The sequence below is a fragment of the Veillonella sp. AF13-2 genome (assembly GCF_003603295.1).
GTDB lineage: Bacteria > Bacillota > Negativicutes > Veillonellales > Veillonellaceae > Veillonella > Veillonella parvula_E.
The window spans coordinates 173,015-403,700 of the sequence record NZ_QTMT01000001.1; the positions used below are offsets into that span (position 1 = coordinate 173,015).

General features: G+C 38.1%; 221 protein-coding genes, 2 tRNA genes, 2 other RNA genes, 3 pseudogenes, 1 riboswitch and 2 other annotated features (2 of these 231 cut by a window edge). Of the genes and pseudogenes, 212 read left to right on the top strand and 16 right to left on the bottom strand.

The genetic code is table 11. The annotated features are described in order from the left end of the window. From DWV85_RS00775 to DWV85_RS01060, 58 genes and pseudogenes are all read left to right on the top strand, one after another. Positions 1 to 164, top strand: the end of a protein-coding gene (locus tag DWV85_RS00775; RefSeq protein WP_123137819.1) for an Rne/Rng family ribonuclease. The gene continues 1,264 nt to the left of window position 1, outside the view; only the last 164 of its 1,428 coding nucleotides appear in the window; its start codon lies beyond the left edge, outside the window; the stop codon is at positions 162 to 164. A gap of 28 nt (positions 165 to 192) precedes the next feature. Further along, positions 193 to 768: a manganese efflux pump MntP family protein gene (locus DWV85_RS00780; RefSeq protein WP_123137820.1), complete on the top strand. Its 576-nt coding sequence runs from the start codon at positions 193 to 195 to the stop codon at positions 766 to 768. A 200-nt stretch (positions 769 to 968) separates the two neighbouring features. Next, positions 969 to 1,280, top strand: coding sequence for a 50S ribosomal protein L21 (rplU, locus tag DWV85_RS00785; protein ID WP_004698652.1), 312 nt, complete (start codon positions 969 to 971; stop codon positions 1,278 to 1,280). 2 nt (positions 1,281 to 1,282) lie between these two features. Beyond that, a complete protein-coding gene (locus tag DWV85_RS00790) occupies positions 1,283 to 1,597 on the top strand; it encodes a ribosomal-processing cysteine protease Prp (RefSeq protein WP_004698521.1) in 315 nt (104 codons plus the stop codon). 12 nt (positions 1,598 to 1,609) lie between these two features. Continuing rightward, a complete protein-coding gene (gene rpmA, locus DWV85_RS00795; protein ID WP_004696430.1) occupies positions 1,610 to 1,894 on the top strand; it encodes a 50S ribosomal protein L27 in 285 nt (94 codons plus the stop codon). Between the two features lie 144 nt (positions 1,895 to 2,038). Continuing rightward, positions 2,039 to 2,695, top strand: a complete 657-nt coding sequence (locus tag DWV85_RS00800) for an ATP-binding cassette domain-containing protein (RefSeq protein ID WP_119563216.1) — start codon at positions 2,039 to 2,041, stop codon at positions 2,693 to 2,695. Then, positions 2,692 to 3,456, top strand: a complete 765-nt coding sequence (gene fetB / locus DWV85_RS00805) for an iron export ABC transporter permease subunit FetB (RefSeq protein WP_101928415.1) — start codon at positions 2,692 to 2,694, stop codon at positions 3,454 to 3,456. Before DWV85_RS00800 ends, fetB begins: the two co-directional genes overlap by 4 nt. Before the next feature lie 293 nt (positions 3,457 to 3,749). Next, positions 3,750 to 4,772 (top strand): iron ABC transporter permease, encoded by a 1,023-nt coding sequence (locus DWV85_RS00810; RefSeq protein ID WP_024061979.1) that lies wholly within the window; start codon positions 3,750 to 3,752, stop codon positions 4,770 to 4,772. A gap of 1 nt (position 4,773) precedes the next feature. After that, positions 4,774 to 5,772 (top strand): iron ABC transporter permease, encoded by a 999-nt coding sequence (locus tag DWV85_RS00815; protein ID WP_004698530.1) that lies wholly within the window; start codon positions 4,774 to 4,776, stop codon positions 5,770 to 5,772. Between the two features lie 14 nt (positions 5,773 to 5,786). Next, positions 5,787 to 6,596, top strand: a complete 810-nt coding sequence (locus DWV85_RS00820) for an ABC transporter ATP-binding protein (RefSeq protein WP_123137821.1) — start codon at positions 5,787 to 5,789, stop codon at positions 6,594 to 6,596. Position 6,597: 1 nt separating this feature from the next. Next, positions 6,598 to 7,686, top strand: a complete 1,089-nt coding sequence (locus DWV85_RS00825) for an ABC transporter substrate-binding protein (RefSeq protein WP_123137822.1) — start codon at positions 6,598 to 6,600, stop codon at positions 7,684 to 7,686. Between the two features lie 310 nt (positions 7,687 to 7,996). Further along, complete coding sequence (gene hydG / locus DWV85_RS00830; RefSeq protein ID WP_123137823.1) at positions 7,997 to 9,415, top strand: [FeFe] hydrogenase H-cluster radical SAM maturase HydG; 1,419 nt, start codon at positions 7,997 to 7,999, stop codon at positions 9,413 to 9,415. A gap of 194 nt (positions 9,416 to 9,609) precedes the next feature. Then, positions 9,610 to 11,592, top strand: a complete 1,983-nt coding sequence (recJ, locus tag DWV85_RS00835; RefSeq protein ID WP_123137824.1) for a single-stranded-DNA-specific exonuclease RecJ — start codon at positions 9,610 to 9,612, stop codon at positions 11,590 to 11,592. 11 nt (positions 11,593 to 11,603) lie between these two features. Continuing rightward, on the top strand, positions 11,604 to 13,844 hold the full coding sequence (locus tag DWV85_RS00840) for a bifunctional (p)ppGpp synthetase/guanosine-3',5'-bis(diphosphate) 3'-pyrophosphohydrolase (protein WP_004696424.1): 2,241 nt from the start codon (positions 11,604 to 11,606) through the stop codon (positions 13,842 to 13,844). Beyond that, positions 13,844 to 14,479, top strand: coding sequence for an MBL fold metallo-hydrolase (locus DWV85_RS00845; RefSeq protein ID WP_123137825.1), 636 nt, complete (start codon positions 13,844 to 13,846; stop codon positions 14,477 to 14,479). Before DWV85_RS00840 ends, DWV85_RS00845 begins: the two co-directional genes overlap by 1 nt. A 41-nt stretch (positions 14,480 to 14,520) precedes the next feature. After that, complete coding sequence (locus tag DWV85_RS00850; RefSeq protein ID WP_004696420.1) at positions 14,521 to 15,009, top strand: Fur family transcriptional regulator; 489 nt, start codon at positions 14,521 to 14,523, stop codon at positions 15,007 to 15,009. After that, complete coding sequence (gene hemZ, locus DWV85_RS00855) at positions 15,002 to 16,429, top strand: coproporphyrinogen dehydrogenase HemZ (RefSeq protein ID WP_123137826.1); 1,428 nt, start codon at positions 15,002 to 15,004, stop codon at positions 16,427 to 16,429. The genes DWV85_RS00850 and hemZ overlap by 8 nt, the downstream gene beginning before the upstream one ends. Continuing rightward, positions 16,429 to 17,682: pseudogene (gene hisS / locus DWV85_RS00860) on the top strand (histidine--tRNA ligase); the annotation flags it as partial. The gene hemZ and the pseudogene hisS, both read left to right, overlap by 1 nt. Positions 17,683 to 17,894: 212 nt before the next feature. Further along, entirely contained in the window at positions 17,895 to 19,700 is a 1,806-nt protein-coding gene (gene aspS, locus DWV85_RS00865; protein WP_008601374.1) for an aspartate--tRNA ligase, read from the top strand. Between the two features lie 80 nt (positions 19,701 to 19,780). Further along, a non-coding RNA gene (gene ssrS, locus DWV85_RS00870) (6S RNA) lies at positions 19,781 to 19,952 on the top strand. 252 nt (positions 19,953 to 20,204) lie between these two features. Further along, positions 20,205 to 21,506, top strand: a complete 1,302-nt coding sequence (locus DWV85_RS00875) for a replication-associated recombination protein A (RefSeq protein ID WP_024061969.1) — start codon at positions 20,205 to 20,207, stop codon at positions 21,504 to 21,506. A gap of 82 nt (positions 21,507 to 21,588) precedes the next feature. Next, positions 21,589 to 24,333, top strand: coding sequence for a DNA translocase FtsK (locus DWV85_RS00880; RefSeq protein ID WP_123137827.1), 2,745 nt, complete (start codon positions 21,589 to 21,591; stop codon positions 24,331 to 24,333). Between the two features lie 50 nt (positions 24,334 to 24,383). Continuing rightward, positions 24,384 to 24,836, top strand: a complete 453-nt coding sequence (locus DWV85_RS00885) for a helix-turn-helix domain-containing protein (RefSeq protein WP_004698676.1) — start codon at positions 24,384 to 24,386, stop codon at positions 24,834 to 24,836. 39 nt (positions 24,837 to 24,875) lie between these two features. Next, positions 24,876 to 26,822: a YgiQ family radical SAM protein gene (locus DWV85_RS00890; RefSeq protein WP_105086650.1), complete on the top strand. Its 1,947-nt coding sequence runs from the start codon at positions 24,876 to 24,878 to the stop codon at positions 26,820 to 26,822. A 56-nt stretch (positions 26,823 to 26,878) separates the two neighbouring features. After that, positions 26,879 to 27,916, top strand: a complete 1,038-nt coding sequence (locus DWV85_RS00895; protein ID WP_101928404.1) for an extracellular solute-binding protein — start codon at positions 26,879 to 26,881, stop codon at positions 27,914 to 27,916. Between the two features lie 55 nt (positions 27,917 to 27,971). After that, positions 27,972 to 29,318 carry a 30S ribosomal protein S12 methylthiotransferase RimO gene (gene rimO, locus DWV85_RS00900; protein ID WP_123137828.1) on the top strand — a complete coding sequence of 449 codons (1,347 nt, stop codon included), beginning with the start codon at positions 27,972 to 27,974 and terminating at the stop codon, positions 29,316 to 29,318. A gap of 37 nt (positions 29,319 to 29,355) precedes the next feature. Next, positions 29,356 to 30,603 (top strand): competence/damage-inducible protein A, encoded by a 1,248-nt coding sequence (locus DWV85_RS00905; RefSeq protein WP_123137829.1) that lies wholly within the window; start codon positions 29,356 to 29,358, stop codon positions 30,601 to 30,603. Positions 30,604 to 30,607: 4 nt separating this feature from the next. Beyond that, a complete protein-coding gene (gene recA / locus DWV85_RS00910) occupies positions 30,608 to 31,648 on the top strand; it encodes a recombinase RecA (RefSeq protein WP_004696404.1) in 1,041 nt (346 codons plus the stop codon). Between the two features lie 2 nt (positions 31,649 to 31,650). After that, positions 31,651 to 32,094, top strand: coding sequence for a regulatory protein RecX (locus tag DWV85_RS00915; RefSeq protein ID WP_123137830.1), 444 nt, complete (start codon positions 31,651 to 31,653; stop codon positions 32,092 to 32,094). Positions 32,095 to 32,212: 118 nt separating this feature from the next. Beyond that, the gene (gene rny, locus DWV85_RS00920; protein ID WP_004696400.1) at positions 32,213 to 33,814 is read left to right on the top strand and encodes a ribonuclease Y; all 1,602 of its coding nucleotides are present in this window, start codon (positions 32,213 to 32,215) and stop codon (positions 33,812 to 33,814) included. A gap of 255 nt (positions 33,815 to 34,069) precedes the next feature. Further along, positions 34,070 to 35,842 carry a DNA primase gene (gene dnaG / locus DWV85_RS00925; RefSeq protein WP_004698524.1) on the top strand — a complete coding sequence of 591 codons (1,773 nt, stop codon included), beginning with the start codon at positions 34,070 to 34,072 and terminating at the stop codon, positions 35,840 to 35,842. 28 nt (positions 35,843 to 35,870) lie between these two features. Further along, entirely contained in the window at positions 35,871 to 37,031 is a 1,161-nt protein-coding gene (gene rpoD / locus DWV85_RS00930; protein WP_004696398.1) for an RNA polymerase sigma factor RpoD, read from the top strand. Between the two features lie 205 nt (positions 37,032 to 37,236). After that, the gene (gene queD, locus DWV85_RS00935) at positions 37,237 to 37,575 is read left to right on the top strand and encodes a 6-carboxytetrahydropterin synthase QueD (protein WP_004696395.1); all 339 of its coding nucleotides are present in this window, start codon (positions 37,237 to 37,239) and stop codon (positions 37,573 to 37,575) included. Continuing rightward, positions 37,562 to 38,308: a radical SAM protein gene (locus DWV85_RS00940; RefSeq protein WP_123137831.1), complete on the top strand. Its 747-nt coding sequence runs from the start codon at positions 37,562 to 37,564 to the stop codon at positions 38,306 to 38,308. The genes queD and DWV85_RS00940 overlap by 14 nt, the downstream gene beginning before the upstream one ends. Positions 38,309 to 38,389: 81 nt before the next feature. Continuing rightward, the gene (folE, locus tag DWV85_RS00945; RefSeq protein ID WP_123137832.1) at positions 38,390 to 38,953 is read left to right on the top strand and encodes a GTP cyclohydrolase I FolE; all 564 of its coding nucleotides are present in this window, start codon (positions 38,390 to 38,392) and stop codon (positions 38,951 to 38,953) included. A gap of 65 nt (positions 38,954 to 39,018) precedes the next feature. Further along, positions 39,019 to 39,093: transfer RNA gene (locus DWV85_RS00950), tRNA-Ile, on the top strand. A gap of 192 nt (positions 39,094 to 39,285) precedes the next feature. Then, on the top strand, positions 39,286 to 40,017 hold the full coding sequence (locus DWV85_RS00955; RefSeq protein ID WP_123137833.1) for a class I SAM-dependent methyltransferase: 732 nt from the start codon (positions 39,286 to 39,288) through the stop codon (positions 40,015 to 40,017). Between the two features lie 15 nt (positions 40,018 to 40,032). Beyond that, a complete protein-coding gene (locus tag DWV85_RS00960; protein ID WP_123137834.1) occupies positions 40,033 to 41,136 on the top strand; it encodes a Nif3-like dinuclear metal center hexameric protein in 1,104 nt (367 codons plus the stop codon). A 49-nt stretch (positions 41,137 to 41,185) separates the two neighbouring features. Next, an RNA gene (gene rnpB, locus DWV85_RS00965) (RNase P RNA component class A) lies at positions 41,186 to 41,536 on the top strand. A 57-nt stretch (positions 41,537 to 41,593) separates the two neighbouring features. Continuing rightward, positions 41,594 to 41,923 (top strand): thioredoxin family protein, encoded by a 330-nt coding sequence (locus DWV85_RS00970; protein ID WP_004698670.1) that lies wholly within the window; start codon positions 41,594 to 41,596, stop codon positions 41,921 to 41,923. A gap of 273 nt (positions 41,924 to 42,196) precedes the next feature. Further along, positions 42,197 to 43,336 (top strand): hydrogenase small subunit, encoded by a 1,140-nt coding sequence (locus DWV85_RS00975; protein ID WP_060919169.1) that lies wholly within the window; start codon positions 42,197 to 42,199, stop codon positions 43,334 to 43,336. Then, a complete protein-coding gene (locus tag DWV85_RS00980) occupies positions 43,336 to 45,237 on the top strand; it encodes a nickel-dependent hydrogenase large subunit (protein WP_123137835.1) in 1,902 nt (633 codons plus the stop codon). Before DWV85_RS00975 ends, DWV85_RS00980 begins: the two co-directional genes overlap by 1 nt. A 14-nt stretch (positions 45,238 to 45,251) precedes the next feature. After that, a complete protein-coding gene (cybH, locus tag DWV85_RS00985) occupies positions 45,252 to 46,061 on the top strand; it encodes a Ni/Fe-hydrogenase, b-type cytochrome subunit (protein WP_004698529.1) in 810 nt (269 codons plus the stop codon). Next, complete coding sequence (locus DWV85_RS00990) at positions 46,054 to 46,632, top strand: HyaD/HybD family hydrogenase maturation endopeptidase (RefSeq protein ID WP_060919167.1); 579 nt, start codon at positions 46,054 to 46,056, stop codon at positions 46,630 to 46,632. Before cybH ends, DWV85_RS00990 begins: the two co-directional genes overlap by 8 nt. Before the next feature lie 68 nt (positions 46,633 to 46,700). After that, positions 46,701 to 47,078 (top strand): hydrogenase expression/formation C-terminal domain-containing protein, encoded by a 378-nt coding sequence (locus DWV85_RS00995; RefSeq protein WP_060919166.1) that lies wholly within the window; start codon positions 46,701 to 46,703, stop codon positions 47,076 to 47,078. Between the two features lie 376 nt (positions 47,079 to 47,454). Then, the gene (locus DWV85_RS01000; protein ID WP_004696372.1) at positions 47,455 to 48,465 is read left to right on the top strand and encodes a glycosyltransferase family 2 protein; all 1,011 of its coding nucleotides are present in this window, start codon (positions 47,455 to 47,457) and stop codon (positions 48,463 to 48,465) included. A gap of 84 nt (positions 48,466 to 48,549) precedes the next feature. Beyond that, positions 48,550 to 49,362 (top strand): NlpC/P60 family protein, encoded by an 813-nt coding sequence (locus DWV85_RS01005; protein WP_004696370.1) that lies wholly within the window; start codon positions 48,550 to 48,552, stop codon positions 49,360 to 49,362. A 277-nt stretch (positions 49,363 to 49,639) separates the two neighbouring features. Beyond that, positions 49,640 to 52,255, top strand: a complete 2,616-nt coding sequence (gene alaS, locus DWV85_RS01010; protein ID WP_123137836.1) for an alanine--tRNA ligase — start codon at positions 49,640 to 49,642, stop codon at positions 52,253 to 52,255. Positions 52,256 to 52,409: 154 nt separating this feature from the next. After that, positions 52,410 to 52,670, top strand: a complete 261-nt coding sequence (locus DWV85_RS01015) for an IreB family regulatory phosphoprotein (RefSeq protein WP_004696366.1) — start codon at positions 52,410 to 52,412, stop codon at positions 52,668 to 52,670. Then, on the top strand, positions 52,670 to 53,089 hold the full coding sequence (gene ruvX / locus DWV85_RS01020; RefSeq protein ID WP_004696363.1) for a Holliday junction resolvase RuvX: 420 nt from the start codon (positions 52,670 to 52,672) through the stop codon (positions 53,087 to 53,089). The genes DWV85_RS01015 and ruvX overlap by 1 nt, the downstream gene beginning before the upstream one ends. Before the next feature lie 26 nt (positions 53,090 to 53,115). Then, complete coding sequence (locus DWV85_RS01025) at positions 53,116 to 53,412, top strand: DUF1292 domain-containing protein (RefSeq protein WP_004696361.1); 297 nt, start codon at positions 53,116 to 53,118, stop codon at positions 53,410 to 53,412. Between the two features lie 243 nt (positions 53,413 to 53,655). Beyond that, positions 53,656 to 55,089, top strand: coding sequence for an endolytic transglycosylase MltG (gene mltG, locus DWV85_RS01030; protein ID WP_123137837.1), 1,434 nt, complete (start codon positions 53,656 to 53,658; stop codon positions 55,087 to 55,089). A gap of 23 nt (positions 55,090 to 55,112) precedes the next feature. Next, the gene (locus DWV85_RS01035; RefSeq protein WP_123137838.1) at positions 55,113 to 55,721 is read left to right on the top strand and encodes an O-methyltransferase; all 609 of its coding nucleotides are present in this window, start codon (positions 55,113 to 55,115) and stop codon (positions 55,719 to 55,721) included. Next, positions 55,721 to 56,965: a U32 family peptidase gene (locus tag DWV85_RS01040; protein WP_123137839.1), complete on the top strand. Its 1,245-nt coding sequence runs from the start codon at positions 55,721 to 55,723 to the stop codon at positions 56,963 to 56,965. The genes DWV85_RS01035 and DWV85_RS01040 overlap by 1 nt, the downstream gene beginning before the upstream one ends. Before the next feature lie 3 nt (positions 56,966 to 56,968). Beyond that, positions 56,969 to 57,244, top strand: a complete 276-nt coding sequence (locus DWV85_RS01045; RefSeq protein ID WP_004696352.1) for a DUF4911 domain-containing protein — start codon at positions 56,969 to 56,971, stop codon at positions 57,242 to 57,244. A 101-nt stretch (positions 57,245 to 57,345) separates the two neighbouring features. Then, entirely contained in the window at positions 57,346 to 58,335 is a 990-nt protein-coding gene (locus DWV85_RS01050) for a hypothetical protein (protein WP_123137840.1), read from the top strand. Positions 58,336 to 58,575: 240 nt separating this feature from the next. After that, positions 58,576 to 58,808, top strand: a binding site (T-box leader). 141 nt (positions 58,809 to 58,949) lie between these two features. Next, complete coding sequence (thrS, locus tag DWV85_RS01055; RefSeq protein WP_123137841.1) at positions 58,950 to 60,860, top strand: threonine--tRNA ligase; 1,911 nt, start codon at positions 58,950 to 58,952, stop codon at positions 60,858 to 60,860. Positions 60,861 to 61,018: 158 nt separating this feature from the next. Then, the gene (locus tag DWV85_RS01060; RefSeq protein ID WP_123137842.1) at positions 61,019 to 62,224 is read left to right on the top strand and encodes an MFS transporter; all 1,206 of its coding nucleotides are present in this window, start codon (positions 61,019 to 61,021) and stop codon (positions 62,222 to 62,224) included. 163 nt (positions 62,225 to 62,387) lie between these two features. Here the strand turns inward: DWV85_RS01060 and DWV85_RS01065 are convergent, their stop codons facing one another. Further along, entirely contained in the window at positions 62,388 to 63,881 is a 1,494-nt protein-coding gene (locus tag DWV85_RS01065; protein ID WP_123137843.1) for a DASS family sodium-coupled anion symporter, read from the bottom strand. Between the two features lie 407 nt (positions 63,882 to 64,288). Here DWV85_RS01065 and infC point away from each other — a divergent pair, with 407 nt between their 5' ends. The 11 genes and pseudogenes from infC (at position 64,289) to DWV85_RS01125 (ending at position 72,600) form a co-directional block, all read left to right on the top strand. Next, positions 64,289 to 64,807 (top strand): translation initiation factor IF-3, encoded by a 519-nt coding sequence (gene infC, locus DWV85_RS01070; RefSeq protein WP_038150063.1) that lies wholly within the window; start codon positions 64,289 to 64,291, stop codon positions 64,805 to 64,807. Positions 64,808 to 64,827: 20 nt separating this feature from the next. Next, positions 64,828 to 65,025 (top strand): 50S ribosomal protein L35, encoded by a 198-nt coding sequence (gene rpmI, locus DWV85_RS01075; RefSeq protein ID WP_060919159.1) that lies wholly within the window; start codon positions 64,828 to 64,830, stop codon positions 65,023 to 65,025. Positions 65,026 to 65,072: 47 nt separating this feature from the next. Then, positions 65,073 to 65,423, top strand: coding sequence for a 50S ribosomal protein L20 (gene rplT / locus DWV85_RS01080; RefSeq protein WP_119563182.1), 351 nt, complete (start codon positions 65,073 to 65,075; stop codon positions 65,421 to 65,423). Between the two features lie 143 nt (positions 65,424 to 65,566). Continuing rightward, on the top strand, positions 65,567 to 66,121 hold the full coding sequence (locus tag DWV85_RS01085; protein WP_123137844.1) for a hypothetical protein: 555 nt from the start codon (positions 65,567 to 65,569) through the stop codon (positions 66,119 to 66,121). Between the two features lie 37 nt (positions 66,122 to 66,158). Next, a pseudogene (locus DWV85_RS01090) lies at positions 66,159 to 66,275 on the top strand (50S ribosomal protein L20); the annotation flags it as partial. Between the two features lie 275 nt (positions 66,276 to 66,550). Continuing rightward, positions 66,551 to 67,201 carry a hypothetical protein gene (locus DWV85_RS01095; RefSeq protein WP_347736110.1) on the top strand — a complete coding sequence of 217 codons (651 nt, stop codon included), beginning with the start codon at positions 66,551 to 66,553 and terminating at the stop codon, positions 67,199 to 67,201. Between the two features lie 676 nt (positions 67,202 to 67,877). Then, the gene (locus DWV85_RS01105) at positions 67,878 to 68,105 is read left to right on the top strand and encodes a hypothetical protein (protein WP_243632508.1); all 228 of its coding nucleotides are present in this window, start codon (positions 67,878 to 67,880) and stop codon (positions 68,103 to 68,105) included. A gap of 110 nt (positions 68,106 to 68,215) precedes the next feature. Beyond that, positions 68,216 to 68,770: a hypothetical protein gene (locus DWV85_RS01110; RefSeq protein WP_123137846.1), complete on the top strand. Its 555-nt coding sequence runs from the start codon at positions 68,216 to 68,218 to the stop codon at positions 68,768 to 68,770. Positions 68,771 to 68,905: 135 nt separating this feature from the next. Next, the gene (locus DWV85_RS01115; RefSeq protein ID WP_123137847.1) at positions 68,906 to 70,153 is read left to right on the top strand and encodes a hypothetical protein; all 1,248 of its coding nucleotides are present in this window, start codon (positions 68,906 to 68,908) and stop codon (positions 70,151 to 70,153) included. 85 nt (positions 70,154 to 70,238) lie between these two features. After that, entirely contained in the window at positions 70,239 to 71,153 is a 915-nt protein-coding gene (locus tag DWV85_RS01120) for a restriction endonuclease (protein ID WP_123137848.1), read from the top strand. Positions 71,154 to 71,247: 94 nt separating this feature from the next. Next, complete coding sequence (locus DWV85_RS01125; RefSeq protein ID WP_123137849.1) at positions 71,248 to 72,600, top strand: IS3 family transposase; 1,353 nt, start codon at positions 71,248 to 71,250, stop codon at positions 72,598 to 72,600. 343 nt (positions 72,601 to 72,943) lie between these two features. Here the strand turns inward: DWV85_RS01125 and DWV85_RS01130 are convergent, their stop codons facing one another. Further along, positions 72,944 to 74,155: an OFA family MFS transporter gene (locus DWV85_RS01130; protein ID WP_123137850.1), complete on the bottom strand. Its 1,212-nt coding sequence runs from the start codon at positions 74,153 to 74,155 to the stop codon at positions 72,944 to 72,946. Positions 74,156 to 74,244: 89 nt separating this feature from the next. After that, positions 74,245 to 74,332: riboswitch (ZMP/ZTP riboswitch) on the bottom strand. A gap of 259 nt (positions 74,333 to 74,591) precedes the next feature. Then, positions 74,592 to 74,726, bottom strand: coding sequence for a hypothetical protein (locus DWV85_RS09435; protein ID WP_279387351.1), 135 nt, complete (start codon positions 74,724 to 74,726; stop codon positions 74,592 to 74,594). A gap of 178 nt (positions 74,727 to 74,904) precedes the next feature. On the opposite strand from DWV85_RS09435, the gene DWV85_RS01135 reads away from it, so the two are divergent. After that, positions 74,905 to 75,501, top strand: coding sequence for a hypothetical protein (locus tag DWV85_RS01135; protein WP_123137851.1), 597 nt, complete (start codon positions 74,905 to 74,907; stop codon positions 75,499 to 75,501). Positions 75,502 to 75,672: 171 nt separating this feature from the next. Here DWV85_RS01135 and DWV85_RS01140 read toward each other — a convergent pair. Next, positions 75,673 to 76,122: pseudogene (locus tag DWV85_RS01140) on the bottom strand (acetate uptake transporter); the annotation flags it as partial. Between the two features lie 12 nt (positions 76,123 to 76,134). Next, positions 76,135 to 76,284: a hypothetical protein gene (locus tag DWV85_RS09350; protein WP_243632510.1), complete on the bottom strand. Its 150-nt coding sequence runs from the start codon at positions 76,282 to 76,284 to the stop codon at positions 76,135 to 76,137. A gap of 614 nt (positions 76,285 to 76,898) precedes the next feature. On the opposite strand from DWV85_RS09350, the gene DWV85_RS01145 reads away from it, so the two are divergent. Further along, entirely contained in the window at positions 76,899 to 79,169 is a 2,271-nt protein-coding gene (locus tag DWV85_RS01145; RefSeq protein WP_123137852.1) for a YadA-like family protein, read from the top strand. Positions 79,170 to 79,250: 81 nt separating this feature from the next. Continuing rightward, the gene (locus DWV85_RS01150) at positions 79,251 to 80,090 is read left to right on the top strand and encodes a hypothetical protein (protein WP_123137853.1); all 840 of its coding nucleotides are present in this window, start codon (positions 79,251 to 79,253) and stop codon (positions 80,088 to 80,090) included. Between the two features lie 150 nt (positions 80,091 to 80,240). Here the strand turns inward: DWV85_RS01150 and DWV85_RS01155 are convergent, their stop codons facing one another. Next, a complete protein-coding gene (locus DWV85_RS01155) occupies positions 80,241 to 81,548 on the bottom strand; it encodes an APC family permease (protein ID WP_123137854.1) in 1,308 nt (435 codons plus the stop codon). Between the two features lie 15 nt (positions 81,549 to 81,563). After that, the gene (locus tag DWV85_RS01160; protein ID WP_123137855.1) at positions 81,564 to 82,304 is read right to left on the bottom strand and encodes a gamma-glutamyl-gamma-aminobutyrate hydrolase family protein; all 741 of its coding nucleotides are present in this window, start codon (positions 82,302 to 82,304) and stop codon (positions 81,564 to 81,566) included. A gap of 221 nt (positions 82,305 to 82,525) precedes the next feature. Here DWV85_RS01160 and DWV85_RS01165 point away from each other — a divergent pair, with 221 nt between their 5' ends. Next, on the top strand, positions 82,526 to 83,569 hold the full coding sequence (locus DWV85_RS01165; RefSeq protein WP_123137856.1) for an AEC family transporter: 1,044 nt from the start codon (positions 82,526 to 82,528) through the stop codon (positions 83,567 to 83,569). Positions 83,570 to 83,664: 95 nt separating this feature from the next. On the opposite strand, the gene DWV85_RS01170 is transcribed toward DWV85_RS01165, so the two are convergent. The 3 genes from DWV85_RS01170 to DWV85_RS01180 all read right to left on the bottom strand — a co-directional run bounded on the left by DWV85_RS01170 (position 83,665) and on the right by DWV85_RS01180 (position 87,368). After that, a complete protein-coding gene (locus DWV85_RS01170) occupies positions 83,665 to 85,221 on the bottom strand; it encodes a polysaccharide biosynthesis protein (protein WP_008601278.1) in 1,557 nt (518 codons plus the stop codon). 3 nt (positions 85,222 to 85,224) lie between these two features. Further along, positions 85,225 to 86,154 carry a class II fructose-1,6-bisphosphate aldolase gene (fba, locus tag DWV85_RS01175; protein WP_004696283.1) on the bottom strand — a complete coding sequence of 310 codons (930 nt, stop codon included), beginning with the start codon at positions 86,152 to 86,154 and terminating at the stop codon, positions 85,225 to 85,227. A 248-nt stretch (positions 86,155 to 86,402) separates the two neighbouring features. Beyond that, positions 86,403 to 87,368, bottom strand: coding sequence for an RluA family pseudouridine synthase (locus DWV85_RS01180; RefSeq protein ID WP_123137857.1), 966 nt, complete (start codon positions 87,366 to 87,368; stop codon positions 86,403 to 86,405). Between the two features lie 224 nt (positions 87,369 to 87,592). Here DWV85_RS01180 and DWV85_RS01185 point away from each other — a divergent pair, with 224 nt between their 5' ends. From DWV85_RS01185 to DWV85_RS01245, 13 genes are all read left to right on the top strand, one after another. Next, positions 87,593 to 89,197, top strand: a complete 1,605-nt coding sequence (locus DWV85_RS01185) for a WG repeat-containing protein (RefSeq protein WP_123137858.1) — start codon at positions 87,593 to 87,595, stop codon at positions 89,195 to 89,197. Positions 89,198 to 89,359: 162 nt separating this feature from the next. Continuing rightward, positions 89,360 to 90,070, top strand: coding sequence for a hypothetical protein (locus DWV85_RS01190; RefSeq protein WP_123137859.1), 711 nt, complete (start codon positions 89,360 to 89,362; stop codon positions 90,068 to 90,070). A 312-nt stretch (positions 90,071 to 90,382) separates the two neighbouring features. Next, entirely contained in the window at positions 90,383 to 90,877 is a 495-nt protein-coding gene (locus DWV85_RS01195; protein ID WP_004696277.1) for a YajQ family cyclic di-GMP-binding protein, read from the top strand. Positions 90,878 to 90,948: 71 nt separating this feature from the next. Then, positions 90,949 to 92,067 carry a cobalt-precorrin-5B (C(1))-methyltransferase CbiD gene (gene cbiD, locus DWV85_RS01200; protein WP_123137860.1) on the top strand — a complete coding sequence of 373 codons (1,119 nt, stop codon included), beginning with the start codon at positions 90,949 to 90,951 and terminating at the stop codon, positions 92,065 to 92,067. Beyond that, positions 92,043 to 92,669: a precorrin-6y C5,15-methyltransferase (decarboxylating) subunit CbiE gene (gene cbiE, locus DWV85_RS01205; protein WP_123137861.1), complete on the top strand. Its 627-nt coding sequence runs from the start codon at positions 92,043 to 92,045 to the stop codon at positions 92,667 to 92,669. The genes cbiD and cbiE overlap by 25 nt, the downstream gene beginning before the upstream one ends. Further along, positions 92,666 to 93,253, top strand: coding sequence for a precorrin-6Y C5,15-methyltransferase (decarboxylating) subunit CbiT (cbiT, locus tag DWV85_RS01210; RefSeq protein WP_123137862.1), 588 nt, complete (start codon positions 92,666 to 92,668; stop codon positions 93,251 to 93,253). Before cbiE ends, cbiT begins: the two co-directional genes overlap by 4 nt. A gap of 1 nt (position 93,254) precedes the next feature. Continuing rightward, complete coding sequence (cobM, locus tag DWV85_RS01215; RefSeq protein ID WP_123137863.1) at positions 93,255 to 94,016, top strand: precorrin-4 C(11)-methyltransferase; 762 nt, start codon at positions 93,255 to 93,257, stop codon at positions 94,014 to 94,016. A 4-nt stretch (positions 94,017 to 94,020) separates the two neighbouring features. Beyond that, positions 94,021 to 95,166: a cobalt-precorrin 5A hydrolase gene (locus tag DWV85_RS01220; RefSeq protein ID WP_123137864.1), complete on the top strand. Its 1,146-nt coding sequence runs from the start codon at positions 94,021 to 94,023 to the stop codon at positions 95,164 to 95,166. Positions 95,167 to 95,195: 29 nt separating this feature from the next. After that, positions 95,196 to 95,885: a precorrin-3B C(17)-methyltransferase gene (cobJ, locus tag DWV85_RS01225; RefSeq protein ID WP_004697003.1), complete on the top strand. Its 690-nt coding sequence runs from the start codon at positions 95,196 to 95,198 to the stop codon at positions 95,883 to 95,885. Next, the gene (gene cobK, locus DWV85_RS01230) at positions 95,882 to 96,670 is read left to right on the top strand and encodes a precorrin-6A reductase (RefSeq protein WP_060918790.1); all 789 of its coding nucleotides are present in this window, start codon (positions 95,882 to 95,884) and stop codon (positions 96,668 to 96,670) included. The genes cobJ and cobK overlap by 4 nt, the downstream gene beginning before the upstream one ends. Continuing rightward, on the top strand, positions 96,657 to 97,322 hold the full coding sequence (locus DWV85_RS01235; protein ID WP_004696261.1) for a precorrin-8X methylmutase: 666 nt from the start codon (positions 96,657 to 96,659) through the stop codon (positions 97,320 to 97,322). Before cobK ends, DWV85_RS01235 begins: the two co-directional genes overlap by 14 nt. A gap of 152 nt (positions 97,323 to 97,474) precedes the next feature. Beyond that, complete coding sequence (locus tag DWV85_RS01240; RefSeq protein ID WP_123137865.1) at positions 97,475 to 98,470, top strand: iron ABC transporter permease; 996 nt, start codon at positions 97,475 to 97,477, stop codon at positions 98,468 to 98,470. Continuing rightward, positions 98,470 to 99,252, top strand: a complete 783-nt coding sequence (locus DWV85_RS01245) for an ABC transporter ATP-binding protein (protein ID WP_004696257.1) — start codon at positions 98,470 to 98,472, stop codon at positions 99,250 to 99,252. Before DWV85_RS01240 ends, DWV85_RS01245 begins: the two co-directional genes overlap by 1 nt. A gap of 68 nt (positions 99,253 to 99,320) precedes the next feature. On the opposite strand, the gene DWV85_RS01250 is transcribed toward DWV85_RS01245, so the two are convergent. Continuing rightward, entirely contained in the window at positions 99,321 to 100,262 is a 942-nt protein-coding gene (locus DWV85_RS01250; RefSeq protein ID WP_004696256.1) for an ABC transporter substrate-binding protein, read from the bottom strand. A gap of 51 nt (positions 100,263 to 100,313) precedes the next feature. Next, on the bottom strand, positions 100,314 to 101,303 hold the full coding sequence (locus DWV85_RS01255) for a sirohydrochlorin cobaltochelatase (protein WP_004696254.1): 990 nt from the start codon (positions 101,301 to 101,303) through the stop codon (positions 100,314 to 100,316). 1,075 nt (positions 101,304 to 102,378) lie between these two features. Between DWV85_RS01255 and DWV85_RS09315 the strand changes: the two genes are divergently transcribed. The 30 genes from DWV85_RS09315 (at position 102,379) to DWV85_RS01410 (ending at position 132,308) form a co-directional block, all read left to right on the top strand. Next, positions 102,379 to 102,753, top strand: coding sequence for a hypothetical protein (locus tag DWV85_RS09315; protein ID WP_024062488.1), 375 nt, complete (start codon positions 102,379 to 102,381; stop codon positions 102,751 to 102,753). A gap of 9 nt (positions 102,754 to 102,762) precedes the next feature. Next, positions 102,763 to 103,782 (top strand): DUF805 domain-containing protein, encoded by a 1,020-nt coding sequence (locus DWV85_RS01270; RefSeq protein WP_123137867.1) that lies wholly within the window; start codon positions 102,763 to 102,765, stop codon positions 103,780 to 103,782. 97 nt (positions 103,783 to 103,879) lie between these two features. Next, positions 103,880 to 104,761 carry a sirohydrochlorin cobaltochelatase gene (locus tag DWV85_RS01275; protein WP_008714159.1) on the top strand — a complete coding sequence of 294 codons (882 nt, stop codon included), beginning with the start codon at positions 103,880 to 103,882 and terminating at the stop codon, positions 104,759 to 104,761. Between the two features lie 206 nt (positions 104,762 to 104,967). Continuing rightward, complete coding sequence (locus DWV85_RS01280) at positions 104,968 to 105,822, top strand: sirohydrochlorin cobaltochelatase (RefSeq protein ID WP_123137868.1); 855 nt, start codon at positions 104,968 to 104,970, stop codon at positions 105,820 to 105,822. Between the two features lie 86 nt (positions 105,823 to 105,908). After that, entirely contained in the window at positions 105,909 to 106,616 is a 708-nt protein-coding gene (gene cobI, locus DWV85_RS01285; protein ID WP_123137869.1) for a precorrin-2 C(20)-methyltransferase, read from the top strand. Positions 106,617 to 106,645: 29 nt separating this feature from the next. Continuing rightward, positions 106,646 to 108,022 carry a cobyrinate a,c-diamide synthase gene (locus tag DWV85_RS01290; RefSeq protein ID WP_123137870.1) on the top strand — a complete coding sequence of 459 codons (1,377 nt, stop codon included), beginning with the start codon at positions 106,646 to 106,648 and terminating at the stop codon, positions 108,020 to 108,022. 88 nt (positions 108,023 to 108,110) lie between these two features. Then, positions 108,111 to 108,653: a cob(I)yrinic acid a,c-diamide adenosyltransferase gene (gene cobO / locus DWV85_RS01295; protein WP_123137871.1), complete on the top strand. Its 543-nt coding sequence runs from the start codon at positions 108,111 to 108,113 to the stop codon at positions 108,651 to 108,653. A gap of 139 nt (positions 108,654 to 108,792) precedes the next feature. After that, entirely contained in the window at positions 108,793 to 109,182 is a 390-nt protein-coding gene (locus DWV85_RS01300) for a class II SORL domain-containing protein (RefSeq protein WP_123137872.1), read from the top strand. 319 nt (positions 109,183 to 109,501) lie between these two features. After that, the gene (locus DWV85_RS01305; RefSeq protein WP_123137873.1) at positions 109,502 to 110,731 is read left to right on the top strand and encodes an aspartate kinase; all 1,230 of its coding nucleotides are present in this window, start codon (positions 109,502 to 109,504) and stop codon (positions 110,729 to 110,731) included. 7 nt (positions 110,732 to 110,738) lie between these two features. Beyond that, entirely contained in the window at positions 110,739 to 111,056 is a 318-nt protein-coding gene (locus DWV85_RS01310) for a hypothetical protein (RefSeq protein WP_004696238.1), read from the top strand. Positions 111,057 to 111,196: 140 nt separating this feature from the next. Further along, the gene (locus DWV85_RS01315) at positions 111,197 to 114,106 is read left to right on the top strand and encodes an insulinase family protein (RefSeq protein ID WP_123137874.1); all 2,910 of its coding nucleotides are present in this window, start codon (positions 111,197 to 111,199) and stop codon (positions 114,104 to 114,106) included. Between the two features lie 80 nt (positions 114,107 to 114,186). Further along, complete coding sequence (gene gluQRS / locus DWV85_RS01320) at positions 114,187 to 115,161, top strand: tRNA glutamyl-Q(34) synthetase GluQRS (RefSeq protein ID WP_120055319.1); 975 nt, start codon at positions 114,187 to 114,189, stop codon at positions 115,159 to 115,161. A gap of 132 nt (positions 115,162 to 115,293) precedes the next feature. After that, on the top strand, positions 115,294 to 115,668 hold the full coding sequence (locus tag DWV85_RS01325) for a CoA-binding protein (protein ID WP_123137875.1): 375 nt from the start codon (positions 115,294 to 115,296) through the stop codon (positions 115,666 to 115,668). A 9-nt stretch (positions 115,669 to 115,677) separates the two neighbouring features. Continuing rightward, a complete protein-coding gene (trxA, locus tag DWV85_RS01330; protein ID WP_004696229.1) occupies positions 115,678 to 115,998 on the top strand; it encodes a thioredoxin in 321 nt (106 codons plus the stop codon). Between the two features lie 403 nt (positions 115,999 to 116,401). Next, positions 116,402 to 116,833: a division/cell wall cluster transcriptional repressor MraZ gene (mraZ, locus tag DWV85_RS01335; protein WP_004696227.1), complete on the top strand. Its 432-nt coding sequence runs from the start codon at positions 116,402 to 116,404 to the stop codon at positions 116,831 to 116,833. 9 nt (positions 116,834 to 116,842) lie between these two features. Further along, the gene (gene rsmH / locus DWV85_RS01340) at positions 116,843 to 117,775 is read left to right on the top strand and encodes a 16S rRNA (cytosine(1402)-N(4))-methyltransferase RsmH (protein WP_123137876.1); all 933 of its coding nucleotides are present in this window, start codon (positions 116,843 to 116,845) and stop codon (positions 117,773 to 117,775) included. Positions 117,776 to 117,796: 21 nt separating this feature from the next. After that, the gene (gene ftsL / locus DWV85_RS01345) at positions 117,797 to 118,201 is read left to right on the top strand and encodes a cell division protein FtsL (protein ID WP_004697156.1); all 405 of its coding nucleotides are present in this window, start codon (positions 117,797 to 117,799) and stop codon (positions 118,199 to 118,201) included. A 55-nt stretch (positions 118,202 to 118,256) separates the two neighbouring features. After that, positions 118,257 to 119,741 (top strand): UDP-N-acetylmuramoyl-L-alanyl-D-glutamate--2,6-diaminopimelate ligase, encoded by a 1,485-nt coding sequence (locus DWV85_RS01350; protein WP_123137877.1) that lies wholly within the window; start codon positions 118,257 to 118,259, stop codon positions 119,739 to 119,741. A gap of 1 nt (position 119,742) precedes the next feature. Beyond that, entirely contained in the window at positions 119,743 to 121,101 is a 1,359-nt protein-coding gene (gene murF, locus DWV85_RS01355) for a UDP-N-acetylmuramoyl-tripeptide--D-alanyl-D-alanine ligase (protein ID WP_060919745.1), read from the top strand. 56 nt (positions 121,102 to 121,157) lie between these two features. Beyond that, complete coding sequence (gene mraY, locus DWV85_RS01360) at positions 121,158 to 122,144, top strand: phospho-N-acetylmuramoyl-pentapeptide-transferase (protein ID WP_123137878.1); 987 nt, start codon at positions 121,158 to 121,160, stop codon at positions 122,142 to 122,144. 83 nt (positions 122,145 to 122,227) lie between these two features. Further along, complete coding sequence (gene murD / locus DWV85_RS01365) at positions 122,228 to 123,598, top strand: UDP-N-acetylmuramoyl-L-alanine--D-glutamate ligase (RefSeq protein WP_123137879.1); 1,371 nt, start codon at positions 122,228 to 122,230, stop codon at positions 123,596 to 123,598. Further along, entirely contained in the window at positions 123,598 to 124,707 is a 1,110-nt protein-coding gene (gene murG / locus DWV85_RS01370) for an undecaprenyldiphospho-muramoylpentapeptide beta-N-acetylglucosaminyltransferase (protein WP_012864506.1), read from the top strand. Before murD ends, murG begins: the two co-directional genes overlap by 1 nt. 14 nt (positions 124,708 to 124,721) lie before the next feature. Then, complete coding sequence (murC, locus tag DWV85_RS01375) at positions 124,722 to 126,104, top strand: UDP-N-acetylmuramate--L-alanine ligase (protein ID WP_024061910.1); 1,383 nt, start codon at positions 124,722 to 124,724, stop codon at positions 126,102 to 126,104. After that, positions 126,101 to 127,033 carry a D-alanine--D-alanine ligase gene (locus DWV85_RS01380; RefSeq protein ID WP_021148271.1) on the top strand — a complete coding sequence of 311 codons (933 nt, stop codon included), beginning with the start codon at positions 126,101 to 126,103 and terminating at the stop codon, positions 127,031 to 127,033. Before murC ends, DWV85_RS01380 begins: the two co-directional genes overlap by 4 nt. A gap of 28 nt (positions 127,034 to 127,061) precedes the next feature. Beyond that, complete coding sequence (locus tag DWV85_RS01385) at positions 127,062 to 127,943, top strand: FtsQ-type POTRA domain-containing protein (protein WP_123137880.1); 882 nt, start codon at positions 127,062 to 127,064, stop codon at positions 127,941 to 127,943. Then, on the top strand, positions 127,944 to 128,639 hold the full coding sequence (locus tag DWV85_RS01390) for a DUF881 domain-containing protein (RefSeq protein ID WP_105086599.1): 696 nt from the start codon (positions 127,944 to 127,946) through the stop codon (positions 128,637 to 128,639). Beyond that, positions 128,636 to 128,980 carry a small basic family protein gene (locus DWV85_RS01395; RefSeq protein ID WP_004696202.1) on the top strand — a complete coding sequence of 115 codons (345 nt, stop codon included), beginning with the start codon at positions 128,636 to 128,638 and terminating at the stop codon, positions 128,978 to 128,980. The genes DWV85_RS01390 and DWV85_RS01395 overlap by 4 nt, the downstream gene beginning before the upstream one ends. Before the next feature lie 138 nt (positions 128,981 to 129,118). Further along, the gene (gene ftsZ, locus DWV85_RS01400) at positions 129,119 to 130,159 is read left to right on the top strand and encodes a cell division protein FtsZ (protein ID WP_004696200.1); all 1,041 of its coding nucleotides are present in this window, start codon (positions 129,119 to 129,121) and stop codon (positions 130,157 to 130,159) included. An 80-nt stretch (positions 130,160 to 130,239) separates the two neighbouring features. Continuing rightward, positions 130,240 to 130,809: an outer membrane beta-barrel protein gene (locus DWV85_RS01405; RefSeq protein ID WP_004696198.1), complete on the top strand. Its 570-nt coding sequence runs from the start codon at positions 130,240 to 130,242 to the stop codon at positions 130,807 to 130,809. Positions 130,810 to 131,060: 251 nt separating this feature from the next. After that, entirely contained in the window at positions 131,061 to 132,308 is a 1,248-nt protein-coding gene (locus DWV85_RS01410) for an aminotransferase class I/II-fold pyridoxal phosphate-dependent enzyme (RefSeq protein ID WP_004696196.1), read from the top strand. A 129-nt stretch (positions 132,309 to 132,437) separates the two neighbouring features. Here DWV85_RS01410 and DWV85_RS01415 read toward each other — a convergent pair whose 3' ends face one another. Then, positions 132,438 to 132,707, bottom strand: a complete 270-nt coding sequence (locus DWV85_RS01415) for a DUF896 domain-containing protein (protein WP_004696194.1) — start codon at positions 132,705 to 132,707, stop codon at positions 132,438 to 132,440. Between the two features lie 123 nt (positions 132,708 to 132,830). Here DWV85_RS01415 and nth point away from each other — a divergent pair, with 123 nt between their 5' ends. The 40 genes from nth to DWV85_RS01615 all read left to right on the top strand — a co-directional run bounded on the left by nth (position 132,831) and on the right by DWV85_RS01615 (position 172,156). Then, positions 132,831 to 133,466 carry an endonuclease III gene (gene nth / locus DWV85_RS01420; RefSeq protein ID WP_123137881.1) on the top strand — a complete coding sequence of 212 codons (636 nt, stop codon included), beginning with the start codon at positions 132,831 to 132,833 and terminating at the stop codon, positions 133,464 to 133,466. Position 133,467: 1 nt separating this feature from the next. Next, on the top strand, positions 133,468 to 134,913 hold the full coding sequence (locus tag DWV85_RS01425; RefSeq protein WP_123137882.1) for a hypothetical protein: 1,446 nt from the start codon (positions 133,468 to 133,470) through the stop codon (positions 134,911 to 134,913). Between the two features lie 104 nt (positions 134,914 to 135,017). Then, the gene (locus DWV85_RS01430) at positions 135,018 to 135,287 is read left to right on the top strand and encodes a PC4/YdbC family ssDNA-binding protein (RefSeq protein ID WP_004696187.1); all 270 of its coding nucleotides are present in this window, start codon (positions 135,018 to 135,020) and stop codon (positions 135,285 to 135,287) included. Positions 135,288 to 135,366: 79 nt separating this feature from the next. Then, positions 135,367 to 135,564, top strand: a complete 198-nt coding sequence (gene rpmE, locus DWV85_RS01435; RefSeq protein ID WP_004696185.1) for a 50S ribosomal protein L31 — start codon at positions 135,367 to 135,369, stop codon at positions 135,562 to 135,564. Between the two features lie 57 nt (positions 135,565 to 135,621). Then, complete coding sequence (locus DWV85_RS01440) at positions 135,622 to 136,527, top strand: DUF1385 domain-containing protein (protein WP_077708506.1); 906 nt, start codon at positions 135,622 to 135,624, stop codon at positions 136,525 to 136,527. A 2-nt stretch (positions 136,528 to 136,529) separates the two neighbouring features. Continuing rightward, positions 136,530 to 137,612 carry a peptide chain release factor 1 gene (prfA, locus tag DWV85_RS01445; protein WP_004697261.1) on the top strand — a complete coding sequence of 361 codons (1,083 nt, stop codon included), beginning with the start codon at positions 136,530 to 136,532 and terminating at the stop codon, positions 137,610 to 137,612. After that, positions 137,605 to 138,486 (top strand): peptide chain release factor N(5)-glutamine methyltransferase, encoded by an 882-nt coding sequence (gene prmC, locus DWV85_RS01450; RefSeq protein ID WP_123137883.1) that lies wholly within the window; start codon positions 137,605 to 137,607, stop codon positions 138,484 to 138,486. Before prfA ends, prmC begins: the two co-directional genes overlap by 8 nt. Beyond that, entirely contained in the window at positions 138,476 to 139,507 is a 1,032-nt protein-coding gene (locus DWV85_RS01455; RefSeq protein WP_123137884.1) for an L-threonylcarbamoyladenylate synthase, read from the top strand. Before prmC ends, DWV85_RS01455 begins: the two co-directional genes overlap by 11 nt. A 112-nt stretch (positions 139,508 to 139,619) precedes the next feature. Further along, positions 139,620 to 140,066, top strand: coding sequence for a low molecular weight protein arginine phosphatase (locus DWV85_RS01460; RefSeq protein ID WP_123137885.1), 447 nt, complete (start codon positions 139,620 to 139,622; stop codon positions 140,064 to 140,066). 11 nt (positions 140,067 to 140,077) lie between these two features. Continuing rightward, positions 140,078 to 140,515, top strand: a complete 438-nt coding sequence (rpiB, locus tag DWV85_RS01465; protein WP_118091297.1) for a ribose 5-phosphate isomerase B — start codon at positions 140,078 to 140,080, stop codon at positions 140,513 to 140,515. A 46-nt stretch (positions 140,516 to 140,561) separates the two neighbouring features. Beyond that, positions 140,562 to 141,794, top strand: a complete 1,233-nt coding sequence (gene glyA, locus DWV85_RS01470; protein WP_101928355.1) for a serine hydroxymethyltransferase — start codon at positions 140,562 to 140,564, stop codon at positions 141,792 to 141,794. Positions 141,795 to 141,978: 184 nt separating this feature from the next. Beyond that, positions 141,979 to 142,605, top strand: coding sequence for a uracil phosphoribosyltransferase (upp, locus tag DWV85_RS01475; protein ID WP_008601199.1), 627 nt, complete (start codon positions 141,979 to 141,981; stop codon positions 142,603 to 142,605). A 239-nt stretch (positions 142,606 to 142,844) separates the two neighbouring features. Then, a complete protein-coding gene (locus DWV85_RS01480) occupies positions 142,845 to 143,870 on the top strand; it encodes a sugar-binding domain-containing protein (RefSeq protein ID WP_008714121.1) in 1,026 nt (341 codons plus the stop codon). Between the two features lie 67 nt (positions 143,871 to 143,937). Then, on the top strand, positions 143,938 to 144,948 hold the full coding sequence (gene gap, locus DWV85_RS01485) for a type I glyceraldehyde-3-phosphate dehydrogenase (RefSeq protein ID WP_004697289.1): 1,011 nt from the start codon (positions 143,938 to 143,940) through the stop codon (positions 144,946 to 144,948). Positions 144,949 to 144,961: 13 nt separating this feature from the next. Next, positions 144,962 to 146,140: a phosphoglycerate kinase gene (locus DWV85_RS01490; protein WP_039964996.1), complete on the top strand. Its 1,179-nt coding sequence runs from the start codon at positions 144,962 to 144,964 to the stop codon at positions 146,138 to 146,140. A 1-nt stretch (position 146,141) separates the two neighbouring features. Beyond that, positions 146,142 to 146,912 carry a triose-phosphate isomerase gene (tpiA, locus tag DWV85_RS01495; protein WP_060919726.1) on the top strand — a complete coding sequence of 257 codons (771 nt, stop codon included), beginning with the start codon at positions 146,142 to 146,144 and terminating at the stop codon, positions 146,910 to 146,912. Positions 146,913 to 146,925: 13 nt separating this feature from the next. After that, positions 146,926 to 148,452: a 2,3-bisphosphoglycerate-independent phosphoglycerate mutase gene (gene gpmI / locus DWV85_RS01500; RefSeq protein WP_105086770.1), complete on the top strand. Its 1,527-nt coding sequence runs from the start codon at positions 146,926 to 146,928 to the stop codon at positions 148,450 to 148,452. A 117-nt stretch (positions 148,453 to 148,569) separates the two neighbouring features. Further along, positions 148,570 to 149,853 (top strand): phosphopyruvate hydratase, encoded by a 1,284-nt coding sequence (eno, locus tag DWV85_RS01505; protein WP_008601191.1) that lies wholly within the window; start codon positions 148,570 to 148,572, stop codon positions 149,851 to 149,853. 188 nt (positions 149,854 to 150,041) lie between these two features. Further along, positions 150,042 to 151,052 carry a GspE/PulE family protein gene (locus DWV85_RS01510; RefSeq protein ID WP_105086769.1) on the top strand — a complete coding sequence of 337 codons (1,011 nt, stop codon included), beginning with the start codon at positions 150,042 to 150,044 and terminating at the stop codon, positions 151,050 to 151,052. Next, entirely contained in the window at positions 151,036 to 152,055 is a 1,020-nt protein-coding gene (locus DWV85_RS01515) for an ATPase, T2SS/T4P/T4SS family (protein ID WP_105086768.1), read from the top strand. Before DWV85_RS01510 ends, DWV85_RS01515 begins: the two co-directional genes overlap by 17 nt. Before the next feature lie 8 nt (positions 152,056 to 152,063). Further along, a complete protein-coding gene (locus tag DWV85_RS01520) occupies positions 152,064 to 153,239 on the top strand; it encodes a type II secretion system F family protein (protein ID WP_105086767.1) in 1,176 nt (391 codons plus the stop codon). Positions 153,240 to 153,275: 36 nt separating this feature from the next. After that, a complete protein-coding gene (locus DWV85_RS01525) occupies positions 153,276 to 153,722 on the top strand; it encodes a prepilin-type N-terminal cleavage/methylation domain-containing protein (protein WP_004697182.1) in 447 nt (148 codons plus the stop codon). A 53-nt stretch (positions 153,723 to 153,775) separates the two neighbouring features. Continuing rightward, on the top strand, positions 153,776 to 154,318 hold the full coding sequence (locus DWV85_RS01530; RefSeq protein WP_105086766.1) for an A24 family peptidase: 543 nt from the start codon (positions 153,776 to 153,778) through the stop codon (positions 154,316 to 154,318). Then, a complete protein-coding gene (locus DWV85_RS01535) occupies positions 154,297 to 154,758 on the top strand; it encodes a hypothetical protein (RefSeq protein WP_004697487.1) in 462 nt (153 codons plus the stop codon). Before DWV85_RS01530 ends, DWV85_RS01535 begins: the two co-directional genes overlap by 22 nt. A 7-nt stretch (positions 154,759 to 154,765) precedes the next feature. Further along, positions 154,766 to 155,122, top strand: coding sequence for a hypothetical protein (locus tag DWV85_RS01540; RefSeq protein ID WP_004696139.1), 357 nt, complete (start codon positions 154,766 to 154,768; stop codon positions 155,120 to 155,122). Continuing rightward, entirely contained in the window at positions 155,119 to 155,790 is a 672-nt protein-coding gene (locus tag DWV85_RS01545) for a hypothetical protein (protein ID WP_105086765.1), read from the top strand. Before DWV85_RS01540 ends, DWV85_RS01545 begins: the two co-directional genes overlap by 4 nt. Continuing rightward, on the top strand, positions 155,771 to 156,178 hold the full coding sequence (locus DWV85_RS01550) for a hypothetical protein (RefSeq protein ID WP_004697137.1): 408 nt from the start codon (positions 155,771 to 155,773) through the stop codon (positions 156,176 to 156,178). The genes DWV85_RS01545 and DWV85_RS01550 overlap by 20 nt, the downstream gene beginning before the upstream one ends. Positions 156,179 to 156,187: 9 nt before the next feature. Next, a complete protein-coding gene (locus DWV85_RS01555; RefSeq protein WP_105086764.1) occupies positions 156,188 to 157,042 on the top strand; it encodes a hypothetical protein in 855 nt (284 codons plus the stop codon). Beyond that, complete coding sequence (locus DWV85_RS01560) at positions 157,026 to 157,622, top strand: fimbrial assembly protein (protein ID WP_105086763.1); 597 nt, start codon at positions 157,026 to 157,028, stop codon at positions 157,620 to 157,622. The genes DWV85_RS01555 and DWV85_RS01560 overlap by 17 nt, the downstream gene beginning before the upstream one ends. 205 nt (positions 157,623 to 157,827) lie before the next feature. Further along, a complete protein-coding gene (locus DWV85_RS09355) occupies positions 157,828 to 158,019 on the top strand; it encodes a hypothetical protein (RefSeq protein WP_004696130.1) in 192 nt (63 codons plus the stop codon). A 119-nt stretch (positions 158,020 to 158,138) separates the two neighbouring features. Continuing rightward, positions 158,139 to 158,981 carry a shikimate kinase gene (locus DWV85_RS01570; RefSeq protein ID WP_105086762.1) on the top strand — a complete coding sequence of 281 codons (843 nt, stop codon included), beginning with the start codon at positions 158,139 to 158,141 and terminating at the stop codon, positions 158,979 to 158,981. After that, on the top strand, positions 158,953 to 159,867 hold the full coding sequence (locus DWV85_RS01575; protein WP_233189879.1) for an ATP-dependent 6-phosphofructokinase: 915 nt from the start codon (positions 158,953 to 158,955) through the stop codon (positions 159,865 to 159,867). The genes DWV85_RS01570 and DWV85_RS01575 overlap by 29 nt, the downstream gene beginning before the upstream one ends. Positions 159,868 to 160,026: 159 nt before the next feature. Beyond that, positions 160,027 to 161,109: an efflux RND transporter periplasmic adaptor subunit gene (locus DWV85_RS01580; protein WP_004696124.1), complete on the top strand. Its 1,083-nt coding sequence runs from the start codon at positions 160,027 to 160,029 to the stop codon at positions 161,107 to 161,109. 12 nt (positions 161,110 to 161,121) lie between these two features. Further along, the gene (locus DWV85_RS01585) at positions 161,122 to 161,844 is read left to right on the top strand and encodes an ABC transporter ATP-binding protein (RefSeq protein WP_120054852.1); all 723 of its coding nucleotides are present in this window, start codon (positions 161,122 to 161,124) and stop codon (positions 161,842 to 161,844) included. Beyond that, a complete protein-coding gene (locus DWV85_RS01590) occupies positions 161,837 to 163,048 on the top strand; it encodes an ABC transporter permease (RefSeq protein ID WP_123137886.1) in 1,212 nt (403 codons plus the stop codon). The genes DWV85_RS01585 and DWV85_RS01590 overlap by 8 nt, the downstream gene beginning before the upstream one ends. Before the next feature lie 226 nt (positions 163,049 to 163,274). Then, positions 163,275 to 163,739, top strand: a complete 465-nt coding sequence (locus tag DWV85_RS01595) for a PaaI family thioesterase (protein ID WP_101928348.1) — start codon at positions 163,275 to 163,277, stop codon at positions 163,737 to 163,739. 36 nt (positions 163,740 to 163,775) lie between these two features. Further along, complete coding sequence (pheS, locus tag DWV85_RS01600; protein WP_101928347.1) at positions 163,776 to 164,798, top strand: phenylalanine--tRNA ligase subunit alpha; 1,023 nt, start codon at positions 163,776 to 163,778, stop codon at positions 164,796 to 164,798. A 9-nt stretch (positions 164,799 to 164,807) separates the two neighbouring features. Further along, positions 164,808 to 167,252 (top strand): phenylalanine--tRNA ligase subunit beta, encoded by a 2,445-nt coding sequence (gene pheT, locus DWV85_RS01605; protein WP_123137887.1) that lies wholly within the window; start codon positions 164,808 to 164,810, stop codon positions 167,250 to 167,252. A gap of 88 nt (positions 167,253 to 167,340) precedes the next feature. Further along, positions 167,341 to 169,764 carry a U32 family peptidase gene (locus tag DWV85_RS01610; protein ID WP_123137888.1) on the top strand — a complete coding sequence of 808 codons (2,424 nt, stop codon included), beginning with the start codon at positions 167,341 to 167,343 and terminating at the stop codon, positions 169,762 to 169,764. A gap of 13 nt (positions 169,765 to 169,777) precedes the next feature. Beyond that, positions 169,778 to 172,156 (top strand): endonuclease MutS2, encoded by a 2,379-nt coding sequence (locus DWV85_RS01615; RefSeq protein ID WP_118091402.1) that lies wholly within the window; start codon positions 169,778 to 169,780, stop codon positions 172,154 to 172,156. A gap of 183 nt (positions 172,157 to 172,339) precedes the next feature. On the opposite strand, the gene DWV85_RS01620 is transcribed toward DWV85_RS01615, so the two are convergent. Then, entirely contained in the window at positions 172,340 to 174,430 is a 2,091-nt protein-coding gene (locus DWV85_RS01620; RefSeq protein WP_118091294.1) for a penicillin-binding protein 1A, read from the bottom strand. Positions 174,431 to 174,592: 162 nt separating this feature from the next. On the opposite strand from DWV85_RS01620, the gene tyrS reads away from it, so the two are divergent. The 8 genes from tyrS (at position 174,593) to DWV85_RS01660 (ending at position 182,447) form a co-directional block, all read left to right on the top strand. Continuing rightward, entirely contained in the window at positions 174,593 to 175,801 is a 1,209-nt protein-coding gene (tyrS, locus tag DWV85_RS01625) for a tyrosine--tRNA ligase (RefSeq protein ID WP_118091293.1), read from the top strand. 236 nt (positions 175,802 to 176,037) lie between these two features. Then, on the top strand, positions 176,038 to 176,655 hold the full coding sequence (locus tag DWV85_RS01630; protein WP_123137889.1) for a CoA pyrophosphatase: 618 nt from the start codon (positions 176,038 to 176,040) through the stop codon (positions 176,653 to 176,655). Then, positions 176,652 to 176,894, top strand: a complete 243-nt coding sequence (locus DWV85_RS01635; RefSeq protein WP_008601146.1) for a hypothetical protein — start codon at positions 176,652 to 176,654, stop codon at positions 176,892 to 176,894. The genes DWV85_RS01630 and DWV85_RS01635 overlap by 4 nt, the downstream gene beginning before the upstream one ends. Positions 176,895 to 176,897: 3 nt before the next feature. Next, on the top strand, positions 176,898 to 177,344 hold the full coding sequence (locus tag DWV85_RS01640) for a hypothetical protein (RefSeq protein ID WP_008601144.1): 447 nt from the start codon (positions 176,898 to 176,900) through the stop codon (positions 177,342 to 177,344). Between the two features lie 175 nt (positions 177,345 to 177,519). Further along, on the top strand, positions 177,520 to 179,901 hold the full coding sequence (gene ppsA / locus DWV85_RS01645) for a phosphoenolpyruvate synthase (protein ID WP_123137890.1): 2,382 nt from the start codon (positions 177,520 to 177,522) through the stop codon (positions 179,899 to 179,901). 98 nt (positions 179,902 to 179,999) lie between these two features. Further along, positions 180,000 to 180,629: a helix-turn-helix transcriptional regulator gene (locus DWV85_RS01650; RefSeq protein ID WP_004696095.1), complete on the top strand. Its 630-nt coding sequence runs from the start codon at positions 180,000 to 180,002 to the stop codon at positions 180,627 to 180,629. A 10-nt stretch (positions 180,630 to 180,639) separates the two neighbouring features. Then, the gene (locus DWV85_RS01655) at positions 180,640 to 181,461 is read left to right on the top strand and encodes a pyruvate, water dikinase regulatory protein (protein ID WP_008601139.1); all 822 of its coding nucleotides are present in this window, start codon (positions 180,640 to 180,642) and stop codon (positions 181,459 to 181,461) included. Continuing rightward, complete coding sequence (locus DWV85_RS01660) at positions 181,458 to 182,447, top strand: deoxyguanosinetriphosphate triphosphohydrolase (protein ID WP_123137891.1); 990 nt, start codon at positions 181,458 to 181,460, stop codon at positions 182,445 to 182,447. The genes DWV85_RS01655 and DWV85_RS01660 overlap by 4 nt, the downstream gene beginning before the upstream one ends. An 84-nt stretch (positions 182,448 to 182,531) precedes the next feature. Here DWV85_RS01660 and rpmB read toward each other — a convergent pair whose 3' ends face one another. Next, positions 182,532 to 182,720: a 50S ribosomal protein L28 gene (gene rpmB, locus DWV85_RS01665; RefSeq protein ID WP_008601135.1), complete on the bottom strand. Its 189-nt coding sequence runs from the start codon at positions 182,718 to 182,720 to the stop codon at positions 182,532 to 182,534. 223 nt (positions 182,721 to 182,943) lie between these two features. Here rpmB and recG point away from each other — a divergent pair, with 223 nt between their 5' ends. From recG to DWV85_RS01825, 32 genes are all read left to right on the top strand, one after another. Then, positions 182,944 to 184,986, top strand: a complete 2,043-nt coding sequence (gene recG / locus DWV85_RS01670) for an ATP-dependent DNA helicase RecG (protein ID WP_077708490.1) — start codon at positions 182,944 to 182,946, stop codon at positions 184,984 to 184,986. Between the two features lie 130 nt (positions 184,987 to 185,116). After that, positions 185,117 to 185,302 carry a 4-oxalocrotonate tautomerase gene (locus tag DWV85_RS01675; protein WP_004696087.1) on the top strand — a complete coding sequence of 62 codons (186 nt, stop codon included), beginning with the start codon at positions 185,117 to 185,119 and terminating at the stop codon, positions 185,300 to 185,302. A gap of 76 nt (positions 185,303 to 185,378) precedes the next feature. Continuing rightward, positions 185,379 to 186,833 carry an IMP dehydrogenase gene (gene guaB, locus DWV85_RS01680; protein ID WP_123137892.1) on the top strand — a complete coding sequence of 485 codons (1,455 nt, stop codon included), beginning with the start codon at positions 185,379 to 185,381 and terminating at the stop codon, positions 186,831 to 186,833. A 15-nt stretch (positions 186,834 to 186,848) separates the two neighbouring features. Then, the gene (locus DWV85_RS01685) at positions 186,849 to 187,571 is read left to right on the top strand and encodes a WecB/TagA/CpsF family glycosyltransferase (RefSeq protein WP_123137893.1); all 723 of its coding nucleotides are present in this window, start codon (positions 186,849 to 186,851) and stop codon (positions 187,569 to 187,571) included. Between the two features lie 14 nt (positions 187,572 to 187,585). Then, positions 187,586 to 188,227 (top strand): phosphatidylserine decarboxylase family protein, encoded by a 642-nt coding sequence (locus tag DWV85_RS01690; RefSeq protein WP_123137894.1) that lies wholly within the window; start codon positions 187,586 to 187,588, stop codon positions 188,225 to 188,227. Then, entirely contained in the window at positions 188,220 to 188,891 is a 672-nt protein-coding gene (gene pssA / locus DWV85_RS01695) for a CDP-diacylglycerol--serine O-phosphatidyltransferase (protein ID WP_039964980.1), read from the top strand. Before DWV85_RS01690 ends, pssA begins: the two co-directional genes overlap by 8 nt. Positions 188,892 to 188,910: 19 nt before the next feature. Further along, on the top strand, positions 188,911 to 190,173 hold the full coding sequence (locus DWV85_RS01700) for a glycosyltransferase family 2 protein (RefSeq protein WP_004697272.1): 1,263 nt from the start codon (positions 188,911 to 188,913) through the stop codon (positions 190,171 to 190,173). 17 nt (positions 190,174 to 190,190) lie between these two features. After that, on the top strand, positions 190,191 to 190,952 hold the full coding sequence (gene surE / locus DWV85_RS01705; protein WP_123137895.1) for a 5'/3'-nucleotidase SurE: 762 nt from the start codon (positions 190,191 to 190,193) through the stop codon (positions 190,950 to 190,952). Positions 190,953 to 191,006: 54 nt separating this feature from the next. Beyond that, positions 191,007 to 191,090: transfer RNA gene (locus DWV85_RS01710), tRNA-Leu, on the top strand. 94 nt (positions 191,091 to 191,184) lie between these two features. After that, complete coding sequence (locus DWV85_RS01715; RefSeq protein WP_123137896.1) at positions 191,185 to 191,976, top strand: hypothetical protein; 792 nt, start codon at positions 191,185 to 191,187, stop codon at positions 191,974 to 191,976. 68 nt (positions 191,977 to 192,044) lie between these two features. Then, entirely contained in the window at positions 192,045 to 192,416 is a 372-nt protein-coding gene (gene acpS, locus DWV85_RS01720; RefSeq protein WP_008601123.1) for a holo-ACP synthase, read from the top strand. Between the two features lies 1 nt (position 192,417). Continuing rightward, the gene (locus DWV85_RS01725) at positions 192,418 to 193,995 is read left to right on the top strand and encodes an NAD(P)H-hydrate dehydratase (RefSeq protein WP_123137897.1); all 1,578 of its coding nucleotides are present in this window, start codon (positions 192,418 to 192,420) and stop codon (positions 193,993 to 193,995) included. Continuing rightward, on the top strand, positions 193,992 to 194,936 hold the full coding sequence (locus DWV85_RS01730; protein ID WP_123137898.1) for a ComEC/Rec2 family competence protein: 945 nt from the start codon (positions 193,992 to 193,994) through the stop codon (positions 194,934 to 194,936). Before DWV85_RS01725 ends, DWV85_RS01730 begins: the two co-directional genes overlap by 4 nt. A 245-nt stretch (positions 194,937 to 195,181) precedes the next feature. Continuing rightward, a complete protein-coding gene (locus tag DWV85_RS01735; RefSeq protein ID WP_077708483.1) occupies positions 195,182 to 196,279 on the top strand; it encodes an N-acetylmuramoyl-L-alanine amidase in 1,098 nt (365 codons plus the stop codon). A gap of 3 nt (positions 196,280 to 196,282) precedes the next feature. After that, positions 196,283 to 196,843, top strand: a complete 561-nt coding sequence (locus DWV85_RS01740; RefSeq protein ID WP_077708482.1) for a GerMN domain-containing protein — start codon at positions 196,283 to 196,285, stop codon at positions 196,841 to 196,843. Positions 196,844 to 196,955: 112 nt separating this feature from the next. Further along, complete coding sequence (gene thiL, locus DWV85_RS01745) at positions 196,956 to 197,936, top strand: thiamine-phosphate kinase (protein WP_077708481.1); 981 nt, start codon at positions 196,956 to 196,958, stop codon at positions 197,934 to 197,936. Further along, entirely contained in the window at positions 197,926 to 198,420 is a 495-nt protein-coding gene (gene tsaE / locus DWV85_RS01750) for a tRNA (adenosine(37)-N6)-threonylcarbamoyltransferase complex ATPase subunit type 1 TsaE (protein ID WP_123137899.1), read from the top strand. Before thiL ends, tsaE begins: the two co-directional genes overlap by 11 nt. After that, a complete protein-coding gene (gene tsaB, locus DWV85_RS01755; protein ID WP_077708479.1) occupies positions 198,404 to 199,162 on the top strand; it encodes a tRNA (adenosine(37)-N6)-threonylcarbamoyltransferase complex dimerization subunit type 1 TsaB in 759 nt (252 codons plus the stop codon). The genes tsaE and tsaB overlap by 17 nt, the downstream gene beginning before the upstream one ends. Then, positions 199,162 to 199,611, top strand: coding sequence for a ribosomal protein S18-alanine N-acetyltransferase (rimI, locus tag DWV85_RS01760; RefSeq protein WP_004696055.1), 450 nt, complete (start codon positions 199,162 to 199,164; stop codon positions 199,609 to 199,611). Before tsaB ends, rimI begins: the two co-directional genes overlap by 1 nt. Further along, positions 199,608 to 200,639: a tRNA (adenosine(37)-N6)-threonylcarbamoyltransferase complex transferase subunit TsaD gene (gene tsaD / locus DWV85_RS01765; RefSeq protein WP_123137900.1), complete on the top strand. Its 1,032-nt coding sequence runs from the start codon at positions 199,608 to 199,610 to the stop codon at positions 200,637 to 200,639. The genes rimI and tsaD overlap by 4 nt, the downstream gene beginning before the upstream one ends. Positions 200,640 to 200,641: 2 nt before the next feature. Beyond that, on the top strand, positions 200,642 to 202,033 hold the full coding sequence (locus DWV85_RS01770) for a sensor histidine kinase (protein WP_123137901.1): 1,392 nt from the start codon (positions 200,642 to 200,644) through the stop codon (positions 202,031 to 202,033). Then, entirely contained in the window at positions 202,034 to 202,612 is a 579-nt protein-coding gene (locus tag DWV85_RS01775; RefSeq protein ID WP_004696048.1) for a response regulator, read from the top strand. A gap of 131 nt (positions 202,613 to 202,743) precedes the next feature. Next, positions 202,744 to 203,025: a co-chaperone GroES gene (groES, locus tag DWV85_RS01780; protein WP_123137902.1), complete on the top strand. Its 282-nt coding sequence runs from the start codon at positions 202,744 to 202,746 to the stop codon at positions 203,023 to 203,025. Positions 203,026 to 203,137: 112 nt separating this feature from the next. Further along, positions 203,138 to 204,763 (top strand): chaperonin GroEL, encoded by a 1,626-nt coding sequence (groL, locus tag DWV85_RS01785; RefSeq protein WP_123137903.1) that lies wholly within the window; start codon positions 203,138 to 203,140, stop codon positions 204,761 to 204,763. Positions 204,764 to 205,096: 333 nt separating this feature from the next. Next, positions 205,097 to 205,513: a DoxX family protein gene (locus tag DWV85_RS01790; RefSeq protein ID WP_123137904.1), complete on the top strand. Its 417-nt coding sequence runs from the start codon at positions 205,097 to 205,099 to the stop codon at positions 205,511 to 205,513. Between the two features lie 63 nt (positions 205,514 to 205,576). Beyond that, positions 205,577 to 206,833: a diaminopimelate decarboxylase gene (locus DWV85_RS01795; protein ID WP_008601096.1), complete on the top strand. Its 1,257-nt coding sequence runs from the start codon at positions 205,577 to 205,579 to the stop codon at positions 206,831 to 206,833. Positions 206,834 to 207,127: 294 nt separating this feature from the next. Beyond that, on the top strand, positions 207,128 to 207,871 hold the full coding sequence (gene sufC, locus DWV85_RS01800; RefSeq protein ID WP_004696035.1) for a Fe-S cluster assembly ATPase SufC: 744 nt from the start codon (positions 207,128 to 207,130) through the stop codon (positions 207,869 to 207,871). An 8-nt stretch (positions 207,872 to 207,879) separates the two neighbouring features. After that, positions 207,880 to 209,289: a Fe-S cluster assembly protein SufB gene (sufB, locus tag DWV85_RS01805; RefSeq protein WP_004696034.1), complete on the top strand. Its 1,410-nt coding sequence runs from the start codon at positions 207,880 to 207,882 to the stop codon at positions 209,287 to 209,289. A 9-nt stretch (positions 209,290 to 209,298) separates the two neighbouring features. Next, on the top strand, positions 209,299 to 210,345 hold the full coding sequence (locus DWV85_RS01810; RefSeq protein WP_008714047.1) for a SufD family Fe-S cluster assembly protein: 1,047 nt from the start codon (positions 209,299 to 209,301) through the stop codon (positions 210,343 to 210,345). Between the two features lie 12 nt (positions 210,346 to 210,357). Continuing rightward, positions 210,358 to 211,587 (top strand): SufS family cysteine desulfurase, encoded by a 1,230-nt coding sequence (locus tag DWV85_RS01815; RefSeq protein WP_004696029.1) that lies wholly within the window; start codon positions 210,358 to 210,360, stop codon positions 211,585 to 211,587. Between the two features lie 14 nt (positions 211,588 to 211,601). After that, a complete protein-coding gene (gene sufU, locus DWV85_RS01820) occupies positions 211,602 to 212,027 on the top strand; it encodes a Fe-S cluster assembly sulfur transfer protein SufU (RefSeq protein WP_004696027.1) in 426 nt (141 codons plus the stop codon). Between the two features lies 1 nt (position 212,028). Continuing rightward, on the top strand, positions 212,029 to 212,712 hold the full coding sequence (locus DWV85_RS01825; protein ID WP_004696982.1) for an HAD hydrolase-like protein: 684 nt from the start codon (positions 212,029 to 212,031) through the stop codon (positions 212,710 to 212,712). Positions 212,713 to 212,792: 80 nt separating this feature from the next. Here DWV85_RS01825 and DWV85_RS01830 read toward each other — a convergent pair whose 3' ends face one another. Continuing rightward, complete coding sequence (locus DWV85_RS01830; RefSeq protein ID WP_004696023.1) at positions 212,793 to 213,299, bottom strand: S-adenosylmethionine decarboxylase; 507 nt, start codon at positions 213,297 to 213,299, stop codon at positions 212,793 to 212,795. A 213-nt stretch (positions 213,300 to 213,512) separates the two neighbouring features. Between DWV85_RS01830 and DWV85_RS01835 the strand changes: the two genes are divergently transcribed. From DWV85_RS01835 to rnr, 16 genes are all read left to right on the top strand, one after another. Beyond that, on the top strand, positions 213,513 to 213,992 hold the full coding sequence (locus DWV85_RS01835; RefSeq protein ID WP_004696020.1) for a CtsR family transcriptional regulator: 480 nt from the start codon (positions 213,513 to 213,515) through the stop codon (positions 213,990 to 213,992). Between the two features lie 6 nt (positions 213,993 to 213,998). Continuing rightward, positions 213,999 to 214,538 carry a UvrB/UvrC motif-containing protein gene (locus DWV85_RS01840; protein WP_123137905.1) on the top strand — a complete coding sequence of 180 codons (540 nt, stop codon included), beginning with the start codon at positions 213,999 to 214,001 and terminating at the stop codon, positions 214,536 to 214,538. 9 nt (positions 214,539 to 214,547) lie between these two features. After that, positions 214,548 to 215,609, top strand: a complete 1,062-nt coding sequence (locus tag DWV85_RS01845) for a protein arginine kinase (protein WP_123137906.1) — start codon at positions 214,548 to 214,550, stop codon at positions 215,607 to 215,609. 234 nt (positions 215,610 to 215,843) lie between these two features. Continuing rightward, positions 215,844 to 218,291, top strand: coding sequence for an ATP-dependent Clp protease ATP-binding subunit (locus DWV85_RS01850; RefSeq protein ID WP_123137907.1), 2,448 nt, complete (start codon positions 215,844 to 215,846; stop codon positions 218,289 to 218,291). 163 nt (positions 218,292 to 218,454) lie between these two features. Beyond that, a complete protein-coding gene (gene radA, locus DWV85_RS01855; protein WP_004697141.1) occupies positions 218,455 to 219,828 on the top strand; it encodes a DNA repair protein RadA in 1,374 nt (457 codons plus the stop codon). Positions 219,829 to 219,843: 15 nt separating this feature from the next. Further along, positions 219,844 to 220,995 carry a TRAM domain-containing protein gene (locus DWV85_RS01860; protein ID WP_004696009.1) on the top strand — a complete coding sequence of 384 codons (1,152 nt, stop codon included), beginning with the start codon at positions 219,844 to 219,846 and terminating at the stop codon, positions 220,993 to 220,995. Further along, positions 220,979 to 222,154, top strand: a complete 1,176-nt coding sequence (locus DWV85_RS01865) for a bifunctional 2-C-methyl-D-erythritol 4-phosphate cytidylyltransferase/2-C-methyl-D-erythritol 2,4-cyclodiphosphate synthase (RefSeq protein WP_077708469.1) — start codon at positions 220,979 to 220,981, stop codon at positions 222,152 to 222,154. Before DWV85_RS01860 ends, DWV85_RS01865 begins: the two co-directional genes overlap by 17 nt. 2 nt (positions 222,155 to 222,156) lie before the next feature. Continuing rightward, complete coding sequence (gltX, locus tag DWV85_RS01870) at positions 222,157 to 223,626, top strand: glutamate--tRNA ligase (protein WP_123137908.1); 1,470 nt, start codon at positions 222,157 to 222,159, stop codon at positions 223,624 to 223,626. Between the two features lie 136 nt (positions 223,627 to 223,762). Next, positions 223,763 to 224,716, top strand: coding sequence for a bile acid:sodium symporter family protein (locus DWV85_RS01875; RefSeq protein WP_230949586.1), 954 nt, complete (start codon positions 223,763 to 223,765; stop codon positions 224,714 to 224,716). A gap of 240 nt (positions 224,717 to 224,956) precedes the next feature. Continuing rightward, positions 224,957 to 225,163: a binding site (T-box leader), on the top strand. Between the two features lie 49 nt (positions 225,164 to 225,212). Then, on the top strand, positions 225,213 to 226,661 hold the full coding sequence (gene cysS / locus DWV85_RS01880) for a cysteine--tRNA ligase (RefSeq protein WP_123137909.1): 1,449 nt from the start codon (positions 225,213 to 225,215) through the stop codon (positions 226,659 to 226,661). Continuing rightward, positions 226,651 to 227,127, top strand: a complete 477-nt coding sequence (locus DWV85_RS01885; protein WP_123137910.1) for a ribonuclease III domain-containing protein — start codon at positions 226,651 to 226,653, stop codon at positions 227,125 to 227,127. The genes cysS and DWV85_RS01885 overlap by 11 nt, the downstream gene beginning before the upstream one ends. 1 nt (position 227,128) lies before the next feature. Further along, on the top strand, positions 227,129 to 227,860 hold the full coding sequence (gene rlmB, locus DWV85_RS01890) for a 23S rRNA (guanosine(2251)-2'-O)-methyltransferase RlmB (RefSeq protein ID WP_024061847.1): 732 nt from the start codon (positions 227,129 to 227,131) through the stop codon (positions 227,858 to 227,860). Between the two features lie 2 nt (positions 227,861 to 227,862). Beyond that, a complete protein-coding gene (locus tag DWV85_RS01895; protein ID WP_004695995.1) occupies positions 227,863 to 228,396 on the top strand; it encodes an NYN domain-containing protein in 534 nt (177 codons plus the stop codon). A 73-nt stretch (positions 228,397 to 228,469) separates the two neighbouring features. Further along, positions 228,470 to 229,144, top strand: coding sequence for an RNA polymerase sporulation sigma factor SigH (gene sigH / locus DWV85_RS01900; RefSeq protein WP_119563007.1), 675 nt, complete (start codon positions 228,470 to 228,472; stop codon positions 229,142 to 229,144). Positions 229,145 to 229,149: 5 nt separating this feature from the next. Continuing rightward, positions 229,150 to 229,386 carry a preprotein translocase subunit SecG gene (gene secG, locus DWV85_RS01905; protein WP_004695991.1) on the top strand — a complete coding sequence of 79 codons (237 nt, stop codon included), beginning with the start codon at positions 229,150 to 229,152 and terminating at the stop codon, positions 229,384 to 229,386. 58 nt (positions 229,387 to 229,444) lie between these two features. Then, a protein-coding gene (gene rnr, locus DWV85_RS01910; protein WP_123137911.1) for a ribonuclease R crosses the window boundary here: on the top strand, positions 229,445 to 230,686 show its 5' portion. 1,122 nt of this gene lie beyond the right edge of the window; only the first 1,242 of its 2,364 coding nucleotides appear in the window; its start codon is at positions 229,445 to 229,447; its stop codon lies beyond the right edge, outside the window.

The window sequence follows — 230,686 nt, forward strand, 5'->3', positions numbered from 1 at the left end:
GTATTAAAACGAATCTAGAAATCGAAGTTCATCCAGAGGTGGCCCAGTATTTAACAAAAGCTATTGTCGAGGATTTAGGTGAGTCTATAGGTCGCAAGATTTCTATTGTAGTAAATCCACAAATTAGTCGAGAAGGATATTCCTTGATGGCTATAGCCGAATAAGTAAGTAGTTTGTTTATAGGTGAGTATAGTGTCTATATTTGAAATTGTATTAATTAGTATTGGTCTTGCCATGGATGCTTTTGGCGTATCTATTGGTAAGGGGCTGACAATGCCTGTAGGTGAGAATAGTCGGAAGGTCACTTTGGCCTTTCTATTTAGCTTGTTTCAGTTCCTAATGCCCCTCATCGGTTGGCTCATAGGACGTCAATTTATCGATGTCATATCTGATTGGGATCACTGGATTATCTTTGGTCTTCTTGGCTATTTAGGTATCGCTATGATTCGAGAAGGGCTTAGCGATGATGATGAAGAGGACGATGATAAGCAATTTTTAGGTGTCTGGGAGATGGTGATGCTCTCCGTAGCGACCAGTCTCGATGCGATGGCTGTAGGGTTGACCTTTGCGTTCTTACCTATTAATGTATGGGAAGCTTCTACCATGATTGGTATTATTACCTTTGGCATTTCTTTAATTGGTGTGTACTTAGGTAAATTTATGGGCCAATTTGTTGGAAAATATGCAGATATAGTTGGTGGAGGTGTATTAATTCTCATCGGTACAAAGATACTCTTACAGCACCTTGGAATTATCGGAGAATTTTAAAGCTCTGTATATATAAGTGTTAAAAACTAGGTGAATTCTGTAGTTTTTGGTTTGACATGATAGTGTAAATAGTATATACTATATCAGTATTAGTTCGGTTTTCTGAACTTTGCAATCCGCGTGAAGCAGGTTTAAACGCCCGACCGAAGTTCGGGTCGGGATACCGAGTTCAGCGAGTTCGATAACAAGGAGGTGTTCTCATGTACGCAATTATTAAAACTGGTGGTAAACAATATCGCGTTGCTGAAGGCGATGTAATTACTATCGAAAAATTGGAAGCAGCTGCTAACGAGTCCGTTACATTCGAAGAAGTTTTGACTGTAGTGAATGACGGCGACGTTAAAGTTGGCGCTCCTCTTGTAAACGGTGCAAAAGTTACAGGTACAGTTCTTGAGCATGGTAAAGGTAAAAAGATCTTAGTATTCAAATACAAAGCTAAATCCAACTACCGTCGTCGTCAAGGCCATCGTCAACCGTTCACAAAAGTTCGTATTGAATCTATCCAAGCTTAATTATGGTTTCCATTGGAATCCAGCGGAATAGTGATGGTCAAGTTATTGGTTGTCATATGTCCGGTCATGCAGGATATGATGAACATGGCTTCGATATCGTATGTGCTGCAGTGTCTGCCTTATCGGCAACGGCAATGTTAGGCCTCACCCAAATTGCTCAACAAGAAGGTGAGTATACGAATAGCGAAGGTCAATGTGATATAGTTCTCTCTGGTACGATTAATCAGAGTGGACAGGATATTCTGGGGACTATGCTTCTCGGTTTGGAGGAAATTAGCCGTCAATATCCAGAGTTTGTCCAAATTCACGAAATATAGGAGGTGAAGTTAATGTTTACTTTTGATTTGCAATTGTTCGCACATAAAAAAGGTGTGTCCAGTACTCGTAACGGTCGTGATAGTGAATCTAAACGTCTTGGTGTTAAATGCCATGATGGTTCCATCGTAAAGAGCGGTAACATCATCGTTCGTCAACGTGGTACTCACTTCCACCCTGGTACTAACGTAGGTATCGGTAAAGATGACACTTTATTCGCACTTGTGCCTGGTAAAGTAGCATTTGAACGTGCTGGTCGTTATAACCGTAAAGTTAGCGTATACCCTGTAGAAGCTTAAGTTTACAAGACTATTAATCCCTAGTGGTTTCCACTAGGGATTTTTTATTGTTTATTATGGTGTAAGTTGTATTGGTATAATATAATATAATTTAAAGTTATTATTAAATATATCATAGAGTCTTGAAATATGATCGGAGGCATTATGGCACTATTAGAGTTATCTAATATATCCTATGTTGTAAACGAAAAGTCTATTATCCGTGATGTGTCTCTATCTGTACATGAAGGAGAGTATCTCACTGTTGTAGGCCCTTCTGGTAGTGGTAAAAGTACACTTTTAAAATTATGCAGTGATTTGATTAGTCCTACCTCAGGGATTATTACTTATAATGGACGTGATTTAACCACTATAGATCCAGAAAGTTATCGAAAAGAGGTAGGTTATTGCTTTCAAAGACCTTACTTGTTTGCAAAAACGGTGCGTCGTAATATTTTGTTCCCTTATGATATTCGAGGTATGGAACCTGATATGATTCGTATCAAATATCTTTTCGATTTACTTCATATGCCTATTGAATATCTTGAGCGCCATAATGATGAACTATCTGGTGGAGAAATGCAACGGATTTGTCTCATTCGAAGCCTTATCTTTGAACCTAAAGTATTGCTTTTAGATGAGGTTACCTCTGCATTAGATGCTGTTAACACGGCTATCGTGGAACAGGTAATCGATGAACTTCATAATAATGGGATGACCATCATAGCAATAACACATAGTGAGGAACAAAGCTTACGTAAGGCTAATCGCCGCATTACAATTGTAGATGGATCATTAGCTAAAGAGGAGGTATTACGGTGAGTCAATTTCATGCTATTTCAGCCATGTCATTATGCCTTGCATCTATATTAGTTATTATAAGTATGTTTATGTCCTATCGGCAGGAGTTGAAGTTAGAGAAAGATATTTTTATAAGTGCTTTACGAGCTACCATACAGTTATTTGTTATAGGCTTTATTTTAGCTTATATTTTTAGTACTGAAAGTCCTATATTCATAATCGGATTATTAGGTTTTATGGCTATTAATGCAGCCTATAATTCTTCTAAACGCGGCAAGGGAATACCATATGCATTGTGGATTTCTTGGTTTGCCATAACCGTAGGTGCAAGCATTACATTATCGATTTTGCTTCTAACAGGTGTGCTTAACTTTACTGCTTATCAGGTGATTCCTGTTGGAGGGATGGTTATTAGTGGAGCTATGGTAGCAATTGGCCTTTGTTATCGGCAAATGCTATCAAATTTTGAGTTACGCCAACAAGAGGTGGAAATTAAACTAGCGTTAGGAAGTACGCCTAAGCAAGCGTCAAAAGCCATCGTGCGAGATGTTATAAAGACTGGATTGCAACCTACTGTGGATAGCGCTAAGACTTTAGGAATCGTGGCTTTACCAGGAATGATGACAGGTCTTATCTTAGCGGGGATGCCTCCACTTGAAGCTGTAAAATATCAAATGATCGTGACATTTATGAGTTTATCTACTATATCGATTGCTTGCTTTATTACTTGTCAATTAGCGTATAGAACATTTTTTAATAATAGGAATCAATTAAATAGGTAAATTTAGTGCTTTAAATATATTTTATTGTACATCAAATCAGAATATTTACTCATAACTTAGAGTAGTAGCCTTAAGGTTACTGCTCTTTTTTTATAGAAATAATGTTTATATATGATTATAGGAATAAAAATTGTTGGATATAATTCTGTATAGTTATAAAGGTTTACTTATTTTGTTTTTAACATTGCATCATTGCTATAAATGATACTGAGATTTATTATTGAAATAGATAGAGCATTGTTGATATAATGTATCAGTAAATTCTATAGTATTTCGTATTGTAAGGAGTTCTTATGAGCAATTATGACGTAGAAACAAGGGGAGGGCGCGCAGCTAAAACTACGCTACTAGGTATACTGGCTTTAGCTATTTTAATTGCCACATCTCTTGGTTCACTCTTCATTGGGATACGCTATATCAGCCTAGATGATATTACTTTATCCTTTACTAACTATGATCCTAATAGTATAGGTCAGATGATCGTTCAAACATTGCGCTTGCCACGTATGATAGCAGGTATCGTTGTAGGTATCAGCTTTGCCGTATCAGGTGCACTGATGCAAGGTGTTACCAACAATCCTATGGCAAGTCCTTCTATTTTGGGGATTAACGCAGGTGCCAGTTTTGGTTTAGCTGTTGGGATGATTTTATTTCCTTATTTAACCTTAAATGGAAGTATTTTGTTTTCCTTCGGTGGGGCCGCATTGGCAACAATGTTCATTTTAGCTCTTGCTAAACGCGTAGGTGGTAAAGCTACTCCTGTATATCTTGCACTTGCAGGTACGGCTATTAGTGCAGTATTTGTGGCTGTTACACATATGCTTGTTGTGTACTTCCAAGTGGCACAAGAGTTAAGTTTTTGGACTGCAGGCGGCATTAGTGGTATTCGCATGGAACAAGTATTACTCGTATTACCTTGGACACTCATTGGTATTCTTATTGCCATGTACGTATCTAAATCTGTTACGCTCTTAAGCTTTGGCGAAGAGGTAGCTATTGGTCTTGGCAGTAATTTAAATCGTGTACGTGTATTATCTGGTTTGACTGTACTTATTCTTAGCGGTTCTGCTGTTGCTCTAGCCGGTCCGATCGGCTTTGTAGGTCTCGTTATTCCACATATAACACGTAAACTGGTAGGCATCGATTATCGTCTTGTAATTCCATTCTCTGCACTCTTTGGTGCAGTACTTGTTATGATTGCTGACGTTGTAGCTCGTATCGTAAATCCTCCATTCGAAACACCATTAGGTGCCATTACTGCCCTTGTCGGTGTTCCATTCTTTATTTATTTAGCAAATCGTAAGGGAGGAAAATAAGATGAAAAAACGCTTTTTTGCCTACTCTTTCGTTATGACGCTCATGTTGTTAGGTGCCATGTATGGACATCTTCATACAGGCTTTAGTGATATGTCTACATCTGATCTTATTCGTATTCTCTTTGGCGGTGGTAATGATGTAGAAAAACTCACAGTTTTTGATTTCCGTTTAGTTCGCACCATCTTGGCTGTATTTATTGGTATGGGCCTTGCTATGTCTGGTGCAATTTTTCAAACTATATCTCGAAATGAATTGGCTAGTCCAAGCTTGTTAGGTGTAAATGCTGGTGCTGGTTTAGGTGTAGTTCTTTTAGTATATTTTGCAGGCTCTACAACGGCGTGGGGAATTTGGACATTACCTACTGTTGCCGTAGCTGGGGCTGTTGTGGCAGCGATTTTAATTTATCTTCTATCTTGTCGCGGTAGAGATATTATTTCGCCATATCGTTTAATCTTAACAGGTATCTCTATGAGTGCAGGATTCCATGCATTGCAAGTCTTACTCGTAACGCGTTTGGACCCTAATAAATTTTATTTAGTTAATACTTGGACCATCGGCACTATTTCGGGTAATACCTGGGAGCATGTATGGGTGCTTGCACCAATTGTCATTGTATTATCACTCATTCTTTATGCCCGTTATATGGAGTTAAATTTATTGAGCCTAGCTGATGAAACGGCGATTGGGCTTGGTGTACATATAAATCGCTCTAGATTTGTATACCTTATTATTGCAGTTCTTTTATCTGGGTTCTGTGTAGCTATCGGCGGCAGCATTGGTTTTGTAGGGCTTATTTCCCCGCATATTGCACGTCGCTTAGTCGGTGCCGATCATGCCTATTTCTTGCCATTAACAGGTCTAATTGGAGCTATTTTAGTGGTCACTGCCGACTGGATTGGCCGATCCATTATTGCGCCTGATGAAATCCTCTTAGGGATTATTGTAGCTTTAATCGGGGCACCATACTTCTTGTATATTCTAGCGAAAACAAAAGCGTAAAAGGGGAAATATAAATGAAATTAGAAATTAAAAACCTAACTACTGGTTACGGTGATACAAAAATTATAGAGAACTTAAATCTTACGATTCCAGAAGGCAAGGTAACAGCATTAATTGGTGCTAATGGTTGTGGTAAATCTACTTTACTAAAAACTATTTGTCGTATTATTCGACCAATGGATGGCGATGTCTTACTAGATGGTAAATCTATCGGTTCTTATGGTAGTAGAGAACTAGCAAAAAAGGTTGCTATTTTGCCTCAAAATCCAACGGCACCTGGTGAAATTACAGTTCGTGAACTTGTTATGTACGGTCGTGCACCGCATCAAGGCAGCTTATTTGCCCGTACTACAAAAGAGGATAAAGAAATTGTAGAGTGGGCTTTGAAGGAGACTGAATTACTTCAGTTTGCAGATCGTGGCATTACAAATATGTCTGGGGGGCAACGGCAACGCGCATGGATTGCCATGGCTATCGCTCAAAATACAGACATTCTATTCCTCGATGAGCCTACTAGCTTCCTTGATGTATCTCACCAAATGGATGTATTACATCTTGTGGAACATTTGAATAAAACGTACAATAAGACAATTATCATGGTTATTCATGAACTTAATGAAGCAGCTCGTTTTGCCGATAATTTAGTTGCCATGAAGGATGGAAAAATTCAATACGAAGGTACGCCTCATACTATCTTCCATAATGAAATGTTGAAGGTTGTATTTGGTGTAGATTCTACAATCATGAATGACCCTAAGACAGATCGTCCGTTCTGTATTCATTATTCTATGAAAAATTATGGCCATACGGCACGTGAGGTGTAGTATGAAGCGTTTGTTAATTTCTGGTCTTTTGGGGGCTTGTATGCTCATGGGAATTGCAGGATGTGGTCCACAGGAAAATGGTATGACTCATGAAGCCATCTATGCTAATCTTGATGATAAGGTAAAAACAGCCCTTGAACGGTCAAATGATCCGAAAGACATTGATAAAGAGTTTAAGAAGCGATTAACGGCTATCCAAAAGGCAGCAGATAAAATTGTTACTGTTGAAGGAGATAAGATTATTGTCACTCATAAGCTCGGGACAACAGTTATGCCTAAAGAACATAAACGTATCGTGGTTGTTCGGACAGAAGATCCTATGATTGCATTAGATGAATCTTTTATAGGGGCAAATTTTAATGAAAAAAGCTATCTTTATAATGAATTAAGTAATCGTAATGTTCAAAATTTTAGTATTAATGATGAAACAAAGACTATCAACTATGAGCAGATTCAGGCTTTAAAACCGGATTTGATTATTATGCGTGACTCTTATGGTAAAGCGGCATATAATGCACTTTCTAAAATTGCTCCAACCATTTCTGTCAACGTAAATAAGGAAGAAGTTGCACTACTAACTATTGCTAAAGCACTTGGGGTCCCTGAAAAAGGGGAAGCTCGTTTGAAAGAATATTATTCACAGGCGAAGAAAACAAGGATAGCTTTAGCTGAACATATGCAAGGGGAAACCGTAGCTTTTCTAAGAATTTTAAATAAAGAAATACGATTGTATCCGTATATGAAAAGCGATTTGAATGTCTTTATGGCTGAATTACTTAATATTAAACCGCCTGATATGGTATTAGAAACAGAACTTAACCCTACGAACAATGCGATTTCTTTAGAGCGATTACCCGATCTTGATGCAGGCTATTTAATCGTTTCTGCTGGTTACGGTGCTTCTAGTGCTAATAATCAAGGTGTAGCAGACCAACGATTGGCAAATCTTAAAAAAGATGAGTTATGGAAAAATTTGCCTGCTGTAAAAGCCGATCATGTATTGCAAGTGGATAGTACTTTGTGGATGGCCCATGGTATTATTGCGAAAGAACGTGCTATGAAAGAGCTGTATGATACATGGGGACAATAGGACTAAATACATTTGTAATATATAGTTAGTATTATTATGTAAGGGTTTATCTCGTGTAAAAATACATACATACATTTTAGTCATGTTCGATATAGATAATCGATATAGATTAGAAACTCCCATGATATAAAGGTTGCTTCCTCTTATGAGGTGGCAACCTTTTTACATGTATCAAATTCCTGTGCTTTTTAGTAGGAATAGTGGTATACTATGTACAGTATCAGTGAAATACCAGAAGACTGGTTGTCATATACTTTCATAAACCTAAAGAGGGGTGGCATTGCCACTAGAAAGATTTGAGGTAAGTACTATGTATGATGTAAAATCCCCAAAGGCGGAAGAATTTATTTCCCATCAGGAAATCCTTGACACACTTGCCTATGCAGAGGAAAACAAGGAAAATCGGGAGTTGTTAGATGCTATTTTAGCGAAAGCTGCTACATTTAAGGGATTAAACCACCGAGAAGCAGCAGTTCTCTTAGAATGTCCGTTACCTGAATATAAGGAAAAGCTTTTTGCTTTAGCAAAGGAAATCAAGAAGGCTATCTACGGCGATCGTATTGTTCTATTTGCACCGTTATACTTGTCTAACTATTGTATCAATGGATGTGTGTATTGTCCGTACCACTCCAAAAACCGCGATATTAAACGTAAAAAATTAACGCAAGACCAAATCAGAGAAGAGGTTATTGCGTTAGAAGCAATGGGCCATAAGCGTATTGTAATTGAGTCTGGTGAAGATCCCCTTAATAATCCACTGGAATATATTTTGGAATCCATCAAGACGATTTACGGTATCAAAAATAAAAATGGTGAAATCCGCCGTGTAAACGTAAATATTGCAGCTTGTTCCGTTGAGGACTACAAAAAATTACATGAAGCTGGTATTGGCACATATACATTATTCCAAGAAACATATAATAAAGAAAACTATGAAGCCTTACATCCTACAGGCCCTAAGAGCGACTACGCCTACCATACAGAGGCGATGGACCGCGCTATGCAAGGTGGTATTGATGATGTAGGCATCGGTGTTCTTTATGGTTTGGAACATTATAAATACGATTTCGTTGGTTTGTTGATGCACGCAGAACATTTAGAGGCTGTGTATGGGGTAGGTCCACATACTATTTCTGTACCTCGTATTTGTCCAGCGGATGATATCGATGTAGATGATTTCAGTAATGCTGTACCTGATGATGTATTTGAAAAAATTGTTGCTCTTATCCGCGTCTCCACACCGTATACAGGTATGATTATGTCCACTCGTGAAAGTCAATCCATGCGTGAACGTGGCTTGGCATTAGGTATCTCCCAAATTAGTGGTGGATCTCGTACTAGTGTAGGTGGTTACAAAGAAGAAGAAAAGCCAGAAGATAATACGGCACAATTCGATCGTAGTGATACGCGTACATTAGATGAAATCGTTAACTGGTTGCTAGACCTAGGGTATGTTCCAAGCTTTTGTACTGCTTGTTATCGTGCAGGTAGAACTGGGGATCGATTCATGGCTCTTGCAAAATCCGGTCAAATTCACAACTGTTGTCAACCAAATGCGTTGATGACATTGAACGAATATATCATGGATTACGGCAATGATGAAACTAAGGCTCATGGTTTTAAGGTTATTGAACAACAGTTAGAAAATATCAAAAATGATTTAGTTAAAGATAAAGCTAAAGCTTATATTGCACAGATGAAAGACGGCGAACGGGACTTCCGGTTCTAAGGAATTCACTGATATGGAGCCTCCTATTGATAATGGGAGGCTCTTTCTTGTTGAGAAAATAGCAAACTTTAAATGAGAATAAAATATATAAAATAGTTTATTTTATTTGCATTTTAAGGTATAATAAATAAAAATGATAATGATAATACGTTGAATTCAAGAATAATATTGATTATAAACTACTGAGGGATATGATGATTAAGAAAAAACGTTGGCGCCTTTGTAAAGGTGATCAAGAGAAAGAGAATATCTTAATCCGTGAACTTGGTGTAAACCCTATTGTGGCTAAATTAATGGTGAATCGTCACATTGATGTAGACGAAGGTCGTCAGTTTTTACAAGGTACTTTGTCAGATTTGTTAGATCCATTTACATTAAAAGATATGGATGTGGCTGTTTCACTAGTTCTGGAAACAATTGAAAGTCACAAACCAATCGTCATTTATGGTGATTATGATGTAGATGGTATTACTGCAACATCAGTACTTTATCGATTTTTAAAGAAATTAGGTGCCGATGTTACCTATTACATACCAGAACGTCAAAGTGAAGGGTATGGCCTCAATTTAGAGGCTTTAGAGCACCTTATTGAACGGGGAACGGCTTTAGTCATTACTGTAGACTGCGGCATTAGTTCTTACGATATTGTAGAGGCTGTACGAGACCGCATCGATATGATTATTACGGATCACCATACGGCGCCTGATATGATTCCACGAGCCAAGGCCGTTATAAATCATAAGCAAAAGGATTGTCCATATAAGGATAAAAACTTATCTGGAGTAGGTGTTGCTTTTAAGTTATGCCAAGCCTTGTGGCTTACAAAGCACGGAGAATGGTACTTAGATGATTTAGATATCGTTGCACTTGGCACTGTGGCAGATGTAGTGCCTTTGGTCGGTGAGAACCGTATCATTGTAAAATCAGGCCTTGAGAAGATGAATAGGGAACCTAACTTGGGGATTAAAAAGCTTATTGATGTAGCTGGGCTTCATGAACGAACTATTACATCTGGACATATTGGTTTTACCTTAGCACCTCGTCTTAATGCAGCGGGTCGCGTAACGCATGCAACACGTGCAGTTGAATTACTTGTGACCGATGACGAGGATATAGTAGAGGCAATTGCGGAGGAACTAAACGAAACGAACCGTGAACGACAAGAGTTAGAACGAAATATTCATGAGTTGGCTCGTGTTGATGTAGCTAATCAAGGACATAAAGCTGATTATGTAACTATTGTGGCCGGCGAAGAGTGGCATCCAGGAGTCATTGGTATTGTTGCTTCTCGTCTAGTAGAGGAGTTTTACAAACCAACCTTAGTCATCAGTATTCATGATGGCGTTGGTAAAGGCTCGTGCCGTAGTATAGATGGCTTTAACATATATGATGCATTAAAATCTTGTGAGGATATCTTGCTACAGTTTGGCGGGCATGCTGCGGCAGCAGGCTTTAGCATCGATGCAAATCGTATTGATGAGTTACGAGAACGGTTAACCAAGTATTGCAAAGCAGTTATTACAGAAGAGGAATATATTCCTGTGGTTGCTATTGATGCGGAACTACCTGTTGATGATATCGATGTCGATATCATTGACCGCGTATCAGACCTTGAACCTTATGGGATGGCCAATAGCACGCCAGTCTTTGCTATTATGGAAGCTACCGTGCAAGATATTATGCTCATGGGCCAATTAAAAAATCATTGTAAGATAATATTTGAAACTTCGAATGGTACATTAGATGCTATAGCTTGGAATCGTCCAGACTTATTTAAATCTATCTTTGTGGGAACTGTGGTAAAAGTGGCATTTTCCTTGCAAAAGAATGAATGGCAAGGTATGGTTTCTCCTCAGCTCATGATTCAAGCTATTGAACCATTGACTGAAGAGCCGATTAAGCTTTCTACAGAAGGGCTTAGACAAATGTATGTCATAATAAAACAGTCCATGCGAGGTTGTAGTCAATCGGTTTATAATGTAGAACAAGATATATTGCGCCGTAAGCCGGCAGATCAGAATAATCGCAGTGCTCTAACATCTATTGATGTATTTAAAGAATTGGGCATTGTTGAAGCATATACAAGTGATGATGGTCAATTAATGCTTAGATGGAACGCCATTGAAGGAAAATTAGATCTTGTCACATCCGTAACATTCCTTACTTATAGTGTATAGGAGGTGACATCATGACAACTGTAAATGAAGAAGGCAAAGCTTTGGTGGAACAAAGTACATTTGATAAAAGTAAAGCCTTAGCCGAGTTTATGGAGTATATCCATACGTATTTAACAGATGATGAGTGTGACCAAGTATTGAAAGCTTTTGAGCTTGCTGATAAGGCTCATGAAGGTCAGTTTAGAGCTTCCGGTGAACCGTATATCATGCATCCTCTAGCTGTAGCTGATATTTTGGCACATTTACAAATCGACCATATTACACTCATGGCAGCTCTTATGCATGATGTGGTTGAAGATACATCTTACTCGAAGGAAGACCTAGAGGAGATGTTTGGCTCTGAAGTAGCATTCCTCGTTGATGGGGTAACAAAATTAAACCAATTCCAGTATGAAACAAAAGAAGATCGCCAAATGGAAAACTATCGAAAGATGATTTTAGCTATGGCGAAGGACGTACGTGTCGTAGTTATTAAATTGGGTGATCGCTTACATAATATGCGCACCTTAAAGCATATGCGTAGTGACAAACAAAAACGTATTGCTAAGGAAACCCTAGAAATCTTTGCACCTTTGGCACATCGTCTTGGTATCTTCAATGTGAAATGGGAGTTGGAAGATTTATCCTTCCGTTATTTAGAGCCGGAAAAATACTATGATCTAGTCGATCAAATGAAACAAAAACGCCAAGTCCGGGAAGACATTGTTAATGATACGATGAGGCAACTTACAAAGGCCTTAAGTGAAGCCCATATTAAGGCGGATATCAAAGGTCGTCCAAAACACTTCTACAGTATTTATAAGAAGATGAAAAAGGACAATCGTGATTTATCCCAAATTTATGATTTGCTTGCCGTTCGTGTAATTGTTGATAGCATTCCTGATTGTTATGCAGTACTTGGCATTGCACATAGCTTGTGGAAGCCATTGCCTTATCGCTTCAAAGATTATATTTCCATGCCGAAGTCTAATATGTATCAATCCTTGCATACAACCGTTATCGGCACGATGGGGCAACCGGTAGAGATTCAAATCCGTACTTGGGAAATGCACCGTGTATCTGAATATGGTGTGGCTGCTCACTGGCGATATAAAGAAGGAAATAAAAACGGCGATAAAGAATTTGATCAAAAGGTTGCATGGCTGCGCCAGGTTCTTGAATGGCAAGATACTAGTAATCCAACGGAACTCGTTAATGCTTTGAAATTAGACGTTTTCTCTGGTGAGGTATTTGTATTTACGCCAAAGGGTGACGTTGTTAAGTTGCCAATAGGCTCTGTACCGCTTGACTTTGCCTATCGAGTTCATACCGATGTAGGTCATCATTGTGTTGGTGCTAAGGTAAACGGCAAAATTGTGCCGTTGGATTATACCTTGCAAAATGGTGATATTGTTGATATCATCACATCCAAAACAGGTCGTCCTAGCCTTGATTGGTTGAATATCGTAGGTTCTTCTGAAAGTAAGAGTAAAATTCGCAATTGGTTCAAGCGTGAAAATAAAGCTGAAAATATTGAAAAAGGCTTAGAAGCTCTTGAAAAAGAAGCGAAACGATTGAATCATAATTGGAAAGAATTATGTGCAGACAACCGTTTACAACATGTAACGAAACAACTTAAAGCCGGTACAGAAGAGGAAATGTTTGCAGCCTGTGGCTATGGCGGCATTCCTGTAAGCACGGTTCTCTTGCGTTTAATTGAACTTTATAAAAAGTCTAAAGAGGTAGAGGAATCTAAGCGCAGTACAGAGCAAATTATTGAGAAGTTAAAATCTCAAGGACAAAAGAAAACTAAAAATGGCACTGGTGTTCTCGTAAAAGGTGAAGCTGGTGTGATGGTGCGTATGGCAAAATGCTGTAATCCTGTACCTGGTGATGATATTATAGGTTACATAACCCGTGGTCGTGGCGTTTCTATTCACCGCTGTGATTGCCCTAGCATGGGCCATTCTCCTGAAGACTTAGAGCGGATGATAGAAGTCTCTTGGGACGGTTCTTCTGGCGAATCTTTCCACGTAGGCATTGATATTCAAGCTTATGATCGAGCGGGTATTCTCATGGAGGTTATGGCGGTGCTTTCAGAATTGAAAATCACCATTACTAACATCAATGCTAAGGTTCAAGAAGATACAAAAAATGTAAGCATCAATTTGGTGGTTGATATCCGGGATATTTCGCAACTAGATTTCGTAATGACTAAATTGCGTCGTATTCGTGAAGTGTATACTGTTCAACGTAGTAAAGGAGGGGCTTAATGAGCGAACAACAATTAGTGCTTATGCGCATGCCTTTAGGTCCACTAGGAACAAATTGCTATGTTATCGGTGATAAAGCGATAGGTGAAGCTTTCATTATCGATCCTGCAACAGCTGAAGTACTAGATGCGCTAAAAAAACATGACTTAAAGCCGAAGGCGGTTGTACTGACACATGGACATGGAGATCATATTGGTGGCATTCAAGAAATTGTAAACACCTATCATGTGCCTGTATATATTCATAAAGGCGATGTACCGTATTTATCTGATCCTGAACTTAATCTTAGTGCTTATAGCAATCCAACGCCAATTAAGGTAAAAGCGGAAATCATCGAGGTTAAACAAGGTGATCACATTACATGTGGTGATATCGATCTTGAGGTGCTTGAAACACCAGGTCATACGCCAGGAGGGGTGTGTTATTATATGGAAGGTCTTGTATTTGTAGGGGATACTCTATTCAGAGATTCCGTAGGCCGTACAGATTTTCCAAATGGTTCTTATGAGACCCTGATATCATCTATTAAGACTCAGCTATATAGATTGCCTGATAATACAATGGTTTATCCTGGTCATGGACCGGAAACAAATATAAGGTATGAAAAACAATACAACCCATTCGTTGGTCAGTAGGTTTAAACGAATTATTTTTTACAGTCGGGGGAAAATTTATTATGAACACAACATTAGAAAAATTAAAAGAACGCATTAAAGACAAAAAGTACAAATTGACAACTCAACGTCAAACAATCTTACAAGCATTCATTGATGCTGATGAAAATCACTTGAGTGCTGAAGATGTATATGTTCTTGTAAAAGAAGTAGCACCTGATATCGGGTTAGCAACAATTTACAGAACTCTTGATCTCTTCACAGAACTTGATTTGTTAAAACGTCTTGATTTTGGTGATGGTCGTAATCGCTATGAATTAAATGACGAAGAGTTCGCTCATTTCCATCATCATTTGATTTGCGTAAAATGTGGTAAAGTATCCGAGTTTGAAGACGACATGCTTGAAACATTGGAGTCTATTATCGCTAAGAAATTAAACTTCCGTACCATTGATCATCAATTGAAAGTATATGGTTACTGTAGCGATTGCCAAAATCATATGACTGAAGCAGAATTAGAAAAGCTTGAGCGTATGTCCCATCATGGTTAATGGATATCTATATACGGGTCCATTACCACTTGGCTCCGTAGTAGCTCATAACTGTGGCGCGGCGGGACTCTTTTCTGATAAGGTACATCCAGAGGTTATCCTTGAAGCACATGAAGTGGAAGGGCTGTACACATTAACTGTTACTATTGGTGAGTCGGTTCAGATTTTTGAAGGACCGGTTTCCTCTATGGGGCGTCGTCAAATTGGACAAGCCTTGTTGCACTATTTGCGTGAATATCAAGGCTTACCTGCTGAGGCTCCGTGGGGAACCATGGTAGGTGTGCGCCCTACAAAACTACTACATAAATATATAGATACATATGGCTCTGTCCACGCAGCAACTCGTCACATTCGGGACGAGTTTTCTGTGTCTATGGAAAAGCTTGCTACTTTGGGGGCCATTGGCGAGTATCAACGTCCATTTCTATCTGATACAGATGATAAAAAGGTAAGCCTCTATTGTGGTATTCCTTTCTGTGACACGCGTTGCGTATATTGCTCGTTTCCATATGGTCTCTATCAGGATTATGCTGGTAAAAGTCAATTCCTAAGGGCTTTAACCCGTGATATAGAAGATATGAAAGCTATTGTCCAATCTTATAATTTAACCGTAAATACCCTCTATATGGGCGGTGGTACTCCGACAGTGCTAAAGGATGAAGACTTTCACCAGGTTCTAAAACAGTTGTTTCTACTCGTACCAGAAGGTCATGAATTTACTGTAGAGGCAGGACGACCTGATTCTGTTAATCCTACAAAGCTACGTTCCATGCTTGAGCTAGGTGTGAATCGTATTAGCATTAACCCGCAAACGATGCAAGATGATATTTTGCGTCGTATTGGGCGCGGTCATAGCGTACGGGATGTTGATGAACTTTTACAATATGTAAAAAACAATACATCATTAGCCGTAAATATGGATTTTATTGCAGGCTTGCCTAACCAAACAATGCCAAATATGATAGAGAATATGGATTATGTATGTCAAAATCTGCCGGAAAATGTTACAATTCATACGTTAGCATTAAAACGTGGTAGCCCGTTGTACGATTTACATATGGAAGATGATATTCCTGAAGAACATCTTGTGGCGGAAATGGTACAATATGGTAAAGAGCGTCTTGAAGCGGCCGGTTATGTGCCATATTATTTATATCGCCAACAATATATGAGAGGGCAGTTAGAGAATATTGGCTATACCTTGCCTGGCAAAGCGTGTGAATATAATATCCAGATTATGGAAGAACGGCAGAGTATTCTATCTATGGGGCCCGGCAGTTCATCCAAGTGGATGCGCGCCCCTGAATATCGTCAACTTAAACAGCATATGCCAAAAGACGTAGATGTTTATCACGAAACGATAGATGCACTTTTAGAGAAACGACATAGAATTTGTGAAAGATTTTGGGAGGTTGTGTAATGGCTATAAGAAAACCAAGAGGTACACAAGACTTTTTGCCAGAACAGATGATACATTGGCATTATATTGAACAACGTATGCGCGAAATTTGTAAAGTATATGGGTTCAATGAAATTCGCACACCTGCCTTTGAAGAAACTAAATTATTCTTACGCGGTATCGGTGAGACTACAGATGTAGTACAAAAAGAGATGTACACCTTTACCACCGGTGATGACGGTGGTTCTAGCTTTACCTTACGCCCTGAAAATACGGCGTCTGCTGTGCGCGCATACTTAGAAAATAAAGTATATGGTAAAGAAGGTCTCACAAAATGGTATTACATGGGCCCTATGTTCCGTCATGATAAACCGCAAGCGGGTCGTTATCGTCAATTCCACCAATTTGGTGCAGAGGTACTAGGTTCGCAATCTCCAGTGGTAGATAGTGAAGTTATCTGCATGGTTGTACAACTGTTAAAAGATTTTGGTCTTAAAGACCTCAATGTAGAGGTGAACTCCGTAGGTTGTCCAACATGTCGCCCTGTATACCGCGAAAAATTAATTGCCTTCTTTGAACCTAAAAAGGAACAATTATGTAGCGATTGCCAAGAACGGTTGTACAAAAATCCTTTGCGTATACTGGATTGTAAAAATGAAACATGTAAATCCTTGTCCGTAGGTGCTCCTGAAATTCACGAACATTTATGTGAAGAGTGTCATGATCATTTTGAAGAATTGAAAACCTATTTAACTGCAGCTAATGTGCAATATACTTTAAATCCTCGTCTCGTACGTGGCCTTGATTACTATACAAAGACAGCCTTTGAGGTACAATATACTCCTTTAGGTGCTCAAAGTGCTGTAGCCGGTGGTGGCCGTTACGATGGTCTCGTAGAAGAGCTCGATGGACCTCATACTCCAGCTATCGGTTTTGCTATGGGCATGGAGCGTTTACTATTAGCTCTTGAAAAACAAAACTTATTGCTTGAGCCAACTGTAGAACCATCTGTATTCGTAGTCGCTCTTGGTGATGCGGCTAAGGTAGAGGCTTTCAAAATTTGCCAAGCCTTACATGATGAATATATTACCGTTGAAATGGACGGGCAGGGCAAGAGTATGAAGGCACAATTAAAATACGCTAACAAAATTAATGCGAAATATGTTATTATATTGGGTGATGATGAATTGGCTCGTAAAGAAGCCATAATTCGATTCATGGATACTAGTGAACAAAAGATAATAAAGTTGAATAATGTGATAACATTTATTAAGGAACAAATTAATGATCTTAATATAAAAAGATTAATTCAATCAAATTATGAGCGTCCTAAATATTATAAAGAATGTTTAGACACATCTGTTGACAAATTACTTAAACAACCAGAACATATAATTAAATTAATAGAGCTTTTAGCGCTTTCAAAAATTTATAAAGATAAGTCATTAGATAAAGATACAATTGATTAGAAAGGATGACAATTAGAATGGAAACAATGCAAGGCTTACACCGTACGCACGGTTGTGGCACCATCTCTGAACAAGAGGTAGGTAAAGAGGTCGTATTATGTGGATGGGTTGAACGCCGTCGTGACCATGGTGGTTTGATTTTCTTGGATTTACGCGATCGTTCTGGTGTAGTACAAGTAGTGGCATCCCCAGATCATAACGTAGAATCGTTCCACAAAGCAGAGGATGTTCGTAATGAATATGTGCTTTGTGTACGTGGTAAGATTACAAAACGTGATGAGGCTGCTATTAATCCAAACCTTCCTACAGGTGCATACGAAATGTTCTGTGAAGAGTTGCGCGTATTGAACTCTGCTAAAACTCCGCCTTTCTATATCCAAGATGATATCGATGTAGATGAAAATATTCGCTTGAAATATCGTTACCTTGACTTACGTCGTCCAGAAATGCAACGCAACTTGATTTTGCGTCACAAAGTAACGAAAGCAATGCGCGACTTCTTCGATAGCCGCGATTTCTTGGAAATTGAAACGCCAATGCTTACTAAATCTACACCAGAAGGCGCTCGTGACTATCTAGTGCCGTCCCGTGTAAATGCTGGTACATTCTATGCGTTGCCACAATCTCCACAAATTTTCAAACAAATCTTGATGGTTGCTGGTTACGAAAAATATTTCCAAATCGTTCGTTGCTTCCGCGATGAAGATTTGCGCGCAGACCGTCAACCTGAGTTCACTCAGCTCGACTTAGAAATGTCCTTCGTTGATGAAGAAGATATTTATGCATTGCTTGAAGAGATGATTGCTCATGTATTTAAAACTGCATTAGGTAAAGAAATTTCTTTGCCTATGCCTCGTATTACATGGGACGAAGCAATGGATAAATACGGTTCTGATAAGCCTGACCTTCGTTTTGATATGGCCTTTACTGATGTAACTGATCTTGTAAAAGATACAGAATTCAAAGTATTCCGTTCTGTTATCGATAATGGTGGTGTAGTTAAAGGTATCGTTGTACCTGGTGACGCTGGCATTCCTCGCCGTGAACTTGACGACCTTGTTGAATATGTAAATCGTTACGGCGCCAAAGGCCTTGCGTGGGCTTGCTTCAACGAAGATGGTTCTATCAAGTCTCAAATCATGAAGTTCTTAGGTGAAGATACAATTCGCAATATCGGTGAAAAAATGGGCGCTAAAGGTGGCGACCTCGTATTGATGATTGCTGATAAACCTGCAACTGTGGCACGTGCATTAGGCGAATTACGCCTTGAAATGGCACGTCGTATGAACATGATTGACCAAGATAAATTGGCATTCACATGGGTAACTGATTTCCCTATGTTCGAATATAACGAAGATGAAAAACGTTATGTTGCAATGCACCATCCGTTCACAATGCCACGCCATGCGGATCTTGATAAATTAGAATCCGATCCTGGCAGTGTAAAAGCGATTGCTTACGATATGGTATTGAATGGCGTAGAAATCGGTGGCGGTTCCTTGCGTATCTACCAAGCTGACGTACAAGAAAAAGTATTCAAAGCAATTGGTTTGTCCATTGAAGAAGCAAGATCCAAATTCGGCTTCATGCTTGATGCATTCCAATATGGTGCACCTCCTCATGCAGGTTGTGCATTTGGCTTAGATCGTCTTGTTATGTTGATGGCAAAACGTCAATCTATCCGCGACGTAATTGCATTCCCTAAAACTCAATCTGCTTCTGATATCATGAGCCAAGCTCCATCTGAAGTAGAACCAAAGCAATTAAAAGAGTTGCATATTAAACCAGATGTAGAAGAAGAACAAGAGCAATCTTTAGTGTAAAAACATAGGCAAGAATTGATTAAAATCGAAATGTCAAGACTTGTTAATTGCTAATCTTTCTGATACTATTTAAGTATAAGATATCCCTGCCATGTGCGTGTGATATCGCAGTTTTGAGCCAACACATTTACTTTGGGAGTCTGAACTCTCGTCTGAACGTTACGCCCTTACGGGACAACTGCAGGATGAGGAGGACACCCACCTGCCCTTGCAGGATCAAAACGCGGTACATTACGGCATGGTGGGGCTTTTTTGCGTGTAAAAATAGACTGAAATATCATATACTATAAATATATCTTTGGTAAGAATTTAAACTATTTAAAATCTTAAGAGTCCTAAATGTCATAAATGTCATAAATGTTATAAATGTCTTGCCAATATTATCAGTGTTACCGAGTTACTGATGTTATTAGGCTTTTATGACGGGACAGTAATTTTTTTGGATTGAATAGTTATAGATATGAAAATACGACAGTTAAACTGAGTGCGAATTGAGGTGATAGAATGGATAGTTTGTTTGATATGACACCTACAAATACATACGAGCCGCTTCCTGTACGAATGCGTCCTACTAAACTAGATCATTTATATGGTCAAGAGAAGGCCGTAGGCAAGGGGACTTTCTTGAGAGCTATGGTAGAGAAGGATACAATACCATCTATGCTTTTTTATGGGCCTTGTGGAACGGGCAAGACTACATTAGCTGGCATTATAGCTAAGGTGAGTAATAGCCATTTTGTAAACCTGAATGCTACTAACGCCGGTATTGGTGAGTTGCGCACCATCATTGAAGACGCGCGCAAACGAGTTCGTTCTTTACAGCAACGCACAATTCTATTCCTCGATGAAATTCATCGTTTTAATAAAAGCCAACAAGATGTGTTGTTACCCTGTGTAGAGGATGGCACTATTATCCTTATTGGTGCTACAACAGAGAATCCATTCTTTGAGGTTAATAGACCGTTATTATCTCGTTTGCGTCTTATTACATTAGAAGCACTTACACCAAAGGCTATTGGTCAAATTTTACGTCGCGCCATTACCGATGAAGAAGTGGGATTAGGTAAACGCCATCTACAGGTAACGGATGAAGTTCTGGAAGATGTGGGGATTTTCGTCAATGGTGATGGCCGCATGGCCCTTAATATTCTTGAACAAGCTGCAGCTATGGTTCCCGATGAGGGAACGATTACTATTGAGGTTCTTGAAAAGGTCGTAGGTCGTCGTATATATACATATGATAAAAAAGGAGACAGTCATTACGATACAATTTCAGCTTTTATAAAAAGTATGCGTGGTTCTGACGTGCAGGCAACGGTACATTATTTAGCACGCATGATTGAAGCTGGAGAGGATCCTAATTTCATTGCTCGTCGTATTGTTATTTGTGCAGCAGAGGATGTAGGACTTGCGGACCCACAAGCTCTTATACTTGCCAATGCAGCGGCTCAAGCGGCTCATATGGTAGGTTTTCCGGAGGCGCGCATTATATTATCTGAGGCTGCGTGCTATGTTGCTCTCGCACCTAAAAGTAATTCTGCTTATGTAGCTATTGATGCCGCGATATCTGATGTGCGACATAAGGATTGTGGACAAGTACCGGATCATTTGAAAGATAGTCACTATAGCGGGGCTAGTAAATTAGGCCATGGGAAAGCTTATAAGTATGCTCATAATTATCCTAATGGATTTGTAAAACAGCAGTATTTACCAACGCCTCTAGTTGATGCAACCTACTATAAGGGCATAAAGAGAGGGACTGAGGAACAGTTACTTCACGACTGGGAGAAACGTTGTAAAAATTAACTTAATATTACGATATATGCTATAATATAATGATAAGTTAATTTACTGTAATGTTATATAAGTAAGGGGTTTGTATAGATTTATGGCAGAAGAAAATACTTCCACCAAAAGACGCAACACACGCCGTAAGCGAACAAGTACAAAACAGCAATCAAAGTCTCAAAGCTTTTCTTTGCGCAGCGAAGTGAAAGGCCTTATTGTCATTGCCTTTGCTGTGATTTCCTTTCTGGGCTTTTTCGGCTTTGAACTCGGCCTTGTAGGACAGATTTTAACAGGTATATTCCGTTATGGCTTTGGCCTGGGGGGGATTATTCCTTGTTTATGTGTTTTCTGGTTAGGTTGGAGATTATTATATAAGGATACATTTATTTCCATTACAAAACGAGGGGTTGTAATGACCTTGTTTTTCCTATTTTTGTTAGCTCTTGTTCCCTTGTGGCGCGTTCCTGAGGGGCAGGAACTCATTACTACACAACTAGCTAATCAAGGTGGTTTCGTAGGTGGTGCAATTGCTACATTCCTTCGTACACTATTAGGTAACCTAGGGGCTATTATTCTTGATGTATTCTTACTCATAGCTTTTGGATTACTGGTGACACGTTTGTCTTTGCGCAGTGGATTACAAAAGGCTGCGGACAAAACACAGGTTGGCCTTGATGTTGCAAAAGAGGTAGCTGCTGAGAAGGTTGCTGTTGCAAAAGAAGTCTTTGAAGATTGGAATGAACAACGTAAAGAAGCGGCAGAACAGCGTAAAGCTTATAACAGGGAAAAAGATACACGTTTTGCTGATGCAGCAGATCAAGCATTAGATGCATTGGAAAAACAAGGCATTGCTACAGGAAGAGACCTCTTTGACTCTACTACAGCTGTAGATGTTGATCCTATTGAAGATACAGTTACTACTATGGAGTCACAAAAAACTCCTACATCTTGGAAGGAATTGGCTGAGATAGAAGCACGTAATCGTGCGGCTGAGCAATTAGCTAATATATCTGAAGCATCTGGTGATACGAAGTCTTATGAAGCTGATGATTTTGAACAATTCTCTGATACACATAGAACTACGAGTGATGATTATGTATATGTTCCAGATGAGGACTATGCATATACACCAGATGAAGAGTATTCAGATGAGGTTGGAATTGTAGAAAACTCTGATGATGAAGAACCAGAATTCTCTTATCAAAATACAACAATAGGCCCATTAGAAACGAATCACGGTGCTATTGCCTCCGCTGTGCCAGGAACGGGTGCAGCTGCAAGCTCTGTAAGTGCTGGGGCCGGAATGGCAGGTATGGGTTTACAAGTACCGTCCATTATTAGTACTACAGAAGATACGGCGCAAGTAGCTGTATCTAAAGATGGACAGATTCATCGGTCCTATGATAGACCTTACCATTTCCCAAGCCTAGATATTTTGGCGAAAGGGAAGGGGAGTCAAAACAATGGTGAAGAAGTAGCACAAAATGCGATGATGCTTGAACATGTATTGAGTGACTTTGGTATTACGGCAAAGGTTGTTAATGCTACACAAGGACCAACTGTTACACGTTATGAAATTGAACCTGCACCAGGCGTGAAAGTGAGTCGTATCGTTAATTTAACAGATGATATTGCCCTCAATTTGGCAGCACAACATATTCGTATGGAGGCTCCGATTCCAGGGAAATCTGCCATCGGTATTGAGGTCCCTAATAAAACGACAGAAGCCGTTCATTTACGCGATGTACTTGATTGCAGTGACTTTAAAGATGCTCGTGGAGGTATTCCTGTCGGCCTTGGTAAGGATATTGCAGGAAAGCCTGTTATTACAGACCTTGCGAAGATGCCTCACTTGCTCGTAGCTGGTACAACTGGCTCTGGTAAATCCGTATGTGTAAATACATTAATTTCTAGTATTCTCTTTAGCCGCAAACCGGAAGAGGTTAAGTTATTATTAATCGACCCTAAGATGGTTGAATTGTCTATTTACAATGGGATCCCGCACTTGATGGCTCCAGTTGTAACGGATATGAAAAAAGCAGCAGCTGTATTGCGTTGGGCCGTTCGTGAAATGGAGGCTCGTTATAAGGCGTTTGCTGCATCTGGTAAACGCGATATCAAGAGCTATAATGAAGCGCATCCTAAGGCTGCAATGCCACTAATCGTGTTGATTATTGACGAGTTAGCTGACCTTATGATGACGGCTCCTGATGATATTGAAGAATCTATTAGTCGTTTAGCACAAATGGCTCGTGCCGCAGGTATTCACATGGTTCTTGCTACACAACGGCCATCTGTTAACGTTATTACCGGTTCTATTAAGGCCAATGTACCAAGCCGTATTTCCTTTGCTGTAGGCTCTCAAATTGACTCCCGTACCATTCTTGATATGGCAGGAGCAGAGAAATTATTGGGTAAAGGGGATATGTTATTTGCTCCGATTGGTGCTAATAAACCTATTCGTGTACAAGGGGCCTTCATTTCTGATGATGAGGTAGAAAAACTTGTAGAGTTTGTGAAAGCTCAACGAGAACCAGAATATGATAATACGGTAACTCAAGAAGTGGAAAAGGAAGCTGAAAAAGAATCTTCTGATGCTAATGATGTTTACCGCGATGAATTATTAGAGCGAGCTGTCAATCTCGTTATGGAATCTGGTCAAGCTTCCGTATCGATGTTGCAACGTCGTTTCCGTATAGGTTACACCCGTGCGGCACGTCTTGTAGATACAATGGAAGACCTCAAAATCGTTGGCCCTAGCATGGGCAGTAAGGCTCGAGAAATTTTAATGAGCCCTGAACAAGCTAAGGCTAGATATTTCTCCGACTCTAATGATGAGCAATAGTGAGCTAATGACTATATGATGAATATTACGTAGATTTAGAAAGGAACAAAATGGCTGAATTAGGCGAAGAATTACGACGTGAACGGGTAAGACGTAATCTAACCTTTAAGGATGTAGAGCAAGTACTGCACATTAAAACAACCTATTTAGAGGCTATCGAAGATGGCAATTATGATATTATTCCTGGTCAAGTCTACGTAAAAGGTTTTATTCGAAACTATGGTAACTACTTAGATCTTGATGGGGATCGCTTGGTAAAAGTATATCAGGGCCAAGTAGGGGACATAGATACCTTTTCTTTACGTTCTGTTACAAGACGGAAGGCTCAAGCAACTCCTAATTTGGTACAAAGTGAGTTTGTTGAATACCAAACATCTAAAAAGCGTATGTCCTTAGAAACGCGTCAACGAAAACGTCAACGCTCTATTGTACAAGAACGCATTATTTTAGGGATTATTTTAGTTTGTATGGCATTATTTTTACTATGGTTATTCCTGTTCTAGTATCTGATTAGGCATGATAGAAAGGCATTTACACAATCAATGGATAGATTTTTAGTAACAGAACCTTCGGATATGAAGGAACGTGGTTGGGCTGAATTAGATTTCGTTCTCATCAGTGGGGACGCTTATGTGGACCATCCATCCTTTGCGCCTGCGGTTATCGGTAGATACTTGGAATCCAAAGGTTATCGTGTAGGCATTATAGATCAACCAGATTGGAATGATGTCGAGGCTTTCAAAAAACTAGGTAAACCACGTCTAGCATCCCTTGTTACGGCAGGAAATCTAGATTCAATGCTCAATAAATTTACGGCAGCAAAGAAAATTCGCCGTCAAGATGATTATTCTCCAGGTGGTGAATCAGGTCATCGTCCAGATCGTGCTACCTTGGTATATGCTAACCGCATGAAGGAGGCTTACAGTGATGTACCTCTTATCATTGGCGGTATAGAAGCGTCCTTGCGTCGCTTTGGTCATTATGACTATTGGTCAGATACGGTGCGTCGATCTATCTTAGTAGATTCTAAGGCCGATGTACTCGTCTATGGCATGGGAGAACTTCAAATCGTTGAACTAGCCGATGCCTTAGATCAAGGCCGATTTAAAGAGTCCTTGCCGTCGATCCGTGGTATTTGCTACATGGCAAAGGAGATTCCAACCATTGACTATGTAGAGTGCCCGTCTTATGAAGCTATTAAGGCGGATAAGATGGACTTTGCCGATGCATTTCGCATTCAATATGATGAACAAGATCCGTTCTATGGTCGTATTGTAGTCCAAAAACATGGTGATAGATATCTCATTCAGAACACGCCTGCCTTGCCATTGACGCAGGAGGAAATGGACGGTGTCTATAACTTGCCATATACTCGAAAGTGGCATCCTAAATATGATGATAAGGGTGGTGTGCCAGCATTAAGTGAAGTTCAATTTAGCCTTGTGAGCCAACGAGGTTGCTTTGGCAGTTGTTCTTTCTGTGCTATTACTAATCACCAAGGGCGTATCATTCAGAATCGTAGTCATGAGTCTTTGATTGAAGAGGCTCACATGATGATCAAGATGGACAACTTTAAAGGGTATATTCATGATGTAGGGGGCCCTACGGCAAACTTCCGCCATCTAGCTTGCGATAAACAAGCTGTTTATGGTGCGTGTAAAGGTCGTACTTGTGCGGCTCCAGAGCCTTGTGAAAACTTGAATACAAATCATGATGACTATATTGCTTTACTGCGTAAATTACGTAAACTAAAAGGTGTAAAAAAGGTATTTGTTCGTTCTGGTTTGCGTTATGACTATGTACTAGCCGATAACAATAAAGATTTTGTGCGGGAACTTTGCGAGTTTCACGTAAGTGGGCAGCTAAAGGTAGCTCCAGAACATGTATCTAAACGGGTTACCAATATGATGGGGAAAGCTGGTAAAGAAGAATTTCTAACCTTTAAGTCTTGGTTTGAAGAGGCAAATAAAAAGCTTGGTAAGAAACAATACTTAGTACCGTACTTTATGAGCTCTCATCCCGGTTGTGCCCTAGAGGATGCTATTGAATTAGCGGAATTTTTACGAGATCACCATATGTACCCAGAGCAAGTACAGGATTTTATTCCTACGCCGGGTAGCCTTTCTACTTGTATGTATTATACGGGTATTAATCCACTAGATGGAAAACCTGTATATGTTGCTAAAAAGGGTAGAGATAAAGCAAAACAGCGCGCATTGATGCAGTTTAAAAATATTGAAAACTATGACCTTGTTAAAGAGGCTCTCATAGAAGCCAATCGACGTGATTTAATTGGCTTTGGCCCAGAATGTTTAATTCCACCCCGACCAATTGGTGGAAATTCTAAGCGTATTAGCCAATCTAGTAAATCTCGTAATGGCAAACGAGGTTGCGAATCTAGGAATCGATGCCAGACTGGAAAAAGGCGTAGTAGAGATGTGACTAAAGTTCGTACATCTAATAAAAGTTTTGGTGGTCGTTACATGTAGGGAGTAGCTCTAGCTACTCTCATTTTAAGATACTTTATGTCTTATGGGAGGCATATATGAAACGATGGATTGCTCCGAGCATCTTAGCATTATTTGTGGTAGGAATGTTGATCTATGGCATAAACTTTTACCAACAAGAACAAATAGAACAGGCCAAAGAGCCTATTCGTGGTGAAATTATAGTCTATACGGACTTACCTAATACTTTGACAGCTATGCTTGCTGAGCGTTATGAAGAGGAACAAAAGGTAAAAGTCACTGTAATGCCTCTTACAGAGGAACAAATGTCACAACGGTCGGCTTCTACAGTGGCTGATACTTCTGGTGATTTGGTGCTAACTTCTGAAGATAATCTCGTAATTGGTGCCAATGCAGGTAAATATATGCCCATCGTCAATGAACGTATTGACGAGGTACGTGATAATCTAAAGGATCCAAATGGCTATTGGGTTGGTATTTGGTATGATCCCATCGTATTTGTTCAGAATGATACCTTCCATAATGGCATTGGTAAATATATTACTACATGGGATACATTGGGAAAACAAGGTGATTGGTCTATCGTTATGACCGATTTTGTAGCATCTCAGAATGCGGCCAATTTGCTATATAATATGGTAGAGTATAAAGGGGAACCAGAGGCTCTTGAATACTTATATAGTTTGAAGCCCCATGTGGTTCAACATGCTAAATTTTTGTCTACTCCAATACGCCTAACTGCGCTAGGGGAGACAAATATTGGTATTGGTAACTTGTCTGATGCGGCACAATATAGTCATCATGGGTATCCAATTAAGGTCATTTATCCTAAAGATGGTACGTCTTATTATGTGACTGGTGCTGCCGTTTTAAAAAATTCAAAACATAAAGCAGATAGTGTAGAGTTTATTAATTGGTTACTATCTTCTAAAACGGCGAAATATATGGTAGAAAAGAATTTTACTTATATATTTACAAATCCTGAGATGGATGAGCCAAAAGATTCTATGGGGCATGATTTAGTATTATGGCCTGTGAATGGTGGCTATACTCTAGAAGGTAAAAAGTTACTATTAAATCATTGGGTTAGCCAGGTACGATTCCGTAAGGACTAAGTCAGTTGTATAAATGAAATAAATAAAAAAGAATCTAGTGACGAAAGGATATAGAATGGGGAAAAAATTAGGATATGTTAGCCTAGGTTGTGCTAAAAATTTAGTAGATACAGAGGTAATGTTAGGCTTATTGAGAGATAATGGCTATTCGATTACAGAAGACTTAAGCGAAGCAGATCTTATCGTTGTAAATACCTGTACTTTTATTGAAAAAGCTAAGGCTGAGTCTATAAATACCATCCTTGAGGTTGCCCAATATAAGGAGGATGGTACTTGTAAGGGCCTTATCGTAGCAGGTTGTCTTAGCCAACAATATCAGGATGAATTATTCCAAGAAATTCCTGAAATTGATGCATTAATCGGTACCGGTGCATGGGATCAAGTTATGGTAGCCGTTGATGCTATTGAGCACGGCAATCGCAGTTGTATCATGGAAAATATTACGAATATCTATGATGAGCGCATGCCTCGTATTCAAACAACACCTCGTTATAGTGCATATGTAAAAATTGCAGAAGGCTGTAATAACGGGTGTACATTCTGTATTATTCCTAAGGTACGCGGTGCATTCCGCAGTCGTACTATCGAGTCTATTAAGGCTGAAGTGGAACGATTGGCTGCGACCGGGGTTAAGGAAGTTGTCCTTATCGCTCAAGATACAACGAACTATGGTATCGACCTTAATGCTGGTAAACCATTATTGACGACATTGTTAAAAGAATTAACAACTGTAGAAGGCATAGAATGGATTCGCATGCTATACCTATATCCGACATTTTTCTCTGATGAATTGTTAGATATTATCGTTAATGAGCCAAAGCTTTGTAAATATGTAGATATTCCATTGCAACATGTTAATAACGATATTTTAAAACAAATGAATCGCCGAGACGATCGCAATGATATTGAGCGCTTGCTTAAGAAGATTAGAAATGCACCGACTCATATTACATTGCGCACCTCTATCATCGTTGGATTTCCTGGTGAAACAGATGAACAATTTGAGGAACTTTGTGACTTTGTAAAAGAAATCAAATTCGATAATATGGGCGTATTTACGTATTCTCAAGAAGATGGTACACCAGCTGGTGCTCGTGAAGACCAAATACCAGAAGAGGTCAAAGAAGAGCGTTATCACGTTCTTATGTCCATCCAAGCTGCTATCTCTGAAGAGAATAATCGCAATTTAGAAGGTACCATTGATTATGCGATGGTAGAGGAAATCGAAGAAGGCGAGAATAACACCTTGCTTGCAAAAGGTCGATTGAAATCTCAAGCACCTGATGTAGATGGTAATATGTACATTGAAGACTGCGGTGAAGACATTCAACCTGGTGATATTCTTAAGGTACAAGTAGAGCAAGGCTTTGCTTATGATGTAGTAGCTACGGTTGTAGAATAATACACAGTTCGATACATTCGATTGTGGAGGTGATCTGATGATTGTAGAACTTATTTCTACAGGTTCAGAATTATTGCTAGGTGATACAGTAAATACGAATGTATCTTGGCTAGCACAAGAGTTAAATAAATTAGGATATACCATTGCCCATCAATCGGTGGTAGGTGATAATCCGAAACGAATGGCTGAAGTTTTTCAGCTCGCTAGTACAAGGGCTGATATCGTTATTAGTACTGGTGGGCTAGGACCTACGCAGGGCGACATTACACGTAATGTACTTGCCGATTCAATTGGCAGACCTATTGTGTTTAATCAAGAGGCCATGAACGAGCTTGAAAGGTTTTTTAAAAGTGTAAACCGTACTATACCCGATGCGAGTCGGCGAGAAGCACAATTACCAGAAGGGGCGAAAGTATTATATAACCCTGTTGGAGTTGCTCCAGGTGTCGTCGTTGAAGATGGCGACACTACGTACATACTTTTACCTGGACCTCCTGGAGAAATGAAGGGCATGTTCCAAGAGAGCGTAGTTCCTTATTTAAATGGCCGATTTGGTTCTCAAGGTGTTGTTACATCCTATCGTTATGGCGTATATGATATTCGTGAAATTGATTTAGAAAGCACCTTGATGGATCTAATTAAGAAGCAATCTAATCCGACCATAGCTTTGCTCATTAAAAAAGGCTACATTGAGGTTCGTATCACTGCTAAGGCTGAAACATTAGAAGCGGCACAAGACCTGCTTAATCCTTGGGATGCAATCATACGAGAACGCTTAGGCTCTCGCATAGGGCGCAACTTAACAATTTCTATGGAGGAAACATTAGGTCGAACCTTGTTAGAGGAACATAGTACTATTAGTACTGCTGAATCATGTACATCAGGATTGGTTGGTAAATTACTGACTAATGTCAGTGGCAGTAGTGAGTACTATATGGGTGGTGTCATTTCGTATAGTAATGATGTGAAACATCGTGTTTTAGGTGTACCACAAGATATGTTAGATGCGTATGGCGCTGTTAGTGAACAAGTGGCTAAGGCTATGGCAGAGGGGGCACGAACTGTTGGCCAAACAACATATGCCGTTTCTACGACAGGCATAGCTGGTCCTGGAGGTGGTACTCGAGAAAAGCCTGTTGGTCTTGTATGGTTTGGTGTTACTGGTCCATATGGCACAGTGGCCCATAAAGCTAATTTAATTGGCAATCGAGAAGATATTAGACAAAGTGCGGCAGAGCTAGCACTATACTATGTTTATACTTATATAACAGAAAAGGGGAAATAAAATAATGGCTGTAGATGGCAGACAAGCAGCGTTGGATAACGCGTTAAAACAAATTGAAAAAGATTTTGGTAAAGGTGCTATTATGCGTCTTGGTGAAGCGGCAGATCGCATGAATGTAGAGGTGATTTCCTCTGGTTCTCTTGCTATCGATATTGCTGTTGGTGTAGGTGGCTTCCCTCGTGGTCGTGTAATTGAAATCTACGGTCCAGAATCTTCTGGTAAAACAACAGTCGCTCTTCACGCTGTAGCAGAAGCTCAAAAACAAGGTGGTATTGCGGCATTTATTGATGCGGAACATGCGATGGATCCTGTATATGCTCGCAACTTGGGGGTAGACATCAATAATTTGTTGATTTCTCAACCAGATAATGGAGAACAAGCTCTAGAAATTACAGAAGCTCTTGTTCGCAGTGGTGCAGTAGATATTGTTGTAGTTGACTCCGTAGCGGCTTTGGTGCCTAAAGCGGAAATCGATGGCGAAATGGGCGATGCTCACGTAGGCTTACAAGCTCGTTTGATGAGTAAAGCTTTGCGCAAATTGACTGGTATCATCAGTAAATCCAAAACAGTTGTTATCTTCATCAACCAATTGCGTGAAAAAGTAGGTGTTATGTTCGGTAATCCTGAAACAACGACTGGTGGTCGTGCGTTGAAATTCTATTCTTCCGTGCGACTTGATGTTCGTAAAGGGGAATTAATTAAAGCAAACAACGAAAATGTTGGCGCTCGAACAAAAGTCAAAGTTGTCAAAAATAAGGTGGCACCTCCATTTAAGACAGCTGAATTTGATTTGATGTATGGCGAAGGTATTTCTAAAACTGGCACACTTATTGATATTGGTACAAATATGGAAATTATTAATAAATCTGGTGCTTGGTACTCCTATAATGGGGAACGTATGGGGCAAGGTAAGGAAGCGGCTAAACAATATTTGTTAGAGAATCCACAAATAGCTGATGAAATCGATCGCATTATTCGTGATACATTGGCTGTTGGCACTGAAGAAATCGATGTAATTGGTGAAGAAGTAACTGAAGAAGTATAATCATGAGTGACGAAACGATGCAAGCTGCTATGGATCAAGCGTATCGCTTCCTAGCTCAGCGCTTCCTTAGTTCTTATGAGCTGACGCAAAAAATGAGACGTAAACAATTCGAGGACCCTATCATTGAGAGGGTCCTTGAGCGCCTTAAAGATTATGATTACATTAATGATGAACGTTTATCTGAGCAGGTATTAGCCTATTTGATGAAAGAACAGAAATACGGTGTTTATATGATTAAGCAAAAAATGAAACTTCGAGGACTTGCGATTCCTCAAGAAATTTCTGCTTATGATGAGGTAAAAGCTGCTTATCGGGTGGTAGAAAAAAAATTTGGATCTATTCTCAATGAAGAGAAGACTCCTCGGGTAAAAGTTTTTAGTTTTCTCAAATACAGGGGGTTCTCAACAAGCACAATTCAAGTTGTATGCAATGATTTTTATGAATAAATTCTGCTTTTTGAGAGGCCTTGGTAGGCTTGTAAAATCTTGACAGAAAGGGCTTTGAAGTCTAAAATTAATAATAGCCTTATTTATTTATATGATGATATGGCTAATTGATAATTTAATGCATAAAGGGCATAAAAAGGAGCATGAAAGCTCAATTTTGAGAAATAAAAAGGAGGTGAAAGAAATTTTAGAGTATAGTCTAATTGCAGTGGTAATGGTACTGATTGGACTAGGGGTAGGCTATTTTTTAAGAAAAAATATTGCTGAAGGAAAACTGAATCAAGCTGAACAAGAGGCTGCTCGCATCATTGCAAATGGTGAACGCACAGCTGAGTCTAAAAAGAAAGAAGCTTTATTAGAAGCGAAAGAAGAAATTCATAAGCTCCGTTCTGATGTAGAACGAGAAAATAAAGATCGTCGTTCTGAACTTCAACGTATGGAACGTCGTATTCTTCAAAAAGAAGAATCTTTGGATAAAAAATTAGACAATATTGAGCACAAAGAGGAAGCTTTACATCGCAAAGAAGCTGACTTAGCCCAAAGCCGTGAAAAGGTAGAAGCTTTGTATGAAAAACAAATGGCAGAATTGGAACGTATTTCTGGCATGACGTTCGAAGAAGCAAAAAATATCTTGTTAACGAATGTGGAACAAGAAATCCGTCATGAAACGGCGATTATGGTTAAGGAAATGGAGCAGCAAGCTAAGGATGAAGCGGAGAAGAAAGCGAAAGAAATTATCTCCTCTGCTATCCAACGTTGTGCAGCTGACCATGTAGCGGAAACTACCGTATCCGTAGTGGCATTGCCTAATGATGAAATGAAGGGGCGCATTATCGGTCGTGAGGGCCGTAACATTCGTGCACTCGAAACATTAACAGGTATTGATTTGATTATCGATGACACACCAGAAGCAGTTATTCTTTCCGGCTTCGATCCAATTCGTCGTGAAGTGGCTCGTATTGCGCTGGAAAAATTGATTGTAGATGGTCGTATCCATCCAGCTCGTATTGAAGAAATGGTTGGTAAAGCTCGTAAAGAGGTGGACCAAACTATTAAAGAGGCTGGTGAACAAGCGACATTTGAAGCTGATGTTCATGGCTTACATCCTGAAATTGTTAAGATTTTAGGCCGTTTGAAATATCGTACTAGTTATGGTCAAAATGTATTGAAACATTCCATTGAAGTATCTCATTTAGCAGGTTTAATGGCAGCTGAACTAGGCTGTGATGTAACTTTGGCTAAACGAGGTGGTTTGATTCATGATATTGGTAAAGCATTAGACCGTGAACTTGAAGGTTCTCATGTTCAAATCGGTGTTGATGTGGCTCGTAAATATCGTGAAAGTGCAGCAGTAATTAACTGTATTGGTGCTCATCATGGTGATGAAGAGTTCCAAACTGTAGAAGCTGTATTAGTAGCTGCCGCTGATGCTATCTCCGCTGCCCGTCCAGGAGCACGTCGAGAAACATTAGAAAACTACTTAAAACGTTTATCTAAATTGGAAGAAATCGCTGAATCCTTCGAAGGCGTTGAAAAATGTTTTGCTATTCAAGCCGGTCGTGAGATTCGCGTTGTAGTAAAACCGGATAAGATTGATGAAGCTGAGTCTACATTACTTGTTCGGAATATCGTAAAACGCATCGAGTCAGAACTTGAATATCCAGGCCAAATTAAGGTCGTAATTATTCGTGAAACTCGCGTTGTGGATTACGCAAAATAATATGCTATAAGCGATAAGTATAGGCTGCAATGTTTTCATTGCAGCCTATTGTTATCAAAGTTTCGGTAATTATATATTGCTATATACGGCGTATAGGAATCATCATTTACATTGCGTTGTAGATGATGATTCCTATGATTCGTATCAAGTTATTTATACTTTTTTAATAATTTAATTGATTGAAATGCTTTACAAATAGAGGATTTTTTATTTGTATATAGAATTAATATATATATGGGGAAGGAGGCGTTGGCTATGAGCCGATATTTTGAAAATGAGTTGATTGAACAAATCAAAGATGCTAATGATATCGTGTCAGTTGTATCCGAGCATGTAGCCTTAAAGAAACGCGGCAAGAACTATTGGGGTTGTTGTCCATTTCATAATGAAAAAACGCCATCCTTTAGTGTAGCCCCTGAAAAGGGTTTTTATTATTGCTTTGGGTGCCATGCATCAGGAAATGCTATTAAATTTCTTATGGAATTAGAGCATTTAACCTTTGTAGAAGCCCTAGAGCGGCTAGCTAATCGAGCTAATATTCCATTGCCAGAGGCGAAACTTTCACCTGAACAAAGAGCTAGAGATGAAAGACGCAAAAAACTGTATGAAGCTTCTGATTTAGCGGCTACCTTTTTCCATAACTGTCTCACTCAAACGTCTATTGGTAAAGTGGGATTAGATTATTTGAAAAAGCGAGGGCTCACACAAGAGACCATAGAAACATTTAAGCTTGGTTTTGCTCCTGATGGTTGGGATAAGTTATATCGTGCCTTTCATGAGCGTGGCATTGATGATTCCATTCTTTTAGAGTTGAATCTTGTCCGAAAGAACCAAAAGGGTCAATTTTATGATTTCTTCAGAAATAGAATTATGTTCCCCATTATGGATGGTAAAGGGCGAGTAGTTGCTTTTGGTGGACGCGTTATGGATGATAGTACACCAAAATATTTAAACTCTCCAGAGTCATCAATCTTTGAAAAAGGTAAACTCTTATTTGCCTTTGATAAGGCTTATAAATCTATTCGTGAGGAAAAACAAGCTATTCTTGTAGAAGGCTATATGGATGTTATATCCGCTCATAATCATGGTGTTACTAATGTAGTCGCATCATTGGGGACTGCTTATACAAGAGATCATGGGCATATCTTAATGAGGCAAGCTGAAGAAATCGTGTTAGCTTATGATATGGATGGTGCTGGTCGTCAAGCGGCTGCTAGGGCTATTGAATTATTGCAAAATACGGATTTTAAGGTGCGTGTCCTTGCCATGCCAGACGGTAAAGATCCAGATGATTATGTGCGTAATCATGGGGGACAGGCATTTAAGGAGTTAGTTGCTAAAGCTGTTAAACCTCTTGATTATCTATTAAGTGAGTCTTTGATTAAACACGATACAAATGATACAGAAGGGAAGCAGGCTGTTATGGCAGATGTTTTCCCATATATTGCAAATATAGATAGTCAAACACAGAGAGATGATGCTTTAAAAACATTGGCATTACCATTATGGCTTGATAATAGTACTATTTTTAGATATTTTAGAGATTATGTAAAAAAAGGACAAATTGAATTAGTGGATACTGCATCAACACCTTTGCCAACACAGGACTTACCAAAGGGGGATGCGGAAAAATTATTGTCCTTAGCTTTCACAGATGGCGAAGTATTACAACATATGATGAGCTATTTGCCATTAGAGGACTTTGAAAAAATTGAATATCGAGGTATAATAGAAAAGCTATTCACCTTGTATAAGTCCGAAGGTCGTCTAGATGAAACTGCAATTCAATCTGTTTTATCTTCTCAAGAATACGATATTTACTCTAGGTTGGTCGTCATGAGTGACGATGAATATAAGGTACAAGTGCCTGCATTAATCCGCAAGATAAGGCTCCATTCATTGCGTGAACAGTATAAAGCGCATTCAATTATGGCGGATCAATTAAAACGAGCAGGAGATTCGACGTTTATTAGCGAATTACATAAGTGTCAGGAAATACAGAATTTAATTAGAGAATGGTCTAAGTAAATCATTAATGGTTAAAAAGGAGAGCGCTGTGGCTAAGAAAGTACAAAAAAGTCAAATAGAGGAGATTGTTGAGCAACTTCTTGAAAAAGGCCGTAAGAGCGGTGTGTTGACACAATCCGAGATTTCAGATGCTCTTCATGAGCAGACGGAAATTACTGCGGAACAATTAGATGATATTTATACGACTTTGGGTAAATTGAATGTTGAGATTGTGGCAGATATTGATGCTGATGATACAGATAGTCATACAATTGAAACGGATGAAGATGAAGACGAAGTTTCTAGCGAGAAGAAAATTTCTATCGATTTAAGTGTTGATTCTGGTGTTAATATTGATGACCCTGTACGAATGTACCTAAAAGAGATTGGTCGCGTACCATTGCTTTCAGCTGACGAAGAAATCGTATTAGCTAAGCAAATCGAAGCTGGTGCACAAGAGGATGCTACATATAAAGATATTCAACTTAGCAAAAAGGCTAAGAAAAAATTGGTAGATGCTAACTTGCGATTAGTTGTAAGTATCGCGAAACGTTATGTAGGTCGCGGTATGTTGTTCTTGGATCTAATCCAAGAAGGTAACCTAGGTCTGATTAAAGCGGTAGATAAATTCGATTATACTAAAGGTTATAAATTTTCGACGTATGCTACATGGTGGATTCGTCAAGCGATTACGCGTGCTATTGCAGACCAAGCTCGTACGATTCGTATTCCTGTACATATGGTAGAAACAATTAATAAATTGATTCGTATTTCTAGACAATTGTTGCAAGACAAAGGTCGTGAGCCATTGCCAGAAGAAATTGCTGAAGGTATGGGAATTACTGTAGAGCGGGTGCGTGAAATTCAGAAAATCGCCCAAGAGCCAGTATCCTTGGAAACTCCGATTGGTGAAGAGGAAGATTCCCATTTAGGGGACTTCATCGAGGACCAAGATGCAATTGCTCCAGACGATGCAGCTAGTTATATTTTATTGCAAGAGCAGATTGAAGATGTATTTACATGCTTGACTGATCGTGAGCAACAAGTATTGATTTTACGTTTTGGGTTGAAGGATGGTAAGCCTCGCACATTGGAAGAAGTTGGTCAACATTTCAATGTAACAAGAGAACGTATTCGTCAGATTGAAGGTAAAGCGCTTACTAAATTGCGCAACCGCGGTAAACGTGATAAAATCAAAGACTTCTTATAAGATTTTGAATCTCTTAAGGGTTGTAATGCAGTGTTGTATAGCACTGTATTACAACCCTTTTGTGTTATAATAAAAAATGGTAATATCTTACAATAAAAAGCATTTTATGATAAGACTTACGTAATAGACAAGGGTTTCATGTAATAGCGATAAGTCTTATTTAATAGATATAAGTTAAACGCTTATGTAATAGATAGGAGATATAATGTTTACAGTTACTAAACGGTTAGAGGTGAGTGCATCTCATCAATTAAAACTAGATTATCCGAGTAAATGTCAAAATCTTCATGGGCATAATTGGATTATTACAGTTCATGCACGTTCTGAAGAGTTAGATCATAATGGGATGGTCATCGACTTTACGATTATTAAAGAAAAAATTCATGGTCGATTGGACCATCGCCATATCAACGATGTACTAGGCGATATAAATCCTACTGCGGAGAATATGGCAAAATGGATCGCTGATGAATTGGGCCCAAAATGCTTTAAAGTAGAGGTTCAAGAATCTGAAGGGAACACAGCTATTTATGAACGTGATTGAGATTTTTGCCTCTATTGATGGGGAAGGTAGTCGGCAAGGCTTGCTGACTACATTTTTACGCCTTCATGATTGCAATATTCGCTGTTCCTATTGCGACACGACTTATAGCTACGGCATTGATAGTGTTTTCACAGAGATGACTGTAGCTGAGGTGGCTGATGTTATTGAAAGCTTAGGCAATCATCGCATTACTATTACTGGTGGGGAGCCTCTATTACAAGAAGCTGCTGTTGTAGAGTTAATTGATGAATTAAATCGTCGGAAGGCTTTAAAGATACAAAACAGTCCATCAAGTCAAAGTGATTTAATTCGTATTAATGATGTAGATAAAGATGTAGATAAACGAGAGAGGCCTAATAATAGTCCTTATGATTTCAATATTGAAACAAATGGCACGATTATACCGAGCTTTCATAGAGATAATGTGTGGTTTACCTACGATTATAAAACACCGTCCTCTTTAGCCGAAGAGTCTATGAATATAGATATATTCAAGGTGGCTACAGAACGTGATTTGATTAAGTTTGTCGTTGGTTCTCCAGAAGATTTGGATTGTATGCGTCGCATAATTAGTAAATATTCTACAGTGGCTCAAATATATGTATCGCCTGTATGGGGACAGATTGAGGCGGCATCGATTATCGATTATATGAAAACATATAATTTGCAGAATGTACGATTCCAACTGCAAATCCATAAATTTGTCTGGGATCCAGATGCAAAGGGTGTATAGTATTGTTAGGCTGTGTAGTATCAGTATCTTTTCTATGGTATGATATGAGGCCTGATGAAATCTTGATATAAAGGGGTAAATATGGATACAAAAAAAATAGAATCGCTTATATATCAGTTGTTAGAAGCATTAGGTGAGGATCCTAATCGGGACGGTTTGTTAGAAACACCGAAACGGGTGGCTCAAATGATGGAAGAGGTATATGAAGGCATTCAGTATACAAATGCTGAGATTGCAGAAATGTATGGTAAGACCTTCGCTGTAGATACAAATCAAATGGTAGTAGTAAAGGATATTACTTGCTTCTCTCATTGTGAACATCATATGGCATTGATGTATAATATGAGTATCAGTATTGGGTACATTCCAAAAGGTCGTGTCATAGGTTTATCTAAGATTCCCCGCATAGCTGAAATGTGCTGCAAGCGTTTACAACTACAAGAAAAAATTGGTGAAGATATTGCGGAAGTAATTTCTTTAGCGACAGGGTCTGATGATGTTATTGTGCACATTACATCGTCTCACAGCTGCATGAGTGCACGAGGTATTAAATCTACAGATAGCCAAACGACTACACTAACTACTAAAGGCGTATTTAACGAAGATCATATGATTCACCGTTTTATGCTAATGAAACAGTCTTAAGATTTGAGTTGCCTTGACTAAATGATAGTCTATTCGGTATAATTAATAAGCTAGAAACTAACTGAGGGCCTATAGCTCAGGGGTAGAGCAACCGGCTCATAACCGGTCGGTCCCTGGTTCGAACCCAGGTGGGCCCACCATTATGTTGATATCCACCGTCCTTGAGATTTCAAGGGCGGTTATTTTTATATGTAACTCATTTTGAGGCAACATAATAGATATTATTTCAGAATAGTATTGTATTTAGACATATATAAACGAGAACAAATAAGTAAGAAAATAATCAAGAATTAGTAATTACGAATAAATAATTAGTGATAGTAGAGGAAGTTATGGAACCTAGACCTATGATGGACCGCCTAGAAGCGGTATTCTCAATCGTACCAAAGGCTCATGCCATTGCCGATATCGGTACCGATCATGGCTATTTAGCGGTAGAGCTCATCAACCGTCAACGCGCTGAATATGTCATTGCCGGTGATGTACATAAAGGTCCGTTAGAGTCTGCAAGATCATATGTTGAGTCTTGTGGACTAGCCGATAAAGTAGATTGTCGTTTAGGCGATGGTCTTAAAGTGACAGAAAAGGGCGAGTTGAACGGCGCCATTTGTTGTGGTATGGGTGGATTTTTAATGCGGGATATTGTAGATGCAGGCCCAGAACCATTAGAGTTCTATGTACTCCAACCACAGAATGGACAAAAAGAATTACGTCAATATATGGTTCAAAAGGGATATGTTATCGTTCTAGAAATCATCGTAGAAGATGCTGGTAAGCTCTATACAGCATTTTTAGCCGTGCGCAATGATTGCGTGGAAGCTTATACAGGTATGACTGAATATGTAGATATTTATCAATCGTTACCGGAAGACTCCTTGTTGTGGTCTGTAGGGGCTTTATTGGAACAAGATAGACCACCACTTTGGATGAAATATATAGAGTATTTAATATATCAACGACAATGTGCATTAGATGATATGACAGAGAAATTAAATCATACTGATAAATATCAGGATTTAGAGCAGGAAGTTAATTTTCTTCGTAATCTTTTAGAGAATAAATAGAAAGAAGTGAGTTGTATGATAACGGTTCAACAAGTTATTACCTTGATGGAGCAATTAGCACCGCATTCGTATGCAGAGTCTTGGGATAATGTAGGTTTAATGGTGGGCGATCGGAATGTAGTTGTTACAGGTGTAGTGACTACGTTAGACGTAACAGAAGAAACCGTAGAATATGCTATTGAACAAAATTGTAATTTAATTGTTAGCCACCACCCATTAATCTTTAAAGGATTGAAACAGATATCATGTGATACTGCTCAAGGGCGTACGATTAATAAGCTGATTCAACATAAGATTGCCGTATATAGTGCTCATACAAATCTTGATATCGCTCCAGGCGGTCTCAATGATATGTTGGCGAAGCAATTGGGACTTATTGATATTAAGGGCTTCATTAAAACTGGTGAAGAGGCGCTTTATAAGGTGACCACCTTTGTACCTGAAAGCTCGGCTGATGAGGTTCGTTTGGCGATGGGCGATGCAGGGGCAGGCCGAATTGGCAATTACAAGCATTGTAGTTTCAGTATCCATGGGGAAGGTCGCTTTGTTGGTAATGAAGATTCTCATCCTGTCATTGGGGCAGCTGGCGCTTTGACAGTGGTTCCTGAGGTACAAGTGAATGCTATCGTTGATGGTACGTATTTAAGCAAAGTCGTAGCGGCTATGAAAGCTGCTCATCCATATGAAGAAGTTGCTTATGAGGTTTTGAATATAGTCGAGCCTACTAGTTCAACTCAATATCTAGGACGGGTAGGTCGCTTGCCTAATGCATTAAACTTAGATTCTTTCCGTGAATGGGTACAAGAAGCGTTGCCTGATGCTAACATTCGTTTTGCTGGTATTGTGCCGAAAGCGATTCAATCCATTGCTCTATGCTCTGGTGCAGGTGCAGAATTTATTAAGGATGCTGCCCGGTTACATGTAGATGCCTATATTACAGGTGATGTGAAGTATCATGAGGCGCAAATGGCTAAGGAATTAGGCTTACTCGTAGTTGATGCGGGGCATTTTGGAACTGAGTCTATAGTGGCATATGGTTTACGTGACTATTTAATCTCTGCAGGGCTTACTGTTCCTGTGAAAGCTTTCACAGAACAAAATGATTTCTTCTTTGTGTAATGATGCATTTTCTTGCAACAAATTGTTAGCTATGATAAACTGAATTGAAGCAAGTATGAAAGACGGTTGCGAGTCTATAAGACTCGAGGAAAGTCCGAGCTCCATAGGGCAGGATGCCAGATAACGTCTGGCGAGGGTAACCTTAGGGAAAGTGCCATAGAAAAGGAAACCGCCACGTAAGTGGTAAGGGTGGAAAGGTGAGGTAAGAGCTCACCAGCAGTCTGGTAACAGGCTGGCTCGGTAAACCCCATCCGGAGCAAGACCGAATAGGGAAGGGTTAAGGGTGGTCCCGCCTACCTTCCGGGTTGTGTCGCTCGAGCGTGCAGGCGACTGTACGCCTAGAAAGATAATCGTCACCGCGCAAGCGGAACAGAACTCGGCTTATTGATTGCTTGCTTCTATATTTAACATATAATTGATAGTATATAAGATTGTAGATCTTTGTTAGGAGAACTTCATGGCAATTACAGCAATTACTAGTGTACAAGAATTTGATGAGAAAGTGCTTGGCGCTAAAGGTTTAGCTATTGTTGATTTTTGGGCTGGTTGGTGCGAACCATGCACTGTTATGCGCCCAGAGATTGAAGACGTAGCAGAGCGTTTAAAAGGTCAAGTAGAATTCTTTAGTGTTAATGCAGAAGATAAAAATCTTCGCGGTATTTTGTTAAAAGAAGATGTTGATGGTATTCCATCCTTAGTATTCTTCCGCGATGGCAAAATGCTCGATTCCCTTGTGGGCTATAAAAAAGCAGATATGCTTGAGTCTCTAATAAAGGAAGTTATCTGATTAATTAATAACTAGGAATTCTTAGGAAATGAATAACATGAGGCTGTATATAAGGAAAGTTAATTTCTTATATACAGCTTTTTTGTTAAAATTCATAGTTTTAAAAAATATTAAGTGATATAATAAAATAGTAGAAATATGATTGTCATCATGTTGGTTGAACTTCGTCAAACTGATAGAGGACGCTAATAAAATGATTTCCATCATAAACGTTGTAGTTTATTAAGTAATATGATTATATTGCGCAAAGTTGTTGTAAGGAGGCTATATTCCATGAAGAATCGTATAAATAGTTTGTGGACACTCTTCCAAGAACGCCGTTTGAGTCGACGAACATTTATGAAATCCTGTGTAGCACTCACTGCTATTTTAGGACTACCTCCAACGATGTTAGACACCGTTGTTAAGGCTGCCGAAACAACTGAATTACCTACGGTGATTTGGTTGCATGGTCATGAATGTACTGGTTGTAGTGAATCTTTTATCCGTTCATCCTCTCCCTTTACTTCTGATGTTATTTTAAACATGATCTCTTTAGAATATGATGATACTTTGTCGGCAGCGTCTGGTGCACCATTAGAGGAACATTTAGAAAAAATCATCAAAGAAAAAGCTGGTAAATATATCTTGGCTGTTGAAGGTGGCGTACCACTTGATGAAGATGGTGTTTATTGTACAGTAGGTGGACGTACGTTTAAAGAATCCTTATTAGAAGCAGCTAAAGGAGCTGCGGCGATTATAGAATATGGTTCTTGTGCTTCTTGGGGCGGCATACAGGCGGCAAAACCAAATCCAACAAATACAGTTTCTGTATCTTCCGTTGTATCTGGCAAGCCAATTATCAAGGTTCCTGGTTGTCCTCCAATTCCAGAGGTTATGACTGGCGTAATCATGCACTATGCATTATTTGGTCAAATTCCACCTCTTGATTCTCAAGGCCGTCCTAAACAATTTTATGGCAATCGTATTCACGACACATGCTACCGTCGTGCCTTCTTTGATTCTGGACTCTTCGTTGAAAAATTCGACGATGATGCATCCAAATCTGGTTGGTGCTTGTACAAGGTAGGTTGTCGTGGACCTCAAACATATAATTCTTGTGGTAATTTACGTTGGTGGAATGGTTTGTCTTATCCAATTCAATCCGGTCACGGCTGTATTGGTTGCTCTGAAAAGGGCTTTTGGGATAATGACGTATTCTACAAACGATTACCAGATATTCCATTAGCTAATACCATCACAACTGCGGATACAATTGGTACAGTAGCTGCTGTTGGCGCTACTGCAGCGGTTATCGTTCATGGTGCAGCAACTCTTACGCGTAATAAAATTCTTGATATGAAAGAAGAAAAACGCTTAAAAGAACAAGGCTTATGGGATGAAGAGAAACATAATAATGGAGGAGGTCACTAATGAAACGCGTAGTAGTAGATCCGATTTCCCGTATTGAAGGTCATTTACGGGTTGAAATAAAAGTTGATGAAGCGAGTGGTAAAGTAGAGGATGCATTGTCTTCTGGTACTGCTTGGCGCGGTATCGAACTTGTTGCTAAAGACCGCGATCCTCGTGACCTTTGGGCGTTCGTACAACGTATTTGTGGCGTATGTACTACAACACATGCCTTGGCTTCGTTAAGAGCTGTTGAAGATGCAATTGGTATTACAATTCCTAAAAATGCAAACTATATACGTAATATTATGCATAGTAGTCTAGATGTGCATGATCATATCGTACACTTCTATCACTTACATGCCCTTGACTGGGTTAGCCCAGTAGCTGCTCTTAGCGCTGACCCTGCTAAAACCGCACAATTACAAAATGATGTATTGGCTACGTATAATGTGAGCAGTTTAGCACCTGCTGAAACAGCATCAAAAGACTCAGCCTATCCTAAAGAGTTCCCTAAAGCCACTACAGCATACTTTACGGCAGTACAACAAAAGGTTAAGAAAATTGTTGAATCTGGTCAATTAGGTATTTTTTCTGCTCAATGGTGGGATCATCCTGATTATAATTTGTTGCCACCAGAGGTTCATTTGATGGCCGTATCCCATTACTTGAATATCCTTGATCGTCAACGTGATATTGTAATTCCTCACGTTGTGTTTGGTGGCAAAAACCCTCATCCTCATTACATCGTAGGTGGCATGCCATGTTCTATCTCGATGAATGATATGAATGCGCCTATCAATACACAACGCCTAGGCGCTGTTGAACAGTCTATTGCGCTAGCTAAAGACTTAGTAGATAATTTTTATTTACCAGATTTACTAGCTATTGGCAAAATCTATGTAGAAAAAGGTATGATCGATGGTGGTGGTCTTGCTAAGAAACGCGTTATGTCTTATGGTGATTATCCAGATGATACATACACAGGCACTTCTAATGGTGACTATCATAAGAAATGTATTGTTCGTTCCAATGGCGTTGTTGAAAACTTTGCGTTAGGCGTAGATAAAGCAACATTTATCCCATTAGAAGGTAAAGATTTTATGGATCCTCAATACCTTAGTGAAGAGGTTGATCATTCCTGGTTTACATATCCAGACGGAACAAAAACACTTCATCCTATTGAAGGTGTTACTGATCCTAAATTTACGGGTCCTAAATCTGGTACAAAAGAAAAATGGGAATTCCTTGATGAAGATAAAAAATACTCTTGGATTAAATCTCCAACTTTCAAAGGTAAAACTGCAGAGGTTGGTCCATTAGCAAAATATATTGTTGTGTATACAAAAGTAAAACAAGGCATAATCAAAGACCCAACTTGGGCTGAATCTATGATTGTTCGTCAAATAGATACAGTATCACAAGTATTGGGTGTACCAGCTCATGTATGGATGACTACTATGGTGGGACGTACAGCATGTCGTGGCCTTGATGCACAAGTGGCAGCAAATATTAGTCAATACTTCTTTAACAAACTTGTATCTAATATCAAAAATGGTGATACTACAGTAGCAGATATGACTAAATTTGAGCCAAACACATGGGATAAAGATGCTAAAGGTGTTGGTCTTGTAGATGCGCCTCGTGGTGGTTTGGGTCATTGGATACATATTAAAGATGGACGCTCTGCAAACTATCAATGTATCGTACCATCTACATGGAATGCGTGCCCTAAAACTGCAGCTAATGAACATGGTGCCTATGAAGATTCCATGATTGATACACATGTAAAAATTGCAGATAAACCACTTGAAATTTTGAAGGTAATTCACTCCTTTGATCCATGCCTCGCATGTGCAACCCATTTATACAATAAAAAAGGCGAAAAAATTGTTTCCGTCAATACAGATGCATTGTGTAAATAAAGGGTGGTGGGCTTATGTTAATACATACTGACAAAAAGGCGTATGTCGTATTTAGTCTATGGCTGCGCATATTCCACTGGACTATGGTGCTTAGTGTAACGGCTTTATTCTGGACAGGACTATATATTGGTGATCCAGGCTTTGCTGCGATTACGGGTAACCCTGAACCAACTTTTGCTATTGATGGCTGGTTCTCTATGGAAACTATGCGGCGTATTCATTTCATTGCAGGTGTTATCTTAACATTCTCCTTTATCTTCCGTTTTGCAGGCGCTCTTTGGAACCGAGGGGATAGATTATTACCTAAATTCCGTCAAAAACGGTATTGGTACGGTCTTAAAGAAACAACATTGCACTATTTAATGATTCCTCAAAAACATGAACATCATTGGCTTCGTAATTCTTTAGCTAGAACTGCGTATATGATGGTATACATTATGTTCTTCTTTGAAATCTTAACGGGTTTTGCAATGTATTCGATGGTTAATCCTAATGGTATTCTAGGAACTTTATTTGCACCAGTGATTACATTATTTGGTGGTGAATATAAAGTCCATGTTATCCATCACTACATTGCGTGGGGATTCTTGTTCTTTACTATTGTTCACGTGTATATGGCATTTCGAGAAGACGTTATGGAGGAATCCGGCGAAGTATCTGCTATGGTTTCGGGCATGAAATATTACGCTCATGACCCAATTGATATTGAAGACCTCAATGGTAAACGTCGTCGTGGGGAACGTATTGATAAACCATCTGGTACTACATATCGTCCAAGTGATCCTAATGATCCTAGAGAAAGAGAATTACAAGAAAATGACTAATACAAGTACTGATATCATCAGTGGCTTGGAACAATACGCGGACTCAGAGGGTCCGCGTATTGATTTAAATAGCCTTTATGATGATGGAGATAATGAAATTGTCCTACTTGGAGTCGGTAATATTTTGCTTACCGATGAGGGATTAGGTGTTCATGTAGTAAAAGAATTGAAAGAATCTTTCACATTTACACCTCCGATTTCCATTATTGATGGTGGCACTATGGGGATGGAATTACTCACGTATATGCGTGGTATGAAGAAAATTCTTCTTGTAGACGCTATTAATGGTGGAGATGCTCCAGGAACTATATATGAATTTCCTCATAAGGAATTGGAACAATATTTTACGGAACATATTTCTGTACATGAAGTAGGAATGCAAGATATTTTACGCATCCGTGCTATTCAAGAAGATCCATTAGAAGATGCAGTGGTTATTGGTGTAGAACCGGAATCATTGGAAATTGGTTTTGAACCTAGCGAGCCGGTACAATGTGCCTTGCCTGAGGTTAAAAAACGTATTTTGCATGTCCTACGAGAATGGGGCGTAACAGTTGAGCCTAAAGCATAAAGTGGAAATTTCATATAATGTATAGATAGCTTATAGAATGTAAAGATAGTTTCTGTATAGGAGTATTTATGATTGAAAATTATGGTAATGTTCGCGCCGTTTTAAATGAGTTGCGTTTGGCTCTAAAGAATTTGCGTGAAAATGGTGAGACATATTCGATTTATATTGAAAAAACAGGTTTAACAGAGGAAGAACAAGTTGAAGTATTAGAAACACTTGGACGCGGTTATATTACGATTAACTTTAATGAAACTGATCAACCTGTAGAATGGTATGAATCACAATTTTCTGGAATCTGGATTGGAACTTATAAAAATGGTCGCGATGATTCCATTTTACATACAGTAGAGGTCGCTAAATATCCAGTTGTAGCTGGTGCTTATATAGAAGATATGGAACTGGCGGAGGAAGATTTACAATCTTGGATTGATGCTGCTGGATTATAGTAAAGGAGACCCTTAACGGGTCTCTTTTTCATGAAAGATAGATGAAATTAGGCGTTTTTGATAATTTTATGATAAAAATTCATATATATTTTTGATTAATAGTTGATAAAGCCAGAAATAATCATATTTATTTCTATATTAATAAAATAAATATTTTTTATAAATTACTTTATTAAGTAGTTTTACGAATAAATTCATATGAAATTAATTCGTTTAGCTTATATAAAGGATAAATGAAGTGTTTCATTGGTGTTTTACAGAGAAATAGCTTATTTACTGGCTTTATAAACATTATTAGGCCTATTGTTAACCTTTAGCATTTGCCTTAATTTACTAATTAACATAAAATATGTGAGTAAAATACTTTGGAGGATTTATGTTACTTTCTATTGTAGTGCCTGTATATAACGAAGAGGAAAATATAGCGAACTTTTATAAAGCTGTAACTGATGTTATGTCAGGTCTCACGTATGATTATGAATTAATCTTCGTGGATGATGGATCTAGTGATTCGTCAGCTATGATACTGCGTGAAATTGCATTCAATGATAAACATGTCAAAGTGTTATTGCTGGCTCGTAACTTTGGGCATCAAACGGCACTTACATGTGGACTTGATTATGCTCATGGCGATGCAGTCATTACAATGGACGGTGATATGCAGCATCCACCTGCATTGATTCCTGAACTAGTTCGGTTGTGGGAATCAGGGTATGACGTGGTGCGTACCATACGCGATTCAACTGATGACGCTAGTTGGGCTAAATCTTTCACATCTAAGTATTATTACAAACTGATGAACAAAATGGCCGATGTTCCTATTGTTGAAGGTGGGTCCGATTTCCGCCTCATGAATAGTAAAGCATTGGGCACGTTGAAACGATTCAGAGAACATGGTCGATTTTTGCGCGGTATTGTCGGCGCCTTAGGGTACAGACAAGCAGAGTTGCACTTTGTGGCACCACCTCGATTTGCAGGTGTCTCAAAGTTTAGTGTGCGTAAAATGATTCGATTTGCTCTCGATGGTGTAACTGCTTTTTCAAGGGTGCCTTTACGGGCCGCCTTGTATGTAGGAGTACTTTGTGGTGGAATGAGCTTTTTGCTCATTTTACATCTTTTGTATGTATATCTTACAGGACAAGCTTTGAATGGGTGGACAACCTTGGGCGTATCAATCTTGTTTATTGGTGGAATTCAACTCGTCGGACTGGGAATTATTGGCGAGTATGTAGGTCGTATTTTTGAAGAGGTAAAGCAACGGCCTTTGTATTGGGTTAAGTCAGCTATAAATTTTGAAGAGCATGAAGAGGCTCCGTTACTCGGACCAAGTAGTGCAGATGTTTTTATGGCACCAGAGGCTTATACTAACAAAAGCAAAGAAGACTAGCTGTATTTGTGAATGCAAATAAATAGACGGTTAGTATATTTTGAATAAATAACTTACTTTAAAAGTTTTTTGGAAAGGAAGCATATGAAGTCAAAATATAGTAAGGTTAAAATAACGGCATTAACATTAACTTTTGTGTGTGCCACAACAGCCATGGTTGGCGCAACAACATTACAATATGGTGATAAGGGCAAAAGTGTTACAGCGGTTCAACAACAACTAATTAAACACGGCTATAATGCTACAGATAAAAATGGTGTATATGGTAAGGAAACGAAGTGGGCAGTTCGTCTGTTCCAACAAGATCGTGGCCTTCCGGTGGATGGTATCGTAGGCCCTGCTACGTATAATGCATTGATGGGTGCTCCTCGTTCTACGAAGGCAGTATTGACCCAAAATGCAGCGACTAAAGCAGTAGCAACGAAATCCGCTTTTACAAACAGTAATGCGACATCCCGTCGTATCGCTGGTCATTCCATTAATGGCAAGAACGTTAAATTAAACAATATTACGAAAAATGAAACACCTAGTAGCATTCACGCAATCTTGGCAGAAGCTGACAAATACCGTGGTGTACCATATGTATTTGGCGGTACAACTCCAAGTGGATTTGACTGCTCCGGTTATGTTAAATATGTATTTGAAAAACAAGGTATTTCTTTACCGCGTTTGGCAGATGAACAGTATAACGTAGGTGTTGAAGTTTCTCGTGCGAACTTGAAAGCAGGGGATTTGGTATTCTTCGAAACTTATGAACCAGGTCCATCTCACTCCGGTATTTATATTGGCGATGGCAAGTTCATCAGCGCCACTTCCAGTCGTGGTGTTGCAGTAGCAGACCTTGATACTGGCTATTGGGGCGAACGCTACATCGGCGCAAAACGCGTTGTACGCTAATTTAATAACTAGCTATAAAAGAGGCTATACGAATCAATTTTGTTTTGTTGATTTGTATAACCTCTTTTTATGTTTATTATTTATGATTTAACTAGCATTGACTAAATTTGACCTTTACTTTTATTGTAAAAAATATGGCTTTAAAATTATATTTTTTACGGTTTGCTTGAATTGGTGTGAAAGTGCGTAAATTCCGCATAATCTCAATGTTTTTAATAGATTTTATATCGTTTTTGAGTTATAATGAAGAGTAAATAATTTTAGGAGGAATATACACATGAAGGGTAATGAACTGCGTCAAGCATACTTGCAGTTTTTTGAAAGTAAAGGACATTTAAAATTAGATAGTTTTTCTCTTATACCAGAAAACGATCCGTCTTTGTTATTGATCGGGGCAGGTATGGCGCCATTAAAGCCTTTCTTTACAGGTAAATTGGTACCTCCTTGTCATCGTATTACAACAAGCCAAAAATGTATGCGTACTGGTGACCTTGAAAATGTAGGCCGCACAGCTCGTCACCATACATTCTTTGAAATGCTTGGTAACTTCTCCTTCGGTGATTACTTCAAAAAAGAAGCGATTCACTGGGCATGGGAGTTCTTAACTGAGGTTATTAAACTCGATAAAAATAGACTATATGTCACTGTATATCCAGATGACCAAGAAGCGTATGATACATGGCATAATGATTGTGGTGTAGAGGAAAGCCATATTACACGCCTTGAAGATAACTTCTGGGAAATTGGTGAAGGCCCATGCGGCCCTGATAGTGAAATCTTCTTCGACCAAGGTCCTGAACATGGTTGTGATGATCCTAATTGTGCACCAGGTTGTGACTGCGATCGCTATCTTGAAATCTGGAACTTAGTATTTACTCAATTTAATAAAATGCCAGATGGTTCCTATGAACCATTACAACACAAAAACATTGATACAGGCGCTGGTCTTGAACGATTGGCTTCCGTATTACAAGGTTGTAAAACAAACTTTGAAACTGATTTGATTTTCCCTATTATTGAAGCTACTGCAAAACGGGCTGGTGTGAAATATAACGAAGATCCAAATACAGATGTTTCTTTGAAGGTTATTGCTGACCATGCTCGTGCTGTCACAGCATTGATTTCCGATGGTGTGTTACCGTCTAATGAAGGTCGTGGCTACGTATTGCGTCGCATTTTACGCCGTGCCGTACGTCATGGACGTTTACTTGGTATCGAAGGTATCTTCTTAACATCTCTTATTGATGTAGTCGTAGACATTCTAGGACCTGGTATTAAATCCATCGCTGAGAAACAAGATTTCGTTAAACGTGTTGTACAAAACGAAGAAGAACGCTTTAACCAAACATTGGAACAAGGTCTTGAGTTGTTAAACTCTTTAATTGATACATTAGCTGCTGAAAAAGCAACTGTTGTTCCTGGTACAGAAGTATTTAAACTATATGATACATATGGATTCCCTTGGGAATTAACAGAGGAAATAGCTTCTGAACGGGGCTTTACAATAGACCATGAAGGTTTTGAAGCTGCTATGAAAGAACAACGTGAACGCGCTCGTGAAGCTCGTGTAAAAGAAGATGCGAAGGTAGCAACACCAGACATTACATTCTTGAAAGATGAAGAACTTGTTGAAGATGAAGCAGAAACTGCATCCTCCGTATTGATGCTTGGTAAAGGTTCTGAACGCTTACAAACAGCAGCTGACGGCGATGAAATTACTGTTATCGTACGCACTACTCCTTTCCATGCTGAAGGGGGCGGTCAATTAGGTGATACAGGCTTTATCGTGGGCCCAATGGGTAAGGTAGAGGTTCATAATACAAAACGTTTACCAGAAGGCACTGTATATCATATCGGTACTGTTATAGAAGGTTCTATCTCTGAAGGTGATGATGTAACGCTTGAAGTGGATACAAATCGTCGCGCAGCAATGGCCCGTAACCATACAGCAACACACTTGTTACATGCAGCATTGAAAAAAGTTCTTGGCGAGCATGTTAACCAAGCTGGTTCTCTAGTAACTCCTGATTACTTGCGTTTTGACTTCACTCATTTTTCCCCTGTAACACAAGAGGAACTTGATCAAATTGAAGCACTTGTAAACGAAGAAATTTTAAAAGCTACGGACCTAGCTATCGCTGAAATGTCAATGGACGAAGCAAAAGCGAAAGGTGCGATGGCACTCTTTGGTGATAAATATGGCGATGTAGTTCGCGTTGTAGAGGTTCCTGGCTTCTCCGTTGAATTATGTGGTGGTTCTCATGTAGGCAATACAGCTTTCATTAGTTCCTTCCGTTTAACATCTGAAGCTGGTATCGGTTCTGGTGTACGTCGTATTGAAGCGATTACAGGTCGTGCAGCTCTCGATGCAGCAAAACAAGATCGTTTGACTATTGAACGCATGGCAAGCGAGCTTAAAACTAAAGCTCCTCAAATAGAAGAACGCTTACATCAAGTGTTGACGGAAGCTAAGGACACAGCGAAAGAATTAGAACAAATTCGCAAAGAGTTATCTGCAGCTGGTGCGGCTGATATCATCGCTGGTAAAGTTGTGGTAGGTGACGTTGAATTTGTTGGCGCAGCTGTAAAAGCGTCCTCCATTGATGAATTACGTGATTTAGCTGATATGGGCCTTGATAAATTGAATGGCTCTGGTGTGGTTCTTGTAGGCGCTGCTATGGGCGATGATAAGGTAAACTTTGTTTGTAAAGTTTCTAAAGATGTCGTTGCTAAAGGTGCAAAAGCAGGTAATATTGTTAAAGCCGCAGCTCAAGTAGCTGGAGGTAATGGCGGTGGCCGTCCAGATATGGCACAAGCAGGTGGCAAAGAGCCAGCTAAATTAATGGAAGCATTAAAAGCTGGTGGTGAAGCCTTAAAATCTATGTTACAATAGGCATATAATTTTATAATTATACTTGTTTCTGTTATAGAAATTTTTTATAATGCATAAAAAGTTACTGACTTTGTAGCTTTAATTCAAGTATAATAGTAGGTGAGATTTCACTTGTATAGTGAAATCTGCCGATGTAATAAAAAGGAGGGATACGATGAACGTTTCAGATGAAACCATGTTATTCCGTAAAGTAGACGATGAACCGATGACAGCTGAAGAGGTGCTTACGCGTGTTTATCAATCTATTCAAGAAAAAGGTTACAATCCAATAAATCAAATCTTAGGGTATCTAATCTCTGGAGATCCTGCGTACATAACAAGTTATAATAATGCGCGTTCCGATATCCGTCGTTTAGAACGTGATGACTTGATTGAAGAATTGTTGAAAGAATACGCAAAGGCTAAACAACTATAATGAGAATTATGTCATTAGATGTAGGCAGCCGTACTATTGGTATTGCCTGTAGCGATGCACTGCTCATGACTGCACAAGGTATTGAAACCATTCGTAGAACATCTCTAGAAAAAGACTTTAATCGCTTACAAGAACTCATTTCTGAATATGAAGTACATGAACTTGTGGTAGGTATGCCGAAAAATATGAATGGTACAAAAGGTGAACGGGCTGAAAAGACTGAAGAATTCGTTGCAAAGATGAAGGAAGTCATCGATTTACCTGTTACATATTGGGATGAGCGGTTATCTACTGTTATGGCTGAACGTCAACTCATTGCGGCTGACGTGAGCCGTAAAAAGCGTAAATCTGTTATTGATAAAATGGCAGCGGTTGTAATTTTGCAAGGATATTTAGATCGCTTGCAGTTTAATAAATAAGTATTTTTCTTTAAGGAGGGTTTCCAATGGTTGACCAAAATTTTGAAGGTGAAGTGTATTATTTGGAATTCGAAGATGAACATGGTAATAAACAATACTTCACAGAAGATGTTATCTTGAACCATGAAGGTCAAGAGTATGCCGTTCTTGTACATGTACAAGATGAAGATGCCGACCATGAAGGTCAAGATGACACGTACATGATCTTGGCTCGCATCGAAACAAATGAAGAAGGCGTAGAAGAATACGTACCTTTGGATGAAGAAGATGAAAACTTTGAAACTCTAGTAAAATTGTATGAAGACATGGATGAAGACGAATAATTGTCTTTAGCATAAATTTAGCGTGTTGTCAGTGGACAATGCGCTATTTTTATTTTGTTATACATTATCATTGTTGTACAAAGAAGGGACTTCATTCATGCTAAGGGCATAACAAATATATAAAATTAATATATTGCATAAAATGGAATAAGTAGAATCATTGCCCTTTTATATAGGGGAAATATAGAGTTTATGGTATAATGAATTGATATACTGTTATGTTACAGAAAGGAACTCAACAACGTGAGAAAAGCCTTAAGATATATTTTGATCCTAGTTATTGTAGGTATATTAATTATTGGTGGAGGCCTTGGTGCATTGTACTTTGTACCGAATACCTTTGCTCAAGATGATGGAACACAAGTAGTCGTTATTGAAAAAGGTCAAACGGGTACTGAAATTGCAGATATGCTTTTTGAAAGAGGGCTTATTCGCTCAACTCAAGGCTTTAAGCTCTGGTTATATTTGAGCGGTACCAATGATAAGCTTCAAACTGGACATTATCAAATACCTAATAAAGTAACTGTGCGCGAACTCATTTCCTTGTTACAAGAAGGTCATGTAGAATCTATTCGTGTTACAATTCCAGAAGGATATACAGTTGGTGATATTGCTATCGTTCTTGAAAAGAATCAAATTATGAAGGCGAAGGACTTCTTAGCTGAAGCTAAGACCTATGTACCATACCCATATATGAAAGGCACAAAACCTGCTACATATCCTGTAGAAGGCTTCTTGTTCCCAAGTACGTATGAAATCCCCGTAGGTGCTACGCCTCGTGATGTTATTCAAATGATGGCTGACGAAATGAATCGTTACCTTACACCAGCTGTGAAGAAACAAATTCAAGCTCAACATATGAGTATTCATGACTTTGTAACCTTGGCATCTATCGTTGAACGAGAATCTTTATTTGATGCAGACCGTCCAACTATTGCAGGGGTATTCAAAAAGCGTTTAGCACATGGTATTCCATTGCAATCTGATGCGACTATTTCCTATGTACTTGGTTATGCAAAGGAAAATGTAACGATTGGGGATACACAATTGCAAAGCCCATATAATACATATGTATCTAAAGGTTTACCACCAGGTCCAATTGCAAATCCTGGTAAAAAAGCTTTAGATGCAGTTTTACATTCTGAAAATACAGATTATTTATACTTCGTAGCAGATAAAGAGGGGCATAATCACTTCTCTAAATCTTACGAAGAACATTTAGCAGCGGTTAATAAAATTTATGGTGCTGACACGGTAAAAAATTCTTCTGCTAATACTGAAGTAGCTGCACAAGCTGGTCCTAACTATGACGTAGCAGTAGCGACTACAGAGCCTAATTATAATTATAGTTCTGCAGAAGCGGTGGAAGCAGATTCTCAATATGTTGACGTAGAACCTAGTTATAAATACACACCGACTACAGTTCCAGCAGCTGAGATTCCAGATCCTGTACCAGGTTCAACACAAAATCAATCATCGACGCAAGTCACGCCGGCTGCTCCATCCTATGGAAATAATACAAATAACAATACGTATGTACCAACGACGACACCTGTACCTGAATCGATGCAAAATGTGATTCCTAATGCACAACAAGTACCACAAATTCAGGTAGAACCTGCAAATCCTGCTGAACGCTCTACGTTGGTAGTTCCTAGTGGTACTAACAATAGATAATGTAGGAGATTTAATCTACTTTCATGACATTAAATGATATTTTAAATGAACAGCGTATTTACGCGATGATTAATGATGTGCCGATTTTACGAGAATCTGAGGTTCATCTATTTGAAGAATTAATAGGTTTGTACCGGCCCACCTCTGTGTTAGAGGTGGGCACAGCCATTGGTTACTCCGCTTTGTTGATGGCTCCGCTACTCGACGAGGAAGAGGGGCATATTACATCCATTGAACTGGATGATGTGCGTCACGAAATGGCGAAATATTATATTAACCAATCCGATTATGCCGATAACATTACATTGCTGAAAGGCGATGCGTCTCAAGTCTTAACGGAACTCACAGGCGAATATGATCTAGTGTTTTTAGATGGTCCAAAGGGGCAATATTTAAAACAACTTGAACTTATTCTGCCACATGTGAAAGAAGGGGGCGTCATTCTTGCAGATAATGTACTCTTTAGAGGTTATGTAAGGGGCGATAAGGAACCACCAAAACGGTTCAAAACTATCGTAAAACGGTTACAAGAATACTTAATATATGTTGAAAATAAAGAATTGTTTAACACTACTATTTACCCAATGGGTGATGGTATGAGTGTGAGTGTGTGGAAAGGGCACAACAAATAATGGCAGAACATTTTATGGAATTGCTTTGTCCTGCAGGTAATATGGACAAGCTTAAAATGGCTATCCGCTATGGTGCGGATGCCGTATATTGCGCAGGTAAACGCTTTGGCTTGCGCGCAGGAAACTCTAATTTCTCCGACGAGGAATTAAAGGAAGCTGTAGAATTTGTACATACACATGGTAAAAAGATTCATGTTACATGTAATATCATTCCTCACAACGAGGACTTCGAAGGTTTAGAGGATTATTTGAAATTCCTTGAAAGTATCGGTGTTGATGCTATCATCGTTGCCGATATGGGTATCTTTAGCCTTGCTAAGCGCGTAGCTCCAGGTTTAGAACTTCACGTAAGCACACAAGCGTCTACTACAAATTGGCATACAGTTCAAATGTGGAAAGAACTTGGTGCCACACGTGTTGTAGCGGCTCGCGAAGTATCCTTAGCAGACCTTAAAGAAATGAAGGATCATGTAGATATTGAAATTGAGTCCTTCGTACATGGTTCTATGTGTATTTCTTACTCTGGTCGCTGCTTATTGTCTAACTATATGACAGGTAATCGCGATGCGAACCGTGGTCAATGTTCTCAATCTTGTCGATGGAAATATTCTCTTGTGGAATCTAATCGACCTGGTGAATATTACCCAATCGAAGAAGATGAACATGGCACGTATATCTTTAACTCTAAAGACTTGTGTTTAATTCACCGCATTCCAGATCTATATGAAGCTGGTATTGATAGCCTTAAAATCGAAGGTCGCATGAAATCCGTTCACTACTGTGCCACAGTGGCAAAAGTATATCGCACAGCGATTGATACATACCTTAAAGAAGGTAAAGATTGGTACGTTCGTCCAGAATGGATTGCAGAATTAGAAAAGATTTCCCATCGCCCTTATACAGACGGCTTTGCTGAAGGTCGTCCTGATGAAACGGCGCAAAACTATGGTAAATCTACGAATACTCAAAGTCATGACTTCATCGGTTTAGTTATGGGCTACAACGAAGAAGAAAAATACGTTGATCTTGAACAACGTAATAACTTCAAGGTGGGTGATAAGGTAGAATTCTGTCAACCAAAAGGGGAACTCGTTGAAACTGTTATCGAAAAAATGACAGATGAAGATGGTAATCCTATCGATGTAGCACCGCATGCACAAATGAAAGTACGCATTTACATGGATACACCTCTTGAACCTTACTCCATGATGCGTCGCGAGTGCAAACCTAAAGAAGATGAATAGTTTATGAGCGGTACAGCCTTAGAGCCGAGTAAATCAATCGGTGCATTTCCAGATGTACCCGATTTAGCAACCTCTGGAGAAGAAGCGTATGTGTACTTTCACATTAATCCTAAGCATACGAATTTCATCAATCGCATCATTGAAGGCTATGAATATTTAGGTGTTATGACCTCGGTAGATACGAGTGGGCGGTGTATGTTGCGCTGCACACCATCTACAAGGCTCTTGGCGCTTGAAGTATTGAGTAGCTTATCCGACTATGTCACTATAGAAGGTTAAGTATAATTTTGATTGTAAATCGTATGAGGGAATTTTATGATTATACTAGATTTACAATTACATCAAATGTATACAAATTGTAGAGAAATGAGAGTATATCTATGAAACAATCTATTTTGAAACGCACATTATTAACAGCTTGCCTTGGAGTATCTATGGCAGGTGTAGCTATGGCGGGTCCTGTAGGTCCTGTAATCATTCCTCAAGCAGGAGATGTGGTTGTTATCAACCACGGTCCTGATATGACTTTCATAGGGAATATCAATTTTGATGTGGAAAGCCAAACTAACAACAATTTACAAATTGGCTCTACTGTGATTCCTAATGTAGTATATGGTGCGGCATTCAATAAATCTGGTGCACCAGATACCATCATCCCGGCTCAAACCTATGTATATGTAGGCACAAAAGACGGGGCGAATGCTTTCACAGAAGCTAGCGATGCAGACAAAAAAGGCGCAAGCTGGAATGTGGAAACATTGAAGAAAACTAAATCTGGCGATGTACAATTGGCGAGCCGTGGCGTTCCTGAAAAACCGTTGGCTAATCAAGTAGCGACCATTAAAGATTCCATTATGCTTAGCGCTGTAGACCTCAGTACAACAGAGGTGGGACGCAATAGCAAGGGCATTTTATACATGACCGTTCCTAAGGAATTGAAATTGACTGCTGACACAGGTATTCCTGATGACGTGCGCGAAACGATGCCAGCCATGTTCCGCGGCAAGATGGGTGACTCCCTCATGGTAAACCTCATGCCTCTAAATGAAGAAGAGAAGCAACAATTAGCGGCAAATCCTCATAATGCAAATGCAATCGTATTTAACCGTGGTATGAATATGGCAAAAATGATCGGCTCCTCTGCGCGTACAAGCAAGGTGTATACATACATGAAGGACCATTATTTGAACCTTGTTATCGTAGCGAAAGATTACGATGATAACGGGGCTCGCGGTAGTGGCGTTATGATGGTATCTAAACAAGATAACTCTAATGACGTGCTCTTAACACTCTATAAAGGTCCAGACCTTTCCACTAGCAAATTGGAAAAAGTAATTGGCGCTATGTTGTCTACAAACTTCAAACGCTAATTTACAAATAATGTATATAAAATGGCTCGAGATTCTGATATGTTCCGCCTTCACTGGTTATCTAGTAAAGGGGACCATATCATTCTCGGGCCGTTTTCTTTTAAAAATAAATGTATATAGGTAAAAATAAAGCTGAAGTTTATAGTATATTGCTCTAACAACAATTACAATTTATAGTTCTTATTAAATTTCCAGTTAAACTGTATTGAAATTTTTAGTCCTCTATGATACTATAATCTAGTAAAAGTGATGCAAAGGACATGATTCTTTTATCCCTGTGTACCAGAGAGAGGCAGATGCTGGAAATGCCTTACACATATATTAGAGTTACCCCCTTTAAACTGATTTGTCGAACCTAAGTAGGCAAGTACGGCCGCCACCGTTATCGGGCTTAATGAAGTGAATTAACTATACACATATATTCGTATAGGTAGTTAACTAGGGTGGAACCGCGAATGATCTTCGTCCCTTGTTTGTAGGGATAGAAGGTCTTTTTTTATTACCCAATTTCTACAAGCTATTTACACAATGCTTATGTATTGTGTGGTATGTGAGCATATTGGGGACAATGAAAAATCAAAGCTATCCTAGTTTATAAATTGGAGGAAAGAAAAATGGCAGATGTAAAAATCATTTTACCTGATGGTAGTGCAAAGAAATACGCTGCTGGCACTACTCTTGGGGAAGCAGTAAAACAATTATCTAACAGCTTGGCTAAAAAAGTACTAGCTGCAAATGTAAATGGCGAATTAACAGACCTTCGCGAAGAACTCGTTGATGGTTCTGAAGTAGCATTCTTAACATTCGAAGAAGATGGTGGTAAACATACTTTGCGCCACACAGCTTCTCATATCTTGGCACAAGCTGTTAAACGTTTATGGCCTGAAGCTAAATTGGCTATCGGTCCTGCTATCGATAAGGGTTTCTACTATGATATCGATATGGAACATACTTTGACTCCTGAAGATTTGGGTAAAATCGAAAAGGAAATGAGCCGCATCGTAAAAGAAAATTTACCGATTACTAAATCCGTTATGCCTCGTCAAGAAGCTATCGAGTTCTTCAAATCTAAAAACGAAGACTACAAGGTAGAATTGATTCAAGACCTTCCTGAAGATGCAATCATCTCTTGCTATTCTCAAGGCGATTTCATCGATCTTTGCGCAGGACCCCACGTGGCATCCACTGGCAAGGTGAAAGCTTTCAAATTACAAAGCATTGCAGGTGCATACTGGCGCGGCGATGAAAAGAATAAAATGTTGCAACGTATTTACGGTACTGCATTTGAAAAGAAAGAAGAACTTGATGCATACCTTCACTTGCTTGAAGAAGCGGCTAAACGTGACCACCGTAAACTTGGTAAAGAACTTGGCTTGTTCGTTATCAAAGAAGAAGGTCCTGGTTTCCCATTCTTCTTGCCAAAAGGCATGGCTCTTCGCAACGAATTAGAAAACTTCTGGCGCGAAGTTCACCATGAATTTGAATACGAAGAAATTCGTACACCAATCATCTTGAACAAACAATTGTGGGAAACATCTGGTCACTGGTTCCATTACCGCGAAAATATGTACACTACAATTATTGACGAAGAAGAATATGCAATTAAACCAATGAACTGCCCAGGCGGTATCTTGGTTTATCAAAACGAAATGCATTCTTACCGTGACTTCCCATTGCGTTACGCTGAACTTGGTCTAGTTCACCGTCATGAATTATCTGGTGCATTACACGGCTTGTTCCGGGTACGTGCTTTCACACAAGACGATGCTCACGTATTTATGTTGCCATCCCAAATGCAATCTGAGTTGATGAAAGTTATCGAATTGTTCGACCGTATCTATAGCCAATTCGGTTTGAAATACCATGTGGAATTGTCCACTAAACCTGACAATGCAATGGGCGATGATGCGATTTGGGAAGCAGCTACAGAAGCATTGCGTAATGCTATCGAAGCAAAAGGCATTCCTTATGTAATCAACCCTGGCGATGGTGCTTTCTATGGTCCTAAGTTGGATTACCACATCGAAGACTCCTTGGGTCGTACATGGCAATGTGGTACTATCCAATTGGATATGAACTTACCTGAACGTTTCCAAATCGATTACGTTGGTGAAGATGGTCAAAAACACCGTCCTATCATGATTCACCGTGCATGCTTCGGCTCCATGGAACGTTTCATCGGTATCTTGACTGAACACTATGCAGGTGCATTCCCAACTTGGATGGCTCCTGTACAAGTTAAAATCTTACCTATTTCTGAAAAACACGTTGAGTACGCTGAGAAATTAGCAAAACAAATGCACCGCGACTATGTACGCGTAGAAGTAGACGATCGCAGCGAAAAAATCGGTTACAAAATCCGCCAAGCACAAATGGCAAAGGTTCCATACATGCTTGTTGTGGGTGATAAAGAGGTCGAAGAAGGCACAGTTAATGTTCGTAAACACGGTGGTGACGAATTGGGCTCCGTACCATTCGAAGAATTCTTCAATTCTATTAAAACTGAAATTAAAGAACGCAACTAATTATTTACCATCCTAGTAATTATAATGTTATAAATCCCCCTCACATCTTGCACAATTTAAATTAGTCTGTATAATTTAATAGTGATGAAATTATAAGAGGGGGATTTTGTATTATATTCTCTTTAATTGTTACCTGTGAGTAGCGAAAGGAAATGACTATGAAAGAAGTAAATTCATACGGTTGGAAAGCTGTTATTGGTTCCTCTATTGGCTATGCCATGGATGGGTTTGATCTCTTGATTCTCGGCTTTATGCTAACCTTGATTTCAGGGGACTTAGGCTTGACTACTGGTCAAGCAGGTTCCCTTGTGACGTGGACCTTGGTAGGTGCTGTTATTGGTGGTTTTATCTTTGGTACCTTGTCAGATAAGTTTGGTCGTGTTCGTGTGTTGACATGGACTATTGTCTTATTTGCTGTATTCACTGGTCTATGTGCTTTTGCACAAGGTTATTGGGATCTTCTCATATATCGTACAATTGCCGGTATCGGTTTAGGCGGTGAATTCGGTATTGGTATGGCCTTAGCAGCTGAAGCATGGCCTGCACAACACCGTGCAAAAGCGACGAGCTATGTTGCCATCGGTTGGCAGTTAGGCGTATTGGCCGCAGCACTGTTAACGCCCGTATTACTCCCTTATATTGGCTGGCGTGGTATGTTCATGGTTGGCATTATTCCTGCCTTTGTAGCCTGGTTCTTCCGTGCGAAATTACATGAACCAGAAATCTTTGTTCAAAGTAAAGAAATTAAGGAACATTCCCATACGAACTCATTCAAGTTATTAGTAAAAGATGTAAGAACTACAAAGACCTCTATAGGTGTTGCTATTTTAACATCTGTTCAAAACTTTGGTTACTACGGTATTATGATTTGGTTGCCTAACTTCTTGAGTAAGCAATTAGGGTTTTCTCTTACAAAATCGGGTTTGTGGACTGCCGTAACTGTATGTGGTATGATGGTCGGCATTTGGTTATTCGGACGATTGGCTGATAAAATTGGCCGTAAACCGACATTTATTTTGTTCCAAGTATGTGCTGTGGCATCTATCTTGATTTACTCTCAACTATCTGATCCAACAGCTATGCTATTTGCTGGTGCTATATTAGGGGCCTCTGTAAATGGTATGATGGGTGGCTACGGTGCCTTGATGGCGGAAGCATATCCAACAAGTGCTCGTGCAACAGCTCAAAACGTATTATTTAACATTGGTCGTGCCGTAGGTGGCTTTAGCCCAATGGTAGTAGGCATGATCATCTCACTGTACTCCTACCAAGTGGCAATCGCTTTCCTCGCGATTATCTATGTAATCGATATTTTAGCAACAGTATTCTTGATTCCTGAACTTAAAGGTAAGGAACTAGAATAAATAAATATTTGTGAAAGCTTTTCATTGAAAAGAACATAGACGTTTTATATTGAAACTCATATAAAAATAAAAGGCTCTGTCATAAGACAGAGCCTTTTATAGTATGTTTAATTTATAATATTAGAATTATTTAGAGAGTTTGGCTTATTTAAAATATTTAGACTTAAGCAATTCCAATCCAATGCCAGTATGTAAGTGAAAATACGAGTATCATGACATAGCCGATGATGGTTAATGGAATCCCTGTAGTCATAAATGTTTTTACGTCAAATGTATCTGTTCCATAAGCTACCATGCCTTGTGGTGAGTTTACTGGTAATACTAAACCAAAGCAGATTGCATATTGCATAAGCATTGTTACACCAAGTGGATTAAGACCTTCTGCGGAGTGTCCCATAACGATGGATATTACGATAGGAATCATGGCAGAGGAGAGGGCTGTAGCTGATGCAAATCCAAGGTGGATTAAAATCAGAAAGGCAGCCATAATAGCAATCAAAAGGAATACGCTTGCCGTTTCAAGGGAAAAGGCATTTACGAATACTTGAGCGAGCCAGGTGGCCGCTTTCGTTTTAAGTAATACAGAACCAAGACCGATACCAGCACCAAACATGACAATAGATCCCCAATCTATGTTGGATTGGGCAAATTTCCATTCTAGAATACCAAGATTAGGGAAGAAGAATAGTGCGATGGCTACGATTGTTGAGGTTGTAGTATCGATGGTATGTAATTTACCTCCCGTCGCCCACAATGCTAATAGACCAATAGAGATACATAATAGTTTTTTTTCATCGAATGTCATTGGACCGATTTCTTTACGCATTTTAGCGAGTTGTACATCACCGCCAACGAGTTCTTTAAATTCAGGTTTAATTAAAGCTTGCGTTACAAAGTAGGTAATGATAGCCATAATAATTGAGAATGGTGCAGCTGCTGTGAGCCAATCAATCCAACTTACAGATGTGTTCATCTGTGTTTGCATAAACCCAACAGCTACGAGGTTTTGGGCGGCTGCTGTTTGAATCATGATATTCCAAAAGGTATCTACCTGTACGGCGCCTACCATGAGGAGAGCTGCTACGCGACTTTTACGTTCAATACCTAGGTTTTCAACGATACCGATAATAATTGGAGCAAGACAAGCGATACGAGCTGTTGCACTCGGTACAAAGAAGGCTAGAATAAGACCTGTAATAATAACACCTAAATAAATGCGGCTTACCTTTGTGCCTACGCTAGATAATACGAGCATGGCAATGCGACGATCTAGTCCCGTTTTACGCATAGCTACGGAAATCAACATAGCGGCACCTACGAGAATCATCGCAGGAGAAGAATAACCTGAAATAATTAGTTTTAAGGCATTAGCTGTGCCCATAGCTTTTGCTGGCGCCTCTGGATTTGGAGCGAAACCTAGTAACAAGGCTGTGAGCGCCGTAATCATGGTCGCACTTACCGGATAGGATACAGCTGACGTCATCCATAAGATGATAGCAAAGGCGAGGACACCAATCATACGATGACCACCAGTAGATAATGTTTCTGGTGTTGGTAATAATAAAATGCCACCGAGAACAATAAAGGAAAGAATGAGACCGATATTTTGAGTGTTTGTACGTACCTTTAGAGGAGGGGCACTGTTTGTTGTACTCATGATAAAACTCCTTTCAATATGTTTAATGCTTAATTAATATAAATATTTTTCTAGTTATCGTTAGCGTAAATAAATATATATTTATATTTATTATTGTTATCGTATTTTTTAGAAAATTAATTATAAATCTATAAGACTATTGTATACTTAAAGCGGTCTACTTGTCAGTAATAACACATATATACAGAACATAGATAGTTTGTTATACTATATGAGTTGTAATAATAAATTTATCAAGAAAAGCTCAAGATTATTGTTGACTTTCACGGTTCGATTTGTTATTATAATTAAGTAATTTATGAAGCAGAGGCCATCCGCCACTCACCTAATACCATGAAGTATGAGGTTAATAATAGAGAATTCTATTCGGATGGTGTTTGCCATCCGTTTTTTTTATTCTCTTGGAGGTGAACGCTATTAGCAAGGATACACCACGCATTAATGAAGAAATTCGTGCTCGTGAACTTCGTGTCGTAGGTCCTGAAAACGAACAAATCGGTATTATGTCTGGCCGTGAGGCTTTGGCATTGGCTGAAGAACAGCATCTTGATCTTGTGGAAATTGCACCTAACGCTAAACCACCAGTAGCTCGCATTATGAACTACGGTAAATATCGTTATGAACAACAAAAACGCGAGAAAGAAGCGAAAAAGAAACAAAAAATCGTAACTTTGAAAGAAGTCAAATTACGTCCACATATTGAAGACCATGACTTTTACGTAAAAATGAAAAACGCATCCAAATTCTTGGCTGAAGGTAACAAAGTAAAAGTAACCATCATGTTCCGCGGTCGTGAACTTTCACATCCAGAACTAGGCATGGCAGTGTTGACACGTTTTGCTGAAGAACTCAAAGAAACGGCGTCTATTGAAAAAGCAGCTAAATTAGAAGGTCGTAACATGACCATGATTTTAGTAAGTAAGTAAGGTATTGGGAGGATTATATTATGCCAAAAATTAAAACTCGTCGCGCTGCGGCTAAACGTTTCTCTGCAACTGGTACTGGTGAATTCAAGCGTGCAAAAGCTTTCAAAAGCCACATTCTTGAAAAGAAATCTCCAGCTCGTAAACGTAATTTACGTAAAGCTACATTGGTTGCAAAAGCTGACCACAAACGCGTAGCTAAATGCTTACCATACGCTTAATCGTTAACTATTAGATCGATAATATCGTAATTTAGGAGGAATATACAATGGCAAGAGTGAAAAAGGGCGTTACAGCTCATGCACGTCATAAAAAGATTTTAAAATTAGCTAAAGGTTACCGCGGTACACGTTCTCGTTTGTTCAAAAAAGCTAACGAAACAGTAATGAAAGCGTTGTACTACGCTCGTCGTGACCGTCGTGCGAAAAAACGCGAATTCCGTCAATTGTGGATCGCTCGTATCAACGCAGCGGCTCGCATCAATGGCTTGACTTACAGCCGTTTCATCGCTGGTTTAGCTAAAGCAGGCGTTGAAGTTAACCGTAAAATGTTGGCTGACTTGGCAGTTAACGATGCAGCAGCATTCGCTAAACTTGTTGAAGTAGCTAAAAACGCTTAATAACATAACAATACATAATAAGGACTCTCTTTGGAGGGTCCTTTTTTTGTATGGTGAAAGTAATAGATTATCAATACTTTTATAATATGATATCCTATACATATAATGTGTGTGATAAATATTGAAAGAGGGGAATTAAAATAATGAAAAAGTTATTTTCTATGTTATTGTTAGTATGTATGGTAATACCATTACAGATCCAAGCTATATCGATGGAAGCTATTAAAAATGATAAGAACAATGTTCCTATTCTTACAGGAAAAAATGCTATTACGTATTTTGTAGATAAAAGTTCCATTAAAAGAGTAGAAGAGAACCAGTTTATTTATAAAGCACAGGCCGTTGTATATGAGGTTGAAAATAATAATAGTCGTAGAACTAACTCATATATTCACAAGGTTTTAGTTACTTATCGTTATGATATAAACCATTCTGTAGCCAGCGTATTACGTACTCCACAGTATGTACAAGATTATTCACTTCTCATATATGCTAAACAAGCTAGCTCTGGTATGAAATTAACAATAAATAGTGTGGAAGATTTTAATTATGAAGGTGTGGCTTTAGGGAATTTCGGTAATATTCCAGAACAATACGTTGATGTAGCTCTGCATGATCCTAAATATGTTGTGGGTAACTATATCTTTAAAGAAGCTTATGGTACAGCTTTTGAAAATATGACTCTTCATAAGAAATAAGATAAATGAGTTTATTTGAAATACAAAGATGGAAGATTTCATCGCTGGCTTGACTAAAGCGGGTGTTAAAGTTAACCGTAAAATGTTGGCTAACTTGGCAGTTAACGATGCAGTAGCATTCGCTAAACTTGTTGAAGTAGCTAAAAACGCTTAATAACATAACAATACATAGTAAGGACTCTCTTTGGAGGGTCCTTTTTTGTATGGTAAAAAATTTTTTGTAATTATTGGTATCATGTTAATTTTTTGCTATACAATTAGTTTTATTATTTAAGGGAGCATAATGAATATCTATTTTAATTAATGAGAATTCAAAGGTTTAATTGAGCATGATAACTATATTTTGAAAAAAGGATATTCTATTTAGTATGTAGAAATTAGACAATAAGGAATCTTTTTATGAGGTGCTTAATTAAAAGGGGGGGACTCATGATGGGAATGTTAAAAAAACTATGTAGCGCTACTGTTTTAGGAATTATGGTAGCAGGGGTTAGCTATGCAAGCGTTGTACCTGAAACTATAGTAGAGGGAAAACTACGTTTAACATATCCAGTCGTCTATACAGATAATAAAGTTGCACAAACCGCTATTTTTAATAACATTTGGATCTATGTATTGAAAGCAAAAGAGGATTATTACAATGGTATAGCTTATGAGGTTTTTCAAGGTTATGAAGTTACTTATGAAGATGATCAAGTTATCTCTATTTTGCTAAATACAGGTGAGAATTATAAAGGTGCAGCTCATGGAACTTATAGCACTAGAGGCTTGGTGTATGATAAAAATACCGGTCAAAGGATACCTTTATATAACTATGTAAGAGTTGCTAATGCTCAACAGTTAGAAGATGGTATAAATGAAGATATATTAAACTTTTACACAAGTGCTAGTAAAAGAAAGACGTATCTACCAAAATATAAACATATAATGGATGTTACGGATAATTACTACTTACCGGGTAACGGCTATGTAAAACTGATATATCAACCATATGTTTTGGGACCGTTTAATGATGGCGTTACATTTATTGAATTTAGTCCGGAGGCGATTGAGTATTTTAATCGTATGAATAATTGGTAGATAAATCAATATAACTAGTAGGACCATAGGGGGGATATTCACAGATATACAAAATAAATTATTTTGAAAGTAGAGGTCGAATGTAATGAATCGTAATGAAATAATTCAATATATTCAGCAAGAATATATTTGTGATGTGGACTATCCATGGGAAAAATACCCTAACTATGTAGTAATTTGACGCAGAGATAATCAAAAGTGGTTCGCTTTGATTTTTAATATTAGAGGTGTTCGATTAGGACTTAATATAAATGAACCGATAGAGATAGTTAATCTGAAATGCGATCCGGATTTAATTCCTAACTTAATTCGTGAAAATGGGATCTATCCTTCATATCATATGAATAAACAACATTCGATATCGGTGGATATAGAACGATATGAGGATGAGGAAAAATTAAAGATGCTGGTGGATATGAGCTATGGATTGGTAGGGAAGAAGTAATATTCTTTAGGGTGAATTGATAGTTAAAACACAAGAATAGTTACATATTATTGATGTGTGTAAACTTTGCCACATATTTTCACTATTACTGGAGTAAAGTGTTTATATGTGGCATTTTTTGTAGTAGAATAAAATTAATTACTATGAATAAATCATGAAAAGTTAGGAGATATTATAGGTGCCGAATTAAATCAAAAATTATTTAGTGCTGCTGATAGTTTACGCGGTAAGATGAGTGCTAATCAATATAAGAAAATAGATAAAGGTAGTAATTTATTGAAAATTAAACGAGAATACTTTACCAAGACATATGATTCTATTGTTGAAGATTTTGCATCAAAATGGTGTGTTGATATAGATGAACTTATGGTATCTGTGAATCAATCTACAGTTGGTGAAGATATATATAATAAAAATAGGATAGTAGGCACTGTTAATTATCCAGTATATGTTCAATAACACCCAGATAAAGATGCAGATCCTTTCTCATATCCTCAATATATGATAGAAGCATGGGAAGAGTGCTTATTTGATGAAGTTGTTCCGTTGAGAGATGAGTTGAAATAATTATGGATTACTTTATACAATTTATTACTGTTTTATTTGCTAGTCTTTTGGGACCAATAGGTTTAAATTGGTATAAGAATAAAAAAGAAGTAGAGATTCAACGTATAAAAATAGCTTTAAAACTTTATCATCAACTACAAGATTACTGCTTTATATTAGCAAAATCTATTAATAATCATGACAATGCATTAACAACTTTATATAAAGATGATGAAGGAAATTATTATTGCTCTACTGGACATTTTCAATGGTATTGTTCAATTCCTGAAATCGAAGTTGATGATCAAATTTATGTTTTACATGATGATATAGTTGGAAGGTTTTTTCTGTTTATTCGAGAGTCTGAATATACAAAATTTGGGTTACAATCTTTAGAATGTGTTGACGTTGATTGTGCTATTGATTCATATTGTGAAACTGCTTATAAGTTAATAGAAAATGTTATAAGTATATGCGATTTATTAGCTAAAGAATATGGAATTAATTCAATTGATGAAAATTGGCAAGAGTTAATTCCTAATAGACTAAAAGTAGATAAAACACAGAATAAAGGTTAAGCTAAATATTTAGAGTACCACTCATATTGAGTCAATATATGGTTAAAAGTAATATTAGGTCTTTGAGCTGTTTATTACTTTTTATAAGTAGGGGAATAAAAGGTTAAATAATATAATTGTATTAAAGAGGTAAAAATGAGAGATTTTGACGAATTATTATCACAATGTAGGAATAGTCAAACGAAAGAATATTTTAAAGAGGCTTTGAATTGTTATAAAGGTGGTGCTTATAGGGCTACTATAACACAACTTTGGACAACACTTATTTATGATTATGTATATAAATTAGAAGAATTAGCTGGGAATAATGATGATGTTGCAAAAGCGGAATATGAAAAGTTAAAGAAATTGATTGAGAAGAACGATATACATGGATCGTTAACTTTCGAACAACAAGTACTAAAAAATGCATATACTAAATATATGTTTATTAATGCTACTGAGTATGAGATGTTACGAAGATTACATTTTGATAGAAATTTATGTGCTCATCCATCTTTAGATGAAGATTTATTACCGTATAATTTTTCAGCACATATAGCACGTGTGCATATTGATAATTTAGTTGATATGATGTTATCAAGACCCCCAATTCAAGGGCGTGTAATGATAGATAGAATTATTAAGTTGATAGAGTCAGAATTTATATTTCCCAGCCAGCTTGAAAAAGCTAAATGTTTATTTCAGAATGAATTATTTAAAGATGTAAAGGATACTGTTAAGCGAAATGTTTTTATTATTATATTAAAGCGTTTACTATTAGAGGAATCAAATCCAACACTTATCGGTCATTTTAAAGTAGCATTTGAATGTATAAAATTTCTTGAAACATATATGGTCGAGAGTATATTAAGTGAAAAGTTAGATGGTCTTATTATGAATGTGCCAGAGTCTAGATATTCTTTTATGATGGCAACGTTATCTTTACTAAATAATATAGAGCAATATATAAATCAAGCTACGATTGTTAAACTCGAAACATTTTTAGATTCAACTGATGATATTTTGTATTTAATAGGTGCATATAGGATTTCTGTTTTATCAGCTAAAGTTTTAGATAAAATAAAAGTATATGATGATCAAGTACTAAGGGATTTTATAACATATAATAAAGATGTGCAGATAGCTGATATTGCTGTAAATCGATTCTGCTCAGCAAGTTCTTTTCTTGATGCAGAACAGAAATTTGAATACTTAGTGATTCCATTGATAACTTATTTAACTGAAGAACATTTTGATAATATTTCAATGGCCGATAATACAAATAAACAAATTAGAGAATCATGGGGGATGAAGAATCTATATAAAACGGCTTATGAGGCGTTACCTGCAGATACACAAGGAAGACAGCTTTTGGAGTCACTTTATTTAGCAAGAGATTGATAATAATATTTACATTATAGCCATTTAATTTTTTTGAGTATGAGTAAATTTATTGATTTTTCTATATATAATAAAGGAGATAGTGATGTACTTTGATACACTAGATTCAGAGGAACAAATATCATTTTTAATTAAGCCAATTTTAAAGGTGTTACAAGAAGCTGGTGGTGAATTGGATAAATCTGAGCTTCGAGAAAGAATCTGTGATATGGATGAGCGTATTGCGGAATTTGAACAAAAGCTTTATACATCTAAGAAAACAGGAAATCAATATAAAAAATTTAATTTTAAATTTAATTTTGCAATTAAAGAGTTGAATTATGTAAATTTACTTTCTTATGTGCCATATAACCCACAAATAACATTAACTCAACAGGGTATTGCTATTAATATAACGACATTAGATGTTGAAGCTGATGTTAGAGAGAAAGCCAAAGCTTATTGGGAGGAAAGTCGTTTAAAGAAGAAATTAAGAGATAAAAGTCTTTCTGAATTGGAAGAAGATAATGAACGCGATACTGTAGCAGATAGAGAGCCAATTGATGATTTTAGAACAGAGTTGCAACAATCGATTGCGAAGATGTCTCCTTTAAAGTTTGAGCAATTTGCAAGACTTTTGCTTACCAAAATGGGTGTTAAGTTTACAGAACAGGGAATTAAAGTTTCTAATGATGGCGGCATTGATGGTTACGGCTATCATCGAGAAGATGATGACTTTAGAACCACAAGAGTTGTTATACAATGTAAGCGGTATAATACTAATAAAGTCGGTGAACCTGAAATCAATCAATTTCTTGGTGCAATGAGTAAATTTCAAGCTGACTATGGAGTATTTATTACCAATAGTCTTTTTACTGAACAGGCACGTAGGGCTGCCGCTGAAGGAAAGCCTATTACTCTTATCGATGGTAGTGAACTGATTAATTTAGTAATAAAATATAGAGTAAATATTACTCCTGTTATAACCTATATACTAGGTGATTTCTATCTGGAAGAATAATATTACTGTTTATAAGCTAGTAAGTATAAAAAAGAACTGATTTTTTGAACTGCACCCCAAAAATTGGACACAATTTTTGGAGGTGCAGTTTTTTATGTCAAAACATTCAAAAGAAGTAAAAGAAAAGGCTATTTATCTTTCTGAAAAAGGATGGAGTCGCTTTAGAATTGCTAAAGAGCTTGAAGTTCCAGAAAGTACTGTAAGAAATTGGCTATACAAGTTTAAACTTAGTCAGAATTTGACTCATAAAATAAGTAAACGAGTATTTTCAGCAGATTTTAAACGTAAAGTTCTTGAAACTAGGTGGAAAGATAAGTTATCCTTTAAAGAAACAGCAGAATTATTTAATTTAGATAATCCTAGCCTAATTGCAGCATGGCAAAAGCGGTATTTAGACGAAGGAATTTTGGGATTGTACCCCAAGCATAAAGGTAGACCATCTATGAAACCGAAAGAACTAATACCTCCCAAAAAAGATCAAAGTATTAAATCAGATAAAGAACGGATTAAAGAACTAGAAGCTGAAATTGCTCGGTTGAAATATGAAATGTCTTTTTACGATGACTTTATGAAAGAAATGCGTGAAATTGCTAAACCCAATAGAGCTGTAAAAAAAGCACAAACAATTGCCATCGAAAGATTAAGAAAAATATATCCCCTTCAGTTTATGCTTGAGTACTTTGGCATTAGTCGTAGTACATATTATGCACGTTTAGCTAGCATAAAAAAGGGAGACAAATATGCAGAGGAACGAGAGGCTATTCGCACGCTTGTGGCGATGAATAAAGGACGTTATGGGTATCACCGAATTACAATAGCATTGCATAAATTAGGCATTCACATAAACCATAAAGTTGTAATGCGTATTATGAAGGAAGAAAACTTAACATGTAAAGTTCAACTAAAGAAATACCGCTCATATAGAGGTACTGAAGGAAAAGTCGCTCCCAATATTATTAAGCGAAACTTTACTGCAACAAAGCCAGATCAAAAATGGACCACAGATATTACCGAATTTCACGTGTTTGGGCGTAAGGTTTATTTATTACCAATCTTAGATCTGTATAATGGTGAAATTGTATCCTATGAAATATCAGAACGACCTGTATTAACACAGGTGTTATCTATGCTGGATAAAGCTTTTAGGAATAGACCAAATAGCAAAGGCTGCATCTTACATTCAGATCAAGGATGGCAGTACCAGCATAGTACTTATCAAGAAACATTAAAAAATCACACTATTATCCAAAGTATGTCTCGAAAAGGTAACTGTTTAGATAATAGCGTGATGGAAAACTTTTTTGGTTTGTTGAAGTCAGAGTTGTTATATTTAGAAAAGTTTGCTTCCTATGAAGATTTTATCAACAAATTAAAGGATTATATTAATTATTACAATACAAAACGCATTAAGCTCAAATTAAAAGGAATGAGTCCGGTAGAATACTGAACTCATTCCCAAAAAGTAGCTTAATTATATCTGTCCAAGAAAATGGGTGCAGATCATTTGTCAGGTCTTTTCCCTTTAAATTGCAATGATTATAGTAGATTACTAGATTATAAGGTATAGGTTACTATAGATGTTTCTATAAAGAATTTATATGTACAATAAAGGTCTATAAAACAAAACAAGGAAAGAAATCCTTAGTCTCCTTTCCCTGTTTAGATATGATATAATTTATACCCAAGTGAGGCATAAATGGTTCGGTTGCCAGACTTCGCTTCTAGTATTTATAATTGAAAAAACGGTCTGACATCATGTCAGGCCGTTTCTTCATGTTTAAATGGAGTTATTAGTTGTGTAACTCTCGTTTTCCGTATAATTTCAGGACTATAGCAATAATTGTATTTAACACAAATAGAGCGGCAAAACATTCTAAAGCAGTAGTATAGCCATATCCTGCTTCGTGAAAGTATGATACGAGCATAGGGCCTGCGATGCCCGCTAATCCCCAAGCAGTTAGAATACGGCCATGAATAGTCGATAGTTGACGTATACCATAGAGGTCAGCTAGATATGCTGGCATACAGGAGAATCCGCCGCCATAGCATGTGATAATGAGAAGGATTAGAATTTGGAATGTTAGCGCGCTATTGGTTTGGGCGAGTAGATAGAATGCGACGATTTCTATAATAAAGAATAGTATGTAAGTTTGTGCTCGCCCAAGGTAATCAGAGATAGTAGACCACGCAATACGTCCCCCACCATTGAAAATACCGATAATACCAACCAGTGATGCAGCTGCTGTAGGTGTCATACCAATGGCTTCTTGGGCCATAGGAGACGCTAAGGATAGTAGGCCTATACCACAGGTAATATTAATAAAGAATACCCACCAAAGGGCACCGAATTGCCAAGTTTTCATGGCATCATTGGCTAGCATACCATGGGTATGAACGTACATAGTAGATCTATCCTTACTAGTTCGAGTTGGGTGTTTTGGTTTAGGTGCTTTCAAATAGAGCGAAGAGGCGCCCATAATTACGAGATAGATTACACCGAGGATAATGAAAGTATCTACCAATCCAACCTGAGCTACAAGGTATTGCATAAGAGGCCCTGCAATGAGAGAAGCAAACCCAAAACCCATAATAGCTAAACCAGTAGCAAATCCTGGGCGATTTGGAAAGTATTTCACGAGCGTAGAAACTGGTGTTATATAACCAATGCCTAGTCCAATGCCACCGATGATGCCGTAGAAGAGATAGAGTAAGGTAAGATTGTGTATGCTAAGTGCATAGGCCGTACCCAATAATCCGGTTACCCAGAATAACATAGCAAGAAGTCCACTTTTTTTAGGACCAATTTTTTCTGCAAAGGATCCAAGAAAGCCCGCAGATAGTCCGAGCATTAAAATGGCTAATGAGAATGTCCATGTTGTTTGCGATAAAGTAAAACCCATATCTGCCATAATAGGACGTGTGAGTACACTCCACGCATATACGCTACCAATGGATATGTGCAGACCAATGGCTGCTAATGCAATAAACCAACGATTTCTCATAAGAAAACTCCTTTCATATAGGTGAGATATTCAGATATAGATAAAGAAGCATTTGTTACGGGAAGGCAATAAAAAAGACCATCTGAACAAAAGCTTGCCCAGACGGTCGGCTATCACACGATGTGTGCTACTGTGCATGTAGTTAATTCTACGTATCCGTCAGCCCAGTAGAAATATATTACAAATATAGCAATTGAAAGGACATCTTGTCGGTGATATAAGTCACTATCGTATGCACTATGAGGATTTATAAAAGAAAACAAGGAAAGAAATCCTTAGATTCCTTTCCTTATTTAAATATGATATAATTTATATCAAAGTGAGGCATAAATGGTTTCGACGCCAGACTTCGCTTCTAGAATTTAATGTTGAAGAAACGGTCTGACTCTCAATGTCGGGCCTTTTTTCATACCACGATTAGAAAGCTAGCTTTTAGCTAGAGGTTAATCACTTTGCTGCCATGATAATGGTCGCTACAAGTATGCCAAAGGAAATCATGAGTGATAACACTTTGAATGTACTCATATTGATCACCGCCAATCTCTAGAAGATTAGCAAAGGCTGGACCCATTTAGCGGCCTCAAGTTCAATATAGTGTTGTGGATAATAAAAGTAAATAGATTAGAGGTTCCTAATAGTCACCTAGGTGACCAATAGGAACCTCTTTCGTTTTGTAATTATTATTATAGGATAGATAATTATGTTACAATACAAATAAGATAATAGTTTTTAGGGAGAGGGAAACTCATATGAAACGTTATATTATACTACTAAGCTTAGGTTTATGTTTAGCTAGACCAATGCTTTCACAAGCAGTGGATACAAAACCTATCATACATGTTACAAATGTACATAATGGTCAATATGATGAGGTGTTAGATGCTATTACAGCAACAAAGTTTTATGGACCGTATCAATTTCGTGTATTGAAAGAATCGATAGAAACAAAAGGGGAAACAAAGGATATTGACGGTAGAGTGTTTAGAACTTCTGATGATGTGTTTATGCATATTAAGGCTAGATCTATTGATAGTAATAGCCCTACTCTAGATGATGAGGTTAATCAGCTTATTAAAGATAGAACGATTCCTGAACCTACGGTAAAGATGGTATTGCCTGTTAAGCATGATGTAACAGAGGTCGATAATGATGGTGTGCGCAGTTTACTAGCCGAATTTATGTATGGCTGGCCATTACATAATAGGACGGATATGGTATTAGTTACTGATTATGAAGACACTCGTTACTATTATAAGTTGCAGTTTTATAGAGACAAGCTACCAAATGGTGTTCGCATTGAGCAGTTGCGCCAGATGATTATGGATGCGCAGTTTAGTTATAAATAAGGTGTATTTGATTAGACTTCCATATTTGTTTATCCTAATGTATTTAGTCAGTCTGTAATATTTAGCTGAACGGGTATAGTAAAAGTAAATTTAAAAGAGGTTCCTATGAGTCAACTTGTGACCATTAGGAACCTCTTTTGTTGTGCAAGAGTTTATATAGTTTTCAAACTATTATAATATGCTTTTACCTAAAGGAAATATAGTTTTACCGAATACTTTGTTAACAAGTACAGCACCAGAACCGTAGAAGCCCAAGAGGGATATGAATAATTCAGACCATGCTGCAAGAGCGAAAAAGCCTGTTTTGCCACCTAAGAATAGGTCTGTTGCTAGACCGAAGAATAGGAAGCAGATTAAGAGCATAATAGCGAATACAACTTTGTTTGTTTTTAAAGATGCAATAGTACCAAAGATAGAAAAGATTAAGAAGCCCACAAAAGCAAATGCTAATTGTGTTACATCAAAACCTTTATGAATTTCAGGACCGAAGGAGCCCATTTGGATCAACCAAACGCCAGCCATTGCAGACCAGAATAAACCGTACGCACCAAATACAACGGATCCAAATGGATTGTTTTTCTTGAAATCAAAATAGCTTGCCATTAATTGGGCCAATGAACCTAATAAAACAGCCTAAGGTATAATAACGGATGTTGTTGGGCCAGACCAGCCTACACGGGACGTGGATACCACAAAACATACTACAGCGAGACCAAGTAGACCAAGACCAGTAGGATCTGCCACATTTTCACTCATTTCAACTTTTCTTACTTCCTTTTCCATTTGTTCCTCATTTCTCTGTCAACTAACTACAACTACACAGCCAAATCTTCACATGATTACAACTATTGTTATCTCCTATTAAATACTGTGTGTACTGAATTGACAGATAACCATTGTGAAAGTACTGCCTCATAAATGTAACATATATCACAGTTTTAGAGCAATAGAGTGAGTCATAGATGTATGCCTAAAACGCATATAAAGAAATACGTTAAAAACATATAAAAAGCGAAGAAATAATGAGGAATAAGATTTTAACCTTATATATTTCTACGCTTTTATCAGAATTAGTATTTAATGTATATAAATTTGTTATAGATTAAGGAGTACAATGCTATCTAGGATATTATTTAACGCTTGTCGATGTATTTGGTGCATAGGACCTAGGTATTTCCTAATTGAGTTCAATTATTAAATTATATTCACATAATCATTTATTAGAATTAGTGATAAATGATGTGTTGATATATGATGTACGTTGAGAAAATCAAAAGGCTTAGCGCATAATTTTTAACATTTTGACAAGCCCTATGTAATAGGCGTACCCTTTAATTAGAAACGTTTGTTATTATGTGATGTATTTTTTGTGTTGTTATATAAAAGGGGCGTAGAACATGGAAAAGAAAATGGGGCAACAGCCAAGCAGGTATAAAGCTCTCTTGACTGCTGTTTTAGTAACAAGTACGTGCGGTTGTTTATGGGGTAGTCCTGTTTATGGCGAAACTCCTGTTACTGATGGTAATGGTAATGAGTATTTAGCTAGTGATAATACCAATATTACCGGTAAAAAGAATACGGTAACTAGTGGTAAAAATGCTACTATCGTAGGGGATAATAACACAATCAGTAAAACCTTTCCAAACGAGAAGGGGAAACCAGTTAACTCCATGGGCAGTGAAGATGTGCGAATTGTAGGTTCAAACAATACCGTTCAAGGTAGTCGTAGACAGCATGTTATTGGTGACAATAACACATTAATTGCTCGTGATAAGGGAACTGTTACGGATTATAAGCATAAAACAGGGCGGGAGCCGAATACGTCTGATTTGACAATCGGTAGAGGCAATTTCCTTCGTGGTAATGACACCTATCGAAATGAATGGGATTCATTGACCGTTATTGGGAACAATAACAAAGCTGAATATAGTGTAGAGTCTGCTGGCGGTCCTGCTGCAGGTATTGTTATCGGGGACAATCAAAATCTTGATACCATAAGAGATTCTGTTGTTATAGGGAGTATGTCTCCGGCGGAACAGGCCGAAAAATCAGAAAGTGATCCGAGGGATAAAAAATATACAGTCGGTAGAAGTAGCACTATTATCGGGTATCATTCATCTAATTCATCCGGTGGCAGTGTTGTCATTGGTAATCATTCAAAGGCCAATAATATTTTCCAAACGCTAACTGGTCATGGTTCCGTTATAGAAGGTGGAACAGAAATGAGTCGTTCATCGGGCGCATTTTCATCATCATATGGTAGTTTTAATAGTATTGAAAGTACTTCAACTGAAAATGATGAAGCTGATAGTATCGGTAATACGATAACTGGTAGTTTGAATAGAGCCTCCGGATCAACGGGAACCATGATTGTAGGTTCTGGGAATGAAGTAACGAATTCTAAGGCCTCTGTGATACCTCTTCCTGAATTAGGGACTACTTTGGGGAACTTTCATCTTGAAAGTGCTGAAATAGCCGGTATGGATAAGATAAATGGAAATCATGAGAGAACCACCGTAGAGGCTGGTCGTAAAAATATGAAGGCCTATATGGCGGGTCATGCCGGAGCCGTATCTATTTTAGGGAATAGTAATAGCGTTGATTATACGATACGTTCCCAGATATCGGGTACTAATAATGCGTTAAAAGGCCAAGAAGGGCACATGAATGTTTATAATAACATGAGTGGATATGGCAATGAAGGTAGTAACATCAGCCGAACTACAGTAGTTGGTACAGGTAATAGTCTAAAAAATGGCGAAGACAATGTGGTTATCGGTGACTTTCATAAGCTTGATGGTGGCAAACATAATATCGTGCTAGGCTCTATGGCTTCAGAGGAAAAAGAAGTAACAAAGACCCTTAAAAATTCTTGGGATGGTAGTGAAACTAAATATACGGTTAAGGAAATAGTTCCTACGAGACGCAATACGGCTAATATTGAAAATGCTGTTATGCTCGGATATAATACGGATGTTAAAAATAATGGTGGTGTAGCGTTAGGTAGTGATTCAGTAGCTTCTAGAGATAAAGGGATTGCTGGCTATGATCCTTCTAGAAATGCTACCTCTACAGAAGGTTCCCCAACTTGGAAGTCCACAGCAGCAGCCCTTTCGGTAGGAGATTCAACAGGGAATACGGTTTTGACACGCCAAATTACGAATGTTGCAGCCGGTAGTGAAGATACAGATGCGGTCAATGTAGCTCAATTAAAACGGATTGCCACAGAATCTGCATCTACTATGGAACACCGATTCAGTCAAGTGGATACTCATATTAATCAGGTGGATAGTCGAGTTAAGCGTGTAGGGGCAGGCGCGGCAGCACTAGCTGCACTACATCCACAGGAGTTTGATCCATATGATAAATGGAATATTGCTGCCGGGTATGGCAATTATCGTGGCGCTAATGCCATGGCGCTTGGTATTTTCTATCGCCCTAATAGTAAAGCTTTATTCTCTATTGGTGGAAGTTTCGGCGGAGGCGAAGATCTCCTTAATCTAGGTGTTAGTCTGAAATTTGGCAAAGGTAATCCTTATGCGGAGTATTCCAAGGCAGGGCTTATTAAGGTTATTAACGACCAAGATGAAAAGCTTAAACAACAAGACGAAAAAATCAATACCATGCAAGAACAAATTAATAAAATGATGGCTAAATTAGATCTTTAATATAGCTTTCTGTATTTATACACAGCCGACTATGTTACAATAATGTAATGTGGTTGGCTGTTGTATTATGCGAGGTAACTTATGACTGAAATACAAGCTCTTTTATTAATAAAAGCTATTCTAGAAGCCGCTGATATTCACGGCATCGAATCTATCTTGGCGGACGACTGTGAATATATGTCTACGGGCCGTGGTATCATTGGACGAAACCGCAATGAAACTGTTGAGTTTTTGTCCTCTATGACTGAGTCCATCAAGGCTGATAATGTGCCTGTTACGTGCAAGGTGATGCATATTACCGATGTGTATGAGGAGGATGCGCTATTTCACGAGGGTCGTCATGGTTTAACCGTTTCCTATGAAAGCAACGATAATTACGTATATATGATTTTTGTAGATGTAAATGATGAAGGCCTTGTAGACCGTATCGTTTCTAGTCAGGAGAATTACAGTATTGAGTATGACGATCTTCGTTTTGGTGATGATGAAAGTGAGTATTCTTTTACAATGCCTCCAACTACTGTGAAAGACTGGCTTACGGCCTTAAGTATGTGGTTAGAAACAGCCAATGTTGATGTAGACGATTTCTATCAGTACATCGATGAAGACACGCGTGTTGTATTCCAAAAGGGTGATGCTGAATCGATTACCCTTGAAAGCGGTCTTGATGTAGAGGATTATTTTGATCAATTAATGAACCAACATTTTGATGCGGTGCCTCATATCATTCGAGATGAAGAAGATGGATTAATCTTAACCTACGGCCCTATGAGTGCCATTGCTACCCTCAATGAAGAAGGTGCACTAGCTCTTATCAGTATCTATATCGATACACGCGATGAAGATGAAGCGACTGATAAGGTTGGTTATATCGAAGAGGACTTAACGAAGGAAACTATTATTGAAGAGGATCTATATTAGTCGATACTACTCATTTGATATATCTAATCTAATTAGGATTAATAGATAAAATAAAAACTACCAGTTAAACATATATCTTTTAAACAGATCTTCTGCTATGGAAGGATAAGCCACTAGATATTATGAATAACTGGTAGTTTTTTGTATTATTTACATTTCATCATGGTCTTTAATGAGACCAGCTTTTTTCTTTTTCCAATAGGAGTAGTAGAATGGCAAGATTACGATACAGCCACCTAGACCCCATAATAATTGGTTAGTTTGAGCTTGTGCTAACATCCAAAGGGATGTGACGATAGCAATGACTGGGATTAAGTAGCCACCAGGGATTGTGTAGGAACGAGCTTTGTCTGCCCATTTGCGACGGAAGATAATAACAGCCAAACACGTTGGTAGGTATTGTGTAAAACGAGATACCGCACTAATGGCTGCTAGTGTTGTAAAGGAACCAGACCAGGCAAGTAATACACTGGCAATGGCAGTAACGATAGCTGCTATATATGGTGCATTATAACGATTACGTTTTGCCAAAGCACTTGGTAGCATACCATCTTCCGCCATGGATGTTGCCACACGAGGCGCATAGTAAGCTTCAGCAAAGTTGATACCACCCATAGAGATTAAGGTACCTACTAATACGATATACATACCAATAGGTCCAACAATTACGTTGAATGCATCTTGTACTGGAGCCTTGGTATTTGCCAAGTCAGTACCAAGTACGCCAATAGATACGGCGAGGATTGCCATATACAGGATGGATACAAGTAGCATACACATGATAATAGCACGTGGTAAATTCTTTTTAGGATTTTTCATATCCTCTGCAGCAATGGCAATAACTTCAAACCCTGTATAGGCAAAGAATAGAAGAACCGCAGCTTGAGCAAATGATCCATCTACATAGATGTCTTGAGAGAAGACTGGTGTAAAGTTAGCTCCATTTATAAAGAAAATACCAATTGCAATAAATAGGGCAAGAGGGACTAGCTTAGAAATAGTGATTAAGTTGTTAACGAATTTGGATACGTTAACACCAAATATATTTACAATGGTAAGTCCTACAATTAAGATAAATGAAATGACATCCTTTGCAAAATCACCACTTAAAGCTGGTACTGCAGCACCTAATGCTGTAGCAAAGCCAACGGCCATAGCCGCCCAGGCAATAACGGTGACGATCCATTTTAGAACGCCTACTTCAAAGGCCCAGAAATCACCTAATGCATGTTTTGCATAAAGGTAAGGACCACCATTGCGTGTAAATAAACTGGCTGCTTCAGCAAAGCAAAGGGCAATACAACCTGCGATAACGGCGTCAAATAAGAGTACACCTAGGCTAGCGGAACCAATTATGGAATATGCTTTATTAGGCAGTAGGAAAATACCTGTCCCTACAATACCATTGATGCCAAGGAGTACAATACTCCAAAAGCCAAATTTTCCTGTTTCTTTCATGATACAATCTTCCTACTATTTAGTTATATTTTCTTGAGTTGCTTTTACGAATGCAGTAAATAAACGTTTTGCATTTTCATCATTTGTAGACATCATTTCTGGGTGGAACTGACAGGCTACTAACCAAGGATAGGCTGGATCCTCTAAACCTTCTACAGTACCATCCTTAGCTCTTGCTACAACCTGTAATCCCTTACCAACATTTTTTACTGTTTGGTGATGATGGGAGTTCGTAATCCAAGTATTGCAACCTATAGCACTAGCTAGTTTTGATTTTGATTCAATATCTACCGTATGAGTGCCAAGAGAAGGCGTTTGATTCTGAGAGTGTTTTATTGTACAGTTTTGATCATATTTTAAGTCTTGGAATAAAGAACCACCACGATATACATTTAAGATTTGTAAGCCACGACAGATACAAAAGATGGGAATTTGTTTTTCTTCTGCTGCTTTGATTAAAGCAAAGTCGAATTGATCGCGCTCCGGAAATACATCGCCAAGACCTTGCAGAGGTTCTTCTCCATAGTGAAGAGGGTATACATCATGACCGCCGGATAATAACAAGCCGTCAAGCTTTGCTACCGTTTCGCGAGCTACATCAAGATTTTGGGTAAATGGAATTATAACAGGAATGCCACCAGTTTCCTCAATAGAACGAGGATAGTCTTGGTTTACGTAAGAACGCAATAAATCTACGTAAGGACCACCATTATCTCGTAAGATATTGCCAGATATGCCAATAAATGGTTTCGTCATAATATCACCTCATATGTGTAAAAATCTGTACAACCTGATGTTAGTGTATCAGATTTTTATGGATAAAAACACTACTAATAGATATAATTATAAGCCTTATAATTGAGAAAATATGTTAAAGTTGATACATTTTACTATATTTTCTTTCAAGATATAGTTGTATAAGTTTATTGCGAAACATGATATGATAAACTACGAATGAACTGTACGGGAGGTTTACTATGGTTTTTCTAACATCTTTGCAAAGTATCATACCTATTGTGCTACTTATTTTGTTAGGATATATATTAAAAGGACAGGGCATGTTTAACCCTACCTTTAGTGGTAATTTATCGCGATTTATCATGTCGGTTGCATTACCAGCGGGAGTATTTGTATCTGTATTACATCACCTACATACTTCAGATATATGGAATTTACGATATGGCATGTTAGTGGTTGTCCTAACATATGTTATTGCATATATTGTAGCTTTCATTATGATGAAAATGCTGAAAGTTCCTAAAGGACGACGTGGTATTTTTATCAATATGGTAGTAAATGATAACTGCTTATTTATTGGGTTACCAGTGCAAATTGCACTCTTTGGGCAAGATGCGCTGCCGTATTTCCTGTTATATTACATCGGTAACACTATTTCCGTATGGATGGTAGGGGTATTCCTTATAGAACTAGATCCACTACCAAATTCTGAAGTAGATTTTAATAATGGTTCCCATAAGATTGATAGTATAAATAATAGGTTAGTATCTACTAAAGGTAAAAGTAAGAATCCTAAATTTGATTGGAAGAAGTTATTACCACCACCTTTGATAGGTTTTTTGGTGGCATTAATCTTCTTGTTCTTTGAAATTCCTTTACTTCCAATTTTGCATACTACCTTGAATTACTTGGGCGATATGGTAACCCCATTGTCGTTAATCTATATTGGTATTGTGCTTCATGATGCGGGCTTAAAAAGCATGCGTTTAAATAAAGACTCCATCGGTGGGATTGTAGGACGATTTGTCATATCCCCGATTATCATGTTTTGTTTGATTACGGCTTTACAATATGGAGCAGGCATAGTTCTAGAACCAATTGCAATCATTACCTTTGTTGTACAATCAGCAGGACCTGTTATTGCAGTATTGCCAATTGTAGCTAATGAATCAAAAGCTGATTTGCCATTTGCTACAGGTCTAGTCATGATTAGTACCATACTATTTGTTGTAGTAATTCCAATCATTATGGAAATTTTGACAATGATAGGTATACAGGCTTAAAATAAGGAAAAGATTAAAATAAGGAAATAAAAATAGGTTCCTAATGGTCATATAGGTGACTATTAGGAACCTATTTTTATGTAAGTATATAGAGCTTATCTAAAGAATCTACCAACGAGTGGCATGCTAGCACCATCGTTTTTATTGAGGCCTTTTAAAAGGACCATGATAATAACGTAGAGCAATAAGCCTTCGATACCAGTGAGTATAAAGTTAGCCCACATTGGTAAGATATCTGTTAAATAGTGGTAACTCAAGAAGATGAGTATACCCATAACACCGGCACTGACCACGTTTTTCCAAAGAAGGGAAATATCAAGGAAGTAGCCTGTGTATTTTTTGATATAAATTAAGTTGAGTAATGCGGCAAAGCCTATATCAGCAACGGTTGCCCAGGCGGCACCGCCGATGCCTAGCCAAGGAATAGCAGTCAGTGTCCAGTTAAGGATAACCTTGATTATGAGGGAAATCCCCATATTTATGACTGGAATACGTGGCCTGTTGAGCCCTTGTAAGATACCTGTTGTTACTTGATGTACACCTAGGAAGAATATAGAGAACGCCGTGATTTGCGTTGCTAGTTCTGCCTTAGGCGCATTGTAAATCAGTGTAACGGTGGGGGCAGCCAGTACATACAATAGCACTGTAAATGGTACGGTTGCCATAAATGTTAGTCGCATAGAGCCTGCAGTGCGATCATAGATACCTTGATGATCGCGTTTTGCAAAGGCATGAGAGATAGCTGGTACAATGCTTGTTGCAAGGGCTGCGGTAATGATGGTAGCCAAGTTGATGAGTGGCACCGCCATCCCAGTAAGGTAACCGAAGAGCTCTGTTACTTCGTTCATCGGGAACCCAGCATCTAATAAGCGACGTGGTACGATAAGCAAGTCGAGATTCGCCGTCAACGGTAACATGATACTTGCTAAGGAAATTGGTATGGACAATGTTAAGAGTCGTGACAAAATTTCTTTAGCTGATTCACGAGGGCCATCATAGCTTTCACCAGTACTACTAGCCTTAGGTAATTTGTAGTAATAATACAACAGCACCAGGAAGGCTCCAAAAGCACCTACACCTGCACCCAAGCTAGCACCACCTGCTGCGGCTGGTAAACCGTAAGGTAATAAAATAGCAGCAGCACCGAGCATAACGATAACCCGTAGCAATTGTTCTACAATTTGGCTAATCGCTGTGGGCGTCATCATTTCATAGCCTTGGATATACCCGCGGAAACAGGAAATCCATGTTACAAAGAATACTGCCGGAGCGAGCGCGATGATAGAGTAGTAGGCACGGCTTTCAGCAATGAGACCACTAGAGATTAACCAATCTGCACCAAAGTACATGGCAAGACTGGCGATAAAACCTGTTATAGTCAACATTGTAAAAGAAATATTGAATACTCTCTTAGCACCACCAAAGTCGTGTAAGGCTAATCGTTCTGCCGTCAAAATAGAGATGGCAATCGGCACACCTGCGCTCGAAATTTGTAATAGTAACAAATAGATAGGAAAGGCCATCTGATAGATACCGATGCCTTCACCACCTAAGATGCGGGATAGAAGAATCCAGTTGATACTACCGATGGCTTTCACTACGAAACCGGCAATTGTTAAAATTAAGGTTCCTTTTAAAAATCCACTAGCCATTGATTATAGTTTGTTAGAAGAACCTAATACATTTTTAATTTTGTGAGCTACCATGCCTTTAATAGCATCACGAGCAGGTCCTAAATATTTGCGTGGGTCAAACTCAGATGGGTTTTGAGCCAAGTATTCACGTACAGATGCAGTCATAGCAAGGCGAAGGTCTGTATCAATATTGATTTTGCAAACCGCCATTTGAGCTGCTTTGCGAAGCATTTCTTCAGGTACGCCTTGTGCACCAGGGATGTTGCCACCAAATTCATTACATTTTGCTACGAATTCAGGCAATACGGAGGATGCCCCATGTAATACGATTGGGAAGTTAGGCAATAATTCGCCCACTTTTTTCAAACGGTCGAAATCGAGGTAAGGGTTGCCTTTGAATTTGTATGCGCCGTGGCTGGTACCAATAGCGATTGCTAAGGAGTCTACACCTGTGAGATGGACAAACTCAGCAGCTTGTTCAGGATCAGTGAAGCGAGCATCTGCATCAGATACGTTTACATCATCTTCAACACCTGCTAAACGGCCCAATTCTGCTTCTACTACAACGCCGTGAGCGTGAGCATATTCAACAACTTGTTTTGTGATTTTTACGTTTTCATCGAAATCATGATGAGATGCATCAATCATAACAGATGTAAAACCACCATCTACACAGTCTTTACAAATTTCGAAGGAATCGCCGTGGTCAAGGTGAAGAGCGATTGGTAGGTTGCTGTCTTCAAGAGCAGCTTCCACAAGTTTTACAAGGTAAATATGTTTAGCATATTTACGTGCGCCTGCAGATACTTGCAAGATAAGAGGAGATTGTTCCTCTTTTGCTGCATCTACAATACCTTGTACGATTTCCATGTTGTTTACATTGAAAGCGCCAACAGCATAGCCGCCTTCATAGGCTTTTTTGAACATTTCTGTAGTAGTAACTAATGGCATGTTGTCCTCCTTGGCCATAGGGCCTGTTATATCATGTTATTAATACCGTGACTGCTAATATTTCTAGCTTGTAAGAACTAGATGCATTTCAGTTATTGCAATCATATATCAATTCAAGTTAAGTATATCAAGAAACACTATAAAGGGCCAATATTTTTTGCATAACTTATGCATAAATTTCGTCTAGTTTTGTGACCCATGTGGGCTATTTCTGTGTATTAGCATTTATTTATTGGTGTCATATGAGCTCAATCGTTTAGCAATACGTTCATATCCTCTGGTATTTCTGCATGTAGCTCTAACCATTTATTTGTCATGGGATGGTAAAAGCTAACTTGCGCTGCGTGCAATGCTTGGCGTTGGATAGCGTCTAGATGACCACCGTATAAGTCATCACCAGCTAGTGGATACCCTAGTTGAGATAAATGAACTCGGATCTGATGAGTACGTCCTGTGTGCAATACGCATTGCACATGTGTAAAGTGATTATAAGCTATTAGAGAGCTGTTAGCTGGACAAATATTACTATTATTAACTGTATCTGCAGGGTTATTGTTACAACAGCTAATTTTACTTGTATTTTTACTAATTACTGTTATATCCGTACGAGCCGGCTTTCCTTGGCTTGTACAACAACGCTCAATGATGCTCCCTGGTTTACGTCCTATAGGCCAGTTAATGCTTATAGGCACAGAAGGAAGATATCCTTCTACAATAGCGTCGTAGATTTTGTAAAAATGGGTGTGTTTTTTATCAAAAGCATGTTGGACCACCGATGTTTTAGCAATGATGACAATACCCGAAGTATCCTTATCTAATCGATGGACGGGATGGAAATCATAATGCTGATTTGTTTCTTGGTAGTAATGAAGTACACCATTTGCCAGCGTATGATCTCGTACGGTAGAAGTAGGGTGCATAAGAATACCAGCCGCCTTATTAATGACTAATATATATTCGTCTTCATATATGATATCTAGTTCCATAGGGCTTAAACTAAACTCTTGTTCTGGTGTTAATTTCATAATGAGATGATCGTCACCGTGAACGAGCGTATTCCAGGTAGCAGGTTTACCATTAACTGTAATGATGCCATCATTTCGTAAACGCCGTCTCATGCGTTGGGAAATATGCTGTTGTTTTATAATATGATTTATAGATTGTGTGTGTACATCAGAATCTACAATCAAGTCGATTATCGTTGCTGTTTTCATACATATTATTATAACAAATAAAATATAAATGAAGAATTTTTCATAATTCGTTGTTTTTATGAAGGTCCATATAGTATAATTTGAATTATTAAATTTTATACATTATTTATGTGTGAATTTTTTACTGTAAAACTGTGTGTTTAGTTATAACAGTATATTTTATGAACTATATATGTATGTTAACGACTGTATGGTTATAGCTTATTCTATAAAAGGAGAGGTTTATGAATATTAACAAGAAATCTGTATTAGTCGCATGTGTGTTAGCGGCTATGTCCGCAACTACTTTCGCGGCATCTAGTACAACATTTACTAGTAGCACAACGGTAACAAACCACGATACACCAACATCTACTAGTACACGTGTTACTCGTGAGCAACATACAACAACTACATCATCCTCCTCCGTTTCAACTATAGAAAGCTCCTCTGCTAAATCTAGTGGTGTTTCTGTATCTGTTGGGGCTGGACGCGTAGCGGACCATGTTGCTGTACCAATTCTTTCTACTCAACACCAACCTCCAGCAGCACTTAAATCTATACAAGCAGTAATTGATAATGATAACTTTATTAAGTTGGGCCAATTAGCAACAATAAAACAAAAAGGGAAATGGGGCGTAGTAGGTACAGATGGTAAGATCTTACTTGAACCACAGTATTTAGATATTGATCCATCATTATCTGCTGATGGTACATATTATGCGTATACTAAAAAAACATTAGAACATATTAATATTGATGGTTCTGTGATTTCTAGTGGAGTTGATACCTATGGTGATCATGATAAAGATATATTAGCACGCCGCGAAATGGTAAAAAATTTATCTAATGGTGATGTTAAAATAAACTCCGTTTCTTATCCAAGTGATTCTTATACAGCATTTTCTGTAAAAAATAAATGGGGATTTGTAGATGCATCTAACAAGACTGTGATTGAGCCACAATTTAAGGAAGTGTATACAAAGTTTAGTGAGGATCGTGCGTTTGTTAAAAATACCAATGGTAAAACAATAGCTATTGATGGGAGTGGTAATCCCCTTTTTGAAGTACCTTCAAATGATGTTGATGAATATAAGAATGGATTGGCTGAATACCGACGTCATATTAGTAAGTTTAATTTAGGTGGATTTTTAAGTATGGCAGTTGGGATAGGTTTGAGTAGTCAAGGTGGAATTTACTATGGCGATGCCTGGAACCCAGTATATGATGGTGTAAAACGTGGTTATATTAATCGTAGTGGCAATATCGTTATTGATAGCAAGAATGATGCCGTATGGCCAATGACAGCATATGGAACACTCGTTAAAAACCAAGGCAAATTGGGGTTTATGAATCGTAAAGGCAATTATATTATTCAGCCTGGTAATTATGATGCTGGTGAAGTAGACAATATTAATGCTTTGTTAGTACTCATTAATAAAGACAATGGAAATGCTGGTATCTTTAATTTAGAAACAGGAAAACAAGTTACTCCATTCATATATAATTCAATTAATTTTGTAAGTTCTACTCGTATAGTGGCTACAAAAGGTGAAAATAAATATTTAATTGATATGCAATCTGGCAATGTTGTATTTACAACAACAAAGGATATGACAATAGATGTATTTGGTGGTTCCTATACTTGGGTTCATAAAGGAGCTAGTGACTATCAATTAATTGATGATAGTGGCAAAGTTTTATTCCGTGATAAGGATAAGATGATTAGTAAAACTACACCATTTAGACACGGGTATAGCGCAGTAAAGTCTAATGGAAAATGGGGTATAATGAACGCCAATGGTGAATGGGTAGTTCAACCTATGTATGATGAAGTTAATGTGCTATAAATATTAGTAATTTAATATATTTTTTATAAAGTATCGCGTTAATCTCCATAAACTTAAAACTTTTAGCTTACTATAATAAGAGGTTCATTAAAAATTCATAATGTGCTATACTAAAATTATAATGTATAGTTATATGTCTTTTTGTTTGTTTTGGGGGTATATATGAAATTTTCTAAAGCTCTTTTGAAACTTCTTGTTGTAGGCTGTATCGGTATGGGTTGTTTAATGCCTAATGTAGCTAATGGTGAAACAATTGCTACCCAATCGGATAATGCACTTGTGAAAACTGAAATGCCATCTGGTGTTAATCGCATTCAACTCTTGAAAAATGATGATATGTCAACTAATGTGCGTGCTAGTTCTATCATAAATGGTCATGCTTATATTCCTAAGGATACTAAGATTGAATTAGAATTAATTACTCCGATTAGCTCTAAAAGAAGTAAAGAGGGAAATACATTTAGATTAAAAACATTAGAAAATCTCCTAATAAATGATGTTGTAGTAATACCTGTTAATCAGGAAGTATTAGGTACTATTACTAAGTCTAGAAAAAATGGTATGTTTGGCCGTAAAGGACGATTAGAATTTAGTATTAATGAAATTAAGACCATTAATGGTGTGTCTGTTCCTCTTGATGCTCAAGTAAAGGGAAAAGGTCATTCTGACAATGGGGCAGTTGCGGTTGCTGCAGCTGTTAGCTTAGTTGGTGGTCTCTTCATGAAGGGGACTAATATTTACTATGAACCAGGTCAAAAATTTGTTGCTGTTGTAGCGGCTGATACAGATCTAAATACAACTGTTGAAGATTTGCCAAATGCAATGAATCCAAGCAAACCATCTGGTCAAAATATTGTGTTACCAACACGATAATCTGTAATTTTTACAATTACTATATTAATTAATAAATACCCAGCAGCAATATATGATATATATTGCTACTGGGTATTTTGTTTTATACAAGCTTATTAAGCCACAAAATATTATTTGTTTTGTCATGATTTTATTGTACTAATAATTATAATTAAAAAAATCGATTTACCTAGAAAATAAGCCTTTTTTAAGGTATAATTATAGAGATGTATTCCGATTTGGTGTAGTTTTACACTTTCACTGGAATATAAGGATGATGAAAGCAATGCTATGAACCTTATGCCCAACAGGTTCAGGTGTAGGAGGTATAAAATGGCTAAAGATTGTTCCTTTGACGTTGTGTCTGAAGTGGATATGCAGGAAGTGGATAATGCGGTAAACCAAGCAAAAAAAGAAATTGGTACGCGCTATGATTTCCGTGGCTCTAAAGCAGAAATAAGTCTTGAAGGTGATACTATCAAAATCATCGGTGATGATGAATATAAATTAAATGCCATTATCGATGTATTAAAAGGCAAGATGGTTAAACGTAATGTAGCGATTAAAAATCTTGACTACGGTAAAGTTGAACCTGCGGCTGGTGCAACAGTTCGCCAAATCATTACTATTAAAAAAGGCATTACTAAAGAAAATGCTAAAGAAGTCGTAAAAGCAATTAAAAACATGAAAATTAAGGTACAAGCATCTATCCAAGAGGATCAAGTGCGCGTATCTGGTAAGGATAAAGATGATTTGCAAGCAGTAATCCAAATGTTAAAACAATTGGATATCCCTGTAGAATTGCAATTCGTCAATTTCCGTTCTTAATACTATATGTCCATAGGATAGGATTAGTTAGATTCGTTTGAGTCGCTAACACTATCAGTGTAGGAGGCCTTATGAAAGTGGAGGACATGAAGGGTGGATATACCACAGGTTCATGTGCTACGGCAGGTATGAAAGCTGGTTTATTGGCCCTCTTAGATAAGAATATTGTGGACCAAGTGGTTATTGAAAATCCTCAAGGGCAGTATATTGAGGTGCCTATTAAAGCGGTAGAGGTTATATCCGATACAGAGGCGAAGGTGACCGTCATGAAAGACGGCGGTGACGATCCTGATGTAACTCATGGCAATGATGTGGAAACGACAGTGACCCTTGATAATACTGGTGAACTGCGATTCCGAGCCGGCTTTGGTGTAGGTACTGTAACGAAACCAGGCCTTGCTATGCCACCAGGAGAACCGGCTATCAATCCAGGGCCCCGGGCAATGATGAAAATAGTTTTTGAAGAACATTGTGTCCATGGTCAAGGTGTGACGGTAACCGTTAGTGTTCCTAATGGTAAGGTATTAGCTAAGAAAACATTAAATCATACACTTGGTATCGAAGGTGGCATTTCCATTATTGGTACTACCGGTATTGTTAAGCCTATGAGTGAAGAAGGGTTTAAGAACTCGTTAGTGCCACAGTTGAAAGTTATGAAGGCTAACGGATGTGAAACAGCTGTTCTCGTACCGGGGCGTATCGGTCAAGATCTTGCAGAGCAAGTATTAGGTATTCATAAGAACCAAATGGCAGAAACGAGTAACTTTATCGGATTTATGCTAGAAAAGGCTGTACAGATTGGATTCAAGCGAATCTTAATTATCGGTCATATTGGTAAGTTAATCAAACTAGCTAGTGGTAGCTTCCATACTCATAATCGCATGAGTGATGGCCGTATGGAAAGTATCGTGGCCTATGCTGCTTTAGAAGGAGCATCCCAAGAGGTGTGTGAAGAGTTATTTAATTGCCAAACCACAGAGTCTACATTCCCTATCTTGGAGCGAGAAGGATTGACTGGTGTGTACCAACGTGTTGTAGATCGTGCATCTCTACGTAGTGAGCGCTATATTGCTAACGAAGCAGAGGTGGGCATCATTATTACGACCTTAAAAGGTGAAATCTTGGCAATGGATAAGCATGCAAAAGAGATAGGAGAACTTGAACATTGGCACATACCTTGTATATCGTAGGCATTGGTCCGGGTAATCCTGATTATGTGGTGCCTAGAGGCCTTAATTTAATTAAACATGCTACAGTATTGGTAGGCAGTGAACGTTCTTTAGAGGACTTTCAAGAGCCTGGCCAAATTACATATTTTGTAACGGGTAAGCTCAGCGTATTAGCGGAGCAAATTGAGCATGAGCTCAACGACCATGACGTTGTAGTTATGGTTAGTGGCGATACAGGCTATTATAGCTTATTGCCATATTTAAAGAAAAAATTTCCTGCTAATCCTATTGAGGTGGTACCAGGTATTAGTTCTATGACCTTTGCCTTTGCCCGTCTTAATGAGGTATGGCATGATGCAGACTTGATGAGCTTTCATGGGCGCCAACCGGCACCAGAAAAACTCGTATATGAAGCAGGTAAAAAGATGGGATTCTTAACGGATCCTGAATATAATCCAGCGCATATTGCGCGTATTTTAATAGATGCAGGTTGGCCAAAAGAAACGAGAGCGGCAGCCCTTGAGCGCTTGAGTTATGATGATGAAAAAATCGTAGACTCTACGCTAGAGGTGTTAACTGAGCTCGAAGGCTTTGGTCATTCTGTAATGGTGGTACTAGGATGAGACATTTTTTCGGAATTCCTGATGAGGAGTTTATCCGCGGCGATGTGCCGATGACGAAGTGCGAAATTCGCAAAGCCGTTATGAATGAGGCGCGCATCGAGGAGGATAGCATCGTCCTTGACGTAGGTGCTGGTACGGGCTCTATTTCTATTGAAGCAGCCTTGGCAGCTCCTAAAGGGCATGTATATGCAATTGAGCGCTTTGATAAAGGCATCGACCTTATCAATGAGAATATAAAGAAATTCAATGTAAATAATATGACCGTAATCAAATCCAAAGCTCCTGAAGGCATGGAAGAATTGCCTGAGCTTGATGCGGTTATCATCGGAGGTAGCGCTGGTGGTATGACAGGCATCATGGACGAAGCGCAACGTCTTTTAAAAGTAGGCGGCCGTCTAGTAGTAACTGCTGTAACGATGGAGACTGGTTATATAATCTTGAAAGAGTTGAAAGGTCGTCCTTTCACGTATGAAGGTTACCAAATGTCCATCAGCCGTTACCGCAAGGCTGGTCCCTATCATTTGTTAGACCCATTGAGTCCAATTTTCATTGTATCTGCAACGCGTATCGCAGAAGGAGAGTAATATGGTTGACGTACATATCGTAGGCGCAGGCCCTGGAGATCCTGAGTTAATTACTCGCAAAGGATATCGTTTAGTGCAAGAGGCAGATGTTGTAATTTACGCGGGTTCTTTGGTAAACCCTGCCATTTTAGAGGCTTGTAAACCAGGCTGTGAAATTCATAACAGTGCTACGATGAACCTTGATGAGGTTTTGGCTGTTATGAAAGCTGCCGTTGAGGCTGGTAAAAGCGTAGTTCGCCTTCACACAGGTGACCCTGCTATTTACGGTGCTATTCAAGAGCAAATGGATGCATTGGCTGGCATGGGTATTTCTTATGAAGTAGTGCCTGGTGTAAGCTCTTTCCTTGCTACAGCAGCGGCTTTGAAACAAGAATATACATTGCCAAATGTATCTCAAACAGTTATTATTACGCGTATGGAAGGCCGTACGCCGATGCCTCCAAAGGAAAAATTGCGCATGTTAGCATCTCATGAAGCGACAATGTGTATTTTCCTTAGCGTTCAAATGTTAGATAAGGTTGTAGCTGAACTCATCGAGGGTGGTTATGACAAAACAACTCCAGTGGCTATCGTGGTAAAAGCTTCTTGGCCAGACCAACGCATTATTCGTGGCACATTGGAAACCATTGCGGATATTGTAGCTAAAGAAGGCGTATTGCGCCAAGCTATGATTGTAGTAAGTCATGTGTTAGATAGTGAATACGAATTATCTAAACTCTATGATAAAGGCTTTGCTCACATGTACCGCAGTGCTAAGGACTAGTAAGATGAAAAAACTAGAAACGGTTGTACCCACGACGGGAGCCAAGAAGAATAGAACGGCTATTCTTTCTGTATCTGAACGAGGTGCAAAGCTAGGTCAACGCATTAAGTCTTTGGTGGCACCTCATGCGGATTGTTTTGAAAAGGAAAACCGTCCTTCTGGTGGTGAGGCCATCTATTTTGATTCTCTCAAAAACCATATTGGTCAGATTTTTAAGGATTACGACCAAGTATTATGCATTATGGCACTTGGTATCGTAGTGCGCATGATTGCGCCATATATTGAACACAAATCCAAGGATCCTGCGGTAGTTGTAATGGACGAAGTAGGACACCATGTGATTAGCTTATTATCTGGTCACCTTGGGGGCGCCAACGAATGGACGCAGTCCATTTCGCTGGCCATTGATGCGGACCCTGTGATTACGACTGCAACGGATGTAAACGGATTGCCAGCGCCTGACGTGTTGGCGCGCCACGAGCATCTGTTGGTAGATGATTTTCAAACCTTAATCAATGTGAACTCTGCCATTGTTGGGGGCGAGCGGGTTGATTATTACATTGATGAGAGCTTATCTAATGCAGAGCATTTAAAAGAATCTGCGAAAGATCATATTGGTGAACATGGTAAGGTTCATGTTGTCTCGTTGGAGCAACTTGATTCTATGCCATGTAAGAATGAAAGCTCAGAAGAGGGCTCATCTCGAGTTGTAATTACAGATAAAGTAATTGTTGAGTATGGTCACCAATTGATTTTGCGTCCTCGTACGTATACGATGGGCATTGGCTGTCGCCGAGATACGCCAAAGGAATTGATTCTTGACGCCATACAACAATCACTAGCAGCGCATAAACTTTCACCTAAAAGCCTTGTAACGGCAACATCGGTAATTGTTAAACAAGATGAAGTAGGCCTCTTGGAGGCTATGGAAATTATGGGGTGGCCTATCGTGTTCTATACACAGGACGAGATGGCACCACTTATTGAAGAAGAAAAATTAAAAGAATCTAATTTTGTAAAAGGAACTATAGGAGTAGGAAACGTATGCGAGACAACAGCATTACTAGCGGCCAAGAGCCGAACATTAATACAGCACAAAACAATTTATCCCAAAACAACGGTAGCCATTGCACAGGTAACATCAAAGTAATCGGCATAGGCCCTGGCGATGAAGAGTTTATGACACCGCAAGCACGCGAAGCCATCTTAGCAGCTGACCGCGTAGTAGGTTATTTGACTTATCTTGACTTGATCAAAGACCTCATTGAAGGTAAAGAAACTGTAGGTACTGCCATGATGCAAGAAGTCGATCGTTGCCAACAAGCCGTTGATTTAGCGGTAGAAGGCCATCAAGTAGTTGTAGTATCCTCTGGTGACTCTGGCGTGTACGGTATGGCAGGTCTTGTGTTGGAACTTGCTAATAAGGTACCAGCAGAAAAACGCCCTTCCGTAGATATCGTACCTGGCCTTAGTGCTGTAAATGTAGCAGCATCTGTATTGGGTGCACCTTTGATGCATGACTTTGCGGTTATTTCTCTCAGTGACTTGATGACTCCATGGGATTTAATTAAAAAACGCGCTGATCTTTGTGCACAAGGTGACATGGTTATCTCCTTGTACAATCCGCGCAGTAAAAAACGTGTTACTCACTTAGATGAAGTTCGTGAAATCGTTCTTAAATACCGTGACCCAAAAACACCTGTTGGCATCGTGCAAAAAGCAGGACGCCCAGGTCAACATATGGTAATTTCTGACCTTGAAAACTTTACAAAAGAAGAAGTGGATATGCAAACACTTGTTATTATCGGTAATAGCCAAACCTATGTTGAAAATGGCCGCATGATTACACCTCGAGGCTACAAATTATGATTTGGGTCATCGCCGGTACCTTAGATGGTCGTACCTTAGCGGTAGATATTCAAGAACGGACAGGTGAAGAGGTTCTCGTTACTGTTGTGAGTCAGTATGGGGCAGAGCTTGCCGCCCATAAGGGAATTACTGTTCATACGGGCCGTCTTGACCAAGAGGCTATGCAGGATTTGATTAAGAAACATAATGTACGTTTATTAATCGATGCAAGTCATCCGTATGCTGCTATTGTTACAGCTACGGCTCAAGATGCAGCAAAAGCTGAAGGTATTCCTTTTGTTCGTTTTGAACGCAAAGAGGTACCATTACCAGACTATGATAAATTGCATATTGTAGTTGATGAGGTAGAAGCAGCTAATTTAGCTGGCAAATTGGCAAAGGAAAATAACAAACATGTGTATTTGACCACAGGTAGTAAGACAATGCACATCTTTGCTAAATCTGAGGCTTTACAAGATTGTGAAGTATGGACACGTATTTTGCCGACCGCAGAGGTGTTACAAATGATGGAAGACCTCAACGTGAGCCCTAAGCGCATTGTTGCTGTCCAAGGTCCATTTTCTTATGATATGAACCGCATCATGTTCCACGATACAAAGGCTAGTGTTGTAGTTATGAAAAACTCTGGTCTTGTAGGTGGTGCAGATACAAAATTACAAGCTGCTATGGATCTTGGTATCCATGTTATTGTTATCGATCGTCCGCGTGTTAAACTTGAAAGTCACGTGGTATCATCAAATGATGAATTCTTTAAATTATGGGAGGACACGAATGGATTACGTTAAAAATCCTAAAGCTATTGAAGATAAAAGCATGGAAATCATTTATGATTATGTAAAGGATTTAGGCTTAACAGATGATGAAGTGCGCGTAGTATCTCGTACAGTACATGCGTCTGGTGATGTCGAATATGCTCAACTCGTAAAAATGAGCCCTGATGCTGTTCAAAAAGGTATTGAAGCATTGGATAATGGTGCAGACATTTATACAGATGTAGAAATGGTTCGCACAGGTATTTCTAAGCCAGCTCTTAAAATTCGCGGCAATGAAGTGCACTGCTTAATTAAAGACGAAAATGTAGCTAAAATGGCTAAAGAATTAGGTGTAACTCGTTCCATTGCGGCTATGCGTACCTTTGGTAAACAACTAGAAGGACAAATCGTTGCTATCGGTAATGCACCAACTGCATTGTATGAAGTGTTGCGCCTTGCTCTTGAAGAAGGCATTAAACCAGCTCTTATTATTGGTATCCCTGTAGGCTTTGTAGGTGCTGCAGAATCCAAAGATTATTTGATGGAAGTATCCCCAGTTCCTTACATCACTGTAAAAGGCAACAAAGGTGGTAGCCCAATCGCTGCTTCCGTATGTAATGCATTGCTTTACACAGACGTAAAACGCAATGACATGCTTTTTGTAGAAGGTAAAGAATCTAAATAATACAAAACCCGAATCGTGTTTTAGTAGTTTTGCGATTCGGGTTTTACTGTATATATTTTTCACAATAATTAGCTAAACATAAATTAGCTAAACACGATAATTATACTATAGTAAATTTCTTATAATATAATTAATTTTGAGAGGGGGTTCATATGGCATCTAGTAATGAACGAAAGTTATTTCGTGTATCAGTGATTTGTATCTTAATCATCGCCGTTATTATGAGCATGATTATATCTCTTATTTGGGGATCAACACCCGTATCATTAACTGAGATTTGGCATACATTATGGTCGAGTGAGTTAACTGATACATCTTCACAAATTATTTGGAATATTCGATTGCCTCGCAATATTGTAGCTGCGTTAGTGGGGGCATGTCTCGCTGTATCTGGTGCAATTTTGCAAGCTGTTATGAAAAATCCCCTAGCGGACCCACAGATTGTAGGGGTATCCTCTGGTGCAGGTCTAGCTGGTGTTATCATATTTATTTTATTTCCTGGGTATGATCATATAGTTCCTTTAGTGGCCTTTTTAGGTGCTATGGCTGCAGCACTCATGGTGTATGCATTAGCATGGAAAAATGGAGTGCGACCTAGTCGTATTATCTTAGCTGGTGTTGCGGTCGCAGCCTTTTTAGGCTCAGGTATTTCAGCACTACTTGTATTCTTTGGTGATCGTGTACAAGGGGCATTGCTTTGGATGGTAGGAGGACTCGCTGCACGCAGTTGGCCTCAGGTAGAAGTGCTGTTTCCCTATGCTATAGTTGGCCTTATTTTTGCCTGTTTAGGAGCTAAACGACTTACCATTTTAAGCTTAGGCGATGAAACTGCAAAGGGATTAGGCCTTAAGGTAGAACAAACACGGTTTGTTATGACCGCAGTGGCTGCTCTTTTAGCGGCTGGTGCTGTAAGTATTGCTGGGCTTATCGGATTCGTAGGTTTGGTTATTCCCCATATGTTACGTCTCATAATCGGTAACGACTATGCATATTTACTGCCTGGATCCGCATTATTAGGCGCCTTAGTTCTTGTTGTCAGTGATACAATAGGACGTGTTATGTGGAGCCCTATAGAGGTACCAGTGGGTATTATTATGGCATTCTTTGGAGCGCCGTTCTTCTTGTATCTATTGAGGAGGGATAACTAATGAATACCGCTATTGATGTAAAACAGTTATCCGTAACTCTTGGTAATCGTCATATTCTACATGACATTAATGTATCAGTTCCTATCGGTAAAATTACGACATTAATAGGGCCTAATGGTTGTGGTAAAAGTACGCTTTTACGATCTATGATTGGATATATCCATAGCCCTCATGAATGTATTACCATCTTTGATAAACCGTTACAATCATATTCTCAAAATCATCTGGCACGACAAATGGCATTTTTGCCACAAGTACCGAATATGCCAAAGGATATGACTGTAGAAGAATTGGTATATTGCGGACGGTATCCATACCAAACATGGTGGAAAAACACGGCTAAAGAAGATCGTGAGATTGTTGACTATGCGTTAGATATTACGAAAACGAATCATTTGAGAGAACAATTAATTCCATCCCTATCTGGTGGTGAACGGCAACGCGTTTGGATTGCTATGGCGCTAGCACAGCAACCAAAATTATTAGTATTAGACGAACCAACAACATATTTAGATATTAATCACCAGTTAGAAATTATGGAGTTATTGAAACGATTAAATAAGGAACAAGATTTAACCGTTCTCATGGTACTTCACGAACTTACACAGGCGGTTCAATATTCACATTATATGGCTGTTATAAAAGAAGGTCATTTAATAACGTCAGGAGAGACAAGTAAAATTATATCGGATGAGTTGTTTAGAGATGTATTCTCTGTAGATGTACAACTTGATACTTTTGATAATAAAAAATATGTGCGCGTAAAAGGACTAGTTGAGTAGTTTGATACTAATTGAAAAAGAGGGCATTCCCTATTTGGGGGATGCCCTCTTTCGTATGAAGTAATATATTAGAATGTAACATTAATACCGTATGCTTCTTTAACTAATCGTGCCATAGCTTCAGGTGTTTGTAGACCTGGGTTTAATAGGAATAGTTTGGATGGTAAGTATATTACGCGGTTATTTTGTACGGCTTTTAAATTGGCCCATGCAGGATTATCTGTCATAGCTTGTTTCATAGCTTTTGTAATTTCTTCTTCTTTACCCATTGTAACAACAAAGATAATATCAGGGTTATCTGCAGTCAATGTTTCAAGAGAGTAAGGGACCGTTTTGTCCTTCGTTGTACCATCTAGGTGAGAGGAGACAACATTTGTCATACCTAGTTCTTTTACCATTGATGCAGTAACTGCTTCATCAGTTTCGGCAGTTACACCCTTTCCTGTGGCACGTAACACGGCAACACGTGCAGGTTGTTGATTCTTAACTGCATCTTTTACCTTGGTAATATTGTTTTCATAGGTAGTAATAACAGACTTAGCCTTATCTTGATGATTAGTTAATTCGCCAAGAAATGTTAACATTGGTACATTATCTTTAATACCATCGTAATCAAAAAGTACGGTTGGAATATTATTAGCTTGTAATTGAGATTCATATTTTTTATGTTGATTTACTAAACCCAATACTACATCTGGCTTCAAGCCTAATAATTGTTCCATGTTGATATTTGCAGTTTGACCAAGAGCTGGTAGAGCTTCTAACTCTGGTGCTAGTTTATCCGTTGTATTGGCACGGCTAATAGCCTTACCATCGACAGCATAAAGCATAGATAAAACAGAATTAGATAATACAGCAATTTTTTGTGGATCCTTTGGTACAGTATAGGTTTGGCCATTAAAGGTCAATTCCTTCGTAGTAGCAGAAGAGCTGGATGTGGTTTTACCACACCCAGCTAGTGCTAGTACAATCATAACCAAAGCGATACTACCGAGTAGTAGTTTTTTCATGATGTACTCCTATGAATGTTATATATGCAATAACGATCTTAGTTATATTGATTATTTTTCTAATGCATCCCAAGCTTCGTTAGCACGTTCAACGAATAAGTTACGGATGTTTTGGTTTTCACCTAAACCATGGATGTAAGTGTCAACTTTGAAGCCTTCTTTTTCAAGAATGGATTTGTGGGAATCTGGTTCGTTACCAGCCATGTCGTTGTTTGCATGGTCACCAGCAACCATCATGAAAGGCATCAATGTAACATGTTTAATACCATGTAATTTCAATTGAGGGATAACTTGTTCAAGATTTGGTGTACCTTCTACTGTGTAGATGAATACATTTTTCATGCCAAGAGTATGGATACGGTCTTGAATTACAGAATAGTATGCATTGGAAGGATCTGGAGTACCATGAGCCATGATAAGAAGACCATCTTCTTTACCTAATTTAGGGAATTGGGATTGAACAGCTTTTAATGTTTCAATAACTTGGTCAGTTTGGTTTTCTTGACCCATCCAGTACATAAGAGAAGTACCGAGTGTCATTTTTTTGAAATCATTTTTGTATAAATTATATACTGCTGCATCGTAGTTATATTCCATACCAGGAATTACATCTAGAGATGCCAATGCAACGCGAGTGTAACCATCTTTTTTAAGTTCAGCTAAAGCTTCTTCAGGTGTAGGGTATGTTATACCTTCTTTTTGTTGGATACGATCACGAATAATATGGCTTGTGAAAGCAGTTATCACTTTAGTATTTGGGTGAGCTGCCTTAATAGCATCTACAGTAGCATCGATTGTTTTCACACGAGTATCTTTATAAGTTGTACCAAAGCTCATAACAACCATAGCATCTTTGTTTGGCAAGTTTTGTAAAGCTTCTGTATTATGTGTACGAACACCAATTGCAGCGGCTTCTTTCAATGCTGGTGTAGGATCTTTTACTTCCTCATTTAATTGATATGCAGCATTAGATACAACTGGTGCACCAAAGGATACTGCAAGACCTAGAATAGCGGATGCTAAAGCTAATTGTTTTTTCATTTCTATACTCCTATCTATAACTATAACTACACTAATATGCAATCATTTACATAGTTCTATTATATGAAAACTATGGATTCATCGCATATATATAACCTTATTTCAATCGTAACAAAGCGGAAAACAGGTGTCAATAAACCCTATACCCCTAGAAGTATAAGGAGTTTGAGAGATTATTAATAAATTAATGTGATGAATAAAGTATGATAGTACATTTTATAATTATATTCTTGTTGGTTATAAGGATATGAATATGTGAATATATAAGTAATTTTATTTTAAATATATTTTGATGGGGCCCAATAATATTACTACAACTACCTTAAAAATGACGACCTATACTTGTTTGCTCCTCGTTCCTGATGTCGCTGCACAAGTACAGGTCGCCATTTTTATTACTTTAGTCATATAGGTGTCCCATCAAAATATGCTATTATAAGAAATATAAAAAATATTTTAGTAAAATAAAATTACAGAAGTTGTAGTGGCTATGGAAGGCCCTTTTATCAGATTTATTATGCTTAAAAATATTACATATATTAATAAGAATTTTAAATTTTATGGGTGAGACATAATATATGATTTATAATCTATTAATTTGGGGAATCAGCATATGGTTAATATATGATATTTTTCTTATGCATAAAGTAAAGAATAAATCACAAGTCTTAATAGAGTCTATATTGCTTGTGATATTAATTGCTGGATACTTAATAAATCAATTATATGAAGCTAACTATTTTGTATCAGATACATATTTTTATTCAGGTATGGTATTAGCGGTTATCATGTATTTTTGTATATTATGGTTACATAGATATAAATATAAAAATAGTGATGATGAAAGAAAAAAGAAAAGTATAATTAATTCAATTCTAACAATTCATGCAATCATGTTTTTATATGGATTAGTGTTAGTTTGGATAGTATTCTTTTAGATTTTAATATGATTCTTAATTAAAAAATGGTGTTGTCCTCCTTTGAGTTCAACACCATTTTGTGTATCTTGAAGTAATAGTGTAATGTATATATTAAATAGATTATAGTACTATAGTTTTAAATTAGTAGGGTAGATATGTTTGAGAATACTGTAATTGGCCTCTTTGGCTTATTAATGGTGAATTATCACGTTATTATAGCTAGACAGCAAATAGTTAAAATTGTAATTGGTATCTTAGGGAATTGTTTCTTCGGACTTACATTATTTAGTGGTTATATTGCGTTGCCTAGTTATATGATAGATTTGAAGTATATTTTAATAATTATTCTTTGTATCGCTTGTGTATATGATTTATGGCGAAGTAATCGCAGTGGTACGATCACAGCTGGTGACAAGAGAATGTATGATATCATTGTAAGTCGAATTAGGTTCATCATTATCTTTTTTCTTGTTTTATGTAGTATAGCAGTAGTTGGACTAATAAAGGTAATGGGAGAGATTATATTGTAGAAGAGGAGAATGGAAAATATAAAATTTTATTTGATCAAGGGTGGAAGGATATTACAAAATATGATCTTGAAAGATATTATAAGCGCAAAAGCAAATAAGGACGAGTTATTTTTGTTAAGAACTAACGTTAAATCTTTAATGTTATCATGGCGTATTACTCGTACTCCTTACTTACTTTCTATAATATTAGTATATTTTTCTTATATTGCTATGCCAGGACTAACATTTAATTCCTTACCAGAGTATGAAGAGAGTGTAGTGTCTTTAATTGGATATACTAATTTAGTAATATCGTTAGTAATTTTTTCTTTACTAGCAATTAGACGAGTTCTAGATGTTAATCAAAAATGGATTTCAGGATTTGTAATAGTAGCCGGTATATATACGTTGTACACTAATTATTTAAATTATTTACCACCTATATTAGAGATAACATATACAGAGGATTCCTTGATTACAAATATGTCAGTTAATTTAAACATATTGGTAGTAGGGTTATTAATATTATCTTTGTTTCCTAGTAATGAATATAATAATGACTATGGCTTATCAAATTGTATTGAAAAGGTGGGGTCTAGCTTTATAAGAATTGACTATGGCGGGTTTGAACAATTTTTAGATGAATTTTCCTTATATAAAATCTTACCGATTTTAAAAAAAAGCTTATCGCTTGAGTTATTTAACTGGAAGGGCCGTATATCAAGAGGTGAATTGATATATTATTATATAGTATATCAATTCATGGTTCTATTACTTGTAATATTAATTTATTCAATAGGGACTATTTTACCTACAATATTATTAAAGAATATATTTTTATCATCTATTGTAGCTATTTTTTTGATTTGGTGTTTTATATATTTATTAAAAGTACTAATTCTGCGGTTACATGATTCTTATAGTAGTGCTTTTTGGTTATTTGGGGTGTTCATACCTTATGTAAATGTATATGTACTATATCTAATATTATTTAAAGGTTCATGGCGGTACATTGATGCCAGTGCAATTAGTGATAATATTTCTCATTGACTTTCGTAGTTCAATCATGTATTATTGATACATAGTAGTTGATAACAGTTTTCAATTGTGAAAATTGTTTCATGTATGAGTAATATGGAGGTCACATATGAAAGGCATAATTATTGCATCCTTTGGATCAATTTACCAAGATGCTGTGGAGAAATCCATTGGCAGTATAGAGAAAAAAGTACGTTCCATGTATAGTGATATGGAGGTACGCCGTGTATTTTTATCTGATGCATTAGTAGAGAAGTGGAATGAGAAGTACGAGGATAAGATTTCTTCTTTCACAGAGGCTATGCAAGATTTCGCTCGTATGGGTATCGATGAGGTGTACATTCAACCTATTACATTGGTGGCAGATCAGTGCTACCAACAAATGCGCAAACAAGCATTAAAATTTTTACATAGCAATGAATATGGTTTTAGTCAGGTTAATATTGGTAAACCATTGCTTACCTCTTTAGGTGTAAAAAATTATGCCGATGATTATGAAGCAACATTAGAAAGCATTGTTCGTCATGTTAATACAAAAGCACTTAATAAATCTGTTGTACTCATGGCGAATGGTCAAAATCAATTAGAGTTCAGTACTTTGCAATTAAAGGCTATGTATGGAGCAGCGCCAAACGTAGTAGTATTTACTACAAATGGTTTCCCTACCTTCAAACAAGCTCTTACTTTCTTGGATCGTATGGGGCATAAAGATTTATTAGTTGTACCATTGGCACTCATAGGTTCTACACATTTAATGGACTATCTTGGCGGTGAACGCTCCGATTCCATTTATGCTTTACTCGCTGAGGAAGGCTACAATGTAGATATCTGGAATGAAGGGCTTGGGGAAAACCCATATGTACAAGATTTGTTCTTGAAACATTTAGGTCAAGCTATCCGTATGTCTGATCGGAAGCGGCCCATGCCTAGAGAATCCGTAAAACCTGTCATGACAAATTCTCGTTTAGAAGCGCAAGGTTTAATTTCTTGATATTTGCTATTACATAATTAAACATACATTACTCTACTCCTTCACATTAATAAAAATCCTGCTTGTTGGATATCCAATGAGGAGGATTTTTACTTTCACCATGAAAGATAAGAATAATTTCTATTTTATACGTACCACGGTATGCCCCTAAAGGATGGTCTATGGTATGATTAAGATACATTATTAGTTAATATAAGGAGACTTTCATGAAACAAGCTATCTTAGTTGTTGCTTTTGGATCCACTGTGGACAGTGCTCGTGAACATAATATCGATTCCGTAGTAGAACATATTCGTAAATCGTATCCAGATTATACAGTGGAATTAGCTTTTTCGTCTCGTATCATCGTTAAGCGATTACGTGATCGTGGTATTGAGATTCCTACTGAACAAGGGGCGTTAGAAAAACTGATTCAAGAAGGTTATACACATGTATATGTGCAGCCACTCCATTTCACCGGTGGTGAGGAGTTCGATAAATTGAAAAATAATATTCTTGCTCATGAGGGTGAAGGACAACTCGAAGTGTTGCGTGTAGGTAGGCCTCTCGTATACTACATGGGACAAGAAGAGCATCCAGATGATTATCAAATCTTGATTGACCGTTTCATTAAATCTCTCAATATTTCTAAGGATGACGGTTTGTTAATGGTTGGTCATGGAGGTCTTGGCTCTGGAAACTCCTCGTATGGTAATTTACAGTTCAAATTAATTCGTGCTGGTCTTACGAATGTACGTATCGCTGTGCTAGAGAATGCTCCTTATGTGGCCGACGTAGCAACGCCTTGGGAGTGGCTCGATGGTAAGCGTCCAAATACGATTTATTTACATCCATTATTATTAGTTCTTGGTGATCATGCGCAAAATGATCTCTTTGGCGATGAAGAGGATAGTATAGTGAATGAACTCGCTGAAGCAGGTTATAAGGTTAAACCAATTAATGCTGGTTTAGGTGAGTACGAAGTAATTCAAGATATCTTCCGTCAGCATTTACAAGATTGTATCGATGATTTGTATGGAAAACGTAGTGCTCATCGTCCTACAATACCAAATATTAAATAGTGCCTTTGTATATATTGCATAAATTAGTTATAATAAAAGATATTGCAATTATAAATAGAGTGTAGCTATAAGAATAGGAGATACCCATGAAAGGTAAATTATATGGTATTGGCGTAGGCCCTGGCGATTCTGAATTGATGACTGTGAAAGCTGCTCGCATCGTAGGTGAAGCAGATATTATTATCACACCTAAAACAGAAAAGAAAGATGGTTCCGTAGCCCTTGATATTGCATCCCCATATATACAAGAACATACAGAAATCGTTCCCGTTGTATTCCCAATGGTGTTGGATGATTCTACGCAAGAGGAAGGCTGGCAAGAGGCTAAACGCATTATCTTGTCTTACTTAGATGAAGGTAAAAGTGTTGTATTCTTAACATTGGGTGACCCTATGTTCTACAGTACATATATGTATGTATATCGTTTGATTGAAAATACAGGTCATGAAATTGAAACAATTCCTGGCGTTACTGCATTCTGTGCTATCGGATCTCACCTTGGCTATCCAATTGTAGAGAAGGAAGAGGTATTGGCCATCGTTCCAGCTACAGCGCCTAAAGAAAAAATCGATGCTGTATTAGCTGTTGCAGATGATGCAGTTATCATGAAGGTATATAAAAACTTTGATGAAGTACAAGAAACCTTGATTAAACATAATATGGCAGATGATGCGGTTATGATTAGCCGTGTAGGCTTGCCTGATGAGCAAGTATTTATAGGCTTAGATAATATGCCAGAAGATACTAAACTCAACTACTTATCTACAATTCTTGCAAAACGCAAGGATCGTTAACAAACACATCGTATTACGAGGTAATATCTATGAACACAGTACAGATTCCACGTGTTGTCATTGCTGGCACTAATTCTGGTGTTGGTAAAACAACTATCGTAGCGGGCTTATTGGCCGCTTATGCAAATGGTGGACGTACGGTGCAATCTTTTAAAGTGGGCCCGGATTATATTGATCCGGGCTTTCATAAAATTGCATCCGGCCGTGACAGCTATAATTTAGATACGTGGCTCGTGCCACCTCACAAGTTGACTCCTTTCTTTGCTACCATGGCACATGATGTGGACCTTGCTATCATTGAAGGTGTTATGGGCCTTTATGATGGTGGTCGAGAAGGCGTTAGTTCTACGGCTCAAATTGCTAAACAGTTAAATGCACCGGTGGTGCTTGTTATTGATTGTAAGGCTATGGGTGAAAGTGCGGCTGCTATTGCTAAGGGTTTCCGTGATTATGACCCAGAGGTAAATTTTGGTGGTGTCATCTTAAACCGCTTAGGCTCTGCTAATCATGAGCGTATGGTTCGTGAAGGAATGGATAAAATTGGCGTACCCGTTATTGGTGCTATTTACCGTGATGATCGTATGCATTCACCAGAGCGTCATTTAGGACTTACACCAGTTACTGAAATCGATCCAACAGAGGCGATTAATACGATTCGAGAAGCTGTCGAGAAGATGGTAAACCTCGATGCACTATTGGAAATTGCTACTAATGCACCAACTATCGAACTACCAGATGCTATAGATGTTAAAACCATTGAAAAACGTGTGAAAATCGGTGTAGCTTATGATGAGGCATTCTCTTTTTATTATCCTGCTAGTCTTGCTGCGTTAGAGGAAAAAGGGGCTGAGCTTGTTTATTTTAGTCCGCTTAATGATTTGGTAATTCCTGATGTAGACGGACTTGTATTCGGTGGTGGCTTCCCAGAAATGTTTTTATTCCAGTTATCTAGCAATGAGTCTATAAAGGAATCTATCCGCCAAGCTAATGCACAAGGTATGCCTATTTATGCCGAATGTGGTGGCCTTATGTATCTTTGTGAAAGCATTCATGACTTTGAAGGTTCTGTATATAAAACTGTAGGTATTGTACCTGCCAATTGTGTGATGCAACAAAAGCTTCAAAAGGTGGGCTATGTTACAGCAACTGCAAAGAGAGATACTTTGCTAGGTGCTATGAATACAGCTATACGTGGTCATGAGTTCCATTTCTCTACAATGGAGCCAACTATAGATGACTTCCCATGGGCTTTTCATTTAGAAGGAGGCCGTAAACCTCAATCGTATGACGGCGGCTATGCAACAAAAAATGTATTAGCTTCTTACTTACATTTGAACTTTGCTGGCTCTGATGAAGGGGCACAACATTTTGTTGATACATGTGCTGTTTATAAAGCCCAAAAGTAATAGATGTATAAATGTATTTAATAGGTTTATATGACTAAGTGTTATCACAATTACATTCTGCGGGACAGTTCGTATTAAAGGAGCTATTATGGAAGAACGTGGGTTAATTCTAGTTAATACAGGGAATGGTAAAGGTAAAACAACAGCTGCATTAGGCGTTGTTTTACGTGCTGTCGGACAAGGTTTCAAGGTTCTTATATTACAATTTATTAAGAGCGGCAATGGCTATGGTGAATTGTCAGGTCTCGCTAAACTAGGTGATCAAGTTGAAATTCGCTCTATGGGAAAAGGCTTTATTTACTATAAACGGGATGAAGTAGGGGAAGCTGAGCTTGCTCGCCACAAAGAAGCAGCACAAGCCGCTTGGCGTACATTAGTAGAGGAAGTAAACTCCGATAAATGGGATCTAATTGTTATGGATGAAATAAATAATGCCATTAATTATGAGCTTATCGATGTGCATTCTGTAGTGGAAATGCTTAACAATAAGCCAAAAAGACTTCATGTTGTTTTGACAGGGCGTTATGCTAAACCTGAAATCATTGATATGGCGGATACTGTAACAGAAATGAAGGTAGTAAAGCATGCTTATGAAAAGGGCATAAAAGCTGCTAAAGGAATAGAATTTTGATTTAATTTAAAAAAATCGAAAAAAATCGAAAAAGAACTTGCTAAAACTATATCGAAAATGTATAATATAGTCATAAGCACAGAGGTGCTCAATATTCTTGACATTAAGTATGTATATAAGACTAACCAGGAGGTTAACTATGGCTGTACATGATTACATTAAATCTGGCGATTTCGCTACTGAAAAACACGTTCCTGTTATCGAAACAGTTGACACTGTAAAAGCAGGTGAAACATTCCACGTTACTTTATCCGTAGGTAAAGACATTGCACATCCAAACACTGTAGAACATCACATTGATTGGATTAAATTGTACTTCGTAGCTGAAGGCACTCAATTACCATTCGAAGTTGGCGCTATCGAGTTCAACGTTCATGGTGACGGTGTAACTGCAAACGAAGGCCCTGTAGCAGCAGTTTCTGAAGGTACTTTAGCAGTAGCTTTGAAAAAATCCGGTAAATTGATTGCTGTTTCCTACTGCAATATCCATGGCTTGTGGGAATCCGAAAAAGATATCGTAGTTGCTTAATTAACTAAAACAACTAATAAAGACCAGCCCTAGGGCTGGTCTTTTTGTATATCTATGTGTTCACATAGCTTAATAATGAGGCAAAGTTAAACTTTCAATAGTAGATATTTAATGGCATTATGGCTAATACATGTTAGGATTGTAAAATGCATATTCATAATATTATAGACATATTATTTAATTTTTGATGTCCGCATAAAAAGGAGTTTTGTATCACTCCAGTGGATTAATTGCTGTACATCCCTTTACAGTGCTATTTGTTTGTGGTAAAGTATATGCATATTGATATTTAGTAAACATAGTTAAATGAGGGATTATTGTGGCCTTAATCGTTAAAAAATTTGGTGGTAGTTCCGTAGCTACACCAGAAAAAATATTTAATATTGTTGATCGCGTTCTTCGTGAGAAGCAAGCTGACGATAAAATCGTTCTTGTTGTATCCGCTATGGGTGATACAACTGATGACTTGGTGGCCTTAGCTAAACAAGTTACATGCAAACCGTATGGTCGTGAAATGGACCGCTTGTTATCTACAGGTGAACAAGTGACGATTGCATTGATGGCAATGGCTTTTAACGAACGTGGTCAGGAATCTATATCCTTAACAGGTGATCAAGCAGGTATTACAAGTAGTGATACATTTAATAAAGGCCGTATTTTGGGCGTTGATCCTAATCGTGTGTTTGAAGCTTTGGATGAAGGTAAAATTGTAGTAGTTGCTGGTTTCCAAGGTATAACTGAATATGGTGATATGGTGACATTAGGCCGTGGTGGCTCTGATACAACAGCTGTTGCATTGGCAGGTGCTATGAAAGCTGATGTATGTGAGATTTTTACGGATGTAGACGGCGTATATTCTACAGATCCTCGCGTGGCGAAGGAAGCTTTCAAATTAGAAGAAGTAACGTATGGCGAAATGCTTGAAATGGCACGCCTTGGTGCAGGTGTAATGCAACCACGTGCCGTAGAAATGGGTTTCCGTTATGGTGTACCTATTCATGTACGTTCTACATTTAGTGATAAACCAGGTACTATTATTCGGGAGGATTATACTGTGGAAGCAAATAAACACGTAATTACTGGCGTAGCTGATGATACAAATACAGCAAAAGTAGCCCTTGTAGGCGTTGAAAATAAACCAGGCGTTGCAGCGACTGTATTCAAAGCATTAGCTGCTAGAAACGTTGACGTAGATATGATTGTTCAATCTATCCGTTCCGTAGGAGAACCAAAAACTGATCTTATCTTTACAGTAGCTATGGATGATGTGGTATTAGCTCGAGAAGTATTAGAAGAATTACAAAAAGCAGTAGATATTGAAGCTGTTAATATTGATGAAAAAATGGCTAAAGTTTCCATTATTGGTGCAGGTATGTTAGGACAGCCTGGTGTAGCTGCGCAAATGTTTGATATTTTGAGCCAAGAAGGTATCAATATTGAAATCATTTCTACTTCTGAAATTAGTATTTCTTGTCTTGTTGCTGAAGATCGCGTAAAAGATGCTGTTCGTGTAATTCATAATGGCTTATTGTTAGATCAACGAGGTTAATCATTGCATGGATAGTCTACGTAGTTTTATGGATGAAATGCTCAATGACCAAGGTCGTAAGGAAGGTTTCATTAGCGATCTACTAGGAAATCTAAAAAATCAGCCTATTCCAACATTGGAACAAGCTCAAACTGGTTACACAACAATGAGTAATTTACATGGTATCTTCTATGATTACGATAAGTCTGAGGTTACTATTACTTACAAGGTTGTACCAGATATGTATCAACCATATACATTGAGTTTTATACAATTCGAAGCCGTGTTAGAAGGCTTATTAACCTTGCGTCGCAATCAAAAGTGGCAGATGCAACATAATAAATAATATGAACCCCATGGGAATACTTGCCTATGGGGTTTTATAATTCGATAATTATTCTTAACATCTATATATAGAGTCATCGATATGATATAATAAATTATTCAGAGAGAAATCATTATATTAGTATAGAAAGAAGGGACAGCATGGAAATAAATAAGGTTTATTCTGGCTTTCGCCTTGACCGCATTGAGCGCATTGATGAGATCAATGGTACCGCTTATGAAATGAAACATGAAAAGTCTGGTGCTCGTTTAATTTATATTGATTCACCAGATTCTAATAAAGTATTCAATATCGCTTTTAGAACAACACCACATAATAGTACTGGTGTTGCACATATTATGGAACATTCCGTTTTATGTGGTTCTCGTAAGTTTCCTTTAAAAGAGCCATTTGTTGAGCTTGTTAAGGGATCTTTGAACACGTTCTTAAACGCTATGACTTACCCTGATAAAACAATGTATCCTGTAGCCAGCAAGAATGATAAAGATTTCCACAACTTGATGGACGTATATCTTGATGCTGTATTGTATCCACGCGTTCGTGAAGATGCAGAAATCGTAATGCAAGAAGGTTGGCATTATGAATTAGATAGTGCGGACGATGAACTTACCTATAAAGGTGTTGTATTTAATGAGATGAAGGGGGTTTATTCCTCTCCGGATTCCGTTCTAGAACGCCAAATGATGCGTGAACTTTTCCCAGATACCACTTATGGTGTTGATTCTGGTGGAGATCCTGACCATATTACAGACTTAACTTATGAAGAGTTCCAAGAGTTCTATCGAGTTCATTATCATCCGTCCAATAGTTATATCTTCCTTTATGGTGATATGAATATTGAAGAGCAATTGGCATTTTTGAATGATGAGTACTTAAGTCATTTTGATGCTATTGAGGTTAATACAGAGGTTGGTATACAAACGCCATTTACGGAAGGTAAAGTGGTAAGTTATCCATATAGTGTAGGTTCTGAAGAGCCAACAGACAACCGAACTTTACATTCCTTTGCCTATGTGTTACATGATGTAACTCCTGAGCATAGCTTGGCTTTTGAGGTATTAACACATGCATTGTTGACATCTCCTGCGGCTCCTCTTAAACAGGCTTTGGTGAAAGCCGGTATCGGCTCTGATGTGAGTGGTTATTATCTTGATAGCATTCGTCAACCTTTGTGGACCGTGCAAGCAACTGGTTCTAATCTCGATAAACAAGCTGACTTGCAGCGTATTGTGGAATCTACATTGCAAGAACTTTGTGATAACGGTTTAGATAAAGAATTATTAGAAGCTTCCTTGAATAGCATTGAGTTTGCTCTTCGTGAAAGCGATTTTGGTGGTCGCCCAATTGGTCTTGCTTATGTTATCCGTATGATGGATAATTGGCTATATGACAATGACCCACTTGAACTATTACACTACGAAGAAGCATTAGTGAATATTCGCAAGGGCTTATCTGGTACGTACTTTGAAGATTTAATTCGTCAATCTATCTTAAATAACAATCATAAAGTGCTTGTTTCTATTTATCCTGAACGTGGTCTTCAAGAGCGCAAGGATGCAGAGGTTAAAGAATATTTAGCTTCTGTAAAAGCTAAGATGACCCCAGAAGAAATCGAAGCGATTGTAGAGCAAACAAAACGACTTAAACTTCGTCAAGAAGCTCCAGATAGCGACGAAGCATTAGCGTCGATTCCATTGCTTGAATTATCAGATTTAAATCCTAATATTGAAGAAGTAGAACGTCGTGAAAGTAAAATTGGCAATACTACAGTACATTTTGTGCCTACTTTCACAAAAGGCATCAACTATGTGGGTCTTTACTTTAATTTAAGTTGTCTTACAGAAGATGAGTTGTTCTATGCCGATATTCTAAGTGATATTATCGGTCGTATCAACACATCTGAACGTGGCTATGAAGCATTGGCGAAAGATATCAATATGAATCTTGGTGGTTTAAGCTCAGATATTACGGCTATTAGCAAAGATGGTAAGCGTGATGAATTTACGCCTCTCATGATTGTTCGAGCTAAATCCTTGCATTCTAAATTACCTGACTTATGCCGTTTGATTAACGAAGTAGTACAAAAAGCAGATTATAGTGACCATAGACGCTTGACCGAACTTGTTCAAGAAAGCAAAGCTATTTGGGATAATGAAGCGTTTCGTCGTGGCAACTCCATTGTAAGTCAACGTGTTATGGCACAAGTATCTGCAGTTGGTAAATTTAGAGATAATGGTAACTTTGGTTACTATCAAAAGATTAGCGAATTGGCTTCTAATCCTGCGGCATTACCATTATTGCCTGAAAAATTAGCTGATGTGGCTCGTAAGATTTTTCGTGCTAATAATGTGGATATCATGTTCGTTGGTGAAGAAGGCGAATTAGAAGCCTTTGAACATCTTATGAAACCATTGATTGAAACCTGGGATACTACTGACTTAAGTAATGATACATTAAAAATTACGCGTTTGTCTGGTAATGATGGTATCGTTACAGCTGGTAAAGTTCAATACGTAGCTCAAGGTGGTAACTTTATAGACCATGGGTATAAACACGTAGGCCCAATGAGTGTATTGGAAACGATTTTACGTTATGAGTATCTTTGGATTCGTATTCGTGTACAAGGCGGTGCTTACGGTGCCTTCGCAAACTTCTATGACGATGGTAATATGATTTTCTGTAGCTATCGCGATCCAAACTTGGTAGAAACATTAAATGTATATAAAGAATTACCTCAATACCTTCGTGAGTTTACGTTGACTGATCGTGAGATGCGTAAATATATTATCGGTACTATGAGCTCCTTGGACTTGCCTATGACTCCTGCGTTGCGTGGTCCACGTGCGATGGGGATGTATTTTAGCGGTGCTAAACTAGAGGATAAGGTAGAGTTTCGTAAACAAGTTATCGCTTGTAAGCCAGAGGATATCGTTGCTTTAGCAGATGTGGTTGAACCAGTGTTGAAGGACAATCATATTTGTACAATGGGGAACGAACAAAAAATTAAAGACGCTGGTAAGGTATTCGATAACATTATTTCTCTAGGATAATCGTTTTATATCATGTATAGTGGCATATTCTGTGTAAGTTTACGGGATATGCCACTTGTTTTGTACTGTAGGAGGGCATCATGAAAGGTCGATTTGCTCCAAGCCCCACAGGATATATCCATCTCGGAAATGTATGGATAGCCCTCTTATCTTATATTTCTACGAAGCAACAAAAAGGGCAGTATGTTGTGCGAATGGAGGATATAGACATCCAACGCTCTAAACGTGAGTTAGGGGAAGCTCTATTAGATGATTTAGAGTGGCTAGGATTTGAATGGGATGAAGGACCTCGCGTTGGTGGCTCAGAATCAACATATTGGCAAAGTGAACGACAAGCATTTTATGGAGATATATTAGAACATCTTGCATCAGAAAAACTAATTTATCCTTGCTTTTGTAATCGCACGAGACTGCATTCTATTGCTTCGGCGCCCCATGTAGGAGAGGTAGTACATCGATATGATGGCCGTTGCCGTCATCTAGAGGATAAATTGATAAAAGAGTTTATGATGTCTAAGGAGCCATCTTTGCGTTTAGCCGTTAATTCCTGTGATATAGATTTCGTAGATTGTTGGCAAGGCTTTCAACATATTCATTTGGAAGGTGAATTAGATGATTATGTATTGCGTCGTGGTGACGGTATGTATGCCTATAATTTAGCTGTTGTACTGGATGATATTGCTATGGGGATAACGGAGGTCATTCGTGGAGACGATTTACTAGAGACTACAGGGCAGCAAATATATTTATATAGAACATTACAAACCAGTTTCAAATCTAAAAATATACAACTACCTTCTTATGGGCATGCTCCATTATTAATTGATTCTGAAGGGCATAGATTATCTAAGCGACAAAAGAGTATTACTATTCGTGAATTACGTGAAAATCAATGGTCTCCTAATAGGATTTTAGGTGAGCTGGCTATTGTAGGGGGCTTAGTTGAAGCTCATACATTAAGTCGTAGAGAAATCAGTTTATCTGAATTAATTGAGATTGATTTAAATGTACCTAGTCTTAGTCAGAAAACGATTGAGATACAAATTAAAGAATAGAGTAATAAAATAGTATTGATTTATGTTATAGGATGTTTGCTAAAAGAGAATAATTCTTTAACTATATAATTCGATATAATATATTGACAATATTCGATATTTATTTATAATAGTATATAAGAGGTGGTCGAAATGACAATTCAACAAGCTTTAGATCAAAAAGTATGGGCCGTTATTGGAGCTACCCATAAAACCGAGAAGTTCGGTTATAAGATTTATAAATGTCTTAAAGATCACGGATATGAAGTATATCCAGTCAATCCTAATATTGCAGAAATAGATGGAGACACTTGTTACTCTAGTCTTTCTGCACTTCCCGTTGTGCCTGCTGTGGTAGATTTTGTTGTACCAGAAGCAGCGGGGTTAGCTGCACTTGATGAATGCAAAGAACTTGGCATTTCTGTTGTGTGGTTGCAACCGGGGGCGGATAAACCATCTGTTGTTGAAAAAGCACATGCTTTAGATCTGCATGTCATTCAAGAATGTGTATTAGTTCAATTACCGTAGGAGGGTACAATGAGCGAATTAAAAGATTTAAAAACTGCTGAATATCAAGATTTAGTAAACCAAGGTGGTGTTACTGTTGTTGACTTCTGGGCTCCATGGTGCGGTTATTGCGTACGTATGATGCCAATCATTGAAGAAATTGCAGGTGAGCTTGAAGGTAAAGCTAACTTTGTAAAAGTAAACGCTGATGAAGAACCAGAATTAGCACGTAACTTACAAGTTGAAGTATTGCCTACATTCGTTATTCTAAAAGATGGTGAAGTAGTAGACCGTAAAATTGGTTTCTTGCCTAAAGGCGATCTTCAAGCGGCTATCGAATCTAAATTCTAATACTATAATTAAAATCATATAAATAGAGGAAAACCTCATCAATGTATGTGTTGTACATTGATGAGGTTTTTTTGCTTTTTTAATATAGACCTAAATATATTTAACGTTTATGCGTTACTAAACATAATACATTGAGTTCCTAAACATAATACATCTAAAAGTGGGGTTTATGTCCATTTAAGGATTGGTATTACGCAATTGTGGTGGAGAGTGGTTTAAATTATTTATTTTTGAATATTTAATCGAACATATGTATTGTAGAAAAGAGGAGAAAAATAGAGATTAAACAAGAAAAATATAAAAAAGTGGGATAAAAATAGATTTTTTGTTGTGAAAGGTGGGGAATTGTGGTAGAATTTACCATATAGTGGTGGATAAGAAATAGTAAAGGGCGGTGATACATATGTTCATGGGCGAATATAATCACACCATTGATACAAAAGGGCGGATGATTATACCTGCTAAAATACGTGAACAACTAGGCGATTTGTGCATCGTTACAAAAGGCCTAGATAACTGCTTGGCTATTTACACCGAAGAGGCATGGAAAAAAATTTCTACAGCTTTACAATCACAATCCTCCACTAAAGCTAGCGTGCGTGCTTTAAAACGTTTTGTTTTTGGTAGTGCCGCTGAACTTGAATATGATAAACAAGGTCGTGTCCTCATTCCTGTACCATTACGTGAATATGCAAGCCTTGATAAACAGGCTGTTATTGTAGGTGCTGGAGACCACGTTGAAATTTGGAGCCGTGAAAAATACGATTTCTATGATGAGCAAGTGGCTGAGAGTATGGAAGAATTAGTCGAAGGGCTTGAAGGGATTATGTTATAGGAGGCTATGATGGAATTTAATCATACTAGCGTACTCTTACGTGAAACGGTGGACTCCGTCGTAACTAATCCAAAAGGCATTTATGTGGACTGTACCCTTGGTGGGGCAGGACATGCTCATGCAGTGGGCGAGATGCTAGATCCAGAAGGCATGATTATAGGTTTAGATCAAGATGAAGATGCTTTGAGTGTAGCTCGACAGCGTTTATCTGATTTGAAATGTCAGGTGTTAACGATACCTACAAACTTTTCTAACTTAAAAGAAGCTCTCCAAAATGCGGGTGTTTATGAAGTTGATGGTTTTATATTTGATCTTGGTGTATCCAGCTATCAACTAGATACTCCTGAACGAGGTTTTTCATATATGAATGATGGACCTCTTGATATGCGAATGGATAAAGATGCACCTCTCACGGCAGAGGAAATTGTCAATGAATATGACAGTGAACAATTACTGCAAATTATCCGCGATTATGGGGAAGAACGATGGGCTAAACGAATTGTCGAGTTTATTGTTGAAGCACGTCAAGAAAAAAGAATTACTACTACTGGCGAGTTAGTTAGAATTATTAAGAATGCAATACCTGCAAAGGCGCGACAAGATGGACCTCATCCGGCAAAACGGACGTTTCAGGCCATACGTATTGAAGTAAATAGAGAATTAGCAATTTTGCATGATAGTTTTGTAGATGCTGTATCGATGTTAAAACCAAAGGGAAAGATTGGAGTTATTACATTCCACTCCTTGGAAGATCGAATTACAAAGCAAACTTTTAAAGAGTTAAGTACTGCATGTATATGTCCTCCACAATTGCCTGTGTGTGTTTGTAATCACAAGGCAGTTGTAAAGGCAAAGAATAAGGCTATAGAGCCAAGTATAGGGGAGATTGAAGTTAATCCGAGAGCTAGAAGCGCTAAATTGCGCGTAGCAGTAAAGTTGTAGATTTGGAAGGGGTTAAGTGTTATGTTAGCGAGAAAGGCTGTTGTGGGCCAAGTAAAAGGTGATATGTTGGTCATTGCACAAGGGAGAAGACGTAGTGCAAACGTAGCTTTAGATTTAAGCCCTATGATGTGGCAAGTTGTATATGGTATTGCTGCATTAGTTGCATGCTTACTTATTATGATGGTTATGAATGCATACAGTACAAAGTTGGGCTATGAGGTAGTTAAAACACAGCAAGCTGTAGTACAATTAACAAAAGATAACGATGCATTGGACGTTGAAGTGGCTTCCTTGAAGTCTCCTGTACGTATCCAACAAATCGCAGAAGAACAACTAGGAATGGTTTTGCCTGATTCTTTTGTTTATAGCACAAAAAGCGCTGTTACTGAACGTAATGTACAAGAGAAACAGCAAATTATAGACTAGCAGGCGAAGCAGCTCGTATTGGGCTGCTTTCCTTTGCGTGTAAAGGAGATTGTATATGAAACAATTACAAGATATAGTAAAAACCTTACATGCACCGCATGTAGAAGGTAATACAGCTGTTGAAATTTTAGATGTAACCGCTGATTCTCGTGCTGTAAAAGCAGGTAGTTTATTTATTGCTTTAGATGGTGCCACTGTCGATGGACATGACTATGTTAATAAAGCTGTTGAGTCTGGGGCAGTAGCTGTATTAGTATCTAAACCTGTTGAGGTAAGTAGTGATGTTTGTGTTATCACTGTTGAAGATACACGTGCGGCTATGATGTCCTGTGTGCCATACTTTTTTGATTATCCAGCCAATTCCATGCGCATGATTGGTGTTACTGGTACTAATGGTAAAACGACTACAACTCATATGATTCGTCATATTTTGAAAGCTCAAGGTCATAAGGTCGGTGTGATTGGTACGGTTCATATCATGATTGGCGATACATCTTATCCGATTCATAACACGACCCCTGACGTAGTAGATTTACAGCATATTTTGCATCAAATGGTAGAAGAGGGTGTTACACATTGTGTAATGGAAGTATCTTCTCATGCGTTGGCTTTAGGACGCGTATCTGGTGTTGAGTATGATACGGCTGTATTCACAAATCTTACACAAGATCATTTAGACTTTCACAAAACATTTGAGAATTACTTGGCAGCTAAATGTAAACTATTTGAACAAGTTAGCAAGCCAAACCAAATAAAATCTGGTAAAGGTGCTGTTATCAATATCGATGATGCCTATGGGCATCGGGTTGTTGAAAAAACTACAGCCCCTATCATTACCTATAGTATCGATGGTAGCGGCACATTGAATGCTCATGACGTTGATATGACGCCAAAGTCTAGCCGTTACACGGTATCTTATGATGGTCATGACTATACAGTTGCAATGAATACGACTGGCTTGTTTAATGTGTATAATACATTAGCAGCTATTGGTGCCTGCCTATTAGAAGGTATTTCCATGGAAGACATCGATAAAGCGTTGAAAACATTTAGTGCTGTACCTGGTCGTTTTGAATTGATTGAAGAAGGTCAACCATTTGCTGTTGTTGTAGACTATGCACATACACCAGATGGGTTAGAAAATATTTTACAAACAGCAAAGGCTATTCAAGAAAATCGTATTATTGTAGTCTTTGGCTGTGGCGGTGACCGAGATGCAACCAAACGTCCTATTATGGGACGCATTGCGGCACAATACGGTGATGTTGTGTATGTTACATCTGATAATCCACGTACAGAGGATCCTGTACAAATTGTTAAAGATGTGGAAGTCGGCGTTAAAGACGGCCTTCGAGAAGGAACTCACTATGAAGTTATCGTTGATCGTAGGGAAGCGATTCAACATGCAATACAACATGCAAAACCTGGGGATATTGTACTCATTGCAGGTAAGGGGCATGAGGATTACCAAATCTTAAAGGATAAAACGATCCATTTTGATGATCGTGAAGAGGCGCGAGCAGCCCTCAAGGAGATCTAATATGGCAGAATTTACATTGTCTCAAGTACTGGAGGCCACACAGGGGACGAGTGCACATACCGACAATATTAAGTTTTTAGATGTGTCTACTGATACAAGAACTATTGAATCAGGCTTTTTATTTGTAGCCTTAAAAGGTGATACTTTTGATGGTCATGATTTTATCAATGCGGCTATCGAAAAAGGTGCTACAGGGGCTATCGTTGAAAAAGGACGTTCTGTAGAAGGTATTGCTTGTATCGAGGTAGACAATACTTTGGTAGCATATCAAAACTTAGCACGATATCATCGTCGCCGCTTTGATATTCCTGTAGTTGCTATTACTGGTTCCTCTGGTAAGACAACGACAAAAGAAATGGTGGCAGCCGTACTTGGCACAGAATTTAATGTATTAAAAACTGAGAAAAATTTTAATAATGAAATTGGCTTGCCAAAAACCTTGTTACGTTTGACCGCTGAGCATGAAGCCTGTGTTGTTGAAATGGGTATGCGTGGGCTCGGACAAATCGAAGAATTGGCCTTGATTGCAGAACCAACGATGGGGATTATTACTAATGTTGGTACTAGTCATATCGAGCTTTTAGGTTCTCGAGAAGCCATTGCCGAAGCGAAAGGTGAATTGATTCGTTGCTTGCCTGAAAACAGCGTGGCTATCCTTAATGAAGATGATCCATATGTAAAAGCTATGGATCGTTTAGCTAAGGGTAAAACAATTACCTATGGTATTGAACGGAATGCTACTTGTATTGGTAGCCATTTGCGCTATAAAAAAGACGGTATTAAGTTCACTTGTAAGTGTTATGATGAAGTTTTTGATATCTTCTTACCTATGATTGGTGAACACAATGTATATGATGCATTGGCGGCTATCGTTGCAGGTCGAGTGCTAGGCATTAAATCTAACACAATTCGCAAAGGTTTGAGTGAGTTTAGTGGAACTCCAATGCGTCAAGAAATCGTCCCATTTGAAGATATTGTTATCTTAAATGATGCTTATAATGCAAACCCTTCATCCATGGCAGAAGCTATTAAAGCACTTGGCCAATTAGAAGGTAAGCGTAAAATTGCGATGCTAGGCGATATGCTCGAGCTCGGCGACTTCTCTGAAGAAGCACATCGTGAAATCGGTCATTTGCTTGCTGAAGAGGGTTATAGTATTGTATTCACCTTTGGTGATGCTGCTGCCTTCATTGCAAAGGAAGCAAAAAAAGCAGGTTTAACTACATTCCGTTGTAACAGCCATTTAGAAATGGCCAACGCATATAGTGATATTCGTGAAAAAGGGGATGTTATCCTTGTGAAAGGTTCTCGAGGTTTACGAATGGAGCGCGTTGTTGAAGAATTAAAGGATCGAGAATAATAGGTAACGGCTAGTTATATCTAGCCGTCCTATTTATTAATAAGTAGAGGATTCATATGATAAATCACATTCTATTAGCCTTCGTAGCGACTTTCATCATTACGGTAGTGCTAGGTAAAATTGCTATTCCTATGTTGCGTTCTTTGCACGCACAACAAAGTATTCGTGAAGAAGGCCCTGAAAGTCATCAAGCAAAAGCCGGTACGCCAACAATGGGTGGTGCTTTCATGATGGTGGCCCTTGTTATTGGCGTGGCATTGTTTGCACCATGGAATGTGGGCACAGGAATGTTATTATTTTTAACACTGGGTCATTGTTTATTAGGTTTTTTTGATGATTTTGTAAAAGCTGTAAAAAAACGCAATCTTGGATTAACAGCGAAGCAAAAATTACTTGGACAATTTATATTGGCTGCTGTATTCTGTTATTGCATTACTGAGATTATGGTTGTTCCTACCACATTATGGATTCCTGTTATAGATATACAATTACAATTGGGATGGGGTTATTATGTATTGGCATTTTTGATTATTGTAGGAGCTACAAATGCAGTAAATTTAACAGATGGTCTTGATGGTCTTGCTGGTGGTACATCAGCAGTGGCGGCGATAGCATTCTCTGTTATTGGTTTGATGGCTGCATCGATGACAAATTCTATTGGTGCTGAAAGTGTTGCGTACTTCGGCGCTGTAATAGCAGCTGTATGTCTTGGCTTTTTGGTATATAATGTGAACCCTGCAAAAGTATTCATGGGGGATACAGGCTCTTTGGCATTAGGTGGTGCCTTTGCAGCAATGGCTATTTTAACTAAAACAGAATTGCTACTTGTGGTGATTGGTGGCATTTTTGTTATGGAAGCATTATCTGTTATTATTCAAGTTATTTCTTTCAAAACACGTGGTGTGCGTGTATTTAAGATGAGTCCTATTCATCACCATTTTGAACTTTCCGGATGGGCAGAACAAACAGTTGTTAATCGTTTCTGGTTTGGTGGCGCTGTTTTAGCCATTATTGGTGTACTTTTAGCGACTATAACTTTATAAGATAATACTTAACGGAAGTTGTAAATAATGGTATGCTTATTAGATAGGATACATTAATTTTATAAATAATTTAGGTGATATAGATGGAATATGGAGATAAACATATACTTGTTCTTGGCGCTGGAGCTAGCGGTATAGGTGCATCTTGGGTATTAGCCCAAGTGGGTGCGCATGTTGTGTTAAATGATTATAAGCCCATGACACTGCCTACGGCTGAGGAGAAACGACTCGTTGCGGCAGGGGTAAATATTATTACAGGACGTCAAGATGAATCCTTGCTAGATGGCGTGGATCGTATCGTTATTTCTCCAGGTATTTCTTTAGATATTCCGATTGTAAAAGCAGCACAGGCTCGTGGTATTGACGTGGTCAGCGAAGTAGAATTAGCTTATGAAGTATCTAAATCACCTATCGTAGCTGTTACTGGTACAAATGGTAAGACTACGACAACAACCTTATTAACTAAAGTACTAGAAGGCTCTGGAAAACCAGTTCACGTCGGTGGAAATATTGGTGATTCCCTTAGTGAAGTGGCGTATTCTATGCCTGCAGACGGTTTTTTGGTAGCTGAATTATCTAGTTATCAATTAGAGACAATCAAGCATTTTAGGCCTATTGGGGCTATTATGCTCAATATTACTCCAGATCACTTAGCTCGTCATAAGACGATGGAAAACTATATTGCTGCGAAGGAACGCATCTTTGAAAATCAATTAAGTACAGATTATTTAGTGTTGAATATAGATGATCCCGTTGTAGCTGATATGGAACATCGTGCGCCTAGTCATATTCTAAAGATTAGTCAAAAAAAAGCCGTAGAGAATGGCGCTTATTATGCTGATGGGAAATGTTATATTGCTAAAGATGGGGTAGCAAAATTTGTTATTGGAAATGAAGATATTCATATTCCAGGCAGTCATAATATTGAAAACATATTGACCGTTATTGCTTTATCTTATGCATTGGGCGTACCCGTAGAGACAATTCATCGTATTATTAGTGAGTTCCATGGCGTTGAACATCGTTTAGAACGCGTTAAAACGATTGATGGTATTACATTTTATAATGATTCTAAAGCGACTAATGTAGATTCTGTGGTTAAAGCATTAGAATCCTTTGATCAACAAGTTATTCTATTAGCTGGTGGTCATGATAAAATGACGCCTTTAGAAGACTTCATGGAGTTAGTTAAGGAGAAGACTAAAGCGGTTATTTTCATGGGGGAAGCAGCAGATCGTTTTGAGACGGCTGCAAAAGAGGCTGGTGTGAAGCCGATTTATCGTGCTTTATCCATGAAAGAAGCCGTAGAACAAGGCTATAAATTGGCAGAGACTGGCGATATTGTGCTATTATCTCCGGCTTGCTCAAGCTTTGATTGGTACAGCTGTTTTGAAGAGCGTGGAGATGACTTTAAACGTTGTGTTCATATGTTGCAAGAGGGAGGACACCATTAATGAAACGTGTTATTATTTCAGGTGGTGGCACTGGTGGACATATATATCCAGCAATAACTATATATAAGGAAATTATGAAACAAAATCCTGATGCAAAGGTGTTATATGTTGGTACCAAGCAAGGTCTCGAGGCTACATTAGTTCCTAAAGAGGGGATAGAGTTTACTACGATTCCTGTGCAAGGCTTGCAGCGTCAATTATCGTTAGGTACATTAGTTACATTAGGTAAAACTGCTTTAGGCATTGTAAAAGCTAATGCTATAGTTTGTAAGTTTAAACCTGATGTTGTTATTGGTACTGGTGGTTATGTATGTGGGCCTGTTCTCTTGGCTGCAGCATTACATAATATTCCTACTATAATTCAAGAACAGAATGTCATAGCAGGTATTACTAATAAAATTCTGAGTCGTTTTGTTGATGTGGTAGCCCTAGGCTATAAGGATGCGGAAGCATCGTTTTCTAAAGCAAAGCGCGTAGTCTATACAGGGAATCCTGTTCGTCCAGATGTGCTAGTTGATTCGAGAACAGTGGGACGTAACTATTTCAATTTAAGTGATGATACCTTTACAGTACTCATAGCTGGAGGTTCTCGAGGGGCGAGAACTATTAACAATGCTATGATAGATGTACATAAACACTTCCAAGGTGTGAAAGGTATTAAATTAATCCATATTACGGGAAACGGAGAATATGAATCTGTTTTATCCCAATTGGGCATTACCGATGGGGATGGTTTAGGTAGTTCATCTTTGATTTTGCCGTATTTACATGATATGCCAAAAGCACTAGCAGCAGCCGATTTAGCAGTATTTAGATCTGGTGCTATAGGTCTTGCAGAATTAGCAGTTCGCGGTATTCCATCCGTATTGATACCGTATCCATACGCAGCGGAAGATCATCAAACCTATAATGCACGTATCTTTGTACAAGAAGGGGCGGCGCATATGATTGTAGATAAAATGTTGAGTGCTCACGATTTAATAGGGGAAATCGAGATGTTTATGGCCAACCGTGATTTGTTGGCACAAATGGGAGACCGAGCATTGCAATTGGGGAAACCGAATGCGGCTCATGATATTGCAAAATTAGCTTTATCTATTGCAAAGTAACAAGGAGAGGTTTTATGTTAGACGGTATTCACAAAATTCACCTTATCGGTATTGGTGGATCTGGTATGCGTGCGATAGCGAATATTTTGATTCAAAAAGGTTATGATGTATCTGGTTCAGATATTGCTGAATCTGCGGTGATTTCTAAGTTTAGAGATATGGGTGCCACGGTGCATATCGGTCATAATAAAGAATATGTAAATGGTGTTGATGCCATAGTTCGTTCTACAGCGATTCGTGAAGACAATCCTGAAATTGTTGCCGCTAAAGAGCAAGGGATTACCATTTTACATCGTTCTGATATTGTAAAGGCTGTATTAGATGTAACAGATGGTATCGCAGTAGCTGGTGCGCATGGTAAAACATCTACAACTTCAATGATTGGACAAATTTTAGTGGAGGCTAATGCGGACCCTACGGTAATTATCGGTGGCGAAGTAGATTATCTCAAAGGTAGCAGTTGTCTTGGGAAAGGACATTTTTCCGTTGTGGAAGCGGATGAGAGCGATGGTTCATTTTTAAAATTGCGTCCACATACTATCGTTATAACTAATATTGAAGATGATCATATGGATCATTATAAGACTATGGATAACTTGTTAAACGCTTTCTGTGAGTTCGTCGAAACGTTACCAGAAGCGGGCAAGGCTATCGTATGTGGTGATAATGAAAATATTCGTTATATTATGAGCCGCGTAAAACGTACTTTTATTACGTATGGCTTAGAGGATAATAATGATTATGTAGCAAAAAATATTCATTATGTGGACTCTTCCTTGGTATATGATGTATATCATAAAGGTATTAATATAAGCCGTATCAGCTTGCGCGTGCCTGGAGAACATAATGTATTAAACTCATTGGCAGCCTTTATTGTGGCTCATGAATGTTGCGGTGTAGAAAATCGCTTTATTACAAAAGCGTTAGGTAAATTTATCGGTGCAAAACGACGTTTTGAAACAAAAGGTCATGTTGCTGGCGTCTGGGTTGTCGATGATTATGCACATCATCCAACAGAAATTAAAGCGACCTTAAGAGCAGCAAAAGAGCTTGAAAAACATCGCGTTATTTGTGTGTTTCAACCGCATCGGTATACACGTACAAGCTTGTTGAAAGATGAATTTGCCACTGCTTTTACAAGTGCTGATGAAATATATATGACAGATATTTACAGTTCTGGTGAAGATCCGATTGCAGGTATCGATGGACGTACTATTCCTGATGCTGTTGAAGCTGCTACAAATAAGGTTGTACATTATGTACCATCTGTTGATGATATACCGGCTGTATTGGCAAAAATTGTGCGACCTAACGATCTGGTTATCACAATGGGGGCTGGTTCTATTAATCAATATGGACCAAAATTATTAGCTATATTGGAGGAAGGCTTACAATGAAAGATAAAAAAATAATCGTATTGATGGGTGGCCCTTCCAAAGAGGCTGAAGTATCTCGCCGTACTGGCGCTGCTATTGCGGAAGCACTCGAAAGCAAGGGGTATAATGCCCAAACATTAGAACTTAATCCTCGTACTGTTTTAAAAGACATTGAATCCTTAGGTGGAGAGATTGTATTTAATGCAATTCACGGTCGTTATGGTGAAGATGGTGCATTACAAGGCTTACTTGAAATGGCAGAAATTCCATATACTGGATCGGGCATCATGGCTCATGCGGTAGGAATGAATAAAAAAGTAAGCAAAGATGTTTTCAAAGGGGCTAATATTCCAACAGCTACTTCTGAATCCTTTAATGGTAATTTAGAATCTGCAGAAGCCATTATAGGACATATTCGTAAACAGTTTACGATTCCTGTAGTGGTGAAATCTGCTACTCAAGGCTCTAGTATTGGCGTTACCATCGTTCGTGATGAGGCACAATTGGAGGCTGCTGTTACAGAAGCGCTAAAATATGATCCGATTCTTGTAGTAGAGCAATTTCTTGATGGTCGCGAATTTACAGTATCCGTTCTTGACGGGAAGGCATTGTCAGTAATTGAAATCCGTCCACATTCTGGTGAGTATGACTATACCAGTAAATATACTGTAGGTGCTACAGAATATTTAGTACCTGCGCCTATTAGTGAAGAAATGACTGCTGAAATGCAACGCATAGGGGAACTTGTGTATCGCGAAGTACAAGGCAGTGGGGTTATTCGTGTTGATATTATGACAGATCATGCAGATAATATGTATGTTCTAGAATACAATACTGTGCCAGGTATGACGGCAACGTCTTTAGTACCAAAGGCAGCTAAAGAAATGGGAATTGACTTTCCAACATTATGTGAAAAGATTCTATTAACAGCTAGTATAGGGAAATTTTAAGGGCTGAATAGAACATAAGGAGTTATCTATGGATGATAAGCAATACCATCCATCCAACTCTGGGGAGATGCAGTCTTCTACACCTGTTCAAGATGAACGGGCTGTATTTAGAAAACGAGTGTTAAAAATCGGTGGTGCAGTTACTCTCGTGTTGGTGGGATTGTTTACACTACCTATTCCTTTTGGATCCTTAAAAATTGTAGGATCGGATAAGGTAACTGTACAAGATGTAATGGTAGCAGGGGATATTCATGAACCTGTAAATATATTGCAAATTAGTACAGAGAAATTAAAAACTAGATTGGCGAAAGACTTACGGGTTGAAGAGGCCCAAATTAGTTATCAATTACCATTTACAATGGTTGTACGTGTCATAGAACGCAAGGCTGTTGCAGTTGTACCAGCTCAGTTTGGTTATTTAACACTTGACAGTAAAGGTCAAGTGATTGCATCAGAGCCTGCAATACAAGATACGTCGGTACCAATGATATCAGGCGTTAAGGCGGGAAATATTTTGTTAGGTGATACCGTTGTGGATAAGCCCATTTTGGCGGCTCTTGAATACTTGAACTCTCTTGATGAGAGCACCTTCAAGAATATTGCAGAAGTCAATATAGGAGATCCTGATGCAATAATGGCTTATACCGTATCGGGGGTGCAAATTAGATTAGGGGATAGTAAAGACTTACCTAAAAAAGCCGAGTTAACTCAGTCTATGTTACAAGATATTAAGACAACACATAGCAATGTACAATATATAGATGTTAATGTTTCATCACCATATATAAAAACTGATGTAATACCGGAAGTTAAAAAGCATCAGACTGGAACAAAGACAACAGAAAATTCATCTACTAAGAAGGATGATAAAAAACAAGATAAACAAGGTCATGTTGAAGATAAAAGGTAGATGATTGTCGTGAGACACGAACGGTGGGCAATAGCCTTAGTCAGTTGTATATTGGGTTTCATGGTTGTTACTCAATATAAGATGACTCAAGATAATATAGAAGAAAATATCCGTTTACAACGGGCTGGTGATTTAGCCGTACAATTACGAGAGGCTCAAAGTGAACGTGATACATTGTTAAAACAAATAGAAGAACTTAAACAGTCTGGTGCTAGTAGCAATGTTAAAGCAGATGAACAGTTGATGATGAAAGCAGCTTTAACTAATGTTAAAGGTACAGGTGTTAGTGTATTAATTGAGGATAGCTTAAAGCCAATTCAAAGTGGTGAAAATCCTAATTTATATGTAATTCATGATGAAGATATTTTACGTATTGTTAATGAATTGCGAGCTGGTGGGGCTGAGGCGATAGCTATCAATGATCAACGTCTCATAGGGACTTCTGAAATACGATGCTCTGGTCCGACTATTACTGTGAATGGTAAGGTTTTTGGGGCTCCTTTTACAGTTAAGGCAATTGGTGATCCAAAAACACTAAATTCTGCGCTCACCATGCGAGGCGGTGTGGTGGATTCCTTGAAACACTGGGGCATAAAGGTAACCATAAAGGAAGAAAATGAAATAGCTATTCCAGCTTTTACAGGAACCTTTAGAGAAGAGCATATAAAGCCTAATGAAACAGGAGGTAAAGAATGAATATTTATATCTTTGCCATTGTTGGTTTAATTGTAGGTACTACATTAGGGTGGCTTTCACCATTTCATATACCTATAAGTTATGCAAATTACACATCGGTCGCTGTTCTGGCTGCACTAGATGCTGTATTTGGTGGTAGCCGGGCTGCATTGGAACGAACCTTTGATCTTAGTAATTTTGTACTTGGGTTCTTTTCAAATGTTGTGTTAGCTGTTATTCTTGTATATGTAGGTGACCTCATAGGAATTAACCTATATTACGTAGCTCTTATTGGCTTTGGATTGCATGTATTTATTAATGTAGGCGCTATACGAAAGATTATTATGACTAAGCGATTCTAATAAATCACATTCTATATAGTGGAAAGTTTTTAAATTTTAGTGTAAAATAAATGTAATTGTTATAAGATTGTCAGTATATAAATCGATACATTGGGACGTATATTGATACGATAGATAACGATAAGAGGAGGAAGTTCAATGTCTGATTTTGCAAATATTAAAGTTATCGGTGTTGGTGGCGGCGGTAATAACGCTGTTAATCGCATGGTAGATAGCGATCTTAAAGGTGTTCAATTTTTATCCGCTAATACTGAAAGCCAAGTGCTTGAATTATCTAAAGCGGATGTAACGATTCAAATTGGCGAGAAGGTTACAAAAGGTCTTGGTGCAGGCGCAAATCCACAAATCGGTGAAGAGGCTGCTCAAGAAAGTCGCGAAGAAATTATAAAAGCTCTTGAAGGTGCTGATATGGTATTCGTAACTGCTGGTATGGGTGGTGGTACTGGTACAGGTGCTGCTCCTATCGTTGCAGAATGTGCTAAAGAAATCGGTGCCTTGACAGTAGGCGTCGTTACTAAACCGTTCGCTTTTGAAGGTAAACGCCGTCGTGCACAAGCGGAAAAAGGCATTGAATTCTTGACTCAAAAAGTAGATACTATTATCGTTATTCCTAATGATAAATTGTTGCAAGTTGTAGATAAAAAATGTTCCTTAAGCGATGCATTCCGTACAGCTGATGATGTACTTCGCCAAGGTATCAAGGGCATTTCAGACTTGATTCAAGTTCCTGGCTTGATCAATCTTGACTTTGCAGATGTTAAAACTATCATGACTGAACAAGGCGAAGCATTGATGGGGATTGGCGTTGGCGAAGGTGAAAACCGCGCTGCTGACGCAGCTAAAATGGCTATTAATAGCCCATTGTTGGAAACATCTATCGATGGTGCAAAAGGCATCTTACTCAATATCTCCGGTAGTGCTAACTTAAGCTTGTTTGAAATTAATGAAGCTGCCGAAATTATTTCTGAAGCGGCGGATCCTGATGCAAATATTATCTTCGGTTCTGTTATCGATGAAAGCTTAGGCGATACAGTTCAAATTACTGTTGTGGCAACTGGTTTTAATTCAAATACTAAGAATGTACCTGAATTCGGTAAAACAACAACTACATCCCGTCCGGCATCCACTACAAATACTAACAATGGTATCCCTGATATCCCTGTATTCATGAAACGCTAATTTATAGATTGTATAATTATTATACCTATCAATTAGTAACTTATTAAGACATACCATTGGTATGTGTATAGGAGGTAAAAATGAAGAAATTAGTATTATTAACTTTAGCAGCTACAGTTGTAGCCGGCAGTGCATTTGCTGCAGCTCCTGTAACAAAAATTAGTGATGGATCCACCAAGGTACAAGCTGATTATGCTTTTAAACAACACGTATCTAACGGTGGTGGCAATAGCAATGATGGTTTCGGTGTTTCTTTACAACACGACCTTTCCAATAAAGCTGCATTACAATACTCTTACGATAAATTAAATGCAAAAAATGGCGATATTAAAGATCATCAATTAGCATTGGTTTATAAGGTACATCCAAATGTAAATCTATATGGTGCAGGTACTGCGATTCGTACAAATGATACTGAACTTGGTTTCCAAGCTGGTGTTATCGGTCATGTACCTTTGACTAATAAAGTAAACGGCTTTGCTAAGGCTGGTTGGGGTAATGATATTAAGCAAACTTATCAAGTAGGTGCTCAATATGAAGTACGCCCTGATGTAGATTTGAATGTATACTATGGCTATGATAAATATAGCGTAGATAGCAATGATAAAACTGCAAAAGGTTTACACGCTGGTGTAGGCTACTCCTTCTAAGGATGATAAGGACCACTCTTTTGAGTGGTCTTTTTTTATATATTTACTGTTTTATTGTATATTTGTTAACAATTTTTCCTAAATAAGGTACTTAATTATTATATATATATATATTTAATAAGTGTTGAATTACTAATAGTTAGTTAAATCTTCTATGTATACAATATATTTACTGAATATACGTTGTATATTTAAATCAGTTTAGGTATGATAAATGTGTAATATTCATTTCAGATAGGATGGTGCAAGTTATGACAAGTGTTGCTGCAAAGCATGCAAAAGGAAAAAAATTAAAAGACGTAATCTTCGTAACTGCTGGTCAAGCTCAAGCTGATGCTAAAGAAAATGGCCGTGAGAATGTTGTGAATGGTACGTTGGGTGCTATTCATGATGAAGAGGGAAACTTAGTTTTTCTTAAGACCGTTAAAGAAGAATATTTGAGTCTTTCGGATTCTGAACATGTTGGTTATGCACCAATTGCGGGTATTCCAGATTTTTTGTGTGCTGCTGAAAAAGAATGTTTTGGTAATTTCCGTCCAGAAGGTCATATTCGTAGCATTGCTACCGCAGGTGGCACTGGTGGCATTCATCATTTGATTCATAACTATACAGAGCCTGGTGATGAAGTATTAACAGCGGATTGGTACTGGGGTGCATACCGTGTTATTTGTAGTGATACTGGACGTACACTAGTTACGTATTCCTTATTTGATGAACATAATAACTTTAATCATGAAGCATTCCAAAATCGTGTAAACGAATTGGCGGCTAAACAAACAAATGTGGTTGTTATCTTTAACACACCAGGTAATAACCCAACCGGCTACTCTATTGAGGATAAAGATTGGGATTCTATCCTTAATTTCTTGAAGGATTTAGTTGCTATTGGTCGAAATAATGTGATTATTGGTATTGATGTAGCATATCTTGATTACTCTGGTGAAAAAGATGAGGTACGTGCGTTCTTCAATAAATTTAGTCATTTACCAAAAGAAATTCTCACCTGTGTGTGTTATAGCTTATCTAAAGGATTTACTATGTATGGTCAGCGCGTTGGTGCGATGATTGGGATCTCTGATGATGAAGAAATAGCTGATGAGTTTTTCGAAGTTAACAAATCTACAAGTCGTGCCACATGGTCCAATATTTGTCGTCCCGCAATGCGTACAATGGCTAATATTGTGGCTGATCCAGCTAAGTTTAAGGAATATGAAGCTGAACGCAATTGCTATTATCAATTAATTCGCGATCGTGCTGATATCTTTAAACAAGAAGCAGCACAAGTAGGACTTCCTATGTTACCTTACCGCGGTGGCTTCTTTATTACAATTCCTACAGACTCTGCGAATGCTATCTGTGAAGAATTGAAAAAAGAGCACATCTATGTGATTGCATTAGCAAATGGTATTCGTATAGCAGCATGTGGTATTCCTAAATGTCAAATGACAGGTCTAGCTGAAAAAATTTATAATGCTATGAAACGTCTTGGTAAATTATAATACATAAGTAAATTATACTAAAAACCACTTGATACATGTATCAAGTGGTTTTTAGTATGTAGATATAAATTTGATTGAATAAATATAAAAGGATATTAGTAATGTAATAAATTTTGTTTATTTGTTACATTAGTGAATATCTTTATGCTCTTTAATGTCTTTATCAGCTTCTTTTGCCAAGTTTTCAAGCGCTCGTTTAGGAGCGGTTCTTTCACCTGTTTCTGGGTCTATAAATTCAACGCGGTCCAAGGTGCTTGTAATTTGACCACGAATGAAGCTTAAGTAGATTTCGTATAGTTCTTTTTTTTCTGCTAACTCTTCTGGCGTTAATTCTTGACCAGATTTTTTCTTTGCAGCTAGTTCATTTATTCGTTTTAATGTATCGTTAATATTACTCATATGAGCCTCCTGTATTCTATATTAGAATAGTATGTTTTATTATAACATAGAACTTAATGAATACGTATGGTAAGATATAAGTTGTACGCGTCTGTACTTTCACAGGTGAGAAAGGAGAACTGTATGCGTGTAACAAAAGCGATAAAGGCAGAGCAGTTGAAATTGTTACAAGAGCATTATTTTGATGCAAAACCTGCCCTTGAGTATACAAATGAATTTGAATTATTAGTTGCTGTAGTTTTGTCAGCACAATGTACGGATGAACGAGTTAATATTGTTACTAAACGATTATTTCCTGAACTTAATCATCCTGCAAAGATGCTTGAAATTGGAGTTGCTAAGTTAGAGACTCTTATTAAAGATTGTGGCCTTTATAAGTCCAAGGCAAAAAACTTAATTGCTACTTGTCAAATTTTAGTTGACCGATATCATGGAGAGGTGCCTCGTGAGTTTGATCAACTCGTTGAATTGCCTGGTGTGGGGCGTAAAACAGCAAATGTTGTGGTATCCGTTTTATTTGGTACACCAGCCATTGCGGTAGATACACATGTATTTCGCGTGTCTAACCGATTAAAATTAGGTATTGCTAAGACGCCAGAAGAGATGGAACAAAAGTTACAAAAGGCAATTCCAAAAAAGGACTGGGCTGCTGCACACCACTGGTTAATCTATCATGGCCGTAGAGTGTGTAAGGCTCGTAAGCCTTTGTGTAATGAATGTTTTTTAAATCATCTATGTCCTTCAGCCAGAAAGGTTTAATATGAAAGTAAATAACGAAGAATTTATTGCCCTTTGTGCTAATCATGGTATTGAGGGAATTGATATTGTAAATGAGTTAATGCGTTTTAAAGTGCTAGATCAATTGATTTCTAGTAATGCTAGCTCCCGTGAGTGGGGGGTAACGGCAGATGATTTATATGCGTTAGCAGAAAAATCCACAGTAGAATCCTTTGGTCCTGTACCATATGATTTGAATACATTCCAAGCTCTTTATGGACCATCCTTTAGAGTGGAATTGTTTGATTTTATTAGTGACACAGGCATTTTAGAAGGTCTAGATGTAGGCACTATTTGGGAAACTCCTGTTCGTGAAAGTATCGAAGCTCATAGTAAAACGGGAGAACTGGTTCTGTATGCTTATGTAGAAGAATATGCAGGCATGGTTGAAGAGATTCTTCAATCTTATGAAGATAAAAAAGTCGTTCTGTATACGGCATCTCCCGTGTGTTATAGCATTTTGACACGTTTATATCCGATGGCTCAAATCATTAATCAATGGCCTCATCGTAGCTATTTTGACCATATCTTTACAGGCACAGTTGGTATGTTCCAATCCTCTGAAGATATTGTAGAAGAGGTCGCTAACGGATTACATAACTTAGTTCCAGAAGGGACTGCTCAATTATTCTTACCTGCTATAATGGCACAAAATCAATTGGGCTTAAATAATATGGCGTTGCAATTTTTCTTGAACCAAAAACGAGTAGAAGCTATACGAGAATGGACTCCATTAGGGGCTTATGAAATCGTATATGGTAAATACGATGTAAAAAAAATGCGTGTTGGTCTTCGTGAACGTGTAGGGGATGAGTGGAAAACAATTAATTATATTCCATTACCTCATGGCGTATTTGCGCAATTGCCAGTATTTACGGTATTAAATTATGGCTTGTCCTTGCGCTCTATTTTGTTGCCCGGCGGTCAAACGGACGTAGCCTTAGGTCAAGATGGTATTTATTGCATTGATAGCCGTGTATCTGAATTAGGTCGCACTGCTCTTATTGAAAGTGGAGCTTATTTTCTTACTTTTAAACGTCATACTGATCATATTGATGTAGATATTACGACAGAAGCGCCTGTAGATGATATGTACTGGATGTTCCCAGATGCTGAATTAGCATATATGTGGTATGCCTATTTCTGCAGCACTACGGGTCAAACATTGATTCAAGAAATCTCCATGCTCGTTCAAACAGCTGAATCCTTTGGCTATATGCTTAGTAGCGTACGTCGTCGCGTATTAGATGTAAAGAATGAAGCCCAACTAATTAAATCTGTACAGGCTGCTGACGAGGCATATATCAAGGCTGTTACGGAGGCTACAAGGAGTTGGAAAGAGACCGTAGATTCATTAGGTGCACAAGTTATGCCACCTACAGCTTCTATTGATATTGAAGATTATAGTGACTATAAAAAAGAATTGTAAATCATATAATTTTGGTTTAAAATATATCGTATCCTAAAAAATATAAACTACTAAATATAGTAGATACGAAACATAGCATATGAATATGTAAGAAAGGAGGACCTATGGCAGTTATTAATTTTGAAATCTTCAAGGTTATTGGTACTTTGTCTGAAGATAAAGATGGTTGGAAAAAACAATTAACATGTACTAGTTGGGGAAAATACAATCCTAAGTTTGATCTTCGTGCTTGGGATAGTGAATATACAAGCATGAAAAAAGGTATTACCCTTTCTTTAGAGGAGCTCATTGCATTGCGTGACATCCTCAACGAAAGTGACTTGGAAGCTATTTTAGCTGAGGCTATTGAAGAAAAGCAAGCGTCCAAGGAATAGTATTGGTTACTTGCATTTGTGCAGGTGTCATGCTATAATCTATAAGAATAATATTGATTGCTGGAAAGAGGTGTATAGAATGAAACAAGGTATTCATCCAGACTATAAAGAAGCTACAGTAACTTGCGGTTGTGGCAACACATTCAAAACTGGCTCTGTAAAAGAAGACCTTCGTGTAGACGTTTGCTCCAAATGCCATCCGTTCTTCACTGGTCAACAACGTGCGGCTCAAGCTCGTGGTCGTATTGAACAATTTAACAAACGTTACGGCAAATAATTTGTATTGTAATGTAACATGTATTGGCAGGGCTGTTGGCTCTGCCTATATTTGTTTATGAGAGGAGATCTTGTGAACAGAGAACGTATAAAAAAGTTTGTCGGAGGACAGGCTGTAATTGAAGGTGTCATGATGAGAGGCCCTGGCTATACGGCAACTGCCGTACGTGAGCCTGCGGGAACTATTGTAGTTCAAAAAGAGGCTACAAAGTCTATTGCTGACATATATCCAATATTGAAAAAACCATTTCTTCGTGGCTGTGTAGCTCTCTATGAATCTCTAGTGATAGGCATGAAGGCTTTATCCTTCTCCGCTAAGGCTGCTGGCGATGAAGAGGAAGAAATGTCTAATAGTGAAATCGCCATTACCATGGTCATTTCCACACTGTTTGCGATAGCTGTGTTTTTGGCATTGCCTACATTTATCGTAAAATTTATTCCTGGTGTACAGGATAATCATATAGTATTAAATCTCATTGAAGGTGTCATTCGTTTAGTACTTTTCTTACTTTATATTTGGGGGATTGGTCTTACGAAGGATATTCAACGAGTTTTCCAATATCATGGGGCAGAGCATAAAACGATTCATACTTATGAATTAGATTTGCCTTTAACTGTAGAAAACGTTCGCCAACAAAGTCGCTTGCATGCGCGATGTGGTACAAACTTCTTACTTATTGTTATGGTAGTTAGTATCTTTGTATTTGCTTTCTTGGGTTGGCCCAATTTGTTGGAACGTATCGTGAGCCGCGTACTCCTTATGCCCATAGTAGCTGGTATTGCGTACGAGGTGATTCGTCTTGCTGGACGTAGCGATCATTCTTTTGTGAAAGCTCTTATTAAACCAGGTCTTGCGTTACAATATATGACAACGCGTGAACCAGAAGATGATCAAATTGAAGTTGCTATACGAGCTTTAGAAGAGGTCCGTCCGCCTGAGAGTGACGCATATGAAGAGGAATAAACATGTTAGTTGATAAATTACAAGTTATTGAAGATAAATTTATGGATCTTGAGCAGCGCATTAGTGACCCAGAGGTCATTGCTCGCCAAGATGAATGGCGTAAATTGACCCGTCAACATGCTCAATTATCTGAAACCGTTGAAACGTTCCGTACTTACAAAAAAGTTTTATCTGGTATTGATGAAGCTATGGAAGTTATTGAAGATAAATCCATGGACGAAGAATTCCGAGAAATGGCTCAAGAGGAATTGAAAGAGTTAAAACCTCAAAAAGAGGAATTGGAAGAAAAGTTGCAAGTTCTATTATTGCCTAAGGATCCTAATGATGATAAAAATATTATCATTGAGATTCGCGGGGGCGCTGGCGGTGATGAAGCTGCATTATTTGCAGGCGACTTGTTCCGCATGTACACAAAATATGCGGAAAGCCAAGGCTGGCGTTGTGAGATTATCGATGCTAATGAACCAGAGCTTGGTGGATTTAAAGAGGTTATTTTCTCTGTGGATGGTGAAAATGTATACTCTAAGATGAAATTTGAATCTGGTGTACATCGTGTACAACGTGTACCGGCTACAGAAACACAAGGCCGTGTACATACATCTACAGTTACAGTAGCCGTATTGCCAGAGATGGAAGATGTTGATATTGAAGTTAATGAAAAAGATTTAAAAATTGATACATATCGTGCGAGTGGTGCCGGTGGTCAGCATATCAATAAAACTGAGTCTGCTGTTCGTATTACACACTTACCATCTGGTATCGTTGTAGCGTGTCAAGATCAACGATCTCAATTACAAAACCGTGAAAAAGCTATGCGTGTATTGCGTGCTAAGTTACAGGATCAAGCTGAACAAGAGGCCATCTCTAGTATGGCTGCAGATCGTAAGAGTCAAGTCGGCACAGGTGATCGTAGTGAACGTATTCGCACCTATAACTACCCACAAGGTCGCGTCACAGATCATCGTATTAATTTAACATTATATAAATTAGATGCTATTTTAAATGGCGATCTTGATGAAATTATTCAAGCCTTAAATGCTGCAGACCAAGCGGCAAAAATGCAGGAGGCTAATACAAATGCATAAGGAGATTTGGACAATCGGTCGTATTCTCCAGTGGACAGAGCAGTACTTTCAAAGCAAGGAGATGGATACACCTCGACTTGATGGGGAAGTACTGCTTTCTCACGTTTTAGGTAAAGATCGGATTTATCTATATACCCATTATGACCAACCGCTTATTCAAGACGAGCTCGATGCCTTTAGGCCTCTCGTTCAACAACGGGCTAAGGGGCATTGTGTAGCGGCTATCATTGGGGAAAAGGACTTTATGGGGTTGACCTTTAAGGTGAATGATAAGGTATTGATTCCACGACCTGATACGGAAACCTTGATTGAGCATGTACTAGGTACTTATCCAAAAGATAGTAATGTGCGTATTCTTGATGTATGCACAGGCCCTGGGACAATATTATTAAGTCTATTACATTATTTGCCAAATGCTAGTGGTGTTGGTTTAGATATCTCCACAGATGCTTTACCGGTGGCACGCGAAAATGGTGAGTCCTTTAATTTAGCTGACCGAGTACAATTTATGGAATCAGATATGTTCTCCACTTTATATGGAAAAGAGGAGAAGTTTGATCTTATTGTTTCTAATCCTCCATACATTCGAACTGGTGATTTAAAGATGTTGTCACCAGATGTATTAAATGAGCCTCATATTGCATTATTTGGTGGAGAGGATGGACTTCAATTTTATCGAATCTTAGCTAAAGAATGTAGAAATTATTTAAACGCTAATGGCCGTGTGGTGTTTGAAGTAGGCTTTGACCAAGCAGAAGAGGTAGGTGCTTTATTGCAAGAAATAGGTCAATATTCGAATATTCAATTTATAGCTGACCTCGGTGGTCATAACCGCGTAGTGACAGCTGTATATGAGGGCAAATATGGATACTAAAATCATTACAAATCCATCAGAACAAGATATAGATACTTTGGCCCGTGCTTTGCGCAATGGTGAATTGGTATCTATACCAACCGAAACTGTATACGGTTTAGGTGCTAATGGTCTAGATCCAGAGGCGATGGATAAAATCTATGCTGCCAAAGGACGGCCTTCTGATAATCCACTTATTTTGCATGTTCCTAATAGTGAAAGCATAAAACCTTTAGTAACAGAAATTTCTGCTACGGCGCAAGCCTTAATGGATACATTCTGGCCAGGACCATTAACGATTACATTGCCTAAATCTGATTTAGTGCCAGACCGTGCTACCGGAGGTCTACCTCGCGTGGCATTGCGTTGTCCTGATCATGAGGCATGTCGAGTATTATTAGACCGTGCAGGTATACCTATAGCGGCACCTAGTGCCAATATTTCAGGGCGCCCAAGTCCAACTACTGCAGAAGATGTATATAATGATATGAATGGTCGCATTTCCTATATCTTAGATGCTGGTCCATGTACGATTGGTGTAGAGTCTACTGTTGTGGAAGTCCATGATGATAAGGTCATTATATTAAGACCTGGTGGAATTACAAAAGCACAGCTTGAACGTGTGGTGTCTACTGTTGAGTATGATACTGCTTTAGTTAATGCAACCACTAAGCCAAAGGCTCCTGGTATGAAGTATACGCATTATGCGCCTGATGCACCTATGACGGTTGTTGTAGGTAGTCCAGAAGGTGTAGCACACACTTTCAAAGAGCTTTCAGAAGGCATAGAAGGTCCCATAGGGTGTTTGGTAAGTCATGAAACGTATAACTTGATTAAAGAGGATGGACGATTTATGTGCCATTGTTTTGGCCATCATAGAGATGCGTTAGCATTGGGGCACGACTTTTATAAAAGTCTATTACATTTTAATGAAAATCATGTTACCCTAATCCTAGCAGAAGGTGTTGATGATGATGGTTTCGGTGTTGCCATTATGAATCGAATGGAAAAAGCATCGAGTCATAATATCATTTATAAGTAAATTTACTAGCTTAAAGATGTCCACTGATAATAGAAAAATGTCTTTACATATTGGATAGATTTGCTATAATGTATAAAGTAATCACAAAATGTGATTGAGTAAGGATGTTATTATGAATATTTTATTTGTATGTACCGGTAACACTTGCCGCAGCCCTATGGCTGAAGGTATTACACGGGCCCTTGCAGCGGAGAAACATAAGGATGTTACAACTGTATCGGCTGGTTTATTTGCCGTTTATGGAGCAAAACCAACTGAACAAGCCGTAGTAGCTGTCCGTTCCATTGCAGATATTTCCAACCATGAATCGAGACCCTTAACGATGGAACTCGTAAATGCAGCAGATCTTATTCTTGGTATGACGAAAGATCACAAATCTGTACTACTTCGCCAATTCCCCTTTGAGGAAGGTAAAATTAAAACAATTTCCGAGTGGGGTGGTCTAGATGGTGATGTTACGGACCCATATGGATCTGACCAAACCGTATATAATCAATGTGCGGAACAAATTTATCACTTAGTAGAGGCTGGTCTTACATCAGTGCCTCAGAAGGCGTAGGAGATGAAATTATGAAAGTTGCAATCGGTTGTGATCATGGCGGATTAAATCTGAAGGAATCTGTTAAAGAGGTATTGAGTGCATTGGGACATGAAGTAGAGGATTTTGGCTGTCATACAGCTGAGTCTTGCGACTATCCTGATATTGCAGTACCTGTAGCAAATGCAGTTGTATCTGGTCAAGCAGATCGCGGTATTTTGATTTGTGGTACGGGTATCGGTATCGGTATTGCAGCAAATAAGATAGCGGGCATTCGCGCTGCTCTTTGTCATGATACATTTTCTGCTCACGCATGTCGTGAACATAATGATGCGAACATCCTTACTATGGGTGAACGCGTTATTGGACCAGGCCTTGCTAACGATATTGTAACCATTTTTATGGAAACTGAGTTTGAAGGTGGACGTCATGCACGTCGTGTAGAGAAAATAAAAGCATTAGAGAAATAATACATCATTACTTTATAGATAGTTGTTCTATATGAGGAGGATACTCATGAGTTTCTTAGAAAAACAAGACCCTAATATTCAAGCTGTTATCAACCAAGAGTTAGCACGCCAACGCGATAAATTAGAAATGATTGCTTCTGAAAATTTTGTTTCTCAAGCTGTAATGGAAGCTCAAGGTAGCGTATTGACTAACAAATATGCAGAAGGGTATCCTGGCAAACGCTATTATGGCGGTTGTGAAAATGTTGATGTTATTGAAACATTGGCTATCGAACGTGCAAAACGCCTGTTCGGTGCAGAACATGCTAATGTACAACCTCACTCTGGTTCTCAAGCAAACTTTGGCGTGTATTTCGCATTATTACAACCAGGTGATACTATTGTGGGTATGAACTTGTCCCACGGCGGTCATTTGACTCATGGTTCTCCAGTTAACGTATCTGGTACATATTTCAATGTAGTACCTTATGGTGTAGATGCTGAAACACAACAAATCGACTACGATGAGTTCCGTAAAATTGTATTAGAAGCAAAACCTAAGTTGATTATCGCTGGTGGTAGTGCTTATAGCCGTCAAATCGACTTTAAGAAAATGGCTGAAGTGGCACACGAAGTAGATGCTATTTTCATGGTAGATATGGCTCACTTTGCTGGACTTGTAGCAGCTGGTTTACATCCAAACCCTGTGGAATATGCAGATATCGTTACTACAACAACTCATAAAACATTGCGTGGCCCTCGTGGTGGTATGATTCTTTGCAAAGAAAAGTATGCTAAAGCAATCGATAAAGCTATCTTCCCTGGCATCCAAGGTGGTCCTTTGATGCATGTTATCGCTGCTAAAGCTGTAGCATTTGGTGAAGCTTTACAACCTGAGTTCAAAGTATATGCACAACAAGTCATCGACAATGCAAAAGCGCTGGCTGCAGCATTACAAGAAAAGGGCTTAACAATTGTTTCTGGCGGTACAGATACTCATGTTATGCTTGTAGATGTTCGTAATACTGGTTTAACTGGTAAAGAAGCTGAACACTTACTCGATGAAGTAGGTATTACATGTAATAAAAATACAATTCCATTTGATCCAGCTAGCCCATTTGTAACAAGTGGTATTCGCCTTGGTACGCCAGCTCTTACAACACGTGGTTTGCAAGTGAAAGATATGGAAGAAATTGCCGATATTATTGCAGTGGTTCTTAAAAATCCTGAGGATAAATCGCTCCATGAAGAAGCTAGTAAACGTGTTGCTGCACTTTGTGAAGCGTATCCATTGTACTAATCGATTGTATTAATATTAAATATATATTTATAGTCCTATAAGTTTATAGGTAGTGTAAAAGGGGTGTGCCATCGGCACATCCCTTTCAATATTTTTATGGCATGATTTTCTAATCTGTGATAGAGTAAATATGATAGTTAATCGCTAGAATGGGATATGTATATTGTTTTATAGGAGGACAGTCATGAAAGTTAATGTTATGACACATCCATTGATTCAACACAAAGTTACATTGATGCGTGACGTACAAACAGGCTCTAAAGATTTCAGAGAACTACTTGATGAAATTACTATGTTGATGGGGTATGAAATTACACGCAACTTACCACTTGAGGATGTGGAGGTAGAAACACCACTAACTAAAATGACTGGCAAACGAATTGCAGGTAAAAAACTGGGTATTATTCCAATTCTTCGCGCTGGTCTAGGTATGGTAAATGGTATGCTTAGTTTAATTCCAACTGCAAAAGTTGGTCATATTGGTTTGTACCGTGATCCTGAAACTTTGAAACCAGTAGAATACTACTGTAAACTACCATCTGACGTAGGAGAACGCGACTTCATCGTAACTGATCCAATGCTTGCTACTGGTGGTAGTGCAGCTGCAGCGATTACATTGCTAAAAGAAAAAGGTGCTAAACATATTAAATTAATGTGCTTAGTAGCTGCTCCTGAAGGGGTAGAAGCAGTAAATAAAGAACATCCAGATGTTCCTATTTATGTAGCAGCACTTGATGAAAAGCTTAATGATCATGGTTACATCTTGCCTGGCTTAGGGGATGCAGGTGACCGTATCTTCGGTACAAAATAAAATACAATAAAACGACATATTAGAATATAATAAGGGGACATGACGACATATTATTAGATTTGAAATAATAACAAATTATCTAAGGCGTATGTCGTTTTCTCTTATTTAGGGTTGAATAAAAATTACATAAGGTATACAATACAAGTGTAAAAGTATTTTTTTATTTTAGGTGGGACGGATTTTGTTCACATGGGACGAAAAACGATTCATGTAATCCCAACGGGTAAAGGAGGGACCCGATGAACGAATTTCTAATGATATGTGAACGTATTGTTCCTGAAATTGTTAGCGTATTGAAGGAGCGATACAAAATACTAAACCACCTTGTTTATGAAGAGCCTATAGGCCGTAGAACATTAGCTACCGCAACGGATCTTCCAGAGCGAACCGTAAGAAGTCATATTGAGTTAATGCGTGCTAATGGTCTTGTAGACATTTATAAACCAGGGATTTTTCTCACTGATGAGGGACATGCAATTGTTCCAAAGTTACGAAATTTTTTAAATGAGCTAGATCGTATTAACGAGCTAGAACATCGATTGACTGAAGCACTTCATATCGATAGAGTTGTTATTACACCTACAGAAGGAACCTTGATGGTTAAAAAGTTAGGCTTTACAGCGGCAAAGTTATTGCAAGACCTATTGAAACCTAATGCAGTAGTAGCCATCAGTGGCGGTAGCACCATGGCAGCAATAGCTGAAGAAATGCCTATCTTACCTTTCAATCCTACTGTGGTACCAGCCCGTGGTGGCGTTGGTGAAGTAGTGGAATACCAAGCTAATGTAATTGCTTCGGTGCTTGCTGAACGACTAAGTGGTTCCTATAAGATGCTCCATTTACCTGATGGACTTTCACAAGACTCATTACATATGCTCATGACTTGTGAACCACAAATTAAAGAAATTGGAGACCTCATTAGTAGGACTGACGTACTATTATTTGGTATTGGTACTGCAATGCGCATGGCGGATCAGCGCCATATTGCCGATGATGTGCGTAAGCAGTTGGTAGATAATCATGCGGTAGGTGAAGCACTTGGCCAATATTGTGACATTGAGGGTAAGTTAATTTATTCTACTAATAATATTGGTTTATCACTTCCCGATGTAGTAAAGGTTCCCAATGTTATTGCTGTAGCTGGCGGACAAGAAAAAGCGAGCGCTATTATAGGTGTGATGCGAGCTTGCCAGAAAGGGATACTTATCATTGATGAGCAAGCAGCCGAAGGTATGCGTCAATTGTTACAAATTTCTGCCTTATAGGCGAATTAGTAGTTATAAATTTTAGTTTGAATTTGGTTAGAATTTTTGTTATTAGGAGGATCTAACAATGGCAGTAAAAGTTGGTATTAACGGATTTGGTCGTATTGGTAAATGTGTAGTTCGCGCAGCGATTAATAATCCTGATGTGGATGTAGTGGCAATTAATGCAACTGGTGATAATGAAGGTACTGCATTATTGTTAAAATACGATTCCGTACACGGTACAATTCCTAATGAAGTAACATTTGATGAAGAAAATATCTACGTTGATGGTAAAAAAATCCGTGTATTCCATGACCGCGACGCTTCTAAATTACCATGGTCTGAAGAAGGCGTAGAAATTGTTATGGAATGTACTGGTAAATACCGTGATGCAGAGGAAGCAAAGGTTCATTTGAATCAACCTACTGTAAAAAAAGTATTAATCTCTGCACCTGGTAAAAACGAAGACTTAACTATGGTTATGGGTGTTAACCAAGATATGTATGATCCTGCAAAACATCACATTATCTCTAATGCATCTTGTACAACAAATTGCTTGGCTCCATTTGCTAAAGTATTATGTGATGAATTCGGTATCAAACGCGGTATGATGACTACAATTCATTCCTACACTAATGACCAAAAAATTCTTGATGCACGTCATAAAGACCCTCGCCGTGCTCGTGCTGCAGCAATGTCCATCATTCCTACAACAACTGGTGCAGCGAAAGCTGTTGCTAAAGTATTGCCTCAATTAAAAGGTAAATTAGATGGTTTTGCATTGCGCGTTCCTACTCCAGACGTATCTGCTACAGATCTTGTTTGCGAACTTGAAAAACCGGCTACTAAAGAAGAAATCAACGAAGCATTTCGCAAAGCAGCAGCCGGTGAATTAAAAGGTATTCTTGGTGTATCTGATGTACCATTGGTATCCTGTGATTTCAGCTCTGATCCTCGTAGCTCCATTGTTGATGCTGATTTGACAATGGTTATGGATGGCAACATGGTAAAAGTTGTTTCTTGGTATGACAACGAATGGGGTTATTCCGAACGTCTTATCGACATGGCCGCATTTGTAGCAAGCAAAGGCTTATAATCAGGAGGCTTTGATGAAACAAACAATTGAAGGTTTACAAGTAGCTAATAAAACAGTATTTGTTCGTGTTGATTTTAATGTTCCTATGAAAGACGGTGTCATCACTGATGACACTCGTATTCGTAGTGCATTACCTACTATCAATTACTTAATCGAAAAAGGGGCAAAGGTTATCCTTGCTTCTCACTTTGGTCGTCCTAAAGGAGAACGCAAACCAGAAATGTCTTTGGCACCATGTGCTAAGCATTTATCCGAGCTTATCAACAAGCCTGTAGCATTCGTAGATGACTGCATTGGTCCTAAAGTTGAAGAAGCTGTAAAAGCATTACAATCTGGTGATGTATTGATGCTTGAAAATTTGCGTTACCACAATGAAGAAACTAAAAATGACCCTGAGTTTGCTAAGCAATTGGCATCTCTTGCAGATGTTGCTATCAATGATGCGTTTGGTGTATCTCACCGTAATGCGGCATCTGTAGTCGGTATTGCTGATTATATCCCTATGGCAGCAGGTTTCTTGCTCAAAAAAGAAATTGACGCATTAAGTGCAGCTATAGTACATCCCAAAACACCTATGGCAGCTATTATTGGTGGCGCGAAAGTTACAGATAAAATCTCCGTTATTTCTAACTTATTGCCTAAAGTTGATGTAATGATCATCGGCGGTGGTATGGCTAATGCGTTCATTAAAGCGCAAGGTTGCAATATTGGTAGCTCCTTATTTGAAGAAGGTCAAGAAGTTATCGCTACAGACCTTGTTATGGAAGCTCGTGTAGCAGGTGCTAAATTACTAACACCTATTGATGCTGTAGTAGCAGATGCTTTCAGCAACGATGCTAATACTAAAATCGTTGATGTTGATCAAATCGAAGATGGCTGGATGATATTAGATATTGGGCCTAAAACCCGCGAACTTTATGTAGAAGCATTGGCGCCAATGAAGACTATTATTTGGAATGGTCCTATGGGCGTATTTGAAATGGAAAACTTTGCAGCTGGTACAAATGCAGTAGCGAAAGCTGTAGCTGAATCTGATGCGATGACTATCGTTGGTGGTGGCGACTCTGTAGCAGCCATTGAAAAAAGTGGTTTAGCAGATAAAATTAGCCACATCTCCACAGGTGGCGGTGCATCTTTAGAATTCTTAGAAGGCAAAATCCTACCGGGTATTGCTGCATTGTCCGAGGCATAATATGAGAAAACCCATTATTGCAGGGAATTGGAAAATGAATGGCACCATTGCATCTGGATCAATTCTGATCGAAGCGTTTAACAGCGTGTTACAAGATATGGAATTGTCCTGTGATGTAGTTGTATGTCCGCCTTTTACAGCTATCGAACGTGCTGTAGTATTGACGAAAAATACAGCTATTGAAGTAGGTGCACAAACTATGGATTATCATGATGCTGGTGCGTTTACTGGTGAGATTTCACCACTTATGCTTACAGAAGTAGGCGTTAATTATGTAATCATCGGTCACTCTGAGCGCCGTGAATATTATGGCGAAACAGATGAGACCGTTAATGCAAAAATTAAAAGTGCATTTCATCATAATTTGAATCCTATTGTCTGTGTTGGTGAAAGTTTAGAACATCGTGAAACGGGTCATACACTTGACTGGATTACGTCTCAACTAAAAGGGGCTTTGGCTGATATTCCGAAAGAACAAGTCAGTCAATTGATCATTGCGTACGAACCAATTTGGGCTATCGGTACGGGCAAGACAGCAACGGCTGATCAAGCTGAAGAGGTATGCAAAGAAATCCGCAATTACATTCAATCTTTATATGATAATGAAACTGCCGATGCAGTACGCATCCAGTATGGTGGTAGCGTTAAATCAGAAAATGCACTAGAAATCCTTGGAGAGCCTAATATTGACGGTGCTCTCGTAGGTGGTGCATCACTTGTGGTCGATGAATTTATTGATATTATTAAAGCTGCAAACCAAGTAAGCGCTTAATATGAGGTTACAAATGGCTAAATTAGAGGCTCCCGTAATGCTAGTCATCCTAGATGGCTTTGGCTTGGGGGATAAATCAGACACAACCAATGCTGTAGTACAGGCGAAGCCGCTCTGTTTTAATCGATTATGGGATACGTATCCACATACAACATTAGAAGCATCAGGGCTTGCGGTAGGCCTTCCAGAAGGTCAAATGGGAAATTCTGAAGTTGGCCATTTAAATCTTGGCTCTGGTCGCATAGTGTATCAAGATTTGACTCGTATTACTAAAGATGTCGAGTCTGGTGAGTTTTATAATCGCCCTGTTATGAAGGAACTATACGAAGTAGCTAAGAAGCAAAGCTTACATCTTATAGGTCTAGTTTCAGATGGTAATGTGCATTGTTCCTTAGATCATATTAAGGCAGTCATCAAGGGGGCTCATGATAATGGAATCGAGCATGTGTATGTCCATGCTTTGCTCGATGGTCGTGATGTAGCTCCACAATGTGCACAAGGCTATTTAAAGGACTTAGAAACGTATATGGCTGATCTCAATTGTGGTAAAATTGCTACAGTTAGTGGTCGCTATTATGCAATGGACCGCGATAATCGTTGGGACCGCGTTGAATTGGCATATAATGCCATTGTGCATGGTCAAGGTGAAATAGCTATATCTGCATGTGAAGCGGTGCAACAGTCTTATGATAAAGATGCGGCAGATGAGTTTGTACTTCCTACGGTGATTGATGCTGCAGGGACTATCAAAGATGGAGATGCGGTTATATTCTGTAACTTCCGCCCAGACCGTGGTCGTGAACTTACAAAGGCACTAGTGTTACCTGATTTTGATGGCTTTAAAAGGGAGCCACTATCTATATATATGGCAACTATGACAAAATACGAGGATGGTTTGCCCGTACATATTGTGTATGAAAAGGATACATTATCTGAAACATTAGGTGAAGTTCTAAGTGCAGGTGGTTATCGCCAATTGCGTATTGCGGAAACAGAAAAGTATGCTCATGTTACATATTTCTTTAATGGCGGTGAAGAGGAACCCTTTGAAGGAGAGGATCGCATTCTTGTAAAATCCCCTCAAGTGGCCACCTATGATTTACAACCAGAAATGAGTGCTTATGAAGTGACCGATAAGGTTGTACAAGCGATACAAGATGAAACATATGACATGATTATCTTGAATTTTGCAAATCCAGATATGGTTGGTCATACTGGTAGCTTTGAAGCTGCCGTTAAAGCGGTTCAAGCAGTAGATACTTGTTTAGGTCGTATCGTGGAGGCTATTCGTAGCAAGAAAGGTCATCTGTTAGTTACAGCAGATCATGGTAATGCAGAGCTTATGGTTAATCATGAAACAGGTAAGGTACATACGGCACATACAACGAACTTGGTTCCTTTAATTTTAATGAGCGACAGTTTAAAAACAGCTACATTAGAAGCTGGTAAATTATGTGACATTGCTCCTACATTATTAGACTTAGCTGGGATAAAACAACCAAAAGCTATGACAGGTCATAGCTTGGTACATAAAGCATAATATGGAGCTTTCACTATATTAGTAGTTAATTAGAGTTATAAGCCTATAAGGTTTAGCTCAATATATATAATGGCTGTCAGATGGCAGTTATTCCATTAGATTATATGAGGTGAAGAAATGGCAGTAATTGAACAAGTCATTGCAAGAGAGATTTTAGATTCCCGCGGTAATCCAACAGTTGAAGTTGAAGTATGTTTAGAAGATGGTACTATTGCTACAGCAGCAGTTCCATCTGGTGCTTCCACAGGTATGTTTGAAGCCGTAGAATTACGGGATGGAGATAAATCCCGTTATTCCGGTAAAGGTGTTTTAAAAGCTATCGATAATGTAAATGCTAAAATCGGTCCTGCACTTATCGGTTATGATGCGACAGAACAAGTGGCAATCGATAACTTAATGTTGCAATTGGATGGTACCGATAATAAATCTAACCTTGGTGCAAATGCAATCCTTGGTGTATCCATGGCAGTAGCTCGTGCTGCAGCTGAATCTTTGGACTTGCCATTATTTGTATACCTTGGTGGCTTTAATGCAAAAGAGTTGCCAGTTCCTATGATGAATATCTTGAACGGTGGCGCACATGCTGATAATAACGTAGACATTCAAGAATTTATGATCATGCCTGTAGGCGCTAAATCTTTTGCAGAAGCTCTTCGTAGCTGTGCAGAAGTATACCATACTTTGAAATCCGTACTTCACAATAAAGGTCTTAGTACTGCAGTAGGTGATGAAGGTGGTTTCGCACCTAACTTATCATCTAATGAAGAAGCATTAGAAGTAATCTGTGAAGCTATTAAAGCTGCTGGTTATGAACCAGGAAAAGATTTCAAATTGGCACTTGATTCTGCATCTTCTGAATTCTACGAAGGTGGTAAATATAACCTTGCTGGGGAAGGTAAAGTTAAAACAGCAGCTGAAATGGTAGATTTTTACGAATACCTAGTAGGCAAATATCCAATCATATCCATCGAAGATGGCCTTGCAGAAGAAGATTGGGAAGGCTGGAAATTGTTGACAGACCGCCTTGGTGACCGCGTACAACTTGTTGGTGATGATTTATTTGTAACTAACACAAAACGTTTGGCTCGTGGTATTGAGCTTGGTGTAGGTAATTCCATTCTTGTAAAAGTTAACCAAATCGGTACTCTCACTGAAGCTTTCGATGCTATGGAACTTGCTAAACGTGCTGGTTACACTTGCGTAGTATCTCACCGCTCTGGTGAAACTGAAGATACATTCATTGCTGATATTGCTGTAGCTGTAAATGCTGGTCAAATTAAGACTGGTGCACCGGCTCGTTCTGAACGTGTAGCAAAATATAATCAATTACTTCGCATTGAAGAAATGTTATACGAAACAGCTCAATATAAAGGTAATGACGTTTTTTATAACTTAAAATAAGATACGTTATATCTAATAGTCCAATAAGGGCGCCCTTTGGGGCGCCTTTTTTGTATGTCTAAAAAAAGAAAAGTTTTCGCTTCGTGGATTTTTAAAAATAAAAGAGGGATTTAGAGGCTGATGTCGAAACCTATAACGCCATACGCTAGTGTGAGGTAAAAACATACCGCAAGGTATTGGAGGTGACCATGTATGTAGACGTAACATTAGACGATATTATCTTGTATGCTTTAGAACACCATGTAAGTGATATCCACCTTGATCCCGTTGAAAGTGGTGCTCATGTTCGGTTGCGACAAGATGGACTGCTGCAACATTACATGACTGTATCATTTGAAGAAGCTGAACTCATTATCAACCGTATTAAGGTTTGTAGCTCTCTAGATATTAGCGAGAAGCGTTTACCACAAGATGGGCGTTGGTCTTGGAGTCATAAAAATAAGTCTGTAACGATGCGTGTATCTACATTGCCTAGCCTATACGGAGAAACCTTAGTATGTCGCCTTATGGGAAATGAAGGGAGTCATAAAGACTTAAAAGAATTAGGCATGCAGCCGGATATCTTTGAGCACATTGAACAATTATTAAAACGTCCTTATGGATTATTACTTATCTGTGGACCTACAGGCAGTGGTAAGACAGCTACTTTATATGCCATGCTTCGCATGTTAAATTTAGACGAAACTAAGCTTATCTGTCTTGAAGATCCTGTAGAAGCTGAAATCAAAGGGGCTATACAAATTGGTATTAATGAAAAGATTGGATTTACCTTTGCCAAAGGTCTTCGCTCTGTATTACGGCAAGATCCAGATACGATTATGATTGGTGAAATTAGGGATAAGGAGACCGCAGAGTTAGCCGTTAAGTCTGCTTTAACGGGGCATCGCGTATTATCTACTATACATACCAATACAGCTATAGGCGTTGTAACGCGACTCATGGATATGGGCGTAGAGCCGTACTTAATACGGGCTACTTTAATGGGGGCTATTGCACAACGGCTAGTACGAAAATTTGATGGTACATCATATCAGGGACGGACTGCTCTATTTGAATACTTAGAAATACCAGCTAATTCGGCTCATTGGGACGAATTGGAAACACATTTATTATTGTCATTAGAAGAGTCTGCTCGTAAGGCCGTATCTCAGCATGTTACATCTATAGAGGAGGTGCATCGTTGTGGACTCATGCTGTAAACGTGAAAGTTTAGAAACTATTGTAGAAAATGCAATACAACTATCATCAACAGATATTCATCTACAATGTGGTCAGCCTATCTATTTGCGACATGGTGATGGATTAAAGGCTACTTCATTTATGTGTACTACAGAATTAATCGAGGATATATTGCGCCGTTGCGGTATAGCATCCTATGAATGGCAGTCTCTTGATGAGGCTTGTTCCTGTTGTGGTGTGCGTATTCGTGTTCATCTATATCGAGCTAATCAGACCATATGTGGTACATTGCGATTACTTTGTCATCAGCAACTTAAGTTAGATGATAATAGTGAAGGTCAGTTATTACAAAAGCTATGTGAAGCACATGATGGTCTATTGCTTGTTTGTGGTCCTACAGGCAGTGGTAAAAGTTTTACCTTAGCTTGTTGTATTGATTATATAAATCAGACTATGGAGCGCCACATTATTACCTTAGAAGACCCTATCGAATTTGAGTTTGTACCTAAAAAGTCTTTAATACATCAACGACAATTAGGTGCTGATATTAATACTATGTCAGATGGTATTCGAGATGCTTTACGAGAGGATCCGGATGTCATTATGGTAGGCGAACTTCGAGATCGTGAAACCCTTGAAGCGGCACTTCATGCGGCAGAGACTGGTCACCTTGTAATGGCGACTATGCATACACAGCGTGCAGTGATGGCGGTTCACCGCATGATTTCTCTATTTCCTGGGGAGCAACAAGAAGAGATACGCAATCAAATATCTCAAGTGTTACGGGCCGTTATATGTCAGCGTTTACTTCGATGGAATAAAAAGTTCATTACTATTCGTGATATTTTGCTAAATACCCATGCAGTAGCAAATTTGATACGGACCCGTAAGGAACCACAAATCATATCTATTCAAGAAACGCAACTACCGATGAAAACATTAGAAATGGCTGTGCGAGATGTAAAGGCACAATATGGAGCCCAACAACAATTGCATACCTTGCTTGATCAACAATTATCGTAGGTGAGTATATGGAGGCTTATGAATATGTCGTAAAAAATAATCAAAATGAAACAGAAAAAGGTTTGATGTGGGGGGATTCAGAGCAAGAAATTGCAATACGGTTAAAACGAGATGGCTATAAAATTTATAGGATATCGTTGCAGAATGAAAAAAAGAAACATAAATGGAATCATACTATGGTGGTAGATGTGACTTATCAATTAGGTCTACTCATTGAATCTGGTGTTCCATTACGGCGTGCCTTACAGCTACTCTGCCAGGGAAAACGAGGACTACTCTATACAGCTTTATATGAATCTATAGAGCGTGGTCAGACTTTATCACAAGCCCTACGGCGTGAAGGATGTCCTCCTATTGCTTTGGCTTTACTAGAAAGTGGTGAAGCAGCGGGCACCTTGGGTGAGAGTTTACAATATATATCCCGTCACTACGATTGGGAGAGGCAGCTGAAACAAAAGGTTATGAGTGCTATTTCTTACCCTTTATTTCTTCTTCTGATGATGAATATATTTTTTCTAGTCACCATTTTGTTTATTATTCCTTCGTTTGAAAAGGTATTTACCACTATGCATATTACATTACCTTTGATGACGCGAGCTCTTTTTGCATTAGGACAAGGGTTAAAATCGCATCCTTTAATGGTAATAGCTATACATTGTGTTGTAATAGGTTCCTTAGCATTTGCTTATAAACAGCATAGTATAAAGTGTAAAGTACATCGTTGGCTTTGGCTGTTGGCTCACCGATACCAATGGAGTACTTGTGTGTATTATACAAGTATGTTAAAAGTTTGGGCTCTCTTACTAGATTCTGGTATTTCTATCATTCAAACCATGAATATTACACGCCCTTTGTGGGGGAATATATATGGTGTTGAATGTAGTAAACAGGTGGAAGCAAAGTTATTATCAGGACACTCACTGGAAGAAAGTTTGCGTACTGGTCAGATAGGAAATGCTTTTATATGGCAAATGGTCTCCATTGGAGAAGAGAGTGGTGAATTAGTAAAGATGTTAAACCACTGTGGCTGCTACTATGAATCTATACTTTCAAAATATATTGCCCGTTTAGAACGATTGTTGGAACCGATTTTACTAACCCTAATGGGAATCGGTGTAGCCGTATTAGTTGTATCTGTTATGTATCCCTTATTCACGTCCATTGCCAACTTAGGAGGGCAATAGACAATGTTATTACTTAACTATTAAAAGGAGAATATTATGAAGTCTGTTATGCATATGATTCATGGAGTGAATCATCGATTAGAAATGTGCGGTCAATGGGTCGTAGATCGATTACATATTTCTCGTGTTCGAGAAGGGTTTAAAAAATCGAGAAAAGGCGGATTTACTCTCGTTGAATTAATGGTTGTAGTAGCGGTTATCGCTATATTAGCGGCTATTGCAATGCCACAATTCTTATCTGCAGCGGATAAAGCTAGAAATGCTAAAGAAACAGCAGATATTCAAATTATAAAAAATGCCACTCAATTGTATATGATTGATAAGAATGTTGATACACCTCCAACAGTAGAAAATCTATATAAGGAAGGTTATCTTACTGAACATGTTAAGACTGCAAAAGGAAAAGAATACACTATTACTTATGAAGTTGTCAGTGGTGGGACTTCAAAATCTGTTGTTGTTAAAGCACCTAATGAGCCTTAATTAACTTGTATAGATTATGAATTATATACGTTAGTTATATGAAAGGACAAGGTATGAAAGGGACTAATTATGTAATAGGACTTTTGGTATATATAGCATCTATATTGTTACCTATTATAGTTTCATCAAAAACAATATCTTATACTCACATTGCTTTGTATGCTGTGTTTTCACTCATCATCATAGCAGGTGCTACCATCGATATGCATTACTATATATTGCCTGATGAAGGAGCATTGGCTCTTGTAATAGGTGGCATTATATATAGCTATATAAATGATCAATCTATGTTAGTAACCTTATTAAGTGTTATCAGCGTAGGTACTATTACATATGGACTTCGTTTGATTAGCCGTAAAGGCTTTGGTATAGGCGATATTAAATGGTTTTCTGCTATTGCAATATGGCTTACTCCATGGGAAATTATATGTTTCTTTTACGTAACTTTTTGTGTTGGTTCTCTCTATCTCTTACTCACCGGTTATCGTAATCGATATATCCCATTTGGTCCCTTTCTATGCTTTGGCGGATGGTGTGCCTTACATGGTGGTTCCTATATGGAGGTGCTTTATCAATGGTTAAGGTGCAACTTATAAATCGTCAGAGTGGATCTTTATTGGCGGAATGGATTATTACTATTGGTTTAATCTTATTGCTCATCTCCATTGCCTTACCTATTGTGACAACACCTAGTCGTTATACTTTAAATGGTGCTACGCAAGAGGTGGCGTATATGCTCAAGAAAGTTCAACTGTGGTCTATGTTAGGGCATAAATCTAATGGTAAAGGAAGAATGCTTTTTATTTTAAATAAGGATAGTTATACATTAGAGGAAGATGTTAATCATCATACGGTAAACATATTATTACCGCAAAATATTGAGAACGAACGGTCTATGACAATTATTTCTTTTTCGGCCTTAGGCTTACCTTATGATGGGACAGAAATTATTTTGAAAGATCGTGAAAGTGGTGAGAAAAATCGTATATGGATATCTGTACAAACAGGGCGAATTAGGTGGGAAGAAGTGCACTGAAGGATTTATGTATGGTGATGCCTTAATATCAGCTGCTATAATCATGCTCATTTTACCTATTGTATTATCTATATTTTGGATGGCTACTCTTACGGTATATAAGGCGTATTATTGGGATCATATATTGCAAGATACCATAACGTATTTAGAAAAGGCTAAAGCTTCTTATTATAAAACTGGAACAATAGAAGCAGGTGTATATAACTCTCAATTCACTATGAGTCCTAGTGAAAAAATTACTTATAAAACACATATAAAGCCTGTAGTGATAGAAGGTGTATCTTTACAACGATTAACAGTAGATGCCATCGATAATCAATCTGTTGTCTACTCTCTATCAGTTGATTTGGAGGGGATACATTGAAGGGCGAGGATATAGAAAAGGTAATTGGAAAGAACAAAGAATATAAACAGAATCCTATAGCAAATAAGAATAAAAATAATAATAAGAAAAATAATAGTAAGAATAGAAATAATATGGGATTTATTTTGTATTCTACGCTCATTAGTATGACGATTTCTGTCATAGTTCTTACCATATTGTTAGGCATCGTATTCTATGCAGTTATGTGGGATGCTAAATTACTAGATAGTGTAGCTATGATGGAGGATGGTCGATATACACGGCGGATGGTTGTGGCTCAAATGATATGGAACCCTGTGAAGGTTACTGTAGAAGACCATAATAAGAGTTTATATATTCACGATACAAAACGTACAACCTTAACTGTACAACGTCATGCACTATACAGAAAATTAACAGATAGTAGCTTGCAGCCTGTCAGTGGCAGTCGAATTGTAGGAACTACAGATAAACGAAATGTGGGCTATACTCAGGAATATCCTTTTAGTGTAGATACTAATGGGACCGTGTATTTGCGCTGGTATATTAACAATCGTTTTGTTAATGATAGGAAATATACAAGTGGTTATGGAGGACTAACCATATATGAGGTCTCCATTGGACAGAGTGCTATTTATGATTGGTATAAAAGTAAAGAGGAGACAAGTCATGAACATAGGAGCCCATAACGCGGGCTTTATTACATATATAGCGATACTTACGATGTCCTTTTTATTACTATTAGCTTTTATGGGGCTGCGTATAGGACAAATATGTGAAAGTAATGTGGTGGATGAATTGCATTTGGAAGAAGCTCATTACGCAGCACAAAGAGGTGCTCATTGGTTTGTGGGCTATTGTAAATTAGGAAATGTATGGGACTTTCAAAATAAACTTGTTGTAATAGATGATGAAAATGTAGAGATTACTATTGAAGCGGACAGCTCAACAGATAATCCGCGTCATATTATGAGTTATGGAAAACTGAAGAATAGTGAAATCGTGAGTCGTGTACATATGTATGTGACCGTAGATAAAGAAAAACATATGCATGTTATAAAGGTAAAACCTTATTGAGGTGATTCTATGAAACGAAAAAAGAAAATACATTCTGGAGTATGTATAACTGATGAACATATTGTATGTGTTACCGCTCATATAGAAAATAAAACAATGGTCATTACTGATGCGTTAGAAATGAAGCGTACAGGACCTATTGATGAAGACGTTACAAAATTTATAGAAACGTATGATTTAGATGAAGGGGCATATAGTATTGTTGCTAATATTGATACACAAATGCATGTAGCACCTTATGATCCTCATGATTTTGATATGAAGGAGTTTATAAAGTGGAATATAGAGGACTACTTTAGCTTTGATGGGGATAGTTTCCAAATGGATGCTTGTCGCCGGGAATATCCACGACACAATTATCATATGTTTATGGTGGCTGTAGATCGGCATTCACTAGAGCTTTTGAAGCAAGGTATACGAGATACTTATGCACCCGTTGATGTTATTGATTTTTGGCCTATTCCTATTTGTTATTGCTTGATGCGGCGCAGCGGTACTGTAACAGGTGTTGTGGAAGAAGGCGCCATGCATTTATGGCTTTGGTGGAATGATATATGCATTCAAGAGTGTATTGTACCTATTACTGGTAGCGATGTAGCTGAAGCTATGGATAAGTTAGAAGTGAGATTACAAGACTTTGGTATAGATGAGATACAGGGAATTCGGATGTATGGGTTAGAATCTATAACAAATGAAGAACGGACAGATATGGAAGGTATAATTTCCATGTATGGAGAAACTGAATATATTCCATTATTATTCTTAGGTCGTGGCCGTAATCGTTGCAAGCAAGGGCAATTAGATTGGGACATGGCTATTGGTATGGCGGCAAGGGGGCTTAAATGGATTGGATTGGGCTGGTAAGGACAGATGTATTAATTTAATGCCTCGCTCGTTACGATGGCATAGTTTATGGCATACCTATCGATACCTTCTTTATGGGATAAGTCTTATATACATTATAGTAGGGCTTGTTACTATATATAGTTGTTGGTCAAGCTATCGTAGCTATGAAAATCGAAAGATAGACATTGTGCGATTGCAAGCAAATGCTCAGTATCAAGAAATACATCAACAATATGGTGAATTAATGGAAATAAGAAATAAAATAATAAAGAATAAAATCCTTAAGAATCAAACAGATATATTACCCAATACAATGGTCCTATATATTCTTGATGCCGCTATGTCAGAACATATTAGTCTACAGCATCTTAGCATTAAGGATGGGCGTATCAGTATAGATGGTATAGGTACGAGTGACGAAATGTGTCGTAAATTTATTGCTATTCTCCAACAAAAATTACTAGGGATGGAGTGTCATGGAACAGTTAAAGCAGATAAAGGTGTTTATACATTCCATATGGACGGATCTAAAAGAGAGCACAACATATCAGGTCGAGAGAATATTAACGGGCCTAGTGTTGTGGGGGATGCTCATTAGCCTTTCTATGTATGGGCATATTTATTTTGAAGACAAAAATAATAGCTTAAAAAATCAACAAGATAATTATAATATACAAATGAATGCTGAGTCAGATTATATAGTGTCTAATGAAGCAAAACTATTAGAATCTTTTACACGGAACAAGACATCTAATACAAGTTCTAATACAAATATTTTTGATTCCTTGCAAGGAGAACCCTTAATGATTGTCAGTACTGATGAGCATGAAGGTATACTAGAATTAACAGTATTAGGTAGTACAGAGCGTATGATTAACTGGATAAATACTGTTGAAGAAAAGGATCCTTCACGCCGTATAGAAATAGAAGATATAGAACGTAAAGGTAATGTAGTTTATGTGCATTGTGCAATTAAATCGATTATAAAACCTTAATGAAAATCGGGTGTACTGTATAGAGACAGATTATAGATTTTATGTCTATAGTCTGTCTTTGTTTTTGGACCATTTTATAGTACAATGAAGGATATGTAATGATAAGGGGCACATAATAGATGATAATAAAACGGAATATTATGCTCATCGGTTCTATGGGAAGTGGCAAAAGTCACTTTGGACGGAACCTTGCAGAACGCAAGGGTTGGCAATTTGTAGATACCGATCGCGTATTAGAAAGTCGTTTTGGGTTGCCCATTGCTGAGATTTTTAAAAAGATAGGAGAAAAAGCATTCCGCCGCGCCGAAATGGATGTACTAAAAAAGGTTTGCTTATACCATGAAGCAGTGATTTCTGTGGGTGGGAATTTTCCTATTGAACATCGCACCTTAAAGGTATTAAAAAAATATTCCTATATTATTGGTATCCGAGCTGCACAATTCCGTATTGTCAGTCGCGTGAATCGCCGTGTTGGGAAACGGCCTACCATGGACTATAGTAATGTGAATGCCTTTGTACATGCTATGATACAATCGTGGAAGCCCGTGTATAAGCAGTGCGATTTTGTACTAGATACAACAAATGGCCGGACCTATGATTTTATACAGCGTATTGAGGATGAATTAGATGCCTCAGATGTGCAATTTAAAGCAAGACGTCAACCCAATGATATAAACGATGTAGATGCTAAAGAAGCATCTGAAGATATACAATTTAATAATCAACAAAGTAGGAAAAAAGAGATTTCTGAAGCAGTATCAAAAAGAGCAATGTCTAATAAAATTCGTTATGATAAACGGTATAAACAAAAGACTTCTAATCAAACGAATAAAAAAGGTAAGGCACATAGTATATCCAAACAACGTACACCACAAGGGGGTAATGGATATGAGAAGAATCGCAATACTAACAAGCGGCGGAGACGCACCTGGAATGAACGCCACCATAAGAGCGCTAACTAGAAAAGCTATACATGAAGGTTTTGAAATATTTGGTATTGAACGTGGCTATTTAGGTATCATTGAGGAAAAGATATTTCCCTTATCGAATCGAGACGTTGGTGGCATCATAACACAAGGTGGTACGATGCTGAAAACGGCACGCTTTCCAGAATTTCAGAATGAAGAAATTCAACGCAAAGCTTATGAAATTTTGAAAACTTATGACATTGACCATTTGGTTGTTATCGGTGGTGATGGCTCCATGCGTGGTGCTACAAGTTTATCTAAACTTGGTATGTCTACTATGACCATTCCATGTACGATAGATAATGACATGGGTGGTACACAATATACGATAGGCTATGATACGGCTCTTAATACGGTAGTTGATGCGGTTGGGCGTATTCGTGATACATCAAACTCCCATGAACGTGTAGCTATTGTGGAGGTTATGGGGCGCAAAGCTGGACATATTGCATTAAAGGCAGGCCTAGCTTGTGGGGCAGAAATAGTTTTGGTTCCTGAAAATCCCATGCCTTTACATGCGGTTTGTCGTCATTTAAAGGAAACACAAATTCGGGGTAAAGAATATAGTGTTATCCTCGTTGCAGAAGGTGCCTATAACAGCGGTGAGGTGAAAGCTTTTATCAAGGAGCATACAGAATTTGATCCTAGCCTAACTGTGTTAGGCTACTTACAACGTGGCGGTGGTCCATCGGCATTTGATGCTATTTTAGCGGCTCGCATGAGTGAAGTCTGTATTAATTTATTGATGAGTGGTGTCGCTAACCGATTAGTAGGTTATATAGATGGTCATATCCGTGCACTATCTTATGAAGAGGCAGAACGTCTTGAATTTCCAATCGATGAGAAGGATTATAGATTATTGTCAATATTGAGTAGTTAATGGCCCGTAAGGGCCATTTTTTATATATCATAATTTATTCATTAATGAAATTATATTGCGTAAAAGCAATTGGTGCTGTATAATTTAAAAATACTATATGTGTTGATATAGAATAAATGTCTTTTTAATATATCTTCATCTTAAAAAAAGGAGATCATAATGAAAGAGTTCTTACAAAAGCATCGTAAACGTATAGTAACAGGTGCTGTTGTTCTTTGTGTTCTTGGTGGCGGCACATATTACTACATGGATAGTCTAAATGCAAATCAAGCACAAACGTTATACACTACTGGCAAGGTTGAAAAGGGTGATGTAAAAACTAGTATCAGTGCCACAGGTACTATTAACCCTGTAAATTATGTAGATGTTTCTACAAATGTTGCTGGTAAACTTGAAAAAGTTTTAGTTAAAGAGAATGATCAAGTTACGGCCGGTCAAGTTATCGCTTATATTGATACACGTCAATTACAAGCATCTGTTGATGATGCTCGTGCAGCGTTAGCCAAAGCAGAACTTGATATGAATCGTTATAAATCCTTGGCGGCTCAAGATGCTATTGCACAACAAACATATGATGATTCTGTAACATCTTATGAACGTGCTAAATCTACTTATGAACGTGCTGCCGCAGATTTAAGTGATGCTACTATTACAGCTCCAATGTCTGGGACTGTTGTTGGTACACCGCTAAAAGCCGGTCAAACTATTAGTACTGGTATTTCCACACAAATGATCATTGCTACCATTGCAGATTTAAAAAATTTAGAGATTTATCTTACTGTAGACGAAACCGATATTGGCAATATCAAACAAGGTGCAAAGGTAGAGTTTACTGTAGATTCTAAGCCAGGTGAAACTTTCACCGGTTACGTTTCTGAAATTGCAAAAGGTACAAAAGGTAATATGGGAACAACAAGTAGTAGCGTTGTGTACTATACTGTTAAGGTTCAAATTCCTGAAAATATTGCAGGTAATTTCTTACCAACTATGACGGCTCGTGCCACAATCTTTGGTGAAGATATTAAAAATACATTGGTAGTTCCTCTTACTGCTGTACGTACGGACAAACAAGGTGAGTATGTATATGTTATAAAAGATGGTCAACCAGTACGAACCGCTGTCTCTACAGGTGTAACTGGGGATACTAATGTTCAAATCTTAAAAGGTTTATCTGAAGGTGATGAAATTATCGTAAGCGGTGATGTGAATGCACCAAAAAATAATGTAGCTGGACCATTCTAAGGGTAGGTGCTTATGAACCAAACAGTAATTGACATACAAGGAATTACAAAAACCTATGTGAATGGCAAATTATCAGTACCTGTTCTACATGGCATTGATTTAGTTGTCAATAAGGGTGAATTTGTATCCATTATGGGACCATCTGGCTCAGGTAAATCAACCTTTATGAATATTCTTGGATGTTTGGACCGACCTACAACTGGTTCTTATCGACTCAATGGAGACGAGGTTGCTACCTTATCTGATGATGAGCTTGCGTATGTGCGTAATAAACAGATCGGTTTTGTATTTCAAAGCTTTAATTTGTTGACAAAATTGACAGCCCTAGAAAATGTAGCGCTTCCTATGATTTATGCCGGTGTAAATAAAAAGATGCGCATTGAACGGGCCACTCAATTATTACAGTCTGTCGGCTTGGGCGAGCGTATGGACCATTTGCCATCCGAGTTGTCTGGTGGGCAACGTCAACGTGTGGCGATTGCTCGTGCATTGGCAAATAATCCTGCTATTATCATGGCTGATGAACCGACAGGGAATCTTGACTCCAAGTCAACCATTGACGTTATGAACATCTTTCGAGGCCTTCATAATGAAGGCCGTACGATTCTTCTAGTTACACATGAACCGGATATTGCTACGTACGCGAGTCGTAATGTAGTCTTGAAAGATGGGATAATCGTAGAGGATTCGATCAATTCTAATATGACTCCTATAAAGGAGGTGCCTAATGTATAAAGAAAGTTTTCTAATGGCATGGGCTTCCTTGATTGCTAATAAATTGCGCTCCCTTTTGACCATGTTAGGTATCATTATCGGTGTAGCAGCTGTTATTGCACTGGTATCTATCGGTAATGGGGTGAAGCAAGATATTGAGGATTCTATTTCTAGCTTAGGCTCTAACTTGTTGGTAGTTCTGCCAGGGGCGCCGCGGACGCCAGGTGCTAGATCTTCGCAGGGGTCCATGAAATCGTTGAAAATATCTGACTATGAAGCTATTGCTAAGTTAGAAGGTGTAAAAGCCGCCAGTCCTATGACAAATGGCTCTTATGTGGTGATTTATCAAAATAAAAACTGGACTACATCTGTTGCGGGGGTTAATGCTAACTTTCAGGACGTAAATAATTGGACTATGACATCTGGTCGATTTTTCTCCGATAAAAATGTTCAGAACCGAGAACGTGTAGCGGTTGTGGGACAAACGGTAGTAAAAAATTTGTTTGCTGATGAAGATCCTGTAGGCAAGGAAATCCGTGTTAAAAATATTCCATTCCGTGTCATTGGTGTTCTCAAAAGTAAAGGGAACGGAACCATGGGTAATGACCAAGACGATACGGTGTTAATTCCATATACAACATCAATGGAGCGCGTAGAGGGCATTGACTATCTTCGCAGGGTGTATGTTGTGGCTAAGGATGATGAGGGCATCGATCGTTTGCAGGCAGATATAGAGAACTTGTTGCGTGTTCGTCATAATATTAAAGATACAAATTTGGATGATTTCAATATTCAAAATATGAAATCTATTATGGAAACAGTGGCTCAGACGACGGGAACATTTACGTTATTCCTGGGGGCTGTTGCTGCGATTTCTCTAGTTGTAGGTGGCATTGGTATTATGAACATCATGCTTGTATCTGTAACGGAACGGACTCGAGAAATTGGTGTGCGTAAAGCTTTGGGGGCTACGTATAGCGTAATTGTTACGCAATTCTTAATAGAAGCTGTTGTAATCAGTTTGATGGGGGGCTTTATTGGTATTGCTTTCGGTATAGGAGCCTCAAAAGTAATCGGAATGGTATCTGGAATGAGTACAATTGTATCTGTTCCAACAATCATAATGTCCTTTGCCTTTTCCATGGCTATTGGTTTGATTTTTGGTATATACCCAGCCCGTAAAGCGGCTAAGCTCAATCCAATCGATGCATTGCATTATGAATAGTTTTGAATTTATAAATGTGTTTTCTTAAGAACATACCATATAATTAGATAGAGTTATTCGCATATGGTGCGTTGCATGATACAATATGTATGATGTAACGCACCATTTTTATATGTTTGTATTGAATTTTGACATATAACTATAAAGATTTTCATACAGGTAATGTAATAGATTTAGTATTTAGATTAGTTAATCTATGGGGTATGTATATAGAATGGAGAACCTTATGGCTACAACATTGTTAGAATATTTCAACGAATTACGAGATCAGAATCCATTTTCTTGGGTAAAAGATTCTGAGATTACAGCTGTTGAATCAGGTCATGCGGAAATGACATTGCAAACTAATGAAACAGATTACTGTAATTTTAGAGGAGATTTGCATGGTGCTGTATGTATTGGCTTAGCAGATAGTGTGATGGGGACTGCTTGTTTTACATTGGGAAAATCTGTTAGCACCATTGATCTTAATGGTAACTATGTGAAAGCTGTTAAGGGCGGTGCTGTATTGCGTGGGGTAGCTAATGTAGAGCATAATGGTAAAACTACCATGGTTGCGACAGCTCGTATTTATAATGAATTAGGTGAACTTGTTCATTTAGCACGGGGTACATTTTTTGTACTAGAAGAGAAGCCATTACCTGATTTACCATGGCGTTTTATTGAAGAAGATAACCCTGATTTGGTATAATATAAGTTAGACTTTTACAAATAGGAGGATGCTTGAATGGAACAAGAATTACAACGTATTAAGGCAGAAGCCCTTGATGCCATCAAAGGCGCTGCTAATCAACAAGCGTTGCAAGATATACGTGTTAAATATTTAGGTAAAAAAGGCGAGGTAACGGCTTTATTAAAAGGTCTTGGTAAATTATCTCCAGAAGAACGTCCTAAAGCGGGGGCCCTTGTTAATGCTGTTCGTGAAGCGTTAGAGGCTGAAATTGATACAGTTAAAGCTCGTATGGAAACTGCAGAGTTAAATGCTCGTTTAGAAAAAGAGCGCATCGATATTACATTGCCTGGCCGTGCACAAAAAGCTGGTCATATCCATCCATTAACAAAGGTTAATGAAATGATTGAAGACTTCTTCATGAAAATGGGGTATACCGTTGAAGAAGGTCCAGAAGTAGAACAAGATTACTATAACTTTGAATGCTTAAACTTGCCTAAAGATCATCCTGCACGTGATATGCAAGATTCCTTCTATATTACAGAAAACTTCTTATTACGCACGCATACATCTCCAGTACAAGCTCGTACAATGCAACGTCATGAACCTAATAGCCCAATCCGTATGATTGCGCCTGGTAAGGTTTACCGTTGGGACTATGATGCGACTCATTCCCCTGTATTCCATCAAGTGGAAGGTCTCATCATCGATGAGCATATTACATTTGCTGACTTAAAAGGCACATTAGAGTCCTTCTTACGTCACATGTATGGTGATGACACAAAGGTACGTTTCCGTACAAGCTTCTTCCCATTCACAGAGCCATCTGCAGAGGTAGATATTTCTTGTGTAATGTGTGGTGGTGAAGGTTGCCGTGTATGTTCTCATACAGGTTGGCTTGAAATTTTGGGCTGCGGTATGGTTCATCCCGATGTATTGCGTATTAATGGGTACGATCCTGAAAAGGTTAAAGGCTTCGCCTTTGGCATGGGCGTAGAACGTATTGCTATGCTTTTATATGGCATTAACGATTTACGTCTATTCTTTGAAGATGATGTACGATTCTTGGAACAATTTTAGGAGGAACTCATGAAAGCAAGTTTACAGTGGATGAATGAATACGTGCCTGTGGATATGAATCGTCCTGCACAAGAATTGGCCGATGAATTAACACAAGCTGGTATTCCTGTAGAAGATGTCATTGCTATGGATAATGGCATTAAGAAAATTTATACTGGCAAAATCGTGGAGATTACAAAACATCCAGATGCAGATAAATTACAAGTATGCCAAGTTGAATGCCTTACAGAAGAAGGTGAACCTGTTACAAAACAAATCGTAACGGCTGCTACAAATGTTGCAGTAGGCCAAATCGTGCCTGTAGCATACCATAAATCTCGCTTAGCTGATGGTACAGAGATTAAAAAAGGTAAATTGCGTGGCGTTGTTTCTGAAGGCATGTTCTGTTCCGTTGCAGAATTTGGTATCTCTAGCGACTTAGTATTGCCAGAAGAAGCTCAAGGCATTTACATTTTCCCGGAAAATACACCAATTGGTCTTGATGTAAAAGAGGTTTTAGGCTTAAATGATACAGTATATGAATTTGAATTGACTGCTAACCGAGCAGATTGCTTTTCCATGGTTGGTTTGTCCCGTGAATTTGGAGTCATGACAAATCAAAAAGCTTTATTCCCTGTTATCATGGTTAACGAGAATGGCGAATCCATTGAAGGCAAAGCATCTGTATCTATCGAAGCTGATGATCTTTGTACGCGTTTTACAGCTCGTGTAGTAACTGATGTTAAGGTTGAGCCATCTCCATTGTGGATGCAAAACCGTTTACGTAATAGCGGCATTCGTCCTATTAATAATGTAGTAGACGTAACAAACTACGTTATGTTAGAACTTGGTCAACCTATGCATGCCTATGATTATGATCATGTAAAAGGTCATAAATTAGTGGCGAGACGTGCTAAAAATGGTGAAGTGCTTGTTACACTTGATGGTTCTGAACGCGAATTGAATGACTCCATGCTTATCATTGCTGATGCTGAACGTCCAGTAGGTGTAGCAGGTATCATGGGTGGCTTTGATAGTGAAGTGACAAACGAAACGACCACAGTTATGTTTGAAGCTGCTGTATTTAATGGTCCATCTATTCGCCGTACAGCTAAAGCTCTCGGCATGCGTTCTGAAGCATCTGGACGTTTCGAACGTGGTGTAAATCATAAATACACTGCCTATGCTATCGACAGAGCAGCTCAATTATTACAACAAATCTGTCCTACTTGTAAAGTTGATGTAGGCGTTATCGATGTATATAAAAACCCTGTAGAACAACATACAGTTACTTTTACAGCAGAACAAATCAACGATTACTTGGGTACAAATATTGAAAAAGACGAAATGGTTCGTATTTTGACTGCCCTTGAGTTCGTTGTAACCGAAGAAGGAGACAAATTGTCTGCCCTCGTTCCAACATGGCGTGGCGATGTAACGGTGATGCCTGATATCGCTGAAGAAGTAGCTCGTATTTACAACTACGATAATATTGCGCCTACAATTCCGGTAGCCGTATTATCCTCTGGTGGTATGACACCTAAGAAAGCTCTTACTAAAGAGGTAACTCATGCATTGGCTAAATTGGGTATGACTCAAATCATTACATTTAGCTTCATGCATAAAGATGGTCTTTCCAATATGATGCTTCCTGAAGGGGATAGCCGTTATACAGCCATTCCAATCTTGAACCCTATTTCCGAAGAATTCCCTTATATGCGTACAACATTGGTACCGGCTGTTATTGAAGCAGCAAAACGCAATATTGCGCAACAAAATAAGGATCTTTGGTTATTTGAAACAGCTAATGTATATGAACCAAAAACGTTACCTTTAACAGAAGTACCTCATGAACGCCCTATGGCTTGTGGTATTTTGATGGGGAAGGCAAACCAAGCTGGTTGGAATCAAGCAGAACGTACTACAGATTTCTATGATGTAAAGGGTATTGTAGATGCGTTGTTAGCTGAGCTAGGCGTTACAAGCTATGAAATAAATCGTGGCACTGAGCCATACTTTCACCCAGGTGTAAGCGCTCAATACGTAGTTGATGGTAAAATGATTGCTCAATATGGTGAATTACATCCACAAGTGAGCAAAAACTTTGACTTACCTGGCAAAGTATATATGTTTGAAATCGATTTGGAAGCCGTATTATCCTTAACGATTCCACCGTTCCGTTATACATCCTTCAGTAAATTCCCAGGCACTAGCCGTGACCTTGCCATCGTTGCACCTGTGTCCGTATTCAGTGGTGAAATTTTATCTATCATTAAAGAACATGGTGGAGAATATTTAGAAAGTGCATCTATCTTTGATGTTTATGAAGGTGAACATATCGAAGCAGGTTACCGCAGTCTCGCATACAACTTACAATTCCGCTCTATGGAAGGTACGTTGAATGATGAGGATATTGACGGTAATATTCAAGCTATTATTGATGTATTAGCAGAAATTAACTGCAGATTACGTTAATTTTAAGCAGTATATTGAAAGGGTTTACCGTATGGTAAACCCTTTTAGTACTATAGTTATGCCTTTAGTTAGGTAGAAAGGACTGTCCATGGAATTATTGGCTCCTGCCGGTACGATGGAAAACTTTATAGCCGCTTTAGAATCTGGAGCAGATGCCATTTATCTTGGTGGCAAAGGTTTTAATGCCCGAGCTCATGCAGCAAACTTTGGAATTGAGGAATTAACCGAGGCTATTCGCTTGGCCCATATTCTAGATGTGTCTGTATATGTAACGGTAAATATTCTCATAGGTGACTCCGAATTATCTGCTCTTGAGGCATATTTAAAGGACTTAGAGCGCATCGGCGTGGATGCTATCATCGTTCAAGATTTAGCAGTGGCTAAATTGGCGCAACGAGTGGCTCCTAAATTACACTTACATGGCAGTACACAAATGACTGCAGCTACGCTCGATGCGGTTCGTTTTTATGAAAGTCTCGGTTTTACACGTGTCGTTTTAGCTCGTGAATTGAGCCTCGCTGAAATTGAACATATTTGCAAGAATTGTACAGCTGAAATCGAAGTCTTTGTACACGGTGCGTTGTGCGTATGTTATTCTGGTCAATGCTTAATGAGCTCTTTCATCGGTGGTCGCAGTGGTAACCGTGGTGCTTGTGCACAGCCTTGTCGGTTGCCTTATGAGCTATTGGATTCTTCAGGTACTAGCTTGTTGCCAAAACACGAAGCCTATCTATTAAGTCCAAAGGATCTTAACTATAGTGAATATATGAATGAACTTGTGGCGGCCGGTGTTACGTCCTTTAAGGTAGAAGGGCGTATGAAAAAGGTTTCCTACGTGCGTCAAGTGATTGGAACCTATCGTCATATTTTAGATACGGCTCATATAGATTCTACTGATGCCGATGCATTAGCTTCTGGATTTAATCGTGGATTTTCTACGGATTATTTAACAGACCATGTAGGAAAATCAATGATGACCGTGGTGGCCCCAAATAATCAAGGGAAATTGATTGGCAAAGCAGAGGTCAAAAAGGGTCAAGTTCATTTATTCCTAACAGAACCAATTGAAAAAGGATCACTCTTAAAGGTCATGCAACGTTCTGGTAGTATTACGTACTATCAAATCGATCAGAACTGGTCTCTAGTGGATGAAAAGCATATTGTAGGTAAACCGGATGAAGGCTTTGCTGCGGGGCAAGTATTCCTTGCATCAGGCCCTAAAGCTCAAAAGCAACGGGGACTACAAGACTTTACCGCTAAATTAGAGGTACATGGTTATCTATCTATTAATACTGAACGAGAAATACCTTATACAGAACTAACCTTTGTATTGAATGATGGTCGTACTGTGACTATATCTAACGAGTTTGAACCTGTTTATGCTAACAATAAACCGACTACATTAGAGAAGGTTAGAGATCAAGTAGGTAGATTAGGGAATACATTATTTACACTAGGCTCTATGTCTATTCCTGATGGACCGTACATGTGGCCCGCTAGTGTTTTAAATGCATTGCGTCGCGATGCTGTAGAGGCGCTAGAAAGCTTGTTGATTACAGACCATGAAGCAGCTTGGGCAGAACATGCTGTAGAACCCCGAAATATGTCATCGTTAGTAGCTAAAAGTAAGGTTCAATACACAGAGCCTATGGTGAGTGCTCGCGTTGATGAACTCGATGGTGTAAAAGCAGCGATCGAAGGTGGTGCTAAGAAGATTATCTTTGGTGGTGACCGTTTGCAACGTAAGCCTTATGAAATTAGCATCTACGAGCAGGTAGCCAAACTTTGTAAAGAGCATAATGTGCTTTGTGTATTTGCTACGCCTCGCGTCGTTAAAGATGATGAGGTAGACGCGTACATGAATACGCTTAAGGCCATAGTTGAGTCTAAACCAGATAGCATTTCTATTCATATGCCACAAGCTCTATTATGGCTTCGTGAGTTAGGGTATTCAGGTGCTATTGAAGCTGATACAGGTCTTAACATATTCAATGGCTCTGCACTACAAGTATGGCAAGATTTTAATATGAGTAGTATAGCTCCATCCTTAGAGTTGACCTTGGCACAACTAGTAAACTTACAAAAATCTGCTCATTTGCCATTAGAGGTAATGGTACACGGTTATACAGAAATGATGATTTCTGAGTATTGTGCCATCGCTAGCTTTGTTGGTACTGGTAAAAAAGAAAATTGTCCTATGCCGTGCGTAATAGAAGATTACGCATTAAAGGACCGCAAAGGGGAAGTGTTCCCACTTCGTACTGATCCATATTGCCGCATGCACATCATGAATAGTCATGAAATGGATATGCGTGCCTACGTGCCAGAGGTACATCGAAAAGGGCTACATATTTTACGCATCGATGGGCGTCATATGGATCCACATCGATTGCGTAACATTGTAGCAGATTATGTATCTATTCAAAATGGAACAAAAGAGGCTCCTCCTAAGAGCGTAGGCAAGGATGATACGCCTATTACAAGGGGCCACTATTTTAGAGGTATTTTATAAAAGAGGTAGTACATTGTTTAACGAAGATGTATTAGACTTTCACCATATAAAAGAACAATTACAACAACATTGTAGTTCTACCATTGCTAAAGAATTAGCTATGCATATTGAACCAATGACGGATGCTAAAGCTATTCAAGAGAACCTTGATGAAACAGCAGAAGCCATGCGTTCTTTACAAACTGAGGTAGAACAACCGTTAGGCGGTACGCGAGATATTCGTGAGTCCTGTAAGAAGAGTCGTAAAGACTTTGTCCTTACGCGTGAAGCATTATGGGATATTTATTTAACCATTGGTGCTTATAAGCGCATGACAAAGTTCTTTAGAACGAAATATATGGAATATCCTTTGCTATTCTTATGGGTTCAGGATATGCCAAATACAGATCGCATTGAAAATCGCTTTAAACGCGTCTTTGATGAAAAAGGGGAATTGCTTGATACAGCATCTCCTAAGTTGGCGAGCCTAAGAAATACGATTATCAAAACTCGGGAAAAGATCAAAAATGATATTCAAGCTATCTTACACGACAAGGATAATCAGAAGTATTTCCAAGAAACGATCATTACACAGCGTAACAATCGCTATGTAATCCCTGTAAAACAGGAATATCGCCAATATTTTGATGGTCTTATTCACGACCGTTCTGCAACGGGTCAAACACTCTATATTGAACCGATGCGCTTGGTGAATCTAAATAATGAATTACAAGAGGCTTTGATTGGTGAAGAGCAAGAGGTATTGCGTATTTACCGTGAATTATCAGCCCTTGTAAAACAACATAGTAATGATTTGATGGATGCTTGTGAAAAGGTATCCCACATCGAATTTGTATATGGTAAGGCGAGCCTTGCTATTTCTTATAAGGGTGTACCGGCCATCTTGAGTACTGATAGAACTGTTAATCTCATGAGAGCTCGGCACCCATTAATCCCACCGAATGTGGTAGTGCCTACAAATATTCAATTAGGTACATCGTACCGTATTTTATTGATTACTGGTTCTAATACAGGTGGTAAAACAGTCTCTCTTAAAACATTAGGGTTATTGAGCTTAATGAACCAATGTGGTCTATTTATCCCTGCAGACCACGGCTCAATGTTGCCTATATTCCAAAATATCTTTGCCGATATTGGGGATGAACAAAGTATTGAGGCTAGCCTTAGTACGTTCTCTGCTCATATGACACAAGTTATTTCCATTATTAAACATTGTGGCCCAAATGACTTGGTATTGCTGGATGAGCTTGGATCTGGTACAGATCCAGAGGAAGGTAGTGCTTTAGCTGTATCTATCCTTGAATTCTTCCGTAAAAAAGGTGCCCTTATGATGGTAAGTACCCATTATAATGAGCTTAAAAACTATGCATACCATACAGAAGGAATCGAAAACGGCCATGTAGAATTTGATGAGCGTACCTTAAAGCCAACGTATCGACTTCATATTGGTGTAGCAGGTAGTAGCCATGCATTGAGTATTGCGGCCCGCTTAGGTTTACCAAAAGATATCGTAACGCGCGCGGCAGAGTATAAATCTCAATTTGGTAGCCATGAAATGGAAGAAGTTCTTTCAGATTTGAATGAGCAACTTCGTAAGGCATCTGAACGGGAAAGAGCGTTAAAGAAAGAGCTTGATGAAACACGTCGCATGCGTGGTCAATTAGAGAAGGAAAAGAAACAGTTTAACGAAAAGCGTAAACAAATCTTAGCCAAAGCTCAAGCTGATGCAGAATCTATGAAACGTAGCTTGCGCGTCGAAGGGGAAGCGATTATTAAGCAATTGAAAGCGCAATTCTCTGAAACAAATAAGGATAAGCGTCAATCTGCTATTAATGCTGCACGTAAGGGCATTTCTAATGTACATGTACCAGAAGCCCCAGTAGATGATGATCGTAAGTCCTTGACGGCAGATGCTATTAAGGTAGGCCAAGCAGTATATGTTACATCTTTACGCTCATTAGGTACCGTATTAGCTATCAATGGCAATCGTGTGAATGTAGATATTAATGGACTAACAGCTACTGTAAAGGTTAGCGAATTACAATCTACTACACGTGAAGAAGGAAATAAGCTTGAACGGGAACAAAAAGCAGCTATGCCTAAGACTAGAAAACGTATGGGTGGCTCTGCCGTACAACGCCAAAAAGAGGTTCGTACTGAAATCAATATTCTTGGACAAACGGTAGATGAAGCGACAGTTTCTGTTGGTAGATTTATTGACCAAGCTTTACTTGGTGGTGTTAATCAAGTGCGCATTATTCACGGTAAGGGGACTGGCGCATTACGAGAAGGTGTACATCAATATTTGCGTACCTTACCTCATGTAGCTCATTTTGAAACGGCAGGCTATGACGAAGGTGGTGCAGGGGCTACGAATGTAGTTTTGAAATAAAGCTACACAATAGTGATATAGTTATAGATAATACAGTAAATTATTATCGTATATCAAATTGGTTATGGGGTATAGCCATATACCTATATAGAAATAGAAGAGGTAGTAAGTTCTTAGAACTTACTACCTTTTTACGTAAAAGAAAGGAGCGGAACACATGTTCCGCTCCTTTAGCGTATGAGATTAACGATCTTTTTTACTAGACTTTTTACTTTTGGATGAATTAGATTTCTGTTCAGTTGCATCATCTTTTGAGCCACTGTCATCTTTTACAGCTTCATCTTTTGACTTGTCTTTATCGTCTTTTTTGTCTGCTTTTTCGTCCTTAGCAGCTTCTTTTTTAGGCTGTGCTTTTACAGGATTATAATAACCTTCAGAAACAGCTGATTGAGCGCTAGCAGGAACGGAGAAGTCAGATGCAGGGGTGTTGGCAAGTGCATTAGCCATGAATTGCCCCCACATAATAGCAGGTGTGTCACCACCGGTGATGCCTCGTAATGTTTCCGAGCCATAGTCATCACCAATCCAAACGGCAGCTACTAAATCAGGCGTGTAACCAACGAACCAAGCATCCTTGGAATCATCTGTTGTACCAGTTTTACCTGCTGCAGGACGACCGATTGCGGCATTACCACCAGTACCGCCATTTATAACAGATTCTAGCATATTTGTAATGATTGCTGCATCTTTTTCGTCTACAACGCGTTTTTCTTGGATGGAGTTTTCCTCCACCACTTGACCGTTACGATCAACAATTTTAAGGATTGCCGTAGGTTGAACTTTGATACCGCCATTAGCAAGTACGCCATAAGCTTGTACCATTTCAAGAGGTGTCACGCCGTGAGTTAAACCACCAAGTGCAGTAGACAAGTTATTATCTTGATCTGTAAGGGTTGTGATACCCATTTCTTTGGCAAGTTTAATAATCTTAGACATGCCTACTTCATCGGCAATTTTTACGGCAGCTACGTTACGAGAGTGTTGTAATGCGTAGCGGTATGTCATATTACCTTCGAAGTCATTTTCATAGTTTTTAGGGCTCCAGTTACCAAATGTAACAGGGCTATCATCTACGATAGAACCAGGAGTTTTACCAGATTGAATAGCTGCTAAATATACAAATGGCTTCATAGCGGAACCTGGTTGACGTTCTGCTTGTGTAGCACGGTTAAATGCATCATCACCGCGACCACCAACCATAGCCATAATGTAACCATTATGAGGGTTCATAGCTACGATAGCACCTTGTGGTTGATGTAAACCATTGCTATCAGTGTAGTAGTTAGGCAAGTTTTGCATTGCTGCTACAGCTGCATTTTGCGCATCCATATCAAGAGTTGTATAAATTTTTAAACCATCTTTATAGATTGCATCGTCGCCATATTTTTCAGAAACTTGTGCAATAACATAGTTAATGAAGTAAGATGCATTAGATTTTTCATGCGTTTGTTCTTGTTTTGCCACTAAGCCTAAATCTGCTTGACGTGCTTCATCAGCTTGCTCTTGTGTAATGTAACCGTATTTAACCATTTGGCCTAATACAACAGCTTGACGTTTTTTACTAGCTTCCAAATCATTGAATGGAGAGTAGTAGTTAGGACTTTGTGGTAAGCCTGCAATGAGTGCTGCTTGAGCTAGCGTTAATTGGCTAGCATCCTTACCAAAGTATACATGAGCTGCAGATTGTACACCGTATGCACCTTGGCCAAAGTAAATTTGGTTCATGTACATTTCAAGGATTTCATCCTTAGTGTAATGTTGTTCAATTTTAAGTGCTAGCAATGCTTCAGAAATTTTACGTTTAAATGTTCTGTCTTGAGATAAGAATGCATTACGCGCTAACTGTTGAGTGATTGTAGAACCACCTTCAGATACGCCACTATGAACAAGGTTAACCCATACAGCACGCAAGATACCAACAGGGTCGATACCGTGATGGGAATAGAAGCGAGAGTCCTCAGTAGCAACAAAGGCATTTTGTAAATCCTTTGGTACATCTTTTAAAGGTACTGGTAATCTATTCTCTGTGGAATGAACCGTTGTGATGAGATTACCATGGACATCGTAAATTTGAGACGATGCAGAAGGACGTACATTGGATACATCTGGTAGGTTAGACAGTGTAGCACTGATGAAACCACAGCCACCTCCGGCTACGATGAGTATAAGGAGAAGGGCACAAATCCAAAATAGACGCTTCGGACTTGTCTTCTTCGGTGTAGCGCCGCTACCATTAGAACGGCGGCTGCTTCTCGCATTTGAGTTATTACTCATAGAGTCACCTCTTTTTTCTTTTGTTAGTAAATATAACGTAAATTCTATTACGCAGTTATAAATATTATATCATATATGGCTTAAAACCAATACTATATATATAATTGTGAAAGTTTTTAGATAATGGTATACTAAAACAATAGTATTTCGAGGAGGATTATCATGGTTAGTGCTCAAGAACAAGTGCGCCAAATTAAACACGGCGTAGCAGATTTAATTAATGAACAAGATCTTGTAAAGAAAATAGAAAAATCTATTAAGGAAAATAAACCTTTAGTTGTAAAATTAGGTTTGGACCCAACAGCGCCAGATATTCATTTAGGCCATACAGTACCACTTCGTAAACTACGTTTGTTCCAAGAATTTGGTCATCAAGTAGTGATCGTTATCGGCGGTTTCACTGCGCGTATTGGTGATCCTACTGGTAAAAGTGTAACTCGTCCACCACTTACAAAAGAAGAAGTATTGAAAAATGCTGAAACCTATAAAACACAAATCTTCAAAGTGTTAGATCCTGAAAAAACGATCGTCCGCGACAATAGTGAATGGCTAGAATCTATGAACTTTGCGGATGTTCTACGTTTGGCAAGCTCTTATACTGTAGCACGTATGATGGAACGCGATGATTTCAATAAACGCTTTAAAGAAGGTCGTGCTATTGGTGTTCATGAGTTTATGTATCCATTGATGCAAGGTCAAGATTCTGTAGCATTACATGCTGACGTTGAATTTGGTGGTACAGACCAAACTTTCAACTTGTTAATGGGCCGTCATTTACAAGAATTAGAAGGTCAAGAACCTCAAGTTGTTATTACAATGCCATTGCTTGAAGGCCTTGACGGTGTTCAAAAAATGAGTAAATCTTTAGGCAATTACATCGGTATCGACGAAGAACCTAAAGAAATGTACGGTAAAGCAATGTCTATTCCTGATGAATTGATGATGCGCTACTTCATGCTCGTTACAGATATGCCAATTGAAGAACAAGAGGACATGGAAAAACGTCTTGAAAGTGGTGAATTACATCCACGTGACGCTAAAATGCAATTAGCTCGTACCATCGTTCGTTTGTACCATGGTGAAGAGGCTGCTCTTGAGGCAGAAGAGGAATTCAAACGTGTATTCCAACAACGCGCATTGCCTACAGATATTCCTGAATGCGCTATGGATGCGCCAACAGAACCAATCTTTGTACCACAATTCTGTACAGATGCTGGTTTGACTGCTTCTAATGGTGAAGCACGTCGATCCATTAAAGCTGGTGCTTTCAAAGTAAACGGTGAAAAATATACAGAAGAAAACCTTAAGCTAGAAGATGGCATGATCGTTCAAGTTGGTAAGCGTAAATTTGTAAAAATTAAATTTAACTAATATAAAACTGTGATGAGGTTTAGATTTCCCATCACAGTTTTTTTCTGTCTATTTTGTCTATAAGATTATCTATCTACTGAATCTGTTGTTTGTGAAGCAAGAAATTGACTTACAAGTTAATGTATAATGAATATACAAAGATAATATAAATATAAAAATAAAATACAAATTTGATACATAAAAGATTTTTTACAAATATTGTATAAAATAGATTATAACTTGTGAGAGGACCATTTATGGACAAGAAATTAAGTAACCATTTATCACAACGAGAACATACTGTTCTTACAGATATTGATGTTATCACAGCTGCAGTAGCCGTGCCTCTATTAGAAATCGATGGAGAAGATCATATGGTGTTTACCGTGCGTAGTAATACATTGCGACGTCAACCCGGTGAAATCAGTTTCCCTGGTGGGCACTGTGAACCTAATGATAAAAGTGGTGCTCATACAGCCATGCGTGAATGCTCTGAGGAACTTGGTATAGACTTAGATCAAATTGAACTGCTAGGAAATTTAGACTGTTTAGTATCTGCAATAGGTGTAAAACTATACGCCGTAGCAGTTCGACTACATACAAATGATTTAAAACCAAATTCCGATGAAGTAGGAGAGGTATTTACAGTTCCCTTACAATATCTATTAGATATGGAACCGACCGTAGGTCATTTAGACATTGGAACTAAGCCGTTAAAAGATTTTCCATTTCATCTATTAGAAGGATATAATATCGACTGGAAAATTAGACAAAACTATTCCGTCTATTTCTATCCCTATAAACAATACACCATATGGGGACTAACAGGACGAGTGTTGAAGAATTTTTTAGATATATATAGGGATGTTAAATGAAACCTGAATTTGTTCCATGGTTATGGATTATATATGTAGCGTATGTATTATATAAGAGACATAGAGAAAACAATCATTTAGAAAAATCTATACTTATACTAGCTAGTATAAGTTTAATTATTGTTAGTGGTGGTTTTTCTTTATTAACTTATTATAATCTTTCGCCTGAATTGCAGCTTATGTTAAATATATTAATTATAATAGTATTGTTTATAATGAAAACATTATTTGGAGTGTAGCAGATGGAAATAATACAGTTGTTTGGTTATACAATGATTCCTATTTGTATTATCATTTCAATATTATTAATGATATATGGAAAGACTAGACATATTAAATATTTAGATCCAAAGGTACCATTAGGACGTTTATTCTATTTTTTCGGCAATGCATTTTCATTTATGTGTTGTATTTTATTAATTAGTTTTGGTAGTTATGTAATACAATCTAAAGATATTGCTGAAGGGATTAAATATTTAATCTTAGGTTATTCTTTTGGCATTTATGGATTTACATTCTTTTTTATGACTGGTATGAGAAGAGCCTATGATATAGGATTTCCATTTTGGGTATATCCAATTTTTATAGCTTTAATACTTTTAAGTCTTTTTATCAATGATACTATTTTTGAATTCTTGATACTTGGAATGTATCTATTTTTATTACAGCCAGGTAGAAATAACAATTAAGTAATAACTACATGTTAAAAGATGATTGTCTAGTATTAGGCAATCATTTTTTAGTTTTTTATCATTTTTATTTGTATAATAATCCTCATATAAATTGACAGATTTTAAATTAAGGTATACTATTTATGTGTAAAAGGTTTAATGTGTTGCACTAATTAATCTAGGAGGTTCTCACATGAATCGCGAAACAGCATACGTACTTTGGTTTGATGAATTACAACGTGAAGATGTTAATTTAGTAGGTGGCAAGTCTTCTTCTTTAGGAGAATTGACATCCTCCACTAATGTACCTGTACCTTATGGCTTTGCAACAACTGCTCATGGTTATCGTGAGTTTATGAAAGCTACAGGTTTGGAAGATAAAATCCGCGCTGAACTTGATGCTTTAGATGATGTAGAAAATTCTGCATTATTGCGCGAAGTGTGTGCTAAGATTCGCCGCATGATTTGTCAGGAAGAAATGCCAAAAGACTTGGCAGATGCTATCCGTCATGCTTATGAAGAACTTGGTAAAAAAGTGAACGAAGAAAATCCATTTGTGGCTGTTCGTTCTAGTGCAACAGCAGAAGATTTACCAGATGCAAGCTTTGCAGGCCAACAAGATACGTATTTAAATGTTCGCGGTGCTGATGTTATCATCGAAAAAGTAAAAGAATGTTACGCATCTACTTTCACAGACCGTGCCACATATTACCGTGTAAAACAAGGCTTTGATCATATGACAGTAGCATTGAGTGCTGCGGTTCAAATGATGGTATTTTCTAAAGCAGCTGGCGTAATGTTTACTGTTGATCTTGTAACAGGCAATGATAACAATATTCTTATTGAAGGCTCTTGGGGCCTTGGTGAATATGTTGTACAAGGTACGGTTACACCAGATAATTTCCGAGTGGATAAAGAAAAGATGGAAATTACGGACCGTATGATTAACGATAAACATGTCCGCCTTGTTCGTAAAGCCGATGGTGACTGTGTTGAAGAAGTGGTTCCAGCCGACGAAGCAAAACAACAAGTTATTACAGATGCTCAAGTTTTGGAACTTGCAGAATATGCAAAAGCAATTGAAAAGCATTATGGTTGCTACATGGATATGGAATGGGGCGTAGATGAACGCAATGACAAGATTTGGATCTTGCAAGCTCGTCCAGAAACAGTTTGGTCCCGCAAAGAAAAATCAGAAACGTCCGAAAAAGCTAGCACATTAGATGCAGGTAATCGCGATATTATTGTAAAAGGTTTGCCAGCATCCCCTGGTAATGCAGCAGGTAAAGCTCACGTTATCATCAATCCTGAGGATATCGATGAGTTCAAAGAAGGCGAAATCCTTGTTACAGCTATGACAGCTCCTGATTGGGTGCCAGCCATGAAAAAGGCAAAAGCAATTGTTACTGACGCTGGTGGTATGACTTGTCATGCGTCTATCGTTAGCCGTGAGCTTGGTATTCCTTGTATCGTAGGTACTAAGAGCCGTAGTCATGAAGCGACTACCTCTATTAAAGATGGTCAAATGATTACCGTTGATGCTACAAATGGTATCGTATATGATGGCGTATTAGAAGATATCGTTAAAAAGCCTGAAGCTCAAGTTTCTACAGGGGCAGCAGCTGAATATGTGCCTGTAACAGGCACTAAGATTTATATGAACTTAGGTGATCCTGATTTGGCCCAAAAATATGGTGTACTACCATGTGATGGCATCGGTCTCATGCGTGAAGAGTTCATTTGGACAACCTTTATTCATGAACATCCATTGCACCTTATCGAAACAGGGCGCAGTGACTTTGCTGTAAATACATTGGCGGAAGGTATGCGTAAAGTATGCCAAGCATTAGCCCCTCGCCAAGTAGTAGTTCGTTTGAGCGACTTTAAATCTAGTGAATACCGTGACCTTAAAGGTGGCGATAAATATGAACCGCATGAATCCAGTGCATTACTTGGCTGGCGTGGCGCATCTCGCTACTATGATCCTAAGTACACACCTGCTTTCAAATTAGAATTAGAAGCAATCAAAAAAGTGCGTAACGAATTTGGTTTCAAAAATCTACAAGTTATGATTCCATTCTGCCGTACTGTGGAAGAAGCTGAATTAGTAACTAACTTAATGGCTCAAGAAGGTCTTGCACGCAGCAAAGACTTTAAAGTATGGCTCATGGCTGAGATCCCATCCAATATTATCTTAGCTGATCAATTTAATAAATATGTAGATGGTTATTCTATCGGTTCTAACGATTTGACTATGCTTGTACTCGGTTGTGATCGCGATAACGAAACAGTTCAACATATCTATGATGAACGTAATTTAGCAGTTCGCAGAGCAATTCGTCACCTCATTGAGGTGGCCCATAAAGATGGTAAAACTGTATCTATCTGTGGCCAAGCGCCAAGCGTATATCCTGAACTTTGCGAATTCCTTGTGAAGAGTGGTATCGACTCTATTTCTGTTAACCCAGATGCAGTAGTTAATACTAAGAAAATGGTGGCTCAAATCGAACAACGAATTATGCTCGATGCTATGACTGGTCGTGGTCGTCAAGAATCTGACGAACTAATTTGGTAATAATATAGTTATGGTGAAAGAGGAGGCCTGTGGGTCTCCTCTTTTTCTGAATGGTAACTTAGGATATAATACAAACAGAGATGAAAGGGGGTTACCGTGTGAAACTGTCGAAACGACAAGAACAAATTGCTCAAATCGTTCGCGAAGAAGGTCCTGTAACAGGTAGTGCCATTGCTGAACATTTAGAGGTCACAAGATCTGCGTTGCGCTCAGATTTATCTGTATTGACCATGTTAGGTGTGTTAGATGCACGTCCAAACGTAGGCTATTACTATGTTGGACTTTCAAAGGAAACACAAACGGCTGAGCGATTAAAGTCATTTCTGGTAAGTGATGTATTATCTCAAGCAGTTGTGGTCAATGGGGATACGAGTTTGTATGATACAATTGTCACATTATTTACAGAGGATGTAGGTACTATATTAGTGTGTGATGGTTCATACCTAGTAGGTGTGGTATCTCGAAAAGATTTACTACGCGCCTCTATGGGACAAACAGATTCGCATACCATGCCTATATCTATGATTATGACCCCTGTAAGCAAGGTTATAGCGGTGGAGCCTACTGATACTTTGGTAGAGGCTGCACAGAAAATGATAGATTATGAAGTAGATTGTTTACCTGTCGTCGCTCGTGAGGATGTGGGTAACAAGAAGCGTTTAAAGGTTGTGGGCCGTGTATCAAAAACGACGGTAGCAAAAGTATTTTTAGAATGTAGCATACACTGAGGTTGATAGAATGGCAGAAAAAATTATTTATGCAATATCGGATTCTCTGGGGGAAACTGCTGAGGCTGTAGCGAGAGCTACGGCGAGTCAATATGATAAGGAGCAAATTGAAATTGTCCGTGTTCCCTATATTGATAGTGAAAGCCAAATTGATGAGGTCATAGACGACGCAAAACGTGGGAATCATGTTATTTGCCATACCATTGTGTCTGCGTCTTTACGTAAGTATTTGCATGAGAAGGTGGCTGAATATAATATTCCGGCTGTGGATATCATGGGGCCTGTTCTCGATGCAGTTGGTACTATCGCAACTACTAAACCTCGCATGACAGCAGGTATGGTTCATAAGCTCGACCAAGAGTATTTTAAAAAGGTTGAAGCTATTGAGTTTGCCGTGAAATATGACGATGGTAAAAATCCATCTGGTTTTGAAAAGGCCGACATAGTTATTATTGGTGTATCTAGAACTAGTAAGACACCATTGTCCATGTTCTTGGCGTACAAAAAGATTAAAGCCGCAAATTTGCCACTAGTTCCAGAGGTACCGTTGCCAGAGGAATTGTTCAAGATTCCGGCAAAAAAAATCGTGGGCCTTATTATAGATCCATACAAATTAAATAATATTCGTAGTGAACGTTTACGCGCTATCGGTCTTGAAGACGAAGCAAATTATGCATCTATTGAGCGTATTCAATCTGAATTGGATTATGCAAAGGCTATTATGCGTCGTTTGCACTGCCAAGTGTTAGATGTTTCTAATAAATCCATTGAAGAAACAGCTTCTCTTGTTATGCAATTGATTGATAAAAATCGCGCGTCGGAGGGTAAATGAATATACGTGAACAAATAGAGGAGAGGGAGGTTTTGTTTCTGTCTCCCTATGCTGTTAAAAGCCGCGATGCAATCCGTGATATAGAAGAAAAGCCTGATCCACTTAGAACCGCGTTTCAACGCGATCGGGATCGCATCATTCATAGTAAATGTTTTAGACGGTTAAAGCATAAGACACAGGTATATATTGCGCCAGGTGACCATTATCGGACACGCATGACTCATACCCTTGAGGTAGGTCAAATCGGTCGTACTGTGGCTCGTGCATTACGTTTAAATGAAGACCTTGTGGAAGCTATTGCCATGGGTCATGATGTGGGACATACACCATTTGGTCATGTAGGTGAATATGCATTGCGAGATATGGTGGGGCACTTTAATCATAATGAGCAAAGTTTACGCATGGTTGAGGTATTAGAAAGACATGGTGATCATCAAGGACTCAATTTAACCACCGCTGTTCGAGATGGCATCGTAGGTCACACAGGAGCTACAATTCCTGTGACCTTGGAAGGTCAAATTATTCGTATTGTAGATCGTATTGCGTATTTGTGCCATGATTTTGATGATGCACAGCGAGCAGGTATGTTGACGGCAGAGGCGTTGCCTTTTGAAGTGCGCGAACATTTTGGTATGACTCCATCCAGTATGATTACTGCAATGGTAGAGGATATGGTACGGGAATCCTTGGATAAGCCAGCTATATCTATGTCTGCTGATGTGGAAATGACGATGAATCTATTCCGTCAATTTATGTTTAAACATGTATATTTGGCACCAGCTTTAATTCCGGATCGCAAAAAGGCATCCCATGTGGTGAAAAATCTATTTACTCACTTCATGGAACACCCTGATGATATGGAAGGCTGTGAAACAGGTAAAGCGTTTTACTCTACACGTGATGTAGTTGATTATGTAGCAGGCTTAACAGATCAATATGCTATTAAGTTATTTAAGCAATATTATATTCCAAATATTACATTATAAATAACAAAAAAAGCAGTTAGTTCAAAATGAACTAACTGCTTTTTTGGGGCTCTAGAACCCCAAAGAGTACATGTACTTTTTATTTTACGCGCGTGTAACTTTATTAGAACGAAGGCAGCGAGTGCATACGTTTACTTTTTTTGTAGCACCGTCTACAACCGCCCGTACTCTTTGAATGTTCGGTTTCCAAGTTTTTCTTGTGCGAATGTGAGAATGACTCACGTTCATACCGCTAGATGTGGATTTACCACATACTTCGCAAAGGTTTGCCATAGTTTCCACCTCCAAGCTTAATCTATAACATAACAAAAGTATATTATCATAAAGAATAGCTTAAAGCAAGTATTTTTGTCGTACATATTGCTCTTTTTATGAAATATACTACAATATAAGGTATACTATATATCATATTCTAAGATATAAATGGACTTTTACACAAGGATATACAAAAATTGGATATATCTCATGTGTTTATCGTATATTTAAAGGAGTTCTTATGGATGAACGATTGACGACTATAAAGGGAATTGGTCCTGGTCGTGAGAAACAATTGCATAAATTGGGAATTACCAATGTTACATCCTTATTGACTTACTTTCCCAGAACCTATGAAGACCGGCGTACGATTTATAGAATTGGTGATTTAAAATCAGGTATGACAGGTGGTATCGTAGGTACTGTTATTGCTGTACAAGAGAAACGCCCTCGCCCTCGATTGTCTATTTTAGAGGTAGTCATTGCAGATGGCACAGGTCCTTTGAAGATTGTTTTGTTTAATCAAGGGTATAAAAAAAACTTTTACAAAAAAGGACAACGTATATATGCATATGGTAAGGCTGAGTTTCAATATGGTTCCATGCAAATGAATACACCGCAAATGGAAAACTTAGGAGACGGTGGTGAACCAGATCGAGGTATCGTTCCTATTTACGCGCTTGCTGATGGGGTATCTCAGTTTGTGGTTCGTTCAACTGTACGTAATTGGTTCGCAGCTAACCATGAATTACCAGAGATTTTACCTGTGGAGGTTCGTGATGATCATCATTATATGAGTCGCTATGATGCTTTTAAGATGATGCATTTCCCAGACTCCTCAGAGCTCTATGAAAAGGCTCGTTATCAATTGGCCTATGAAGAGTTGTTCGTCATGCAAGCTGGTTTAGCTTTGTTGCGAAATAAAGAACAATGCCATAGAGGGCCTAAAATGGGACCAAATGGGGAACTAATGGCTCAGTGTATAGAGAATTTACCGTTTTCCTTAACAGGTGATCAACAACGAGCATTAGAGGATATTCGTATCGATATGGAAGACGAACGACCTATGCAAAGGTTGTTGCAAGGTGATGTAGGCTCTGGTAAAACCGTTGTGGCTACCCTGAGTTTATTAAAAGCCATCGAAAATGGGTATCAGGGGGCAATTATGGCTCCTACGGAGATTTTAGCGGCTCAACATTATGAAGGGATACAAACTGTATGTGCTAATTTAGGTATTACTATAGAACTATTAACTGGATCCTCCACGAAAAAGGAAAAAGAACGCATCTATGAAGGCTTAGCTGATGGAACAATTCATATGATTATTGGAACCCATGCTCTTATTCAAGAGGGGGTTAATTTTCATAATCTAGGCCTTGTTATCGTCGATGAGCAACATCGCTTTGGCGTAGATCAACGGGCGAGATTGCAACAGAAGGGAACATATCCTCATGTACTTATCATGACGGCTACACCAATCCCTCGTACCATGACATTATCCGTATATGGAGATTTAGCAGTATCTTTAATTAAAGAAATGCCACCAGGGCGAAAACCTGTTAAAACATATGCTGTAGATAGTTCTTATAAAGAGAGATTACGCACTTTCTTTTGTAAGGAAATGGCAGAGGGGCGTCAGGTCTACGTGGTGTGCCCTCTTGTAGAAGAATCCGAAAAATTAGACTTGCAAGCCGCTGAGGAATTGTATCTAGAATTAAAAGAGTACTTTTATAAGGCCTATGAAGTGGGCCTCGTTCACGGTCGTATGAAGCCGAGTGAAAAAGATGAAGTGATGAATGCCTTCTATAGGGGTGAAATTTCATTACTTGTTTCTACAACAGTTATCGAAGTGGGGGTTAATGTGCCAAATGCGACCATTATGTGCGTTGAAGGGGCAGAGCGATTTGGTCTATCTCAGCTACATCAGCTGCGGGGCCGTGTAGGTCGTGGCGCTCATCAGTCCTATTGCATTCTTGTTAGTGATTCTAAAAATGATGTAAGTCAAGAGCGCTTAAAGTTGATGGAACAAATCCAGGATGGATTTGAGCTTGCAGAGCAAGATTTATTGCTTCGCGGATCTGGTCAATTATTTGGATTAGCTCAATCGGGGCTGCCAGATTTACGCGTTGCTAATATTATCAAAGATATTGAAATTTTAGTAGAGGCTCGCAAGGATGTACTAGATTTTGCAAATCAATTCGGAATAGAAAAATTAGAATCTATCATGAAAGAAGAATTAGAAAAAAGATTTGGTGAAAAATTTCTAAGAATATTGTATAATTAAGAGGTAGGATTAATAAGTATATAAGCATCGATAATATTAGATTTTATCTGGCTTTTTCCTTGTCTATATGTCCTTCATACCGTATAATAGAACAAACAATTTATTTCATTTTTCATCTATGGAGGTTAATATGCCAATTATTCATGTAGAGCTCGTCGAAGGGCGTACAAAAGAACAAAAGAAACAATTAGGTGAAGCAATTACAAAGGCTGCGGTTGATATCGTAAATGTTCCTGCTGATGCAGTAAAAGTTATCTTCGTAGATATGAAAAAAGACGATTATATGGAAGGCGGCATTTTGCGGTCTGAACGCTAAGGCTACGACTGACCGCCTAGTCCATAGGGACTAGGCGGGTCGTAGTTTTGTTTTATTATACGGAAAGGAAAGAAATATGAGAGACGATAAATTCGGTATGCGTGGACTAACTTTTGATGATGTATTATTAATACCAGCAGCTTCGGATATACTGCCTAATCAAGTAGAGTTAAAAACTCAATTAACTCGTGATATTACATTAAATATTCCTATGATTAGTTCTGGGATGGATACGGTTACTGAATCACGGATGGCGATTGCTATGGCTCGTGAAGGTGGTCTTGGCGTTATCCACAAAAATATGTCTATTGAAGAGCAAGCTCATGAAGTTGACAAGGTAAAACGCTCTGAACACGGTGTTATCGTTGATCCTATTTTCTTAAGTCCTCAAAATTTACTATCCGATGCAGCAGAACTCATGGAAAAATATAAAATCTCTGGTGTACCTATCACAGAACATGGTAAACTAGTAGGGATCATTACAAATCGCGATATGCGTTTTGAAACTGATTTAAGCCGACAAATTGGGGAATGTATGACAAAAGATTCCCTAGTTACTGCACCGGAAGGTACATCTCTTGAAGCGGCGAAAGCTATCTTAAGCGAACATCGTATTGAAAAATTACCTCTTGTAGATGGCGACGGTAACTTAAAAGGCTTAATTACGATTAAAGATATTGAAAAAGCGACTAAATATCCAAATGCAGCAAAGGATGGTAGTGGCCGATTATTAGTTGGTGCTGCAGTAGGTGTTTCTCAAGATTTGTATGATAGACTTGATGCGCTTGTATCTGCTAAAGCTGACGTAATTATTGTTGATACTGCCCATGGGCATTCTGCAGGTGTTCTTCGTACGTTGAAGGACATTAAACAAGCGTATCCTCACATTCCTGTAATTGCAGGTAATGTGGCAACTGCAGCAGGCACTGAGGCTCTTATCGAAGCCGGAGCTGATGCAGTTAAGGTTGGTATAGGACCTGGTTCTATTTGTACAACTCGTGTTATTGCTGGTATTGGGGTACCTCAAATTACAGCAGTCTATGAGTCTGCTCAAGTGGGGCGTCGTTATGGAGTTCCTATCATTGCTGATGGGGGTATTAAATATTCTGGAGATATTGCTAAAGCTATTGCGGCTGGTGCTAATGTAGTTATGATGGGTAATATTTTAGCGGGTACTGATGAAAGCCCTGGAGAAACAGTGATTTATCAAGGCCGTTCTTATAAAGTATATCGAGGCATGGGTAGTCTAGGGGCTATGAAACTCGGTAGTAAAGATCGATATTTCCAAACAGAAGCTAAGAAATTAGTTCCTGAAGGTATAGAAGGTCGTGTACCATATAAAGGTATGCTGACCGATACAATTTTCCAAATGGTTGGTGGTTTGCGTGCAAGTATGGGGTATTGTGGATGTCATAACATCCAAGAAATGATTGAAAACACTCAATTCATTCAAATTACAGCGGCTGGTTTGAAAGAAAGTCATCCGCATGATGTAAGCATTACCGTTGAAGCACCAAATTATAGTGGTTGATAATGGAGTATTACATTGAATAAACGTATTTCTGTTTTATCTGTGCCTATCGATTGTGTCACAATGGATGAGGCAGTCGAACGTATTTTACAATTAACTGAACAGCCGGGGCTACATTTAGTAGCAACGGCTAATGCAGAAATGGTTATGTTGGCTAATGAAAATCCTACATTGCACTCCATATTGAATAATGCTAGTCTCGTCGTTCCCGATGGGGCTGGCATTTTGTGGGCTGCAGAGCGTCAAGGAGAACATGTGCCTGAACGCGTAACAGGTGTAGACGTAACTATGGAATTGTTTAAAGTTGCGGCGACTCATCAAATTCCTGTATACTGCTTGGGGGCGGCACCTGGTGTTGCTCAACGAGCGATTGATAATGTATCTGCTCAGGTAGGTGCATTAAATATAGCAGGAATTCATGACGGATTCTTTGATAGTGCAGAGGAACAAGAAATCATTAAATCTATAGCTGAATCTAAGGCAAAATTGGTATTTGTTGCCTTAGGTGTGCCAAAGCAAGAACAATGGATTGCAGAAAAGTTGAGTCACCTCGATGGCGTAGTTGCCATCGGAATTGGTGGTTCCTTTGATGTCTTGGCAGGTAATATTCCTCGGGCCCCAGAATGGATGCAACAAAATCGACTTGAATGGTTGTATCGATTATATTTAGAACCTCAACGGATTGGCCGCATGTTGGCTATTCCAAAGTTTATGTGGACCGTTATTAGAAATAAATAGAGGAGTGTTGAATCGTGCCTACAGGACCAATAATTAAGGAAGGGTTTCCTCTGATAGGAGCTATGCTCATTATCACTGTGGTGTTAGGATATTTAGGACATTATGTAATTGCGATTATTTCATTTATTCTGGCATTATTTTTCGTCAATTTCTTTAGAAATCCTAAACGTGTAATCCCTCAAGATCCAGATTTGATTTTATCCCCAGCGGACGGTAAAATCATGGATATTTCTGATGTATACGAAGATATTTACTTACATAAAGAGTGTAAAAAAGTAACTATTTTCTTATCTGTTTTTGACGTGCATGCTAATCGTGCGCCTATTGATGGTAAAATTACGTACCGTCACTATACGATGGGTAGTTTCCTACCAGCATTCAAAGATGATGTAGGTTTTGAAAATGAACGTCATACTATTTGTATTGAAAATGATCGTACTTCCGTATTAGTAACGCAAATTGCGGGCCTTTTAGCAAGACGTATCGTATCTTGGACAGACCTAGATAGTGTACTTGAACGCGGTCAGTTGTACGGGATGATTAAGTTCGGTTCCTGTACTGAGCTCTATATGGATAAGAATGTAGAGTTGTTCGTGGAAAAAGGTCAACATATTACAGGTGGTGATACTGTTATCGGGAGGTTACGACATGAATAAATCTATTATTCCAAATTTATTTACTAGTGCAAACTTAGCATTTGGTGTTCTTGGTATTACGTTGTCTGCTACTAATAATACATTCTGCGCAGCCATATGTATATTATTGTCTTTAGTAGCAGATGGGTTAGATGGGCGCGTAGCAAGAGCTTTAAATGTTGCAGGACCAATGGGCCGGGAACTTGATTCTCTGTCTGATGTAGTGGGATTTGGTGTAGCGCCTGCCTATATGCTTTATATGAAAGAATTAAATGGTTTAGGATGGATTGCATATGTGCCATTATTAGCTTTTGCAGTGCTTGGTGCATTTCGTTTAGCGCGATTTAATATTAAAACTGACGAAGTTCATGGCTATTTTGAAGGTTTACCAATTCCAGCCGCTGGATGTTTAGCGGCGACTTACGTATTGTGTGGCGTATCGGTACCTCAATTTGTGTTGGTAGTTTGTATGATTGGTATAGGTCTCCTTATGGTTAGTGAAGTTAAATATCCCGATTTTAAAGGTAAAAGTGAGATTTATATCAATAAACTTTCTATTGTACTCACAGCCATATTTGTTATAGCTTGTCTCGTGTATGATTGGCATACATGGGCCGTTATGATTTTTGCTGGCTATGTAATGTTTGGGCTTATTAACGGGGCTTTAAATATAGTACGTAAATAGATGTGTGGAGGAGAATAGTATGAATTACCTACTGGATCTATTACTGATTCCTATGCAGGTAATAATCGTAATTTATACGGTTTATTATTTTATACTCGCTGTCGTAGGTATGTGGCGATCGCGAGTACATAAAAATTATACCCCTAAAAATTCCTTTGCCATCGTTGTATGCGCTCATAATGAGGAAGCTGTTGTTGGTGAGTTAGTTAAAAACTTACGTGGCCTAGATTATCCAGATGATCTGTACGATATTTTTGTAGTTGCCGATAACTGTACAGATAAGACTGCGGAAGTAGCAAGTGCTGCTGGCGCTAATGTACATGTACGTGAAAATAAACAAGAAATAGGCAAAGGTTATGCCATGGGGTGGATGTTTGATCGGGTAGAACAAATGGATCGGAAATATGATGCATTCCTGATTTTTGATGCCGATAATTTAGTACATCCTCAATTTATGTTAGAAATGAATGATCATCTTGAAAAAGGTGAGTCTGTAATTCAAGGTTACTTGAACTCTAAAAATCCAACTGACTCTTGGGTAGCCGGTACGTTCTCCATAGCCTTTTGGATGGTTAACCATATGTGGCATTTAGCAAAATATCGTCTTGGATTATCTACGGCCTTAGGTGGTACAGGCATGTGTATTCGTACATCTATTATTCGCGAATACGGTTGGGATTGCAATAGCTTAACCGAAGATATGGAATTTTCCATGAAACTATTGACTCATGGTATCCGTACTTGTTGGGGGCATGATGCTATCGTATACGATGAAAAGGTTACGACTATGATGGCTTCTTGCAGACAACGTTTACGATGGGCTCAGGGGCAATTTGACTGTGCGGGTCGATATATTCCTAAATTATTTGCTATTGGTATCAAAACAGGGAATATTATGATTTTGGATGGTATATTCCAAGTGAGTCAACCTTATTTCTTATTGTTGACAACCGTATACTTGGTGTTATCCTACATCAATGCGTATACTCCAATTTATACAAATATTTTGTATCAAATTATGCCTATGTCTGTATGGACAATTATAGGTGTTGGTCAATATCTATTCCCATTAATTGTATTGTTGAAAATCAAGGTACCACCAAAGATTTGGTTCTATTATTTACTATATCCATTATTTGTTTATTCTTGGATTCCAGTAAATATTTTAGGGTGGTTCCGCCGTCATAATAAGGTATGGTCTCATACAGTCCATACGAGAGCTGTGGGCTTAGATGATGTTAAATTAACACGTATGGGCAATATGAATAAGAATGAAAAATAGAATCTGTAGGAGTGACTATGCATATTTTAATGTGTAATGACGATGGCATTTTAGCAGATGGTTTACGTCATCTTGCATCGTATTTAAGTCAATATTATAGAATTACCGTTGTAGCACCTGCTAATGAGCAAAGTGCTAAATCCCATGCATTGACGACCGAGGTTCCATTGAAATTAGATGCTTGCAATGGCGAGGATGAAAATCCTCGCCTTTATGCTCTAACGGGAACGCCGTCCGATTGCATGAAGTTCGGTCTCAGTTATTTATTGGCTGATGATATGCCAGATCTTGTAATTTCTGGAATTAATCATGGATTTAATTTAGGCTCTGATGTATTGTATTCCGGCACTGTTTCGGCAGCTATGGAAAGTGGTTTTTACGGTATTCCCGGTTTAGCATTATCTGTTGAGAGATATTCTGTTGAACGGGGAGACGAGATGCATCCATTTATACATGAATTGATTGAGAAAATTTATGTGGCGGGTCAGTTTAGCGGTTTACTAAATGTGAACTTCCCATTACGTGGCACATGTGATTGGGATCATTTTAAAATGGTGAGCCAAGGCTTACAAACCTACAGTAATATTATCGAAGCTCGCATTAATTCGAGAGGACAGGATTATTATTGGTTAGCTGGCGAGCTAGACTATGGTGCTGAAAGTGTTCCTACAGATGTAGAATTTGCCCGTAAAGGCTATATTACAGGTGTCGCACTTACATGGAAACAACAATGTGATACGGATATGAAAAGGGTTCAAAATATTTTAGATGAAATATAAAAAATATGTTGACATTGCTTAGGGATGTCTGTATAATAACAAATGTTCCGATACGCCGGAGTGGCGGAATGGCAGACGCACTTGACTCAAAATCAAGCGGGTAACACCGTGTGGGTTCAAGTCCCACCTCCGGCACCAACATTAGGCGGTAAGACTTTTGTCTTACCGCCTATTTTTATATTTATAAATTTATATACTATAATATACATTATTAATTTCATGAGGTGACAGTATGGATCAAGGTGTAATTGATTATATTACAAATATCTTTGATATTCCTAAACTTACTCAACAGGTTAGCGCTGTACAGATGCCATTGCCATTATCTCGCTTGGCAGAAATACCATTAGATGGATCTGTAAATCAGTGCCAAGGATTTTGTTATAATTCCAAAAAAGACGTTTTTGCTTTAGCTTGTATTAATTCAGATAATACGAAGCAAATTATTTATGAAATTAATCCAAAAACTTTTACTGTTGTTGCAAAATATGAGTATAGTTATAAAAGTTTATTAGGTCATATGAATACCTTAACTTATAATTCTGTCAATAATCGTTACTATACAACAAATGCTGTTGTAAATGGATATAACCTTACTCCTATTGAAGCGGATAGCATGATTGTTGAAGCACCGATTAAACTAAAAGAGAAAGTTTTTAATTTTGCATATGATAAAGTACGCAATGAATATGTATCAATTGTGCCTTTAACAAACTCTGAACGGACAATTAATTATTACGACTCCAATTTTAATCGTATTCGTTCTTATAAAATTGATGCTAACCATACAAACTTAAATAATAACGGTGCTTACGCAACTAATGGAAATACTTTATTTACAACGTTGACAACCTTTGTATACGTCGATGAAGAGGGGGTTGTTAAAAATATTAGCCCTTATGCTTCTGGAATGGAAGTAGAAGACATGGATTGTCGAAATGGTCAAATGTATATGGCGGTTAATCGCAAAGGTAAAGTTGAAATTTATAGTTTGCCTAGCCTACCATTTTCGGTAAATGTCTAGATATTATTTATGTTTTAATCCCCTTTATGAGTGTATAATAATAGTATTAGGGTATTTTAGGAGCTATTATGAAATTAGGGAATGATATTATAGAGATTGACCGTATACGTCAAGCTATAGAGAAATCAAGTTCATTTAAAGCGCGCGTTTATACGATTCATGAGATTGAATATTGTAAAAGTCGGAATAAAGGATGTTACGAATCCTTTGCAGGTATATATGCTGCAAAAGAGGCTTTTATTAAAGCTTTAGGCACAGGGATGAGGCATGGATCATGGCAAGATATAGAGATTTATCATGATAAATGGGGCGCACCCTTAATTCGTTTACAAGATACTTTCAAAGATATTTACGAAACATCAGGTTATACTGATATTCATGTATCGATTAGTCATTGCAAGGATTATGCAATGAGTACAGTTATACTTGAAGGAGCATAAGATGAATATTTTAACTACAGAAGATGCTCGATTTATAGATCGAGAGGTTCCTAAGCAATTAGGAATCTCTTTAGAAATCCTCATGGAAAATGCTGGGCGTGGTATCGTAGATGCCTTATGGGGAGAGTACGATTTATTTTCCCTGAATAATGGCCGTTCCATAAATAGTTTTGTTTTATTCATATGTGGTACGGGTAATAATGGGGCAGATGGCCTTGTAGCGGCTCGCCATTTGATGGAGCAAGGCGTACCAGCACAAATTGTACTAGTAGGAGATATAAACAAGTGTAGTGATCTTTTTGCAGTGCAAATTGAGCGCTGCAAAGCTATGGGCTGTAGCATCGATATGTATGATGAATTCAATGATTGGTCCAACGTAGCCATCGCTGTGGAAGGCATCATGGGAACGGGCTTTACTGGAAGGTTAAGAGAGGTGACCATCGATATATTAAATGATATTGATACTATGCGTAGTCAGTATAATTTTGATTTGTGGGCTATTGATGTACCTGCAGGTTTGGATGCTACTACTGGTCATGTAACTGAAGGCACACTGACCTATGATTATACTGTTACTTTTGGAGCTATCAAACAAGGTTTGTTATTATATCCCGGAAAGGCTATAGGAGGAACCGCTGTGGTTGCTCCATTGGGTGCTCCTTGGCAGCAGGTACTGGGTGAACGTGTTAGAACTATAACCATTGATTCTGATTTAGCAGAAAAAATTATCAACTATCGTACTCCAATGGCGCATAAAGGTGTCAATGGAAACACTTTAATTATTGGTGGTTCAAATGATATGATAGGAGCCCCTATTTTGGCTGCTGAAGCGGCAGTTCATAGTGGTGCTGGTAAAGTAACATTAGCTGTACCCCAAATAATTAAACAGATTGTACAAAGCCGTGTCATACCTGAGGTGATGGTTACTTCCACAGAGACTAATAAAGAACTTTTTGATTGTCGCCAAGTTGTTGCTATGGGACCTGGTTTAGGTCGCACCCGTGAAATCTGTAATTTAGTGGAGCATATCTTAGATGCTTACGAAGGAGCATTAGTACTAGATGCTGATGCTTTGTATGCATTGGGACATGTTGGTTGTGTTAATAAAGATGCTTTGCGAGATGGTGATATTGAGTTTGCATATACAGTGGAAAAAGAACTTCCATATTGTGTCATGACACCGCATTTAGGTGAATTTAGTAGACTTATTGATTTACCTATTAAATGGATTGAGCGTCATTATATCATGTTGGCTAGAGAATTTGCTAAGGCTCATCAAGTTACTCTTGTACTAAAAGGAATTCCTTCAATTGTGGCATTACCTGATGGAACAGTGTATGTAAATACTATTGGTAATGCGGGCATGGGTACTGGCGGTATGGGAGATGTACTGACTGGTGTAATTGCTGGTTTTATAAGTCAGGGTTATTCACTACAAGATAGTGCTGTTCTCGGTGTATATGTACATAGTCGTAGTGCAGATATTCTGAATGAAACAAAGAGTTGGGGTTATACTCCGAGTGATGTCAGTGCTTCTTTAGGCTTCGTGGTTAGTGAATTATTGGGAGATTATGAATGACAAATAGAATACAACGCTTTATAGCTTTCTTGTTGGTATTATGTATTCCTATCTTTGCCATTGCAGGATGCACAAATAATGATGTAGCAAACGCAGCAAATCAAGCAACTACTAACGCTAATGGGGCTTACTCGATCGATACTAAAACGACTACCCCTGAAGGTAATCTAGATGTATATATGCTAGATATTGGTCAGGGGGATGCTATATTACTTAAGGTAGGCGATGAGTATAGCATGATCGATACTGGTGACATAGAACATCGTGAAAATATTGTAGCTCAACTTAAAACTATGGGGGTAACAAAGCTGAAAAATATTATTATCACGCATCCTCATGCTGATCATATGGGTGGTTTCTATGCTATTGCAAAGGCTATGCCTATTGAAAATGTATATGATGATGGTATTGCCGTTGATAATAATATGTACAAAACTTATGAAAAGTGGATTGAGAAAAATAAAATTCAACGAACTACTTTGAGAAGTGGAGATGTAGTTGATTTTGGACATGGTGCTGTCTTTGTAGTATATGCTCCTTGGATTGAACCTTTAACTGATAAAAAAGGGGAGACAGATCTTAATAATAATTCTATTGTAGGTAAATTAATCTTCGGTAAATTCTCTATGCTCTTCACGGGTGATGCTGAATGGCAAGAAGAGAAAAAACTTATAAAAGAGCAGAATTCCAGATTGTTTGCTCGTATTCTTAAGGTAGGTCATCACGGTTCTCGTACAAGTAGCTCTGAAGATTTTTTGAAATCTATTAAGCCTGAAAGTGCATTAATTTCAAATGGCATGTATAATAAGTATGGTCATCCTCACGATGTGACATTACGTCGCTTGCAGGAAAATAATATTGCTATTTACCGTACAGATACGATGGGACGTATTCATATTAGTACGGATGGGAATGAATGGCAAATTACAACTGAACGTTAGTTTTGATTACTTATACAAAAAATTATTTTTATGAAACTGTTTTTTGTGTATTCTGTATAAGGTCTTTATATAGTAATATGTGTAATCGGCATACTAATCTTCATGTTTGTATGAAATAATCTATTTATAATCTAACATTAGTTTATGGATAGATTGGAACGATGAGATTTTGATAGATAAAAATATCATCGACTCATCTCTATGGTTTGGACACTATGTATGTCAGTTAGATTGGAGTGAATGTATTGCGTAAACTATTTTTAATGTGCCTTGCAGTCTTGATGGCGATACCTTTATTATTGACTCAAGCAAAGGCAGCTAATTTGGAAGATGCTCGATGGGTGACTAGAACAGATGCACCTGTACCATATGTTCGTATTGTTATGGACTTATCGGCACCTATAAAGGCATCTGCATCAATTAGCAAAGATGGGAAAACTACGACTGTTACTTTAAAGAATACAAAGCTAAAGACGGCTAAAGAGAACATTTCTATGGACTCAGCTATTGCTAGCTCTGCTAAACTTTCACAAGATGGCAGAGACGTTAAAGTAACAATCAAGACACCTTCATCTATTGATACTAGTGATGTAAAGGTTTTTTCCTTGAAAAAAGATACGGTTAATAAGAAACCGTATCGTATCGTTGTTGATGTTCAGAAAAAAGGTGCTGTAGCTAAGCCTGCTTACTATGGTAAAAAGCCATCTCAATCTGCACATCCAGCAAAAAATGTACCTACAGGATCTGGTAAATACTCTACTAGTGGCGGTTTATCTGGCAAAACAATTACTATTGACCCAGGACATGGTGGTAGTGATTCTGGTGCTATTGGACCTCACGGTGTACAAGAGAAAAACATTACACTACCAATTTCTATGTATTTGAAAAAATCTTTAGAAAATCGTGGTGCTAAAGTACTTTTGACTCGTACTACCGATGTAGATGTATATGGTCCTAATGCAAGTGGTGTTGATGAATTGGGGGCTCGTGTTAACGTGGCTAACCGTAGTAATTCTGATGTTCTTGTGAGCGTTCATATCAACGCATTTAATAATCCTAGCGTTGGTGGTATTGCAACATATTACTATAGCAAAACTGGTAACGATGCTCGATTAGCACAAAAGGTACAATCTCAAATTGCTGACACACCTGGTTTCAATGGTGATCGTGGCATTCAAGAAGGTAACTTATACGTGTTGAGACATTCTAATATGCCTGCAATTCTTGTAGAGCTTGGTTTTATTTCTAACCCTAATGAGGAACGTGTGCTACAATCTCCTCAAACTCAAGAAGACTTTGCTAACCGCATTGCAAATGGTATTGCTAATTACTTTGGAGGTTAATCGATGAAATTACGTAAACAAGTTCTATCGATTCTCTGTGTAGGTATGCTGGCATTTGTAGTGGGTTGTACACATGAACAAGCTCCTACAACAGGTAAAAGTGAACCTACGCAAGAGACGAAAGTCAATAAGGATGCAGAAACAAGTAAAGTATCTCAAGAAAAGGTTAAGATGGCCTTCTTTGTTCCTACAGAGGATGGTTCTGGGGTAAAACAAACTACCGTTGAGATGGAGGCGAATAAAGTTACGCCTAAAGCAGCTCTTTTAGCAATGTTAAATGCCGATAGAGCACAAAAATATCCAGTCTTCTCTAAGGATATTGAAATTACATCTGTTACTGTAAAAGATGGTATTGCTTCTGTTGAAGTAAATGATGCATTCGTAAAGGGTAATGGCGGAGACTTAACTGTTAAATTACAAATGGCTGCTATTGTAAATACATTGACATCCTTTGATAATATTAATGGTGTTCTATTTGTCAATAATGGTAAAAAAGTGCCAACTGTAGGTTCCTTTGATACTAAAGAACCTGTTAAGAGAATGACGAATCTAATTAAAAAATAATTCTTTTAAAGACATTTATAGCAGATAGTTGTTATATCAACTATCTGCTATTTTTGTTGTCTTTTATATATGTTACAATACAATAAGTAATAAACGGAAACTAGGTGATCAGATGCAATTAAAAGATGTAGGGGAATTTAATTTCATTCGCCAAATTCAAGATAACACAATATATAATCCTAATACTGTAGTGTATGGTATTGGTGATGATTGTGCTATTTATAAAGCAGAACAAAATACAGAGCAATTGATAAGCACTGACACAATGGTGGAAGGTGTTCATTTTAGCTTTCACTATATGATGCCCTATGATGTAGGGTATCGCCTTATGACGGCTAATTTAAGTGATGTTGCGGCTATGGGTGGCATTCCTAGACAAATTGTATTATCTGTAGCCGCACCAGACCATGTTGATACAGTCATTCTTGATGAAATTTATAGGGGAATTAAAGATCAATGTATGCGATATCAACTCAATATATTGGGTGGAGATACGGTACGTACAGAAGGGCCCATGGTTTGGACTGTAACAATTATCGGAGAGGTTCCTAAAGGCACTGCGGTTATGCGAAGTGGTGCGAAAGTAGGAGATGTTGTAGGTGTTACAAACTATGTAGGTTATGCAGCTACAGGCTTAGGAGCGTTATCATATAATTTAGTAGGCTATGATATGACCAAAGTGGGGCATCAACGTCCCGAACCACAGATTGAATTGGGGCAAAAATTGCGACAGCTTGGTATCCATAGTATGAATGACATTAGCGATGGACTAGGTAGTGAATTGAATGAAATTGCTACAGCTAGTAATGTTTCCATTGTATTTGAAGAACAAGCAATCCCTCTACACGAGGAGACTTACGAATTAGCTAAGCATTTACAAACTAATCCAGTAGATTATGCTTTGTATGGTGGAGAAGACTTTCAGTTAGTCTTTACGGCGCCAAAATCACTACTTTCGGAATTGGAAAAGCTAGCAGGCATTACGTTGATAGGAGAAGTTTTATCTGGCCCCCCACGGGTTCAAATGGTAACATCTGATAAAACGATTAAGACTGTAGAAGCGAAAGGATATAATCATTTTCATGAAGGATAAGGTACAGGTTCATTTAAAGACTCATACAGTAAAAGACACACAACAATTTGGTCAATTATTAGGCGAATGGGTTAAACATAATGGGGACCCTCTTTGTATAGCACTAGTTGGTGACTTGGGGACAGGAAAAACACATTTGTCGCAAGGAATTGCAAAGGGCTTTGGGGTTACTGAAGAAATTACAAGTCCTACCTTTGCCATCATGAATACCTATGATGTGAATCGAACTCATTTATATCATTTTGACGTATATCGCTTGGAAGATATTAGTGAACTGGAAAATATTGGCTTTTATGAGTATACAGAAGATTGCGTATCCATTGTAGAATGGGCTGATAAATTTCCTCATGAATTGCCTGATGAAACACTATGGATTTATTTAACGCGCATTGATGATACAAGCCGATCCATTACATTAGTTAGTGATTACCTTACAGCGGATGATTTAGTAGAAATAGGAGGCCCATATGTGGTTGGGAATTGAGACGAGCTCACTTGTGTCGAGTGTGGCTTTAATGGATGAAAGTTGCCTAATTGGGGAATTGACCATTCAAGCTGGATTGACTCATTCTGAGCAGTTGGTACCTCATATTGATATGTTATTACGGACCTGTCAAGTTGAAAAAAGTGAATTAAAAGGGATTATGGTTAGCATTGGACCCGGTTCTTTTACAGGGTTACGGATTGGTATGGGGACCGCTAAAGCTATGGCTTATGCCTTACAAATTCCTTTATATGGTGTAATGACCATGGACAGTTTAGCTCGTAATGTGGCTTATACGGACCGCACGATTTGTACTGTTATCGATGCTCAGAAAAAACATGTTTATGCAGGTATCTACAAATATGATGATAATGAATTGGTTTGTAAAGAGGAACCTTTTGTCATTGCTGCTAATGATTTATTAGATCGACTCCGAGCATCTGAAGAACATGTAGTGTTCCTTGGGGATGGCGTTAAGCGAATAGAAAAGCTATTAGATGAAAGTGATACAAATTTAACAATTTTAGATATCTCGCAACGTATTCCAAAAGCTAGTTCTCTATTACTGGCTGGCCGTAGATTGGTAGACTCTGAAGAGAGTTCTGATCCTATGGATATGGTTCCTTATTATATTCGACGCTCAGAAGCAGAAGTGTTATGGGAAGAACGCCATAAGGATAATCCTGAAATGTTGAACCAAAATCCTGCAGTTATAGTTACTGAGGCAGCGGGAGTCGAATAATGGAGATTCGTTTGGCTACAATAGATGATGCTCAAGCTATCTATGCTATTGAACAACAGTCTTTTTCTGTTCCTTGGAGTTTAGAATCTGTTCTCGTTGAGTTAGAAGGGGCATCAAATAAATTATATATGGTAATTTGTGAGGAGAACAAAATTGTTGGATATGCAGGTGCTTGGCTTGTATACGATGAAGGTCAAATCACGAATATCGCTATTATTCCTTCCGCACGAGGTAAGGGATATGGATCAAAACTTACCAAGCAATTAATAGATGAATGTCTTACGAGAGGTATGAAAGAAATTTTCTTAGAGGTGCGCATATCTAATTTAGCAGCATTGGCTATGTATAGAAATTTAGGATTTTCTGTAAAAGGAATTCGTAAAGATTATTATTCAGAGCCTACGGAAGATGCTTATATTATGTCTCTCGTTTCAGAGGAAATAGAATGAGTATATACACATTAGCCTTGGAAAGTAGCTGTGATGAAACCTCTGCTTCTGTCCTTAAGGACGGGCGCACCGTTTTGTCTAATGTTATTTCAAGCCAAGTACCAATACATAGAAAATTTGGTGGCGTTGTACCTGAAATTGCATCACGTCATCATATAGAACAAGTTATACCTGTTATAGACCAAGCATTACGTGATGCGAATGTGACTCTACAAGATATCAATCATATTGGTGTTACGTATGGGCCAGGTCTTGTAGGGGCTTTATTAGTTGGTATAGCTGCTGCAAAAGGGTTATCCTTTGCTACAGGGATTCCCTTGGTGCCAGTGCACCATATGGAAGGTCATATTTTTGCTAACTTTTTAGCTAATCCAGAACTGGAGCCTCCGTTTTTAAGTCTTGTTGTATCTGGTGGTCATACCATGTTAGTACATGTAAAAGGATATGAAGATTTTGATGTTCTTGGTCAAACACGAGATGACGCAGCTGGTGAGGCTTTTGATAAGATTGCACGGGTTATGGGATTTCCTTATCCAGGGGGTCCTCATATCGATGCCCTTGCCGCTGAAGGGAATCCAGAGGCTATTGAATTTCCAAAGGCTTTAAGTGAGCCAGGTAATTTTGAATTTAGCTTTAGTGGTTTGAAATCCGCAGTTTTAAACTATTTAAATAGTAAGCAACAAAAGAATGAGCCTATTAATCAAGCTGATGTGGCCGCATCGTTTCAAAAGGCCATCGTAGATGTGTTAGTAGAAAAGACGAAAGATGCCGCACATACTTTAGGTGAAAGTCGTATTACTATTGCTGGCGGTGTATCAGCTAATAAAGGATTACAAAAGGCTTTAGAAGCTATGTGTATAGAAGAAGGTTTTACTTATTACAAACCACATAAAATTTTGTCTACTGACAATGCGGCCATGATTGGATGCCGAGCTTATTATATGGCGCAGGCCGGAAAATTTTGCGATTTAACATTGAATGCAAAGCCCAGTGTTGAAATTGGATACGTATCTTGGAAAGAGGATTAATCGTGGATATTGGTCAAGATATATTAAATAGAACACCATTAGGACCATTACAAACCTCATTACTTGAGCATATTAGTAAACTCATATCCTTTGGCGAGTCTTTAACTCGTCAAAGGATACAGATTTTTACCCCCCTACTAGAGACAGGACAAGGTGAGAGATCACAACAATGTGCAGATATGCTATGTATAGAACGCAGTAATCAAGGGATTACTACACGTCAATTAAAAGGCAATCATACGTGGCATGCTATGATGAAAGATGGTCAACCACTTATCGGGTTAGATGACAAACCGCGTCAATATGTCTTTCCTATCGTAGACAACGGAGGTCGTATTATTGGGGGTATATCTTTTACATTATCACCATCTATTAAGGCAGAACAATATGAGCAAGAATACCTTTTGTCTGATACGATGCAACGTCTTATGCTGACGGCTACTGATGAACAAATATTGTCTTACGAACCCATGTCCTATTTTGATGGTTTAATTATTTTCGACGACACTTATAAAATACTGTATGCTAACGATGCAGCTATGAAGTTAGTAGATGTATTAGGCTTTGATCGTCGCTTGGTAGGTTCATCAATTTTTAGCAGTACCTTAAAGATGTCCGCTATACAGCAAGTATTATCAGATAGAAGTATACGTACAAATGAAGAAATCTATCAAGATATGGTAATTCGTCAGCACATGATTCCTATTGCTATGGGGCGCAATGAAACGAGGTGCTTTTTAGTTCTTCATGATTGTACTCGTGAAAGTAAACAGCAACAAGAATTATTGGTTAAAAATTCCATTATCAAAGAGGTTCATCATCGTGTAAAAAATAACTTACAAACTGTAGCAGGGTTATTGCGTATGGAGGCGAGACGCTCTAGCTTGCCAGATGTAAAGCAAGCACTCCAAGAGGGGATTAATCGCATCGAGAGCATGGCTCTAGTTCACGATATAGTGTCTCATTACGATGAGGATTATATTGGTATCCGATCAATTTACGATGAATTATGTCGTTTGTTGCGTATGAGTATGGTGCGACAAGATCAAGAGGTTACTTTTACTTACAGTGGCGAAGATATGCTAATTTCTTCTCATATGGCGAGTTATGTATCTCTTATTATTAATGAATTGATTACGAATAGCTTAGAACATGGGTTAGACGGGAATCGTGGAAATGTTCATCTAGCAGTTACTGATGCAGGTAGTACAATTAAACTGGCTTTTACAGATAACGGAAAAGGATTGCCTAGTGATTTCTCTGTTTCTTCTAATAAACGGTTAGGTTTAACAATTATTAATAATTTAGTTACTCATGAATTAAAAGGAAGTTTATCCATAGAAAATACTGGAACAGGTGTATTGGTGACGATATATATGAAAAAGGAGGCATAAATGCGCGTTTTAATCGTGGATGATGAATCCCTAATACGTATGGATTTACGAGATATTATTGAGTCTTGTGGTCATGAAGTCGTTGCAGAAGGTACAAATGGTGTTGAAGCTTTAGCACTTTGTAAAAAACATAAGCCAGATATTATATTGATGGATGTTAAGATGCCAGAATTAGATGGTATTGAGGCGGCACGTCAAATTGGCTTTCACCATGAAGCACCTGTAGTATTATTAACAAGTTATAGCCAGCAAGATTTAATCGATAAGGCTCGAGATTCTGGTGTATATGGCTATTTAATTAAACCAGTACGGGAGGAACAGTTAGTTCCTACCTTAGAGATGGCTTTAGGTCGCTATAAAAGTGATGCTCAGTTGCGCGAAAAGATGGCTGAGCTAGAACAGTCATTAGAAGATCGTAAAATCATTCAAAAGGGAACTGGTATATTAATGGAACTATATTCTATATCTGAAGTGGAAGCGTATAATCGGATCCGCACTTTAAGTATGAATAAACAAATATCTATTATAGAAACATGTAATCTCATCATTAAACAGTCTAATAAGTCAAATAATATCTAAAAAGTCAAAAAATCAAAATTAGTACTTGCAATTATTTTAACTTCGGTTATAATAATACTTGTGATTAGCACTCAATGAGTTAGAGTGCTAATAAATTATGGAGATTAACTAGTAAAAAGGAGTGACATTATATGTTAAAACCATTAGCTGACCGCGTTCTTATCCGTCTAGAAGCAAAAGAAGAAAAAACTAAAAGTGGTATCTTCCTTCCTGATACAGCTAAAGAAAAGCCTCAAGAAGGTGTAGTTGTAGCTGTAGGTGCTGGTAAAATATATGACAATGGTCAACGTGTAGCTCCAGAAGTTAAAGTTGGCGACACTGTTATGTTTGCAAAATATGCTGGTAGCGAATTAGAAATCGATGGCGCTACTCATTTGATTATTAGCGAACGCGATATTTTAGCAGTATTATAATCGCTGATTTATAGTCTATATGACTATAAAAACTGATGATACATTCTATATTGCCTAAGGGCACATATATTTCGTTACATTGGATAGTGTTACTATTTAGGAGGTAATACATATGGCAAAAGAAATCTTGTTTAATGAAGAAGCTCGTCACGCTTTAGGCCGTGGCGTCGATCAATTAGCAAATGCTGTAAAAGTTACATTAGGTCCAAAAGGTCGTAATGTTGTGTTGGATAAAAAATTTGGTTCCCCAACAATTACAAATGATGGTGTAACCATTGCTCGCGATATTGAACTTCCAGATCCATTTGAAAACATGGGTGCTCAATTAGTAAAAGAAGTTGCTACTAAAACTAACGACGTAGCAGGTGATGGTACTACTACCGCAACAGTATTGGCGCAAGCTATGATTCAAGAAGGTATGCGCAATGTAGCAGCCGGTGCAAACCCAATGATTTTGAAAAAAGGCATTGAAACAGCAGTAAAAACTTTGGTTGAAGAAATTAAAAAACGCTCCATCAAAGTTTCTGGTAAAGCTGAAATTGCTCAAGTTGCAAGCGTATCCGCTGCTGACGAAGAAATCGGTGGTTTAATTGCTGAAGCTATGGAAAAGGTTGGTAATGACGGTGTTATTACTGTTGAAGAATCCAAAGGTTTGCAAACTGCATTAAATGTAGTAGAAGGTATGCAATTTGATCGTGGTTACATTTCCCCTTATATGGTAACTGACCCTGATCGTATGGAAGCTGTTATGGATAACCCATATATCTTGATCACTGATCGTAAAATCAGTGCCATCGCAGATATGTTGCCAACACTTGAAAAAGTAGTAAAAGTAGGCAAAGAACTTCTTATTATCGCTGAAGATGTAGAAGGGGAAGCATTGGCTACATTAGTAGTAAACCGTTTGCGTGGTACATTCAAAGCTGTAGCTGTTAAAGCTCCTGGCTTTGGTGATCGTCGTAAAGCTATGCTTGAAGATATCGCTATCTTAACAGGCGGTACTGTTATTACTGAAGATATGGGTCGCAAGCTTGATTCTGTAGAGCTTGAAGATCTTGGTACAGCTCGTCAAGTTCGCATCACTAAAGATGAAACTACAATCATCGATGGCGCAGGTGATAAAGATGTAATTGCTAAACGCGTTAACCAAATCCGTGCACAAGTTGAAGAAACATCTTCTGATTTCGACCGTGAAAAATTACAAGAACGTCTAGCTAAATTGTCCGGTGGTGTTGCAGTTATCGAAGTAGGTGCTGCTACAGAAGTTGAAATGAAAGATAAGAAACTTCGCATTGAAGATGCATTGAATGCAACTCGTGCAGCTGTTGAAGAAGGTATTGTAGCTGGTGGTGGTACTACATTCATCGATATCATCCCTGCATTGAATACATTGGAAGCTACTGGTGACGTTCAAACTGGTATTAACCTTGTAAAACGCGCTGTAGAAGAACCACTTCGTCAAATCGCATACAACGCAGGTCTCGAAGGTTCTGTAGTAGTAGAAAAAGTTAAAAATACTGAAGCTGGTGTAGGTTTTAATGCCTTGACTGAAGAATACATCGATATGGTTAAAGCTGGTATTGTTGATCCTGCAAAAGTTACTCGTTCTGCCCTTCAAAATGCCGCATCTATCGCATCTCTTGTATTAACTACTGAAACAATCGTAGCTGATAAGGTAGATGAAAATGCAGCAGTTCCTGCAATGCCTCCAATGGGTGGTATGGGCGGTATGATGTAATCAGCTGGTTAGAATTAATTTTATAAGAAATATAATAATCCTAATGAATTGTGAATTACATTTTTCATATTCATTAGGATTATTTTTTACTGATAAATTAATCTATTGTAAGGGTGTAATATTTTAAATAAGATATTATTATATTCAAGCTGACCAGATTTAAAGTGACTAGATTATGTTGATTACATCGATAAAATTGATTTTGTATACAATGTATGATATAATTCTATAGAATTTAATAGTGAGTCTTATTGACATAGTTATTCTCTAATAGTATAATTAGTGTATCGAATTTATTCGATTTGTTATATTTGAATTGAAAGAAGGATCACTATGTTGAACTTTATTTTTAAAAGTAAACCTAATTATGTAAATTTTGGCTTATTGATTTATCGCCTTGCATTGGGCATTTCCATGTTTTATCATGGTTATTTAAAATGGCTTAGCGGAGCTGAAGGGCTCTACAAAGTAGGGACTATGTTAGCACCTTTAGGTGTATCCGGTGGTTATGAGATGTTAGGCACTATGGCAGCACTTGCAGAAATGATTGGTGGTATTCTCATTGCAGTAGGATTATTTACACGTATTGGTGCTACTCTAGTTGTAGGTACTTTAGCAACTGCGACTATTGTGAGTTTGAATGGTAGTTTCTTTAGCTGGGACTACCCATCTCAATTAGGCTTTGGTGCACTTATGTTATTCTTTGCTGGTGCTGGTCGCTTTAGTTTAGATAAAGCTTTATTTAAATAATTAGGAAATTAGAATAAAAGACTCATCGGCTGATGAGTCTTTTATTTATGTAGAAAGGTTATCATGAACAAAAAAACAGTTCCATTCACGTCAGAACAATTAGAAAATATTATTGCTCAGTATCCAACTCCATTCCATATTTATGATGAAGAAGGAATTATTGAGAATATGAAATCTTTCATCAATGCATTCTCTTGGAATAAGGGATTTAAGCAATATTTTGCAGTTAAAGCAACTCCAAATCCGTATATCATGCGTTTGTTACAAAAGCTTGGGGTTGGCGCAGACTGTTCTTCCTTAGCGGAACTACTTTTATGTGAAAAAGTGGGTATTACGGGCCATGATATTATGTTCACATCTAATGATACACCATATGTGGAGTATAAAAAGGCACTTGAAATGGGTGCAATCATCAATCTTGATGATATTACACATATCGAATATTTAGAAAAAAATCATGGCTCTTTGCCAGATACATTCTGCGTGCGTTATAATCCGGGTTCTTTAAAAGAAGGGGGCAATACAATTATTGGCCTTCCTGAAGAAGCTAAATATGGTATGACACGCGAACAAATATTTGAAGCGTACAAACAATTACAAGCTAAAGGTGTAAAACACTTTGGTATTCATACAATGGTTGTTTCTAACGAACTTGATATTGACGGTTTAGTTGGTACAGCAGAGCTTTGCTTTAATCTTGCTGTAGATATTAAAAAAGAACTTGGTATCACTGTTGAATTTATTGATTTAGGTGGAGGTGTAGGTGTAGCTTATAAACCAGAACAAACACCAGTAGACTTCCGCGTATTAAGCAAGGGTGTAGAAGAAGCGTATAATCGAATTTTAGTAGCTAATGGACTTAATGATGTAGCATTGGCTTATGAATGTGGGCGTATGGTAACAGGTCCATTTGGTTATCTTGTTTCTACTGCTATTCATAAAAAAGATATTTATCGTCATTACATCGGTTTAGATGCTTGTATGGCAAATCTTATGCGTCCGGCGTTGTATGGCTCTTATCATCACATTACCGTAATGGGGAAAGAAAATGCTCCCAAGGATCATGTATATGATGTAACAGGCTCCTTATGTGAAAATAATGATAAATTTGCTATTCAACGAGAGCTGCCAAAAATTGATATTGGAGATCGTGTCATCATTCACGATGCTGGTGCACATGGACATTCTATGGGTTTCAATTATAATGGTAAATTACGTTCTGCAGAGTTATTGCTACATAAAGATGGCTCTGTTACACAAATTCGTCGTGCTGAAACATATGATGATTTATTTGGAACTCTTGATTTTTCAAACCTATAATTTAATATTGAGAATCGAATAGGATGAGAATTAATATTAATAAAAACCTATCAATATATGTAATACTTGATATTCTTTTAATTCCTGTATATTTTAGTAGGAATATCTTGCTATCATTTAGATAAGAATGTATAATGAGTGTAGATTGTTATGCACATACTTGCTAAGTTGGCGAGAATTACGGCGGTATTCACGTTAGTGCGTACCGCCTTTTTATATGTGTCAGTATATACGTTTTATATATAATGAGTGTATGTTTCTTATGGTTACATACAAATAAAAGGAGTGAACATTTTGGCTGAATTACTTCAGATAAAAGATTTAAAGGTATCTGTTGAAGAGAAACAAATCTTAAAAGGTATTGATTTAACAATTAATAAAGGTGAAATTCATGTTGTGATGGGGACAAATGGTGCTGGTAAATCTACACTTGCTAATGCAATCATGGGTAACTCTACATATACAGTAGATAGTGGTTCTATCATTTTTGATGGTAAGGATATTACGGAAGATGCAGTAAATGATCGTGCAAAAGCGGGTATTTTTATGTCCTTCCAAAATCCAATTTCTATTCCTGGTATTACTGTAGAAAACTTCATTCGTACAGCTAAATCCACAATTACTGGTGAAAATGTACGTGCATTATCTTTCAAAAAAGAATTGAAAGAAAAAATGGATGAATTATCCTTTGATTTATCTTATGCGCAACGTTATGTAAATGAAGGCTTCTCTGGTGGTGAACGCAAGAAGAATGAAATTCTTCAAATGTCCATTTTGAATCCTAAATTGGCTATTCTTGATGAAACTGATTCTGGCCTTGACGTAGATGCGGTTCGTATCGTATCTGAAGGTGTACAACGTTTCCATAACGAAGAAAATGCTGTATTAATCATTACTCATCATAACCAAATTTTACAAAAACTAAAACCAGACTATGTTCATGTGTTGATCAATGGCAAGATTGTTAAAACTGGTGATGCTTCTCTTGTACGTGAAATCGAAGAAAAAGGTTATGACGCATACAAAGCATTAGCATAGGAGGCATAATGGAAGAAAGAAAGAAAACCCAAGTCGCGGATATGGACCGTGGCGTCTATGATATAAAGAACGAATTTGAATATTCTTATATCTCTGATGCTGGTTTAACAGAAGATATTATCCGTGAGATTTGGTCTAATAAAAATGAACCAGAATGGATGCTCGATTTCCGTTTAAAGTCTTTGGAAATCTATAATCGCATGGGCATTCCAAATTGGATTCCTGATATCTCGGGCTTAGATATGGCAAATATTCATACATATGTTAAGCCTAAAGTAGATATGAAAGAAAACTGGGATGAAGTTCCAGAAGAAATTAAAAGTACTTTTGACCGCTTAGGTATTCCAGAAGCGGAAAAAACATCTCTAGCTGGTGTTGGTGCTCAATATGATTCTGAAGTTGTTTACCACAGTATTCAAGAAGATCTTGTTAAGCAAGGTGTTATCTATACTGATATCGAAACAGCATTACATGAACATGAAGAAATCGTAAAAAAATACTGGATGACATTAATTCCACCTACAGACCATAAATGGGCTGCTCTTCACGGTGCCGTTTGGTCTGGTGGTTCCTTCGTATACGTTCCTGCAGGTGTACAAGTAGAGATTCCATTGCAATCTTACTTCCGTTTGAATGCACCAGGTGCTGGTCAGTTCGAACATACGATGATTATCGTAGAAGAAGGGGCTAAATTGCACTTTATCGAAGGTTGTTCTGCTCCTAAGTATGATGTGTCTAACCTGCATGCAGGCGCTGTTGAACTGTTCGTTAAAGATAATGCTACATTGCGTTATTCTACAATTGAAAACTGGTCTAAAAACATGTACAACCTTAACACAAAACGTTGTGTAGTAGGTAAAAATGGTACAATTGAGTGGGTATCTGGTTCCTTTGGCTCCAAAGTTTCTTGTTTGTACCCAATGAGTATTCTCAACGGTGAAGGTGCACATGCTGAATTTACAGGTGTAACATTCGCAGGTGAAGGACAATTCCTCGATACAGGTTGTAAAGTGGTACATAATGCACCATATACAACAAGTAATGTAAACTCTAAATCCATTTCTAAATCCGGTGGCGCTGCAATTTATCGTGGCCTTTTGAAGATTGGCCCTAAAGCTGAACATTCCAAAGCAACAGTTTCTTGTGAATCCTTGATGCTTGATGCTGAGTCTCAATCTGATACAATTCCGGCTATTATCGTAGAAAATGACAATGTGGATTTAGGTCATGAAGCTAAAATCGGTCGTATTTCCGACGAAGCAATTTTCTATCTTATGACTCGTGGTATTAGCGAAGAAGAAGCTCGTGCGATGCTAGTTCGTGGTTTCGTAGAGCCAATCTCTAAAGAATTGCCACTTGAATATGCAGTAGAAATGAACAATCTAATCAATCTTGAATTAGAAGGTTCTATCGGTTAAGGAGGAATTATGAGCGAATTACTATTTAATGAACTCCCTAGACCGACATTCAGATGGTTGCGCGTTAATCATACTGTAAGCTCTCTAGCTGGAGAAGATACAGCGGTACAATCCATCGCTGTGGAAGCTAATAAAAATATACTTTCACCATTACCTGTTGGTACAGCATTACTAGATGGTAATTATGAAGGTGCTAATAAAGAAGCTGTTCATGTATTAGTTGAAAAAGCGGAAGGCTATGCTATCAATGTGCCTCCTAAGGCGAAAGAAGTTGTAGGCATCCGCATTGATGCTAATGCTCGTGTAGCAAACCGTTTCCAATTTATCGTTGGTGAAGGTGCTGAGCTAGAAGTACAATTCTATGTAACTGGTTCTGGCGATGCATTGACAAATGTTAGCTATTTAAACGAATACGATGTGAAAGAAGCTGGTAAGGTTGTAGTAAAAAAGGTAAATCTTTTGCCTGAACATGTACAGCATATCGAGCATCGATACACTAAATTAGAAGAAAAAGCAGATGTAGAATACATCAATATTGAAATTGGTGGCAGTGAAAACATCTTGAATTACTATCATGATTTAGTAGGTCAAGAATCCCGTATGGTTCATGACATTGCTTATCTTGGTAATAAAGAGCAAAAATTTGATATTTCTATGGTTATGAGTCATGGTGGTAAAAAATCATTTAGTGATATTCATACCTTAGGTGCTCTTAGTGGCAATTCTAAAAAATCCTTCAGAGGGACCCTTGATTTCCTTAATGGAGCAACAGCTTCTGAAGGTGCAGAAGAAGATACTTGCTTATTGTTAGATCCAACTGTAAAATCTGTTTCGTTACCACTTTTATTGTGTAAAGAAGATAATGTAGTTGGTAATCATGCAGCAAGTGCAGGCCAAATTGATCATAATAAATTGTTCTATATCATGAGCCGTGGCTTTAGTGAGGTAGAGGCAAAACATATCATTGTTGAATCTATGATTCGACCTATTATTGATCGCATTGGTGATGAAACGATTGAAGAAGCAGCGTTAGCAGCTGTACGTAATAAAATTTAAAGAGGCGTTTTTATGAGACCAATTGCAGAAGCATACAAAGACTTTCCTATATTACATAAAGAGCATAATGGGCATCGTGTTATCTATTTAGATAGCGGTGCTACTGCTCAAATTCCACAGTCCGTAATTGACCGTGTTGTGGAACATATGACACAACGTAATGGTAACCCACATCGTGGTTCTCATATTTTAGCCATTGAAGCATCTGAAGACTATGAAAATGCACGGGATCGCGTAGTTGAATTTATCAATGCTCGCGAACGAGAAGAGGTTATATTTACACGTAATAGTACGGAGTCAATGAACTTGATTGCCCACAGCTATGGCCTTCATAATGTGAAAAAAGGTGACAAGATTGTCATTACTGTTGCTGAACATCATGCGAATCTTGTAACATGGCAATATGTGGCAGAACAGACGGGGGCAACCTTAGAATACATGTATCTTGATGAACATGGGCACTTAAAAGATGGTGAAATCAATAAAATTGATGAAAAGACTAAAATTGTTGCTTTCGCTCATGTTAGTAACGTGCTTGGTATGGAATTCCCAGTAAAAGAATTAACTGAGAAGGCTCACTCTGTAGGTGCTATTGTTGTTCTAGACGGTGCTCAATCTACACCTCATAAAAAAATTGACGTACAAGCATTGGATTGCGATTTCTTCGTATTCTCTGGCCATAAAATGTGTGCATCTCAAGGGATTGGTGTACTATACGGTAAACGTGATTTATTAGAAACTATGCCTCCATTCCTATTGGGTGGCGATATGATTGAGTATGTAAAAGAGCAAACTGCTACATTCAATGAGCTTCCATATAAGTTTGAGGCAGGTACTCCAAATGCTGATGGTGCCGTTTCCTTGCATGCAGCTATTGACTATTTGGAATCCTTTGGAATGGATGCTATAGAAGCCTATGAAGAGGAGTTAGTAGCTTATATTCTTCCTAAGATTGTTGAATTGCCACATGTCCATGTTATTGGTTCTCAGAATCCTAAGGAAAAACATGGCGTTATTGCGTTCACTGTAGATGATGTACATCCTCATGATGTAGCTACAATTTTGGATTCTAAGGGAATCTGCGTTCGTTCCGGTCACCATTGTGCACAACCATTAGGTGCGTTCTACAATGTATCTGCATCTACTCGTTTAAGTATGTACTTATACACTCGCAAGGAAGATTTAGATGCATTCCTTGAAGTATTAAAGACTGTTCGTTCAGTAATGGGTTTTAAAGATTAGGAGAATTACCACTAATGGAAATGGATCAATTATATACGGAACTTATTTTGGAACATAACCAAGATAAACGTAATAAGCATGAATTATCTGAATTTACAAATTCTGAACATGGACATAACCCTAGTTGTGGTGATGATCTAACATTACAACTCAATGTAGTAGATGGTATCATTAAAGATGCTGCATATACAGGTTCTGGCTGTGCTATTAGCCAAGCATCTGCATCTATGATGATTGATATCATTAAGGGCAAATCTGTTGAGGAAGCACTTCGTTTAGTAGAAATTTTCTTGGGTATGATTAAAAAAGAGATTACCGATGAAAATGAGTTAGAAGAATTAGAAGATGCTATGGCTCTACAAAATATTTCTAATATGCCAGCACGTGTAAAATGTGCAGTTCTTGCATGGCATACATTGAAAGAGGCTTTAAAGAAATAATATGAAGAAAACGATATTATTTGATTTAGATGGAACCTTAACTGACTCTCAAGAAGGTATTCTTAAAAGCATTAAATTTGCATTGGAACATTTCGGTTATACTGTACCTGATGAAGAAACATTACAATTGTTCTTAGGACCACCATTGGTAGATGCTTTCCAAGAACATTGTGGTTTGACCTTTGAGCAAGCGGAAGAAACATACTTTAAATTCCGTGAACGTTATGGTACCATCGGTAAATTTGAAAATAAAGTATATCCGAATATTGTAGACTTATTGGCTAAATGCAAAACTGAACAATATACTATAGCTGTAGCTACTGCAAAACCAGAACATTATGCTAAAGATATTCTTGATCACTTTGAATTGACACCATACTTTGATGTTATTGTTGGTGCTAATTACGAAGCGGGATTGTTACACAAAAAAGAAATTCTTGAAAAAGCTCTCACGCTATGTGGTAACCCATTAACTGATGAAAATGGTCGTCGATTGACATTCATGGTTGGAGATCGTAAGTACGATGTAGAAGCAGCTAATGAACTTGGCTGTATCTCCATTGGCGTTACCTATGGTTATGGTACGGAATCTGAGTTAAAAGAAGCGGATGCCGAATATATCTGTGACGATGTTGATGAAATTGCTGATGTTCTCAATCTTGAAGAAATGATGGTTCGTAGATAAGCTATATAAATAGAATTACATATCAACCCAAATAAAAAGCTAGAGGAAATCCTCTAGCTTTTTTGCATCTTCATTTTATGTTATTTTTTTAGGCCACTTTTTTTAGCTAATGTTTTGATAACCTTAGCACTTTGTTTTTTCAACTTGCCCCCTGTTTGTTTGAGTTGGATACGTGTACGAGAAACACGACCAAGTGTAGTAATCTTAGTTTTGCGACGTGGCTTCATATCACGTTCGTTACCAAAGTCGCCACGTTGCACACTCGTTGCCTTTACTTTTTCAGCTCTAAAAGATTTACGTAGGGCTTTCATAATTAATGTAAGTGGTAATGTTTGCTCGAAGGAATACAAATCAACTGCTACATAACCAAGTGCAGGATATGTGTGCAATGTAAAGTGAAAACCTGGTGCGACAGAAAGGAGGGCGATTTCCTCGTCCATAACTTGACAACTGATTTCATCTACATCAAGTTCAGCTAAGTCAAATGCGGTTGCTACACTTTCCTGTACAGCTGTAGCGGATGAAATTGCGTCTTCATCGCAGGAATATAAATCAATTAACAGTTCTTGTCCTAATGCTTCTGCCATAACAACACCTTCCTTCAGAAAATAATATCTCATTTATTATACATAGATTTAAGGATTAAGTCCAATTATATGAGAATACATTAAAAGTCAAACGTTATTTTTATAAAATTTGACTTTTATATTGACTAAGGTCAAAAAGTCAAATATAATAGAGTTATGTTAAAGAACAAATAGTCAAAACTATAGTAAATAAACTTTAAAGGGGTGTTTTTTATGAGTATGATAGCTGATAAAATAGAAAAATTTATATTAGACCGTATGCGTGAAGAACAAGAAAAGCTAATTTTAAAGCGTAATGAATTGGCTGATGAATTAGATTGTGCGCCATCCCAAATTAGTTACGTATTAAGTACGCGTTTTTCTAATGAGCGCGGTTTCGATGTTGAGTCAAGACGTGGCTTGGGTGGATATATTCGAATCAAAAAAATTAACCCAGAAAGTTCAGATTCTTTACCTGCTGTTACAACTTATCGGATTTATGAAGGTCCAAATACGGTAGAACGATTAATTGATATGCGAGATGTAGATCAATCATTATTTCAATTATTACAATCTGAAAAGATTACCCGTCGTGAAGCTCAATTGATGCATAATTCTTTTGCTACATTAATTGAAAATGTAGACGTAGAAGAACGTAATGATGCTGTTCGTCAATTATATGCATCAATGGTGGACACTTTGCGGAAGGAGTGATGATTTGTGTTATGTGATCATTGCCATAAAAATGAAGCTACTATCCATATGACTAATATCATAAATAATCAAAAGACTGAGCAACATCTTTGCAGTAGTTGTGCCACCAAGTTACAACAAGCTGGGAAATTATCTCCTTATAGTTCTTTTATGAATGATATGTGGGATAATAACTTTTTTACTAATGATTTTTTTAAGAATATGGTGTATCCAGATAACTTATTAAAAGCTCATCAATCTAAGAGCTGCCCTCAGTGTGGTATTACTTATGATGAATTCAATCGGGTAGGTAAGTTTGGCTGTGGTCAATGTTATGAGACTTTTAATAGTGAAATAAATCCATTATTAGAACGAATACAAGGTAGTTCTGAGTATGAAGGGACTATACCTAGTCGTGGTACTAATGTATTTAAAGCAAAGTATGAAGTAAAGCAATTGCGCCGCCAATTAGATACAGCTATTCAAGCTGAAAACTTTGAAGAAGCTGCAATTTTGAGAGATAAAATTAAAAATCTAGAAGTTATCATTGATGGTGATAACGAATAGGAGGTTCTTATGTTAGATACTATATTGGACTCTCCGCTAAGTCAGTGGCTGTGTCAGGATACAGAGGCGACAGACCACATTGTAATTTCAAGTCGTATACGATTGGCGAGAAATTTTGATGATATATTGTTTACGAATCGTGAAGATACAGTTTCCTTAGAAAAAGTGAATACAATCTCTCGAGGCCTATTGCCAATATTAAAAAAGGCTGATGAGCACCAATATACAAATATTAGCCTTGAGCAATTAAGTCAACGTGAGCGTGCTGTCTTAGTTGAAAAGCATTTAATGAGTCCTGCTTTAGAGGAACAATTACCGTATCGTAATTTGATTGTATCTGATGATGCTTCTATCGCAATTATGGTAAATGAAGAAGATCATTTACGTATTCAATCTATGGCTCCAGGACTTAAATTGCAACAAGCTTATAATCATGCGGTTCAAATTGATAAAGCTATCGAAGCAAAATACCCTTATGCCTTTGATGAGCGATTTGGTTATTTAACTGCTTGCCCCACTAATGTGGGTACAGGTTTACGGGCCTCTGTTATGTTACATTTACCCGCATTGACGTTATCTGGTCGTATTACGAGACTCATTCGTAACATAATACAACTAGGTTACTCTGTACGAGGGTTGTATGGGGAAGGTTCCGAAGCTTTAGGTTGTATTTACCAGATTTCTAATCAACGAACGATGGGTATTAGTGAAGAAGCAACTATTGAGCAATTGATTAAAATCGTAGAAGGAATTATTGCAGAAGAACGAAAGTCTCGGCAATCTTTATTACACAACGATAAAGAAGGTTTGGAAGATATACTTTGGCGATCCTATGGAATTTTACAATATGCACGACGTGTAAGCGGTAAAGAGGCACTTAGTAAGCTTAGCGACATTCAATTAGGTGTAGATTTAGAAATATTACCATTCTGGGGTAAAGATACTTTTAATGAGCTTGTTGCTATAACTAGACCAAACTTCCTCTCTAAATACTTAGGTAGTGAAAATTTGACAGATACCGATCGCGACAGCTATCGTGCAAAGGTGATACGTCAAAAACTTTCAAATTAATATAAATACATAAATAATTAATGCATGATTATTTATTTTGTATAGATTGATTTATATAATTTTCTTAGTTTACCGTTAAGAGATTTGTAAAAAATAGTAAATATTAATACTAGATAGCATAATAGATTAATAGAGTTTAATAATATTTTTGATATTCCAATGGTTATTTCACCATTGTTTATATATATTTGAAAAGAAATAATTACAATTTACATAGATAGATGAGGTGATATTATGATGCAACGGTTTACAGACGATGCACAGCGTGTTCTTTCGTTAGCTCAAGAGGCTGCTTTGGAGTTAGGACATGACTATGTTGGTACTGAACACGTACTCATTGGCCTTACAAAGGTTAAAAATGGTGTAGCAGCTAAAGCTTTAGAAGAGCTTGGCCTTGTTACAGAAGATATTTTTGAAGCTGTAGAAGAACATGTAGGACGTGGTAATAAAAAGGCAACGTCAATATATATGACACCTCGCGTTAAACATGTACTTGAGCTTGCCATTCAAGTAGCAAATCAAATGAATCACAATTACGTTGGTACTGAGCATATTCTATTGGGCCTACTTAGCGATGGTAGCGGTGTTGCAGTTGCTATTTTACGAGCTATGAATATACGTAGTAATGATGTAGTAGAAGCAATTCGTAGTATTCTTGGCTCGAATAAAGGTAGCAATAATGGTGGTCAAGAGGGAATAAATAGCAATAATGATTTAGGTGAGCTGTCAGATTTTGCAACTGATCTTAATGAGTCTGCTAAACAAGGTAAGATTGATCCTGTTATTGGCCGCGATACGGAGATTCAACGAGTCATTCAAATTCTCAGCCGTAGAACTAAAAATAATCCTGTTCTTATTGGTGAACCAGGTGTAGGTAAAACAGCTATTGCCGAAGGCTTGGCACAGCGTATTGTGACTGATAATGTACCGGAGATTTTACGTAATAAACGCATTATTTCTCTTAGTATTGGTTCTATGTTAGCGGGTGCCAAGTACCGTGGTGAATTTGAAGAACGGTTAAAAAAAGCCATTGATGAAGTACAACAACATGATGATATGATTATCTTTATAGATGAAATTCATACATTGGTTGGGGCAGGTGCTACTGAAGGCGCTATGGATGCAGCTAATATCTTAAAGCCTGCTTTGGCACGAGGTGAATTCCAAGTTATCGGTGCCACAACACTTGATGAATATAAGAAATATATAGAAAAAGATGCTGCTTTAGAGCGTCGTTTTCAACCCGTTCAAGTAGGAGAGCCTAACGAAGAGGATGCTCTTGAAATTTTAAAGGGATTAAGAGATCGGTATGAAGCTTTCCATAAGGCTAAGATTACAGATGAGGCATTAACAGCAGCTGTGTCTTTATCTAGCCGATATATTACAGATCGATTCTTACCTGATAAGGCTATCGATGTAGTCGATGAAGCTGCATCTAAGGTTCGTATGAAAGTATTTTCTTCAGCACCTGATGTTAAAGCATTAGAGGATCGCCTCAATACAGTTAAGAAAGAAAAAGAAGCTGCGGTTACGTCTCAAGATTTCGAAAAGGCTGCAAAGCTTCGCGATGAAGAACAATTACTATTAAAAGAAATTGGTGATAAAAAATCTATTGCTAAAGAAAAAAGCGATCAAAAGTTAATAGTAACAGAGGAAGACATAGCTGCTGTAGTAGCGCAATGGACAGGCATTCCAGTGGCTAAAATTGCAGAAGAAGAGTCTGCAACCTTACTACATTTGGAAGAAGAACTTCATAAACGCGTAGTAGGTCAAGATGAGGCTGTTACTGCTGTAGCTAAAGCTGTACGCCGTGCAAGGGCTGGATTAAAAGACCCAAAACGGCCTATTGGTTCATTCTTGTTCCTTGGGCCAACTGGTGTAGGGAAAACTGAGCTAGCAAGAGCGCTTGCATCCTCCTTGTTCGGCGATGAATCTGCTATGATTCGACTTGATATGTCTGAATATATGGAAAAACATACTGTGTCTCGCTTAGTCGGTGCCCCTCCAGGTTACGTAGGCTATGAAGAAGGTGGACAATTAACAGATGCGGTACGTCGCAAACCATATAGCGTTATCCTCCTCGATGAAGTGGAAAAGGCACATGCAGATTTCTTTAATATTTTGTTACAAGTTCTTGATGATGGTCGTCTTACTGATAGTCAAGGAAGAACTGTAGATTTCAGAAATACAGTTATTATTATGACAAGTAACTTAGGTGCTAAAGCTTTACATAAAAACTCTCCAGAACTTGGTTTCTTAGCGGCTAAAAAATCTGATTTCAATGTAGATGAAAATAAAGAAATTGAGTTTAAAGAGGCTAAGAAGTCAGTAATGGATGCGGTGAAACGTCATTTTAGACCTGAGTTTTTAAACCGTATTGATGAAATGATTGTATTCCATCCATTAACAGAAGAGGACTTAAAAGAAATTGTAACTATCTTGATGAGTGATGTTACAAAACGCCTTGAAGCGCGTGATTTACAATTAGAAATCTCTCCTGAGGCTATGCATTTACTTGTTAAGGAGGGCTCTGATTTCACAATGGGGGCTCGACCATTAAAACGTGCTATTCAACGTTTAATTGAGGACCCAGTGTCCGATCTTATTTTGAAAGGAGATGCAAAAGAAGGTAAAATTATTAAAGCAGATGCAAAGGATAACGATCTTGTTGTATCAATATGATAAAAATACAAATTATACAGTTGATGACTACCTTTCATATAAAAAATATAAGTTAAATGGTATACTATAAAATGATGATAGTTAACCATGTAGTAAAATTATGCATAAAAGGTCATGAATGGTTATCATTCATGACCTTTCTTTTTAAATGTATTGAGGTGTTATGGCAAAAGCAAAATCTGTATTCTTTTGTCAAAATTGTGGGGCTGAATCCTCTAAGTGGATGGGCCGTTGTCCACAATGTGGAGAATGGAATACATTAGTTGAAGAAATAATTAAAGAAACTAAACATAGTCGAACACCTTCTCGAGGTGTTGGAAATCAAACGGCGAAGCCTACCGCCTTGCCAGATATCGAAATTTCTTCTATTGCACGCGTATCTACAACCTTTGGTGAAATTGACCGTGTATTAGGTGGGGGCATAGTGCCTGGTGCTCTAATGCTTTTAGGTGGTGATCCTGGTATTGGTAAATCTACTCTGTTACTACAAGTATCCCAGAAGGTAGCCGATACAGTAGGAGCAGTTCTTTATGCATCTGGTGAAGAGTCTCAGTTACAACTTAAACTTCGAGCAGAACGACTGCATATTAATAGTGAACGGTTACAAGTTATTGCAGATACTGATCTAGATCATATATTGGAGCAAGCTGAAGCAATGACTCCTTCCTTACTAGTCATTGACTCTATACAAACTATGTATACTGGAGATATAGATGCTGCGCCAGGCAGTGTTAGTCAAGTTCGTGAATGCACATCTCGCCTACTTCGCTTCTGTAAAGAACGAAATATACCTACTGTAATCATTGGCCATGTAACAAAGGAAGGCAATATTGCAGGGCCTCGTATGTTAGAGCATATGGTAGATGTAGTGCTTTACTTTGAAGGGGAGCGTTCTTATCAATTCCGTATATTACGGTCCATTAAAAACCGTTTTGGATCTACATCAGAAACAGGCATTTTTGCTATGGTAGAGGAAGGGTTACAGGAATTGTCCAATCCGTCTGCTTCTCTTTTAGCCGAGCGTTCCGATGAAGAAAGCGGCAGTGCTGTTATGATTTACCTCGAAGGGGTTCGCCCCATCTTGGTAGAGGTACAAAGCTTGGTCGTTACTACGGCTTTTGGTATGCCTAGACGTACGGCGATTGGTTATGATCTTAACCGGTTAATCGTATTATTAGCAGTCTTAGAAAAACGCTGTGGCTTTACATTAGGTAATAAAGACGTGTATGTAAATGTTATCGGTGGTCTCAAGGTAAATGAACCTGCTTGTGATTTATCTATGGCGGTTGCCATTGTGTCAAATCTGAAAAATCGAATCGTTCCAACAGATATGGTAATTTTAGGTGAAGTAGGCTTAACTGGTAATGTTCGCAGTATTCCTCGCATTGAACAGCGTATAAATGAAGCCAAGAAATTAGGTTTTAAAAAGTTTATTATTCCTGAAGGCAACTATAAACAAATTAAGGATAATGATAGTTCTATCAAAATTAAAGGTGTCAAATCTATACAAGAGGCGATGCAACTCGTATTTTCATAATTAGGAGGTGATTTCATGATTTATCGGATTTTACGCTATGTAATAGCCATTTTAGTAGGTACAGCAGCCTACGTGGGAATGGATAGCTTAGCACCTATTATTGACCCATATTTGGTTTCTCAATTTGAATCTTTTGGGGACATGTCGTTAACAATTGCACGTATTGCAGTATTAATCGTAGGTACTCTATTAGGCCTTGTTATTGGTTATCTGATTTCATCATTTATTCTGAAACAAGGTTTAGTAATTGCTAAAAGATTAGAGCGTATTCTTACTCATATTCCAAATCAAGAATTGATTGCAGGCACCATCGGTTTATTATTCGGCCTTATTATTGCAAATCTAATTGGTGTTGCATTCAATCAAGTACCTATTATAGGACCTTATATTCCTATAATTTTGAGTGCTATTTTTGGATATAGTGGACTTAAAATCATGGCTCGTAAAGGACCCGAAATGTACAATAATTACGTACAACAATGGGGAGGAGATAGCACTAAAAAAACAAGTCGTTTTAAAATGTTTTCAACTCATAAATTAGATAAATCCTCTAGTACGCCAAAATTACTAGATACTTCAGTTATCATTGACGGTCGTATCAAAGAACTATGTGCTACGGGCTTCATTGAAGGCCCTCTTATGGTGCCACTATTTGTATTAAATGAGTTACAGGTAATTTCTGACTCTGCGGATGCTACGAAACGCAACCGTGGTCGACGTGGCCTTGATATTTTGAAGGATATGCAAGATGCCAATAAGGTAGCTATAGAAGTTGTTGAAGATGATTATGATGATCTTGTAGAGGTTGATTCAAAACTTATGCGACTTGCTTTAGATAAGCAGTGGAAATTGATGACTAATGACTTTAACTTGAATAAGGTGGCTCGTGTACAAGGTATTGAAGTGCTTAACCTTAATGAATTGGCAAATGTATTAAAACCTGCTCTAATCGCTGGAGAATGGATTCGCGTTCAAATCATGAAAGAAGGTAAGGAAGTACACCAAGGTGTGGCTTATCTCGACGATGGCACGATGATTGTCGTAGAGGATGGTAAGCCTTATGTTGGTCAAAATGTAGAGGTTATGGTTACATCCATATTACAAACGAGTGCAGGACGGATGATTTTTGCTCGTGTAGATGGAGGACAAAATGGGCAAGGCAATTAGTTGTATCGTTCTCGCTGCAGGTGCTGGTCGCCGTATGGGATACAAAGAAAATAAGATATTTATTCCTTTAGGGGGACATTCTATTATTCAACGTACCATACAAAATGTAGAAAAGATTGAAGGTTTAAAAGAAATTATTCTTGTTGTAGCTGAAGGCGAACAAGAATATATGTCTAACCATATTCAAGGGTTGGATTTGCATATTCCTGTAAAGATAGTATTTGGTGGAAGAGAACGTCAAGATTCTGTGGCATATGGTCTCAAAGCTGTATCAGAAGATAGTAATATTGTGCTAGTTCATGATGGAGCGCGTCCATTAGCATCAACTAAACTGTTTGATTCTGTTGTTAGGGCCGCAATAGAATATAGAGCTGCTACTGTAGGTGTCCCTGCTACGGATACGATTAAACGGGTTAATACAGAGCATACCGTAATAGAAACCTTGAAACGCAGTGAGTTATACCAAATTCAAACACCACAAGGCTTTCAAAAAGATCTATTTAAAGAGGCCCATCAAAAGGCTCATGACGAAAAATATTTAGGCACTGATGATGTGTCCCTCGTCGAGTATTTAGGTAAGCCTGTACATATAGTAAGTGGAGACTATTGTAATATTAAGGTGACCACACCTAATGATATTGCAGTAGCAAAACGATATTTAGGAATTGAGGATAAGCGTATGCGCGTTGGATTTGGTTATGATATTCATCAATTAAAAGCAGGGCGTCCTTGTATCTTAGGTGGTGTTCATATCGAGTCTGACCTTGGTCCTGATGGTCACTCCGATGCAGATGTTCTCATTCATGCATTGATGGATGCCATGCTAGGTGCCGCTGGTTTACGGGATATTGGATACTATTTTCCACCTGAAGACGACCAGTATAAAGGGATTTCTAGCATGCTTTTACTAGAAAAAGTAAATTTCTTATTGAAAGAACGTGGGTTACAAGCCTATAATATTGATATTATGGTTATTTCTGAGACACCTAAATTAAAACCTCACATCGATATGATGAAGTCTAATTTACAGTCTATTTTAGAGATACCATTAGATCGTATTAGTATTAAAGCGACAACAAATGAAATGCTAGGGGCTATTGGTCGCCGCGAAGGCATTGCTGCACAAGCTGTCGTTTCTGTATATGAAGGAGAGATTTAATCATGAGTTCCATGAAAGTTCGTTTTGCTCCAAGCCCTACGGGTCCATTCCATATTGGTGGTGCTCGTTCTGCTTTATTTAACTGGTTATTAGCACGTAAGGAAAAAGGCACATTTGTATTGCGCATTGAAGATACAGATTTAGCTCGTTCTACACGTGAAAGTGAAGAGAATATTAAAGCTTCCTTACAATGGCTTGGCATGAACTGGGATGAAGGCATTGATGTAGGTGGTAATAATGGTCCTTACCGTCAAACAGAACGTCTTGATTTATATAAAGAAGTAACACAACGCTTATTGGATGAAGGTAAAGCTTATGAGTGTTACTGCACACCTGAAGAGTTAGATGCGGTGCGTCAAGATCAAATGGATCGTGGGGAAACACCAAAATACAACGGTCATTGTGAACACTTAGATGAAGAGACAAAGGCTAAATACATTGCTGAAGGTCGTAAACCTACAATTCGTTTGCGTGTACCGTTGAATAAAACATACGCTTTTGATGATATGGTACGTGGGCATGTATCCTTTGAGTCCAATGGTGTAGGTGACTTCGTTATCGTTAAATCCGATGGTATTCCTGTATATAACTTTGCTGTAGTAATGGACGATCATATGATGGGGATTACTCACGTTATTCGTGCAGAGGAACATCTATCCAATACACCTCGCCAAATGGCTATCTATGAAGCTCTTGGTTGGGAGGTCCCTAAGTTTGGTCATATTTCTTTGATTCTTGGTAAAGATTACAAAAAAATGTCCAAACGTCATGGTGCTACCTCTGTTGAACAATACAAACAATTAGGGTACTTGCCAGAAGCACTTGTAAACTTCTTGGCACTTCTTGGTTGGGCTCCTGAAGGTGAAGAAGAATTCTTCACACAAGATGAATTAATTCAGGCTTTCTCTATGGATCGGGTAGCGAAAAATCCTGCTGTGTTTGATATTGATAAATTGAACCATATAAATTTCCACTATATGAAGAATTTGAGTGATGAAGAGTTATTCCATCTTTGTTTACCGCATTTGAAAGAGGTTGGTTTAGCTCCAGATAGCTTGAATCAAGCTGATATTGATTGGTTGGCATTATTATGCTCTACATTCCGTGATCATATTAGCTATGGTGCTCAAATTAAAGATCATGTAGGCTTGTTTATGGGCGAAACAGTATTCCTTGAAGAGGGGCATGAAGAGGAGTTGCGTGCTGTATTGAATGAAGAAACAGCTCCAACAGTTCTCGGCGCTTTCCGGAATGCATTGGCTGAACTTGATGAAATTACACCTGAAGTTGTAAAAGCAACAATCAAGGCCGTAATGAAAGAAACCTCTTTAAAAGGTAAATTCGTATTTATGCCAATCCGTGTAGCTTTAACAGGTCAAATGCATGGTCCGGATTTGAATAATATTGTTACATTACTTGGTAAAGAAAAGTGCTTACATCGTTTAGATAATGTAGGTGCATTAACAAAATAAATTTGATCAATTAATCAAAGGAGTTCACGTAACAAGTGTTATGTGAACTCCTTTTGTATGTGTTGTTAATATTCTATAGAAATGCTATAATAATCGGCGTATTAAATTTTGATTTATTATGAAAGCGAGTGTTTTTATGAGTGTTATTCGTTCTATTAATCACTTATTCAATAGTTATCTATCCTGGATAGTACTATTGATGGCTGTTTTAGCATATATGCTACCTGCAGTATTTTCTTGGATGACTCCATATATTGCTTACATGCTACAGTTTGTTATGTTTGCGATGGGGTTAACATTAACGGCTCAAGTCTTTATTGATGTATTTAAGCAACCAATGAAGGTTATTCTCGTATCCGTAATCCAATTCTTATGGATGCCATTGGCAGGTTTCTTAGTAGCCTTAGCATTTAATTTTCCTCCAGAAGTTGGGATTGGTTTTATCTTGTTGGGTGCATGTCCTGGTGGTACTGCTTCTAATGTAATGACCTTCCTTGCAAATGGTAATGTTCCCTTATCCGTATCAGCAACAACTGTATCCACATTATTGGCACCTATTTTAACGCCTTTATTTGTCGTATTATATGCAGGTGCAACATCTTCTATTGAAATTCAATTTATGCCAATGTTTATATCCATTGTAAAAATCGTGTTAGTACCAATTATTTTGGGGATTGTATTGAATTACTTTATTGGCGCAAAAATTGAACCTGTAAAATCTGTATGTCCAACCATTGCAGCTATCGCGGTATTGCTTATCTTGGCAGCTGTAACTGCAGTTAACCAAAAGCAAATTGCCGAAACTGGTTTCATTATTTTTGTAGCGTGTTTAGTACAAAATTTGAGTGGTTATGTTGTGACATACTTTATATGTAAAGCTCTTAGTATTGATGTGTCTTCTCGTCGTGCTATGCAAATCGAAGTGGCTATGCAAAATTCTGCATTATCCGTATCTTTAGCACTAAAACACTTTACACCACAAGCTGCGGTAGCAGGTGCAGTATTCTCCATTATTCATAACTTTACAGGATCTATTTTTGCCGGTATTTGCCGTAAACATGATGATCAAGATAAATTAGAAAATGCTTAATATTAATTGATTTGATGTAATGACATTATTATTACTTGTGTGCTATAAAAGCTATTGTTATGAATGATAATAGTAATTTAATATTCTGATTATATATCCTCATCTTTCTAATTAAGCTATTTAAAATACCTATGTATGATATGTGAATAGCTGCCTATGAAAGATGGGGATCTTTCTTGTAAATATTGACATTCTATAGCTTTATTGGTAAAATATTTTTATATATGAATATAGATTATTTTAATAGCTGAGACTGAAAGAAGTACTCTACAACTAACTTTTTAGCGAGAACCGATGGTGGGAGGGTTCATGGATAGGTAGATGAAATGCATTCACGAGCTGACACTCCGATTATAGGTAGGTTTGTCCGGCGACGCACCGTTATGCGATGAGTGGGTATCGCTATTGGTACCTAACAGAGTGGAACCGCGGACCATCGTCTCTGTATGAGATGAGAGGTCTTTTTTATTTTACAAAATTGGAGGCATCGGTAACGATGAGAGAAATTACTGTTTATAATACTATGACGCGCCAAAAAGAGGTTTTTAATCCTGTAACACCAGGTGAGGCAAAAATGTACGTATGTGGTGTCACACCATACAATCATCCTCATATTGGCAATGCTCGTCCTTTTGTGACTTGGGACGTAATTCGTCGCTATATGAAACATGTAGGCTATAAAGTAACCTATGTACAAAACTTTACTGATGTGGATGATAAAATCATCAATACTTCTAATGGTGAAGGCGTCTCTTGGGATACCATTGCAAATCGTTATATCGATAGTTATTTTGAAGTAATGGATGCATTAGGTGTACAACGGGCTGATATGTATCCACGTGTATCTACGCATATTGATGATATCATTGCTATGATTAAAACATTGATTGACAAGGGCTACGCCTATGAACTCGATGGCGATGTATATTATAGTGTGGAGAAATTTGAACATTACGGTGAGTTATCTGGTCGTACATTAGACGATATGGAGGCAGGCGCACGTATTGAAGTAGATGGTCGTAAGAAGAATCCTATGGACTTTGCTTTGTGGAAAGCAGCAAAACCTGGTGAACCTTATTGGGAAAGCCCATGGGGGAATGGTCGTCCAGGCTGGCACATTGAATGTTCTGCTATGAGCCAAAAATATTTAGGCACAGAATTTGACTTCCACGGTGGTGGTAGCGATTTGATTTTCCCTCATCATGAAAATGAAATTGCTCAATCAGAAGGTTGCTCTGGTCAACATCCAGCAGTGCGCTACTGGTTGCACAATGGTTTTATCACTATTAACTCTGAAAAAATGTCTAAGTCCTTGAATAATTTCTTCTTGGTAAAAGATATTTTAGAACAATATAGTCCTGATGCATTGCGTTATTTCTTATTGAGCACGCATTACCGTAGCCCATTAGATTTCTCTGATGAGCGTCTAGAAGAAGCTAATAAATCTTTGGAACGGTTAAGCACAGCTATTGAAAACCTTCTTTACCTTGAAAAATGTGAGCCAGGCTCATGTGATGAAGCTCAACGCTTATTAGAAAAAGCGAAAGCATACGAAGAAGAATTTGAGGATGCTATGAGTGATGATTTCAACACTGCTCTAGCAACTTCTAGTATGTTCGGTCTTGCAAAAGAAATTAATATCTACTATCAAGCTGTAACAAGTAGAGAAGGCGTTGTTTGCCAAGAGGCAATTGCTGAAGTGAAACGAATCTTCAAATTTATGACAGATGTTATTGGTGTTCTTGAAAAAGCTTGGGAAGGCAATACGGGTGCTAATGCTGCTGAATACGAAGAATTAATGCAAGTTATTCTTTCTGTACGTCAAGCTTGTCGGGACCAAAAGCAATGGGCATTAGCTGATTGTATTCGCGATCGATTAGCTGAGATTGGTATTACTATTGAGGACTCCCCTCAAGGTGCACGGTGGAAAAAACGTGAAGTTTAAACAATTTCAATTCTTAAAGAATGAAGCGATAAAAAAACTGACGGCTCTTGAAGAAGAGCCGCTTCGTTTGCGTAATCGGACTATAGAAGAGTGCCTAAGTGCTGATGCAGTTATGCTAGCTTATATCGGCGATGCAGTATACTCCATGTATGTACGCGAACGAGTAGTGCAAATGAATATCACAAAGGTACAGGTATTGCATACAATTGTTACTGAATTTATTTGTGCTAAATCACAGGCGAAAGTATTGCTAGAAATAGAAGATGCTTTCACAGAAGAGGAACAAGCTATTGCACGCCGTGCTAGAAATAGTAATGTAAACGTGCCTAAAAGTAGTACTGTTCAAGAATATCGCAGTAGTACGGCCTTTGAAGCAGTACTAGGATTTCTTTATGAAACGCGCCAAGAAGACCGCTTACAGCATATCTTGGGGCAAGCCTTTTCTATAACTCTACGAGGTATGTAGTATGGATAATTATATTGTAGGTCGCAATGCGGTTAAAGAAGCCCTTAAAAGTGGCCGTTCTATTCAACGTATTCTGGTCAGTGAAGATAAGGTAAAAACAGGGTTAGCTGATATTGTAGGCCTTGCTAAATCTCAAGGAATTGAAGTTAGACCTACACCAGTTAAACAGATGAATAAGTACGATTTGGAGGTACCACATCAAGGGGTTATAGCTCTTGTATCGGCCGTTCAATTTAAAGAATTGGGAGAGGTATTACAAGAAACGACACATGAGGTTCCTTTACTCATCTTAACGGATGGGGTTGAAGACCCACATAATATGGGAGCTATCATTCGTACTGCTGAATGTGCGGGAGCTACGGCTGTACTCATTCCTAAACGACATAATGCGCCTATTAATGCTACTGTTGCAAAGACATCTGCTGGAGCTATTGAACAAATTCCACTTGTACAAATTGGCAATGTAGTGCAAACCATTAAACAACTTCAAAAACAAGGATTTTGGGTAATGGGGGCTCATATGGAAGGTGATCGTACCTTGTATGAAGCAGATATGACAATTCCTACGGTTATAGTCATTGGTAATGAAGGTAAGGGGATTAGTCGCGTTGTAAAAGAAGCTTGTGATTTCCTTGTAACAATTCCTATGTATGGAAATTTGAATTCTTTGAATGCATCTGTTGCAGCTGCAGTTCTTATGTATGAGGCGGTACGTCAACGCCAGGCGAAATAATCATGCTAAAAGATATTTTAATTGTAGACGGCTATAATGTTATTTTTGCTTGGACTCATTTGAAAAAATTGGCTCATGAGTCTTTAGAACATGCGAGAATGGAGCTTCGAGATAGATTGTTGAACTATGGTAAATTTAAGGGTTACGAAGTAATCCTTGTATTTGATGGTAAGTATACAAAATCTGGAGGTTCCATTGAATCTATTACAAGTGGATTTATCGAAGTGTATACTGAGGATGGAGAAACGGCGGATTCCTTTATTGAACGAGAGGTATTTTTACGTAAAGGCAAATATACTAATGTATATGTTGTAACCTCCGATGGGGCAGAACAGAATCAAATTCTAGGCTCTGGCGGGTTGCGCATTCCTGCTCGTGAGTTGCAAAATATGATTCGTATTGCTAAGGAAGAAGAACGACTTCAATATGCTCATGAACATAGACGTGATCAATTCTCAGTGCGTCGTAATGAAGTGGGAGGTTTATTATCTCCTGAAGTTGCTGAAAAGCTCGAGAAATTGCGTCGAGGTCATTGATAGTTGAAAATCATATACCGTTCCAGTATAATAAATATATTGGTTTTTCTCGCTCAATTGTAAGGAGGAGCTTATGAAAATGATTCATACACGCAAGTCCGATTACAATTTCAAGGAAATGACCGATGAGCAAGTTGTGGTCATAGCTCAGGAAGAGCAAAATGAGTTTGCAATCGATTATATTGTTAATAAATATAAGAACTTTGTAAGAGCTAAGGCTCGCTCCTATTTTTTGGTAGGTGCCGACCGAGAGGATATCATCCAAGAAGGGATGATTGGACTCTATAAGGCGACGCGAGATTTTAAACATGATAAATTAGCGTCTTTTAGAGCCTTTGCGGAACTTTGTATAACTAGACAAATTATTACAGCTATTAAATCGGCTACAAGACAAAAACATGCGCCTTTGAACTCCTATATATCCTTAAATAAACCGGTGTATACAGAGGACTCTGAGCGTACATTGATTGAAATGCTATCTTCAACAAAGATTACAAATCCTGAAGACCTCATTATCAGTCAAGAGGAACTAGATGATATTGAGCGCAATATTGGTCATATTTTAAGTGATCTCGAATGGGAAGTCTTGGAAGGATACCTTGATGGACGTTCCTATCAAGAAATGGCTGAGGTCACAGATCGTAGTGTTAAATCTATTGATAATGCGCTACAAAGGGTAAAACGTAAATTAGAGAAGTATTTAGAACATCGTGTATTGGGCTCGCATCGAGCATCACAGGAAGGATGACAGTCGTGACAAATTTCTTAATGATTGTAGAAGTAATCGTATCTATTTTATTAATTGTAGTAGTTGTTGCACAAAATAGCAAAAATGCAGGCATGGGCGGTGCTGTTTCTGGTGCGGCAGACTCTTCTTTTGGTGGTAAGCAACGCGGTTTAGATGCTTTCTTATCTAAATGTACGATTATATTGGGGATTATCTTTGCTGTGTTGAGCTTAGTGTTAGGGGCAATGATTAATCAATTCTAATGATGAAAGCCTGCTTTGCAGGCTTTTTCTTTTTTCATCCTAATAAGGGGGTGCAGATTTGAAGAAGAAGGTATTGGACTTTTATAAATCTATACAACCACATGCATACCATATTGAGGATGCAGCAATGGATAATCGTATTCGAGGTGGCAAAGATCTTGAAATGTTTATTCGATCTGCGAAAATGCTCGCCCGTGAAGGCGTATTAACTTCATCTCGACCAGATGTATACCGATATGAAGATCAACAGCATGAAGAATATGAAGGTATCTACAAAGGATATCGTAAATCTTATGGATTTGTTATTATGCTAAATGATGAAGATATTTATGTAGCAGAACAAAATAAAGGAACTACTATGCATAATGATAAGGTACGTGTTCGTATTGTACCATCAGATTATACAAAGCATAAACGTGAAGGCATCATCGTTGATGTTATTGAGCGTGCTAATGAAACCATAGTTGGTACTTACGACAGACAACAACACTTCGGCTTTGTTGTACCAGATGATGAACGTATTGGAACAGATATTTTTGTAGATTTAAAAGATACTTTAGATGCTCGGAGTGGAGCTAAGGTACTAGTAAAAATTACAAAATGGCCTGAAGGCAATAAAAAACCTGAAGGAATTATAACAGAAATTTTAGGCTATAAGGGGGATGTAGGCCTAGACATTAACTGTATTATGGCTAATCATAAGATTCCTTTTGCATTCCCTAAAGAGGTAATTGAGGCAAGTGAGAAGATAGATACTATTGTTCATGAAGATCCGAAGCGGTGGGATCTTAGAGACTTACAAATGGTAACTATCGATGGAGAAGATGCAAAAGATCTTGATGATGCTGTAAGTGGTCGTAAATTACCAAATGGTAATTATGAGCTAGGCGTACACATTGCGGATGTTAGTCATTATGTTACTTCAGGCCAGCCTATTGATAATGAAGCATACAAGCGGGGGACTTCAGTTTACTTAGTGGACCGCGTAGTACCAATGTTACCAGAGGTATTATCGAATGGTATTTGTAGTTTAAATGCCCATGAAGATCGCTATGCTATGACGTGTATGATGGAAATTGATGATTCAGGTACAGTTGTTAATTATCGTATTCGTCCGTCTATTATCCATGTAGGACGTCGTTGCAGCTATAAAGAAGTTTATAAAGCGTTAGAGGAAAATATTGTTCCTGACGATTTAGTAGATTTTATTCCTATGCTTCGTGACTTAGCAGAAATTTCTAAGATTTTAAATCGTATGCGTCGTCGTAGAGGGGCATTAGACTTTGATTTTTCGGAATAT

What these genes read in the sequence shown, in the direction of transcription:
- pheS (WP_101928347.1), top strand. Translation starts at nt 163,776, where the DNA reads ATGGAACAAGAATTACAACGTATTAAGGCAGAAGCCCTTGATGCCATC.
- DWV85_RS01895 (WP_004695995.1), top strand. Translation starts at nt 227,863, where the DNA reads ATGCTAAAAGATATTTTAATTGTAGACGGCTATAATGTTATTTTTGCT.
- DWV85_RS01015 (WP_004696366.1), top strand. Translation starts at nt 52,410, where the DNA reads ATGAACGTTTCAGATGAAACCATGTTATTCCGTAAAGTAGACGATGAA.
- DWV85_RS00895 (WP_101928404.1), top strand. Translation starts at nt 26,879, where the DNA reads ATGAAACGATGGATTGCTCCGAGCATCTTAGCATTATTTGTGGTAGGA.
- DWV85_RS01195 (WP_004696277.1), top strand. Translation starts at nt 90,383, where the DNA reads ATGGCTAAAGATTGTTCCTTTGACGTTGTGTCTGAAGTGGATATGCAG.
- DWV85_RS00845 (WP_123137825.1), top strand. Translation starts at nt 13,844, where the DNA reads ATGAGCGAACAACAATTAGTGCTTATGCGCATGCCTTTAGGTCCACTA.
- DWV85_RS01490 (WP_039964996.1), top strand. Translation starts at nt 144,962, where the DNA reads ATGAAACAAACAATTGAAGGTTTACAAGTAGCTAATAAAACAGTATTT.
- aspS (WP_008601374.1), top strand. Translation starts at nt 17,895, where the DNA reads ATGGAAACAATGCAAGGCTTACACCGTACGCACGGTTGTGGCACCATC.
- DWV85_RS01350 (WP_123137877.1), top strand. Translation starts at nt 118,257, where the DNA reads ATGAAACAATTACAAGATATAGTAAAAACCTTACATGCACCGCATGTA.
- sufB (WP_004696034.1), top strand. Translation starts at nt 207,880, where the DNA reads ATGGAAGAAAGAAAGAAAACCCAAGTCGCGGATATGGACCGTGGCGTC.
- DWV85_RS01170 (WP_008601278.1), bottom strand. Translation starts at nt 85,221, where the DNA reads ATGGCTAGTGGATTTTTAAAAGGAACCTTAATTTTAACAATTGCCGGT.
- DWV85_RS01425 (WP_123137882.1), top strand. Translation starts at nt 133,468, where the DNA reads ATGAAAGTAAATAACGAAGAATTTATTGCCCTTTGTGCTAATCATGGT.
- rlmB (WP_024061847.1), top strand. Translation starts at nt 227,129, where the DNA reads ATGGATAATTATATTGTAGGTCGCAATGCGGTTAAAGAAGCCCTTAAA.
- DWV85_RS01525 (WP_004697182.1), top strand. Translation starts at nt 153,276, where the DNA reads ATGAAGTCTGTTATGCATATGATTCATGGAGTGAATCATCGATTAGAA.
- DWV85_RS01430 (WP_004696187.1), top strand. Translation starts at nt 135,018, where the DNA reads ATGGCAGTTATTAATTTTGAAATCTTCAAGGTTATTGGTACTTTGTCT.
- DWV85_RS01610 (WP_123137888.1), top strand. Translation starts at nt 167,341, where the DNA reads ATGGAATTATTGGCTCCTGCCGGTACGATGGAAAACTTTATAGCCGCT.
- guaB (WP_123137892.1), top strand. Translation starts at nt 185,379, where the DNA reads ATGAGAGACGATAAATTCGGTATGCGTGGACTAACTTTTGATGATGTA.
- DWV85_RS01125 (WP_123137849.1), top strand. Translation starts at nt 71,248, where the DNA reads ATGTCAAAACATTCAAAAGAAGTAAAAGAAAAGGCTATTTATCTTTCT.
- tsaD (WP_123137900.1), top strand. Translation starts at nt 199,608, where the DNA reads ATGAGTATATACACATTAGCCTTGGAAAGTAGCTGTGATGAAACCTCT.
- cobO (WP_123137871.1), top strand. Translation starts at nt 108,111, where the DNA reads ATGGAAGAACGTGGGTTAATTCTAGTTAATACAGGGAATGGTAAAGGT.
- rimO (WP_123137828.1), top strand. Translation starts at nt 27,972, where the DNA reads ATGGGGAAAAAATTAGGATATGTTAGCCTAGGTTGTGCTAAAAATTTA.
- DWV85_RS01550 (WP_004697137.1), top strand. Translation starts at nt 155,771, where the DNA reads ATGAACATAGGAGCCCATAACGCGGGCTTTATTACATATATAGCGATA.
- DWV85_RS01115 (WP_123137847.1), top strand. Translation starts at nt 68,906, where the DNA reads ATGAGAGATTTTGACGAATTATTATCACAATGTAGGAATAGTCAAACG.
- DWV85_RS01150 (WP_123137853.1), top strand. Translation starts at nt 79,251, where the DNA reads ATGACTGAAATACAAGCTCTTTTATTAATAAAAGCTATTCTAGAAGCC.
- DWV85_RS01240 (WP_123137865.1), top strand. Translation starts at nt 97,475, where the DNA reads ATGGCATCTAGTAATGAACGAAAGTTATTTCGTGTATCAGTGATTTGT.
- DWV85_RS00810 (WP_024061979.1), top strand. Translation starts at nt 3,750, where the DNA reads ATGAGCAATTATGACGTAGAAACAAGGGGAGGGCGCGCAGCTAAAACT.
- DWV85_RS01385 (WP_123137880.1), top strand. Translation starts at nt 127,062, where the DNA reads ATGGATGATAAGCAATACCATCCATCCAACTCTGGGGAGATGCAGTCT.
- recJ (WP_123137824.1), top strand. Translation starts at nt 9,610, where the DNA reads ATGATTAAGAAAAAACGTTGGCGCCTTTGTAAAGGTGATCAAGAGAAA.
- DWV85_RS01725 (WP_123137897.1), top strand. Translation starts at nt 192,418, where the DNA reads ATGAATATTTTAACTACAGAAGATGCTCGATTTATAGATCGAGAGGTT.
- gpmI (WP_105086770.1), top strand. Translation starts at nt 146,926, where the DNA reads ATGGCTAAATTAGAGGCTCCCGTAATGCTAGTCATCCTAGATGGCTTT.
- tsaE (WP_123137899.1), top strand. Translation starts at nt 197,926, where the DNA reads ATGAAGGATAAGGTACAGGTTCATTTAAAGACTCATACAGTAAAAGAC.
- tyrS (WP_118091293.1), top strand. Translation starts at nt 174,593, where the DNA reads ATGGTTAGTGCTCAAGAACAAGTGCGCCAAATTAAACACGGCGTAGCA.
- tpiA (WP_060919726.1), top strand. Translation starts at nt 146,142, where the DNA reads ATGAGAAAACCCATTATTGCAGGGAATTGGAAAATGAATGGCACCATT.
- murF (WP_060919745.1), top strand. Translation starts at nt 119,743, where the DNA reads ATGGCAGAATTTACATTGTCTCAAGTACTGGAGGCCACACAGGGGACG.
- DWV85_RS01390 (WP_105086599.1), top strand. Translation starts at nt 127,944, where the DNA reads ATGATTGTCGTGAGACACGAACGGTGGGCAATAGCCTTAGTCAGTTGT.
- dnaG (WP_004698524.1), top strand. Translation starts at nt 34,070, where the DNA reads ATGAGCCGATATTTTGAAAATGAGTTGATTGAACAAATCAAAGATGCT.
- DWV85_RS01570 (WP_105086762.1), top strand. Translation starts at nt 158,139, where the DNA reads ATGATAATAAAACGGAATATTATGCTCATCGGTTCTATGGGAAGTGGC.
- ruvX (WP_004696363.1), top strand. Translation starts at nt 52,670, where the DNA reads ATGAGAATTATGTCATTAGATGTAGGCAGCCGTACTATTGGTATTGCC.
- prmC (WP_123137883.1), top strand. Translation starts at nt 137,605, where the DNA reads ATGCATAAGGAGATTTGGACAATCGGTCGTATTCTCCAGTGGACAGAG.
- nth (WP_123137881.1), top strand. Translation starts at nt 132,831, where the DNA reads ATGCGTGTAACAAAAGCGATAAAGGCAGAGCAGTTGAAATTGTTACAA.
- DWV85_RS00960 (WP_123137834.1), top strand. Translation starts at nt 40,033, where the DNA reads ATGATAACGGTTCAACAAGTTATTACCTTGATGGAGCAATTAGCACCG.
- eno (WP_008601191.1), top strand. Translation starts at nt 148,570, where the DNA reads ATGGCAGTAATTGAACAAGTCATTGCAAGAGAGATTTTAGATTCCCGC.
- DWV85_RS01480 (WP_008714121.1), top strand. Translation starts at nt 142,845, where the DNA reads ATGAACGAATTTCTAATGATATGTGAACGTATTGTTCCTGAAATTGTT.
- DWV85_RS01575 (WP_233189879.1), top strand. Translation starts at nt 158,953, where the DNA reads ATGAACGCCACCATAAGAGCGCTAACTAGAAAAGCTATACATGAAGGT.
- DWV85_RS00800 (WP_119563216.1), top strand. Translation starts at nt 2,039, where the DNA reads ATGGCACTATTAGAGTTATCTAATATATCCTATGTTGTAAACGAAAAG.
- DWV85_RS01660 (WP_123137891.1), top strand. Translation starts at nt 181,458, where the DNA reads ATGAATATACGTGAACAAATAGAGGAGAGGGAGGTTTTGTTTCTGTCT.
- DWV85_RS01740 (WP_077708482.1), top strand. Translation starts at nt 196,283, where the DNA reads ATGAAATTACGTAAACAAGTTCTATCGATTCTCTGTGTAGGTATGCTG.
- DWV85_RS00970 (WP_004698670.1), top strand. Translation starts at nt 41,594, where the DNA reads ATGGCAATTACAGCAATTACTAGTGTACAAGAATTTGATGAGAAAGTG.
- DWV85_RS01810 (WP_008714047.1), top strand. Translation starts at nt 209,299, where the DNA reads ATGAGCGAATTACTATTTAATGAACTCCCTAGACCGACATTCAGATGG.
- DWV85_RS01640 (WP_008601144.1), top strand. Translation starts at nt 176,898, where the DNA reads ATGGAAATAATACAGTTGTTTGGTTATACAATGATTCCTATTTGTATT.
- DWV85_RS01860 (WP_004696009.1), top strand. Translation starts at nt 219,844, where the DNA reads ATGATTTATCGGATTTTACGCTATGTAATAGCCATTTTAGTAGGTACA.
- DWV85_RS01155 (WP_123137854.1), bottom strand. Translation starts at nt 81,548, where the DNA reads ATGAAAGAAACAGGAAAATTTGGCTTTTGGAGTATTGTACTCCTTGGC.
- DWV85_RS01595 (WP_101928348.1), top strand. Translation starts at nt 163,275, where the DNA reads ATGGCTACAACATTGTTAGAATATTTCAACGAATTACGAGATCAGAAT.
- DWV85_RS01325 (WP_123137875.1), top strand. Translation starts at nt 115,294, where the DNA reads ATGACAATTCAACAAGCTTTAGATCAAAAAGTATGGGCCGTTATTGGA.
- DWV85_RS01235 (WP_004696261.1), top strand. Translation starts at nt 96,657, where the DNA reads ATGGATTACGTTAAAAATCCTAAAGCTATTGAAGATAAAAGCATGGAA.
- gluQRS (WP_120055319.1), top strand. Translation starts at nt 114,187, where the DNA reads ATGAAAGGTCGATTTGCTCCAAGCCCCACAGGATATATCCATCTCGGA.
- DWV85_RS01510 (WP_105086769.1), top strand. Translation starts at nt 150,042, where the DNA reads ATGTATGTAGACGTAACATTAGACGATATTATCTTGTATGCTTTAGAA.
- DWV85_RS01540 (WP_004696139.1), top strand. Translation starts at nt 154,766, where the DNA reads ATGTATGGTGATGCCTTAATATCAGCTGCTATAATCATGCTCATTTTA.
- rplT (WP_119563182.1), top strand. Translation starts at nt 65,073, where the DNA reads ATGGCAAGAGTGAAAAAGGGCGTTACAGCTCATGCACGTCATAAAAAG.
- DWV85_RS01395 (WP_004696202.1), top strand. Translation starts at nt 128,636, where the DNA reads ATGAATATTTATATCTTTGCCATTGTTGGTTTAATTGTAGGTACTACA.
- trxA (WP_004696229.1), top strand. Translation starts at nt 115,678, where the DNA reads ATGAGCGAATTAAAAGATTTAAAAACTGCTGAATATCAAGATTTAGTA.
- cysS (WP_123137909.1), top strand. Translation starts at nt 225,213, where the DNA reads ATGAGAGAAATTACTGTTTATAATACTATGACGCGCCAAAAAGAGGTT.
- murC (WP_024061910.1), top strand. Translation starts at nt 124,722, where the DNA reads ATGTTAGACGGTATTCACAAAATTCACCTTATCGGTATTGGTGGATCT.
- pheT (WP_123137887.1), top strand. Translation starts at nt 164,808, where the DNA reads ATGAAAGCAAGTTTACAGTGGATGAATGAATACGTGCCTGTGGATATG.
- thrS (WP_123137841.1), top strand. Translation starts at nt 58,950, where the DNA reads ATGGCAGATGTAAAAATCATTTTACCTGATGGTAGTGCAAAGAAATAC.
- DWV85_RS01715 (WP_123137896.1), top strand. Translation starts at nt 191,185, where the DNA reads ATGGATCAAGGTGTAATTGATTATATTACAAATATCTTTGATATTCCT.
- DWV85_RS01250 (WP_004696256.1), bottom strand. Translation starts at nt 100,262, where the DNA reads ATGAAAAAACTACTACTCGGTAGTATCGCTTTGGTTATGATTGTACTA.
- DWV85_RS00825 (WP_123137822.1), top strand. Translation starts at nt 6,598, where the DNA reads ATGAAGCGTTTGTTAATTTCTGGTCTTTTGGGGGCTTGTATGCTCATG.
- DWV85_RS01655 (WP_008601139.1), top strand. Translation starts at nt 180,640, where the DNA reads ATGGCAGAAAAAATTATTTATGCAATATCGGATTCTCTGGGGGAAACT.
- DWV85_RS01795 (WP_008601096.1), top strand. Translation starts at nt 205,577, where the DNA reads ATGAACAAAAAAACAGTTCCATTCACGTCAGAACAATTAGAAAATATT.
- cbiT (WP_123137862.1), top strand. Translation starts at nt 92,666, where the DNA reads ATGAGACATTTTTTCGGAATTCCTGATGAGGAGTTTATCCGCGGCGAT.
- DWV85_RS01700 (WP_004697272.1), top strand. Translation starts at nt 188,911, where the DNA reads ATGAATTACCTACTGGATCTATTACTGATTCCTATGCAGGTAATAATC.
- DWV85_RS01245 (WP_004696257.1), top strand. Translation starts at nt 98,470, where the DNA reads ATGAATACCGCTATTGATGTAAAACAGTTATCCGTAACTCTTGGTAAT.
- DWV85_RS01535 (WP_004697487.1), top strand. Translation starts at nt 154,297, where the DNA reads ATGGTTAAGGTGCAACTTATAAATCGTCAGAGTGGATCTTTATTGGCG.
- DWV85_RS01790 (WP_123137904.1), top strand. Translation starts at nt 205,097, where the DNA reads ATGTTGAACTTTATTTTTAAAAGTAAACCTAATTATGTAAATTTTGGC.
- DWV85_RS01875 (WP_230949586.1), top strand. Translation starts at nt 223,763, where the DNA reads ATGAGTGTTATTCGTTCTATTAATCACTTATTCAATAGTTATCTATCC.
- DWV85_RS01025 (WP_004696361.1), top strand. Translation starts at nt 53,116, where the DNA reads ATGGTTGACCAAAATTTTGAAGGTGAAGTGTATTATTTGGAATTCGAA.
- DWV85_RS01555 (WP_105086764.1), top strand. Translation starts at nt 156,188, where the DNA reads ATGAAACGAAAAAAGAAAATACATTCTGGAGTATGTATAACTGATGAA.
- folE (WP_123137832.1), top strand. Translation starts at nt 38,390, where the DNA reads ATGGATACAAAAAAAATAGAATCGCTTATATATCAGTTGTTAGAAGCA.
- DWV85_RS00880 (WP_123137827.1), top strand. Translation starts at nt 21,589, where the DNA reads ATGGCAGAAGAAAATACTTCCACCAAAAGACGCAACACACGCCGTAAG.
- DWV85_RS01455 (WP_123137884.1), top strand. Translation starts at nt 138,476, where the DNA reads ATGGATACTAAAATCATTACAAATCCATCAGAACAAGATATAGATACT.
- DWV85_RS01775 (WP_004696048.1), top strand. Translation starts at nt 202,034, where the DNA reads ATGCGCGTTTTAATCGTGGATGATGAATCCCTAATACGTATGGATTTA.
- DWV85_RS00790 (WP_004698521.1), top strand. Translation starts at nt 1,283, where the DNA reads ATGGTTTCCATTGGAATCCAGCGGAATAGTGATGGTCAAGTTATTGGT.
- DWV85_RS00890 (WP_105086650.1), top strand. Translation starts at nt 24,876, where the DNA reads ATGGATAGATTTTTAGTAACAGAACCTTCGGATATGAAGGAACGTGGT.
- DWV85_RS01135 (WP_123137851.1), top strand. Translation starts at nt 74,905, where the DNA reads ATGAAACGTTATATTATACTACTAAGCTTAGGTTTATGTTTAGCTAGA.
- gltX (WP_123137908.1), top strand. Translation starts at nt 222,157, where the DNA reads ATGAGTTCCATGAAAGTTCGTTTTGCTCCAAGCCCTACGGGTCCATTC.
- groL (WP_123137903.1), top strand. Translation starts at nt 203,138, where the DNA reads ATGGCAAAAGAAATCTTGTTTAATGAAGAAGCTCGTCACGCTTTAGGC.
- DWV85_RS01065 (WP_123137843.1), bottom strand. Translation starts at nt 63,881, where the DNA reads ATGAGTACAACAAACAGTGCCCCTCCTCTAAAGGTACGTACAAACACT.
- ftsL (WP_004697156.1), top strand. Translation starts at nt 117,797, where the DNA reads ATGTTAGCGAGAAAGGCTGTTGTGGGCCAAGTAAAAGGTGATATGTTG.
- DWV85_RS00940 (WP_123137831.1), top strand. Translation starts at nt 37,562, where the DNA reads ATGAACGTGATTGAGATTTTTGCCTCTATTGATGGGGAAGGTAGTCGG.
- thiL (WP_077708481.1), top strand. Translation starts at nt 196,956, where the DNA reads ATGCAATTAAAAGATGTAGGGGAATTTAATTTCATTCGCCAAATTCAA.
- DWV85_RS01520 (WP_105086767.1), top strand. Translation starts at nt 152,064, where the DNA reads ATGGAGGCTTATGAATATGTCGTAAAAAATAATCAAAATGAAACAGAA.
- ppsA (WP_123137890.1), top strand. Translation starts at nt 177,520, where the DNA reads ATGAATCGCGAAACAGCATACGTACTTTGGTTTGATGAATTACAACGT.
- murD (WP_123137879.1), top strand. Translation starts at nt 122,228, where the DNA reads ATGGAATATGGAGATAAACATATACTTGTTCTTGGCGCTGGAGCTAGC.
- DWV85_RS00850 (WP_004696420.1), top strand. Translation starts at nt 14,521, where the DNA reads ATGAACACAACATTAGAAAAATTAAAAGAACGCATTAAAGACAAAAAG.
- mraY (WP_123137878.1), top strand. Translation starts at nt 121,158, where the DNA reads ATGATAAATCACATTCTATTAGCCTTCGTAGCGACTTTCATCATTACG.
- DWV85_RS01380 (WP_021148271.1), top strand. Translation starts at nt 126,101, where the DNA reads ATGAAAGATAAAAAAATAATCGTATTGATGGGTGGCCCTTCCAAAGAG.
- DWV85_RS01730 (WP_123137898.1), top strand. Translation starts at nt 193,992, where the DNA reads ATGACAAATAGAATACAACGCTTTATAGCTTTCTTGTTGGTATTATGT.
- DWV85_RS09350 (WP_243632510.1), bottom strand. Translation starts at nt 76,284, where the DNA reads ATGGAAAAGGAAGTAAGAAAAGTTGAAATGAGTGAAAATGTGGCAGAT.
- DWV85_RS00980 (WP_123137835.1), top strand. Translation starts at nt 43,336, where the DNA reads ATGAAACGCGTAGTAGTAGATCCGATTTCCCGTATTGAAGGTCATTTA.
- DWV85_RS00875 (WP_024061969.1), top strand. Translation starts at nt 20,205, where the DNA reads ATGGATAGTTTGTTTGATATGACACCTACAAATACATACGAGCCGCTT.
- DWV85_RS01095 (WP_347736110.1), top strand. Translation starts at nt 66,551, where the DNA reads ATGATGGGAATGTTAAAAAAACTATGTAGCGCTACTGTTTTAGGAATT.
- DWV85_RS01530 (WP_105086766.1), top strand. Translation starts at nt 153,776, where the DNA reads ATGAAAGGGACTAATTATGTAATAGGACTTTTGGTATATATAGCATCT.
- DWV85_RS01280 (WP_123137868.1), top strand. Translation starts at nt 104,968, where the DNA reads ATGAAACAAGCTATCTTAGTTGTTGCTTTTGGATCCACTGTGGACAGT.
- DWV85_RS00955 (WP_123137833.1), top strand. Translation starts at nt 39,286, where the DNA reads ATGGAACCTAGACCTATGATGGACCGCCTAGAAGCGGTATTCTCAATC.
- DWV85_RS01620 (WP_118091294.1), bottom strand. Translation starts at nt 174,430, where the DNA reads ATGAGTAATAACTCAAATGCGAGAAGCAGCCGCCGTTCTAATGGTAGC.
- DWV85_RS00990 (WP_060919167.1), top strand. Translation starts at nt 46,054, where the DNA reads ATGACTAATACAAGTACTGATATCATCAGTGGCTTGGAACAATACGCG.
- acpS (WP_008601123.1), top strand. Translation starts at nt 192,045, where the DNA reads ATGAAATTAGGGAATGATATTATAGAGATTGACCGTATACGTCAAGCT.
- DWV85_RS01630 (WP_123137889.1), top strand. Translation starts at nt 176,038, where the DNA reads ATGGACAAGAAATTAAGTAACCATTTATCACAACGAGAACATACTGTT.
- DWV85_RS01045 (WP_004696352.1), top strand. Translation starts at nt 56,969, where the DNA reads ATGAGCGGTACAGCCTTAGAGCCGAGTAAATCAATCGGTGCATTTCCA.
- alaS (WP_123137836.1), top strand. Translation starts at nt 49,640, where the DNA reads ATGAAGGGTAATGAACTGCGTCAAGCATACTTGCAGTTTTTTGAAAGT.
- rplU (WP_004698652.1), top strand. Translation starts at nt 969, where the DNA reads ATGTACGCAATTATTAAAACTGGTGGTAAACAATATCGCGTTGCTGAA.
- DWV85_RS01580 (WP_004696124.1), top strand. Translation starts at nt 160,027, where the DNA reads ATGAAAGAGTTCTTACAAAAGCATCGTAAACGTATAGTAACAGGTGCT.
- DWV85_RS01130 (WP_123137850.1), bottom strand. Translation starts at nt 74,155, where the DNA reads ATGAGAAATCGTTGGTTTATTGCATTAGCAGCCATTGGTCTGCACATA.
- DWV85_RS01180 (WP_123137857.1), bottom strand. Translation starts at nt 87,368, where the DNA reads ATGAAAACAGCAACGATAATCGACTTGATTGTAGATTCTGATGTACAC.
- recA (WP_004696404.1), top strand. Translation starts at nt 30,608, where the DNA reads ATGGCTGTAGATGGCAGACAAGCAGCGTTGGATAACGCGTTAAAACAA.
- DWV85_RS01310 (WP_004696238.1), top strand. Translation starts at nt 110,739, where the DNA reads ATGGATAGTCTACGTAGTTTTATGGATGAAATGCTCAATGACCAAGGT.
- DWV85_RS01290 (WP_123137870.1), top strand. Translation starts at nt 106,646, where the DNA reads ATGAACACAGTACAGATTCCACGTGTTGTCATTGCTGGCACTAATTCT.
- glyA (WP_101928355.1), top strand. Translation starts at nt 140,562, where the DNA reads ATGAGTTTCTTAGAAAAACAAGACCCTAATATTCAAGCTGTTATCAAC.
- DWV85_RS00995 (WP_060919166.1), top strand. Translation starts at nt 46,701, where the DNA reads ATGATTGAAAATTATGGTAATGTTCGCGCCGTTTTAAATGAGTTGCGT.
- DWV85_RS01415 (WP_004696194.1), bottom strand. Translation starts at nt 132,707, where the DNA reads ATGAGTAATATTAACGATACATTAAAACGAATAAATGAACTAGCTGCA.
- DWV85_RS01865 (WP_077708469.1), top strand. Translation starts at nt 220,979, where the DNA reads ATGGGCAAGGCAATTAGTTGTATCGTTCTCGCTGCAGGTGCTGGTCGC.
- DWV85_RS01440 (WP_077708506.1), top strand. Translation starts at nt 135,622, where the DNA reads ATGAGAGGAGATCTTGTGAACAGAGAACGTATAAAAAAGTTTGTCGGA.
- DWV85_RS01040 (WP_123137839.1), top strand. Translation starts at nt 55,721, where the DNA reads ATGGCAGAACATTTTATGGAATTGCTTTGTCCTGCAGGTAATATGGAC.
- DWV85_RS01270 (WP_123137867.1), top strand. Translation starts at nt 102,763, where the DNA reads ATGGAAAATATAAAATTTTATTTGATCAAGGGTGGAAGGATATTACAA.
- DWV85_RS00820 (WP_123137821.1), top strand. Translation starts at nt 5,787, where the DNA reads ATGAAATTAGAAATTAAAAACCTAACTACTGGTTACGGTGATACAAAA.
- DWV85_RS01460 (WP_123137885.1), top strand. Translation starts at nt 139,620, where the DNA reads ATGAATATTTTATTTGTATGTACCGGTAACACTTGCCGCAGCCCTATG.
- DWV85_RS01590 (WP_123137886.1), top strand. Translation starts at nt 161,837, where the DNA reads ATGTATAAAGAAAGTTTTCTAATGGCATGGGCTTCCTTGATTGCTAAT.
- rny (WP_004696400.1), top strand. Translation starts at nt 32,213, where the DNA reads ATGCATAAAGGGCATAAAAAGGAGCATGAAAGCTCAATTTTGAGAAAT.
- rpmB (WP_008601135.1), bottom strand. Translation starts at nt 182,720, where the DNA reads ATGGCAAACCTTTGCGAAGTATGTGGTAAATCCACATCTAGCGGTATG.
- DWV85_RS01825 (WP_004696982.1), top strand. Translation starts at nt 212,029, where the DNA reads ATGAAGAAAACGATATTATTTGATTTAGATGGAACCTTAACTGACTCT.
- rpmI (WP_060919159.1), top strand. Translation starts at nt 64,828, where the DNA reads ATGCCAAAAATTAAAACTCGTCGCGCTGCGGCTAAACGTTTCTCTGCA.
- DWV85_RS01405 (WP_004696198.1), top strand. Translation starts at nt 130,240, where the DNA reads ATGAAGAAATTAGTATTATTAACTTTAGCAGCTACAGTTGTAGCCGGC.
- cbiD (WP_123137860.1), top strand. Translation starts at nt 90,949, where the DNA reads ATGAAAGTGGAGGACATGAAGGGTGGATATACCACAGGTTCATGTGCT.
- murG (WP_012864506.1), top strand. Translation starts at nt 123,598, where the DNA reads ATGAAACGTGTTATTATTTCAGGTGGTGGCACTGGTGGACATATATAT.
- sufU (WP_004696027.1), top strand. Translation starts at nt 211,602, where the DNA reads ATGGAAATGGATCAATTATATACGGAACTTATTTTGGAACATAACCAA.
- DWV85_RS09435 (WP_279387351.1), bottom strand. Translation starts at nt 74,726, where the DNA reads ATGGGTCCAGCCTTTGCTAATCTTCTAGAGATTGGCGGTGATCAATAT.
- DWV85_RS00905 (WP_123137829.1), top strand. Translation starts at nt 29,356, where the DNA reads ATGATTGTAGAACTTATTTCTACAGGTTCAGAATTATTGCTAGGTGAT.
- mraZ (WP_004696227.1), top strand. Translation starts at nt 116,402, where the DNA reads ATGTTCATGGGCGAATATAATCACACCATTGATACAAAAGGGCGGATG.
- DWV85_RS01830 (WP_004696023.1), bottom strand. Translation starts at nt 213,299, where the DNA reads ATGGCAGAAGCATTAGGACAAGAACTGTTAATTGATTTATATTCCTGC.
- DWV85_RS01005 (WP_004696370.1), top strand. Translation starts at nt 48,550, where the DNA reads ATGAAGTCAAAATATAGTAAGGTTAAAATAACGGCATTAACATTAACT.
- upp (WP_008601199.1), top strand. Translation starts at nt 141,979, where the DNA reads ATGAAAGTTAATGTTATGACACATCCATTGATTCAACACAAAGTTACA.
- cobM (WP_123137863.1), top strand. Translation starts at nt 93,255, where the DNA reads ATGGTTGACGTACATATCGTAGGCGCAGGCCCTGGAGATCCTGAGTTA.
- rimI (WP_004696055.1), top strand. Translation starts at nt 199,162, where the DNA reads ATGGAGATTCGTTTGGCTACAATAGATGATGCTCAAGCTATCTATGCT.
- cobK (WP_060918790.1), top strand. Translation starts at nt 95,882, where the DNA reads ATGATTTGGGTCATCGCCGGTACCTTAGATGGTCGTACCTTAGCGGTA.
- DWV85_RS01050 (WP_123137840.1), top strand. Translation starts at nt 57,346, where the DNA reads ATGAAACAATCTATTTTGAAACGCACATTATTAACAGCTTGCCTTGGA.
- DWV85_RS01675 (WP_004696087.1), top strand. Translation starts at nt 185,117, where the DNA reads ATGCCAATTATTCATGTAGAGCTCGTCGAAGGGCGTACAAAAGAACAA.
- surE (WP_123137895.1), top strand. Translation starts at nt 190,191, where the DNA reads ATGCATATTTTAATGTGTAATGACGATGGCATTTTAGCAGATGGTTTA.
- ftsZ (WP_004696200.1), top strand. Translation starts at nt 129,119, where the DNA reads ATGTCTGATTTTGCAAATATTAAAGTTATCGGTGTTGGTGGCGGCGGT.
- DWV85_RS01165 (WP_123137856.1), top strand. Translation starts at nt 82,526, where the DNA reads ATGGTTTTTCTAACATCTTTGCAAAGTATCATACCTATTGTGCTACTT.
- rpmE (WP_004696185.1), top strand. Translation starts at nt 135,367, where the DNA reads ATGAAACAAGGTATTCATCCAGACTATAAAGAAGCTACAGTAACTTGC.
- DWV85_RS01585 (WP_120054852.1), top strand. Translation starts at nt 161,122, where the DNA reads ATGAACCAAACAGTAATTGACATACAAGGAATTACAAAAACCTATGTG.
- DWV85_RS09315 (WP_024062488.1), top strand. Translation starts at nt 102,379, where the DNA reads ATGTTTGAGAATACTGTAATTGGCCTCTTTGGCTTATTAATGGTGAAT.
- radA (WP_004697141.1), top strand. Translation starts at nt 218,455, where the DNA reads ATGGCAAAAGCAAAATCTGTATTCTTTTGTCAAAATTGTGGGGCTGAA.
- rpmA (WP_004696430.1), top strand. Translation starts at nt 1,610, where the DNA reads ATGTTTACTTTTGATTTGCAATTGTTCGCACATAAAAAAGGTGTGTCC.
- DWV85_RS01315 (WP_123137874.1), top strand. Translation starts at nt 111,197, where the DNA reads ATGGAAATAAATAAGGTTTATTCTGGCTTTCGCCTTGACCGCATTGAG.
- groES (WP_123137902.1), top strand. Translation starts at nt 202,744, where the DNA reads ATGTTAAAACCATTAGCTGACCGCGTTCTTATCCGTCTAGAAGCAAAA.
- hydG (WP_123137823.1), top strand. Translation starts at nt 7,997, where the DNA reads ATGTATGATGTAAAATCCCCAAAGGCGGAAGAATTTATTTCCCATCAG.
- DWV85_RS00885 (WP_004698676.1), top strand. Translation starts at nt 24,384, where the DNA reads ATGGCTGAATTAGGCGAAGAATTACGACGTGAACGGGTAAGACGTAAT.
- DWV85_RS01850 (WP_123137907.1), top strand. Translation starts at nt 215,844, where the DNA reads ATGATGCAACGGTTTACAGACGATGCACAGCGTGTTCTTTCGTTAGCT.
- DWV85_RS01110 (WP_123137846.1), top strand. Translation starts at nt 68,216, where the DNA reads ATGGATTACTTTATACAATTTATTACTGTTTTATTTGCTAGTCTTTTG.
- prfA (WP_004697261.1), top strand. Translation starts at nt 136,530, where the DNA reads ATGTTAGTTGATAAATTACAAGTTATTGAAGATAAATTTATGGATCTT.
- DWV85_RS01835 (WP_004696020.1), top strand. Translation starts at nt 213,513, where the DNA reads ATGAGTATGATAGCTGATAAAATAGAAAAATTTATATTAGACCGTATG.
- hemZ (WP_123137826.1), top strand. Translation starts at nt 15,002, where the DNA reads ATGGTTAATGGATATCTATATACGGGTCCATTACCACTTGGCTCCGTA.
- DWV85_RS01300 (WP_123137872.1), top strand. Translation starts at nt 108,793, where the DNA reads ATGGCTGTACATGATTACATTAAATCTGGCGATTTCGCTACTGAAAAA.
- DWV85_RS01255 (WP_004696254.1), bottom strand. Translation starts at nt 101,303, where the DNA reads ATGAAAAAACAATTAGCTTTAGCATCCGCTATTCTAGGTCTTGCAGTA.
- cybH (WP_004698529.1), top strand. Translation starts at nt 45,252, where the DNA reads ATGTTAATACATACTGACAAAAAGGCGTATGTCGTATTTAGTCTATGG.
- sigH (WP_119563007.1), top strand. Translation starts at nt 228,470, where the DNA reads ATGAAAATGATTCATACACGCAAGTCCGATTACAATTTCAAGGAAATG.
- DWV85_RS01275 (WP_008714159.1), top strand. Translation starts at nt 103,880, where the DNA reads ATGAAAGGCATAATTATTGCATCCTTTGGATCAATTTACCAAGATGCT.
- rpiB (WP_118091297.1), top strand. Translation starts at nt 140,078, where the DNA reads ATGAAAGTTGCAATCGGTTGTGATCATGGCGGATTAAATCTGAAGGAA.
- DWV85_RS01160 (WP_123137855.1), bottom strand. Translation starts at nt 82,304, where the DNA reads ATGACGAAACCATTTATTGGCATATCTGGCAATATCTTACGAGATAAT.
- gap (WP_004697289.1), top strand. Translation starts at nt 143,938, where the DNA reads ATGGCAGTAAAAGTTGGTATTAACGGATTTGGTCGTATTGGTAAATGT.
- DWV85_RS01845 (WP_123137906.1), top strand. Translation starts at nt 214,548, where the DNA reads ATGTTAGATACTATATTGGACTCTCCGCTAAGTCAGTGGCTGTGTCAG.
- tsaB (WP_077708479.1), top strand. Translation starts at nt 198,404, where the DNA reads ATGTGGTTGGGAATTGAGACGAGCTCACTTGTGTCGAGTGTGGCTTTA.
- cobJ (WP_004697003.1), top strand. Translation starts at nt 95,196, where the DNA reads ATGACACCGCAAGCACGCGAAGCCATCTTAGCAGCTGACCGCGTAGTA.
- DWV85_RS01635 (WP_008601146.1), top strand. Translation starts at nt 176,652, where the DNA reads ATGAAACCTGAATTTGTTCCATGGTTATGGATTATATATGTAGCGTAT.
- DWV85_RS01120 (WP_123137848.1), top strand. Translation starts at nt 70,239, where the DNA reads ATGTACTTTGATACACTAGATTCAGAGGAACAAATATCATTTTTAATT.
- fba (WP_004696283.1), bottom strand. Translation starts at nt 86,154, where the DNA reads ATGCCATTAGTTACTACTACAGAAATGTTCAAAAAAGCCTATGAAGGC.
- recG (WP_077708490.1), top strand. Translation starts at nt 182,944, where the DNA reads ATGGATGAACGATTGACGACTATAAAGGGAATTGGTCCTGGTCGTGAG.
- DWV85_RS01085 (WP_123137844.1), top strand. Translation starts at nt 65,567, where the DNA reads ATGAAAAAGTTATTTTCTATGTTATTGTTAGTATGTATGGTAATACCA.
- DWV85_RS01220 (WP_123137864.1), top strand. Translation starts at nt 94,021, where the DNA reads ATGAAAAAACTAGAAACGGTTGTACCCACGACGGGAGCCAAGAAGAAT.
- DWV85_RS01105 (WP_243632508.1), top strand. Translation starts at nt 67,878, where the DNA reads ATGAGTGCTAATCAATATAAGAAAATAGATAAAGGTAGTAATTTATTG.
- DWV85_RS01815 (WP_004696029.1), top strand. Translation starts at nt 210,358, where the DNA reads ATGAGACCAATTGCAGAAGCATACAAAGACTTTCCTATATTACATAAA.
- DWV85_RS01035 (WP_123137838.1), top strand. Translation starts at nt 55,113, where the DNA reads ATGACATTAAATGATATTTTAAATGAACAGCGTATTTACGCGATGATT.
- DWV85_RS01185 (WP_123137858.1), top strand. Translation starts at nt 87,593, where the DNA reads ATGAATATTAACAAGAAATCTGTATTAGTCGCATGTGTGTTAGCGGCT.
- DWV85_RS00840 (WP_004696424.1), top strand. Translation starts at nt 11,604, where the DNA reads ATGACAACTGTAAATGAAGAAGGCAAAGCTTTGGTGGAACAAAGTACA.
- DWV85_RS01000 (WP_004696372.1), top strand. Translation starts at nt 47,455, where the DNA reads ATGTTACTTTCTATTGTAGTGCCTGTATATAACGAAGAGGAAAATATA.
- rsmH (WP_123137876.1), top strand. Translation starts at nt 116,843, where the DNA reads ATGGAATTTAATCATACTAGCGTACTCTTACGTGAAACGGTGGACTCC.
- DWV85_RS01410 (WP_004696196.1), top strand. Translation starts at nt 131,061, where the DNA reads ATGACAAGTGTTGCTGCAAAGCATGCAAAAGGAAAAAAATTAAAAGAC.
- queD (WP_004696395.1), top strand. Translation starts at nt 37,237, where the DNA reads ATGTTTACAGTTACTAAACGGTTAGAGGTGAGTGCATCTCATCAATTA.
- DWV85_RS01145 (WP_123137852.1), top strand. Translation starts at nt 76,899, where the DNA reads ATGGAAAAGAAAATGGGGCAACAGCCAAGCAGGTATAAAGCTCTCTTG.
- DWV85_RS09355 (WP_004696130.1), top strand. Translation starts at nt 157,828, where the DNA reads ATGATTGTCAGTACTGATGAGCATGAAGGTATACTAGAATTAACAGTA.
- DWV85_RS00975 (WP_060919169.1), top strand. Translation starts at nt 42,197, where the DNA reads ATGAAGAATCGTATAAATAGTTTGTGGACACTCTTCCAAGAACGCCGT.
- cobI (WP_123137869.1), top strand. Translation starts at nt 105,909, where the DNA reads ATGAAAGGTAAATTATATGGTATTGGCGTAGGCCCTGGCGATTCTGAA.
- DWV85_RS01060 (WP_123137842.1), top strand. Translation starts at nt 61,019, where the DNA reads ATGAAAGAAGTAAATTCATACGGTTGGAAAGCTGTTATTGGTTCCTCT.
- DWV85_RS00915 (WP_123137830.1), top strand. Translation starts at nt 31,651, where the DNA reads ATGAGTGACGAAACGATGCAAGCTGCTATGGATCAAGCGTATCGCTTC.
- DWV85_RS00815 (WP_004698530.1), top strand. Translation starts at nt 4,774, where the DNA reads ATGAAAAAACGCTTTTTTGCCTACTCTTTCGTTATGACGCTCATGTTG.
- DWV85_RS01190 (WP_123137859.1), top strand. Translation starts at nt 89,360, where the DNA reads ATGAAATTTTCTAAAGCTCTTTTGAAACTTCTTGTTGTAGGCTGTATC.
- pssA (WP_039964980.1), top strand. Translation starts at nt 188,220, where the DNA reads ATGAATAAATCTATTATTCCAAATTTATTTACTAGTGCAAACTTAGCA.